This is a genomic window from Streptomyces sp. NPDC029296, assembly GCF_055569255.1.
In genome coordinates this window covers 115343-309829 of record NZ_JBVHXT010000002.1, presented here as the reverse complement: position 1 = coordinate 309829, position 194487 = coordinate 115343, and the positions used below count along the sequence as shown (strand labels likewise).

Below are 194487 nucleotides of genomic sequence, written 5' to 3'. Positions count from 1 at the left end.
TCCCACCGCCCCCCCCCCCCCCTTCTCCCCCCCCCCCCCCCCCCACCCCCCCCCCCCCCCCCCCCCCCCCCCCCCCCCCCCGGCCGTCTCGTCTCCGGGCCGACTCGGCGTCGGCAAACGCATGGTTCGGGCGGGCGTAGCGTAGAAGGCATGACGAAGTACGGATCCTTTCCCGGTACGCGTCCCCGGCGGCTGCGGACCTCGCCCGTCATGCGGCGGATGGTCGCCGAGACACGGCTGCACCCCGCCGACCTCATCCTCCCGGCGTTCGTCCGGGAGGGCGTGAGCGAGCCGGTGCCGATCGGCTCCATGCCCGGGGTCGTGCAGCACACCCGGGACAGCCTGAAGAAGGCCGCGCTGGAGGCGGTGGAGGCCGGGATCTCCGGGATCATGCTCTTCGGCGTGCCGGAGGACGCGAAGAAGGACGCCCGGGGCACGGTCGGCACCGACCCGGACGGGATCCTCCAGGTCGCGCTCCGGGACGTCCGCGCCGAGGTCGGCGACGACCTGCTCGTCATGTCCGACCTGTGCCTGGACGAGTTCACCGACCACGGCCACTGCGGGGTGCTGGACGCCGACGGCCGGGTCGACAACGACGCCACCCTGGAGCGGTACGCCGAGATGGCGCAGGTCCAGGCCGACGCCGGCGCCCATGTCGTGGGCCCCAGCGGGATGATGGACGGCCAGATCGGCGTCATCCGCGACGCGCTCGATCAGATCGACCGCGAGGACGTGGCGATCCTCGCTTACACCGCCAAGTACTCCTCGGCCTTCTACGGCCCCTTCCGCGAGGCCGTCGCGTCGTCCCTCCAGGGCGACCGCAAGACCTACCAGCAGGACCCGGCGAACTGGCGCGAGTCCCTGCGCGAGCTGGAACTCGACCTGGCCGAGGGCGCCGACATGGTGATGGTCAAGCCGGCCGGCCCCTACCTCGACATCCTCGCCCGGGTCGCGGACGCCGTGGACGTGCCCGTGGCGGCGTACCAGATCTCCGGTGAGTACGCGATGATCGAGGCCGCCGCCGAGAAGGGCTGGGTGGAGCGGGACCGGGCCATCTTCGAGACCCTCACCGGCATCAAGCGGGCCGGCGCCCGGAACATCCTCACCTACTGGGCCACCGAGGTGGCCCAGAAGCTCCGCTAGTCTCAGGCGTCGGTCAGGGTGATGTGGTCACCCGTCACGGCCCAGCGCTGACCCGACTCGCTGGCGCACAGCCGGGTGCGGATCTCGGGCGTCCCCCAGGTGTTGGACAGGCAGTAGTGCGGGTCGGCGGCCAGGACGACGTGGTCGCCGGTGACCCTCCAGCGCTGTCCGGGCTCGTCGGCACAGAGCCGGGTGCGGATCTCGGGCGTCCCCCAGGTGTTGGACAGGCAGTAGTGCGGGTCGGCGGCCAGGACGACGTGATCGCCGTACACCTTCCAGCGCTGTCCGGGCTCGTTGGCACACACCCTGGTGCGGACCTCGGGTGAGCCCCACGTGTTGGACAGGCAGTAGTTGCCGATCTCGGAGGCGCCGGGCGCGGCGGCCGTGGCGCCGGCCGACGGGAAGACGGCGGCCGTCAGCGCGAGGGCGAGGACGCCGAGGGACTTGCGGAACGCGAGAGCCATGAGGGAATGCCTTTCATCCGATGAGGTTGCGGTGCGCCGGGAGACTTTCCCGGGCACCGCTCCCGAATGCGGCAAACCGCCTGTACAGGTGATATGCGGATGAAGGCGTTGCCGTTCACCAGCTCGAGATGGCGTCCAGGTCCCGCTGCCAGTACGTCACCTTCAGCGTGCTGTCGTAGTAGACGCCCTTGGCGGGCAGGGACGGCGTGGCCGACGGGCCGCCGTCGCTGTTCGGGGTCATGCCCTGGAAGGCCACCGTCAGCTTGTGCGCGGTCATCCCACCGCTGCCGCTGCCGTCGGCGGCCGACAGCAGCACCCCCGCGTACCCCGACTCGCCCGGCGCCAGCGAGACCACGGACTGCGGCTGGGTGGACTCGTCGGCCTGCGGCACCCACTGCATCTGGTCGAAGCGCAGGACGGGGTAGTACGGCAGCTCGCACCTCTTGCTCCCGGTGTTCTTCACCGTCAGCAGCATGTGGTTCAGCGGCCGGGCGAGCGGCTGGGCGGTGACGGAGGTGTTCGTGCCGTTGCACAGCACCAGGGAGCCGCCGGTGCTCTTGCCCTCGCGGCCGGCGGTGGCCGAGGGCTTGGCGGCCGGGGCGTGGGTACGGGCCGCGGGCGAGGCGCTGGTGGCCCCGGTGGTGCCTTCCGCCCCGGTGGAGCCCTCCGCGCCGGTGGTGTCCTCCGTACGAGCGGTGGATTCCCCGGGCGTCTTCGACGCGCTCGTCTCCGCCGCCGTCGCCCGGGAGGCGCCCTCGTCCTGGGTGCCCGTCCCGTTGTCGCACGCCGTGAGGGCGAGGGCGGCCACGGCGGTTCCGGTCACGGCGATCAAACGAACATGGCGCATACGCATGGCAGGTCCTCTTTCGGGCTGGGCCGGTTGTCGTGCTTGGATGACCAACAGCCTGTGGGCGGACCCGTCCCGGCGGCCAGCGCTGACCGGCAATCCGGGACGCTGGAACGCCCACACCGGCTTTGACCTGCGGGAACAGCCCTTCCCTGGAACGCCGGGGTGGGACGAGGGGGACTGGAGGAACGGTGGCGGAGGACATCCCCGAGAGCGGTTTCAGCGAGCTGCTGCGGGAGTTGAAGAACCGCTCCGGGCACAGCTACGGCACGCTCGCCAAGCGGCTCCACATGAGTACGTCGACGCTCCACCGCTACTGCAACGGGGACGCCGTACCGACGGACTACGCCCCCGTGGAGCGGCTCGCCCGGCTGTGCAAGGCCACGCCCGGGGAACTGGTGGAACTGCACCGCCGGTGGGTCCTGGCGGACGCGGGGCGGGGACGCAAGGGCGCGGAGCCCGTCGTCGTGCCGGAGGCGGCCCCGAAGCCGGAGGCGGCGGCTCAGGCGGCCCCGGAGGCAGGGGCGGCGGCCGGGCCGGAACCGGTGGCGGCAGCCGTACCCGAACCGGAGCCGGTGGCGGCAGCCGTACCGGTGTCCGGACCCGAACCCGCACCGACGACGCGATGGCGGCGGAGCCGGTCCCTGATCGCGGGCCGCCGCACCGCCCTCCTGGCGGCCGTCACGGTCACCGCGCTGATCGTCGGCGGCACGGTGTTCGCCCTGAACCGGCCGTCGGACGAGGGCGGGCGCCGGGACGACGCGAAGGCCACGACAGCCACCGCGGACTCCGCCCTCGCCCAGGGCAGTGCCGCCCCCCGGTCGTCGACGTCCGGGAGCCCGAGCCCTTCGGCCACGCGTTCGGCCTCCCCCTCCGCCTCCGCATCAGCCTCCGCCGAGACTCCGGACCTGGCGCCCGACACCACCGACGGGAAGCCCACGGGCAAGCCGTCGGCGACCGCACGCCACGAAGCGTCGGAAGCAGTGCCGTTGACGGTCAACACCAACCCCTACAGCTGGCTGAGCCCCTGCTCGCAGCACTACCTGATCGACCGGCCGCCGACCGCTGTGGGCCCGCCGCCGTCGGAGCCGCAGGCCCCCGCGTGGGTGGCCGTCAACAAGGCGGTGTCGGCGGGGGAGCAGTTCATCACGTTCACCGTGCAGGGCACCGGGAACCAGACGGTCGTCCTGGAGCGGCTGTCGGTCCACATGGCGGGCAAGCGCTCGCCGCTCCCCTGGAACGACTACGCCATGGGTTACCCGGGCGTCGGCTGTGGCGGCGGCGTGCCGACGCATTCCTTCACGGTCGCCCTGGACGCGATGCGCCCGGCGCCCGTACCGGAGGCCGGGGGCGACAACTTCCCGTTCAAGGTGAGCCAGTCGGACCCGGAGGTCTTCTACGTCACGGCGGACGCGTCGGCGTACGACGTCAGTTGGTACCTGGAGCTGACGTGGTCGAGCGGCGGCCGCCACGGCACGCTGGCGATCGACGACGCCGGCCACCCGTTCCGCACCAGCGGCAACAACGGGCGGCCCGCGTACGCCTTCCCGCTCGGCGGGCAGAAGTGGAAGCCGGCGTCAGAGTTCGACTGACGCGCCCCGTCTCAGTCCCACCAGAAGGCCCAGCTGGTCGCGCCGGGCAGCGTCTCGGCGTACGCCCGCACACTTCCCGGACCGCTCTGTACGACGGCGTGCGGGCACAGGGCGTAGTGCTCGGCGGCGAGGACCTCGGCGTCGGCGAGCGTCGCGGGCGGGGCCGCGACGGACACCACGAGGGCGTCCAGCCCGAGCGCCACGACCCGGATGCCGAACCGGTCCTCCCAGGACCGCAGCACGGCGCAGACGCGGGCCACGTCGTGGTCGTAGTTCAGGGCACCGGTCCAGCCGATCACCGCCGGTATGTCGGCGGACCGGCGGGCCGGGACGAGGGCCAGGTGCGGTTCCTCGATCCACTCCGCCCAGCGCGCCGGGTCCCGGTGGAGGGCGTCGGCGACCGACGCGGCCCGGGTGTCGGGGTCGGCGCTCGGCACGCCGGGGGACGCCAGCCCCGGCCACTCGACGCCGAACGGCTCGGTCTCCTCGCCGTCCTGACCGTCGGTCTCCTCCTCCCAGTACTCCGAGAGGACGTCGTCGGCCGTGTGGTCCCCCGGGTACGAGGCGTCGCCCGGCAGCAGTCCCCAGTCCTCGATGCCGACCCGGGAGCCGGCCAGGTCCACGAGCACGGGCAGCAGCCCCGCACGGGCCGCCGGCGCGCCCAGGGCCTTCCAGGTGCCGGGGGAGGAGGGCTTCTCGGCGTGCCACAGCAGGGGCTGGTGCCAGCGCCCGTCGTCCGTCTCGTCCACCAGCCTGCCGGGCGGCAGCTGGAGCCCCAGGGAACGACCGCTGGGGTCGGTGGCCAGTCGGGGCAGCGGGTTGGGAAGAGTCGCCATGCCGCCGACTGTAGGGGCAGGCACTGACAACGGCGTTGAGCTGGGCCGGGGTTGCCGGGTTGCCGTGGGGCCGCCCGCTTCTCGGCGAGTGTCGTGCCTCCGCGAGGCGAGTCAAGGGCGCTGCGCGTCGCCTTCGGCGATGGCCCTTCGGGCCACCCTTGACACACCTCGCTCCGGCACGGGGGAGAAGCGAGCGGGCAGCCCGGGGAAAGTGGCCGGCTCAGGTTCCTTGGCCCCTGGGGTCGGCTGCGTTCGCATCGTGGGTCGGGGATGCGCACTCGCGCCTCGCCTGCACGCCGGGCCGGTCAAGCGGCTTGCGGCCCGGTGGGTGGTGGGCGGTGGGGGCCGCCGGATCGTGGGGAGGGTTGTTTTGGAACGGGTGGTGCAGAAGGAGGGGTGGCGGGGGGAGCCGGGACCACCCGCAGGCCGCCGAACCGGCCCGGCGTGCTGGCGAGGCGCCGGTGCGCCCCTCGTCGACGGGGCCTGGTCGGTTCGCCCGGGGGCCCGGTGCCGGGCTGGGCCACTGTCCTTCCGGGCCGCTCGCTCGCTTCTACCTCGTGCTGGAACGGGCCGGGTCAAGGGTGGGCCGCAGGCCCATCGGCGCAGCCGACGCGCAGCGCCCTTGACGCGGCCCGTGGAAGCACGACACTCGCCGAGAAGCGAGCGGCCCAACGTTCACTTGAGGGAAGAGGTGAAGGCGTCCCACGTGCCGGGGCTGATGTGGAGGGTGCGGTCCTGGGAGGGGGCTTCCTTCGAGTCCCGGACGTGCACGGAGCCGGGAGACACGGCCACTTCGAGGCAAGCGCCGCCCTCACTGCTGCTGTAGCTCGACTTGTGCCATGAGAGGGCGACTTCGAGGCACTGGCCACCCTCGCTGCCGCTGTAGGTCGACTTGAACCACTGAAGGGCTTCGGCGCTCATTGCTCTCCTCGCAGACGGTCGGTCACTTGAGAGAAGAGGTGAAGGCGCCCCACGTGACGGGGCTGACGCGCAGGATGCGGTTCTCGGAGGGGGTGTCCTTCGAGTCTCGGACGTGCACGGCGCCGGGAGAAACGGCCACTTCGAGGCATTCGCCGCCTTCACTGCCGCTGTAACTCGACTTGCGCCAGGTGAGGGCGACTTCGAGGCACTGGCCGCCCTCGTCGCCACTGTAGGTCGACTTGTACCACTGAAGCGCTTCCGTGCTCATTGCTCTCCTAGCAGGCCGTCGAGCAGGCCCATCGAGTGGTCAGTGTTCAGGGCCTGTGTCCGCAGCATCGCATACTTGCGCGCCATGATGGACACCTCATCCGCGTCGGAAACCCATTGGCTTTCGCGTTGGCCTTCGATGTATGCCAAGTGCTGGTGATCTGGGGTTTCCAGGAGGACGAAGGGCCCGTCGAGGCCTGCGTGCGAGACGCTGTCCAGAGTTAGGAACTGCACTGAGACGCAAGGGAGATCGGCGACCCGGCGGAGGTGCCGCAACTGCTCTGTCTTGATGCGCGGCCCGCCGACAGCCAGATGCAGGACGGGTTCCCAGATGACGAAGCTGACCGTGGGCGGGGTCTTGTGTTGCAGAATCTCCTGACGTCCGATGCGCCCGGCGAGCTTGGTCTCGATCTCCTCCTCGTCGTACGCGGGCACGCGTTCACGCAGAACCGCACGAGCGTACGCTTCGGTCTGAAGTAGTCCGGGCAGAGTCTGGTTGGCGTACAGGGACAACGCGTTGGCCTCCCTCTCCTGCTCGATGTACTCCTCCGCCCACAACGGGAACTGATCCACCTCCGGCAGGTTGGCCACCCCCGCCGCCAGCATCCCCTTCGTCTCCAGGAACTCGTCGAACAGCTCGGCCATGTCCAGCTTCAGCACCCGCCGCCCTTGCTCGATGCTGGCGACCGTCTCCTCGTGGATGTTCAGCGCCGCGGCCAGGCCGGGCTGGCTGAGCCCCTTCGCGCGTCGGGCCGCGGCCAGTTGACGGCCCAGCATCTTCATGGCCGACTGGTTCTTCCTCCGTGTAGGCGTCATGCCTGCTGAACTCCCCACGCCGGCCGGTGCACACCCCGCAGCAACCCGTACAAAAACCCTGTACGGGATCACTCACTGAACCACGATAGTTACCCTGCGCGACATTCGCCCCGTGAACGAGCACATTGAACTTTCCTGCCAACGCGACCGGTTCTACGTCCGCAGCCGCAGGTCCGTCCCCGCGGCCAGGCAGCTCACCGAGTGGTCGCTGAAGTGCTGGGGACTGGAGTCCTGGAACCGGTCCCACGACCTGTCGCTCTGCGTGAGCGAGTTGGCCACGAATGCCCTGCTGCACGGCGTGCCACGGGGGCGAGGCTTCCTGCTCCGTCTGCGGTACGACGGCGAGCTGGTCCGGGCAGAGGTGCACGACAGCGGCCCCGGCACCCCTCGCGTCCCGGACGAACCGGGCGGCCCGGAGAGCGAGGGAGGCAGGGGCCTGCTGCTGGTGGCGGCGCTCAGCGACAAGTGGGGCGTCGGGGAGCGCACGCCGGGGAAGATCGTGTGGTGCGAGTTCGCCGTGCGGTGAGCGGGCCCGGTGTCAGGCCATGGTCGTGATGCAGAACGGGTGCCCGGCGGGGTCCAGCAGAACCCGCCACCGGTCCGGCTGCGGCTGGGCGTCCGGCTTGACCGCGCCCTGGGTGATCAGATGGGCCTCGGCGGTGTCCAGGTCCTCGACGCCCACCTCGATGTGGGCCTGCTTCTCCCGCGCGGGGTCGGGCCAGGTGGGGCGGCGGTAGTCGGGGACGCGGGTGAAGCCGAGGCCGGCCGTTCCGTCGTCGCCGCCGAGGAAGACGAAGTCGTCGGTGGAGTAGGTGACGGCGAGGCCGAACATGTCGCCGTAGAAGCGGGCGAGTTCGGCCGGGTCGGCGCAGTCGAAGGTGACGGCGACGTAGCGGAAGGCGGGTGCGGACGTGGTTTCCGTGCTCATGGGGAAGACGGTAGGACGTGACCCGGACAGATCCGGTCCTGGTCGGTGCGGACGGTATGAAAAACTTCCGTCCGTGCTGAGCGCCTCCGCCCGTCTGCTGCGTCTGCTGTCGTTGCTCTCCGCCCGTCCTTCGTGGACCTGCGGTGAGCTGGCCGAGCGGATGGGGGTCACGGACCGCACGGTGCGGCGGGACGTCGCGAAGCTGCGGGAGCTGGGGTACAGCGTCGACTCCGAGGCGGGGCCGTGGGGCGGTTACCGGCTGCGGGCCGGCTCGCGGGTGCCGCCGCTGATCCTGGACGACGAAGAGGCGCTGGCCGTGGCGGTCGGGCTGCGGGAGGCGGCGCTCGGGGGAGTGCTCGGCGGGGACCAGGCCGCGCTGTCGGCGCTGCTGAAGCTGCGGCAGGTGCTGCCGGCGGCGGTGGCCGAGCGGCTGGGGGAGTGGGACGAGGCGTTCGTACGGCTGCCGTGGCCGGAGGAGGCACGCGTGCGGCCGGGGATGCTGCTGGAGCTGGCGGCGGCGTGCCGGCGAGGCGAGCGGGTGCGGCTGTCGTACTGCGACGGGAAGGGCCGGAGCACGGTCCGGGACGTGGACCCGTACCGGTTGGTGCACACGGGACGGCGCTGGTACTTCGTGGCGCGGGACGTGGTGCGGGGGTGGCGGACGTTCCGGGCGGACCGGGTGGAGCACGTGGACCCGACCGGACACCGGGCCGAGATCACCGATCCGCCGGACCCGGCGGAACTGGTGTCCCACAACACGGCGAACGGCCCCTACCCCCTGTCGGCGAGGATCCGCCTCCCCCTTCCCCTGAGGGAGGCCCAGCGCCTGATCCCGCCGACCATCGGCACCCACCGCCCCGACGGCCCACAGGCCACGGTGGTCGACATAGGGGGCCCGACCCCGGAGGGCCTGGCCCACTACCTCCTGGGCCTGGCCACTCCCCTGCGGGTCCTGTCCCCCGACACGGTCCGCGAGGCCCTGGTCCACCGGACCCGGGAACTCCTCGCGGCCCACGGGTCCTGAGGCGTCAGAGCTTCTCGGGGGTGCGGATGCCCAGCAGGGCCATGCCCTGGTGGAGGGTGCGGGCCGTGAGGTCGGAGAGGAAGAGGCGGTTCTCGGCGACGTCCTTCGGCGGTGCGGGCTTGATCACCGGGCACTTGTCGTAGAACGTCGTGAACAGCGAGGCCAGCTGGTACAGGTACGCCGCCAGCTTGTGCGGGGCGTACTCGGCGGCCGCCTCGCGGACCGTCTCCGCGAAGGAGTCCAGGTGGAGGCCGAGGGCGCGCTCGGCGTCCGCCAGGGGCAGCTCCGGGTGGGCCGCGGGGCGGACCTCGCCGGCCTTGCGCAGGATGGACTGGATGCGGGCGTAGGCGTACTGGAGGTAGACGGACGTGTCGCCGTTGAGCGAGACCATCTGGTCCAGGTCGAACTTGTAGTCCCGGTTCGCCGACGTCGACAGGTCCGCGTACTTCACCGCGCCGATGCCCACCTGGGTGCCCCGCTCGGCGATCTCCTCCTCGGACAGGTCCTGCGCCTTCTCCCGGACCACGGCCGAGGCCCGCTCGATCGCCTCGTCCAGGAGGTCGACCAGGCGGATCGTCTCGCCCGCACGGGTCTTGAACGGCTTGCCGTCCTTGCCGAGGACCGTGCCGAAGGCGAGCTGGGTCGCCGTGACGTCGTCGCCCAGCCAGCCGGCCCGGCGCGCGGTCTCGAAGACCATCCGGAAGTGCAGGGCCTGCCGGGCGTCCACCACGTACAGCAGGGTGTTCGCCTTGAGGTTGAAGACGCGGTCGCGGATCGCGGACAGGTCGGTCGCCGCGTAGCCGTAGCCGCCGTCCGACTTCTGCACGATCAGCGGGACCGGGTTGCCGTCCGGGCCCTTGATGTCGTCGAAGAACACGCACAGCGCGCCCTCGGAGCGGACCGCGACGCCCGACTCCTCCAGCAGGCGGCAGGTCTCCGCGAGCATGTCGTTGTAGCCGGACTCGCCGACGATGTCCGCGTCCCGGATCTCCATGTCCAGCTTCTCGAAGACGGAGAAGAAGTAGATCTTCGACTCGTCCACGAACTTCTGCCATGTGGCGAGCGTGTGCGGGTCGCCGGCCTGGAGGTCGACCACCCGGCGGCGGGCCCGCGTCTTGAATTCCTCGTCGGAGTCGAACAGCTTCCGCGCGGCCTTGTAGAGGCGGTCGAGGTTCGACATCGCCTCCTCGCCCGTCACCTGGCCGGCCTTGTGGTCCAGCTCGTGCGGGTGCTCGTCCAGGTACTGGATGAGCATGCCGAACTGGGTGCCCCAGTCGCCGATGTGGTGGCGCCGGACCACGTTCTCGCCGGTGAACTCCAGCAGCTGGACGACCGAGTCGCCGATCACCGCCGAGCGGAGGTGGCCGACGTGCATCTCCTTCGCCACGTTCGGCTGGGCGTAGTCGATCACCGTGGTGCCCGGGTGCGCGGCGGTCGGCACGCCGAGGCGGCCGGTGTCGTCCGCGTACCGCGCGGCCAGGTTCCCGGTGATCGCCTTGTCCGAGACGGTGATGTTCAGGAAGCCGGGGCCGGAGACCTCGACGTCCTGGATCACGTCACCCGTCACCACCCGGCCGACGACCTGGGTCGCCAGCTCCCGGGGGTTCGCCTTCGCCTTCTTGGCCAGGGCCAGGATGCCGTTGGCCTGGAAGTCGGCCCGGTCGCTTCGTCGCAGCAGCGGGTCCGCGCCGGCGGCCTCGGGCAGGGTGGCCGCGAGGGCGGAGGCGAGGTGCTGCTGGACGTTGTCGCTGAGGGACGTGACCGAGGCCATGGGTGTGGGTGCCGTTCTCCTCGTGGATGGATAGACCCGCCCAGTATCCCATGGGGGGTAAAGCCGTTTTCCCGGTCGACGGGCGGTCTGTGAGAATGGAGTCTCACCCCGTTCAGAAAGAAGGACGTGCCGATCGTGGCTCAGAGCACCGAGACCACCGACTGGGTCTCCCGTTTCGCGGATGAGGTCATCGAGGAGTCGGAGCGCCGGGCCCCGGGCAAACCGGTCGTCGTCGCGTCCGGACTTTCCCCCTCGGGTCCGATCCACCTCGGCAACCTCCGCGAGGTCATGACCCCGCACCTGGTCGCCGACGAGATCCGCCGCCGCGGCCGCGAGGTCCGGCACCTGATCTCCTGGGACGACTACGACCGCTACCGCAAGGTGCCGAAGGGCATCGCCGGGGTGGACGAGGAGGCGTGGGCCGAGCACATCGGCAAGCCCCTGACCTCGGTCCCGGCGCCGGAGGGCTCGCCCCACCCGAACTGGGCCGAGCACTTCAAGGCCGCCATGGTCGAGGCGCTGGGCCAGCTCGGCGTGGAGTTCGACGGGATCAGCCAGACGGCGCAGTACACCTCGGGCGTCTACCGCGAGCAGATCCTGCACGCGATGAGGCACCGCGGCGACATCGACGCGATCCTCGCCCAGTACCGGACGAAGAAGGCGCCGAAGAAGCAGCAGCAGAAGGCGGTGGACGAGGCCGAGCTGGAGGCCGAGGAGGGCTCCGGCGCCGCGGCCGAGGACGACGGCAGCTCCGGCTCCGCCGGGTACTTCCCGTACAAGCCGTACTGCGGCGGCTGCGAGAAGGACCTGACGACGGTCACCTCCTACGACGACGACACCACCGAGCTGGCGTACACCTGCGGCGCCTGCGGTTTCGCCGAGACCGTCCGGCTCAGCGAGTTCGACCGCGGCAAGCTGGTGTGGAAGGTCGACTGGCCGATGCGCTGGGCGTTCGAGGGCGTGATCTTCGAGCCTAGCGGTGTGGACCACTCCTCGCCCGGCTCCAGCTTCCAGGTCGGCGGGCAGATCGTGCCGATCTTCGGCGGCGAGCAGCCCATCGGGCCGATGTACGCCTTCGTGGGCATCTCCGGCATGGCGAAGATGTCGTCCTCGCGCGGTGGCGTGCCCACCCCGTCGGACGCGCTGAAGATCATGGAGCCGCAGCTGCTGCGCTGGCTGTACGCCCGCCGCAGGCCCAACCAGTCCTTCAAGATCGCCTTCGACCAGGAGATCCAGCGGCTCTACGACGAGTGGGACAAGCTGGCCGCGAAGGTCGCCGACGGCTCCGCGCTGCCGGCCGACGTCGCCGCCCACACCCGTGCCGTCGGCACCGCCGCCGGTGAGCTGCCGAAGACGTCCCGCCCGCTGCCGTACCGCACGCTGGCGTCCGTCGCCGACATCACCGCCGGTCACGGGGACCAGGCGCTGCGGATCCTGTCCGAGCTGGACCCGGAGCAGCCGCTGGCCTCGCTGGACGAGGCGCGTCCGCGCTACGACAAGGCCGAGGCGTGGATCAACACGTACGTGCCCGCCGACCAGCGGACCATCGTGCGCGAGCAGCCCGACGCCGAGCTGCTGAAGTCCCTGGACGAGGCGTCCCGGCAGTCCGTGCGGCTGCTGCTGGACGGGCTCGCCGAGCACTGGTCGCTCGACGGGCTGACCCACCTCGTGTACGGCGTGCCGAAGGTGCAGGCCGGCTTCTCCGCCGACGCCACGCCGAAGGAGCTGCCGCCGGAGATCAAGACGGCCCAGCGGACGTTCTTCGCCCTGCTGTACCACCTGCTCGTCGGCCGCGACACCGGCCCCCGCCTGCCCACCCTGCTGCTGGCCGTGGGCCAGGAGCGGGTGCGGACGCTGCTCGGCGAGTAACGAGTAACGAGTAGCGAGTAAACGGCAACGGAAAAGGGCCCCTGCTTTCCGGCAGGGGCCCTTTTCCGTTACGCGATGTGCTCCTCTTTCCGTTCCGCGTTGAGGCGGCCGGTGAAGCGCTTGACCATGCGCTCCGCGTCGCGCGGGGCGAGCGCGATGCCGTACGTCGCCTCGACCGCCTCGACGTACTGGGGCAGAGTGGCGGGGACGTCGCCGCTCAACTTGCGGAAGAGCTGGTAGTAGTCCTCGCCCGTCGGATTCGGCTCCGGGCTGCCCTCGCCCTCGCCCGGTTCGCGAGTGGGGGTGGGGACCGGTAGCGGGAAGCTGCCCGTCTCCTCGGGGGAAGGCTGCTGGAAGTCCTCCGGGATCTGCTCCTCGTACCAGTCCTCGTACTGCTCCTCGGGGGCGTACTGGGGTTCCTGGAGCATCGGGTCGTAGGTGGGGTCGTAGCCGCCGTGGTACTCGACCTCGCGCGGGGCCTGGAACCAGGGGCTCTCGTCGTCCGCCGGGGGCGCCTCGGCGGGCCGCTGTCCGGCGGCCGGGGCCGGCCGGCGCGGGGCGGGGACCGCTGCCACGGGGGTGCGGTCGTCCGCGGCGGGGACGGGGGCGGGGGCGAGGGCCGGCTGCTGCGGGGCCGCAGGGAGCAACACCGGGTCGATGCCCGCCGCGGCCAGGCCCGCCGGGGCCGTCTCCGCGAGCGGGACGCCGTAGCGGGCCAGGCGCAGCGGCATCAGGGACTCCACCGGGGCCTTGCGGCGCCAGGCGCGGCCGAAGCGGGAGCGCAGGCGGGCCTGGTAGACGAGACGGTCCTGCTCCAGCTTGATGACCTCGTCGTAGGAGCGCAGCTCCCACAGCTTCATGCGGCGCCACAGGAGGAACGTCGGGAGCGGGGAGAGCAGCCAGCGGGTGAGGCGGACGCCCTCCATGTGCTTGTCCGCCGTGATGTCGGCCATGCGGCCGACCGCGTGCCGGGCCGCCTCGACCGACACCACGAACAGCACCGGGATCACCGCGTGCATGCCCACGCCCAGCGGGTCCGGCCAGGCGGCGGCGCCGTTGAAGGCGATCGTCGCCGCCGTCAGCAGCCACGCCGTCTGGCGCAGCAGCGGGAAGGGGATGCGGATCCAGGTCAGCAGCAGGTCGAGGGCGAGGAGGACACAGATGCCCGCGTCGATGCCCACCGGGAACACGTAGGAGAAGTTCCCGAAGCCCTTCTTGAGGGCCAGCTCACGGACGGCCGCGTACGAACCGGCGAAGCCGATACCGGCGATGATCAAGGCGCCGGCTACGACCACGCCGATGAGAACGCGGTGCATCCGAGTCAGCTTCGGTGGCCCGGCCACTCGTACTCCCCTCCCGTTGCGTGTTGTTGCGCGCAACAGGGTGGCACACGTGTACGGCGAACGTGGGACCGGTCACCCGCTGCGGCCGTACGGTCAGCTCTTCACGGCGGCCGACTCCGACGGAGACGAACCGGGGGAGGCGGACTCGGAGGCGGAGCCCGACGCCGGGGAACTCGCCTCGCCGGACGCGCCGTTGGCCTCGGAGACCGACGCCACGACCTCCTTCAGCGCCTTCTGGGCGTCCTTCGTCAGGTCGTCGGCGTCCGGGGTCTTCTCGCCCGCGAGGCCGGCGCCGTTGTAGTCCAGGGTCACGACGACGTTCTCGACCCGGGCGACGACCGTCTGCTGCTTGAACAGACCTTCCTTCTTCTTCAGGTCGTAGCGCACCGCGGCCGCCTCCGCGCCGATCCCGGACAGCGGCACCATCTTGGTGCCCTTGGCGCCGTCCACCGCCTGGGCGTCCTGCACCTGCCGGCCGAAGTACGCGTGCGCCTGCTCGTCGGCGGCGCCGCGCGTCTCGTCCGAGTCGAAGCGCAGCAGGGAGATGTTCAGCCAGCGGAACTGCGAGCCCTTGACGCCGTTGTTGTCCAGGCTGTTCCAGGAGCAGGAGGCGCGCGACGACGGCTCGTCCGAGCCGCCCTTCTTGGCCGACTTCGCGCCCGCGGGGACCAGGTCGGTCAGGGTCTTCTTCGCCAGCACGCCGCACGCGTCGGGCAGCTTGCCGTACGCGGCGGGCCGCACGGTCGGCGACGCGCTCGCCGACGGCTTGGTGCTGCCGGGATCCGCCTGCCGGGTGCTCTTGGAGCCGGTCTCGGCCTTGGCGTCACCGGAGTCCGAGGAGCAGCCGGCGGTGATCAGGACCGCGGGAACGGCTGCCGCGCAGACAAGCGCGCGGCGCAGGCGCTTGGCTCGCTGGTGTCGCTGGGCACGGTCGTCTCGCTGGGCTGCTCGCTGCATGGTTCCTTCACTCATGACGCTCGGTGTTCGTGCGGGTTCCTGCGGGGCCACCGTACGCGGTGCGGAAGCCGTGCGGTTTCCGTCCGCGCGCCCGGCGGCGGGTCCGGCCGGGCGGTCAGCCGCCGAGCGCGTCGTCCAGCCGGGCGGCCAGATCACGGGCCCTGTCCTGCATTTCCTTGCTGTCCGGGACCGTTCCGGTGGCCGTCGGCTGCTCCTCGTACTGGATGGTGACGACGACGTTGGACGTGCGGAACACCACAGTCACGGTGCGCTGTTCGGCCGTCGAGCCGGAGGTGCCGGCCTGGTCGTCCAGGTACGCCTCGTCACCGAGGTCGGACAGCGTGCGGGGCTGGAGTTCGGCGGTGTCCTCCGGGGCGGCGGTGTCGTCCGGTGAGCCGGACGCCGGGGAGGAGGCGGAGCCCGAACCGGCGGCGGACGCCGGGGACTTGGCGGAGGGGTCGGTCGCGGACGGGGACGCGGTGCCGCTCGGGGAGCCCTTCCGGGACGCGGTGGGCGTGGGCTGGGACGGCGGTGCCGTGACGCCGCTCGGCGCGGGCAGGTCGGCGGCGGCCTGCTTCTCCTGGAACAGCCGCTGCGCCTGGTCGTCGTCGCTGACCGTGTTGTCGTACGACACCACGCGCTCGAAGTCGACCAGGAGGCGGTCGGTGACGTCGGCGGACTCGACCTTCCAGCGGCAGCCGACCTTGCGGTCGGTGTCGTAGGTGAGCGCGGCCTCGCCCTGGTAGGCGCGGTCGCGCTGGACGGGGTCGGTGATCCGCTGGATGCCGGGCAGCAGCGCGTCCAGGGTGTCGTGGCCGACCGCGCCGCAGGGCTCGGGGAGCGTGTGGTACTTGCCGGGCTCGGCGGCGACGGTGGCCGTGCCGGCGTCGCCCGGGTTGGCGTTGTCCGCCGTGCCGTCGTCCCCGGAACCGCTCGTGCAGCCGGCCAGCAGCGCCGCGAGGAGGGCGGCGGTGCCGGTTACGTACGCCTTCCGCTGCACGTCGGGCTCCTCTCGACGGTGTGCGCGCTCGGTGCTCCAGTGTCCCCGCTGGTTATTCGCTTGCCGCGGCGGGGCGCCCCCTGCAGACAATGTGTATCGCACGCACTGCCGCGGACGCCGGTCCCTTGTCCCTTTCGACAGCCTTGGCGCCTCTTTTGCGTTTTGCCGACTTCAAGCCTTTTGTTGCCATTTTCCGGGGGAAAGAGGAAGACATGTCGTACGTGGAGATACCGGGCGCGAAGGTGCCGATCCGGATGTGGACGGACCCGGCGACGGTCGAGGACGTGGCGCTGCGCCAGCTCCAGAACGTGGCGACCCTGCCGTGGATCGAGGGCCTGGCCGTGATGCCGGACGTGCACTACGGCAAGGGCGCGACGGTCGGCTCGGTCATCGCGATGCGGGACGCGGTGTGCCCGGCGGCGGTGGGCGTGGACATCGGCTGCGGGATGTCGGCGGTGAAGACCTCCCTGACCGGGAACGACCTGCCCGGCGATCTCTCGCGGCTGCGGTCGCGGATCGAGCAGGTGATTCCGGTGGGGCGGGGGATGCACACGGACCCGGTCGAGCCGCGGGGCTTCCACGGGCTGGCCACGGCGGGCTGGGAGGACTTCTGGGAGCGGTTCGACTCGGTCGCCGACGCCGTGCGGTTCCGGCGTGAACGGGCCGTCGCGCAGATGGGCACCCTGGGCGGCGGGAATCACTTCGTCGAGGTGTGCACGGACGATTCCGGTTCGGTGTGGCTCATGCTCCACTCCGGCTCCCGGAACATCGGCAAGGAACTCGCCGAGCACCACATCGGCGTGGCCCAGAAGCTCCCGCACAACCAGGGCCTGGTCGACCGCGACCTCGCCGTCTTCGTCGCGGACACCCCGCAGATGGCGGCCTACCGCAACGACCTGTTCTGGGCGCAGGAGTACGCCAAGTACAACCGCATGCTCATGATGGCGCTCCTGAAGGACGTGGTCCGCAAGGAGTTCAAGAAGGCCAAGCCGGTCTTCGAGCAGGAGATCTCCTGCCACCACAACTACGTGGCGGAGGAGCGGTACGAGGGCGTGGACCTGCTCGTCACCCGCAAGGGCGCGATCCGGGCCGGCTCCGGCGACTACGGCATCATCCCGGGCTCCATGGGCACGGGGTCGTACATCGTGCGGGGCCTCGGCAACGAGCGGTCCTTCAACTCCGCCTCGCACGGGGCGGGCCGGCGGATGAGCCGCAACGCGGCCAAACGGCGCTTCACGACCAAAGACCTGGAGGAGCAGACCCGGGGCGTGGAGTGCCGCAAGGACTCCGGTGTCGTGGACGAGATCCCGGGCGCCTACAAGTCGATCGACCAGGTCATCGACCAGCAGCGGGACCTGGTGGAGGTCGTGGCCAGGCTGAGGCAGGTCGTCTGCGTCAAGGGCTGACGCCGGGACCGTCCCCGAGGGAGTCCAGCCAGCCGAGCAGGCGGGTCCCCTCCCGGGTCATGACGGCCGGGTCGCGCAGGGCGTGGGCCAGCAGGGACATGCCCTGGTAGGCGGAGACCAGGGTGAGGGCGTGGTCGTCGGGGTCGGGGACGCCCCAGGCGCGGAACTGGGCGGCGGCCCAGTCCAGCAGGTGGCGGAGCACCGCGCCGGCCTCGGCGTCCAGCGTGCCGTCCGCGCGTTTGCCCAGCTCGGCGGCCAGGGTGCCGGTGGGGCAGCCGTGCCGGGCGGTGGTCTCGCGGCCGTCGGTCCACGACTCGATCAGGGCCGCCAGGCGGTCGCGCGGGGCCGGCAGCCGCTCCAGCCCGGCGGTGCACTCGTCCAGCCGGGCGCGGTGCTCCGCCAGCGCGGCCCGGACCAGCTCGTCCTTGGTCTTGAAGTAGTAGTAGACGTTCCCCACCGGGACACCGGCCTCGCGCGCGATGTCGGCGAGGGTCGTCCGCTCGACCCCTCGCTCGTGCAGGACCCGGGCCGCCGCCGCGGAGAGCCGCCGGCGCTTCTGCGCGGCCTGCGCCCGCCGGTCAACAGAGTTCGTCATCCGACCGACTATAGGCAGCGGCGTCCCGGACGCTACTTCGCGTGCCGTACCGCGTAGATCATGACGAACGCGATGAAGTGGATGCCGAAGAGGAAATAGGCCAGGAAGTACCAGACCTGGCGTTCGTCCTTCGTCTCCTGGGCCAGGCGGCGCCGCTCCGGGGAGTCGGGGGGAGCGGGCGGCGGGGCCGCGCCGTCGGCCGTCACAGTTCCCGGTGCACCTTGGTGTTGGACGCCTGGGCGCGCGGGCGCACGACCAGCAGGTCGATGTTGACGTGGCTGGGGCGGGTCACCGCCCAGGTGATCGTCTCGGCCACGTCGTCGGCGCTGAGGGGCTCGGCGACGCCCTCGTAGACCTTGGCCGCCTTGTCCGTGTCGCCGCCGAAGCGGGTCAGCGCGAACTCCTCCGTGCGGACCATGCCGGGCGCGATCTCCACGACCCGGACCGGCCGGCCGACGATCTCCAGCCGGAGGGTCTCGGCGAGCACATGGGCGCCGTGCTTGGCGGCGACGTACCCGGCGCCGCCCTCGTAGGTGCCGTGGCCGGCGGTGGAGGAGACGACCACGACCACGCCGTCGCCGCTCGCCTCCAGCTTCGGCAGCAGCGCCTGGGTGACGTTCAGCGTGCCGAGCACGTTCGTCTCGTACATCGAGCGCCAGTCCGCGGGGTCGCCGGTGGCCACCGGGTCCGCGCCGAGGGCGCCGCCCGCGTTGTTGACCAGGACGCCGATCGTCTTGAACGCGGAGGCGAACTCGTCCACGGCCGGGCGGTCGGTCACGTCGAGCTGGTAGGCCACCGCCGAGTGCCCGGCCCCGGTCAGTTCCTCGGCGAGGGCCTCGACGCGGTCCTTGCGGCGCGCGGTGAGGACGACGCGGTAACCGGCCGCGGCGAGCCGCCGTGCCGTGGCGGCGCCGATGCCACTGCTCGCGCCGGTGACGACGGCGATGCGGGAGGCGGCGGACGGGGCGGCGGTGGCCATGGCGGCTCCTGTTGCTGCGTCGGGGCGGTTCCGTCCAGCGTAAGTGAGGCCTCAGCCGCCGTTCCGGGGTGCCCACATGATGATCGCCATGCCGGCCAGGCAGACCAGCGCGCCGGCGATGTCCCAGCGGTCGGGCCGGTAGCCGTCCGCGACGGCGCCCCACAGGATCGAGCCGGCCACGAAGATCCCGCCGTAGGCGGCGAGGATGCGGCCGAAGTGGGCGTCGGGCTGGAAGGTGGCGACGAAGCCGTACGCGCCGAGGGCGAGGACGCCGCCGGTGATCCACAGCGGGCCCCGGTGCTCCCGCACGCCCTGCCAGACCAGCCAGGCGCCGCCGATCTCGAACAGCGCGGCGACGGCGAACAGGGCGGCGGAGCGGAGGATCGGCATGAGGGCAGCTTCGCACGCGGTGCCCGGCCGCCCCGCGTCACCTGTGGGAGGGCGCCTGCCGGGCGGCGGGCGTGGCATGCATCCGTACGGCAGTGGAGCCGCGAGCGAGAGGGGTGAGGGGCGTGCGGATGCGGGCGTGGGTGGTGCCGGGGGTGTGTGCCGGTGCCCTGCTGGTGCCGGGGGTCGCGGTGGCCGCTGAGGCCGAGGTGGCGTTCCACGGGACGGTGGTGCTGGACGGGACCTGACGGAGGTGCTGCCGACCCCGGGCAACGCCGGGCCCGCCGAGGTCGCGGACGCCACGGTCCGGCTGCGCTGGTCGGTCCCGCCGGCCGGACGGCAGGACCTGCCCGGCGGGTGCGTCCGCGAGGACGAGCGGGCGGTCCTGTGCGCCACCGGACCGCCGGCCGCGGGTGCGGCGGGGGAGGCGGTGCGGCGTGCGGTGCGCCTGCGGGAGCGGCCGTCCGAACTGACCCTGGAGATCGAGACCGCCTGGCGTTCCGACGTGCCCGACCAGGACCGTGCGAACGACCGCGCACAGGTGCTGGTGCCGGCCACGGGGGACGCGTACGCGTTGTGAGGGGAGTGGCCGCAGGGGGAATAGCCGGGCCGGGGTGACCGTTGGAGGGGGTGTAGTTGAACGGTCAACCAAATGGAGGCGGTCATGCAGTTCGGGATCTTCAGCGTCGGGGACGTGACCACCGACCCGACCACCGGACGGACGCCGACCGAGGGCGAGCGGATCAAGGCCATGGTCGCCATCGCGCTGAAGGCGGAGGAGGTCGGGCTGGACGTCTTCGCGACCGGTGAGCACCACAACCCGCCGTTCGTGCCGTCGTCGCCGACCACGATGCTCGGCTACATAGCCGCCCGCACCGAGAACCTGATCCTGTCCACCTCCACCACCCTGATCACCACCAACGACCCGGTGAAGATCGCGGAGGACTTCGCGATGCTCCAGCACCTGGCCGGCGGCCGGGTGGACGTGATGATGGGCCGGGGCAACACCGGGCCGGTGTACCCGTGGTTCGGCAAGGACATCCGCGAGGGCATCGACCTGACGATCGAGAACTACGCGCTGCTGCGCCGGCTGTGGCGCGAGGACGCCGTCGACTGGGAGGGCAGGTTCCGCACCCCGTTGCAGGGCTTCACGTCCACGCCGCGCCCGCTGGACGGCGTACCGCCGTTCGTCTGGCACGGCTCCATCCGCTCCCCGGAGATCGCCGAGCAGGCCGCGTTCTACGGCGACGGGTTCTTCCACAACAACATCTTCTGGCCCGCCGACCACACCAGGCGCATGGTCGAGCTGTACCGCAAGCGCTACGCCCACTACGGGCACGGCACCCCGGAGCAGGCCATCGTCGGCCTCGGCGGCCAGGTGTTCATGCGGAAGAACTCCCAGGACGCGGTGCGGGAGTTCCGGCCGTACTTCGACAACGCGCCCGTCTACGGGCACGGGCCCTCGCTGGAGGACTTCACCGAGCAGACCCCGCTCACCGTGGGCTCCCCGCAGCAGGTCATCGAGAAGACGCTCTCCTTCCGCGAGTACGCGGGCGACTACCAGCGCCAGCTGTTCCTGATGGACCACGCGGGACTGCCGCTGAAGACCGTGCTGGAGCAGCTCGACCTCCTCGGCGAGGAGGTCGTGCCCGTACTGCGGAAGGAGTTCGCCAAGAACCGTCCGGCGGACGTGCCGGACGCGCCGACCCACCAGTCCCTGACCGCCGCCGCGCGGAAGGAGGCCCTCGTATGAAGCTCGTCGTCGTCTCGGCGGGACTGAGCGTCCCGTCCTCCACCCGGCTGCTCGCCGACCGGCTGGCCACCGCCGTCCGCCGGCAGGCCCCGGTGGACGTCCCGGTGGACGTCCAGGTGGTCGAGGTGCGCGACCTCGCCGTGGAGATCGCGCACCAGCTCACCAACGGGTTCCCGGGCAAGGGTCTCGCCGCCGCGCAGGACGCGGTGGCGGGGGCCGACGGGCTGATCGTGGTCACCCCGGTGTTCAGCGCGTCCTACAGCGGGCTGTTCAAGTCGTTCTTCGACGTGCTGGACAAGGACGCGCTGGCCGGCAAGCCGGTGCTGATCGCGGCGACCGGGGGTTCGGCCCGGCACTCGCTGGTGCTGGAGCACGCCCTGCGGCCCCTGTTCGCCTACCTGCGGGCCGTCGTCGTGCCGACCGCGGTGTACGCCGCCTCCGAGGACTGGGGCGCGCCGGGCCTGGCCGAGCGGACCGAGCGGGCGGCGGCGGAGCTGACCGCGCTGCTGCCGGCGGGGGAGGCCCGGCGGATGGAGCGCGACGAGGACGGCCTCGGGGACGAGGTGGTCCCGTTCGCCGAGCGGCTGGCGGCGCTGGGGCACTGACGCGCCGCGCCGCAGCCCGCTGCCCGCCGCCCGCCGCCTGTTCCGGCCGGCCGGGTGGGTACCGGTCGGTCCGGGCGGGCGGTGGTCCGGGCGGGCCGACCAGGTCGGCTGACCGCGTGGGCGGCTGGGGCGGCGATCGGTCCGGGTCGGCCTCCCGGGCCTCCCGGTCGCGGCGAGTGACTGCGACCGTGACCCCGACCGCTGTCGCGGCGAGCCGCTGGCGGCCCGGTGGGAGGGTGGTCCTCCGACCGGTGCCGTCGGCCTCGGCGGGTGGATCGGTCGGGGTGGGCCGATCGGTCGGGGTGGGGGCGGTCGCCCGGTGAGCGGCTGGTGGCCTGGCGGGCATGGGTGGCCCGGTGGGCATGAGTGGCTCGGTGAAGGCTGGTGACCTGGTGGGCCTGCGGTGGCCCGTTGGGTGGGTGGTGGCCTGGTGAGCGGCTGGTGGCCTGGCGGGCATGGGTGGCCCGGTGGGCATGAGTGGCTCGGTGAGGGCTGGTGGCCTGGTGGGCCTGCGGTGGTCCGTTAGGTGGGTGGTGGCTCGGTGAGGGCTGGTGGCCTGGTGCCGCCTGCGGTGGCCCGTCAGGCATGGGGTGGCTTGTCGGGCGCGCGGTGGTCCGTCGGGCCTGCGGTGGCTCGTTGGGCGTGCGGTGGCTCGTCGGGTGGGCTGTGGTTCGGTGAGAGGGCGGTAAAAAGGGTGGTCGGAGGGTGCTCGGCCCCGGCCGGGCCGCCGGTGGCCTTGGCAGACTGGGGGGCGTGCCCCAGACTGTGCTGCTCGCCGAAGACGACCGTGCCATCCGCCATGCCCTGGAGCGTGCCCTGACGCTGGAGGGCTACGCGGTCACGGCGGTCGCCGACGGCGTGGAAGCGCTGGCGCAGGCCCACCGGAATCCGCCGGACGTGCTCGTCCTCGACGTGATGATGCCCGGCATCGACGGCCTCCAGGTGTGCCGGGTGCTGCGCGCCGAGGGCGACCGCACCCCGATCCTCATGCTCACCGCCCTCGTGGAGACCGCCGACCGCATCGCGGGCCTGGACGCGGGCGCCGACGACTACGTGGTCAAGCCGTTCGACGTCGAGGAGGTCTTCGCGCGGCTGCGCGCCCTGCTGCGCCGCACCAGCCCCCCACCCGCCGCCGGCGCCGCCCCGGAACCCCCCGTGCGGGAGGCGCCGCAGGTCTCCGGACGGCAGCTGGAGGCCGCCGGCCTGCGCGTGGACCTCCAGGCCCGCCGGGCCTGGCGCGGCCGGCGCGAGCTGGAACTGACCCGCACCGAGTTCGAGCTGCTGGAACTGCTGGTCCGCAACGCGGGCATCGTCCTGGACCACTCCACGATCTACGACCGGATCTGGGGCTACGACTTCGGCCCCGGCTCCAAGAACCTCGCCGTCTACGTCGGCTATCTGCGCCGCAAGCTGGACGAGCCCGGCGCCCCGCAGCTGATCCACACCGTGCGGGGCGTGGGTTACGTGCTGCGGGAGGACTAGATGGGCCGCCGCTGGCGGCTGCCGGACCGGCCCCGGCCCAAGCTGGTCTCCCTGCGCACCACCTTCGCGGTCTCCTTCGCCGCCGTCACCGCCGCCGTCACGATCCTCGTGGGCATCCTGTCGTACAACTCCGCCGCGCGGCTCGTCCGCGTCGACCAGCAGACGGTGTTCACCCAGGTCGTGCGGGACGTGCGGGACGTGGTGCGGCAACAGCCGATGGGCCCGGAGGACTTCTCCTCCTCCCGCCCCGGGCACGACGTGGTGCGACCCGCCCGCACCGACGTGCAGGTGCTCGGCGCGTGGGGGCAGATCGTGGACGACGGCAGTCCCGTGCTGCCCGTCACCCCCCGGGACCGGGCGATGGCCGGAGCCCGCCCGGCCGGGGAGGTCGTCGAGCACCGGGACGTACGGGTGGACGAGGACCTGTTCCGCATCGCCACCGTCTCGTTCGGCGACGGGCGGGGCGCGGTGCAGGTCGCGCAGGAGTTCAGCGACACCGAGGACCTGCTGCGGGCCCTCCAGCAGCGGACGCTGATCCTGATGGCGGCGGTCGTGGTGGCGGCCGGGCTGTTCGGCTGGTGGCTGGCCCGGCGCATCACCCGCCGGCTGGTGATCCTCACCTCCGCCGCCGAGGACGTGGCCCGCACCCGGCGGCTGGGCATCCAGGTGCCGGTGACCGGGCTGGACGAGGTCGGCCGGCTGGGCCGTGCCTTCGACCGGATGCTCGGGCGGCTCGCGCAGTCGGAGGAGGACCAGCGGCGGCTGGTGCAGGACGCCGGGCACGAGCTGCGGACGCCGCTCACCTCGCTGCGCACCAACATCTCGCTGCTGCGGCGCATCGACGAGCTGCCGCCCGACACCCGGGAGGAACTGGTCGCCGACCTCTCCCAGGAGGCCCGGGAGCTGACCGACCTGGTGAACGAGCTGGTCGACCTCGCCGCCGGGCAGTCCGACGCCGAACCGCCCCGGCGGGTGGACCTCGCCGACCTCGCCGAGGACGTGGTCGGGCTGGCCCGGCGCCGCACCGGCCGGGACGTCGTGCTGCGGGTGAGCGGGGACACGACGACCCACGGGCGGTCCGGGATGCTCCAGCGGGCGGTCTCCAACCTGGTCGAGAACGCGGCCAAGTTCGACCGGGACGGCACGGCGCCGATCGAGGTCGGCGTCACCGGGCCGGCCCGGCCGGGCGCGGTACGGGTGGAGGTGCTGGACCGGGGGCCCGGGATCGCCGACGGTGACCTCGTGCGCATCTTCGACCGCTTCTACCGCGCCGCCGACGCCCGCTCCCTGCCCGGCTCGGGCCTGGGTCTGTCCATCGTGCGCGAGGTCGCCCTGGCCCACGGCGGGGCGCCGTTCGCCTACCGGCGCGAGGGCGGCGGGTCGGTCATCGGGTTCACGGTGGGCGGCGGTCTGACGGGGGACGGCGGGGGCGGCGGCTGAGTACGGGTACCTACCCGGAGCGGGTAGCCAGGCCCATCCTCCGGCCGCCCGGGCCGCCGTAGCGTCGCCGCATGCCCGACAAGATCACCTCTGCCGGCGGCGACACCCCTGCCGGCACCCCGCGCGGCCTCGGCGCCCGCTGCCTGGGCTGCGGCGGGCTGGTCGTCGCCCTCGTGCTCGCCCTGTGCCCACGACCCCGCCTGGACGCACAGCGACACCGGGTCGTACGACCCGTACACCGCCGCCCGGGCCGTGCCGTCGCGCGCGCTGGGGCCGGGGCGCCGGTGAGCGTCACGCGTCGTCGCCCGGGGCCCCGCTCCGCCGCCGTGCCGCCGTGAGCAGCCAGCCCAGGTTGCCCACCGCCGCCCCGGCGGCCACCGCGGCGGCGATCACCCCGCCGGTCGCCAGGCCGTCGCTGAACAGGTGCGGGCGCCGGTCCAGGCTGTGCAGCCCGAAACCGCACAGCTCGTACACGCCGACGGCGGCGATGACCAGGCTGACGACCAGCACGGCCACCGTCGGCGCGAGACTGTGCGCACAGACCTCCGTGCCGGGTTCCGTCTCGGTCGTGTCCTGCATGGGTCCCCCGTGGAACAGGCTGTGAACAGCCCGGTGGCTGCTGGCGGTTGCGAACCAACCATACGTAGGGCCGCCACGGCCGACACGCAGGGTCGTCGCGGCCGACGCGTACGAACGTCCGGCCGGGCGGCCGGGTCCACGCGCGGGGCCGGGCCGGACGGCCGGCTCCCACGGCCGTTCAGGCGGTCGTGGCGCGGGCGGTGCGGCGGGCGTAGGCGCGGGCCGCGCGGGCGCGGTCGCCGCAGCGGGTGGAGCACCAGTGGCGGCGGCCGTGCCGGAGCAGGTAGCGGTTGCAGGGCGGGGAGCCGCAGGCGGTCAGGCGCTCCGCGTCCGGCCCGGTCAGCAGGTCGGCGGCGTCGGCGGCGAGGGCCGCGAGGGCGTGCTCGACGATCTGGGTGGTGGGGTGCGCGGCGGCCCGGTACAGACCCCGGTCCGGGGACCAGTGCAGCAGCGAGGCGGCCGGGGCGAGGGTCAGCGCGGCGTTGAGCGCGGCGAGCGCCTCCGCCGGGGCCGGGCGGCCGTCGGCCCGGGCGGCGAGCAGCGCGCGGATCTGCTCGCGCAGCGCGCGCAGCCGGCCGGCGCAGTGCTCGCGCAGGCCGGCGCCGGCCGGGGCCAGACCCCGGTCCACCAGCCAGTCCCGGGCGTCGGCGGGGGTGGCGAGGAGGTCCGCCGAGCGGCCGCCGGGCAGGGCGACGGCGGTGTTGGCCAGAGCGAGGGCGGGATACCGCTCGGCGCCGGGGGCGGGGGACAGCTTCACGGGTCTCATGGTAGGGCTTGCCTCCATCCATGAGAAAGGGCTAGCGTCCCTCACGGATGACATCCCATCTGTCCATGAGGTGAGTCGGCATGCAGATCCCCGTCCAGGTCCTCGGCGGTCCCACCGTCCTCATCGAGTACGGCGGCCTCCGCTTCCTCACCGACCCGACCTTCGACGAGCCCGGCGACTACCCCTCGCCCAGCGGCCGGGTCCTCACCAAGACCGCCGGGCCCCGGGTGCCGCTCGCCGGACTCGGCCCCGTCGACGTCGTCCTGCTCTCGCACGACCAGCACGCCGACAACCTCGACACCTCCGGCCGCGCCCTGCTCGCCGACGTACCGCGCGTCCTCACCACCCCCGCGGCGGCCGGCCGGCTCGGCGGCACCACCGAGGCGCTCACCCCCTGGCAGACCGTGGACCTGCCCCGCCCCGGCGGCGGCACCGTCACCGTGACCGCCGCGCCCGCCCTGCACGGCCCCGAGGGCAGCGAGCCCATCGTCGGCGAGGTCACCGGCTTCGTGCTGACCGCCGACGACCTGCCCACCGTCTACGTCAGCGGCGACAACGCCTCCCTGGACCTGGTCAAGGAGATCGCCGCCCGGTTCGCCCCCGTGGACACCGCCGTCCTCTTCGCCGGCGCGCCCCGCCTGCCCGTCCTGGACAACGCCCTGCTGGTCCTCGACGGCGAGGGCACGGCGACCGCCGCCCGCCTCCTGGAGGCCCGCCGGGTGGTCGCGGCCCACTGCGACAGCTGGACCCACTTCACCGAGGGCCGGGAGCACGTGGTGCGCGCGTTCGAGGAGGCGGGGCTGGCGGACCTCCTGCAACGGGACTGACCGGCCGGTCACCGGCGGCGGGCCGTCCGCAGGAACACCGCGCCGCCGAGGGTGCCGGCGAGGGCGAGGACCGCGTTCAGCGCGATCGCGGTCTTCAGCCCGCCGAGGACGGCCAGGGTGCCCGTACCGGTCATGGCGGCGGTGGCGACCGCGCTCATCACCGGCGTGCCCATGGTGATGCCGATCTGCTGGGTCATCGTCGCGAGCCCGGTGGCCAGGCCCTGCTCGTCGTCGGCGAGACCGGAGGTGGCGCTCACCATGAACCCGACGATGACGAGCATGTTGCCCACCCCGCCGGCGAAGGTCGCGGGCAGCAGCAGCCCCAGCGAGGACTGCCCGGTGCCGAGCCCCAGCAGGGCCGCCGTGGACAGCGCCTGCACCAGACCGCCGGCCAGCAGGGACCGGGCCGCGCCGAACCGGCCGATCAGCCGCGGGGCGAGCGCGCCGCCGACGACGGTCCCCGCGCCCAGCACGCCGAACGACAGTCCGGCCGCCAGCGGGGAGAAACCCAGCACCTCCTGGAGGTAGAGGGTCAGCAGGAACACCAGGGACGTCTCGGTGAGGAACGCGACCAGCCCGGCGAGGTTGCCCCACGCCACCGACCGCCGGCCCAGCACCCGGGGCGGCACCAGCGGCGCGGACACCCGGCGCTCCACGGCCGCGAACGCCCCCAGCAGCACCACACCGGCCGCGAGCGGCAGCAGCGTGGCCGGGGCGCCCCACCCGGACTCCCCGGCCCGGGTCAGGCCGAGGACGACCGCCAGCAGGCCGAGGGTGACCGTGACGGCACCCGGTACGTCCAGCTTCGGGCGCTCGGCGGGCCGGGACTCGGCGATGACGGCGGGCGCGACGAGGAGCACGGCGAGGGCCACCGGCACGTTGACGAAGAACGCCCAGCGCCAGGACAGCAGGTCGGTCAGCAGGCCGCCGAGGATCGCCCCGGTGGTGAAACCGGCCGACATCAGCGCCCCGTTGAGCCCGAGCGCCTTCTCCCGCAGCGGGCCCTCCGGGAAGGACGTCGTCAGCAGCGACAGTCCGGCCGGGGTGACCGCCGCGGTGGCCAGCCCCTGGAACACCCGGGCCACGAGCAGCACCTCCGGGCTCTGCGCGAGCCCGCCGGCCAGCGAGGCCGCGCCGAGGACGACGAGTCCGCCGAGGAACAGCCGGCGCCGGCCGAAGAGATCGGCGACCCGCCCGAACAGCAGGGTGAACCCGGCCGCGCACAGCGCGAACGCCGTGCCGATCCACTGGAGATCGTCGAAGGAGAAGCCGAGGCCCGCGCCGATCACCGGCAGGGCCACGTTCAGGATGGAGAAGTCCACGGCCAGCATGAACTGGGCCGCGAGCAGCAGCACCAGCACCAGGCGCAGCCGCGGGGTCAGCACGGCGGGCGCGGCACCGGCCGGCCGTGTCGCTACGACGGACATGACGAGGGGTCCCTTCTGTACGGCGGGGTCGCCGGGGCGGTGGCCAAGCCGCCGGGACTGCGGCGCAGGCCGGCCACCGGGTGTACGGCGGAGTCGCCGGCGGGTGACGAGGTCACCGGCATCACGGCGAAGTCACCACGGTCCCGGCGGGGTTGACGTACGGAAGCCTCGTCCGTCCCGGCCGGCCCAGCCAGCACCCCCGTACGACCGGCCGCCGCGAGGGTGGTCATCGCGTGACCACCCTCGGGCATCCCCATCGCGCCGTCCGGCGGGCAGGATGGACGACGACCGCCGCCCACCCCGAAGGCGTACGCCGCACACACCGGAGGCAGCCATGGACGCGTCCCTGGAACTGGGAGAGTTCCTGAAGTCCCGCCGTGCCGCGCTGCGGCCGGAGGACGTCGGGCTCGCGGCCGCGCCGGTCCGCCGCCGGGTCGCCGGACTGCGCCGCGAGGAACTGGCCCTGCTCGCGGGCGTCAGCATCACCCACTACACCCGCCTCGAACAGGGCCGCGCGGCCGGAGTCTCCGACGCCGTGCTGGACGCCATCGCCCGCACCCTGCGGCTCACCGAGGACGAGACCGCCCACCTCAAGGACCTGGCCCGCCCCGCCGCCCGGCGCCGCCCGGCCGCACCCCGCGCCGAGCACGCGAGCGCCTCGTCCCGCCGGCTGCTCGCCGCGATGACGGACGTACCCGCGCTCCTGCTGGACCGGCGCGGCGACGTCCTGGCCTGGAACCGGCTCGGCCACGCCCTGCTCGCCGCGCATCTGCCGTGGCAGGCCCCGGACAGCCCCGGCGGGCGGCCCAACCTCATCCGCATGCTGTTCCTGGACGAGGAGTACCGGGCGAGGTACCCCGACTGGAAGGAGGAGGCCCACCTCGCGGTCGCCTCGCTGCGCCTGGTCGCCGGCCGGCATCCCGACGACCGCGCGCTGGCCGAGCTGATCGGGCACCTGTCCATCCAGAGCGAGGAGTTCACCGCCCTGTGGGCCCGGCACCCGGTGCGTACCTGCGCCTCCGGCACCAAGTCCCTGCGCCATCCGGCGGTCGGCACCCTGGAGCTGGGCTTCGAGAACCTGTGCCTGCCGGGCACCGAGGGCCGGCGGATGATCACCTACACCGCCGAGCCCGGCACCCCGTCGGACGCGGCCCTGCGCCTGCTCGCCGGCGCGACGGCGTCCGCCGCGCGGGAGGAGCTGCCCGCGCTGGACGCGCGCTGAACCGTTCGCCGCCCTGACCCGAGCGGTGCGTCAGGTCCGCGGCCCGGCCCCGAGGACGTCCAGCATGGCGCGGGTCGCCGGGCCGGGCGGGAAGCGGCTCCAGGCCAGGTACTCCACGCGGTGCGGCCCGTCGGCCACCGGGACCAGCGCCAGGCCGGGGTCGGCGGCGGCCAGTGGCCGGACGAACGCCGACGGCAGCAGCGCGACGCCGAGCCCGCGCGCGATCAGCCCGGTGATCAGCTCCACCACGCCGGCCTCGTAGGCGACCTCACGGACCAGGCCCGCCGCGGCGAACGCCTGGTCCGACTGGGCCCGGGCGGGCGTCCCGGCCACGAAGTCCACGAACGTCTCCCCGGCGATGTCCCGCAGCGTCACCCGCTCCGCGCCGGCCAGCCGGTGCCCGGCCGCCACGACCAGCACGTGTTCGTCGTGGTCGAGCACCAGGCTCTCCACCCCCTCGGGCCGCTCGCCCTCCGGCAGCCCGAGGAAGGCGATGTCCAGGTCGCCGCGGCGGATCGCCGCCGCCATCTCGTCGCTGCGCCCGGACCGCAGCAGCACCCGCACCTCCGGGTGCCGGTCGCGGTAGCGCCGCAACAGCTCCGGTACGTCCACGGCGGCGGTGGTCACGATCACGCCGACGGCGAGCCGGCCGCGCACCACACCGGTCGCGGCGGCGGCGTCGGCCACCGCGCGGTCGGCCGCGGCCAGCGCCTCGCGCGCCCGCGCCACGAACGCCTCGCCCGCCTCGGTCGGTTCGACCCGGCGGCTGGAGCGGGCGAACAGCCGTACCCCCAACTCCCGTTCCAGGCCCGCGATCCGGTGGCTGAGCGAGGACTGCGTCACGAAACACCGCTCGGCGGCACGGGTGAAGTTGCGGGTGTCGGCGACGGCGACGGCGTACCGCATCTGCTGGAGATCCACCCATCCATCGTTTCCGTGCATGGCTGCGATGGCAACCATGTCTTGGACGCATGGCGGGGCACCGGCCGAGACTCCTCGCATGTCCTCGTCCGCCCACCGGCCGGCCGCCGTCCTGCCGACCGCCCTCGCCCCCGCCGTCTGGGGCACCACCTACGTCGTCACCACCGAACTCCTGCCGCCCGGCCACCCGTTGTTCGCGGGCCTGATGCGCGCCCTGCCCGCCGGACTGGCCGGTCTGGCGCTCACCCGGGTGCTGCCGCGCGGGGACTGGTGGGGGAAGGCCGCCGTCCTCGGCGTGCTCAACATCGGCGGGATGCCCCTGCTGTTCGTGGCGGCCGAACGGCTCCCCGGCGGGGTCGCCGCCACCCTCGGCGCGGCCCAGCCGCTGCTGGTCGCCGCGCAGGCCGCCCTGTTCCTGGGCGACCGGCCGACGCCCTGGCGGCTGGCCTGGGGCGTGCTCGGCATGGCCGGCGTCGGCCTCGTGGTCCTCGGCCCCGACGCCCGGCTGGACGCCGTGGGCCTGCTCGCCGGCCTCGGCCATACGGCGACCATGGCGGGCGGGGTCGTCCTGACCAAACGCTGGGGCCGCCCGGCGGGAGCCGGCCCGCTGGCCCTGGCCGGCTGGCAGCTCACGGCCGGCGGGCTGCTCCTGCTGCCCCTGACCCTGGCCGTCGAGGGCCTGCCGCAGCGGATCGACGCCGGAGCGGCCGGGGGCTATCTGTGGCTCGGCAGCATGGGCGGCCTGATCGCGTACACGCTGTGGTTCCGCGGCATCGCCACCCTCCCGGTAGGCGTCACGGCGCCCCTGGTCCTGCTGTCCCCCCTGGTCGCGACGGTGATCGGCGTGACGAGGGGCGAGTCCCTGAGCCCGCTGCGCACCGGCGGCTTCGCCCTGTCCCTGGCGGCGCTGCTCGCCGCCCAGCTGAACCCACCCCACCGCAGAAGGAGCACGCCCCCGATGACCTCAGCCATGACGATCGCGGTCCTCGGCGCCACCGGAATGGTCGGCAGCCGGATCACCGCCGAGGCCGCCGCACGCGGCCACCGGGTGCTGGCCCTCGCCCGCAAGCCGGCGGGCGAGCACCCGGCCGTGACCCCGCTCCCGCTGGACGCGGCCGACCCGGACGCCGTACGCCGCGCCCTGACGGACTCCGGCGCGCACGCGGTGGTCGTGACCCTCAGGACGTACCCGCCGGACGAGGACTTCCTGCTCACCGCGACCCGGACCGTCCTGGACACCGCCGCCGCCCTCGGCATCCGCGTCCTGGTCATCGGCGGCGCCGGCGCGCTGCGCACCCCCGGCACCCCCGGCCTCCTCCTGGCCGACAACCCGGCCTACGTCCCCGAGGAGCTACGCCCGGTCGCCGCGGCCGGAGTGGCCCAACTGCGCACCTGCCGCGCCCACGCCCACCCCGACTGGACCTACCTCAGCCCCCCACCCCTCCTCGAACCCGACCCCCGCACCGCCCGCTACCGCCGTGGCACGGACACCCTGCTCACCACCCCCGACGGCCACTCCCGGATCAGCGCGGAGGACCTGGCCGTGGCGGCGGTGGACGAACTGGAGAAGCCGTGCGGGGAGCGGCACTTCACGGTCGTACGGGCCTGACGGCCGGCTCACGGCCACACAAGGCAATAAGGCTGATGCCCCGCCTCGTGCAGGCGGTGGCTGAAGTCCTGCCACTCGTGCAGCAACCGGTACACGTTGAACGCGTCCCGGGGGCCGCCGCGGTCCGGGACGGTGGACCAGATGAAGGCTGCCGCGCCGACCGCCTCCTCGCCGATGCCGCGGAGGGGGTCGACGACCGTCGTGGGGAGTTTGACGACGGCGTAGTCGGGGTGCAGGACGACCAGTTCGAGGGGCGGCACCTTGTGCAGGGGGACGCCCTGGATGCCGGTCAGGACCATCGCGGCCATCGTCTCCGGCTTGATCTTCGTGAACATGCCGTTCATGCCCAGCTCGTCGCCGCCGAGCTCCTCGGGACGCATCGAGATCGGGACGCGGGCCGCGGTCGCTCCGTCGGGCGCGCCGAAGTACTTGTACGTCACCCCCACCCGGCCACCATTCCCGTTCCCTGCCCGCAGAGGCCGCCGGTCGTACCGCTCGGGCTCACCCGGTCCGCCCTGTGTCCGACGTGTCTCGGTCGTTTCCTCCGCGTCGCGCCGGTGCCTTCCCCGCCGGGCACGTCGAGGACCCAGGTCATCAGTCCCCTCGCCCAGTCCGCCACCGCGATGCATATCTCCACCCGACTGCTTTTCTAGGACGCGTGGCCCCCGCCGCGCAACCCGATCATCGTGTCAGTGACCTCCCCCGCGGTCGCCCGCCGAAACGTACGGTGGAACGGCGATCCGCGGCGAAGATTCCCGGCCCCCGATCATTACGTGCGTATGGGCCGTGTGTATCAGCTCTCAGTCTCGCAGACGAGCGATGGCGCCGCTTCGATCCGGAGGGCGAGGGCGGTCCGGCCGGGCCGCGGCCTACCCTGAGGAGGTCACCCCGCAACCGGAGTCGAGAAGCCGGAGAAGCCGCACGTCATGAGTGCCACGAGCGAAACGCCCTATCCCTACGACGCGCCCGTCTCGCAGGCGCTCTTCGACCGTGCCTCCGCGGTCACGCCGGGTGGAGTGAACTCCCCGGTGCGCGCCTTCCGCGCCGTCGGCGGCACGCCCCGCTTCATGGTGTCGGGCCAGGGCCCCTACCTCACCGACGCCGACGGACGCGAGTACGTCGACCTGGTCTGCTCCTGGGGGCCGATGATCCTCGGGCACTCGCACCCCGAGGTCATCGCCGCCGTGCAGGAGGCCGTCGCCCGGGGCACGTCCTTCGGCACGCCCGGCCGGGGCGAGGTGGAGCTGGCCGAGGAGATCGTCGCCCGGGTCGGGCCCGTGGAGCAGGTCCGGCTGGTCAGCAGCGGCACCGAGGCCACCATGTCGGCCATCCGGCTCGCCCGCGGGTTCACCCGGCGCTCCAAGGTGATCAAGTTCGCCGGGTGCTACCACGGGCACGTCGACTCGCTGCTCGCCGCCGCCGGCAGCGGCGTGGCCACGTTCGCGCTGCCGGACACGCCCGGGGTCACCGGGGCCCAGGCCGGTGACACGATCGTGCTGCCGTACAACGACCTGGAGGCCGTGCAGGAGGCCTTCCACCGGCACCCCGGGGAGATCGCCTGTGTGATCACCGAGGCCTCGCCGGGCAACATGGGCGTGGTCCCGCCGGACCCCGGCTTCAACCAGGGCCTGAAGGACGCCTGCGGCAAGAACGGCGCCCTGTTCATCTCCGACGAGGTCATGACCGGCTTCCGCACCAGCCGCGCCGGGTGGTACGGCGTGGAGGGCGTCAAGCCCGACCTGATGACGTTCGGCAAGGTCATGGGCGGTGGGTTCCCGGCCGCCGCGTTCGGCGGGCGCGCCGACGTCATGGCCCACCTCGCCCCCGCCGGGCCCGTCTACCAGGCCGGCACCCTCTCCGGCAATCCCGTCGCCACCGCCGCCGGCCTCGCCCAGCTGCGGCTGCTCGACGACGCCGCGTACGGCAAGGTCGACGCCGTCTCCGAGCAGATCCGGACGCTGGTGAGCGAGGCGCTGGCCAAGGAGGGCGTCGCGCACCGGGTGCAGACCGCCTCCAACATGTTCTCGGTGTTCTTCACGGACCGGCGGGTACGGGACTATGAGGACGCCAAGCGGCAGGAGTCCTTCCGCTTCACCGCGTTCTTCCACTCGATGCTGGCGAACGGCGTCTATCTGCCGCCGTCGTCCTTCGAGTCCTGGTTCGTGTCCACGGCCCACGACGAGCGGGCCGTGCAGAAGATCGCCGACGCCCTTCCGGCGGCGGCCCGGGCGGCTGCGGAGGCCACGGCCGAATGAGTTCCCCCGAGACCAACGGCGCGGGCACTGCCGGAAACGGCGCCAAGGACATCACCGTCGTCCACCTCATGCGGCACGGCGAGGTCGAGAACCCGGACGGGATCCTGTACGGGCGGCTGCCCGGCTACCACCTGTCCGAGCTGGGCCGGCAGATGGCCGAGCGGGTCGCCGAGCACCTGTCCTCCCGGGACGTGACCCACGTCTGCGCCTCGCCGCTGGAGCGGGCGCAGGAGACCGCCACCCCGATCGCCAAGGCGCACGGGCTGGACCTGGCCACCGACGGGCGGCTGATCGAGGCCGAGAACGTCTTCCAGGGCAAGACCTTCGGCGTCGGCGACGGCGCGCTCCAGCGGCCGGAGAACTGGAAGCACCTCGTCAACCCGTTCCGGCCGTCCTGGGGCGAGCCGTACATCGACCAGGTCGTACGGATGATGGGCGCGCTGAACGCGGCCCGGGACCAGGCGCGCGGGCACGAGGCGGTGCTGGTCAGCCACCAGCTGCCGATCTGGATCGTGCGGTCGTACGTCGAGCGGCGGCGGCTGTGGCACGACCCGCGCAAGCGGCAGTGCACCCTGGCCTCCCTGACGTCGTTCACCTACCAGGGCGACCGCATCGTGTCCGTGGGCTACAGCGAGCCCGCCATCGACCTGGTCCCGGCCCACCTGCGCGCCGGTGCCAAGCCCCAGAAGGGCAAGGGCACGGCCCAGGGGAAGGCCTTCGGCGCCTGAGGAGATCCCCGGCGGTGGTCACGGAGCGTCCGTTTGGCGTGGCTTAGCGCACTGTCGCGAACTTTTTTACGAAAAGCGTAAGAATTATCGGAACCTCCCCGATCTTGCTGCCCTCTGACTGGGTGACCAGCAGGCAGTGACGATCGGGGTTTTCCATGCGCACCTTCTCCCGGACCCTCTCCCGGCGGGGGGCACTCGGCCTCGGCGCGGGCGCGGCCGCCGCCGTGTCGCTCGCCGGGTGCGGCGGTTCCACGTCCTCGGACGGCGCCGGGCACCCGGCCGGTTCCCGGACGCAGGGGAGCAGGGGCGAGGCCCGTCCGGCACGGCCCATCGGCGACGGTTCCACCTCCTTCACCGGCAAGCAGCCGCACCAGCCGGCCAGGCCCGAGCCGCTGGAGCCGGGGCAGACCCCACCGCAGTTCGTGATCTTCTCCTGGGACGGCGCCGGCGAGGTCGGCAACGGCCTCTTCCCGCGCTTCCTGGACCTGGCCAAGGAGCACGGCGCGGCCATGACCTTCTTCCTCTCGGGGCTGTACCTGCTGCCCGAGTCGAAGAAGCGGATGTACGAGCCGCCGAACAACCCGCGCGGCGCCTCCGACATCGGCTACCTCACGGACGAGCACATCAAGGCCACGCTCACCAACGTGCGCCGGGCCTGGCTGGAGGGGCACGAGATCGGCACCCACTTCAACGGGCACTTCTGCGCGGGCGGCGGCACGGTCGCGAACTGGACCCCGCGGCAGTGGGGCAGCGAGATCCGGCAGGCCAAGGCGTTCGTGAAGGAGTGGCGGACCAACACCGGCTGGACCGATCTGCCCTCGCTGCCGTTCGACTACGACAAGGAGCTGGTCGGCGGCCGTACGCCCTGTCTGCTCGGCCAGGACAACCTGCTGCCCACCGCCAAGGAGCTGGGCTGGCGCTACGACGCCTCCTCGCCGGGCGGCCGTCAGGTGTGGCCCGTCAAGCGCCAGGGCATATGGGACCTGCCCCTACAGCAGATACCTTTCCCCGGACGCCGGTTCGAGGTCCTCTCCATGGACTACAACATGCTCGCCAACCAGTCGGTCAACTCGACCAAGGCCCCCGCGTACAACTACCCGGGCTGGCGCAAGCAGTCCGCGCAGGCGTACATCCAGGGATTCCGGCGGGCCTACGAGACGAACCGGGCGCCGTTCTTCATCGGCAACCACTTCGAGCAGTGGAACGGCGGCATCTACATGGACGCCGTCGAGGAGGCCTTCCGGCACATCGCGCGCGAGAAGGAGAAGGGCGCCGACGTGCGCCTGGTCTCCTTCCGGCAGTACGTGGACTGGATGGACGCGCAGAAGCCCGAGATCCTCGCCAAGCTGCGCACGCTCGGGGTCGGGCAGCGGCCCGCCGGGGGCTGGAAGGAGTTCCTGCGCAAGACCGGGGGCGCCGCCTCCAACGCCGCCTGATGTCCCGAATGTCCCGTGTAAATACGCCCTGAAATGCGGTTTTCCGCCCGGCAGGGGGGTGCGCGAAATCCTCGGAACAGGCATGCGAAACTTTTCACATGAGTACCCGTAGCCGCGCCGTCCTGCTCACCGCCGCGGCCGCCGCAGCGGCCCTGACCCTGTCCGCGTGTGGCAAGGGCGGTATCTCCGGTGGCGGTGGCGACACCCACTTCGTCACCGGCAGCAACGGCATCGACACCGTCGCGGCCGGCAAGCGCGCCACGGCTCCGGACCTGTCCGGCAAGACCATCGACGGCAAGACCCTCGATGTCGCCGACTACAAGGGCAAGGTCGTCGTCATCAACGTCTGGGGCTCGTGGTGCGGACCGTGCCGCAACGAGGCCAAGTACTTCGCCAAGGTCTCCAAGGACTACGCCGACCAGGGCGTGCAGTTCGTCGGCATCAACACCCGCGACACCAGCACCACCCCGGCCGTGAACTTCGAGAAGGAGCACGGCGTCGCGTACCCGAGCCTGTACGACCCCACGGGCAAGCTCATGCTGCGCTTCAAGAAGGGCACGCTCAATCCGCAGATCGTCCCCTCCACGCTCGTCATCGACCGGCACGGGAAGGTCGCCGCGCGGGCCTTGGAGGCGCTCGACGACACCGGCCTGGTGGAGATGATCAAGCCGGTCCTCGCGGAGAAGTGACGTGAGCGCACTGCTGACGCTGGCCGCGGAGACCGGCCGCAACCAGACGGTCCTGCACGGCGCCCTGCTGGTCGCCCTGCCGATCGCCCTGTTCGCCGGGCTCGTGTCGTTCTTCTCGCCCTGCGTGCTGCCGCTGGTCCCCGGCTACCTCTCCTATGTGACCGGCGTCGCGGGCACCGACCTGGCCGAGGCCAGACGGGGCCGGATGGTGGCCGGCGCCTCCCTGTTCGTGCTCGGCTTCAGCGCCGTCTTCGTCTCCAGCGGGGCGCTGTTCGGCTACTTCGGCGCCAATCTGATCGACTACCAGGGCACCCTGTCCAAGGTGCTCGGCGTGCTCATGATCATCATGGGCGTGTTCTTCATGGGCCTGACGCCCTGGTTCGCCATGCGCGAGTTCCGCTTCCACAAGCGGCCCACGGGCGGCCTGGCCGGGGCACCGGTCCTCGGCGCCCTCTTCGGCGTCGGCTGGACGCCCTGCATGGGACCGACGCTGTCCTCGGTGAACTTCCTCTCGCTGAACGAGTCGAGCGCGGCCCGGGGCTCCCTGCTGATGCTCGTCTACTGCCTCGGCCTCGGCGTCCCGTTCGTCATCACCGCGATCGCCTTCCGCAAGGCGCTCGGTGCCTTCGCCTGGGTCAAGCGCCACTATGTCTGGGTGACGCGCATCGGCGGCTCGATGATGATCGTGACCGGTGTGCTGCTGCTGACCGGTGCCTGGGGCGGTCTGGTGCAGCAGATGCAGACCTGGACCAACGGCTTCAATGTGGGGATCTGACCGATGAGCAAGACCGACACCGACACCGGCCCGGACCGGGAGGAGCTGGGCGCGGCCGGCTCCCAGCTGTCCACCGCCCCGCAGGAGGAGGCGGTGAGCCTGCCGGGCCTCGGTGTCATCGGCTGGGCCCGCTGGTTCTGGCGGCAGCTGACCTCCATGCGGGTGGCGCTGCTGCTGCTCCTGCTGCTCTCGCTGGGCGCGATCCCCGGCTCGCTGATCCCGCAGACCGGCGCGGACGCCACCAAGGTCGAGGACTTCCGCGCCGCGCACAAGACGCTGGCGCCGGTCTACGACAAGCTCGGCCTGTTCCACGTCTACAGCTCGGTGTGGTTCTCCGCGATCTACATCCTGCTGTTCGTCTCCCTCATCGGCTGCATCATCCCCCGCACCTGGCAGTTCGTCGGCCAGCTGCGCGGCCGGCCGCCGGGCGCCCCCAAGCGGCTGTCCCGGCTGCCCGCCTACACCACCTGGACCACCGCCGAGGACCCCGAGAAGGTCCGCGAGACCGCGCTCGCCCTGCTGAAGAAGCGCCGCTTCCGCGCCCATGTCGCCGGTGACGCCGTCGCCGCCGAGAAGGGCTATCTGCGCGAGCTGGGCAACCTGGTCTTCCACATCGCCCTGATCGTGCTGCTGATCGCCTTCGCCTCCGGCCAGCTGTTCAAGTCGGACGGCACCAAGCTGATGGTGGAGGGCGACGGCTTCTCGAACGCGCTGCCCATGTACGACGACTTCAAGTCCGGCAGCCTCTTCGAGCCCGACGACCTGGTCCCGTTCAGCTTCGACCTGAAGGACTTCAAGGGGACGTACGAGCTGACCGGCCCCAACAGGGGCACCCCGCGCACCTTCCAGGCGAGGATCCGCTACAGCGAGGGCGCGTACGGCAAGGAGACCACGACCACCGTCAAGGTCAACGAGCCGCTGAAGATCGGCGACTCCAAGGTCTACCTGGTCAGCCACGGCTACGCCCCCGTGATCACCGTCCGCGACGGCCGGGGCGAGGTGGTCTACCGCGACGCCGTGCCGCTGCTGCCGCTCGACGGCAACGTCACCTCCCAGGGCGTCGTCAAGGTCATGGACGGCTACCGCGACGCCAAGGGCGTAAAGGAGCAGCTCGGCATCAAGGCGTTCTTCCTGCCGACCTACGGCGGCACGGGCACGGAGATCGCCTCGTCCTTCCCGGCGCTGCTGAACCCGGTGCTGAACCTGGAGCCGTACCACGGCGACCTGGGCGTCGACTCGGGCCTGCCGCAGAGCGTGTACCAGCTCGACAAGACCCACATGAAGGACTACAAGGACGCCAAGGGCGCGCAGCTGAGGGACAACCTCAAGCCCGGCGAGACCATGAAGCTGCCGAACGGCGCCGGCACCGTCACCTTCGAGAAGGACGTCAAGGAGTGGGCCGGCTTCGAGATCGTGCAGGAGCCGGGCGGCGGCTGGGCGCTCGGCGGTGCCCTCGCCGCGATCCTCGGCCTGGCCGGGTCCCTGTTCATCCAGCGCCGCCGCGTGTGGGTGCGGGCGGTGCGCGGCGCCGACGGCGTCACGGTGGTCGAGATGGCCGGGCTCGGCCGCAGCGAGTCGGCGAAGGTGCCCGAGGAACTGGGCGAACTCGCCGGACACCTCTACGACCGGGCGCCGGCCGCGCCCGGACCCGACGACCACTCCGCACCCACACCCGACCGCCACGTCGTACCTGCCGAAGGGGCTGAGAAGTGACTCTCGCCGCCGCGACCAACGAACATCTCGCGAGCGTCAGCAACACGCTGATCTACTCGTCGATGGCCGTCTACACCCTGGCCTTCTTCGCCTACATCGCCGAGTGGCTGTTCGGCAGCCGCAGCAAGGTCGCCCGGACGGCCGCCGCGCTCACCGCCGAGGGCGCGCGGACGGCCGGCGGCCCGGCCGTCACCGTGCGCAAGGGCGGGGGCACCGCCGTGCTGGAGCGGCCGCAGGTCGTCGTCCGCTCGACGTCCGGCGCGCGGGACGTGCCGGACGGGCCCGGCGCCCACGGCGGCGACGAGCAGGGCGACCTGTACGGCCGGATCGCCATCTCCCTCACCGTGCTCGCCTTCCTGGTGGAGCTGGCCGGTGTCGTCGCCCGCGCGGCCTCCGTGGAGCGGGCGCCGTGGGGCAACATGTACGAGTTCAACATCACCTTCTCCACGGTCGCCGTCGGCGTGTACCTCGCGCTGCTGGCGCTGAAGAAGAACGTGCGCTGGCTCGGGCTGTTCCTCACCACCACGGTCCTGCTCGACCTGGGACTCGCGGTCACCGTCCTGTACACGGCCAGCGACCAGCTGGTGCCGGCCCTGCACTCGTACTGGCTGTACATCCACGTCTCCACCGCGATCTTCTGCGGCGCGGTGTTCTACGTCGGCGCGGTCGCCACGATCCTGTACCTGTTCAAGGACTCCTACGAGAACAAGCTCCAGGCCGGCGGCAAGCCGGGCCGGTTCGCCTCCTCGGTCCTGGAGCGCCTGCCCGCCTCCGCGTCCCTGGACAAGTTCGCCTACCGGATCAACGCGGCCGTCTTCCCGCTGTGGACGTTCACGATCATCGCGGGCGCGATCTGGGCGGGCGACGCCTGGGGCCGGTACTGGAACTGGGACCCGAAGGAGACCTGGTCCTTCATCACCTGGGTCGCCTACGCCTGCTACCTGCACGCGCGGGCCACGGCGGGCTGGAAGGGCCGCAAGGCCGCCTACCTGGCGCTGATCGCGTTCGGCTGCTGGCTGTTCAACTACTACGGCGTCAACATCTTCGTCTCCGGCAAGCACTCCTACGCGGGCGTGTAAGCCCCCGCCGTCCGGCACGAGGCCGGTTCCCGCGACACGCGTCGCGGGGGCCGGCCTTCGTCGTCCGGGCAGGCGTGCGCGTGTCCGGGGCCGGGGGCAGGCTGGAGACATGAGCGGTTCCATCGCACAGGGCACCAGCCAGACCCACGGGAACACGCACATCCTGCACTTCGTCGTGCGGCTCGCGCGGGGCATGGAGGAGGTCTGGCCCGCGGTGTCCACGCCCGAGGGGCTGGCCGCCTGGTGGACCGTCGCCGAGGTGCTCGAACCCCGGCTCGGCGGCGCGGTCACCCTGCGCGGGCTGGGCAGCGGGCGGGTCACCGCGTGGGACGTGGACCGGGTCGCGGAGTACACGGTGGAGGGCGGCGGCCGGATCCGGTTCCACCTGGAACGGGACGACGAGGACGGCACCGCGCTCCGCTTCACCCACGAGTTCCAGGGCGAGGCGGAGTCGGAACAGCGCTGGCGGGACCGGCTCGAACGGCTGATCGGGCAGCAGGGGCGGGAGCGCGCCTAGCCCCGCCGCGCCGGCCCGTTCAAGGTTTCCCGCAAGGTTCGTCCAAGGCCGGTCGGTCATCGTCGGTGGTGTGGTTCCGGCCCGGGCCGGCGCACCACCGACGGGGGCGGTACGGGGAGGGCTTCCTCCCCGTACCGGGGCCCGTCCGGGGTCTCAGTCCAGGGCGTCGAGCAGGGCGCGGGTCTGGGCGACGCGGGCGGGGTTGACCTGGATGTCGCGGAAGACGGCGAGGGCTTCCTCGTAGCGGCGGCGCGCGGCGGCCCGGTCGCCCAGGGCCTGGTGGGCCTCGCCCAGGTGGACCAGGGCCTCGGCCTCGCCGAAGCGGTGTCCCAGGGACCGGTGCAGTTCCAGGCAGCGTTCGTGGCAGCGCAGGGCCCGGGCGTGCTCGCCGAGCTGCTGGTAGGCGTAGCCGAGGGTGTCCAGGGTGTCGGACTGTCCGCGCAGGTCGCCGAGTTCCTCCTGGAGGGCCAGGGCCCGTTCGCACTGGGCCACGGCCTGCCGGTGGCCGCCCGTCTGCACGTGGTCCCACGCCACCGCGTTCAGGGCGCGGGCCAGCCCCGCCTGGTGACCCAGCCGGGCGAAGAGGCCGACGGCCAGTTCGTCGTGGCGCAGCGCCGCCGGACGGTCGCCGGTGTGCTCGTACAGCCAGCCCAGGGCCAGATGGGTGTGGGCCTCGGAGAGGGGGTGGCCGCCGCCTCGCACCAGGGACAGCGCCTGGGCCAGCCGGTGCCGTGCCGAGGCGTGGTCGCCGGCCTCGATGCGCTCCAGGGCCAGCACCCGGTGGGACTCGTTCCGCGCGGCCGTGTCGCCGAGCCGGGTCGCGGCCCGCAGCGCCGTCTCGTGCACGGCGGCGACGTCGCTCCACCGTCCGCGCCGGGTCAGGAAGGTGGTCAGGGCCCAGGCCAGCTGCCAGGCGTGGGTGTCGTGGCCGTGCCGCGCCGCCTGGTGCACGGCCGCGATCAGCACCGGCTGCTCCCGGGTGAACCACGCCATGGCCGCCTCGTGCCCGGTGATCACCTCCGGCCGTACTCCGTCGGCCGCCGGGGGCAGCCGTACGGGGTCCCGGTGCGGCAGCAGCAGCCGGTCCGCCGACCAGGCGGTGCGCAGGCAGTGGTCCAGGACCCGGACGCGGGCCGACCGGGCCTCCGGGCCGTCCGCGGGGCCGGCGACCTCCAGGGCGTGGGCGCGCAGCAGGTCGTGGCCGGCGAACCGGCCGGGGGCGTGCTCCTGGAGGAGGTGGCGGGTGCGCAGCCGGTGCAGCGCCCGCAGGGCCCCCGCCGGTCCCAGCCCGGTGAGGCTGCCGGCCGCGGGCGCCCCGATGTCCGGTCCGGGCGCCTGCGCGAGCTGCCGGAAGACCCGGGCGGTGTCCGCGTCGAGCGCCCGGTAGGAGGCGGCGAGGACGGCCCGTACGTCGGTGGCGCCCTCGCCGGTGCTCAGCGCGTCCAGGCGGCTGCTCGCGCGCAGTTCCTCGGTCAGGGCGGTCAGCGTGGTGACCGGGTTGGTGGTGATGCGCCCGGCCAGCACGCTCAGGGCGAGGGGCAGCCCGGCGCACTGGCCGGCCAGTTCGGCGGCGGCCTCGGGTTCCGCGGCGACGCGTTCGGCACCGAGCCGGCCGGCCAGCAGCTCGCGGGCCGTGGCGGCGTCGAAGGCGTCGACGGTGAGATGGGTGACCTGGTGCGCGGCGGTCAGCCCGGTGAGCTGGTCCCGGCTGGTGACCAGCACCGCGCAGCCGGAGGTGCCCGGCAGCAGCGGCAGCACCTGCGCCGAGTCCCGGGCGTTGTCCAGGACGACCAGCATCCGCCGGCCGGCCAGCAGGCTGCGGTACAGCGCGGCCTGGGCGTCGAAGGCCGCCGGGATCCGCCCGGGGTCGACACCGAGCGCGTCGAGGAACCCGCGGAGCACCCTGCGGGGGTCGGCGGGTTCCCCCGCCGGGGTGAAGCCGTGCAGGTCGACGAAGAGCTGTCCGTCGGGGAAGCGGTGCTGCCGGCGGTGCGCCCAGTGCAGGGCGAGGGAGGTCTTGCCGACCCCGCCGATGCCGCAGACCACCGTCACCGGCAGGGTGGCGCGCGGTCCGGCCTGGGCGGCGAGGGCCTTGTCCAGGACGGCGAGTTCGGCGTCCCGGCCCACGAAGTAGGCGGGCGGTGCCAGCAGTTGCCGGGGCACCGGGGGCCGGGCCCCGGCGGGCGGGGCGGCCTCGGGCGGGGCCGCTTCGGGCGGGGCCAGCGCCGGGTCGTTGGTGAGGATCCGTCGGTGCAGGCCGCGCAGGCGCGGGCCCGGGTCGGCGCCCAGCTCCCCGGCCAGCCGGCGCCGCAGGTCCTGGTAATGGGCGAGGGCGTCGGAAGGGCGGCCGGCCCGGTACAGGGCGAGCATCAGCTGACCGGCCAGCCGCTCGTCCAGCGGGTGCGCCCGGGCCTTCTCGGCCAGCTCGGCCAGCAGGCCGCCGTGGTGCCCGGCGCGCAGCCGGAGGTCGATGTGGTCCAGTTGGGCCGCCAGCCGCTCGCTCAGCAGCGCCTGGCGCCGGTCGTCGAACCACGGGACGTCCACGGTGGCGAACGGCTCCCCGCGCCACAGCCCCAGCGCCCGCCGCAGCAGGTCCGCCGCCTCGGTGCCGTCGGCGGTGCGGGCCCGGGCGACCAGGTCGCGGAACAGGTGCAGGTCCACCGAGAGCGGATCGGCTTCGAGGACGTACCCGCCGGGGCGCCGGACGACGGCCACCTCCGGGGCCGGCCGCAGCGCCTGGCGTAATCGGGACAGATAGCCGTACAGCGTCTCCCTGGTGCGCCGCGGCGGCCGGTCGCCCCACACCCGGTCCACCAGCGTGTCCACCGGGACCGCCCGGCCCACGTCCACGAGCAGCGCGGCCAGCACACACCGCTGCCGCATGTGCCCCACGTCCACCACGCGGCCCCCCAGCCGCACCTCGATCACGCCCAGCAGACCGAACTCCACCGTCATCCCGTCCCTCCCCGTCCCCACCGTAGGCACCCGCCCCCGCGCCCACCAGCCATCCGCGCCCGGGAGCCGTACGCGATCCCGCCGGAACCGGGGGGTGGGCACCGGGACAAAGCGGTACGTCGGCGATACTGGGGCACATGGCTTACGACGATCTTCGCTCCCTGCTCCGGGCGCTGGAGCGCGAGGGCGACCTCAAGCGCATCAAGGCCGAGGTCGACCCGCACCTGGAGGTCGGGGAGATCGTCGACCGGGTCCAGAAGTCCGGCGGCCCGGCGCTGCTCTTCGAGAACGTGCGCGGCTCCGACCTCCCCCTCGCGATGAACGTGTACGGCACCGACCGCCGCCTGCTGAAGGCGCTGGGCCTGAAGTCGTACGACGAGATCTCCGACAAGATCGGCGGCCTGCTGCGCCCCGAGCTGCCGCACGGCTTCGTCGGCGTGCGCGAGGCCTTCGGGAAGCTGGGCGCGATGACCCACGTCCCGCCGCGCAAGGTCAAGGAGGCGCCCGTACAGGAGGTCGTCCTGCACGGCGACGACGTCGACCTGGACCGCCTCCCGGCGCTGTTCACCTGGCCGAAGGACGGCGGCTCCTTCTTCAACCTGGGCCTGACCCACACCAAGGACCCCGAGAGCGGCGTCCGCAACCTCGGCCTGTACCGCCTCCAGCGCCACGACCGGCGCACGATCGGCATGCACTGGCAGATCCACAAGGACAGCCGGAACCACTACCAGGTGGCCGCGCGCCGGGGCGAACGCCTCCCGGTCGCCATCGCCTTCGGCTGCCCCCCGGCGGTGACGTACGCCTCCACGGCCCCCCTGCCCGGCGACATCGACGAGTACCTCTTCGCCGGCTTCATCGCGGGCAAGCGGATCGAGATGACCGACTGCAAGACGGTCCCGCTCCAGGTGCCCGCCCACGCCGAGGTGGTCCTGGAGGGCTGGCTGGAGCCCGGCGAGATGCTGCCCGAGGGCCCCTTCGGCGACCACACCGGCTTCTACACCCCGCAGGAACCGTTCCCGGCGCTGCGGATCGACTGCGTGACGATGCGCAGGCGCCCGCTGCTCCAGTCGATCGTCGTCGGCCGCCCCCCGACGGAGGACGGCCCCCTCGGCCGGGCCACGGAACGCTTCTTCCTGCCCCTGCTGAAGATCATCATCCCGGACATCGTGGACTACCACCTGCCCGAGGCCGGCGGCTTCCACAACTGCGCGATCGTCTCGATCGACAAGAAGTACCCCAAGCACGCGCAGAAGGTGATGCACGCCGTCTGGGGGGCGCACATGATGTCCCTCACCAAGCTGATCGTGGTCGTGGACGCCGACTGCGACGTGCACGACCTGCACGAGGTCGCCTGGCGGGCCCTCGGCAACACCGACTACGCCCGCGACCTCACGGTCGCGGAAGGCCCCGTCGACCACCTCGACCACGCCTCCTACCAGCAGTTCTGGGGCGGCAAGGCAGGCATCGACGCCACCCGCAAGTGGCCGGAGGAGGGCTACACCCGCGACGGCGGGTGGCCGGACATGGTCCTGTCGGACCCGGATACGGCGGCCTTGGTGGACCGCCGCTGGAAGGAGTACGGACTGTGACGTCAGCCTCCGCCGCCCTCGCCCGGCCGGGCCGGACCAAGGCGTTCCTCCGCCTGGTGATGATCGAGCACTCGGTCTTCGCGCTCCCCTTCGCCTACATCGCCTCCCTCACCGCGATGTACGAGCGGGACGGGAACATCCACTGGGGCCGCCTGCTCCTGGTCACCGTGTGCATGGTCGGCCTGCGCACGTTCGCGATGGCGGTCAACCGGATCATCGACCGGGAGATCGACGCCCGCAACCCGCGCACGGCGCACCGGGAACTGGTGACGGGCGCGATGTCGGTACGGCACGCGTGGACCGGCGCGCTGATCGCCCTCGCGGTCTTCCTGGGCGCGGCGGCCCTGCTCAACCCGCTGTGCCTGGCCCTCGCGCCGGTGGCCGTGGTGCCGATGGTGGTCTACCCCTACGGCAAGCGGTTCACCAACTTCCCGCAGGCCATCCTCGGCCTCGCCCAGGCCATGGGCCCGGTCGGCGGCTGGCTGGCGATCAGCGGCCAGTGGTCGTGGAACGCGGTGATCCTCGGCCTGGCCGTGGGCATCTGGATCGGCGGGTTCGACCTGATCTACGCCTGCCAGGACGTGGAGACGGACCGCGAGATCGGCGTGAAGTCGGTACCGGCGCGCTTCGGCATCCCGGCGGCGATATGGGGCGCCCGCGCGTGCCACACGATCACCACGGCCCTGTTCGTCTGGTACGCCCTCGCCACCGACGCGGGCGCGTTCTTCTGGCTGGGCCTGGTGATCGTCGCGGCGGCCTTCGGCTACGAGCACAGGATCGTCCGCCCCCACGACCTGACCCGCCTGAACAGGGCGTTCTTCAGCGTCAACGGATTCATCGGCATCGCCTTGTTCGTCTGCGCCCTGCTGGACCTGCTGGTCCGCGGGCTCACCGTCTGACCCGCTCCCGCCCTTCGCCGGGTGCGGGGCCGGGTGGCCGGACCGCGCCCACCCGGCCGCCTTCAGACCCCCACCGGTCCTGAGCCCCTTGGCGTCCGCCGGTACGCTCAAGGTGTGAACGCAGGAGAAACGCAGCGCGTGCCTTGGATCGTGGGGGTGTCCGGAGCTTCCGGGACGCCGTACGCGGCGGCCGTGCTGCGGGCGCTGCTGGCGGCCGGGGAAGCGGTGGACCTGGTGGTCAGCCGGGCCTCGCGGCTGACGCTGCTGGACGAGACGGGCCTGCCCTTCCGTGACGCCCACTGGCAGGACGACCTGCGGGAATGGCTGGCCCGTGGCGCCGACGGCAAGCCCGGCACCTTCGACGTGGACGTCAGCGGCGTCCGCTACTGGAGCGCGGGCGACCTCGCGGCCGGCCCCTCCTCCGGCTCGTACCCGGCCCGCGGCATGATCGTCGTGCCCGCCTCCACCGCCTGCGTGGCCGGTGTGGCGCTCGGCCTGTCCAAGGATCTCCTCCAGCGCGCGGCGAGCGTCACGCTGAAGGAGCGCCGCCCGCTGGTCGTGGCCGTACGGGAGACCCCCTTGAACGGCCAGACGCTGCGTCACCTGGTCACCCTGGACGACGCGGGTGCCGCGGTCGTCCCGGCCTCGCCCGCCTTCTACGCGGGCGCCACCCACATCCAGGACCTGGTGGACTTCGTGGCCGGCCGGGTGCTGGACGCGGCGGGTGTCGCCCACGGCCTGTACCGGCGCTGGCGGGGGGAGCTGGGCGGCGGTTCGGCGGACGGTTCGCGGGACGAGTAGCAGTACGTACCTCTCATCACTTCAGGAACTTTCACCGGAAGGCTTCGATCGCATGGACGCGGTGGACAGGCAGCTCATCCAGGCCCTGAGGGAGAACGGCCGGGCCTCGTACGCGGAGCTGGGGCGCCTGGTCGGCCTGTCGGGCCCCAGCGTCACCGACCGCATCAACCGGCTGGAGGCGGCCGGTGTCATCACCGGGTACCGCGCCACGGTGGACGCGGCCTCCCTCGGCCTCGGTGTCACCGCCCTGATCGGCATCTCCCTCTCCGACGCGGCCGACCACGAGGACGTGGCGCAGCGGCTGCGGGACCTGCCGGAGATCGAGGACTGCTGGTTCATCGCTGGCGACGACTCGTACATGCTCAAGGTCCGGGCGTCGGACGTGGACGGCCTGGAGCGGACCATCCGCCGGCTCAGCGGCACCAAGGGCGTCTCCCGGACCCGTACCACGATCGTGCTGTCCACGAAGTGGGAGAACCGGGTCGGGGAGCTGCCCGAAGAGGTGTAGGGATACCGTTGGTCGGGCTGTCGTAGAAAGGTGTTGCCATGGACGTCGGGCTCAAGCGCGAGCTGGAGGAGAAGGTCCGTTCCGGTGAGCGGCTGACCCGCGAGGACGGCATCGCGCTGTACGCGTCGGACGATCTGGCCTGGCTCGGCGGCCTCGCCCACGAGGTGCGGACCCGTAAGAACGGTGACGTGGTCCACTTCAACGTCAACCGTCATCTCAACATGACGAACGTGTGCACCGCGTCCTGCGCGTACTGCTCGTTCCAGCGCAAGCCGGGCGAGAAGGACGCGTACACGATGCGCATCGAGGAGGCCGTCAAGCTGGCCAAGGCGATGGAGTCGGAGAACCTCACCGAGCTGCACATCGTCAACGGTCTGCACCCGAACCTGCCGTGGCGCTACTACCCGCGGTCGCTGCGGGAGCTGAAGCAGGCGCTGCCGAACGTCTCGCTGAAGGCGTTCACCGCGACCGAGATCCACCACTTCGAGACGATCAGCGGGCTGTCCGCCTCGGAGATCCTGGACGAGCTGATCGACGCGGGCCTGGAGTCGCTGACCGGTGGCGGCGCGGAGATCTTCGACTGGGAGGTCCGGCAGCACATCGTGGACCACCGCACCCACTGGGAGGACTGGTCCCGCATCCACCGGCTGGCGCACGAGAAGGGGCTGAAGACCCCGTGCACCATGCTGTACGGCCACATCGAGGAGCCGAGGCACCGCGTCGACCACGTCCTGCGACTCCGTGAGCTGCAGGACGAGACGAACGGCTTCCAGGTCTTCATCCCGCTGCGCTACCAGCACGACTTCGTGGACATGAAGGACGGCAAGGTACGCAACACCCTCCAGGCGCGTACCTCGATGGCGACGGGCGCGGAGGCGCTGAAGACCTTCGCCGTGTCCCGGCTGCTCTTCGACAACGTCCCGCACGTGAAGGTCTTCTGGGTGATGCACGGCGTGCAGACCGCCCAGCTGGCCCTTCAGCACGGCGCGGACGACATGGACGGCTCGGTCGTCGAGTACAAGATCACCCACGACGCGGACAACTACGGCACGCCGAACAAGCTGACCCGCGAAGACCTCCTGGAACTGATCCGCGACGCCGGCTTCCGCCCCGTGGAGCGCAACACCCGCTACGAGATCATCCGCGAGTACGAGGGCCCCGACCCGTCCCGCCGCGACGAGCCCCAGCCGATGCGGGTCTGACGGTTCGGCCACTTCCGAAGCGAGGGCCCGGCGTCCCCGTCCGTGGGGCGCGGGGCCGGGCGACGGCCGGAACGGCCCCTCGCTTCCCCGCCGGAACGAGGGCCGCTCGCCCGGCATGCCGGCAGCCAGGGCGCCGGAGGGCGCCGACCTCCCCGCCCTCCGCCGAGCCGCCGCGGACTGTCGCGGCCGCCCCCTGCACCGCGCCGCCGCCCGGACGGTCCTCTGGCGCCGGAAGCGCCGGCGCCCGGCTGATGCTCGTAGGAGAGCAGCCCGGCGATCAGGAGGACCGGGAGGGGAGACCGTTCGCCGGCCCGGCGGGCAAGCTGTTCGACCGGGCGCTCGAAGAGGCCGGTATCGATCCCGCCGAGGTCTACGCGACGAACGCGGTGGAGCACTTCGGGTTCACCCGGGCCGAACCCCGCAAGCGTCATGGCCGGCAAGGCCCTGCCGGGCTCCTCGTTCCGCGTGGGCGAGGTCCGCGGGACGGTCCTGGAGCGCGAGGTCCACGGCCGCGCCGAACGCCTCGTACCAGGGCCTGGTGGCCGGTCCGGAGGTGGCGGCCCGGGCCCTCGGGTGACGGAACCCACCCCGGAGAGGCCGTAGGTAATAGGTACACTCCCCTCGTGCCTCTTACCTTCACTCTCGACCCCGCCGCCACCCCGGCCCTCCGCGACGGCATCCTCGACCTGTGGACGGACGTCTCGAACGCCGGCGGCTCCGTCGGCTTCGTCGCCCCGGTGACCCGCGACGAGATACGGCCCGAGCTGGTGCGCCACTTCGCGCAGATGGCCGAGGACCGCACCCGGCTGCTCGTCGGCCACGACGAGGCCGGCCGGATCGCCGCGACCGCGTTCCTCACCCGCAACACCCACCGGCTGATGACCCACTGGGTGGGGCTGTACACGGTGATGGTCCACCCCCGCCACCAGGGCCGCGGCTACGGCCGTGACCTGCTGGCCGCCGCCGAGGACGCGGCCCGCGGCCTCGGCGGCATCGAGGCGATCCGGCTGACCTGCCGGGGCGGGCACGGCCTGGAGCGGTTCTACGCCTCCTGCGGCTACAAGGAGGTCGGCCGGGTCCCGGACGCCATCCGCGTCGCGCCCGGCGACGACCGCGACGAGATCGTCATGCTGCTGCCGCTCGCCTGACCCCCTTGCGCGACCCCCCTGCGTGATCGGCATCGGGTCGTGCTTCACTGGACGATGACCCTCTTTGGAATCGGACGAGTGGATTGAGATGCTCCGCTACACGCTGATGCGCCTCGGTATCTTCGCGGGCTGCCTCGTGATCGTCTGGGGAGCCGTCTACTCGGGCATCTTCCCGCGCGGCTTCGGTGACTCCAACCTCCTGTGGGTGCTGCTGCTCTCCCTGATCCTGTCGGCACCGATCAGCTGGGTCGTGCTGCGCAAGGAGCGGGACCGGGCCTCGGTGCGGATCGTGCGCAAGGTCGACCGGATGAAGGCCAACCTGGACGCCAACCGCAGCCAGGAGGACTTCGCCGACGACACCGCGCGGGCGCAGGGCGGGGCCACCGCGTCCAGCTAGCACCTGCCCGGGCCGGCGGGGCGCTCCCTGCCGGTACGCGCTCGGCCGGGGACGGCTCCCGGCCGAACTAGTCTTGCCCCATGGGTGCCGTGAAGACCAAGCGGATGCCGAGGGCGGTGCGCGAGCGGCAGATGCTCGACGCCGCCGTACGGATCTTCGGGCAGCGCGGGTACACGGCCGCGTCGATGGACGAGATCGCCGAACTCGCGGGCGTGTCCAAGCCGTTGGTCTATCTGTACCTGAATTCCAAGGAAGACCTCTTCACCGCCTGCATCCGCCGGGAGGCCGCCGCGCTCACGGCGGCCGTGCGCGCGGGCGTACGGCCGGACACGCCCGTCGACCGGCAGCTCTGGGACGGACTGCGGGCGTTCTTCGCGCACACCGCCGAGCATCCGGACGGCTGGTCGGTGCTGCATCTGCAGGCCCGCAGGCACGGTGAGCCGTTCGTGTCCGAGGCCGCCGCGATGCGCGCGGAGATCGTCGCGTTCGTGACGCGGCTGGTGGCGATGGCGGCGCGGGAGGCGCACCGGGACCCCGACCTGCCGGAGCGCGAGGTGGCCGGACTCGCCGAGGCGCTGGTCGGCGCGGCGGAGTCGCTCGCCGCGTGGGCCAACGCCACCCCGGAGGTGACGGCCCGCCAGGCCGCGGCCACCCTGATGAACTTCGCCTGGTCCGGCCTGGGCAACCTCATGCGGGGCAGGGTCTGGAGCCCGCCGCCGGACGACGGCTGAACCTAGCCCGGGCCACCGCTCACCCTCCCCGGACCGCCCCCTCCACGCACAACCGCCCGCCGGTGCCCCGCAGTTCGAACCGCCCGCCGCCGTCCGCCCCGTACCGCACGGTCCCCGGCAGCGGTACCGGCGCGCGGAACCGGGCCCGTACGACGGCCGTGGCCGGGGTGCCGTGGGCGGCGAGGCAGCGGGCGAGGGTCCACATGCCGTGGGCGATGGGCCGGGGGAAGCCGAAGAGCCGGGCGGTGAGCGGGTGCAGGTGGATGGGGTTGCGGTCCCCGGACACGGCGCCGTACCGCCGCCCCACATCCCCGCCGAGCCGCCACTCGGCGACGACGGGGAGCCCCTCGCCGGCCTCCGCCGGGCCGCGCGCCCCCGCTTGCCCGGTCCGGGCCAGGTACCTGCTGCGGGACACCCACACCGGCCGGCCCCCGCCCCCGCCCGCCCGCACGGCGGTCACCACCACCGCCTCGGTCCCGCGCCTCCGCTCCGCCAGCCCCTCGACCCACACGGAGACCTCGTACATCCCTTCGGCCGGCAGCGCGGCCCGCCGCTCGATCTCGACGGACGTGTGGACCAGCCCCAGCAGCGGCAGCGGGAAGTCCCGGCCGCTCATCAGCCGCATGGCCAGCGGGAAGCCGAGAACGTGCGGGTAGGTGAGGGGGAGGGCGGTCGCGCCGGTGGCGAAGCCGCAGACCCGCTCGTAGGCGACCAGGTGCGCGAGGTCGACCCGCACGCCGGGCAGCACCAGCCGTGTGCCGGGGACGGCCGCGTCCGGGGCCGGGCGCTTGAAGGGGGAGCGCAGGGCGCCCCGGGCCAGCAGGGGGCCGAGCGCGGGCGGCGCGGCGAGGGTCACGGTGTGCATCGGGTCACGCCCCCAGCGGTCTCTCCGAATTGCCTACTGTGAAGTAACGTTACCGGAGGTAAGCCGAGTGGGCGGGTGCCCCCCGAGGCTGCACATCCCCGGCCCCGGACCCTCCCGGAACCCGCACAACCCCCTCACAGTGGAGTCGTACGATCACCAGGCCTGACCAGCGGTAACCCCATCCCGCACCCGGGGTCCGCCGCCGGTGCGCGCACGCCAGAGGAGCCGCCCGTGTCCACGCCGTACCCGAACGCCCCCGTCTCCTCCGGCGCCCCGGTCTCCGCCACCGACTACGACGGCCTCCCGGTCCTGGTCCAGCCCGACGTACGACGGCTGGACGGCGCGGTGCGGGAGGTGTCGGTGCCGCCGTTCGCGCCCCCGGTCACCCACGGCTCCCTCGCCGACCTGCCGTACGAGAACGCGGAGTCGGCCCCCGACGCGGTCGTCCTCGGCCGCAGGCTGCCCGGCGGCCGCTGGACGGACGTGACGGCCGCGCGGTTCGCCGCCGAGGTGCAGGCGGTGGCCAGGGGACTGATCGCCGAGGGCCTGATGCCGGGCGACCGGATCGCGATCATGGCCCGCACGACCTACGAGTGGACGCTGCTGGACTTCGCGGCGTGGGCGGCCGGACTGGTCACCGTGCCGGTGTACCCGACCTCCTCCGTCTTCCAGACCCGCTGGATCCTGCACGACTCCGGCGCGGTCGCCCTGGTGACGGAGACCGTCGCGCAGGCCGCCGCGCTCGGCCCCGAACTCCCGCGCCTGCCCGACGTACGGCACGTGTGGGTGATGGAGAAGGACCACGTGGCCCGGCTCGCCGACGCGGGCGCGCACGTACCGGACGCGGAGGTGGGCGTGCGCCGGGGCATGCTCGGCCCCGACACGCTCGCCACGCTCATCTACACCTCGGGGACCACCGGCCGCCCCAAGGGCTGCGCGCTGACGCACGGCAACTTCTTCGCCGAGGTGGACAACGCCATCGAACTCCTCCACCCGGTGTTCAAGGCGCGGGATTACGAGCCCTCGGTGCTGCTCTTCCTGCCCCTGTCCCACGTCTTCGGCCGGATGGTCGCCATCGCCTGCGTCCGCGCCCGGGTCCGCCTCGGCCACGCGCCCAGCCTGGCCCCGGACGACCTGCTGCCGGACCTCGCCGCGTTCCGGCCGACCGCGCTGCTGACGATCCCGTACATGCTGGAGAAGGTGTACAACTCCGCGCGCGCGGCGGCGGAGGCGGGCGGCCGGACGGCGGTGTTCGACCGGGCGGCGGCGGTGGCCCGGCGCTACGGCGAGGCGCTGGAGGCCCGCCAGACCGGCACCGGAGCCGGTCCGGGCCGCGCCCTGAAGACCCAGCGCGCCTTCTACGACCCCCTGGTCTACCGCCGTATCCGCGCCGCCATGGGGGGCCGGGTCAGATACGCGATCTGCGGCGGCTCCCCGCTCGGCCGGCGCCTCGCCGCGTTCTACGCGGGCGCGGGCATCGAGATCTTCGAGGGATACGGCCTGACGGAGACGACCGCCGCGTCCACGGTCACCCCGCCGCTCAAGCCCCGGCTGGGCACGGTGGGCTGGCCGCTGCCCGGGACCCGGGTGCGGATCGCGGCGGACGGCGAGATCCTCGTGGCCGGCGACCACGTGCTGCGCGGCTACTGGGACCCCCAGGCGGGCGGGGTGGTCCCCGCGACCCGCGACGGCTGGCTGCCCACCGGCGACCTCGGCGCGCTGGACGACGAGGGCTATCTGACCATCACCGGCCGCAAGAAGGAGCTGCTGATCACGGCGGGCGGCAAGTCGGTGGCCCCGGCCCCGCTGGAGAACTGGCTGCGCCAGCACCCGCTGATCTCCCAGGTGATCCTGGTGGGCGACGGCCGCCCCTACGTCACCGCGCTCATCACCCTCGACCCCGACGGCATCACCCACTGGCGTCAGATGCTCGGCAAGCACCCGGTCCCGCCGGAACTCCTGGTCGGCGACGAGGAGCTGACGGCCGTCCTCCGGCGCGCGGTGGACGAGGCGAACAAACTCGTCTCCCGCCCCGAGTCCATCCGCCGCTTCGCCGTCCTGCCGACGGACTTCACGGAGGCGGCGGGACACCTGACCCCCTCGATGAAGCTGCGCCGGGACCGGATCCTGCGGGACTTCGGGGCGCAGGTGGAAAGCCTGTACGAGCGCCGGGACTAGGCCGTAACCTGCCGGAACGCCAACATCACGGGGAAGTGCATGAACGATCCGAACACCACGGGCCACCCCTTGCCCGGGCCGCCGCCCCAGCCCCCGCTGCCGCCCCCGGTGACGGGGGCCACCCTCGTCCTCCGGGTCAGCCGCCGCATGCTGTGGGCGGGGTCGGCGGCCTTCCCGCTGCACAACATCACGATGGTCGACGCCTACATGTTCCGGCCCAGCCGGGTCGCGGCGCTCTTCCGCTGCCTGAAGTGGCTGATCGGCGCCTTCCTGGTCTATCTGGCCTACGTCGCGATCAACGCCATGGACAACCCGGGTGACGGGGGCGTCGACAACCCCGCGTTCCTGGTCGTCCTCTGCGTCGCGGCGCTGATCGTCCCCGTCAAGGACCTGCTCGCGCCGCCGAAGCCGGTGCTGTCCGTCCAGGTGGCCAGCGGCTCGGCCCTGGTGGTGACCCTGCCGAGCCTGGAGGAGCTGCGGCAGATCGCGGACCGGATCGCGTACGCGATCGACCACCCGGAGGCCGAGTTCACCGCGATCGTGCACCAGTACAACACCAACAACTACGGGCCGGTCGCCAACGTCAACGGCGGCCACGGGAACACGGGGTTCAAGCTGTGAGCGACACGACGAACTACTACGGGCCGGTCGCCAACGTCAACGGCGGCCAGGGCAACGTCGGGTTCAACTACGGCACGGTCGGCGGCCCCGCCCAGGACGCCGAACTCCGCGCCGCCGTCGACGATCTGGCCCGCGGCCTCGCGGACCTGCGCCGGCACCTCACCCCGGAGCAGGACCGGACCGTCGAGGAGGCCCTGCCCGCGCTGACCCCCGACCGTGCGGCTCTGCGCGAGCGCGGCCTGGTCCTGGCGTCCGTCGCCCAGATCGCCGCCGCCGTCGGCGCGGTCGGCGAGCCCGTCGTGAACGCGGTGGGGCGCCTGATCGCGCTGCTCGGCCAGGGCTGACCGCTCGGTCGGCACCCGCTCCCCGCACATCCCGCGTCGTCCGGACTCGGCGGGGCGGGGAGCGGGTTGCCGCCTGGGTCGGTCGCGGCCCGGACACGATCCTCGTACGACGCCAACACCCAGTCAATCCTGGGGTTTTCTTCCCTGACCCAAGCGATAACTTGGGTCTCATGACTCTGGACGACCTCCGTGTGTTCGTGGCCGTGTGCCGCGCGGGCAGCCTCAGTTCGGTCGCCCGGGACCTCGGCCGCACCCAGTCCGCCGTCAGCCAGCACGTGAAGCGGCTGGAGCGGGAGACCGGTGTCGCCCTGCTGGAACGCCGGCCGCGCGGGGTCGTGCCGACCCGGGCCGGCCGGATACTGGAGGCGGCGGCGGCCGAGGGCATCAACGGCCTCGATCTCGCCGTACGACAGCTGCGCGACCTCCTCGACGGACACAGCGGCCACGTCCGCGTCGCCACGGGCGCCACGACCGTCCGGCACTTCATGTCCGGCGCCGTCGTGGCCTTCCGCCGCCGCCACCCCGAGGTCAACCTGGAGTTCCGCACGGTCAGTTCGGGCCGGGGCAGCTTCGACGCCCTCGCCGACGGCACCCTGGACCTCGCCTGGATCACGATCGGCCCCCCGGTCCGCGGCATCGAACAGCGGACCGTCGTCGAACTGCCCTGGCTCCTCGCCGTACCGGCCGACGACCCCCTGTCCGGCCGTCCCCGCCTCGACCCCGCCGAACTGGCCGGCACCCGGCTCATCCGGCTCCCGCCCAACTCCGCCTCCGCCGCCCACCTCGAAGCGGCCTGCGCGGAGCGGGGCGTGCGGTTCGCCTACGAGCCGAGCGTCGCGGACTGGGACACCGCCCTCCTCCTCGCCGAACTCGGCGTCGGAAGGGCGGTCGTCCCCGCCGTGCCCGGTCTGCCCGTCCCGGGTGACGGCCCCCTCCGGCTGATCCCGCTGCCCGGCCTCCGCCCCCTCCCCGTCGGCTGGGCCGTCCGCCGCTGGGACGCGCTCAGCCCGCCGGCCCGGGCCTTCGCGGACACGGTCGCCTCCGTGCGCTGAGCGACGCCCCGGCCCACCCTCACGCCGGAGGCGTGGTCAGCCGTCCCTCCGGGCGAGGAGGAACGCCTGCGGGGCCGACTCCCCGTGCTCGGCCACCCGTGCCCGCACCGTGCTGGAACGCACGGCGAAACCGGCGCCCCCCAGCAGCTCCGCCATCCGCTCGGGACGGCGCCGGTGGAAGTCCAGGGAGACGGGGTGGCCCCACGGACGGTCGAGGTGGAGCGGTTCGTCGCCGGTCTGGAAGGCGAGGAGGAGCCGTCCGCCCGGGGCCAGGACCCGGCGGAACTCGGCGAACAGTGCCGGAAGTCCGTCCTCCGGCGTGTGGATGCCGGAGTACCAGGAGACCACCCCGGCCAGCGCGCCGTCGGCCAGGGGCAGCGACCTCATCGAGCCCTGCCCGAACCGCAGCGTGGGGTACCTGCGGCGGGCGACCCGGATCATCGACTCGGACAGGTCGAGGCCGAACACGGACAGACCGAGCCCGTCGAGGTGCGCGGTGATCTCGCCGGGGCCGCAGCCGAGGTCGGCGACCAGCCCGGCGGGCCCGACCTGCTCGGCGAACGCGGCGAGCAGTCCCCGCTCCAGGGGCCGGTGGGCGAGCTGGTCGCGGAAGTGGACGGCGTAGTCCTCGGCGATGGTGTCGTAGAAGGCGCGGGTGTCGGTCATGGGGAGGGACCCTAACGGGCCGTGCCCACCAGCCCCGTAGTCTGACTGCCGTTGGCCGTGACATGACGTGGGGGGTACGGGCCGATGGACGAGGCGACGGACGTCTTCCGGGCGCTCCGGGCCGACGATCCCGTGACGGTGGCCGGGTACCGGCCGGCCGCCCGGCTGGGCGCGGGCGGCATGGGCCGGGTCTACCTGTCCCACACCCAGGGCGGACGCCCCGTCGCGCTGAAGGTCGTACGGCCCGAGCTGGCGGACGACCCCGACTTCCGGCGGCGGTTCCGGCGGGAGGTCACGGCGGCCCGCCGGGTGCGCGGCGCGTACACCGCCGAGCTGATCGACGCGGACCCGGACGGCACCCCGCCCTGGCTGGCCACCCTCTACGTGCCGGGGCCGTCGCTGGCCGACGCGGTGGCCCGGCGCGGCCCGCTGCCGGTGGCGGCGGTGCTGTGGCTGATGGCGGGCGTGGCCGAGGCGTTGCAGGCCATCCACGCCGAGGGCGTCGTGCACCGGGACCTGAAGCCGTCGAACGTGCTGCTGGCCGCCGACGGGCCCCGGGTGATCGACTTCGGTATCGCGCTGGCGGCGGACGGCACGTCGTACACGGCGACGGGCAGCACGATCGGCACGCCCGCGTTCATGGCGCCCGAGCAGGCGACCGGCGGTGAGGTGACGGCGGCGACGGACGTGTTCGCGCTCGGGCAGACGGCCGCGTTCGCGGCGCTGGGCCGGCCGCTGTACGGCGAGGGGTCGGGCGTGAACGTGCTGTACCGCATCGTCCACTCCGAACCCGAGCTGGACCTGCTGCCCGAGCCGCTGCGCCCGCTGCTCGCCCGGTGCCTGGCCGCCGACCCGGCGGAGCGGGCCACCCCGGCCGAGATCGTGCGAGGGTGCCGGCAGCGGCTGGGCGCGGAGCCCGGCACGGGCGGGGGGCCGGCCGTGTGGCGGGAGATCACCGGGCCGGAGGTCACGGTCCCGGCGCCGGTGCCCGAGCCCACCGCGGTCGTCCCGCAGCCGCTGATCGGTTACCCGCCGCCCGGGTGGCCGCGGCCGACGGCCGAGGAGCGCAAGGCCCGCAGACGGCGTGCCGTCCTGCTGACGGTCGCCGCCATGGCGGTCTGCGCGCTGCTGGTCGCCGTCCTGGCCTGGGCGGGCCTGGACACCGCAAGCCGGTTCGGCGCACGGAAGGCGGCGGCCGGCGCCACGGCGTCCGGTGGGGGAGGGGGCACGCGGTCGCCGGCGACCGCGTCCGGCTCCGCTTCCGGCTCGGCGGACCGCTCCGGCGCGGGGGCCGTACCCGGCGAGGCGCGGACCCCCTCGCCGTCGCCGTCACGACCGCGCGTCGACTCCTTCGCCCCGGCGTACCTGAACGCGACGACCCCGCTGAGCATCGAGCACCCGGGCGGCAAGGGGACGAACGACAAGGGCGCCCTCCGCCTCGACTGCGGGACGGGCAGGTGTGAAGTGGACAGCGGCGAGAGCATCATCATCCAGATGTACGGCGCCCACGGCACCACCCTCGACGAGTGCCGCTGGATCCTGGAGGACGCCACGAAGCACAGCTGGACGCTGGCCGGGGCGGCGGCCGGCACCGAGTTCTGTGTCAAGCACCCCTCGGGGGACATCGCGCTGTTCGTCATCCAGATCAAGTCGACCGCGATGCCGGAATCCGCCTTCCTCGAAGGAGACCTGACCGTCTGGCGGGACGCGGCCTAATCCACCCCGGCCAGCCGCAGCAGCGCCGTCGTCGCGGCGGCGGCCACGACCACGACGGCGAACGGGGCCCGGCGCCAGGCCAGCGCCGCGCCGACCAGCACCCCGGCGGGGCGGGCCCAGCCCGCGAGGCCCCCGGATTCGGTCAGCGCGCCCGTGGCCAGCAGGGCGGCCAGCAGCACCACCGCGCCCGCCGACGCCAGCTCCTGCACCCGGGCCGGGACCGTGATCCGGCCGTGGAGGACCGGGCCCACCAGCCGGAAGGCGTACGTGCCGACGGCCAGGGCGAGGATGACGGTGACGGTGGCGTTCATACGGCGGCGCCCGGTCCGGCGGGGCGTCTGTGCAGGAACAGGCCGGCCAGCGCGAGCAGCACCGGGACCCCGGCCGGGACGGCGGGCGTGACCGCGAGGGCGAGCGCGGCACCGAGCAGCGCGCACCGCCGTACCGCCGCGTCCGCGCGCAGGGCGGGCAGGACCAGGGAGGCCAGGACGGCGGGGAAGGCGGCGTCCAGGCCGTAACGGCCGGTGTCGCCGAGCGTGCTGCCCGCGAGGGCGCCGGCCAGGACGCCGAGGTTCCACACCGCGAACAGGCCGAGTCCGACGATCCAGAACGCCCGGCGCCGCCGGGCCGGGTCCGGCTGGGCGAGGGCGAAGGCGACCGTCTCGTCCGTGACCAGGTGGGCGCCGAGGAACCGGCTCACGCGGCCGGAGCCGATGATCTCGGCCACGGCGAGGCTGAAGGCGGCCGTCCGCGTGTTGAGCAGCAGCCCGGCGGTCACGGCGGCGGCCGGGCCGCCACCGGCGAACAGCACACCCACCGCGCTGAACTGGGCCGATCCCGCGTACACCACCACGGACATCAGCACCGGCACCCACAGGGGCAGGCCGCCCGCGACGGCGACGGCGCCGAAGGACACGCCGACGATGCCGCCGGCCAGCCAGACGAGCGCGCTGTCCCTGACGAGGGCGCGGTCGTCGGCGCTGTTGGTGGGCCCGACGGGGCCCGTTCGCTGTGTCGAACGCACGTTTTTTATGATGAACGGTGAGTACATTGTCCGTCAAGACACACGATGGTGTGATGGAGCGAACGACATGTCCGAGGCCACCCCCGCCCGACTCCCCCTGGAATGGATCGCCGCCTCCCTGAAGCGGGAGCGCGGTCGCGCCGGGCTGTCCCTGTCCGAGCTGGCCAGGCGGGCCGGCGTCGCCAAGTCCACGCTGTCCCAACTGGAGGCGGCGAGCGGGAATCCGGGCATGGAGACCCTCTGGACGCTGGCCGTGGCGCTCGGCGTGCCGTTCAGCGCGCTGGTCGAGCCGCCCGCGCAGCCGGTCCGGGTGATCCGGGCCGGCCAAGGACCCGCGGTCCACTCCGAGCAGTCCAGCTATCTGGCGTCGCTGCTGTCGGCCTGCCCGCCGGGTGCCCGCCGGGATCTGTATTTCGTCTGGCTGGAGCCGGGCACCGTACGGGATTCGGAACCGCATATTCCGGGGACCGTGGAACACATCGTGGTGAGCGAGGGCGCGGTGAAAGCGGGGCCGCGCGGGGAGGCCGTGGAACTGGGCCCGGGGGACTACGTGTCGTACCGGGGAGACGTGCCCCACGCGTACGAGGCACTGGCGGCCGGCACGAAGTTCGTGCTCGTCATGCAGCACGTGTGAGAGTTCCGGTCCGGGTGGGGGCGGTGCGGTCCGGGAAGGGGCCGGTGTCCGCCGTGAACGGGAAAGGAACGGGAAAAGGCAGGAGCCCCGTCGCCGGATGGCGTGGGGCTCCTTGGGTACTGCTCTCAGGTTCTGCGATCAGGCAGGAATCAGGCGGGGGTGACGTTCTCCGCCTGCGGGCCCTTCGGGCCCTGCGTGACGTCGAAGGTCACGGCCTGGTTCTCCTCGAGGGAGCGGAAGCCGCTGGCGTTGATCGCGGAGTAGTGAACGAAGACGTCGGGGCCGCCGCCCTCCTGGGCGATGAAGCCAAAGCCCTTTTCGGCGTTGAACCACTTAACGGTTCCGGTAGCCATAAGCCCTCCTTGGGCCCAAAAGGGTTGCCCTGCTCCAGAACCTGCAAGTGTGAAACGGTGCCGCACCACTGCATACTTCTGAAAACGACGAGAGCCCGCGGTCACATGCTCCGCAGGCTCTGTACTGCAAGGGAAACCAAACTGCAACTTGCGGCGAGCCTAGCACGGGGGCGCCGGAAAGCAATAGAGGTCAAGATCACTTCACCCGAATGTTTGAACGTCCGCTGGGCTGTTCGGGGTCGGGGTGGTCCAGGTGCCGTACGGGACGGGAGCTAGTCTCGCGATGTGGACAATTCCCGCACCCGGCCGCGTGTCGGCCACATCCAGTTCCTGAACTGCCTGCCCCTGTACTGGGGGCTCGCGAGAACCGGCACGCTGCTCGACTTCGAGCTGACCAAGGACACCCCCGAGAAGCTCAGCGAGGATCTGGTGCGCGGCGGCCTCGACATCGGGCCCGTCACCCTCGTCGAGTTCCTCCGCAACGCCGACGACCTCGTCGCCTTCCCGGACATCGCGGTGGGCTGCGACGGGCCGGTGATGTCCTGCGTGATCGTCTCCCAGCTGCCGCTGGACCGGCTGGACGGCGCCCGGGTCGCCCTCGGTTCGACCTCCCGCACCTCGGTCCGGCTCGCCCAGCTCCTGCTCGCCGAGCGGTACGGCGTGCGGCCCGACTACTACACCTGTCCGCCCGACCTCAGCCTGATGATGCGGGAGGCCGAGGCCGCCGTCCTCATCGGCGACGCGGCCCTGCGCGCCAACCTGGTCGACGGGCCCCGCTACGGCCTCGAGGTGCACGACCTCGGCGCGCTCTGGAAGGAGTGGACCGGGCTGCCGTTCGTCTTCGCGGTCTGGGCGGCCCGCCGGGACTACGCCGAGCGCGAGCCGGTCATCACCCGCCGGGTCCACGAGGCGTTCCTCGAGTCCCGCGACCTCTCCCTGGCGGAGGTCGCCAAGGTCGCCGAACAGGCCGCCCGCTGGGAGGCGTTCGACGAGGCCACCCTGGAGCGGTACTTCACCACCCTCGACTTCAGCTTCGGCGCCCCCCAGTTGGAGGCGGTCGCCGAGTTCGCCCGCCGGGTGGGCCCGACGACCGGCTTCCCGGCCGACGCCCGGGTGGACCTGCTCCAGCGGTAGGCGCCGACGGCCAGGGAGGAGGCGGGGTGGCGGACATGGCCGGGCTGACCACGGGCTTACTGCCCCTCGCGGCCGGGGTGTGGGGCGCCCTCGCGGGCGCACTGCTGCCCCGCGCCGCGTACCGCTTCTCCGTCCCCCACGGCGAGCCGTGGCGCGACCACTGCCCGACCGGCACCCACCCCGTCCGGGGGTGGCTGGGGAGCGCGGGCTGCGCGGAGTGCGCGAGCGCCGGGGGACGCGCGGAGCCGCAAGGAGACGCGCACCACGGCAGGCCCCCCGGACCGTCCGACGCCGGGGCGCCCCCCGGCCCGGCCGACAGTGCGGCGTACCCGGCGCGCGACGGCGAGGCGCCTTCCGGGGCGGCCGGCGGCGAGGCACCCTCCGGGCCCGCCGACAGTGGAATGCCTTCCGCGTCGGCTGGCGGTGGGGCACACCAGGTGTCCGCCCATGGGGGAGCCCGCTCCGGATCCGCCCAGGGGGGAGCCCCTTCTCGGCCGGCCGACGGGAGAGCCCCCTCCGGGTCCGGGGGCCGTGGGCCGTGCCCTGGGTCCGCCGACAGTGGGGCGCCCTCCGGGTTCACCGGCGACGAGGCGCCTTCCATGCCGGCCGGTGGTGAGGGACACACGGCGTCGGCCGACAGCGGGACGCCTTCCGGGCCCGCCGGCCGTGGGGTGCGGTCCGGGTCCGCCGGAAGCGGAGTGCCCTCCGGGCCCACCGGGCGGGGGACGCCTTCCGCCTCGCTCCTCGCCCTCGTCACCGCCCTCGTCTGTGCCGCTCTCGCCGTCGCCACCGGGGCCCGGCCCGAAGTGGCGGTCTGGCTGGTGCTCGCGCCCGTCGGGGTGCTGCTCGCCGCCGTGGACCTGCGGGTGCGCCGGCTGCCCGACCCGCTGACCCTCCCGCTCGCGCCCGCCGCCCTCGCCCTGCTCGGTCTCGCCGCGCTGCTGCCCGAACACGCCGGGCACTGGCCCACCGCCCTCGGCGCCGCCCTCGCCCTCGCCGCCGGCTACCTCGTGCTGCACCTCCTCAACCCGGACGGCATGGGCTTCGGCGACGTCAAACTGGCCGTCGGCGCGGGCGCCGTGCTCGGCTGGTACGGCTGGCCCACCGTGCTGCTCGGCACCTTCGCCGCGTTCCTGCTCGGCGCCCTCTACGGCGGCGTCCTCGTGCTCGCCCGGCGCGCGGGCCGCAAGACGGGCGTGCCGTTCGGCCCGTTCCTGCTGGCCGGCACCCTCGTCGGGCTGCTGACCGGGGCGTTCGCGGCCTGACGTCGGCCGCCGCAGCCGCCTGGCGTAGGCTGACGTCGTCCGTCCACAACCCCTTACGAAACCTTGCGAAAGGGACGCCGGTGACCGAGAAGGCCGACCTCCAGTCCGTCCTCGACCGCGCCGCGGCGGGCGGACGCATCACCCCCGAGGAAGCGCTCGCCCTCTACCGCGACGCCCCGCTGCACGTCCTGGGCTCCGCCGCCGACGCCGTGCGCCGCCGCGAGTACGCCGGCACCGAGCACATCGCCACGTACATCATCGAGCGGAACATCAACTACACGAACGTGTGTGTCACGGCGTGCAAGTTCTGCGCCTTCTACGCGGCCCCCAAGGACACCGGGAAGGGCTGGACCCGCGACCTGGACGACATCCTGCGCCGCTGCGCGGAGACCGTCGAACTCGGCGGCACCCAGATCATGTTCCAGGGCGGCCACCACCCGGACTACGGCGTCGAGTACTACGAGAAGCACTTCCGGGCCATCAAGGAGGCCTTCCCGCAGCTCGTGATCCACTCCCTCGGCGCGTCCGAGGTCGAGCACATGGCCCGGATCAGCGGCGTCTCCGTCGAGGAGGCCATCACCCGGATCCACCGGGCGGGCCTGGACTCCTTCGCCGGTGCCGGCGCCGAACTGCTGCCGGAGCGGCCGCGCAAGGCCATCGCCCCGCTGAAGGAGAGCGGCGAGCGCTGGCTGGAGATCATGGAGACCGCGCACCGGCTGGGCGTGGAGTCCACCTCCACCATGCTCATGGGCACCGGCGAGACCAACGCCGAGCGCATCGAGCACCTGCGGATGATCCGGGACGTACAGGACCGCACGGGCGGCTTCCGCGCGTTCATCCCGTACACCTACCAGCCCGAGAACAACCACCTGAAGGGCCGCACCCAGGCGACCCTGTTCGAGTACCTGCGGATGATCGCCGTCGCCCGCCTCTTCCTGGACAACGTCCGGCACATCCAGGGCTCCTGGCTCACCACCGGCAAGGAGGTCGGCCAGCTGTCCCTGCACTACGGCGCGGACGACCTCGGCTCGATCATGCTGGAGGAGAACGTGGTCTCCTCCGCCGGCGCCAGGCACCGCTCCAACCGCCTGGAGATCATCGACCTGATCCGCAAGGCGGGCCGCGTCCCGGCGCAGCGTTCGACCACCTACGAGCACCTCGTCGTGCACGACGACCCGGCGAACGACCCCGTGGACGACCGCGTGGTCTCCCACATCTCCTCCACGGCCATCGAGGGCGGCACCGCCCACCCCGAGCTGAAGCTGCTCGCGTCGAACTAGCCGAGCAGCCGAGCCAGGAGGACCGGAGCCGCCGTGCTGACGCTCCACGCCGACTCCAGGGGCCACGCCCACCTCGTCCGGGGCGAACGGATCGAGGCCGTCGGGCCCCTGGAGGACCTGGCCGCCGCGCACCCGCACGCGCGCGTGCGCCGCTGGCCGGGCATCCTCACGCCCGGGTTCGTCAACCCCCACGGCAACGAGCTGCTGGAGCGGACGTACCACCCGGACCCACGGGAGGCCCACCTCCTCGGCACCGCACCGCTGACCGGCGCCGCGCTCGCCGCGCTCCCCATGGACGACGCCCGCCGGGGCGCGAGCGCCCGGCGCGGGATCCAGCGCATGCTGGCGTACGGCACGGTCGCCGTGGCCTGTGCGCCGCTGAGCGCCCGCGCGGTCCGGGACGCCCTGCGCCGCACCGGCATGGGCGTCGTGGACCGCCCGGCCCCCGTCGACGGCGTCCCCTCCCTGGACCCCTTCGCCCACGGGCCCCGGCCGGCCCCGCCCCGCCACGCGGGCTCCGCCGCCGACTTCGCCGTCTTCGACGTCGAGGACGAGACGGAACTGGCCGAACGGGGGGCCGGGACCTGCGTGGCGACGGTCCTCTCGGGCCGCCTGCTCTTCCGTCGCCGTTAGCCACCCGCACGCAGCAAGCCGCCGCCCCTGTCGTGCGGCCCGGCTGCAACAATGGGCGGGTGACCCGCGCTTCCCTGAACAAGCAGCCGCACGAAGTCGCCTCGATGTTCGACGACGTGGCGGAACGGTACGACCTGACGAACGACGTGCTGTCACTCGGCCAGGACCGCCGCTGGCGCAAGGAGGTGGCGGCGGCCGTCGACGCCCGCCCCGCGCAGAAGGTCCTCGACCTCGCCGCCGGCACGGCCACGTCCTCCCTCCCCTTCACGCGGACGGGTGCGTACGTCGTCCCCTGCGACTTCTCCCTCGGCATGCTCCAGGTCGGCAAGAAGAAGCACACCTGGCTGCCGTTCACCGCGGGCGACGCGACGAGACTGCCCTTCAAGGACGACACCTTCGACGCGGTGACGATCTCCTTCGGCCTGCGCAACGTCCAGGACACCGACGCGGCCCTGCGCGAGATGTACCGCGTCACCCGCCCCGGCGGACGCGTGGTGATCTGCGAGTTCTCCCACCCGGTCTGGGCGCCGTTCCGCACCGTCTACACCGAGTACCTGATGCGCGCGCTGCCGCCGGTCGCCCGCGCGGTCTCCTCGAACCCGGACGCGTACGTCTACCTCGCCGAGTCCATCCGTGCCTGGCCCGACCAGCCCGGCCTCGCCGAGCGTCTGCGCAAGGCGGGCTGGTCGAAGGTCGCCTGGCGCAACCTCACCGGCGGTGTGGTCGCGCTGCACCGGGGCTTCAAGGAGGACCCGGGCCTCACGGAGAGCTGACCCCGGCCGCCTCGCACGGATCGCGAGGCGGCTCCAGCTCCCGGCCGGGGCCCCCGCGCGGCGGCCCCGGGACGCGCGGCTCGCGCACGCCCCCGCCGCCCTCGCCCTCCCCGAAGCCGAACCACACGTACACCGTCGACTCCCGCGGCACCTCGGTCCCGGGCCGCGGGTGCTGGCGTACGACGTAGTCCACGACGGCGAGGTGGAAGTCCGGGTGGTCCGGCGCGTCCAGGGACAGCCCCCGCGCCCGGGCCGTCGCACGCGCGTCCACGGCCATCAGGCCGACCAGACGCGGAACGCGCACTTCGGGCATCTTGGGTGGTATATGCACAGATGTCACCCCCAGCGGTACTGGCAGGGTAACTCCGGCCCGTCCCGCCCGGAAGGCGCCGGTGTCTTTCCGTGACAGTCGGACACGGAAGGTGACCGTCGGGGGGCGGCCCTTCGGCCGGGCGGCCGAGCGCGCTGAATAGACTGCCCGTGTCCCGTGCCGGTCGGCACACAGCTTTTTCGACCTTGGGGAGATCCCGCCGTGACCGTCGTGACCGAGCCGCTCTCCGAGAACACCGCCGACGTGATCGTCGTGGGCGCGGGGCCGGCCGGCTCCACGACCGCGTACCACCTCGCCAAGGCCGGTCTCGACGTCCTGCTCCTGGAGAAGACCGAGTTCCCGCGCGAGAAGGTGTGCGGCGACGGGCTCACCCCGCGCGCCGTCAAGCAGCTCGTCGCCATGGGGATCGACATCTCCGAGGAGGCCGGCTGGCTGCGCAACAAGGGGCTGCGCATCATCGGCGGCGGCGTCCGCCTCCAGCTCGACTGGCCCGACCTCGCCTCCTTCCCGGACTACGGCCTGGTCCGCAAGCGCGACGACTTCGACGAGCAGCTCGCCCGCAACGCCCAGAAGGCGGGCGCCCGCCTCTACGAGCGCTGCAACGTGAGCGGCCCGATCGTGGACGACCGCACCGGCCGCATCACCGGTGTCACCGCCAAGCTCGGCGAGGACAAGCGCGAGGTCTCCTTCCGCGCGCCGCTCGTCGTCGCCGCCGACGGCAACTCCACCCGGCTCTCCCTCGCCATGGGCCTGCACCGGCGCGAGGACCGCCCGATGGGCGTCGCGGTCCGGACGTACTTCGAGAGCCCCCGCCACGAGGACGACTACCTGGAGTCCTGGCTCGAACTGTGGGACCGGCGCGGCGCCGAGGACCGGCTGCTGCCCGGCTACGGCTGGATCTTCGGCATGGGCGACGGCACCTCGAACGTGGGCCTCGGCGTGCTGAACACCTCCGCCTCCTTCAAGGAGCTGGACTGGCGCGAGATCCTCAAGGCGTGGTGCGCCTCCATGCCGGAGGACTGGGGCTACACCCCGGAGAACATGACCGGCCCGATCCGCGGCGCCGCCCTCCCCATGGCCTTCAACCGCCAGCCGCACTACACGCGCGGGCTGCTGCTCGTCGGCGACGCCGGCGGCCTGGTGAACCCCTTCAACGGCGAGGGCATCGCCTACGCCATGGAGTCCGGCCAGATCGCCGCCGACGTCATCGTGCAGGCCCACGCGCGCGCCACGCCCGCCCAGCGCGAGACCGCCCTCCAGCGCTACCCGCGCGTCCTCAAGGACACCTACGGCGGCTACTACACCCTCGGCCGCGCCTTCGTGAAGCTCATCGGCAACCCGAAGGTCATGCAGATCGCCGCCCAGCGCGGCCTGACCCACCCGCTGCTGATGAAGTTCACCCTCAAGCTCCTCGCCAACCTCACCGACCCCACGGGCGGCGACGCGATGGACCGCATCATCAACGGCCTGACCAAGGTGACTCCGAAGGCCTGACGGCCGGCCGGCGTCGGGGCCCGGTGAGGGCCGCCGGCGCCGGCGGCACGGGCTCAGGCGCCGAAGGCGGCCTCCCTGGCGGACCGGCGGGCGTACACCTCGTCCCGGCGCTCCGCGGCCTGGCGCAGCGCCTCCTTCCGCTCGCGCTTGGACAGCCGGTCCAGATAGAGGCGGCCGTCGGTGTGGTCGGTCTCGTGCGCCAGGCAGCGCGCGAAGTAGCCGGTGCCCTCGACGACGACCGGCCGGCCGTCCCGGTCCTGGCCGCGCACGACGGCCCGGTCCGGCCGCGCTACGTCCATCACGGCGCCGGGCACCGACAAGCAGCCCTCGCCCTCCTCCAGGAGCCGCCGCTCACCCGTGGGCGCGTCCAGCACCGGGTTGACGATGTGTCCGACATGCCGGACACCGTCGTCGTCGGGGCAGTCGTACACGAACAGCCGCAGGTCCACCCCGACCTGATTCGCCGCCAGCCCCGCGCCCTCGGCGACGTACATCGTGCGGAACATGTCGTCGATCAGCGCGGCGAGGTCGGGCCCGAACTCCGTGACGTCCCGGCACGGCTTGCGCAGCACCTCCTCGCCGGCCTCGGTGATGCGCCGCACCGCGCCGCGCCCGGCCTCGGGGGCGTAACGCGGGTAGTAGCCGACGGGACTTCCCTGTACGAACACGCGTGGCATCGCGTGGACTCCTTCACTCGTGGGCGGGCCGCCGGCCGGCGGCCCGCGCAGAGCATGTCAGGGAACGCGCGAGGGCCGCTGCCCGGGTGGCAGCGGCCCTGTGTGCGTACGAGGGGGTCACGAGGGGCGGGGAGCGGGCTCAGAGCACGCGTACGGCGCCGGTGGGCGGGTCGTAGGACAGCGGGCGCTCCACGACGCCGGTGGAGGAGTTCTGCGCGCCCACGAACATGCCGCCGCCGACGTACACGCCGACGTGGTACGCGCTGCCCGCGCTGCCCCAGTACAGGATGTCGCCGGGCTTGAGGTTGCTCAGCGAGACCTGCGTGCCGGCGGTCGACTGGTCCTGCGACACGCGCGGCAGGCTGATGTTGATCTGCTTGAAGGCCGTCTGCACCAGGCCGGAGCAGTCGTACGCGGACGGGCCGGTGGCGCCGGGCACGTACGCCTTGCCGACCTGGGCCCGGACGAAGCTGACGATCGTCGCGGCCGAACCGCTGACCGTGGACGTGCCGGTGTCGGTGCCGCCGCCGGCCTCCGTGCCGGTGTCGCTGCTGCCGCCACCGCCGCCGAGGGTGGTGGTGCCGGTGTCGGCCGAGGTGGTGGAGAGCGTGGTCCGCGCCGCGGTGCGCGAGGCGTGCGCGGCGGCTTCCTTGCGGGCGTCCTCCTCGGCCTTCTTCTTGGCCTCCGCCGCCTTCTTCTTGGCCTCGGCGAGGTCCGCCTTCGCCTGCTTCGCGGCCTTCGCGGCGGCCTGGTCGCGCTCTGCCTGCAGCTGGTAGTTCGCGGCGGCCTGCTCGGTCGCGTCCGCGGTCTGGGCCGTCTGCGCGGCCAGGTCGGCCGTCAGGGTGGGCAGTTCGAGGGTCTGCGTCACCGGCTCGGCAGCGTTCGCCGAACCGGATGCCCCGGCGACTGCCAGGGTGCCGAGGACGCCACCGGCAACTCCGGCCCGCACGGCGAGGGTCGACGCGCTGCGGCGGGGCTTCCGGTGGCTGCGTATGTGAGCGGTGTGGGACATGGGAACAACCGGTACCAGGGGCTCCTTCATATCTTCAAGAAACGTGTCGTGCGCCACAGTTGCTCAATCGATACCTGGAAACCCGGGCGTGTCGCCCTTTATTGACGCCGTAACGGACATTGCGGACCGTCGTGATCAAGCCCTTGATCACGGTCTTTGATCATTACGTCCGAATTGCCCCGCACCTACCACTGGTTGGGGTCGTTGGCCAAGCCCGGTTCTCATCGTCCTCTCATGGACGTGACGGAGGTCACGGAACGGTCGCCGGAACCATGGCGTCCCGCGCGGGCGGACTTCGTGAACGCGTGCACGCGCCCCGGCCTCCGTTCACACCCGTCCCGGATGCCCTCCGGAATGTGAACAGGCTCCTCTATCAAATAGATGCGTCCAACACCAATTTGCATGCAGGCGAACCTTCTTGATATGGAGACGACCGCTCCCGCCTGCGCTGACAAGTGGGAATGTCACTTCTGGTGATCAACTGAACGCTTCCGGTGTGAAGATCACCCATCATCCGACTTCATGATCCTTCGTCAGGTGGTGGAGATCACAAAGCTTGTGCAATACCCCGTGTCGCAGATCACAGAGCGGCAGGCATAAGATGCGAGGCAGTCGGGCTTGTGACCTGCTTCACATGTTCTCGATCTTCGCCCGGGACGAGCGGGGTTCGTGGGACCGGTGAGGCGGATGTGAGCCCAGTGATCCGCCAGCAGTCAGTGCCGACTGAGAGGAGCGAGGAGCGGTGAACGCGTATGCGCCCATCCTCGTACTGGGAGCCCTCGGGGCAGGCTTTGCGATCTTCTCCGTGGTCATGGCCACGCTGATCGGTCCGAAGCGGTACAACCGCGCCAAGCTCGAAGCCTACGAATGCGGCATCGAGCCGACCCCCACGCCGGCCGGCGGCGGGCGCTTCCCCATCAAGTACTACCTGACGGCGATGCTCTTCATCGTCTTCGACATCGAGATCGTCTTCCTCTACCCCTGGGCCGTCACCTTCGACGCCCTGGGGATCTTCGGGCTCGTGGAGATGCTGCTCTTCGTGCTCACCGTCTTCGTCGCGTACGCGTACGTATGGCGGCGCGGCGGCCTGGAATGGGACTGAGGGGCCTTTAACGACATGGGACTCGAAGAAAAGCTGCCGAGCGGCTTCCTGCTCACCACCGTCGAGCAGGCCGCGGGCTGGGTGCGCAAGGCGTCCGTCTTCCCGGCCACCTTCGGCCTCGCCTGCTGTGCCATCGAGATGATGACCACCGGCGCCGGCCGTTACGACCTGGCCCGCTTCGGCATGGAGGTCTTCCGCGGTTCGCCGCGCCAGGCGGACCTGATGATCGTCGCCGGCCGGGTCAGCCAGAAGATGGCGCCCGTCCTGCGGCAGGTCTACGACCAGATGCCCAACCCTAAATGGGTGATCTCCATGGGCGTCTGCGCCTCCTCGGGCGGCATGTTCAACAACTACGCGATCGTCCAGGGCGTCGACCACATCGTCCCGGTCGACATCTACCTCCCCGGCTGTCCGCCGCGGCCCGAGATGCTCATGGACGCGATCCTCAAGCTCCACCAGAAGATCCGGTCCACGAAGCTCGGCGTGAACGCCGAGGAAGCGGCCCGGGAAGCGGAGGAAGCGGCGCTGAAGGCCCTGCCCACGATCGAGATGAAGGGGCTGCTGCGGTGAGCGACGCGAACGGCACCCACGGCGTGAACGGGGCCGCGAACGGTTCCGCGAACGGGGTGAACCCCGAGAAGGACCTCGCCGCCGCCAACCTCCCCGGCCGGCGCGGCCAGGGGGGCGAGGAGATCCGCGTCCAGCGCGGCATGTTCGGCGCCGCCAACGGCGGCGACACCTCCGGCTACGGCGGCCTCGTCCGCTCGGTCCGGCTCCCGGGACCGGCGACCCGCCCCTACGGCGGCTGGTTCGACGAGGTCGCCGACGAACTCGAAGGCGCCCTGGAGGAACAGGGACTGCTGCCCCAGAACGCCATCGAGAAGACGGTCGTCGACCGCGACGAGCTGACCTTCCACATCGAACGCGAGCACCTGGTCCGCGTCGCCCGCGTCCTGCGCGACGACCCGGCCCTGCGCTTCGAACTGTGCACCGGCGTCAGCGGCGTCCACTACCCGAACGACAAGGGCCGCGAGCTGCACGCCGTCTACCACCTGCGCTCGATCACCCACAACCGGCTGATCCGCCTGGAAGCCGGCGCCCCCGACAGCGACCCGCGCATCCCGTCCCTGGTCTCCGTCTACCCGACCAACGACTGGCACGAGCGCGAGACCTACGACTTCTTCGGGATCGTCTTCGACGGCCACCCGGCCCTGACGCGGATCATGATGCCGGACGACTGGCAGGGCCACCCCCAGCGCAAGGACTACCCCCTCGGCGGCATCCCCGTCGAGTACAAGGGCGCCCAGATCCCGGCTCCGGACCAGCGGAGGTCGTACTCGTGAGCAGCACCCAGTCAGCAGCCGCCCGGGAAACCACCGAGGGCACCGTCTACACGGTCACCGGTGGCGACTGGGACGAGGTCGTCCAGTCCGCGGCCCGCGCCGACGACGAACGCATCGTCGTCAACATGGGACCCCAGCACCCGTCCACCCACGGAGTGCTCCGCCTCATCCTGGAGATCGAGGGCGAGACGGTCACCGAGGCCCGCTGCGGCATCGGCTACCTCCACACCGGCATCGAGAAGAACCTCGAATACCGCACGTGGACGCAGGGCACCACCTTCGTCACGCGCATGGACTACCTGACGTCCTTCTTCAACGAGACCGCCTACTGTCTCGCCGTTGAGAAACTCCTCGGCATCGAGGACCAGATCACCGAGCGCGCCGAGATCATCCGAGTGCTCCTGATGGAGCTGAACCGGATGTCCTCCCACCTGGTGTGCATCGCCACCGGCGGCATGGAACTGGGCGCCACCACGATCATGATCTACGGGTTCCGCGACCGTGAACTGATCCTCGACATCTACGAGCTGATCACCGGCCTGCGCATGAACCACGCGTACATCCGGCCCGGCGGACTCGCCCAGGACCTGCCGCCCGGCGCGGTGGACCAGATCCGCGAGTTCGTGAAGAAGATGAAGAAGAACCTCCCGGAGTACGACAAACTCGCCACCGGGAACCCCATCTTCAAGGCCCGCATGCAGGACATCGGCTACCTCGACCTGGCCGGCTGCATGGCCCTCGGCGCCACCGGCCCGATCCTGCGCTCCACCGGCCTCCCGCACGACCTGCGCAAGACCCAGCCGTACTGCGGCTACGAGAACTACGACTTCGACGTCCCGACCGCCGACTCCTGCGACGCCTACGGCCGCTTCCTCATCCGCCTGGAGGAGATGCGCCAGTCGCTCAGGATCATCGAGCAGTGCCTGGACCGGCTCCAGCCCGGCCCGGTCATGGTCGCCGACAAGAAGATCGCCTGGCCCGCCCAGCTCGCCCTGGGACCCGACGGCCTCGGCAACTCCCTCGACCACATCAAGAAGATCATGGGCACCTCCATGGAGGCCCTGATCCACCACTTCAAGCTGGTCACCGAGGGCTTCCGGGTCCCGCCGGGGCAGGCGTACGCGGCCGTCGAGTCGCCCAAGGGCGAACTCGGGGTGCACGCCGTCTCCGACGGCGGCACCCGCCCCTACCGGGTCCACTTCCGCGACCCGTCCTTCACCAACCTTCAGGCCATGGCGGCGATGTGCGAGGGCGGCCAGGTCGCCGACGTCATCGTCGCCGTCGCGTCCATCGACCCCGTGATGGGAGGCGTCGACCGGTGACCACCTCTTCTTCGGAGCGGGGCATCAGCCTGGGCATGCCCGAACTGCCCGCACCGGCCTACCCGGACGACGTCCGGGCCCGGCTGGAGGCGGACGCCCGCGACGTGATCGCGCGCTACCCCGACTCCCGCTCCGCCCTGCTGCCGCTGCTCCACCTCGTGCAGTCCGAGGAGGGCCACGTCACCCGCACCGGAATGCGGTTCTGCGCGGACGTGCTGGGCCTGACCACGGCCGAGGTCACCGCGGTCGCCACCTTCTACTCCATGTACCGGCGCAGGCCCTCCGGCGACTACCAGATCGGCGTGTGCACCAACACGCTGTGCGCGGTGATGGGCGGCGACGCGATCTTCGAGACCCTCCAGGAGTACCTGGGCGTCGGCAACGGCGAGACCACCGACGACGGCCTGGTCACCCTGGAGCACATCGAGTGCAACGCGGCCTGCGACTACGCGCCGGTCGTGATGGTCAACTGGGAGTTCTTCGACAACCAGACCCCGGCGAGCGCCAAGCGCCTCGTCGACGACCTGCGGTCCGGGCGTTCCGTGCAGCCCACGCGCGGGGCACGCCTGTGCACCTTCAAGGAGACCGCGCGGATCCTGGCCGGCTTCCCCGACGAACGCCCCGGGGCCGTCGAGGAGGGCGGCAGCGCGGGACCGGCGTCGCTGGTGGGCCTCCGCCTGGCCAAGGGGGAGGACGCACCCGCGCGCGTGGTCCACCCCCGCGTCCAGCAGTCCCCGGACGCCCCGCCGGCGGGCCAGGCAGAAGAGGAGGGGGAGTGATGACCGTGGTATCCGAGGTCAAGGACCCGAGCCCGGAGAAGCTGCTCGCACCCGTGCTGTCGGCCTTCTGGGACGAGGACCGCTCCTGGTCCCTGGACGTCTACCGCGGGCACGGAGGGTACGAGGGACTCCGCAAGGCCCTCGCCATGCCGCCGGACGACCTGATCGCCTACGTCAAGGAATCCGGGCTGCGCGGCCGCGGCGGCGCGGGCTTCCCGACCGGGATGAAGTGGCAGTTCATCCCGCAGGGCGATGGAAAACCGCACTACCTCGTGGTCAACGCCGACGAGTCGGAGCCCGGGACGTGCAAGGACATCCCGCTCCTCTTCGCGAACCCGCACAGCCTCATCGAGGGCATCGTGATCGCGTGCTACGCCATCAGGTCGTCGCATGCCTTCGTCTATCTGCGGGGTGAGGTCGTCCCCGTACTGCGGCGGCTGCACGAGGCCGTGCGCGAGGCCTACGCGGCGGGCTACCTCGGCGAGGACATCCTGGGCAGCGGGCTCGACGTGAAGCTCACCGTGCACGCCGGCGCCGGCGCGTACATCTGCGGTGAGGAGACCGCGCTGCTCGACTCGCTCGAAGGCCGCCGTGGTCAACCGCGACTGCGTCCCCCCTTCCCCGCCGTGGAAGGCCTCTACGCCTGTCCCACCGTGGTGAACAACGTCGAGTCGATCGCGTCGGTTCCCGCGATCCTGAAAAACGGCAAGGACTGGTTCAGGTCGATGGGCAGCGAGAAGTCCCCGGGCTTCACGCTCTACTCGCTCAGCGGCCACGTCGCGAGCCCCGGACAGTACGAGGCCCCGCTCGGCATCACCCTGCGCCAGCTCCTCGACATGAGCGGCGGCATGCGGCCCGGCCACCGGCTGAAGTTCTGGACGCCGGGCGGCTCCTCCACGCCGATGTTCACCGACGAACACCTCGACGTCCCCCTCGACTACGAGGGCGTCGGCGCCGCCGGCTCCATGCTCGGCACCAAGGCGCTGCAGTGCTTCGACGAGACGACCTGCGTGGTGCGGGCCGTGACCCGCTGGACCGAGTTCTACGCCCACGAGTCCTGCGGCAAGTGCACCCCCTGCCGCGAGGGGACGTACTGGCTGGTGCAGCTGCTGCGGGACATCGAGGCCGGCAAGGGCGTCATGTCCGACCTCGACAAGCTCGCCGACATCGCCGACAACATCAACGGCAAGTCCTTCTGCGCCCTCGGCGACGGCGCCGCGTCCCCGATCTTCTCCTCGCTGAAGTACTTCCGCGAGGAGTACGAACAGCACATCACGGGCCGGGGCTGCCCCTTCGACCCGGCCAAGTCCACGGCCTGGGCGGACCGCCCGGAGGTGAACGCATGACCGTGACCACGAGCGCCCCCGCCGGCGGGGGCGAGGCGGCGGTCCCGCCGGAAGACCTCGTCACGCTGACCATCGACGGCATCGAGATCAGCGTGCCCAAGGGCACCTTGGTGATCCGCGCCGCCGAACAGCTCGGCATCGAGATCCCCCGCTTCTGCGACCACCCCCTGCTGGACCCGGCCGGCGCCTGCCGCCAGTGCATCGTCGAGGTCGAGGGCCAGCGCAAGCCGATGGCGTCCTGCACGATCACCTGCACCGACGGCATGGTCGTCAAGACCCACCTCACCTCCCCGGTCGCCGAGAAGGCCCAGCACGGCGTGATGGAGCTGCTGCTCATCAACCACCCGCTGGACTGCCCGGTCTGCGACAAGGGCGGCGAGTGCCCGCTCCAGAACCAGGCCGTCTCGCACGGCCGGGCCGAGTCCCGCTTCGAGGGCCGCAAGCGGACCTACGAGAAGCCCGTCGCGATCTCCACACAGGTGCTGCTCGACCGCGAGCGGTGCGTGCTGTGCGCCCGCTGCACCCGCTTCTCCACCCAGATCGCGGGCGACCCCATGATCGAGCTGATCGAGCGGGGCGCGCTCCAGCAGGTCGGCACCGGCGAGGGCGACCCGTTCGAGTCGTACTTCTCCGGCAACACCATCCAGATCTGCCCGGTCGGCGCGCTCACCTCGGCCGCCTACCGCTTCCGCTCCCGCCCCTTCGACCTCGTCTCCTCCCCGTCGGTGTGCGAGCACTGCTCCGGCGGCTGCGCCACCCGCACCGACCACCGGCGCGGCAAGGTCATGCGGCGGCTCGCCGCGGGCGACCCCGAGGTCAACGAGGAGTGGATCTGCGACAAGGGACGCTTCGCGTTCCGCTACGCGCAGCAGCGCGACCGCCTCGAGACCCCGCTGGTGCGCAACGCCGACGGTGTGCTGGAGCCCGCCTCCTGGCCGGAGGCGCTCCGGGCGGCGGCCGAGGGCCTTCTTTCCGCGCGTTCCCGGGCCGGTGTCCTCCTCGGCGGCCGGCTGACCGTCGAGGACGCCTACGCCTACAGCAAGTTCGCCCGCGTGGCACTCGGCACCAACGACATCGACTTCCGCGCCCGCGTGCACAGCGGCGAGGAGGCCGACTTCCTCGCCGCCCGGGTCGCCGGCCGGGGCCGCGACCTGGACGGTACGGGCGTCACGTACACCTCCCTGGAGAAGGCGCCCGCCGTGCTGCTGGTCGGCTTCGAGTCGGAGGAGGAGGCACCCGGCGTCTTCCTGCGGCTGCGCAAGGCCTGGCGCAAGCACAAGCAGCGGGTGTTCGCGCTGGCCACGCACGCCACCCGCGGGCTGGAGAAGACCGGCGGCACGCTGCTGCCGGCCGCCCCCGGCACCGAGACCGAGTGGCTGGACGCCCTCGCGAGCGGCGTCGGCCTGGAGGAGCCGGGCACCCGTGCCGCCGAGGCCCTGCGCGCCGACGGCGCCGTCATCGTCGTGGGGGAGCGGCTGGCCGCGGTCCCGGGCGGCCTGACCGCCGCCGTGCGCGCCGCCGCCGCGACCGGCGCCGAGCTGGTGTGGATCCCCCGCCGGGCCGGTGAGCGCGGCGCCGTCGAGGCCGGCGCGCTGCCCTCCCTGCTGCCGGGCGGACGCCCCGCGACCGACCCGCGCGCACGGGAGGAGGTCGCCGCCGTCTGGGGGCTCGCCGAACTCCCCGCGGGCCACGGCCGCGACACCCACCAGATCGTCGAGGCCGCCGCGGCCGGCGAACTGTCCGCGCTGCTGGTCGCCGGGGTGGAGGTCGCCGACCTGCCCGACCCGGCCCGCGCGCGTGCGGCACTGGAGAGCGTCGGCTTCCTGGTGTCGCTGGAACTGCGGCCCAGCGAGGTCACCGCGCACGCCGACGTCGTCCTGCCGGTCGCCGCGGTCGCCGAGAAGGCCGGCTCCTTCCTCAACTGGGAAGGCCGGGTGCGCTTCTTCGAGGCCGCGCTCAAGCCCGACCAGATGACCCGCCGGCTCGCCCCGGCCGACGCCCGCGTGCTGCACATGCTCGCCGACGCCATGGACACCCACCTGGGCCTGCCGGACCTGCGCACCACCCGCGCGGAGATCGACCGGCTCGGCCCCTGGGACGGCCCGCGCGCCCTCGCCCCCATGGAGTCCGCGGGCGCCCTGCCCCGCCCGGCGGCCGGCGAGGCCGTCCTGGCCGGGCACCGGCTCCTGCTCGACCGGGGCGTCCTCCAGGAGGGCGACGAGGCGCTCGCCGGAACCCGGCACGCCGCGCACGCGCGCCTGTCCGCGGCCACGGCCGCCGAGGCGGGCGTCGAGGACGGCGGCACCCTGGCCGTCACCGGCCCCGCCGGCACGGTCGAACTGCCCCTCGAGATCACCGAGATGCCCGACCGGGTGGTCTGGCTCCCGCTGAACTCCACCGGCGGCGGCGTCGCCTCCGACACCGGGGCCCGGCTCGGCTCCCTCGTCCGCATCGGCCCGGCGGCCCCCGCCGAGGCGGCCCCCAAGGAGGTGGAGGCGTGAACGCCTACCTCGCCGCGGAAGACCTCTCGATGTTCGGCCGCGACCCCTGGTGGCTGGTCGTCGTCAAGGCCGTCTTCTGCTTCGCGTTCCTGATGGTGACCGTGCTGTTCTCCATCGTGTGGGAGCGCAAGGTCGTCGCCTGGATGCAGCTGCGCATCGGCCCGAACCGGCACGGCCCCTGGGGCATGCTCCAGTCGCTCGCCGACGGCATCAAGCTGATGCTCAAGGAGGACCTCGTCGTCAAACGCGCGGACAAGGTGATCTACGTCCTCGCACCGATCGTCGCCGCCGTCCCCGCCTTCATGGCGATCGCGGTGATCCCCTTCGGACCGGCCGGCAACGAGATCTCGATCTTCGGCCACCGCACCACGATGCAGCTCACCGACCTGCCGATCGCGATGCTCTACATCCTCGCGGTCGCCTCGGTCGGCATCTACGGCATCGTGCTCGCCGGCTGGAGCTCCGGCTCCACCTACCCGCTCCTCGGCGGCCTGCGCTCCTGCGCGCAGATGATCTCCTACGAGATCGCCATGGGCGCGGCGTTCGCCTCCGTGTTCCTCTACTCCGGGTCGATGTCGACGTCCAGGATCGTGGAGGCGCAGGGCGACCGCTGGTACATCCTGCTGCTGCCGGTCTCCTTCATCCTGTACATCGTCACGATGGTCGGCGAGACCAACCGCGCCCCCTTCGACATGCCGGAGTCCGAGGGCGACCTGGTCGGCGGCTTCAACACCGAGTACTCGTCGATCAAGTTCGCGATGTTTATGCTCGCCGAGTACGTCAACATGGTGACGGTCTCGGCCGTCTCCGCCACCCTCTTCCTCGGCGGCTGGCGTGCGCCCTGGCCGATCAGCACCTTCTGGGAGGGCGCCAACCACGGCTGGTGGCCGCTCCTTTGGTTCGTCGTCAAGGTGCAGCTGCTGCTGTTCTTCTTCATCTGGCTGCGCGGCACGCTCCCGCGCGTGCGCTACGACCAGCTGATGAAGCTCGGCTGGAAGGTCCTCATCCCGGTCTCCGTGACCTGGCTGATGCTCGTGGCGACCGTCCGCGCGCTGCGCAACGAGAACTACGACTTCGCCGACATCGCCCTCTACGTCGGCGGTGGCGTCCTCGCCCTGCTGCTCGTCTCCTTCGTCGCCGACATGTTCCGCGAGAAGAACAGGACCGCCGGGCAGCCCGCCGCCCCGGAGCCGGTCTTCGACCCCATGGCGGGCGGATTCCCCGTCCCGCCGCTGCCCGGACAGCAGGTGCCACCCGTGCCCAGGCGCCGCCCGCGCCGTGAGCGGGAGCTGATCGCCAGTGGCGGACCGGACACCGCCAGTGACGGAACTTCGGATGGAAAGGAGGCGTCCGATGGCTGAGGAGCCTCAGGAGCCCGGGCAGATCAGGCCCGGCTTCCAGAACCCCGTGGCCGGCTTCGGCGTGACCTTCAAGGCCATGTTCAAGAAGCGGCTGACCGAGCAGTACCCGGAGCAGAAGAAGACCACGGCTCCGCGGTTCCACGGACGGCACCAGCTCAACCGCCATCCGGACGGCCTGGAGAAGTGCGTCGGCTGCGAGCTGTGCGCCTGGGCCTGTCCCGCCGACGCCATCTACGTGGAGGGCGCCGACAACACCGACGAGGAGCGCTACTCGCCGGGCGAGCGCTACGGCCGCGTCTACCAGATCAACTACGCCCGCTGCATCCTGTGCGGGCTGTGCATCGAGGCGTGCCCCACGCGCGCGCTGACGATGACCAACGAGTTCGAACTGGCCGACTCCAGCCGCGCCAACCTCATCTACACCAAGGAGCAGCTGCTCGCCGGCCTCGACGAGGGCATGGTCGACACCCCGCACGCCATCTTCCCGGGGACCGACGAACAGGACTACTACCGCGGCCTGGTCACCCAGGCCGCGCCCGGCACCGTCCGGCAGACCGCCGTCTCCAAGGGGGAGGCCCCGCAGGAGGCCGCCGACACCTTCGGCGAGGACGAGCCCGCCTCGCAGGAGGTGATCGGCCGATGAGCGCGCAGCACCTCGCCGCCTACACCACCTCCACCGGTGAGGCCTTCCAGTTCTGGGTCCTCGGCACCGTCGCGGTGATCGGCGCCCTGTGCACCGTCTTCATGAGGAGGGCCGTGCACAGCGCGCTCTGCCTCGCCGGCACCATGATCGTCCTGGCGGTGTTCTACCTCGCCAACGGCGCCTACTTCCTCGGCATCGTGCAGATCGTCGTCTACACCGGCGCGATCATGATGCTGTTCCTGTTCGTGGTGATGCTCGTCGGCGTCACGGCCGCGGACTCCCTGAAGGAGACCATCAAGGGCCAGCGCTGGCTGGCCCTGCTGTGCGGGATCGGCTTCGGCGTCCTGCTGCTCGCCGGCATCGGCAACGCCTCCCTGAAGGAGTTCAGCGGCACCGGCCGGGCCAACGCCAACGGCAACGTCGAGGGCCTCGCGTCCCTCATCTTCACCAAGTACGTCTTCGCCTTCGAGATCACCGGCGCGCTGCTCATCACGGCCGCCGTCGGCGCCATGGTGCTCACCCACCGCGAGCGCGCGGAACGCGCCAGGACCCAGCGCGAGCTGTCCGAACAGCGCATCCGCGAGGGCACGTACATCCCGCCGCTGCCCGCCCCCGGCGTCTACGCCCGGCACAACGCGGTCGACATCGCGGGCCTGCTGCCCGACGGCACCCCCTCCGAGCTGACCGTCAGCAAGACGCTGCGCGCCCGCGGCCAGATCCGGGACGTGTCGGCCGAGGCGCTGGGCGACCTGCGGGCGCTGGAACAGCGCGCGGAGGAACGCCTGGAGCGCAGGGCGACCAAGCCGGAGACGTTCAAGCGGCCCGAGGAGGCGTCGAAGTGAACCCGGTCAACTACCTCTACCTCGCCGCCCTGCTGTTCACGATCGGCGCGACCGGCGTCCTCATCCGGCGCAACGCCATCGTGGTCTTCATGTGCGTCGAGCTGATGCTGAACGCCTGCAACCTCGCGTTCGTCGCCTTCTCCCGGATGCACGGCAACCTCGACGGCCAGATCATCGCCTTCTTCACGATGGTCGTCGCCGCCGCGGAGGTCGTGGTGGGTCTCGCGATCATCGTGTCGCTGTTCCGCACCCGCCACTCGGCCTCGGTCGACGACGCCAGCCTGATGAAGCTGTAAGGGGTCGGAAGAATCGTGGAGAACCTGATCGCGCCGCTCATCGCGGCACCCCTGCTCGGAGCGGCCGTCCTCCTGGTCGGCGGCCGGCGCCTGGACCGCGGCGGCCACTGGATCGGCGTCCTGCTGTCGTTCGTCTCCTTCGCCCTCGGGCTTGTCCTCTTCACCGGCCTGCTCGGCAAGGGCGCCGACCACCGCACCCTGACCCAGCACCTGTTCAGCTGGATTCCGGTGGCCGGCTTCCAGGCGGACGTCACCTTCCGCCTGGACCAGCTGTCGATGACGTTCGTCCTGCTCATCACGGGCGTCGGCTCGCTGATCCACCTGTACTCGGTCGGGTACATGGCGCACGACGAGCGCCGCCGCCGCTTCTTCGGCTACCTGAACCTGTTCCTCGCGGCGATGCTGCTGCTCGTCCTCGCCGACAACTACCTGCTGCTGTACGTCGGCTGGGAGGGCGTCGGCCTCGCCTCGTACCTGCTGATCGGCTTCTGGCAGCACAAACCCAGCGCCGCCACGGCCGCGAAGAAGGCGTTCCTGGTCAACCGCGTCGGCGACATGGGCCTGTCGATCGCGATCATGCTGATGTTCACGACCTTCGGCGGCTTCGCCTTCGGCCCGGTCCTCGGCACCCACGGGGAGCCCGGTCCGGTCGGCGACGCCTCCGAGGGCAAGCTCACCGCGATCGCCCTGATGCTGCTGCTCGCCGCCTGCGGCAAGTCCGCCCAGGTGCCGCTGCAGTCCTGGCTCGGGGACGCCATGGAGGGCCCGACCCCGGTCTCCGCCCTCATCCACGCGGCGACCATGGTGACCGCGGGCGTCTACCTGATCGTCCGCTCCGGCGCGATCTTCAACGCCGCGCCCGACGCCCAGCTGGCCGTCACCGTCGTCGGCGCGGTCACGCTGCTGTTCGGTGCGATCGTCGGTTGCGCCAAGGACGACATCAAGAAGGCGCTGGCCGGCTCGACCATGTCGCAGATCGGCTACATGGTCCTCGCCGCCGGACTCGGCCCCATCGGCTACGTCTTCGCGATCATGCACCTGGTGACGCACGGCTTCTTCAAGGCCGGGCTGTTCCTCGGCGCCGGTTCCGTGATGCACGGCATGAACGACGAGGTCGACATGCGCCGCTACGGCGGGCTGCGCAGGTACATGCCGGTCACGTTCGTCACCTTCGGCCTCGGCTACCTCGCCATCATCGGATTCCCGGGCCTGTCCGGCTTCTTCTCCAAGGACAAGATCATCGAGGCGGCGTTCGCCAAGGGCGGCACCGAGGGCTGGATCCTCGGCGGCACGGCCCTGCTGGGCGCGGCCATCACCGCCTTCTACATGACGCGCGTGATGCTGATGACCTTCTTCGGGGAGGAGCGGTGGCGGAAGACCCCGTCCCCCTCCCCGGCCGAGCCGAGCGTGGAGCTCGCCGCCGAGACCGGGGGCGAGCACGCCGTCCCGCACCCGCACGAGTCCCCGAAGACCATGACGGTCCCGATGATCGTCCTCGCCGTCGGCTCGGTCTTCGGCGGCGCCTTCTTCAGCGTCGGCGACCGCTTCCTGCACTGGCTGGAGCCGGTCACCGGGCACGACCACGGCGACGCGCCGCTCAGCGCCGGGGTGATCACCGGGGCGACCATGGTGTGCCTGGTCGTCGGCGTCGCCCTCGCCTGGGCGCAGTACGGGCGCAGGCCCGTCCCGGCCGTCGCCCCGCGCGGCTCGCTGCTCACCCGCGCGGCCCGCCGCGACCTGCTCCAGGACGACTTCAACCACGTGGTCCTGGTGCGCGGCGGCGAGCACCTGACGCGCTCCCTGGTGTACCTCGACCACAGCCTGGTCGACGGCGTCGTCAACGGCACGGCGGCCGGCTTCGGCGGCCTGTCCGGACGGCTGCGCCGGCTCCAGAACGGCTTCGCCCGCTCCTACGCGGTCTCGATGTTCGGCGGCGCGGCACTCCTGGTCGCCGCGACCCTGCTGATGAGGGCGGTCTGATACCGATGTCCTTTCCTCTGCTGACAGCGACGGCGGCGCTCCCGGCCCTCGGGGCCGTCGCCACGGCCGCCGTACCGGCCGCACAGCGCACCGCCGCCAAGTGGCTGGCGCTGCTCGTCTCGCTCGCCACGCTCGCCCTGGCGGTCACCGTCCTGGTCCGCTTCGACCCGGACGGCGCCCGCTACCAGCTCACCGAGAACCACTCCTGGATCAGGGACTTCGGGGTCAGGTACGAGCTGGGCGTCGACGGCATCGCGGTGGCGCTGATCGCGCTGACCGCCCTGCTGATCCCGTTCATCATCCTGGCCGGCTGGCACGACGCCGACCCGCTGGAGACCGGCAGCCGCCGCTGGCGGCCCACCCAGGGCTTCTTCGCGCTGATCCTGGCGGTGGAGGCGATGGTGCTCATCTCCTTCGAGGCCACCGACGTCTTCGTCTTCTACATCTTCTTCGAAGCCATGCTCATCCCGATGTACTTCCTCATCGGCGGCTTCGGGGACCGCGCCCACGCGCACGGGGAGGACGCGGCCGCCACCCAGCGGTCGTACGCGGCGGTGAAGTTCCTCCTCTACAACCTGGCCGGCGGCCTGATCATGCTGGCCGCGGTGATCGGCCTCTACGTGGTCGCCGGGAACTTCTCGCTCACCGAGATCGCCGAAGCCCGCGCGAACGGCTCGCTGCACATGGCGACCAGCACCGAACGCTGGCTGTTCCTCGGCTTCTTCTTCGCCTTCGCGGTGAAGGCGCCGCTGTGGCCGCTGCACACCTGGCTGCCCAACGCCATGCAGGAGGCCACCGCGCCCGTCGCCGTCCTCATCACCGCGGTCGTCGACAAGGTGGGCACGTTCGCGATGCTCCGCTTCTGCCTCCAGCTGTTCCCGGAGGCCAGCAAGTGGGCGACGCCCGTGATCCTCGTCCTGGCGCTCATCAGCATCATCTACGGCGCGCTGCTCGCCGTCGGACAGCGGGACATCAAACGCCTGGTGGCCTACGCGTCGATCTCGCACTTCGGCTTCATCATCATGGGCGTCTTCGCGATGACCAGCCAGGGCCAGTCCGGCGCCACGCTCTACATGGTCAACCACGGCATCTCCACCGCCGCGCTGATGCTCGTCGCCGGCTTCCTCATCTCCCGGCGCGGCTCGCGGCTCATCGCCGACTACGGAGGCGTGCAGAAGGTCGCCCCGGTGCTCGCCGGGACCTTCCTGATCGGCGGCCTCGCCACGCTGTCGCTGCCCGGTCTCGCCCCGTTCGTCAGCGAGTTCCTGGTCCTGGTCGGCACGTTCGCCCGCTATCCGGTGATCAGCGTCATCGCCACCTTCGGCATCGTCCTCGCCGCCCTGTACACCCTGGTGCTGTACCAGCGGACGATGACGGGCCCGGTGAAGCCCGAGGTCTCGGCGATGCCCGACCTGCGCGCCCGTGAGGTGCTGGTCGTGGCCCCGCTGATCGTGCTGCTGATCTTCCTGGGCGTCTATCCCAAGCCGGTCACGGACATCGTCGACCCGGCGGTCAAGCAGACCCTGTCCGACGTACACAAGAAGGACCCCCAGCCCGAGGTGGAGGCGGCCAAGTGAGCGCAGCAGCCGTCCACAGCCTGTGGACAACCGCGGCCGAACCGATCACGAAGATCGACGCGCCGAAGATCGAGTACGGACAATTGTCGCCGACGCTGATCGTCATCGGCGCGGCGCTGGTGGGGGTGCTGATCGAGGCGTTCGTGCCGCGCCGGTCCCGCTACTACGCGCAGGTGTTCGTGTCCGTCGTCGCCCTGTGCGCCGCGTTCGCGGCCGTCGTCGCCCTGGCGGCCGACGGGTTCGGCACCACGAAGGCGCACATCGCGGCCATGGGCGCGATCGCCGTCGACGGCCCGGCCCTCTTCCTCCAGGGCACCATCCTGCTGGCCGGGCTGGTCGGCCTGTTCACCTTCGCCGAACGGCGTCTGGACCCGGCGGCCCACGGCAACCGGGTCGACTCCTTCGCCGCGCAGGCCGCTTCCGTGCCCGGCAGCGACAGCGAGCAGGCCGCGGTGAAGGCCGGGTTCACCACCACGGAGGTCTTCCCGCTCCTCCTCTTCGCGATCGGCGGCATGCTGATCTTCCCGGCGGCCAACGACCTGCTGACCCTGTTCGTGGCTCTGGAGGTCCTCTCCCTGCCGCTGTACCTGCTGTGCGCGCTGGCCCGCCGCAAGCGGCTGATGTCGCAGGAGGCCGCGGTCAAGTACTTCCTGCTGGGCGCGTTCGCCTCGGCGTTCACCCTGTTCGGCATCGCGCTGCTGTACGGCTACGCGGGCTCGGTGTCGTACGCCCGGATCGCTCAGGTCGTCGACGGCACCGTTACCGACGTCGACCCCGCCCTCGCCGGCACGATGGGCAACGACGCGCTGCTGCTGATCGGCGGCGCCCTGCTGGTCATGGGCCTGCTGTTCAAGGTGGGCGCGGTGCCGTTCCACATGTGGACACCGGACGTCTACCAGGGCGCGCCCACCCCGGTGACCGGGTTCATGGCGGCGGCGACGAAGGTGGCCGCGTTCGGCGCGCTGCTGCGGCTGCTCTACGTCGTCCTGCCCGGCCTGCGCTGGGACTGGCGGCCGGTGATGTGGGCGGTGGCGATCGTCACCATGCTGGGCGGTGCGATCGTCGCCATCACCCAGACCGACATCAAGCGGCTGCTGGCGTACTCGTCCATCGCGCACGCCGGATTCATCCTCGCGGGTGTCATCGCCACGTCGAAGGACGGCGTGTCGTCGGTCCTCTTCTACCTGGCGGGCTACTCCTTCGTGACGATCGGCGCGTTCGCCGTGGTCACGCTGGTGCGGGACGCGGGCGGCGAGGCGACCCACCTGTCCAAGTGGGCGGGCCTCGGCCGGCGCTCGCCGCTGGTCGCGGCCGTGTTCGCGGTGTTCCTGCTGGCCTTCGCCGGCATCCCGCTGACCTCCGGGTTCTCGGGGAAGTTCGCCGTGTTCAAGGCGGCGGCGGACGGCGGCGCGGTTCCGCTGGTCGTGGTCGGTGTGATCTCCTCGGCGATCGCCGCGTTCTTCTACATCCGGGTGATCGTCCTGATGTTCTTCAGCGAGCCCAAGCCGGAGGGCCCGACCGTGGCCGTCCCGTCCCCCCTGACCATGCTGGCCATCGGCATGGGCGTCGCCACGACCCTGGTCCTCGGCATCGCCCCCCAGTACTTCCTGGACCTGGCCGGCCAGGCGGGAGTCTTCGTCCGCTGATCCCCCCTGCGACACGCCGCTGCCCGGTCCCTCGCCGAGGGGCCGGGCAGCGGCGTGTCATCGGGATCACCGAGCCCTGTCGCGACGCGTCTTGATCCCGGTGAGGTCCAGGTCCATCGGGAACGGCACGTCCAGCTTCATCCGCTCGCGGAAGATGCCGGTACTCGTGTAGGTGCCGGTCGTCGGCTCCAGCTCGAAGACGTGCACGGCGGCCCGGCCGTTCTCGTTCTCGACCCGCCAGTAGTGGGGGATCTTGGCGCGGGCGTATTTGAGGGGCTTGGTCTCGCGGTCGCGGGAGACGGAGTCCTCTGAGACGACTTCGATGGCCAGGACGACGGACTCCGCCGGGAAGCGGGTCTGGCGCGAGTCCTCCACCACGTCCGCGCTTACCACCACGACATCCGGCTCGGGCCTGTTCTGGCGGTCGATGTCGATGGTGAACTCGCGGATGACCTCGAATTCCTCCGGCGCCAGCGACTGGAGCTGCCAGTTGAAGAAGTCGACAGCCCGTACATGAAACATCGTCTGCGGACTCACGAAGACCAGGCTCCCGTCGATCAATTCCGTATGCGGAGGAAGATTCGGGAGGCGGTCCAGGTCGTCGGCGGTCCAGCCGCCCTTCGGCGGGGTCGGCCAGCTGGACACGGACGCCTTCGGTGCGACGCTCATCAGTGCTCCCATGGGACGGAGTCTCGCCGGTGCGTTCAGAGTATCGGCGGAAAACGGGCAGGTCTTCCGCGAACGTGTGAACGGCACTCGCGTGCTTGACGTGAGATTCATCGGCCGACCTGTGGATAACTCCGAGGCTGTCGGTGCGGGCCCCTATCGTTGAGGGAGCGGTCGAGGGACGGCACACGGGGGACCGGCGGGGGACAGGACGATGGGCGTGATGGGCGGAGTCAGCGAGATGCCACAGGTGACCGAGGGGCCGGGCGCGGCCGACAGCGAGGCGCTGGCCACGCTGCACCGGGTCTTCGGATACGACGCCTTCCGGGGCGAACAGCAGGCGATCATCGAGCACGTGGTGACGGGCGGCGACGCCGTCGTGCTCATGCCGACCGGCGGCGGAAAGTCACTGTGCTATCAGATCCCCGCCCTGGTCAGACCCGGTACGGGCGTGGTGATCTCCCCGCTGATCGCGCTGATGCAGGACCAGGTGGACGCCCTGCGCGCCCTCGGTGTCCGGGCCGGCTTCATGAACTCCACGCAGGACTTCGACGAGCGGCGCACGGTCGAGGCCGAGTTCCTGGCGGGCGAACTGGACCTGCTGTACCTCGCGCCGGAGCGGCTGCGCCTGGACGCCACGCTGGACCTCCTCTCCCGCGGCAAGATCTCCGTCTTCGCGATCGACGAGGCGCACTGCGTGGCCCAGTGGGGCCACGACTTCCGCCCCGACTACCTCGCCCTGTCCCTGCTCGGCGAGCGCTGGCCGGACGTCCCGCGGATCGCCCTCACCGCCACGGCCACCCATGCCACCCACGAGGAGATCACCCAGCGGCTGAACCTGCCGACGGCCCGGCACTTCGTCGCCAGCTTCGACCGGCCCAACATCCAGTACCGGATCGTGCCCAAGGCCGACCCGAAGAAGCAGCTCCTCGCCTTCCTGCGGGAGGAGCACCCCGGCGACGCCGGCATCGTCTACTGCCTCTCGCGCAACTCGGTGGAGCGCACGGCGGAGTTCCTGAGTGCCAACGGCGTCGAGGCGGTGCCGTACCACGCGGGTCTGGACGCGGCCACGCGCGCGGCGCACCAGTCCCGGTTCCTGCGCGAGGACGGCCTGGTCGTGGTCGCGACCATCGCCTTCGGCATGGGCATCGACAAGCCGGACGTACGCTTCGTCGCCCACCTGGACCTGCCCAAGTCGATCGAGGGGTACTACCAGGAGACCGGCCGCGCGGGCCGCGACGGACTGCCGTCCACGGCCTGGATGGCGTACGGCCTGAACGACGTCATACAGCAGCGCAAGCTGATCCAGTCCGGCGAGGGCGACGAGGCCTTCCGCCGCCGGGCCGCCGCGCACCTCGACGCCATGCTCGCGCTGTGCGAGACCGCCCGCTGCCGGCGCGGCCAGCTGCTCGCCTACTTCGGCCAGGACGCCGACGCCGAGGCCTGCGGCAACTGCGACACCTGCCTCACCCCGCCGGAGACCTGGGACGGCACGGTCGCCGCGCAGAAGGTGCTGTCCACGGTGGTGCGGTTGCAGCGGGAGCGCGGGCAGAAGTTCGGCGCGGTGCAGATCGTGGACATCCTGCTCGGCAAGCGCACCGGCAAGGTGATCCAGTTCGACCACGACCAGCTCTCCGTCTTCGGCATCGGCCAGGACCTCGGCGAGGGCGAGTGGCGGGGCGTCATCCGGCAGCTGCTGGCGCAGGGGCTCCTCGCGGTCGAGGGGGAGTACGGCACGCTGGTGCTCACCGAGGCGAGCGGCGAGGTGCTGCGCCGCGAGCGGGAGGTGCCGCTGCGCAAGGAGCCGAAGAAGCCGGCCGCCTCCCGGTCCCGGTCCTCCGGCGGCTCCGGTGGCGGCAAGGCCAAGGCCGTCGCGGCCGAGCTGCCCGACGCGCTGCTGCCCGCCTTCGAGGCACTGCGGGCCTGGCGCGCCGAGCAGGCCCGGGAACAGGGCGTCCCGGCGTACGTGATCTTCCACGACGCCACCCTCCGGGAGATCGTGCTGCGCCGGCCCGGCTCGGTGCGGGAGCTGGGCACCGTGAACGGCGTCGGCGAGAAGAAACTGGTGACCTACGGCGAAGGCGTCCTCGAGGTGCTGGCCTCCCTGGACGGAGCCGTGCCGCCCGCCGACGCCGACGTACCGGACGCGGACTGGCCCGAGCTGTCCGGCGAGCCGGAGCCGGAGCCGGACTGGGTCTAGCAGGCCCCGGCCCGCCGGGGCGGTGCCGTCAGGACAGCGCCGACAGCCCGGGGGCGAAGGTGATCAGCAGCGGCAGCAACGGCACCAGCGCGGCCACCGTCGTGGTCAGCGCCCGGTGCCGGCGCAGCAGCCGGGGCGGCGGCTCCAGCAGCCGGTCGACACGCTCGCCCAGCAGATGGCGGCTGGAGTCGCAGGAGAGCACGCCCCGGTGCTGGTTCAGCTCGATCAGGGCGAGGGCCGTGGTGAGGTGCCCGCAGCGCCGGGAGGCCGCGTCGTCGGCGGCCAGCTCGACCAGGCGGTGCGTCTGGTCGCAGAAGTGGGCGAACAGCGGCACCCGCGGGAAGCCCGTGGCGAGCGCCGTGGACAGGTGCAGCAGCCAGTCGTGGTGGGCGCGGGCGTGACCGCGCTCATGGGTGAGGACGGCGTCGAGCTGGAGGTCGGTGAGGCGGTGCAGCGCCCCCGTGGTGACGACGAGCTGCGGCGGGTGCCCCGGCATCCACCAGGCGTCCGGGTACTCGTCCTCCAGTACCAGCATCGGCCCGCGCGGCGCCCGCAGCCCCGGCGGCAGCTCGGGGGCGCGTTCGCGCAGTTGCGCGCGGGCCTGGCCCCGGCTGCGGCGGGCCTCGAAGAGTTCCCGGGCCAGCATCGCCGTCGTCCAGGCGGCCCCGCAGGCCAGCAGCAGGGTGAGCGCGGCGGCCCACACCGGGGCGGTGGACAGGTCGTAGGCGGCGGTGACGGCGGGCGGCGCGGGGGCGAACACCCGGTCGCGGACGGTGTGGAAGACGGCCGCCGCGCCCAGCACCAGCGCGGTCAGGCAGCACAGCAGGACGGTGGCGACCAGGCACTGCCACACCCACAGCGCGACCACGGGTTCCCGCTCGGGCCAGGACGCCCGGGTCAGCGCACGCGGCGCCGGCACGGCGGCGGTCAGGGCGACGACGCTCAGCAGGAGCAGGCAGACGGTCATGCCGGGGCTCCGGTTCCTGGTCGGAAAAGGGGTGCGGGTGCGGGGTGGTACGGGGCACGCGACGCACGGCCGCACAGGGTGCGTGCGCGTGTCCCCGTCAGTATGGCGAAGAAGGGCGTGCGAGTCAGGTGCCGGTGACGATCCGGCCGGACTCGGTCCGGACCGTCCGGGCACCGCCCGCCGCGCCGTGGCTCAGTCCGCGACGACCCGGCCCGTGACCTCGCCCAGCCCCACCCGGCGGCCGTCCGGGCCGGGTGCCCAGGCCGACAGGGTCACCACGTCCCCGTCCACCAGGAACGTCCGCTCGCCGTCCGGGAGTTCGAGCGGGTCGCGGCCGTTCCAGGTCAGCTCCAGCAGCGAGCCGCGCTGGTCCGCGGCCGGGCCGCTCACGGTGCCCGAGCCGTACAGGTCGCCGGTGCGCAGCGAGGCGCCGTTCACCGTCATGTGGGCGAGCTGCTGGGCGGCGGTCCAGTACATGGCGGCGAACGGCGGCTCGGAGACGACGTGGCCGTTGACCGCGACGGAGATCCGCAGGTCGTAGCCGCCGGGTTCCACGCCGGGCGCCGTGTCGTCCAGGTAGGGCAGTAGCGGGTGCGTGCGCTCGGGAGGTGCCACGCGGGCGTCCTCCAGCGCCTCCAGCGGGGTGATCCACGCCGACACCGAGGTCGCGAAGGACTTGCCGAGGAACGGACCGAGGGGGACGTACTCCCAGGCCTGGACGTCCCGCGCGGACCAGTCGTTGAGCAGGCACAGCCCGAAGACGTGCTCGCGGAAGTCGCCGAGCGCGACCGGACGGCCCTGCCGCGAGGGCACGCCCACGACGAAGCCGACCTCGGCCTCGATGTCCAGCCGGATCGACGGGCCGAAGACGGGCGCGGGGTCGGCGGGGCTCTTGCGCTGCCCCGAGGGCCGTACGACGTCCGTGCCCGAGACGACGACCGTGCCGGCGCGGCCGTGGTAACCGATCGGCAGGTGCTTCCAGTTGGGGGTGAGGCTGTCCTCGGCGTCCGGGCGGAAGATCCGGCCGACGTTGCGGGCGTGGTGCTCCGAGGCGTAGAAGTCGACGTAGTCCGCCACCTCGAAGGGCAGGTGCAGCGTCACCTCGGACAGGGGGTGGAAGAGGGGCTCGACCGTCGGGCGGTGGGCCGGGTCGGTGATCCAGGACGTGACGGCGCGCCGTACCCCGGACCAGGTGGCGCGGCCGGCGGCCAGCAGCGGGTTGAGGGTGGGGGCGGCGAGCAGCGCCTGGTGGGGCGAGCCGGCCGCCGCCGCCGCGGCGCCCGCGTCGAGGACGTGGTTCCCGAGCCGGACGCCGATCCTCCGCTCCGTGCTGCCGCGGGGCGAGAACACGCCGTAGGGGAGGTTGTGCGGGCCGAAGGGGTCGCCCTCGGGGACGTCGAAGGGGGGCATGGGTGCTGCCTCACTCTCATCCGTGCCATGCATGGCGAAGCGTTCCATGTGGTCGGGCCACACGTTACGGCCGACACGCGTGTCATGGGCAGTGCATCGGGGGGCGTACGGGGCGGCCGGGAGAACCGCTTCCGCCGTCGGGGCCGGCCGGGGGGCATGACGGCCGTGCGGCCGCTCGCCGGCCCCGGGTGGCACCGTGCGGCCGTCATCGGGCCGTCGCCGGGGGCGACTTGGGGCCGCGCGGTGTGCGATCGCGGGGAACGAGGGGGGAGTCCGCGGGCCCCGGTGTCCGTATTCTCTGGGCATGGCACCCTCCCCGGCATATGCCCTCATCGCCACTGACCTGGACGGGACGCTGCTGCGCGGCGACGACACCGTCTCCGACCGGTCGCTCGCCGCGCTCGCCCGGGTGGCGCGGGCCGGGGCCCGGCACCTGGTGGTCACCGGCCGCCCGGCGCCCCGGGTACGGCCCCTGCTCGCGCGCCTCGGCCGCACCGGACTGGCCGTGTGCGGTCAGGGCGCGCAGGTCTACGACGCCCGAACCGGCCGTCTGCTGTGGTCGGTCCGGCTGGACCGGGAGCTGGCGGAGACCGCGCTCGGCAAGATCGAGGCGGAGGTGGGGCAGGTGTACGCGGCGGTCGACCAGGACGGCGTGGACGGGCTCACGCTCATCGAGCCGGGCTACCGGATGCCGCACCCGACGCTGCCCGCGGTCCGGATCGGCCGGCGTGCCGAGTTGTGGGCCGAGCCCATCAGCAAGGTGCTGCTGCGCCACGCCGAGCTGTCCGACGACGAGCTGGCGGCCGTGGCGCGCTCCGCGGTGGGCTCGCTGGCGAGCGTCACCATGTCGGGGCCGGGCACCGTGGAGCTCCAGCCGAGCGGGGTGACGAAGGCGACCGGTCTGGCGCTGGCCGCCGAGCGGCTGGGGGTCGGCGCCGAACGGGCCCTAGCCTTCGGCGACATGCCCAACGACATCCCGATGTTCCGCTGGGCGGCGCGCGGTGTCGCCATGGCCGACGCGCATCCGGAGCTGAAGGCGGTGGCCGACGAAGTCACGCTGTCGAACGAGGACGACGGGGTCGCCGTCGTCCTCGAGAGACTGTTCCCGGCCGCCTGACCACGGGGAGGGGGCGGCGGCCGGGCCGGTCAGTAGGCGCCGAAGACGTTGTCGATGGAGCCGTAGCGGTCCGCCGCGTAGTTGCAGGCGGCGGTGATGTTCGCGACCGGGTCGTAGATGTCGAAGGACGTTCCGGCGACGTGGTACGCGTTGAAGGTCGGGTCGATGACCTGGAGCAGGCCCTTGGACGGGATGCCCTTGGCCGCGTTGGAGTCCCAGAGGTTGATGGCCGCCGGGTTGCCGGAGGACTCGCGGATGATGTTGCGGTGGATGCCGTTGTAGGTGCCCGGGATCTTCTTCTCGGCCATGATCGCGAGCGATTCGCGGATCCAGCCGTCGAGGGTGTTCGGGTATCCGGCCGGGGTGGTGGACACCGCCGGGGCCGCGGCGGGGGCGGCGAGGGCGCTGCCCGCGCCGATGAGCGGCAGGGTGAGGACGGCGGCGCCGGTGCAGGCGGCGGCGAGGGCACGGACGAGGCGGGCGTTCCGGGTACGGCGGTGCTGAGCGGCAGCGGGCATCGAAAGTTCCTCTCCGGCGCCTGCGAGGTGAGCTGTCGGGTTCGGGCGGGGAGGCGCCCGGCCGTGCCCGGGAGGAGGCACGGCTTCACCCCGAGCCGTGCCGGCGCGGCGCATGCCGTCCGGCGCGGCGGCTTACCTGGGTCCCCCGCTCCTGCCGTACGAATGAGTTCGTGAATGGGTTGCGCGGGCGGCGGCAGGATTAGGCGTCCGCCCGACGGCCCGGAACGTATGCGAGAGCACATGTCGGGAACAAGTACCGGATTCACCCAATGCGCCATTTGGCCTTGATCGACTCCGTATGAGGTACTTGATCCTTTGCGATCGCCAATCCCCAACTCGCCGACGGGGCAAGGGTCGGAGGGGGATGGGGTGTGAGGAGTGGGCCGGTCGGGCGCGTGACCCAATTCACGAAATGGCAAAAGGCTTCAAATCAGACATGGGGGATTAGTGGGATTCAGGTCTGAAGTCCGAGTCGTGATGGAACCCGGGGTGCGATGCCCGTCGTTGTCGTAGGGGCGGCGAGGGGAAGGCGAGGGTGAGGAAGGTGTGGAGAGGTCGCGACACGGCATCCGGATTACCGTTAAGTCGATATATGTCCCTTATTACCGTGTGATCAAAACCATGCCGGTCATGGTTCGATACCACCCGAGCTGGACCGGTGGGCGCTATCGGTGATCGAAACAGGACCGGATACGCTGACTTGAGTGATGGCAGCGACCTATCGACAAACCGTGTAATCGCCAGCAGACACCAGCAGACAGGAGACCCCTCGTGACCGTCGTCGGGCCGTTCGGGCTGAGCGTGCGGGACCAGGCTCTCGAAGCCGATGTCCAGGCCGGATTGGCGGCTGTCGAGGAAGGCTTGCTCGATGCCACCAAGAGCGAGGTCCCGTTCATCACCGAGGCCGCGCAGCACCTCGTACGGGCCGGCGGGAAACGATTCCGGCCACTGCTCGTGATGCTCGCCGCCCAGTTCGGCGACCCGTACGCGCCGGGGGTGGTGCCCTCGGCCGTGGTCGTGGAGCTGACCCACCTGGCCACGCTGTACCACGACGACGTCATGGACGAGGCGGCCGTGCGCCGCGGGGTGGACAGCGCCAACACCCGCTGGGGCAACTCCGTCGCGGTCCTCACCGGCGACTTCCTCTTCGCGCGTGCCTCCCAGATCCTCGCCGACCTCGGCCCGGAGGCGGTCCGGGTGCAGGCCCTGGCGTTCGAACGCCTGGTCACCGGGCAGATCCTGGAGACCGCGGGCCCCTCGGACGGCCGTGACCCGGTCGAGCACTACCTGGACGTGCTGGCCGGCAAGACCGGCTCCCTGGTCGCGGTGTCCTGCCGGTTCGGCGCGATGATGTCCGGCGCGGGCGAGCGGGTCGTGGACGTGCTCACCCAGTACGGCGAGCGGCTCGGCGTCGCCTTCCAGCTGGCGGACGACGTCCTGGACATCGCCTCCGACTCCCACGAGTCCGGCAAGACTCCGGGGACCGACCTGCGCGAGGGCATCCCGACCCTGCCGGTGCTCCGGCTGCGCGAGCGGGCCGCCCGGCTCGGACTGGCCGAGGACATCGCGCTGTGCGAGCTGCTGGACTCCGACCTCGGCGACGACGCCCGGCACGCCCGGGCGCTGGCCGCGCTGCGCGCCCACCCCGCGCTGGAGCAGGCCCGCCGGGACACCGTCCGGTACGCGGAGGAGGCGCGGGCCGCGCTCGCCCCGCTGCCGGAGTGCGACGCCAAGGCCGCCTTGGTGGAGCTGTGCGACGCGGTGGTCCACCGCGCCGGCTGACCGGCCCGGCCCCGCCGGCCGGACCCGGAGTGCTTCCGGGCGACCGCCGTATCACCCGCTCGGCTGACGTTCGTACGGTCACACCCTCGCCCGGCCGGCCGTCGTACCGCCGTACGACTGCGGGCGTACCGTCAGAGGCCGGTCCTCCCCCCGTCCCGGCGTCCCTCACAGGGCCGCGGCTCCCTGTGACCCTTACGGGTCGGGGAGGATCCGGCCGCCGGGTGTCATACCGCAGGCGTAGACGCGGTTGCCTCCGAGGGCTGACGCTTCCGCGCCGCCGATTTGGTCATATGGAAGCCACGGATATCACCACTCCTCACCGATTCGGGTGAGAATGGCGGCTCAGGGTTGACCAGCGTGAGAACGGCCGCCGCCGACGACGGAGGTAAGGCACACATGGCACCGTACGAATCCGACGACACAGTGGGCGCCGCACGCGACGAGGAGCCGCGCTCCGGCCGGCGCACAGCCGCCCGGTACGCCGTCCCGGTCGCGGTGGTGGGGGTGGCGGCGGCCACGATCGGGCTCGTCCCGGCGCTCGCCGACTCCGGCGACCCCGACCTGCCGAAGATCACCGCACAGCAGCTGATCGAGAAGATGGCCGCGTCGGACGTGCGGCAGCTGTCCGGCACCGTGAAGATCACCACAGATCTCGGCCTGCCCGACCTCGGCGGCCTGGAGGACGGCCTGCTCTCCGGCGGGGACCGGGACGGCTCCGGGGACGGCTCCTCCGCCGACCCGAAGTCCCGGTTCACCGAGCTGGCGTCCGGCATGCACACCCTGCGGATCGCGGCCGACGGCCCGGACCGGCAGAAGGTGTCACTGCTGGAGCGCGGCGCCGAGTACAGCCTCGTCCACGACGGCAAGGACGTCTGGGGCTACGACAGCAAGAGCAACGAGGTCTACCACTCCACCGCGGCCGGATCCGGCAAGGAGCGCCGCGCCGAGCCGCCGGCCACGCCCGAGGACTTCGCCGACGAGGCCCTGAAGTCGGTGGACGGCACCACGTCCGTCACCGTCGACGGCACCGCGCAGGTCGCCGGCCGCGACGCCTACAAGCTGCTGATCAAGCCCCGGCAGTCCGGCACCACGGTCGGCGCGATCAGCATCGCCGTGGACGCGAAGACGTGGACGCCGCTGAAGTTCACGCTCACCCCGAGGAGCGGCGGGGCCGCCGTGGTCGACGCCGGCTTCACCCAGGTCTCGTTCGCCCGGCCGGCCGCCTCCGTCTTCGACTTCACCCCGCCGAAGGGCGCGCGGGTCACCGAGGAGAAGGACACGGCGACCAAGGCGCCGGCCCCGGAGCACGGCGAGGACTTCGCCGGGGGCCTGAAGGGGCTGGACGTCCTCGGCGAGGGCTGGACGTCCGTCGCGAGCCTCGACACCGGCGCCAAGGGCGGCCTGCCGACCGGTTCCCAGGAGGGTGCCCTCGGCGGCTTCCTCGGCTCGCTCGGCGACCCGGTCTCGGGGAAGTTCGGCAAGGGCACGGTCTTCTCCACCCGCCTGGTCAACGCCCTGATCACCGACGACGGCAAGGTGTACGCCGGCCTGGTGACGAAGGAGACCCTGGTGAAGGCGGCCGACGCGGGGAAGTGACCCCACCGGGACCGACGAAACGAGGGGAAGCCGATGGACGAGCCGTCCACCGCGGACCGCGCTGCGGAGCGCACGCCTGCGCACGCTCCGGAAGACCCGCCCGCGCGCCCGCCGGAGGGCCCGTCCCCGGCGGGTGCGCCGGAACGGAACGCCCCCGGGGACGAGCGCGGGGGCGTGCCGGAGGGCGGCCCGGCGAGTGTCATCGACACGCGCGGGCTCACCAAGCGCTACCGCGGCGGGCAGCTCGCCGTGGACGGTCTCGACCTGGCCGTCCCGGCGGGCAGCGTCTTCGGCTTCCTCGGTCCGAACGGCTCCGGGAAGACCACCACCATCCGCATGCTGATGGGCCTCATCGAGCCGACCGCGGGCACGGTCCGGGTGCTGGGCCGCCCCATGCCCCGCTCGGCCCGTACGGTCCTGCCGCAGGTCGGCGCGCTCATCGAGGGCCCCGCCCTGTACGGCTTCCTCTCCGGCCGGGACAACCTGCTGCGCTACGACTCCGCCGACCCCACCGCCGACCCGCGCACCCGGCGCGCGCGCGTGGCCGCCGCGCTGGACCGGGTCGGCCTCGCGGCGGCCGCCGGCAAGAAGGCGAAGGCGTACTCGCTCGGCATGAAGCAGCGCCTGGGCCTGGCCGCCGCGCTGCTCCAGCCGCGCCGGCTGCTCGTCCTGGACGAGCCCACCAACGGCCTCGACCCCCAGGGCATGCGCGAGATCCGCACCCTGGTCAGGGAACTGGCCGCCGACGGCACGACCGTCTTCCTCTCCTCCCACCTGCTGGACGAGATCGAGCAGGTGTGCACCCACGCGGCGGTCATGGCGCGGGGCCGGCTCGTCACCCAGGGCGCGGTGGCCGACCTGGCGGCCGGGGCCCGCGGCCGGCTGGTGGTGACCACCCCGGACCCCGCCGAGGCGGCCCGGGTGCTGAAGGAGCTGGGCGTCGGGGACGTGGCCGCCGACGGCGACCGGGTCACCGGCGAACCGCCCGGCCGGGACCTCGCGGAGGTGACCGCGGCCCTGGTCACGGCCGGGGTCCGGGTCCGGGGCCTGACCGTCGAACGGGCCTCGCTGGAGGACGCGTTCGTGGCACTGACCGGGGAGGGTTTCGATGTCGCGGGCTGAGTCGTCCGAGGCCGTCGCCGTGCGCCGGCCGAACCCGCTGTGGGCCCTCGGGCTGCTGCGCGGCGAATTCGTCACCACCGTCCGGCGGTGGCGCACGCTCGCCCTGCTCGGGGTGCTGGCCGCGGTGCCGGTGCTGGTCGGGATCGCGGTGCGGATCGAGACCCGGGGCGGCGGACGGGTGAGCGGCGGGAGCGGCGAGGGACCGGCCTTCATCGCGCAGATCACCAACAACGGGCTGTTCCTGGTGTTCACCGCGCTGGCCGCGACCCTGCCGTTCTTCCTGCCGATGGCGGTCGGCGTCGTCGCCGGCGACGCGATCGCCGGGGAGGCGGGCGCGGGCACCCTGCGCTATCTGCTGGTGGCCCCGGCCGGCCGCACCCGGCTGCTGCTGACCAAGTACGCGACCGTGCTGGCCTTCTGCCTGCTGGCCACCCTGGTGGTCGCCGTCTCGGCGCTGGCCGTCGGCGCGCTGCTGTTCCCGCTCGGCGAGCTGACGACGATCTCCGGCACCCGGATCGGCCTCGGCGAGGGGCTGGCCCGCGCGCTGCTGATCGCCCTGGTCGTCGCGGCCTCCCTGGTGGGGGTCGCGGCCGTCGGCCTGTTCGTGTCGACCCTCACCAACAGCGGCATCGCGGCGATGGCGACCACGGTCGGCCTGCTCATCACCGTGCAGATCGTCGACCAGATACCCCAGCTGCACGCGGTTCAGCCGTACCTCTTCTCGCACTACTGGCTGTCGTTCGCCGACCTGATGCGCGACCCCGTCTACTGGGACGACCTGCTGCGCGACCTCGGCCTCCAGGCGCTGTACGCGGCCGTGTTCGGCTCGGCGGCGTGGGCCCGGTTCACGGCGAAGGACATCACCGCCTAGAGGCCGCCGCCCGGGGCCCGGACGGCGGCCTCTAGGCGGTCTCGTACGGGAAGCGCGCGAGGGGCGCGTCCTGCGCGAAGAACGTCTTGGCGCGCGCCAGCGCACCGGTGTCGTTCAGCACGTCCCCGGGCTTGCTGCCGCTGCCCAGCAGCACCCCGCCGAACCGCATCCCCATGTAGGCGGCCGAGTTGCGCAGGGTGCCGGCGTAGGGGTCGGCCACGGACAGCTCCTCGTCCGCGAGCGCGGCGACGCCCCAGAGGGTGCGCCCGGCCATCCGCGCCTTGAAGTCCAGGCCCGGGGTGCGCAGCCAGCCGGACCAGTAGTCGAGGTAGCGCTTGGTCTGGGCGGAGACCGAGTACCAGTACACCGGCGAGGCGATCACGATGTCCGTGGCCGCGAGCGTGGCGTCCAGCAGCACACCGGCCGGGGTGCCGGACGGCGGCCGTACGTGGTCGCTGTCGTGCCGCAGGTCCTCGAAGTCGGGCAGCGGCTGTTCCGTGAGGTCGATCCAGCGCTGTTCGACTCCGTCGGGGAGCTGCTCGGCGGCCCGGCGGGCCAGCGACTCGGTGTTGCCCTCGGTGCGGGCGCTGCCCAGGACGAAGAGAAAACGGCGGTCCATGTGGTCCCCCAGGTGCGTCAGGTCGTACCAACGAACAAGGCGTGTGCATCTTATGCATGCGCAACTAATCGGCGCCAGGGTTTATGCCGCCAAGGCGGCTGATGCGAGGCTGTGACGCCGCGGTGACGCGGTGGGCGTGGGCAGCCGACACACTGGTGGACAGGATGCGTACGACCGGATCGCGACGCCGGGGGACTGGAGGGACACCGATGGCTGGACTCAGCTTCGAGAAGAAGCGGGCGCCGCGGACCGCGGAGTACCCGGCGGCGGTGCCCGTCCGGGTGTACGGCGCGGGGAGCGCCTCGGTGGACGGGGTGCCGGTCGTCGCGGCGCCGGGCGAGGAGATCCAGCAGGCCGTCCTGAACCGCCTCCAGAGCCTGGCCATCAGCGTCGGCGCCCCCATACGGGCCACCATCCACGACGACCTCGCGGGCTGTGTGGTCCCGCTGGAGGTCTCGGCGGACGGCTCCAGCCGGATGACCGGCGAACCGGTACCGCTGGCCGCGCGCCGGACACCGGGCGCGGCGTCCGTGGAGGCGACGGGGCCGGGCACCGCCGAGCGGACGCCGGCCGGCCGGTTCGGGCCCCCGCCCGTGATGGACGCCCGGCCGGCACCCGCCGTCGCGCCGGTCACGCCGGGCTCGGGCACGGCACCGGGTGCGCCCCCGGCCTCGGGTACGGGTGCGGTGGCTTCGTACGCGGGCGCGGGCGTGGACCTGGCCGCGGTCTTCGGCTCGCCCGTCGACGAGCCGGCCCCCGCCCACACCCCGGCCCGCGGCTTCGACGCGGTCGCCGAGGAGGTGCTCGGGGACGGGCCGCTGACCGAGACCGCCGAGGGCGCGGAGCTGCTCGCCGAGCCGCTGGGCCGGATCAACGAGGCCGTGCGGGCGGGCCGTATCGACGCGGCGGCCCAGCTGGCCGAGCGGACGCTCGCCGAGGCGTCGGCCGTGTTCGGCCCGCACCACGCCGAAGTGCTGCACGTGCGCGAACTGTCCGCCTACATCGCCTATCTGGCGGACGACCCGGTGCGCGCCTGCCGGTTGTCGCTGGACCTCGCCCGGCTGCGCCGCGAGGCCCGGGACGGGGCGGCCGCCTACGGCAACGTGCGGAGCGCGGCGACCGCCTGGCGTGCCGTGCGCGACCCCGAGGAGGGCCTGCGGCTGGGCCGCGACCTGATCGGCCTGTGGGCGGAGCTCACCGCCGAGCCGGGCCCCGCGGCGGACGATCCGCGCCCGCTGGAGGCCGCCCGCGCCCGCATGGTCCGGCTGGCCGACCGCGCGGCCAAGGCGGCGCAGGCGTAGCGGCCGAGACCCCGGACCCCGCCCGGGGGCGCGGTCCGCGGGGTTACTGCACGCAGAATTCGTTGCCCTCCGGGTCCCGCATCAGGACCCACTCGCCTCCGGGCTCCCGTACCTCCCGGACCACCCGGGCCCCCAGCGCCTCCAGGCGTGCCACTTCCTCCGCGCGCCGCCCGGGGCCGGCGTGCAGGTCGAGGTGGAGGCGGTTCTTGCCTGTCTTCGCCTCCGGCACCCGCTGGAACAGCAGCCGCCGGCCGAGCCCGGTGCCGGTCTCGGGGTCGTACGGGTCGTCGGGGTGCCGTACGGCGATCAGGTCGCGGAAGGCGGGCCGCCCGTGGTACTCGACGGTGGCCTGTCCGGGCAGCGCGCCGGCGGACAGCAGCCGTTCGACGAGGGCGCTGTTGTCCTCGGCGGTGTAGTGCAGCGCGGCGGCCCAGAAGTCGGCCTGGCCGTGCGGGTCGGCCGCGTCGATGACGAGTTTCCAGTGCAGTGGGGCGGGCGCCTGTGTGGTCATGGCTCCCACTTATAGCCGCCGGCCTGGACGGAAGGGTCCGTTCCGTCCAGTCAGACGTCGGCCGGGGCCGACGCGGGGGTCTCGGCGGGGCGGGGCGCCGGCAGGGGGAGCCGGCGCGGGCGCCGGGTCAAGCGCAGCGCGTCGCCCGTGAGCAGCACCAGCGCCAGCCAGACCAGGGCGAACCCGGCCCACCGCTCGGGCGGCATGGCCTCGTGGAAGTAGAGGATGCCGAGCAGGAACTGGAAGACCGGCGCCAGGTACTGCAACAGGCCCAGGGTGGACAGGGGCACGCGGATCGCGGCTGCGCCGAAGCAGACCAGCGGCACCGCGGTGACGAGGCCGGTGGAGGCGAGCAGCGCGGCGTGTCCGGCGCCCTCCGCCGCGAACGTGGCGTTCCCCCGGGCGGCCAGCCAGATCAGGTAGCCGAGCGCCGGCAGGAACTGGATCGCGGTCTCGGCGGCCAGCGACTCCACCCCGCCGAGGTCGACCTTCTTCTTCACCAGCCCGTAGGTGGCGAAGGAGAAGGCGAGGCAGAGGGAGATCCACGGCGGGCGGCCGTAGCCGACGGTCAGGACGACGACGGCGGCGAGGCCGACCGCGACCGCCGCCCACTGCGCGGGCCGCAGCCGCTCCTTGAGGAGGAGCACGCCCATCGCGATGGTGACCAGCGGGTTGATGAAGTAGCCGAGCGAGGCCTCCACGACATGGCCCGCGTTGACCGCCCAGATGTACACGCCCCAGTTGACGGTGATCACGGCCGCCGCCACGGCGACCAGGCCGAGCCGCCGGGGCCGGCGCAGCAGTTCCCCGGCCCAGGCCCAGCGGCGCACGAAGAGCAGCGCGACGGCGACCACCACCAGGGACCACACCATCCGGTGGGCGAGGATCTCCGCGGCCCCGGCCGGTTTCAGCAGCGGCCAGAACAGGGGCACCAGGCCCCACATCCCGTAGGCGGCGAAGCCGTTCAGCAGGCCTGTACGGTGCTCACCCTCGGACTTCCCGGCCACCGGCCCCTCCTTCGTGCTCGCGTGAACCGTGCGGTCGCGCGAGCACGAAGGTAGCGCCGGGCGCCCTCCGATGTCATGTTCGTTTCGTCATACGGTCATGACAGGGGAGGGTGGTGCGGGTGTGGCGCGGCTTCCGGCCGGCCCGGGTCAGCCCTTCAGCGCGGCCGCGACCGCCTGCGCCAGCGGGGTGGTGGGACGACCGGTCAGCCGGGACAGGTCGCCGGAGGAGACGACCAGCTCGCCCTCGGCGATCGAGGCGTCCACGGCCGCGAGGAGCCCGGCCACCGGAGCGGGCAGCCCGGCGCCGGTCAGGATGCCGGTGAGGTCCTCCACCGAGACCGGCCGGTAGGTGATCTCCCGGCCGGTCTGCCGGCTCAGCTCGGCCGCGTACTCGGCGAAGCTCCACGCCTCGTCGCCGCCCAGCTCGTACGTCGCGTTCTCGTGGCCCTCGCCGGTCAGCACCGCGACCGCGGCGGCGGCGTAGTCGGCGCGGGCGGCCGAGGAGACCCGGCCGTCGCCGGCGGCCTGCACCACCGCGCCGTGCTCCAGCACCGGCGCCAGGTGCTCGGTGTAGTTCTCGTGGTACCAGCCGTTGCGCAGCAGGGTGTAGGGCACGCCGGAGGCGAGCAGCACCTTCTCGGTGGCCCGGTGGTCGTCCGCCAGCGCGGCCGTCAGGGTGCCGGGGGCGCTGGTGTAGGCGAGCAGCGCCACGCCGGCCGCCTTCGCCGCGTCGATGACGGCGGTGTGCTGGCGCACCCGGTCCTTGTGGACCTCGCTGCCCGAGATCAGCAGCACCTTGTCGCCGGCCGCGAACAGGCCGTCGAGGGTCTCGGGCGCGTTGTAGTCGGCGACGGCCAGCCGCACGCCCCGCGCGGCGAGGTCGGCGCCCTTGGCCGGGTCCCGTACGACGGCGGTGATCCGCTCCGCCGGGACCTTCTCCAGCAACTGCCCGACGACATGGCGGCCGAGGTGGCCGGTGGCTCCGGTGACGACGATGCTCATGGTTCCGCGACTCCTTGGTGGGATGCCTTGATGACACTCACCGTAAAGGCGGCGCTGTGGAATGGAAAGTACCCACTTTGAAGTAAGGTACTGGCATGTCGGTAAGCAAGGGTGGGGCGGTAAGCAGGAGTGGGGCGGACGCCGAGGCGCTGTGCCCGTACCGCCTCGTCCTGGAGCACGTCACCAGTCGCTGGGGCGTCCTCGTGCTGATCGAGCTGCTGGAGCGGCCCCACCGGTTCAGCGAGCTGCGCCGGGCGGTCGGCGTCTCGGCCGGCCGGACCGTCAGCGAGAAGATGCTCACCCAGACCCTCCAGACCCTGGAGCGCGACGGACTGGTGCACCGGGACGCCAGGCCGGTCATCCCGCCCCGCGTGGACTACTCGCTCACCGGCCTCGGCCGCGAGGCGGCACAGCAGGTGCGGGCCCTCGCCCGGTGGACGCGCGACCGCATGGACCGGGTCGAGGAGGCCCGCCGGGCGTACGACGAGGCCCGGGACGCGCGGTCCCGGGCCTCGTGAGTCGGCGGGTGGGTCAGCCGACGACCGTCCAGGTGTCCCCGCCCGCCAGCAGCGCGGCGAGGTCGCCCTTGCCGCGCTGTTCCACGGCGGTGTCGAGCTGCTCGGCCATCAGGGTGTCGTAGACCGGCCGCTCGACCGAGCGGAACACACCGATGGGGGTGTGGTGCAGGGTGTCCGGGTCGGCGAGCCGGGACAGGGCGAAGGCGGTGGTCGGGGACGCGGCGTGGGCGTCGTGGACCAGGATGTCCGCCTCGTTCTCCGGCGTCACGGTGACCACCTCCAGGTCGCCGGTGGCCCGGTCGCGCACGACGCCCCTCGCCCCGTCGGCGCCGAACCGGATCGGCTGCCCGTGCTCCAGCCGGATCAGCGCTTCGTCGGCCCGCTGCTTGTCCTTCAGCGCGTCGAAGGCGCCGTCGTTGAAGATGTTGCAGTTCTGGTAGATCTCGATCAGCGCGGTGCCCGGGTGGGCGGCCGCGGCGCGCAGTACCTCGGTGAGGTGCTTGCGGTCGGAGTCGATGGTGCGGGCCACGAAGGACGCCTCGGCACCGATCGCCAGCGACACCGGGTTGAAGGGCGCGTCCAGCGAGCCCATCGGCGTGGACTTGGTGATCTTGCCGACCTCGGAGGTGGGCGAGTACTGGCCCTTGGTCAGGCCGTAGATCCGGTTGTTGAACAGCAGGATCTTCAGGTTGACGTTGCGGCGCAGGGCGTGGATGAGGTGGTTGCCGCCGATGGACAGGGCGTCGCCGTCGCCGGTGACGACCCAGACGCTCAGGTCGCGGCGGGAGGCGGCCAGGCCCGTGGCGATGGCGGGGGCGCGGCCGTGGATGGAGTGCATCCCGTAGGTGTTCATGTAGTACGGGAAGCGGGAGGAGCAGCCGATGCCGGAGACGAAGACGATGTTCTCCCGGGCCAGGCCCAGTTCGGGCATGAAGCCCTGCACGGCCGCCAGGATCGCGTAGTCACCGCAGCCGGGGCACCAGCGCACCTCCTGGTCCGACTTGAAGTCCTTCATCGACTGCTTGGCCTCGGCCTTGGGGACCAGCTGGAGCAGCCCGTTGGTGGCGTCAGTCATCGATGGCCTCCTTCAGCGCCGCGGCGAGCTGTTCCGCCTTGAACGGCATGCCGTTGACCTGGTTGTAGGAGTGGGCGTCCACCAGGTACTCCGCCCGGATCAGGGTGGCGAGCTGCCCGAGGTTCATCTCGGGGATCACGACCTTGTCGTAGCCCTTCAGGACCGTGCCGAGGTTGCGCGGGAAGGGGTTGAGGTGGCGCAGGTGGGCCTGGGCGATCGATTCGCCGGCCGTCCGCAGCCGTCGTACGGCGGCGGTGATGGGGCCGTAGGTGGAGCCCCAGCCGAGGACGAGCGTCGTCGCGCCGTGCGGGTCGTCGACCTCCACGTCCGGCACGTCGATGCCGTCGATCTTGGCCTGCCGGGTGCGGACCATGAAGTCGTGGTTGGCCGGGTCGTAGGAGATGTTCCCCGTGCCGTCCTGCTTCTCGATGCCGCCGATGCGGTGTTCCAGGCCCGGGGTGCCCGGGATCGCCCACGGTCTGGCCAGGGTCTGCGGATCCCGCTTGTACGGCCAGAACACCTCGCTGCCGTCGGCCAGCGTGTGGTTCGGCGCCTGCGCGAACCGCACGCGCAGATCCGGCAGTTCCTCCGGCTCCGGGATGCGCCACGGCTCGGAGCCGTTGGCCAGATAGCCGTCCGACAGCAGCATCACCGGCGTGCGGTAGGTCAGCGCGATCCGGGCGGCCTCCAGGGCGGCGTCGAAGCAGTCCGCCGGGGTGCGCGGCGCCACGACGGGCACCGGGGCCTCGCCGTTGCGCCCGTACATCGCCTGGAGCAGGTCGGCCTGCTCGGTCTTGGTCGGCAGACCCGTGGAGGGGCCGCCGCGCTGGATGTCCACCACCAGCAGCGGCAGCTCCATCGAGACCGCCAGCCCGATCGTCTCCGACTTCAGGGCGACGCCGGGTCCCGAGGTGGTGGTCACGGCCAGGGAGCCGCCGAAGGCCGCGCCGAGCGCAGCGCCGATGCCCGCGATCTCGTCCTCGGCCTGGAAGGTGCGCACCCCGAAGTTCTTGTGCCGGGACAGTTCGTGCAGGATGTCCGAGGCCGGGGTGATCGGGTACGAGCCCAGGAACAGCGGCAGGTCCGCCTGGCGGGAGGCCGCGATCAGGCCGTAGGCCAGGGCGAGGTTGCCGGAGATGTTGCGGTAGGTGCCCACGGGGAACGCCTTGGCGGCCGGGGCGACCTCGTAGGAGACCGCGAAGTCCTCCGTGGTCTCGCCGAAGTTCCAGCCCGCCCGGAACGCGGCGATGTTCGCCGCCATGATCTCCGGCTTCCTGGCGAACTTGGACTTCAGGAACTTCTCCGTGCCCTCGGTGGGCCGGTGGTACATCCAGGACAGCAGACCGAGGGCGAACATGTTCTTGCTGCGCTCGGCCTCCTTGCGGGAGAGGTCGAACTCCTTGAGCGCCTCCACCGTCAGGGTGGTCAGCGGCACGGGGTGGAGGTGGTAGCCGTCGAGGGAGCCGTCGTGCAGCGGGTCGCTCGCGTAACCGACCTTCTGCAGGGCCCGCTTGGTGAACTCGTCGGTGTTGACGATGAGCTCGGCGCCGCGCGGGAGGTCGCCGACGTTGGCCTTCAGAGCGGCCGGGTTCATCGCCACCAGGACGTTCGGCGCGTCCCCGGGGGTGAGGATGTCGTGGTCGGCGAAGTGGAGCTGGAAGGACGAGACCCCGGGCAGCGTGCCGGCGGGGGCACGGATCTCCGCGGGGAAGTTCGGGAGCGTGGAGAGGTCGTTGCCGAAGGAAGCGGTCTCCGAGGTGAACCGGTCACCGGTGAGCTGCATGCCGTCACCCGAGTCCCCCGCGAACCGGATGATCACCCGGTCCAGGCGCCGCACGTCCTTCGCGTCGCCCGGTTTGCGCTGCTCTCCCACGACGGTTCCGTCGGTCTGCTCCGCTGGGCTGCTGACCTGGCTGGTCACTGAACTGGACCTCCTTCGAGGCGGCTGTCCGGGGCCTGGTCGTCATGGTCGTCCCACGGACCATCCCAGGATCAACCCTACGTCGGTCAGGGTCGCCCTCCCGAGGCCATCCGCGGATCGGACGACATTTTCGAGAGGGCCTGTCGCGCTGGCTTCACATCATGTCCCGCATCACGGAAGCGCCGCTCACGGCGCTTCCGCGCGTCTTCAGGTTTGCTCCCGCGGCCGCCCCGTACGGGCCCTGTTCCCGGGCCTGCCCGAGGGGCCCGCTCAGGAGTTCAGATAGGTGAGCACGGCCAGTACCCGTCGGTGGTCACCGTCGCTCGGGGCCAGGCCGAGCTTCAGGAAGATGTTGCTGACGTGCTTCTCCACGGCGCCGTCGCTGACCACCAGCTGCCGGGCGATCGCCGAGTTCGTCCGTCCCTCCGCCATCAGCCCGAGCACCTCGCGCTCCCGGGGGGTCAGTCCGGCCAGCACGTCCTGCTTGCGGCTGCGGCCGAGCAGCTGCGCGACCACCTCCGGGTCCAGCGCCGTGCCGCCCTCGGCCACCCGCACCACCGCGTCGACGAACTCCCGTACGTCCGCGACCCGGTCCTTGAGCAGATAGCCCACGCCCCGGCTGGAACCGGCCAGCAGCTCGGTGGCGTAACGCTCCTCCACGTACTGCGACAGCACGAGCACCCCGAGCCCCGGGTGCAGCCGGCGCAGCGTCACGGCCGCGCGGACGCCCTCGTCGGTGTGCGTCGGCGGCATCCGTACGTCCGCCACGACCACGTCGGGCAGCTCACCGCGGCCGTCCAGGTCGGCGATGGTCTTCACCAACGCGTCCGCGTCGCCGACGCCGGCCACGACGTCGTGCCCGCGGTCGGTCAGCAGCCGGGTCAGGCCCTCTCTGAGCAGCACCGAGTCCTCGGCGATGACCACTCGCACCCTGTCCTCCACGATCTTCCGGTCCCCCACAGCGCGATCCGTCACGGCGGCGTCCGCCCCCGGCCGCCCGCCGCCTTACGGACCACCAGCATTCCAGGCTTCGGCCGGAAGCGCCGCCGTACCAGGGGAAAGATCAGGGAGCGGACGCGTTGACCCCCGACCGCGCCAGGGGAAAGATCCGGGGCTGGGCGGGTTGTCCCCGGCCGCGACGGGGGAAGGACCCGCCGTTCCGGGGGAACGTCCAGGCGGCGACACGTCGATTTCCGGCCGGACCCGCCGATCCCTCGGTTGGACGGGCCGATCGCCGGCCGGGCTCGGTGATCCTCGGCTGGACCTGTCGACCCTCCGCCGGGCCTTTCGGCCTGCGGCCGTCGGGTCGGTTCCCTGCCGGACTCTTCGGTCCTCGGCCGTCGGGTCGACTCCCCGCCGGGCCCTTTGGTCTGCGGTTGTCGGGCCGATTCCCTGCCGGGCTCTGTGGTCTGCGGCCGTCGGGTCGATCCGCGGCCGGATCCGTCGGTTCTCGGCCGGTCGGGTCGATCGGCGGCCGGGCTCGGTGATCCTCGGCCGGATCCGTCGGTCCTCGGCCGGTCGGGTCGATCGGCGGCCGGGCTCGGTGATCCTCGGCTGGACCTGTCGACCCTCCGCCGGGCCCTTCGGTCCTCGGCCGGGCCCGCCGTTTCCCCCGCCGGACGGGTCCGTTCACTGCCGGACCCGGGAATGATCCGGGGCCAGGCGGGGCGGCCTCGGTCCGGCCGGGGGCGGGCCCGACTCGGCAGGGGTGGTTCCGGAGGTGGGGGCAGGGGGGTACGGAGGCGGGCACGTCGGTCGCGGGCCGGACCGGGGCCGGCGGTGCGCCCCCGCCGCGACAGGGCGGGAGCCGGGGCCGTACGTACGGCCTGGTGCTCAGGTGCGCCAGGGGAGTTCCGCGATGACCCGGGTGGGGCCGCCGGACGGGGAGTCGATCACGAGGACGCCGTCCACCGCGTCCAGCCGGGCCGCGAGTCCGGCCAGCCCCGAGCCACGGGCGAGGTCCGCGCCGCCCACGCCGTCGTCGCTCACCTGGAGCATCAGCCGGTCGTCCGCCCGCCACACGTCGACCGAGGCGGTGCGGGCCCCGCTGTGCTCGCCGACATTGCGCAGCAGCTCGGAGACGGTGAAGTAGGCGATGCCCTCGATGGCCGCCGCCGGCCGGGCCGGCAGGTCGACCTCCACCCGCACCGGCACCGCGCAGCGGGAGGCGACCGACGACAGCGCCGCGTCCAGGCCGCGGTCGGTGAGCACGGCCGGGTGGATGCCCCGCGCGAGGTCGCGCAGCTCCTGGAGGGCCGTCTTCACCTCGCCGTGCGCCTCCTCCACCATCCGCGCCGCCGCCCGCGGATCCTCCCGCAGCTTCTCCTTGGCCAGTCCCAGGTCCATGGCCAGACCGGCCAGCCGGGCCTGGGCGCCGTCGTGCAGGGCCCGCTCGATGCGGCGCAGATCGGCGGCGGCGGTGTCGATCACGGCACCCCGGTCCGACTCCAGCTCCACCACCCGCGCCGACAGCGGCGACGGCCCGAGCAGCCCCCGCACCAGCAGCCCGTCCACCGTCGTCAACGCTCGCACCAGCCACGGGTTGACCAGCGTGAACACCAGCCCGACCAGCGCGGCCAGCGCGATCTCGAACGGGTTGTCCACGTAGACGCTGTGGTGGCTGTCGCCGTACAGCTGGATACCGCTCTGGCCGGCGTAGACCGGGAGCACCCAGAACCACAGCGGGTACGTCAGCAGCGACCAGCCGAGGGACCAGAAGGTCACCACCACCGAGAACGAGAACACCGCCCACGGGAACTGCACCAGCGTGTACAGCGCCTGCCGCCAGGACGAGCCGCTCTTCAGGACCGCGCCCATCCAGGCCACCGGGCCCGGCTTGCCCGGACGCAGCGGCTCCGGGTCGGCCACCCGCACGTCCAGCAGACCGCGCGCCCGCGCCCGCTCCAGCACCCCGAAGCCCCGGCACCCGGCCAGCGCCGCCGCCAGCACCGGGATGCCGAGGAAGGTCACCAGCAGGCCCGCGCCGAGGGAGACCATCGTCACCGTCCAGCAGAACAGCACGACGGCGATCGGCAGGCTCAGCAGCACGTACCCGAACTCCCGCCAGCTGCGCGCCTCGAACGGCGCCCGCAGCCCGGCCGGCAGCCGGTGCGGCCGTTCGCTCCGGTAGGCGTACCCCTGTCCGTACTCCGTGGCCATCGGTGTCGTCCCGTTCTGCTCGTCCATGCGGTGGTCCCGCCGTACTTCCAGGGTGGTCCGTCGCGTGCTCCGGGGACATGGAGGCCGTCGGCGTCTCGTACGGGGGGTTTTCCCCACCCCGTACCGGCCGCTCGGTCTCCCCGCGCGGCTCGGTCGGGTCCCCGCGCGCGGCCGAGCCCGGTCCCGCGTACGGCCCGTCCGGGGGCCGTGCGAGACCACCCAACCGCCGCACCCGGCCCCTGCGCGGCGGTTACTCCTGCCGGTCCCGCCAGGGCAGTTCCGCCGTCACCACCGTGGGGCCGCCGGCCGGGGAGTCGACCACGAACAGGCCGTCCACCGCGCCCAGCCGCTCCGCGAGGCCTCGCATGCCGCTGCCCGCGTCGAGCCGGGCGCCGCCCCGGCCGTCGTCCCGGACCTGGAGGATCAGCCGGTCGTCCGCCCGCCAGGCGTCGACCGAGGCGGTGCGGGCCCCGCTGTGCTTGCTGACGTTCTGCAGCAGCTCGGAGACGGTGAAGTAGGCGATGCCCTCGATGGCCGCCGCCGGCCGGGCCGGCAGGTCCACGCTCACCTTCACCGGCACCGTGCAGCGGGAGGCGACGGACGACAGCGCCGCGTCCAGGCCGCGGTCGGTGAGCACGGCCGGGTGGATGCCCCGGGCCAGATCGCGCAGCTCCTGGAGGGCCAGCTTCACCTCGCCGTGCGCCTCCTCCACCATCGCCGCCGCCGTGTCGGGGTCCTCCGTCAGCTTCTCCTTGGCCAGACCCAGCCCCATCGCCAGGTTGACCAGCCGGGCCTGGGCCCCGTCGTGCAGATCCCGCTCGATCCGGCGCAGATCCGCCGCCGCCGTGTCCACCACGACCCCGCGGTCGGACTCCAGTTCGGCGATCCGGCGCTCCAGCTCGTCCGAGGGCGACAGCAGCCCGCGCACCATCGCCCGGTCCAGGTTCGCCATCAGCCGCGCCAGATACGGCAGCACCGGCCACAGCACGAACAGCGAGGTCAGCACGGTGACGAAGGTGAGGATGCCCCACGGCAGCCGGATCACGTCGTACAGCAGGGTGCGCCAGCCCACCGGATCCTTCAGCGCCATCCACACCCGCTGCACCGGCCCCCCGCTCCGGGCGAACGGCAGCGGCGACGGCTCCTCCACCCGCACCCCGAGCAGCGCCCGGGCCCGGGCCCGCTCCACCTTGCCCAGCTGCCGGGAGACGAGCAGGGAGAACGCGAGCAGCGGAAGCCCGATCACGGTGAGGGTGAGGGCGCCGCCGACGGCCAGCACGGTGACCGCGTACGTGAAGCCGAACACCGCCACCGGCAGGTTCAGCAGCAGGTGCGCGATCTCCTTCCAGGTGTGCGCGTCGTAGGCCGGCCGGGGCGGGGGCAGCCGGTGCGAGCCGTCGGGGCCGTCGTCTGCGTCGGTGCCGGCGCTCGGGGCGGCGGCGGGGCTGGGAGCGGTCATGCTGGTCAGCCTGCCGTGTCCGGCACCGTTCCCGCCATGCGGTACACCGCCCTGCCCCGCCGGGGGAAAACCCCACCCCCGGCCCGTCCGGGCCGTCCCGCGGCGTGACGGGCCGCTTACCCGCTCTTTATCAGGGCCTAGACTCGCGTGCGTACAGATCCTCGAATCACGAGGCATCACCCGGTGCACTGAGATCACCACGGTCACGAGGTCAGGGAGCGAGGGACGCCACGGTGCGGGAGACGTTGGGAGACTCGGCGGTCGCCGCGGGGCACGTCGTCGCGGCCGGCTACTTCCGGTCCTACTCGGTGGTAGGGCTGCTCGCCGTCGTCGGCGTGCTGTTCGTCGCGGTCGCCTTCGGCGCCGGCCGCCTGCTCCGCCCGGTCGTGCCGACCCCGGAGAAGCTGCTCACCTACGAGTGCGGTGTCGACCCCGTCGGCGAGGGCTGGGCCCACACCCAGGTCCGCTACTACGTCTACGCCTTCCTCTACGTGATCTTCGCGGTCGACTCGATCTTCCTGTTCCCCTGGGCGACGGTCTTCGCCGCCCCCGGCTACGGCGCGGCGACCCTGGTGGAGATGTTCGTCTTCCTCGGCTTCCTCGCCGTGGGCCTGCTCTACGCATACAAGAAGGGCGTCCTGGCATGGACGTGAACCCGGACCCCGTTTCCCTGCCCGAGCCCAAGCGGCTGGGGGCGCTGGCGCGGCTCGCCCCCGAACCGATGAAGGTGGTCCTGAACTGGGGCCGCCGCTACTCGCTGTGGGTGTTCAACTTCGGCCTCGCCTGCTGCGCGATCGAGTTCATCGCCGCGTCGATGGCCCGCCACGACTTCATCCGCCTCGGCGTCATCCCCTTCGCGCCGGGCCCCCGCCAGGCCGACCTGATGGTCGTGTCCGGCACGGTCACGGACAAGATGGCCCCGGCCGTCAAGCGGCTGTACGAGCAGATGCCCGAGCCGAAGTACGTCATCTCCTTCGGCGCCTGCTCCAACTGCGGCGGCCCCTACTGGGACTCCTACTCCGTCACCAAGGGCGTCGACCAGATCATCCCGGTGGACGTCTACGTCCCCGGCTGCCCGCCGCGCCCCGAGGCGCTGCTCCAGGGCATCCTCAAGCTCCAGGAGAAGATCGCCCGCGAGTCGCTGGGGGAGCGGTACGGCGACCGGACCGCCCGGCCGTCCGCCGCGGCCCTGCGGAGCGGGCTGGTACGGCCCCCGGCGCCGGCCGCCGAGGAGGGCCCGCGATGAGCACGTCCGCCGGCTGGCTGCCCGCCCCCGCCGAGGAACTGTTCGGCACGGACGCCACGGCGGAGGAGTCGTACGACCTCCTGACCGTGGACGTGCCGCCGTCCGCCTGGCTCACCGCCCTGGAGACGGCCCGTACGACCCTGTCCTGCACCTACTTCGACTGGCTGAGCGCGGTCGACGAACCGGGCACGGGCTTCCGGGTCGCCGCGCACGTCGTCGCCCTGCACCCGGTGCGCCGCCTCCTCGTCCGTACGACGGTCCCGCACGAGGCACCCGTCCTGCCCTCCGCCGTCGGCGTCTACGCGGGCGCCGGCTGGCACGAGCGCGAGACCCACGAGATGTTCGGCGTCGTCTTCGAGGGCCACCCGGGGCTGGAGCACCTCCTCCTCCCGGAGACCTTCGAGGGCCACCCCCTCCGCAAGGACTTCGTGCTCGCCGCGCGCGTCGCCAAGGCGTGGCCGGGCGCGAAGGAGCCGGGCGAGTCCGAGCACGGCGGCCCCAAGCGCCGCCAGATGCTGCCCCCCGGCGTCCCCGACCCCAACGAATGGGGCCCCCTGAAGGGCCAGCTCCCGCCGGCCCCGGCCCGCCCGGCCCGAACGGCCAGAACGGCGACGGCCCGCCCGGCGGCCGACCGCCCGGTCCGCCGCACCCGCTCGGCATCGGAGGGTTCGGCGAGCCAGGCGGCCCAGGCGGAGGCCGCGACCCCGGACGCGGGTGCGGGTGCTCCCGCGCGGCCGCGCCGGACGCGCAGTGCGAGCGAAGGCTCGGCGAGCCAGGCGGCCCGGCCTGGTGCCGCTGTTCCGGGTGCGGGCGGTCCCGCGCGGCCGCGTCGGACGCGGAGCGCGAGCGAGGGCTCGGCGAGCCAGGCGGCGGCCCGGGCCGAGGACGCGGCGACGCACCAGCAGGCCGCGGCCGAGGGCGATGCCACGGGTGCGGCGGCGCAGGGACCGGCGGAAGGCCCGGCCGCCGAGGCCTCGGTGGCCTACGAGCCCGGTGCCGTGCCCACCCCGCCGCGCCGCGCCCGCAGCGCCTCGGAGGGCTCGGCCTCCCAGCGCGCCGGGGCCCCGCGCAGCGCGGACGCCCCCTGGCACCACGCCCGCCCGGCCTTCGACGAGGCGGAACCCACCCCGGAACAGGAGCCGGCCCGCGCCGACGAGCCGCAGCCCGAGCGCGCCCCGGAACCGGCGACGAGGCGCGAGCCGAGACCGGAGCCGGAACCGGGGCCGCGGCAGGCACCGGCCCGGGAGACGGAAGCGAAGCCCGCACCCCGCCCGGACCCGGCCCCCCAGCCGACACCCCGCGAGACCCAGGCACCCGAGTCCGGTCCGGCGTCCGAGCCCGGTCCGGCGTCCGAGTCCGGTCAGGTATCCGAGCCGGGGCAGCCATCCGAGTCCGGTCCGGCGTCCGAGTCCGGTCCGGCGTCCGAGCCGGGACAGCCACCCGAGTCCGGCCAGGCGCCCGAGTCCGGCCAGGCGCCCGAGCCGGGGCAGCCATCCGAGTCCGGTCCGGCGTCCGAGTCCGGTCCGGCGTCCGAGCCCGGTCCGGCGTCCGAGTCCGGTCCGGCATCTGAGCCGGGGCAGCCATCCGAGTCCGGTCCGGCGTCCGAGTCCGGTCCGGCGTCCGAGCCGGGACAGCCACCCGAGTCCGGCCAGGCGCCCGAGTCGGGTCAGCCATCCGAGCCCGGTCCGGCGCCCGAGCCCGGTCCGGCGCCCGAGTCCGGTCCGGCGTCCGAGCCCGGACGGGTACCCCGACCCGACCCGGCCCCCGAGTCCCGGCCCGCCACCCCCCGGCCCCCGATCACCCCCGACGACCCCGACCCCGCAGGAGGCCCGCAGTGAACGACGTACTGGACGTCGCGCTGCGGCTCCTCGTCGTGTTCGTCGTCTTCCTCACCCTCCCGCTGATCGTCGGCCAGACCGAGCACAAGGTGATGGCGCACATGCAGGGCCGCCTGGGCCCGATGTACGCCGGCGGCTTCCACGGCTGGGCCCAGCTGGTCGCCGACGGGGTGAAGTTCGCGCAGAAGGAGGACGTGGTCCCGGCCGGCGCCGACCGCCGCGTCTTCCAGCTCGCCCCCGCCGTGGCCCTGCTGCCGTACCTCCTCGTGCTGCTCGCCATCCCGATCGGCCCGGGCGAGGGAGCCGTCGGCCAGGTCCTGGACGCCGGCGTGTTCTTCGTCCTCGCGGTGATGGGCGTCGGCGTGCTCGGCTCGCTGATGGCCGGCTGGGCCAGCGCCAACAAGTTCTCCCTGCTCGGCGGCCTGCGCACGGCCGCCCAGCTGCTCGCCTACGAACTGCCGATGCTGCTGGCCGCGGCCTCGGTCGCGATGGCGGCCGGCACCGTCTCCCTGCCCGGCATCCTGCACGCCTTCCACTGGTGGTGGCTGCCCTGGCAGATCGTCGGCGCGATCGTCTTCTTCGTCGCCGGACTCGCCGAACTGCAACGCCCGCCGTTCGACATGCCGGTCGCCGACTCCGAGATCATCTTCGGCGCCTACACCGAGTACACCGGCCTGCGCTTCGCCCTGTTCCTGCTCGCCGAGTACGCCGGCATCGTCGTCCTGTGCGGCCTGACCACCGTCCTCTTCCTCGGCGGCTGGCACGGCCCGTGGGGCGCCGACGGCCTCGGCTGGGTGTGGACCCTGCTGAAGACCGCGATCCTCGCCTTCCTGGTGATCTGGCTCCGCGTGACCTATCCGCGGCTGCGCGAGGACCAGCTCCAGAAACTGTCCTGGACCCTCCTCGTCCCCCTCTCCCTCGCCCAGATCGCCCTCACCGGCGTCGTCAAGGTGGTGATCCGGTAACCATGGCCCCCCTTCCCGGCAGTGGCCTCGCCAAGGGCCTGGCCGTCACCCTGCGCACGATGACGAGGAAGACCGTCACCGAGCAGTACCCGGACGCCCTGCCCGAGCTGCCGCCCCGCACCCGCGGGGTGATCGGGCTGTTCGAGGAGAACTGCACGGTCTGCATGCTGTGCGCCCGCGAGTGCCCGGACTGGTGCATCTACATCGACTCCCACAAGGAGACCGTCCCGCCCGCCGCCCCCGGCGGCCGGGAACGCAGCCGCAACGTCCTCGACCGGTTCGCGATCGACTTCTCCCTGTGCATGTACTGCGGCATCTGCATCGAGGTCTGCCCGTTCGACGCGCTGTTCTGGTCCCCGGAGTTCGAGTACGCCGAGACCGACATCCGCGACCTCACCCACGAGCGGGACAAGCTCCGCGAGTGGATGTGGACCGTGCCGGCCCCGCCCGCCCTGGACCCCGGTGCCGAGGAACCCAAGGAGATCGCCGCGGCCCGCAAGACCGCCGAGAAGCTGGCCGCCGCGCAGGCGGAGCCGGGGGAGGGCACGTCATGACGCTCGCCCAGACCCCCCAGGGCTTCCTGTCCCCGACCGGCGTCGAGATCGCGTTCCTGCTCGTCGGCCTGGTCACCCTCGGCGCCGCGCTGATCACCGTCACCACCCGGCAGCTGGTGCACGCCGCCCTGTGGCTGGTGGTCGCGCTCGGCGGCCTCGCCGTGGAGTACCTGCTGCTCACGGCCGAGTTCATCGCCTGGGTGCAGGTCCTGATCTACGTCGGCTCCGTCGTCGTCCTCCTGCTGTTCGGACTGATGCTCACCAAGGCCCCCATCGGCCGCTCCCCGGACGCCGACTCCGGCAACCGCCGGGCCGCGCTGACCGTCGCGGCCGTCGCCGCCGTCGCCCTGGTGTGGGTGGTCGCGGACGCCTTCCGCACCACCTGGATCGACCTCGACGGCCCGGCCGCCGGCACCACCGAGGTCACCGGCGCGAGCCTGTTCCGGCACTGGGTGCTGCCGTTCGAGGCCCTGTCCGTGCTGCTCCTCGCGGCCCTGGTCGGTGCGATCGTGCTGTCCCGCAAGGCCAAGGCCGACGCCGTACCCGCGGCCCCCGGGAAGGCAGGCGTCCGCTGATGCACCTCGCCTACCCCGCCGTCCTGTCCGCCCTCCTGTTCTGCACCGGCCTCTACGGCGTCCTCGCCCGCCGCAACGCGATCCTGGTCCTGATGTCGGTCGAGCTGATGCTCAACGCCGTCAACCTCAACCTGGTCGCCTTCGACGTGTGGCTCAGCCGGACCGCGAAGGAGACCCTGCACTCCGGGCAGGCCCTGACCCTGTTCACCATCGCCATCGCCGCCGCCGAGATCGGCATCGGCCTCGCGATCGTGCTCGCGGTGTACCGCAACCGCGGCACCTCCGACATCGACAAGCTCCGCGACACCGCCGAGGGCCCCGACGCGGAAGGACCCGACGGCGACGACCCCGCGGCCGAGAAGGCTGAGGCCACCGCGTGACCACGACCACCCTCGCCGTCCTCGTCCCCCTCCTGCCGTTCCTGGGCGCCGTGGCCGGCCTGCTGCTCGGCCGCACCGCCCCCGGCTTCGTCCGCCCGCTCGCCGTGCTGCCGCCGCTGGCCTCGCTGGTCCTGGCCGCGCTGGTCGCCGTGCGCCAGGGCGGCGACGCGGCCGTCGACGCCCGCACCGAGCTGACGCCCACCGGGTCCGTGCCCATCGAGCTGGCCCTGCACATCGACGGCTTCGCCGCGCTCGTCGCCGTCCTGGTCGCCTGCGTCGCGGCCTGCGTGCAGATCTACTCCACCGGCTACCTGCGCGACGACCCGCGCTACCCGTCGTACGCCGCGCTCGTCTCCCTGTTCACCTCCGCGATGCTCCTGGTCGTCTACTCCGGCGACCTGATCGTGCTGCTGGTCGGCTGGGAAGTGATGGGCATCTGCTCCTACTTCCTGGTGGGCCACTACTGGGAGACCTCCGAGGCCCGCGCCGCCTCCCTGAAGGCCTTCCTGGTCACCAAGCTCGGCGACGTCCCCTTCCTCATCGGCCTGTTCGCCCTGGCCGGTGACGCCGGGTCGTTCCGGATCACCCGTGTCCTCGGCGCCGTCACCAGCGGCGGCATCGACCACCCGACGCTGATCGCGCTGCTGCTGCTCGCGGGCGTCGCGGGCAAGTCGGCGCAGTTCCCGCTGCACACCTGGCTCCCGGACGCGATGGCGGGCCCGACGCCCGTCTCGGCGCTGATCCACGCCGCCACGATGGTCGCCGCCGGCGTCTACTTCACCGCCCGTCTCCTTCCGCTGTTCGAGGCCTCCCGGGCCGCGATGGTGGTCCTCGCCGTCATGGCCGCCGTCACGATGGCCGGTTCCGCCCTCGCCGCGCTCGCCCAGGACGACATCAAGCGCGTCCTCGCCTACTCGACCGTCGGCCAGCTCGGCTACATGACCGGTGCCCTCGCCGTCGGCGACCGCGGTGCCGCCGTCTTCCACCTCCTCACCCACGGCGCCTTCAAGGCGCTGCTGTTCCTCGCGGCCGGTGTGGTCATCCACGCCGCCGGCACCAACTCGCTGGCCGCCATGTCCCGCATGCGGGGCCTCGGCGACCGCGTCCCGGACGCCTACTGGACGATGACCGTGGCGCTGCTCGCGCTCGCCGCGATCCCCCCGTTCAGCGGCTTCTTCTCCAAGGAGTCCGTCCTCGGCGCCGCCGAGCACGTCGCCCAGGGCCACACCGGGCACGCCCCCGGCGCCGCCGGCTGGATCGTCCTCGTCGCCGGTCTCCTCGCCGCCCTGCTGACCGCCGCGTACGCCGCCCGGCTGTGGCTGCTCGCCTTCCGCGGCCGGGGCACCGAGGCCCCCGATCACGGACGCCGGCCGCCGACGACGACCGTGGTGCTGTGGGTCCTGGCGGTCCCCTCGCTCGCCCTCGGCGGGCTCGCCTACCGCGTCCTGCCCGACTGGTTCGACGGCCGCGACCTGACCCCGACCCCGCTCACCTCCGTCCTCGGCACGGGTCTCGCCCTGGTCGGCGGGCTGCTCACCTACGGCGCCTGGCAGCGCACCACCGCGCTCGCCGCCCGCTCCCCGCTGGGCGCGGTCGCCGCCCACCCGGAGGGCGACGCCGGCCTGGTCGAGGCCGAGGCCATCGCCACCCACGAGCCGGCCTACGGCGACATCGCCCACGCCCCCGACCCGGCGGACCCCGGACGGCTGCTGCTCGGCCCGCTGCACCGGCCCGCCGCGGCCGGCTTCCACCTGGACGCCGTGTACACGGCGCTGTTCGTCCGCCCGGTCCAGGCGGGGGCGAGCCTCGTCCGGTTCCTGGACCGCGAGGTCGTCGACACCTACGTGCGCGGTGCCGCCGCCCTGCCCCGGCTGCTCGGGGCCGCCGTACGGCGTGCGCAGACCGGCAATGTGCAGACCTATGTGAGCGCGCTGCTCGCCGGCACCGTCGTCCTGGCGGTCGCCGTCCTCCTCGTCGCCACGGGAGCGTGAGCAGGCGTGATCGATATCAACGAGTCCGTGATGCAGTTCCTTCTGGCATTCGTCGTCGCCGGCCCGCTCCTCGGCGCCGTCGCCGCCCTCCTCCCGGCCCCGCCCGGACTGAAGGGGAAGTCACCCGGGCAGGCCGTGCTGCGGCACGGCGTGACCGTCACCGGCGTCGTCCTGATCGCCGCGATCGTCCTCGCGCTCGGCTTCGACCACGACCACCCGTCGAGGATGCAGGCCACGACCGACATCAGCTGGATCCCCGCGCTCGACGTGCGGATCCACCTCGGCACCGACGGCATCTCCCTCCCCCTCCTGGTCCTGACCGCGCTGCTGACCTTCCTGTGCGCGCTCTACTCCTACTTCAAGCCGCCCGCGGGCCCGGCCCCGAAGGCGTTCGTCGCGCTCCTGCTCCTGCTGGAGTCCGGCACCCTCGCCACCTTCGCCGTCCTCGACCTGCTGCTGTTCTTCCTCGCGTTCGAGATGGTGCTCATCCCGATGTACTTCCTCATCGCCCGCTGGGGCGGCGCGGGCCGGACCCGGGCCGCGTGGAAGTTCATCCTGTTCACGCTGCTCGGCTCCGTCGTCATGCTGCTCGGCCTGCTCCTGATCGGGATCAAGGCGGGCACGTTCGACATGGTGGCACTCGCCACTGACAACGGCCGGTCACTGACCACATCCGTGCAGGTCATCGCCGTCCTGGCGATCGGGATCGGGCTCGCGGTGAAGACGCCGATGTGGCCGCTGCACAGCTGGCTGCCCGATGCCCACACCGCCGCGCCGACCGTCGGTTCGGTGCTGCTCGCCGGTGTCCTGCTGAAGATGGGCACGTACGGGTTCGTCCGGATCGTGCTGCCGGTGGCGCCGGACGGTTTCCGCACCTTCGCGCCGTACCTCGCCGCGCTCGCCGTCGTCGGGATCGTCTACGGATCCCTGGCCTGCCTCGCCCTCGCCCGGCAGGGCGCCCGGGGCGACCTCAAGCGGCTGATCGCCTACTCCTCCGTCGGCCACATGGGCTTCGTCCTGCTGGGCATCGCCAGCACGACCCCGACCGGCGTGAACGGCGCCCTGTTCGCCAACATCGCCCACGGCCTCATCACCGGCCTGCTGTTCTTCCTGGTCGGAGCCCTCAAGGACCGCACCGGCAGCACCGACCTGGACACCCTGGCCGAGGAGACCGGCGCCGCCCTCTACGACCGGGCCCCGCGCCTGGGCGGCCTCCTCGCCTTCGGCGCGGTCGCCTCCCTGGGCCTGCCCGGACTCGCCGGGTTCTGGGGCGAGATGCTGGCCCTGTTCGGCTCCTTCCGGCCCGCCGCCGGCCTCAGCCGGCCGGCCTTCCTCACCTTCATGGCGATCGGCGCGTTCGGCACGCTGCTGACGGCCGCCTACATGCTGATCGTGGTCCGCCGCGTCTGCATGGGCGGCACCGAGCGGGAGACGGCGAGGCTCGCCGACGTCCACGGGTACGAGTTCGCCGCCTGGACCCCGCTGGTCGCCCTCACCGTCCTCGCCGGACTGTGGCCGGGGGCCCTGCTGGGTCTGACCGACCCGGCCGTGCAGCAGCTCCTCGCAGGAGGCACCCGATGAGCGCCCAGCCGCTTGCCGAGTCGCTGGTCCAGTCCGTCGACTGGCTCGCGATCGCCCCGCCCACCCTCACGGCCCTCGTCGCGCTCGCCGTCCTCGTCGCCGACCTGTTCGTCCCCGAGCCCCGCAAGGCCGTGCTCGGCTGGGTCTCGGTCGCCGGACTCGCGGCGGCCACCGCGCTGCTGCTGCCCCTCCTGGACGGCGACCGCAGCACCTTCTGCACCGGCGGCCCCGCGCACGCGTGCAGCTACACCGCCGACCACTTCACCCTCGTCATCCAGTTCCTCGTGCTCGGCGGCGCCCTGCTCGCCGCCCTGCTGTCCGTCACCCACCTGGACGACGAACGGCGGCGCGTCCCGGCGGGCGAGTTCTGGTTCCTGCTGCTGTCCTCCGCGGCCGGCGCCGCCCTGCTGCCCGCCTCCCGCGACCTGGCCACGCTGATCGTCGCCCTGGAGGTCGCCTCCCTGCCCGCGTTCGCCCTCGTCGGCATCCGGCACGGCGACGAGCGGTCCTCCGAGGCCGCTCTGAAGTTCTTCCTGTCCTCGGTCACCGCGACCGCGGTCAGCCTGATGGGCATCAGCTTCGTCTACGCCTCCACCGGCACCCTCTACCTCACCCAGGTCGCCGAGCGCCTGCCGCACATCGACGGACAGCTGCACACCCTCACCCAGGCCGGCGTCGTCCTCACCCTCGTCGGCTTCGCCTTCAAGACGGCCGCCGTGCCCTTCCACTTCTGGGTGCCCGACACCTACGTGGGCGCGCCCCTGCCCGTCGCCGCCTATCTGTCGGTCGTCGGCAAGGCGGTCGGCTTCTCCGGCCTGATCCTCGTCACCGTCGTCGCGTTCCCGTCGTACGCCGACGTGTGGGGGCCCGCGCTCGCCGCCCTGGCCGCCCTCACCATGACCGTCGGCAACGTCGCCGCCCTGCGCCAGGGGGCCACGCGCGCGTACGGCGCCGTACGGCTGCTCGCCTGGTCCTCCGTCGGCCAGGCCGGCTATCTGCTGGTGCCGGTCGCCGCCGCCGGATACACCAAGGACGCCGAGCGGGCGATCGGCTCCACCGTCGCGTACGCCCTGATGTACGCCGCCGTGAACCTCGGTGCCTTCGCGGTGGCCGCCGTGGTGGGCCGCGGCCGGGCGCTGAACCGGATCGCCGACTACCGGGGCCTGTACGCCGCCAACCCCTTCAGCGCGCTGCTGCTGGCCTTCTTCCTGCTGTGCCTGGCCGGGCTGCCGCCGGGCGTCATCGGGCTGTTCGCCAAGGTCACCGTGTTCTCGGCGGCCGTCGACGCGGGCCTCGGCTGGCTCGCCGTCGTCATGGCCGTCAACGTCGTGATCGCCCTCTTCTACTACCTCCAGTGGACGGCCCTGCTGTTCCGCGCCCCCGAGGGCGAGCCCGCCCGGCACCGGGTCCCGGCGCCCGTCACGGCCGCCCTCGCCCTCACCGGGGTCCTCGGCGTCGCCCTGTCCGGAGCGCCCCAGCTGGTCCTGCGGTTCGCGGCCACCGGACTGTTCTGAGGAGTCGTCACGCGTGCGCGGGGCACCCGTGCCGCCCGCGCGCGTACGGCCGAACGAGCACGTCACCCGCCCGGCCGGGGCGGGCGGCCGGGGGCGCGCGGGAACTCGTGGGCCCCGCCCGCCGTTGTCAGAGGCGGGAGGGTCCACTGGATCAGAGTGTTCCCAGCAGCACGACTTGGAGGGCGCACCGTGCACCGCCGGCACAACGGGCTCAGGACGGCCGTACTCCTCGGGGGGCTGTCCGCACTCATCATCGTCATCGGCAGCTTCTTCGGCCGCCCGGGACTGGTCGTCGCGGTCCTCGTCGCGCTGGGCACGAACGCGTACGCGTACTGGAACAGCGACAAGCTCGCCCTGCGCGCGATGCGTGCCCGCCCGGTCAGCGAGTTCGAGGCCCCGGCGCTGTACCGAATGGTGCGCGAGCTGTCCACCGAGGCCCGCCAGCCCATGCCCCGGCTGTACATCTCGCCGACGGAGGCCCCGAACGCCTTCGCCACCGGCCGCAACCCGCGCAACGCGGCCGTGTGCTGCACCGAGGGCATCCTGCGCCTGCTGGACGAGCGCGAGCTGCGCGGCGTCATCGGCCACGAACTGAGCCATGTCTACAACCGGGACATCCTCATCTCCTCGGTCGCCGGCGCGCTCGCCTCCGTGATCATGTTCCTGGTGAACTTCGCCTGGCTGATCCCGGTCGGCCGCTCGGACGACGACGAGGGCCCCGGCCTGTTCGGCATGCTGCTGATCATGATCCTCGGCCCGCTCGCCGCCTCCTTGATCCAGCTGGCCATCAGCCGCTCCCGGGAGTACGAGGCGGACGCCTCCGGTGCCCAGCTCACCGGCGACCCGCTCGCCCTCGCCAGCGCGCTGCGCAAGCTGGAGACGGGCACCAAGCAGCTTCCGCTGCCGCCCGAGCCCCGGATCGAGACGGCGAGCCACATGATGATCGCCAACCCCTTCCGCCCGGGCCAGGGAATGTCCAAGATGTTCTCCACGCACCCGCCGATGGCGGAGCGCATCGCCCGGCTCGAAAAGATGGCCGGCGGCCACGGGTGAGGAACGTCCCGGCCGGCCGGGCGCGCTGGAATTCCTCGACGCGGCGGCCTTTCATTTCCGGTCGGGCAGCCGCGCGAAAACCGGTGTACACAGCTCCCCGGCCGCCGGACCGCCACGTTCGTGCGGGGTGATCAGAACGAAGAAGGCGACCGCGCGCGGAGGCGGCCTCGCGGCTGCGGCCACCTGCTGTCCGGCCGAAGTCCTGTGTTACCGGCAGTCCTGGAAGGCCGAGTTCAGGCGCGGTGACGTGGTGTACGTACCTCTTCTCATCCAGGTGCCCAAGCCTGCCGGCCAGGAAAACACCGGGTGCGGACACCGCGAGAACACTGGCGCGCCGTGCGCTCGTCCTCATGGACGCCCCCTTCGGGGGGTCGGAGTCAGCGTCCGCCGAATGCCCGGTCCGTGGGCACGACCTCCTGTCCCAGCGGCATGAGCGAGAGGGGGATGAGCTTCAGGTTCGCCCACCCGAAGGGAATGCCGACGACCGACAGGAAAAGAGGAATGCTCGTGACCAGGTGGGCCAGCGCGAGCCACCAGCCCGCGAAGACCACCCAGATGACATTGCCGACGCACGACGGCGCCCCGGCACCCGGCCTCTCCACAGTGGTTCGGCCGAACGGCCAGAGAACGAACCCGGCGATGCGCAGCGACGCGATGCCGAACGGAATGGTGACGATCAGGACGAAGCAGATCAGGGCGGCGACCAGATAACCGATCGCCATCCAGAGCCCGCAGAGAAGAAGCCACAGGATATTGAGCAGCAGGTTGAAAACCTTCATGTCCGGTATACCTCTCCAGGCGGGCCGGCCGGCATACCTGCCGCCGTCGCGCCTCACCTTTCGCGCCGGCCCGCCCGCCACCGCCGCACGCCGTAGGCCGTCCCGCCCGCCGCGAGCACACCCGCGCCGGCGGCCACCGAGGCCGGGGGCAGCGCGAAGGCCAGCGTGGCGCAGCCCAGCAGGCCCACCGCCGGCACCACGCGGGCGCGCGGGGCCGCGCTCAGCGTCCAGGCCGAGGCGTTGGCGACGGCGTAATAGGCGAGCACACCGAAGGACGAGAAGCCGATCGCGCCGCGCACGTCCACCGTGGCCGCCAGCACGGCGACCACCGCGCCCACCGCCGCCTCCGCCCGGTGCGGCACCCGGAACCGGGGGTGCACGGCCGCCAGCGTGCCCGGCAGATGCCCGTCGCGGGCCATGGCGAGCGTCGTACGGGACACCCCGAGGATCAGCGCCAGCAGCGAACCCAGCGCCGCCACCGCCGCCCCGGCCCGCACCACCGGCACCAGCCCCGGCGCCCCGGCCGCCCGCACCGCGTCGGCCAGCGGCGCCGCCGCGTGCCCGAGCCGGTCCGCGCCGAGCACTCCGAGCACCGCCACGGCCACACCGGCGTACACCACCAGGGTGATCCCCAGGGCCAGCGGGATCGCCCGGGGGATCGTGCGCGCCGGATCGCGCACCTCCTCCCCGAGGGTGGCGATCCGCGCGTACCCGGCGAACGCGAAGAACAGCAGCCCGGCCGCCCGGAGCACCCCGCCCGGGTCCGTCGGCGGTGCCGCCGTCAGCCGTCCGGCGTCCGCCTCCCCGGAGGCCAGGCACACCACGACCACGGCCGCGAGAACGGCCAGGACGACGGCCACGATGCCCCGCGTCAGCCACGCCGCCTTCTGGATCCCGCCGTAGTTCACGGCGGTCAGCGCCACCACGGCGGCGACCGCCACCGCGTGCGCCTGCCCCGGCCACACGTACGCGCCCACGGTGAGCGCCATGGCCGCGCAGGACGCCGTCTTGCCGACCACGAAGGCCCAGCCGGCGAGATACCCCCAGAAGGCGCCCAGCCGCTCCCTGCCGTACACGTACGTGCCGCCGGAGGCCGGATGACGGGCGGCCAGCCGGGCGGAGGACCACGCGTTGCAGTAGGCCACCACGGCGGCGACGGCGAGCCCGGCGAGCAGCCCGGACCCGGCCACGCGCGCGGCGGGCCCCGGCGCGGAGAAGACCCCGGCGCCGATCATCGAGCCCAGGCCCACGACCACGGCGTCCCGCACGCCCAGGCCGCGGCGCAGACCGGCATCCGTACGTGTCATGCGCCGCACCCTACTGAGCGCGGGCAACCGGGGGACGGGCCGCCGGCGTCTTCCTTCCCGACACGGCACGGACACGCGCGCGTGCCGCACACCGGGCCCAGGCGAAAGGCCGGGGCGCGGACGGCGCGGACGCAGCGCGGAAGGGCGGGTTCACGGCATGGGCATCATCGGTTGGATCATCCTGGGACTGCTGGCCGGAGCCATCGCCAAGGTCCTGCTGCCGGGCCGCGATCCCGGGGGCTTCATCGGCACGACCGTCATCGGCATCGCGGGCGCGTTCCTCGGCGGCTGGATCTCGGCGCGCTGGCTGGACCACCCGATCAGCAAACACTTCTACGACGGCGCGACCTGGGCGGCGGCCATCGGCGGCTCCCTGGTGCTGCTGATCGCCTACCGCCTCCTGTTCGGCAACTCCCGCGACTGACCCCGGCCGGAGGGCACAGCACGGAAGGGCGGGCACCCCACGGCGTCCGCCCTTCTCCCTCCGTGCGCCTAGCGGTAGTTCACGAACTGGAGCGGGAAGTCGAAGTCCTTGCCCTTCAGCAGGGCGATCACGGTCTGGAGGTCGTCACGGCTCTTGGAGCTGACGCGCAGCTCGTCACCCTGGACCTGCGCCTTCACGCCCTTCGGGCCCTCGTCGCGGATGATCTTCGCCACCTTCTTGGCGTTGTCCTGGGAGATGCCCTCCTGGATCGTCGCGAAGATCTTGTACTCCTTGCCGGAGAGCTGGGGCTCGCCCGCCTCCAGCGCCTTCAGCGAGATGCCGCGCTTGACGAGCTTGGACTCGAAGACGTCGAGGACGGCCTTCACCCGGTCCTCGGAGTTGGCCTCCATGAGGATCTTCTCGCCGGACCACGAGATCGAGGCCCCCACGCCCTTGAAGTCGTAGCGCTGCGAGATCTCCTTGGCGGCCTGGTTGAGGGCGTTGTCGACCTCCTGCCGCTCGACCTTCGAGACGATGTCGAAACTGGAGTCGGCCATGTCCTGTGGCTCCTTGTATCGGGGTGCGAATGGGGTGGGTGCCGGCGTGCGCGGCGGCGACCGCCGGGCCCGGTGATCCACCGGGCCGCATCCGCACCAGCCTAGCCACCCCGCGCCCCCGGATGCGGAGATCAACCGGGTGGCGAAGCACCCTCGTGCATCGGGTATTGTTTACGTCGTTGCCGGGGAACACCGCCGAAAGCGGGTTCGACGCGGCAGCGCCACCCGGCGGTGTGCCCGAGCGGCCAAAGGGAGCAGACTGTAAATCTGCCGGCTCAGCCTTCCCAGGTTCGAATCCTGGCGCCGCCACACGGGAACGAGAGCCCCGTGATCTGTGAGAACAGGTCACGGGGCTCTCGTCGTACGTGCTGCGGGCGGGCGGGGTCAGGCGGGTGGTGTGGGCCGCAGGGCCAGCAGGGCGATGTCGTCGGTGGTGTCGGCGCCGAACTTGATGACCAGTTCGTCGCAGAAGACGTCCAGGGGGGCCTGCGCCTGGGCGGCCGTGAAGTGGCGGAGCCGGCTCATGGCGTCGTCCAGCGACTCCCCGCGGCGTTCGATGAGGCCGTCGGTGAACAGCAGCAGCGTGGAGTGGGGCGGCAGCGCGTCGTAGGAGGAGCGGCGGGGCAGGCTCGGGTCCATGCCGATCAGCAGGCCCCGGCCCTCGTCCAGGTACCGCGTCTCGCCCTCCCGGGTGGTCAGCAGGGGCGGCAGGTGGCCGGCGGAGGAGTGGCGCAGCCATGTCGTGTCTGCGTCGTCCTTGACGACGGAGTAGACGCAGGTGGCGGTGGACTGCGGGTTCAGGGTCTGGCTGGCCAGGTCCAGGCGGCGCAGCACCTCCCCGGGCGGCTCCTGCCGGTCGACGGCGATACCGCGGAGCATGTTGCGCAGGGTGCTCATGGCGACCGCGGCCTGGAGATCGTGCCCCGACACATCGCCGATGACCAGCGCGATGTCGCCGTCGGGCAGCGTGAAGGCGTCGTACCAGTCGCCGCCGACCTCCGCGGTGGTGCTGGACGGCACGTAGCGGGCCGTCAGTTCCAGGTGCTCCACGCGGGGCAGATCGGGCAGCAGCGCACGCTGGAGGTGTTCGGCGTTGGAGCGGGCGTGCTGGTGCAGCCGGGCGTTGTCCACCCCGAGCGCGACGGCACGGACCAGCTCCGACACCAAGGGGATGTCCTCCTTGGTGAACGGGTTCTCGTCCTCGGTACGGACCATGGTCAGGGCGCCGAAGACCTCCCGCTGGGCCCGCAGCGGAGCGACGACGGCGGTGCTCGCCCCCAGGTGCTCCACCAGCTCCAGCTGCCGCGCCTCGAAGGGGTTCTGCGGCCGCCCGGGCGAGGAGGTGTCGGTGACCAGCAGCGGACCCGCGCCGCGCAGCACCCTGGGCAGCGAGCCCTCGGTGATCTCCGACGGCGGGGCGAGCCGGCCCAGGTGCGACCCGGGCACCGGTGCCCGGGGGTCGCGGTGGACGAGGCAGACCCGCTCCAGGTGCCCCTGCTCGTCGACGAGGTCCGCCATGCACCAGTCGGCCAGCTCCCGGGTGAGGGCCTGGCACACCCGCCGCAGCCGCTCGTGGGGGTCGAGGGTGCCGGTCAGCGCCATGCCGATGTCGGCGAACAGGGACAGCCACTCCGGCGTCGCCGCCTGCGTGCTCACCGGCTTCACCGTCTTGGTGGTCGTCGGCAGCCGCACCGGGCCCGGCGACGGCCGCGTCGAGTGCTCCGCCTTCCGGGGGGCGTCCGCCGGGGCCGGGGGAGCCGTCGTCGTGGTGAGCTGGGCGACGAACACGGTGCGCCCGTCGATCGCCTCCTGGGTCTCGATGGTGAGGCGGATGGGGACCACACGGCCGTCCCGGTGCAGCGCGGGAACCGGGACCGGCCGGCCCAGGATGCGGGACTCGCCGGTGAGCAGCAGCGAGGTGAAGGCCGTCACATGGCGTTGGCGCAGGTGCTCGGGCATGAGCACGGTCAGCCGCTGCCCGACCAGATCGTGCGCGGGCCAGCCCAGCAGGCTCGACGCGGCGTCGTTCACCGCGATGATCCGGTTGCCGTCGTCGGCCGCGACGGTCGGCACCTGCGCGGTCTCCACCTCGCTCGCGTCCCACGGCGACAGGTCCGTCGGATTGGTGCCCGGGGCCAGGGGGGCCTGCGTCCACGCGGTGGGCCGTGCGCCGGACAACTGGCCGGTGATCTGGCCGAGCAGCCAGTGCCGGAAGGCCCGGATGTGCGGAAGCGCCGGCAGGGCCAGCAGACTGCCCTGCTGCGCCGCCGCGTCGGCGGCGTCGAGGACCCGGCACAGCGCCGTGACGCGGGGCGCGGCGTCCGCCCCGAACGCCACCAGCAGGGAGAGCGTGGAGCTGTCGGGGGTCTCCTGCTCCACCGCCGCCGTCATGGACGCGCAGATCATGCTGCTCGTGTCCTGGGCGACGGCCAGGTCCTCCGGGCGCACCACGGTCCCGGCGGCGGCGGGGGTGGCGAGGAGCAGCTCGCGCAGCAGCCCCTCCCACTGCTGCTGGGCCGCCCAGTACAGGGCGTACGGCACGTCGTTCAGCGTCACGGTGACGGTCCGGCCGGGCGGCGCCACGGTCTCCCACGCGGACGGCGGCGGCGCGGGCGCCTCGGGCCACACGTCGAACCAGACCGTCTTGCGGCCCTCGCCGCTGTGCGCACCGTGACTGGTGGCCAGCTCCTCGACCAGGGCGAGGCCCCTGCCGGTGCAGGCGTAGAGATGGCGGGCGTGGGGCACCAGCCCGTAGTCCGGGCGGTGGTCGCTGACCCGCACATGGGCCTGGCCCTCGACGGTCCACGCCTCCACCTCGATCGTGGTGCGCGCGTGGAGGACGGCGTTGGTCACCAGCTCGCCGGTCAGCAGCTCGGCGGTGTCCACCACGTCCGGCGCCAGACCGTCCAGCGCCGACCGTACGAACCTCCGGGCGGCCACGACGCTCTCCGGCGCCGGAACCAGGCGCCGCGCCGGCGTTCCCGGGGGGATGGGGCTGCCCATATCGGCTGGGTGCCCAGAAGAACGCGGATGAAAAGGGCGAAGATCCCATGAATCGCCCGCCCGGGGCGCCTGCCGTGGAATCCGTCCGGGGCACCTGCCGTGGAACCCGCCCGAGCCGCCCGGGCGACCGGCCCGGGTGCGCACGCGGGCCGTCCGGACGATGCTGGAGCCATGGCCGGGAAACGCCCCATCATCGTGCAGCTGCCGTCCCCTACCGGCGGTCGCCGGGTGCGGGTGGACGGCGAGATCCTCGGCCTCGCGCACAACGTGCGGGACTTGGTGGAGTTCCTGCGCCGGGCGGGGCTGGAAATGGAACCGGAAGAGGTCGCCGACTCCCCGCTGATCGACTGGCGCGGCGTCGGCCCCGACCGCTGGGAGGCGGAGACCCGGACCTGACCGCGCCCCTCGGCACGTCACACGGCCGGCCGGCGGGCACACCGGCGTACGGCCGGTCGATTCCCGGTACGCCGGCGGGCACACTGGCGGCATGTCCTCCCGACGCAGAACCTGTCCCGTGTGCCACCGCGACATCGCCGTCGTCGCGGGCCGCTTCGCGCGGCACGACCCGCCCGGGGCGCGCGCGAGCGGCGGACTCGTCTCCTGCGCCGGGTCGCGACGGCACGCCCAGGTCGGCGCGGCGCAGCCGTCGTTGGACGGCTACGTCCTGCCGGACTTCCCCGGGCAGTTGCCCCTGTTCTGACGCCGCGTGCCCCCTGCGGGCGATCCTGTGGGCGATCCGCGCCCTCAGTTGCCCGCCACCGACTTGACCGCGACCGACACCGGTGTCGAACCGCTGATCAGTTCCAGGGTGAGTCCGGCCGTCGCCGGAGTGTCCACCAGCTCCGCGAGGACGGCCGCGACGTCGTCCCGGGGGACCGGGCCACGCCCCGTGTGCGCCTCCATCCGGACCAGGCCGGTGCCCGGCTCGTCCGTCAGCGCGCCCGGGCGCAGGATCGTCCAGTCCAGGGCCTCCTGACGGGTGACGTACGCGTCGGCCTCGCCCTTGGCGCGCAGGTACGCGTCGAAGACCTCGTCCCCCTGGTGCGCGGGGTCCGCGCCCATCGAGGACACCACCAGGAAGCGGCGCACACCGGCGCGTACGGCCGCGTCCGCGAACAGCACCGCCGCGCCCCTGTCCACCGTGTCCTTGCGGGCCGCGCCGCTGCCCGGGCCCGCGCCGGCCGCGAAGACCGCCGCGTCCGCGCCCTGGAGATGCGCCGCCACCTCCTCCAGCAGGGCCGACTCCAGGTCGAGCAGCACCGGTTCGGCACCGGCCGCCCGCAGGTCGTCGCCCTGTCCGGGCGTGCGGATGATGCCCGCGACCTCGTCACCGCGCGCGGAGAGCAGGCGCTCCAGGCGCAGCGCGATCTGACCATGTCCACCAGCGATGACAATGCGCATGATTCCGACCGTACGCCCGAAGAGCCGCATCCGCCGCACGAGTTGGCCGCCACGACCCGAGCCCCGCGGCAAGGGCCCGCGTAAGCGCGCGGCCACGCGCCCGCGCGCCCCCCTCGCCCCCACGGTCACGGGCCCGGCTCACGACAACTCCCCGCGCCCCTGCCGCGGCAGCCCGGGTTCCGCCGTCGTCGCCGAGTGGCAGTACTCGCGTACCGCGCTCGTGCGGGCCACCACCCGGCCCCGGTGCACCACGATCCGGCTGTAGGCCAGGGACAGCGCGCCGGCCAGACGGTCGCCGCGCACGGCCAGCAGCTCGGCCGGGAAGCCCGCCTCCACCCGCACCTCGGGCAGCCCCAGCGCCGCGCGGGCCGACGCGGACACCGCGTCGTAGGCGTCCTCCGGGCGCAGGCCGTGGAGGGACGCGAGGAGGTAGGCCGCCTCCAGGGGATCGCCGCGGCCGACGGGGTCGGACACGTCGCGCAGGGCCCCGCTCCCGGCCGTCACCCGCACCCCGGCCGCGCGCAGCAGCCGCACCGGCGCCGTGCCCCGCCGGTCGGTGCCGCCGCAGCCGCCCTGGGGCAGGCACGCCACCGTCACGCCGGCCGCCGCGAGCTGGTCCGCGGTGCGCGAGGCGAGCCGGGCGGGCAGGCGCGCGAGAGCGGCGCACGGCCCGATCGTCACGCCGGGGCGCAGACCCCCAGCCATGGCCGCGAGCCGGGACAGCCGGGCCGGGTCGGCGGCGTCCGTGTGCAGATCCACCGGGCAGCCGTGCTCGGAGGCCACCTCCAGGACCGCCTCCACATAGCCGGTGGGGTCCGGGTCCAGGTCCGGGCAGCCGCCCACCACGCAGGCGCCCATCTTCACCGCGTCCCGCAGCACGGCCAGCCCGTCGGCCCCGGCCACCCCGGTCAGCAGCCGCGGCATCGCCACCGTCGTCAGCTCCGCCAGCCCGCGCAGCGACCGCCGGGCCCGCAGCACCGCGCCGAGCGCGCCGAGCCCCCGCACGTCGCCCACGCGCACGTGCGCGCGCACCGCCGTCGCGCCGAGCCCGAGCTGCAGCAGGGCCGCCTCCGTCGCCCGGCGCTGGACGTCCTCGGGGGCGTACGACACCGGCCCCGGGTGTTCGGCGGACAGCGCGGTGTCCCCGTGGACGTGCGGTTCGGCCGGGGCCGGCAGCAGCAGGTACCCGCTCAGGTCCAGCCGGGCGACGCCCGCGCGGGCCTGACCCGCCGTGAGGCTGCCGGCGGTGCCCACCGCCTCGATGCGGTCCCCGCCCAGCCGCACGTCCACGGTCCGGCCGTCGGTGAGCCGCGCCCCGCACAGCAGGAGGCCGTCCGGGCCGGACGGCCCGGAGGACCCCGGCGGGTCCGGTGGCGGGTGCGGCTGGCTCTCGGGCATCGCGCTCCAGGGTCGGGGCAGGGCTCGGCGGGCCGGCGTGACGGGTGCGGGGCGCGTGGTCGCCCCAAGATCACGCAGGGCGGATCGAGCCTAGGGTCGCCGGCCGCGCGGATCCGGGAAGGGCGCAATAGTCGTACCGGCGTGGCCCGGGGCTCGGAGGACCGCCGGGCGGGCCGTGGGGAGCCTTCCGGCGGGCGACGGGATACGGATTTGGGTGAACGGCTGCGGACCGTGTAATGTCTTCATCGCTCGCCCCAATAGCTCAGTCGGCAGAGCGTCTCCATGGTAAGGAGAAGGTCAACGGTTCGATTCCGTTTTGGGGCTCTGGTGTGAGAGGTTCCCGCCGCAAGGCGGGAGCTGATCTCATCAAAGCGGTGTAGCTCAGTCGGTAGAGCAAGCGGCTCATAATCGCTGTGTCACCGGTTCAAGTCCGGTCACCGCTACTGACAGTAGCCGATTGTGGGGTCGGTCCTTCGATCGGCTACTCTTTCTTGCGTTGAACCAGTCCATCCGTTCGTCTTAGGAGCACTCACGTGGCTGCCACCGACGTCCGCCCGAAGATCACGCTGGCCTGCGTGGAGTGCAAGGAGCGGAACTACATCACCAAGAAGAACCGGCGTAACAACCCGGACCGTCTTGAGATGAAGAAGCACTGCCCGCGTTGCAACGCGCACACCGCGCACCGCGAAACGCGATAATTCAGGCTCGTTCGTGAGGCCGTCCCCTTCCGAGGGGGCGGCCTCACGGCGTTTTCCCGGCCCGGCCACACCGTGCGCCCCATCCGGCCCCGTGGGATTCCCCGACCGGTTTCCGGCTAATTTGGGGCCCTCACAGCAAAGATCAGGAGGTGCCGGGCCATGGCGCTCGACCAGTCCTTCGTGGGACGGACCTACCCGCCCACCGCGCCCTATGAGGTGGGCCGGGAGAAGATCCGCGAGTTCGCCGAGGCGGTGGGCGAGACCAACCCGGTGTACACGGACCCCGAGGCCGCCGAGGAATTCGGCCACCCCGATGTGATCGCCCCGCCGACCTTCGTGTTCTCCATCACTTTCCGGGCCGCCGGACAGGTCGTCCAGGACCCGCAGCTCGGCCTGGACTACAGCCGCGTGGTGCACGGCGACCAGAAGTTCGCCTACGCCCGCCCGGTGCGCGCCGGCGACCGGCTCACGGTCACCTCCACCATCGAGGCCGTCAAGTCCCTGGCCGGCAACGACATCCTGGACATCCGCGGTGAGGTCCACGACGAGTCGGGCGAACTCGTCGTGACCGCCTGGACCAAGCTCGTGGCCCGCGCGGCCGAGGAGGCGTGAGGATCCGATGACGGCGAAGATCGCGTACGACGACGTCGAGGTCGGCACCGAGCTGCCGGCGCGGAGCTTCCCCGTGACGCGCGCCACGCTGGTGCGCTACGCGGGTGCCTCCGGCGACTTCAACCCGATCCACTGGAACGAGAGGTTCGCCAAGGAGGTGGGCCTGCCGGACGTCATCGCGCACGGCATGTTCACCATGGCCGAGGCGATCCGCGTGGTCACCGACTGGACCGGTGACCCGGGCGCGGTCGTGGAGTACGGCGTCCGCTTCACCCGCCCCGTCGTCGTCCCGAACGACGACCAGGGCGCGCTGATCGAGGTCAGCGGCAAGGTCGCGGCCAAGCTGGACGACCACACCGTGCGGGTGGACCTGACGGCCATGAGCGCCGGTCAGAAGGTGCTCGGCATGTCCCGGGCGGTCGTACGACTGGCCTGAGGGTCCCGCTGCCGGAGCAAGGGGCGCCCTTCCGCGAGGAGGCGCCCCTTGCGCGTGGGGCGGCGGACGGTCGGTCCCCGCGTGCCCGGCCCCCTCGCCCCCGTCTCGTACGCTTGGCCCGTGCAGGTACTCCACGACGCCCCCCTTGCCCCGCTGACCACCTTCCGGCTGGGCGGTCCCGCGACCCGGCTGGTGACGGCCGGCACCGACGCCGAGGTCATCGCCGCGGTGCGCGAGGCCGACGACAGCGGCACGCCGCTGCTGATCATCGGCGGCGGGTCGAACCTGGTCATCGGCGACAAGGGCTTCGACGGCACCGCGCTGCGCATCGCCACGCGCGGGGTCGAACTGCGCGGCGGCACGCTGGAGCTGGCGGCCGGCGAGGTGTGGACCGACGCCGTCGCCCGCACCGTGGAGGCCGGGCTCGCCGGGATCGAGTGCCTGGCCGGCATCCCCGGCTCCGCGGGCGCCACGCCCATCCAGAACGTGGGCGCCTACGGCCAGGAGGTCTCCTCGACGATCACCGAGGTCGTCGCGTACGACCGCCGGGCCGGCGAGACCGTCGTCCTCACGAACGAGGAGTGCGCCTTCTCGTACCGCCACAGCCGCTTCAAGGCCGACCCCGACCGCTATGTCGTGCTCCGGGTCCGTTTCGCACTGGAGGACGCGGGCGGGCTGTCCGCGCCGCTGAAGTACGCCGAGACCGCCCGCGTGCTCGGCGTGGCGACCGGCGACCGGGTGCCGCTCGCCGACGCCCGCGAGACCGTGCTGAGGCTGCGCGCCGGCAAGGGCATGGTGCTGGACCCCGAGGACCACGACACCTGGTCCGCCGGGTCCTTCTTCACCAACCCGATCCTCACCGACGATCAGTTCGCCGCCTTCCACGCGCGCGTGCGCGAACGGCTGGGCGACGGCGTCGAACCGCCCGCCTACCCGGCGGGACCGGGCCGTACGAAGACGTCCGCGGCCTGGCTCATCGACAAGGCGGGCTTCACCAAGGGCTACGGCACCGGCCCCGCCCGCATCTCCACCAAGCACACCCTCGCCCTGACCAACCGGGGCGAGGCCACCACGGAGGATCTGCTCGCCCTGGCCCGCGAGGTGGTCGCCGGGGTCCGCGCGGCCTTCGGCGTCACCCTCGTCAACGAGCCGGTGACCGTGGGCGTGAGCCTGTAGCGCCCGCCCCGGCGGCGGCGCACCGGATCAGTACGCCACCCCCACGCCCTGCCGCACGGTCTCCTTGGCGTCGATCATCGACAGCATCGCGTGCGCGACGTCCGCGCGCGCGAGGAAGCGTCCCCGGGCGGGGGTGCCGCCGACGACCGTGCGGTAGCGGCCGGTGAGCGGCTTGTCCTGGAGCCGCGGCGGCCGTACGCACGTCCAGTCGGTGTCGCTGCGGGCCAGGCCGGCCTCCATCGCGCGCAGGTCGGCGTAGACGTCCTTCAGGATCACCGAGATGACGCTCCGTACCGCCCGGTCCACGGCACCGTCGCCCTTGGCGGCCGGGCCGACCGGGCTGGCGCTGACCACCAGCAGCCGGCGCACCCCCTCCGCCTCCATGGCGCCCACGATCGTCCGGGTCAGCCGGGCGGTCACCCCGTCGGCCCTGCGACCGCGCGGCCCCAGGCCGGACAGGACGGCGTACCGGCCGCGGACGGCGGCGCGCAGCTCCTCCGGGTCGTCCAGACGGCTGCGGACGACCTCCAGCCGGTCCCCGGACACCCGGAGCCGGGCGGGGTCGCGGACGACCGCCGTGACCTCGTGACCGGCGTCCAGGGCCTGGCGGACCAGCTCCCGGCCCGTCCCCCCGGTGGCGCCGAAAACAGTGAGCTTCATGGTGACCTTCCTGACTTCCCGGCTGTCCGACACGCGGTGGGTGAGTGCTCACTCACCCATGCGGCTCCTAGAGTGGGTAAGCACTCACCCACCCGTCAAGGCCGATAAGGAGTCCCATGGAGCCCGCGGAGACGAAACCGGCGCGTGTGCGCATCCTCGACGCCGCCCACGAGCTGATGCTCACCGTCGGACTCGCCCGCGCCACCACCAAGGAGATCGCCCGCGCGGCCGGCTGCTCCGAAGCGGCCCTCTACAAGTACTTCGACAGCAAGGAAGAGCTGTTCGTACGGGTCCTCACCGAGCGTCTGCCCCGGCTCGCCCCGCTGCTCGACAGCCTCGCCGCCGCACCCGGACGGGCCACCCTGGAGGAGAACCTCACCGCGATCGCCCGCCAGGCCGCGCTCTTCTACGAGCAGAGCTTCCCGATCGCCGCCTCCCTGTACGCCGAGACACAGCTCAAACGGCGCCACGACGACACCCTGCGCACCCTCGGCTCCGGGCCGCACACGCCCATCCAGGGCCTGGACGCCTACCTGCGCGCCGAGCAGGCCGCCGGCCGGGTCCGCGCCGACGCCGACACCTACGCCGCCGCCTCACTGCTCCTGGGCGCCTGCGCCCAGCGCGCCTTCGCCTACGACGCCACCGAGACCGGGCGGCGGCCGCCGGTCGACGAGTTCGCCGCCCGGCTCGCCCGGACCCTGCTGGGCGGCATCCGGGTGGCGTAGGACCGCCGGGCGACTCTCAGGCCGCCGGGCGGGCCAGCCACTCGTCCACCCGGGCCAGCAGCCGCGCCTTGACCTCCGCGGGCGCGGCCGAGCCCCGCACCGACTGCCGGGCCAGCTCCGCCAGTTCGGCGTCCGTGAAGCCGTGGGCGTGCCGGGCGATCTCGTACTGGGCGGCCAGCCGGGAGCCGAACAGCAGCGGGTCGTCCGCGCCGAGCGCCATCGGCACGCCCGCCTCGAAGAGGGTGCGCAGCGGGACGTCCCGCTGCTTCTCGTACACGCCGAGCGCCACGTTCGAGGCCGGGCACACCTCGCAGGTCACGCCCCGGTCGGCCAGCCGCTTCAGCAGCCGCGGGTCCTCGGCGGCCCGCACCCCGTGCCCGAGCCGCGTGGCGTGCAGGTCGTCCAGGCAGTCCCGGACCGACGCCGGACCGGCCAGCTCCCCGCCGTGCGGGGCCGACAGCAGACCGCCCTCGCGCGCGATGTGGAAGGCCCGGTCGAAGTCCCGGGCCATGCCCCGCCGCTCGTCGTTGGAGAGCCCGAAGCCGACCACGCCCCGGTCCGCGTAGCGCACCGCCAGCCGGGCCAGCGTGCGCGCGTCCAGCGGATGCTTCATCCGGTTCGCGGCGACCAGGACGCGCATGCCGAGGCCGGTCTCCCGGGAGGTCGTGTCGACCGCGTCCAGGATGACCTCCAGCGCCGGGATCAGACCGCCCAGCCGGGGCGCGTACGACGTCGGGTCCACCTGGATCTCCAGCCAGCCCGAGCCGTCCCTCAGGTCCTCCTCCGCGGCCTCCCGCACCAGGCGCTGGATGTCCTCCGGCGTGCGCAGGCAGGAGCGGGCGGCGTCGTACAGCCGCTGGAAGCGGAACCAGCCCCGCTCGTCCGTGGCGCGCAGCCGCGGCGGCTCCCCGCTGACGAGGGCGTCCCTCAGCGTGTCGGGCAGCCGTACGCCGTACTTGTCGGCCAGCTTCAGCACGGTCCCTGGTCGCATCGATCCGGTGAAGTGCAGGTGCAGATGGGCTTTCGGCAGCTCGGACAGATCACGTACACGCTCCATTCCCAGATCCTGCCGCACGCCACCGCTTTCCCGGTAGCCGTTTCCCCGTAGGTGCGCCCGCTCGTACACGAGAACGGGCCGCCTCCCCGCAGGGAGACGGCCCGCATGCGCGCGTGGCGGCCGGGACCTAGTCCCGCGCCTCCGCCAGCAGCTTCTGGACGCGGCTCACGCCCTCGGCGAGGTCCTCGTCGCCGAGCGCGTACGACAGCCGCAGGTAGCCCGGCGTGCCGAACGCCTCGCCCGGGACGACCGCGACCTCGGCCTCCTCCAGGATCAGCGCGGCCAGCTCGACGGTGTCCTGCGGGCGCTTGCCGCGGATCTCCTTGCCGAGCAGCGCCTTGACCGACGGGTAGGCGTAGAACGCGCCCTCGGGCTCCGGGCAGACGACGCCGTCGATCTCGTTGAGCATCCGCACGATGGTCCTGCGGCGCCGGTCGAAGGCCTCCCGCATCTCCGCCACCGCCTCCAGGCCGCCGGAGACGGCGGCCAGGGCGGCCGCCTGGGCCACGTTGGAGACGTTGGAGGTGGCGTGCGACTGGAGGTTCGTCGCGGCCTTGACGACGTCCTTCGGGCCGATGACCCAGCCCACCCGCCAGCCGGTCATGGCGTACGTCTTCGCCACGCCGTTGACCACGACGCACTTGTCGCGCAGCTCGGGCAGGAGCGCCGGCAGGGACACCGCGGCGGCGTCGCCGTAGACCAGGTGCTCGTAGATCTCGTCGGTGAGCACCCAGAGGCCGTGCTCCAGGGCCCAGCGGCCGATCGCCTCGGTCTCGGCCTCCGAGTACACCGCGCCGGTCGGGTTGGACGGGGAGACGAAGAGGACGACCTTCGTCCGCTCCGTGCGCGCCGCCTCCAGCTGCTCCACCGAGACCCGGTAGCCGGTGGTCTCGTCGGCGACGACCTCCACCGGGACACCGCCGGCCAGGCGGATCGACTCCGGGTACGTCGTCCAGTACGGCGCCGGGACGATGACCTCGTCGCCCGGGTCGAGGATCGCGGCGAAGGCCTCGTAGATGGCCTGCTTGCCGCCGTTGGTGACCAGGATCTGCGAGACGTCGGGCTCCCAGCCGGAGTCGCGCAGCGTCTTCGCGGCGATCGCGGCCTTCAGCTCGGGCAGGCCGCCGGCCGGGGTGTAGCGGTGGAACTTGGGGTTCTTGCAGGCCTCGACGGCCGCCTCGACGATGTAGTCCGGGGTCGGGAAGTCGGGCTCACCGGCGCCGAAGCCGATCACCGGACGCCCGGCGGCCTTCAGGGCCTTGGCCTTGGCGTCCACGGCGAGGGTGGCGGACTCGGAGATCGCGCCGACTCGGGCGGAGACCCGGCGCTCGGTGGGAGGGGTTGCAGCGCTCATGCGGCCCATCGTTCCAGACCGGAAATACCCCCGGCACACGGGTTTCACAGACTGGGCAGCCAACGGCCAAGGGGTGAACACGGGTCCGAATCGGGCCCCCGGCCTGGACGATCTTCGTCTCCACGGCTTCGACGGGCACTTTCTGTTCGACGCCGGGCGCCGGACCACGTACACTCTCACCTCGTTGGCCTCTCGACGGCCGTCGCCGAGCCGGTGCACATCGGGCACCCGGCCGGATGCGGTACGTTGGGGGACACACAAAGGGTCGTAGCTCAATTGGTAGAGCACCGGTCTCCAAAACCGGCGGTTGGGGGTTCAAGTCCCTCCGGCCCTGCTACACACACCGCCAGGATGTGTGCGCATGTACGTACAGCAATGCACCGCCGTGCGGCTCAGAAACCGGGCGCGGCACGGCCACGACCCGGGATCAGGTGAGGATCATGACGGACGCCGTGGGCTCCATCGACACGCCTGATGCCCAGGATGAGGTGCCCGAGTCGAAGAAGGGCCGCAAGGGCGGAAAGCGTGCCAAGAAGGGCCCGCTCAAGCGCCTCGCCACCTTCTACCGCCAGATCGTCGCGGAACTCCGCAAGGTCGTCTGGCCGACGCGCAACCAGCTGACGTCGTACACCACCGTGGTGATCTTCTTCGTCGTCATCATGATCGCCCTGGTGACCGTGATTGACTATGGGCTCGACCACGCGGCCAAGTACGTCTTCGGCTGAGCCAAAAGCGAAGGGCGCCGTGGTACCGGCGCCCCTTTTCGCATGTTCCACCCCTATGTATCCAGGAAGAAGCAGCCATCGTGTCTGACCCGAACCTGAACGACGACGCCACTGAGCCCCGCGGGCTGGCTGCCGAGACGGTGGACGACGAGCTCGACATCGTCGAGGGCGCGGACGACCAGGACGAGTTCGAGGCTGCCGAGGCCGAGGCGGGGGAGCCGGCCGAGGAGGCCGCCGTCCACGCCGACGACGCCGAGGACGAGGACGAGGACGAAGAGACCTCCGAGGAGGCCGAGGAAGCCGTCGCAGAGGCCGCCGAGGCCGAGCCGGCCGCTCCGGTCGACCCCGTCCAGGCCCTGCGCGAAGAACTGCGCACCCTGCCCGGCGAGTGGTACGTCATCCACACCTACGCCGGTTACGAGAACCGCGTGAAGACCAACCTGGAGCAGCGCGCCGTCTCGCTGAACGTCGAGGACTACATCTTCCAGGCCGAGGTGCCGCAGGAAGAGGTCGTCCAGATCAAGAACGGCGACCGCAAGACGATCAAGCAGAACAAGCTGCCGGGTTACGTCCTGGTCCGCATGGACCTGACCAACGAGTCCTGGGGCGTCGTCCGCAACACCCCGGGCGTCACCGGCTTCGTCGGCAACGCCTACGACCCCTACCCGCTGACCCTGGACGAGATCGTCAAGATGCTCGCCCCGGAGGCCGAGGAGAAGGCCGCCCGCGAGGCCGCCGAGGCCGAGGGCAAGCCCGCCCCGCAGCGCAAGGTCGAGGTCCAGGTGCTGGACTTCGAGGTCGGCGACTCGGTCACCGTCACCGATGGCCCGTTCGCCACGCTCCAGGCGACCATCAACGAGATCAACCCCGACTCCAAGAAGGTCAAGGGCCTGGTGGAGATCTTCGGCCGCGAGACCCCGGTCGAGCTGTCCTTCGACCAGATCCAGAAGAACTGAGCACACGCCCCGGAAGCGCCCCGCCGGTGACCACCGGCCCGGGGCGCTTCCGCCGTGTCCGGCCCGCGGTCTCCGCCGCGGCCGTACTGGCGCTGCTCGTCCTGACGTACGCCGTCTGCTTCCCGGCGGCCTGGCAGCGCGCCGGGCTGCGCCGCGCCGAGCCGGTCGCGGCCACCTTCCACGACGGGCCCTGCCTCCTCGGCGGCTGCTCGGTGACCTACCCCCTCGCGGGGGAGCGGGTGAGGGCCGGCCTGCCGGTCGGCACGCGCGCGGGGGGCCGCACCGAGGGCGACACCGTGTCGGTGCGCACCACGCCCGGCGAGCCGGGGCGGGCGGCGCTCGCCGGTGACACCGGGCGCGGCGCCGTGGCCGCCCTGCTCGCGGTGCCCGTGGGCGCGACCCTGCTCGCGCTGCTCGCCGGGGCCGTGCACGTGCTGCGCGACCGACGTCCCGAAGACCCTGCACAGGCCGCCTGACCTGGAGGATTTCTTGTCCCGTGGGGACAGCGGCTATCGTTGTGCGGTATGCCATCTGCGGGATCGTGCAAGGCATGAATCCGGATGACGCAGATGGCCATCAACCTCTCAGCAAGGACCCGGAGAGAGCATGCCTCCCAAGAAGAAGAAGGTCACGGGGCTCATCAAGCTCCAGATCCAGGCCGGCGCCGCCAACCCGGCTCCGCCGGTCGGCCCCGCGCTGGGCCAGCACGGCGTCAACATCATGGAGTTCTGCAAGGCCTACAACGCCGCGACCGAGTCGCAGCGTGGTTGGGTCATCCCGGTGGAGATCACGGTCTACGAGGACCGTTCCTTCACCTTCATCACCAAGACGCCGCCGGCCGCGAAGATGATCCTCAAGGCCGCGGGCGTCGAGAAGGGCTCCGGCGAGCCGCACAAGACCAAGGTCGCCAAGATCACCCAGGCGCAGGTCCGCGAGATCGCCGAGACCAAGATGGCCGACCTGAACGCGAACGACCTGGACGCCGCGGCGAAGATCATCGCCGGTACCGCGCGCTCCATGGGCGTCACGGTCGAGGGCTGAACCCCACCTTCGTAGCAGTCATGCGGCTGCCTGCACTTCGCGGCCGCACGTGGCAGGGCCTGCTCGGCCCAGGGACCACGACTCCTTTCAGAACACACAGGAGCAAGTTGTGAGCAAGCGCAGCAAGGCTCTCCGCGCTGCGGACGCCAAGATCGACCGGGAGAAGCTGTACGCCCCGCTCGAAGCCGTCCGTCTCGCCAAGGAGACCTCCACGACCAAGTTCGACGGCACCGTCGAGGTCGCCTTCCGTCTGGGTGTCGACCCGCGCAAGGCCGACCAGATGGTCCGTGGCACCGTGAACCTTCCGCACGGCACCGGTAAGACCGCCCGGGTCCTGGTCTTCGCGACCGGCGACCGTGCCGAGGCCGCGCGTGCCGCGGGCGCCGACATCGTCGGTGCCGACGAGCTGATCGACGAGGTCGCGAAGGGCCGTCTGGACTTCGACGCCGTCGTCGCCACCCCGGACCTCATGGGCAAGGTCGGCCGCCTCGGCCGCGTCCTCGGCCCGCGTGGTCTGATGCCGAACCCGAAGACCGGCACGGTCACCCCCGACGTGACCAAGGCCGTCACCGACATCAAGGGCGGCAAGATCGAGTTCCGCGTCGACAAGCACTCGAACCTGCACTTCATCATCGGCAAGGCGTCCTTCGAGGACGAAAAGCTGGTGGAGAACTACGGCGCCGCGCTGGAGGAGATCCTCCGTCTGAAGCCGTCCGCCGCCAAGGGTCGCTACATCAAGAAGGCCGCCATCACCACCACGATGGGCCCCGGCATCCCGGTCGACCCGAACCGCACCCGCAACCTCCTCGTCGAGGAGGACCCGGCCTCCGTCTGAGCCCCGGCTCAGCGCGGTAGCCGCGTCAGGGACGCGTAGAACAAAAGGGCGGGCCCTGGAACCTCTCCGGTTCCGGGCCCGTCCTTTCTTCGTACGGCCTTTCGTACGACTGTCAGGGGCCTGGGTTACGGTGCAGGCACAGGACACACAACAGGGGTGGGAGCAGATGAACAGCACGACCGTGCGCCGGGCGACCCTTTCCATCGCGGTGGTGGCCGCGCTGACCGGAGTGGCCGCCTGCGGCTCCTCCGACTCCGGCAAGAAGGACGACAAGGCGGCCGGCAAGGAGTCGGTACACCTCAGCCCCATCGCCGCGCTGCGTTCCGTCGAGAAGTCCACCGACCAGGCCGACTCGGCGAAGGTGCGTTCCACGACGTCCGTCGGCGACCTCATGTCGATGAGCGCGAACGGCTCGCTCACCTGGCAGGACGGCCTCAAGGGCACCATGACCATCACCTACACCGGTGGTCAGATGGCCGAGCTGATGAAGAAGGCCGGCACCCAGTCGATGGAGGCCCGCTATCTGGCGGACGCCTACTACGCGCACATGAGCGACGCCTACGCCCAGCAGGCGGGCGGCGGCAAGCACTGGATCAAGTACTCGTACGACGACCTCGCCAAGCTCGGCGGCGCGTCCGGCTCGTACATGAAGGACCAGATCCAGAACGCCACCCCGAACCAGTCCGTGAAGCTGCTGCTGGCCTCCGGTGACGTGAAGAAGGTCGGCGAGGAGAAGGTCTCCGGCGTCCAGACCACGCACTACTCGGGCAAGGTCGACGTCGCCGACCTCGCCGACAAGACCAGCAACCTCGACGCCGACCAGATGGCGGCCCTGAAGAAGCAGCTCAGCCAGGCCGGCGTCACCACGGAGACCATCGACATCTGGGTCGACGGCAAGGACCTGCTGATCAAGAAGACCGAGAAGGCGAACACCGCCAACGGCGCGATGACCAGCACCGCCTACTACTCCGACTACGGCGTGAAGGTCGACGCCGAGGCCCCGCCGGCCGGCGACACCAAGGACTTCGCCGACATGATGAAGTCCGGCGGCACGGTCACCGGCGGCACGGGCACGGGCACGGCCTCCTGACCCGGCGGACACCCCCGGGCCCACCCCGGGCCGCGCGGCCCCTCGTGCGGGCCCACACCGGGCGGCACCCCGGGGAGCCCGGCCCCGGGCCTCTCCCCGCCCTGCCCGGCCCTGGCCGGACACACGACTGAGCAGCCCGGTGGTCCCTCGACCGGCCCCCCGGTCCGGGTCCGCTCGGGTCCGATTTGCTCTGGGGCCCGGCGGTCCCGTAGTCTCTCGGTGAAGCCAAAGACCGCTGGTCGTTGCCGTGCGCTCGAATGAGGGTGCGGTGGCCGAAGGATCCGCTGAAAAGTGGGCGACCCGCGCAGGTGAATGTGGAAGAACTCCCGGAGTGCGCGCCGAGCGCGTGTGCGGCCGGTCGAGTCCGCCCCGTGCGCCTGCGCCGGGGCGTTTCGTTTCCCCAGTCCTCCTTCGGGTCCGCGCGGTCCGAATCACCCGGAAGGAGGCCGAGGCTCTATGGCGAGGCCCGACAAGGCTGCCGCGGTTGCGGAGCTGACGGACAAGTTCCGCAGCTCCAACGCCGCCGTGCTGACCGAGTACCGCGGTCTCACCGTGGCGCAGCTCAAGACGCTGCGCCGGTCGCTCGGTGAGAACGCCCAGTACGCCGTGGTGAAGAACACGCTGACCAAGATTGCGGCCAAGGAGGCCGGGATCACGCTGGAGGACCAGCTCTTCGCTGGCCCGACGGCCGTCGCCTTCGTCACCGGTGACCCGGTGGAGTCGGCGAAGGGTCTGCGTGACTTCGCCAAGGAGAACCCCGATCTCGTCATCAAGGGCGGTGTCCTTGACGGCAAGGCGCTGTCCGCCGACGAGATCAAGAAGCTTGCGGACCTCGAGTCCCGCGAGGTTCTGCTCGCCAAGCTGGCGGGCGCCATGAAGGGCAAGCAGTCGCAGGCTGCCTCGCTCTTCCAGGCGCTCCCGTCGAAGCTCGTCCGCACCGTGGACGCGCTGCGCGCCAAGCAGGCCGAGCAGGGCGGTGCCGAGTAATTCGGCTCGCTTCTTGATCCGCGCCACCGGCGCGGGTCGCAGCGGGCCGACGTACGCCCGCCTTACCCAGTACATCCGGCACCTGCCGATTTAGTGGAAGGAAAGCCATCATGGCTCTCACCCAGGACGAACTGCTCGCCGAGTTCGAGGGCATGACCCTGATCCAGCTCTCCGAGTTCGTGAAGGCGTTCGAGGAGAAGTTCGACGTCACCGCCGCCGCCGCCGCGCCGGTCGTCGTCGCCGGTGGTGCCGCTGGTGGCGCCGCCGCCGAGGCCGAGGAGGAGAAGGACGAGTTCGACGTCATCCTCACCGGCGCCGGCGACAAGAAGATCCAGGTCATCAAGGTCGTGCGTGAGCTGACCTCCCTGGGCCTGAAGGAGGCCAAGGACCTCGTCGACGGCACCCCGAAGCCGGTCCTCGAGAAGGTCAACAAGGAGGCCGCCGACAAGGCCGCCGAGGCCCTCAAGGGCGCCGGTGCCTCCGTCGAGGTCAAGTAAGACCTTCGCGACCGCCGCAGCGGCCTGACAGGGCTCCTGTAACGCGAACGCACCGAAGGGCGATCATCCATCCGGGTGGTCGCCCTTCGGCGTTCCCCGGGCCCGGCGAGGGCCGCCTTGCACCTGTGTTCGTGCGGGGTAAGGTGATCTTCGTCGTGTCTCCCGATGTCCCGGTTCCGGCCAGGAGCCCTTGACGAACGGCACGCAGCGCGCAATTCTCAGGACGCGTCGTCACAACGATCCGAATCCGAGGCATGGATCGACGGCGAAGAGGGCAGTATCAACGTGCGTTGAGAGCAGGCATGCCGAGGACGTTGAAGAGGGCGGTTGAGCACAACGAGGGTCTTCGAGAACCCGAGCTGGACATCAGTGTGCCAAGTGGCTACACTGACCCTTTGCGCTGCCTGTTAGCTGTCCCCTGCCCGTCACCAGGGGTCTGCCCTCACTTGAGCACAGTCGACCGATCCCCCCCGACCTGGGGTTTCCGTCCCTGTGTGCAGGAGAGGGACCGGTACGCGCGTAGTGAGTCCGAGCCCTCGGAAGGACCCCCTCTTGGCCGCCTCGCGCACTGCCTCGACCGCGAATACGAACAACGGCGCCAGCACCGCCCCGCTGCGCATCTCCTTTGCAAAGATCAAGGAGCCCCTCGAGGTTCCGAACCTGCTCGCGCTGCAGACCGAGAGCTTTGACTGGCTGCTCGGCAACACCGCTTGGCAGACTCGGGTCGAGGAGGCTCTGGAGAACGGTCAGGACGTCCCCACCAAGTCCGGTCTGGAGGAGATCTTCGAGGAGATCTCCCCGATCGAGGACTTCTCCGGGTCGATGTCGCTGACGTTCCGGGACCACCGCTTCGAGCCGCCGAAGAACTCGATCGACGAGTGCAAGGAGCGCGACTTCACGTACGCCGCCCCGCTCTTCGTCACCGCCGAGTTCACCAACAACGAGACTGGCGAGATCAAGTCCCAGACCGTCTTCATGGGCGACTTCCCGCTCATGACGAACAAGGGCACTTTCGTCATCAACGGCACCGAGCGTGTCGTGGTGTCGCAGCTGGTCCGTTCCCCCGGTGTCTACTTCGACTCCAGCATCGACAAGACATCCGACAAGGACATCTTCTCCGCCAAGATCATCCCGTCCCGGGGTGCCTGGCTGGAGATGGAGATCGACAAGCGTGACATGGTCGGTGTCCGCATCGACCGCAAGCGCAAGCAGTCGGTCACCGTACTGCTGAAGGCGCTCGGCTGGACCACCGAGCAGATCCTCGAGGAGTTCGGCGACTACGAGTCGATGCGCGCCACCCTGGAGAAGGACCACACCCAGGGCCAGGACGACGCGCTGCTCGACATCTACCGCAAGCTGCGCCCGGGCGAGCCCCCCACGCGCGAGGCCGCGCAGACGCTGCTGGAGAACCTCTACTTCAACCCGAAGCGCTACGACCTCGCCAAGGTCGGCCGCTACAAGGTCAACAAGAAGCTGGGTACGGACACCCCGCTGGACGCGGGCATCCTGACCGTCGAGGACATCATCTCGACGATCAAGTACCTGGTGAAGCTGCACGCCGGCGAGTCCGAGACCACCGGTGACAACGGCGAGACGGTCGTCGTCGAGACCGACGACATCGACCACTTCGGCAACCGGCGCCTGCGCAGCGTCGGCGAGCTGATCCAGAACCAGGTCCGCACGGGTCTGGCCCGTATGGAGCGCGTCGTGCGCGAGCGCATGACGACCCAGGACGTCGAGGCGATCACGCCGCAGACCCTGATCAACATCCGGCCGGTCGTCGCCTCCATCAAGGAGTTCTTCGGCACCAGCCAGCTGTCGCAGTTCATGGACCAGAACAACCCGCTGTCCGGGCTGACGCACAAGCGCCGTCTGTCGGCGCTCGGCCCCGGCGGTCTGTCCCGTGAGCGGGCCGGCTTCGAGGTCCGTGACGTGCACCCCTCGCACTACGGCCGCATGTGCCCGATCGAGACGCCCGAAGGCCCGAACATCGGTCTGATCGGCTCGCTCGCCTCCTACGGCCGGGTCAACGCGTTCGGTTTCGTCGAGACCCCGTACCGCAAGGTCATCGACGGCCAGGTCACCGACGAGGTGGACTACCTGACCGCCGACGAGGAGGACCGCTTCGTCATCGCGCAGGCCAACGCGCCGCTGACCAGCGACCTCCGGTTCGAGGAGAGCCGCGTGCTCGTCCGCCGCCGCGGCGGCGAGGTCGACTACGTCGGCCCCGAGGACGTGGACTACATGGACGTCTCGCCGCGCCAGATGGTGTCGGTCGCGACCGCCATGATCCCCTTCCTCGAGCACGACGACGCCAACCGCGCCCTCATGGGCGCGAACATGATGCGCCAGGCCGTGCCGCTGATTAAGTCGGAGGCCCCGCTCGTCGGCACCGGCATGGAGTACCGCTCCGCCGTCGACGCCGGCGACGTCGTCAAGGCCGAGAAGGCGGGTGTGGTCCAGGAGGTCTCCGCGGACTACATCACCACCGCCAACGACGACGGCACGTACATCACGTACCGCCTGGCCAAGTTCGCCCGGTCCAATCAGGGCACCTCGGTCAACCAGAAGGTCATCGTCAACGAGGGCGACCGCGTCATCGAGGGCCAGGTCCTCGCCGACGGTCCGGCCACCGAGAACGGTGAGATGGCCCTCGGCAAGAACCTGCTCGTGGCGTTCATGCCGTGGGAGGGTCACAACTACGAGGACGCGATCATCCTGTCGCAGCGCCTCGTACAGGACGACGTCCTCTCCTCGATCCACATCGAGGAGCACGAGGTCGACGCCCGTGACACCAAGCTCGGCCCCGAGGAGATCACCCGGGACATCCCGAACGTCTCCGAGGAGGTCCTCGCCGACCTCGACGAGCGCGGCATCATCCGCATCGGCGCCGAGGTCATCGCCGGCGACATCCTCGTCGGCAAGGTCACCCCGAAGGGCGAGACCGAGCTGACCCCCGAGGAGCGCCTGCTGCGCGCGATCTTCGGTGAGAAGGCCCGTGAGGTCCGTGACACCTCGCTGAAGGTGCCGCACGGCGAGACCGGCAAGGTCATCGGCGTGCGCGTCTTCGACCGCGAGGAGGGCGACGAGCTGCCGCCGGGCGTGAACCAGCTGGTCCGCGTCTACGTCGCGCAGAAGCGCAAGATCACCGACGGCGACAAGCTCGCCGGCCGGCACGGCAACAAGGGTGTCATCTCCAAGATCCTGCCGATCGAGGACATGCCGTTCCTGGAGGACGGCACCCCGGTCGACATCATCCTGAACCCGCTGGGTGTGCCGTCCCGAATGAACCCGGGACAGGTCCTGGAGATCCACCTCGGCTGGCTCGCCAGCCGCGGCTGGGACGTGTCCGGCCTCGCCGACGAGTGGGCCGAGCGTCTGCAGGCCATCGGTGCCGACAAGGTCGCCCCGCGCACCAACGTCGCCACCCCGGTCTTCGACGGTGCCCGCGAGGACGAGCTGGCGGGTCTGCTGCAGCACACCATCCCGAACCGCGACGGCGAGCGCATGGTGCTCCCGACCGGCAAGGCGCGGCTGTTCGACGGCCGTAGCGGTGAGCCGTTCCCGGACCCGATCTCGGTCGGCTACATGTACATCCTGAAGCTGCACCACCTGGTCGACGACAAGCTGCACGCCCGATCGACCGGTCCGTACTCGATGATCACCCAGCAGCCGCTGGGTGGTAAGGCGCAGTTCGGTGGCCAGCGGTTCGGCGAGATGGAGGTGTGGGCACTCGAGGCGTACGGCGCCGCCTACGCGCTCCAGGAGCTGCTGACCATCAAGTCCGACGACGTCACCGGCCGCGTGAAGGTCTACGAGGCCATCGTCAAGGGCGAGAACATCCCCGAGCCCGGCATCCCCGAGTCCTTCAAGGTGCTCATCAAGGAGATGCAGTCGCTCTGCCTGAACGTGGAGGTGCTGTCGAGCGACGGTATGTCCATCGAGATGCGCGACACCGACGAGGACGTCTTCCGCGCCGCGGAGGAGCTCGGTATCGACCTGTCCCGGCGCGAGCCGAGCAGCGTCGAAGAGGTCTGACGGGAGTCCGGCGGGGCCCCTGACCGACCAGGGGCCCCGCCGACCCCCAGGCCCCCGTACAGACCACAGACTTTCGACCCTGAGAGGGATTGACGCATAGTGCTCGACGTCAACTTCTTCGACGAGCTCCGGATCGGCCTGGCCACCGCTGACGACATCCGTCAGTGGAGCCACGGCGAGGTCAAGAAGCCCGAGACGATCAACTACCGCACCCTGAAGCCCGAAAAGGACGGACTCTTCTGCGAGAAGATCTTCGGTCCGACCCGGGACTGGGAGTGCTACTGCGGCAAGTACAAGCGTGTCCGCTTCAAGGGCATCATCTGCGAGCGCTGTGGCGTCGAGGTCACGCGCGCCAAGGTGCGCCGTGAGCGGATGGGCCACATCGAGCTGGCCGCCCCCGTCACCCACATCTGGTACTTCAAGGGTGTCCCCTCGCGCCTCGGCTACCTGCTGGACCTGGCGCCGAAGGACCTCGAGAAGGTCATCTACTTCGCGGCGTACATGATCACGTACGTCGACGAGGAGCGCCGCACCCGCGACCTGCCCTCCCTGGAGGCGCACGTCTCCGTCGAGCGCCAGCAGATCGAGAACCGCCGCGACGCCGACCTCGAGGCCCGCGCCAAGAAGCTCGAGACCGACCTGGCCGAGCTGGAGGCCGAGGGCGCCAAGGCCGACGTGCGCCGCAAGGTGCGCGAGGGTGCCGAGCGCGAGATGAAGCAGCTGCGCGACCGTGCGCAGCGCGAGATCGACCGCCTCGACGAGGTGTGGAACCGGTTCAAGAACCTCAAGGTCCAGGACCTGGAGGGCGACGAGCTGCTCTACCGCGAGCTGCGCGACCGCTTCGGCACCTACTTCGACGGCTCGATGGGCGCCGCCGCGCTGCAGAAGCGCCTGGAGTCCTTCGACCTCGAGGAGGAGGCCGAGAAGCTCCGCGAGATCATCCGCACCGGCAAGGGCCAGAAGAAGACCCGTGCCCTGAAGCGGCTGAAGGTCGTCTCCGCCTTCCTGCAGACCTCCAACAGCCCCAAGGGCATGGTCCTGGACTGCGTCCCGGTCATCCCGCCGGACCTGCGTCCGATGGTGCAGCTGGACGGTGGCCGCTTCGCGACCTCCGACCTGAACGACCTGTACCGCCGTGTCATCAACCGCAACAACCGCCTGAAGCGGCTTCTCGACCTCGGCGCGCCCGAGATCATCGTGAACAACGAGAAGCGCATGCTCCAGGAGGCCGTGGACGCGCTCTTCGACAACGGCCGTCGTGGCCGCCCGGTCACGGGCCCCGGCAACCGTCCGCTGAAGTCCCTCAGCGACATGCTGAAGGGCAAGCAGGGCCGATTCCGTCAGAACCTGCTCGGCAAGCGTGTCGACTACTCGGCGCGGTCCGTCATCGTCGTCGGCCCGCAGCTGAAGCTGCACCAGTGCGGTCTGCCCAAGGCGATGGCGCTGGAGCTGTTCAAGCCGTTCGTGATGAAGCGCCTGGTCGACCTGAACCACGCGCAGAACATCAAGAGCGCCAAGCGCATGGTGGAGCGCGGCCGCACGGTCGTGTACGACGTCCTCGAAGAGGTCATCGCCGAGCACCCGGTGCTGCTGAACCGTGCTCCCACCCTGCACCGCCTCGGCATCCAGGCCTTCGAGCCGCAGCTGGTCGAGGGCAAGGCCATCCAGATCCACCCGCTCGTGTGCACCGCGTTCAACGCGGACTTCGACGGTGACCAGATGGCCGTGCACCTGCCGCTGTCCGCGGAGGCGCAGGCCGAGGCCCGCATCCTGATGCTGTCCTCGAACAACATCCTCAAGCCGGCCGACGGCCGTCCGGTGACGATGCCGACCCAGGACATGGTCCTCGGTCTGTTCTTCCTCACCACCGACGGCGAGCTGCGTGACACCAAGGGCGAGGGCCGCGCGTTCGGCTCCACGGCCGAGGCGATCATGGCGTTCGACGCCGGCGAGCTGGCGCTGCAGTCGCAGATCGACATCCGCTTCCCGGTGGGCACCATCCCGCCGCGGGGCTGGACGCCGCCGGCCCGCGAGGAGGGCGAGCCCGAGTGGCAGCAGGGTGACTCGTTCCGCCTGCGCACCACCCTGGGCCGCGCGCTCTTCAACGAGCTGCTGCCCGAGGACTACCCGTTCGTCGACTACTCGGTGGGCAAGAAGCAGCTCTCCGAGATCGTCAACGACCTGGCCGAGCGCTACCCCAAGGTCATCGTGGCGGCGACGCTCGACAACCTGAAGGCGGCCGGCTTCTACTGGGCGACCCGTTCCGGTGTCACCGTGGCCATCTCCGACGTCGTCGTTCCCGAGGCGAAGAAGGAGATCGTCCGCGGCTACGAGGCGCAGGACGAGAAGGTCCAGAAGCAGTACGAGCGCGGTCTGATCACCAAGGAAGAGCGCACTCAGGAGCTCATCGCGATCTGGACCAAGGCGACCAACGAGGTCGCCGAGGCGATGAACGAGAACTTCCCCAAGACGAACCCCATCTTCATGATGGTTGACTCGGGTGCCCGAGGAAACATGATGCAGATGCGGCAGATCGCCGGTATGCGTGGTCTGGTGTCGAACGCCAAGAACGAGACGATCCCGCGTCCCATCAAGGCGTCGTTCCGTGAGGGCCTGTCCGTGCTGGAGTACTTCATCTCCACGCACGGTGCCCGTAAGGGTCTGGCGGACACCGCCCTGCGTACCGCCGACTCGGGTTACCTCACCCGTCGTCTGGTGGACGTCTCGCAGGACGTCATCATCCGCGAGGAGGACTGCGGCACCGAGCGCGGTCTCAAGCTCAAGATCGCGGAGCGTGGCGCGGACGGCGTGCTGCGCAAGGCGGACGACGTCGAGACGTCCGTGTACGCGCGCTGCCTCGCCGAGGACATCGTGGTCGAGGGCCAGGTGCTGGCCCCGGCCGGCACCGACCTGGGCGACGTCCTCATCGAGGAACTGGTCTCCCGCGGTGTCGAGGAGGTCAAGACCCGCTCGGTCCTGACCTGCGAGTCCGCCGTCGGTACCTGCGCGATGTGCTACGGCCGTTCGCTCGCCACCGGCAAGCTGGTCGACATCGGTGAGGCGGTCGGCATCATCGCCGCCCAGTCCATCGGTGAGCCCGGTACCCAGCTGACGATGCGTACCTTCCACACCGGTGGTGTGGCCGGTGACGACATCACCCAGGGTCTGCCGCGTGTCGTCGAGCTCTTCGAGGCCCGTACCCCGAAGGGTGTCGCCCCGATCTCCGAGGCGAGCGGCCGCGTCCGCATCGAGGAGACCGAGAAGACCAAGAAGATCGTCGTCACCCCGGACGACGGCAGCGACGAGACGGCGTACCCGATCTCGAAGCGTGCCAAGGTCCTGGTCCGCGAGGGCGACCACGTCGAGGTGGGCCAGCAGCTCACCGTGGGTGCCACCAACCCGCACGACGTGCTGCGCATCCTGGGCCAGCGTGCCGTCCAGGTCCACCTGGTCGGCGAGGTCCAGAAGGTCTACAACTCGCAGGGTGTGTCGATCCACGACAAGCACATCGAGATCATCATCCGGCAGATGCTGCGCCGCGTGACGATCATCGAGTCCGGCGACGCCGAGCTGCTGCCCGGCGAGCTGGTCGAGCGCTCCCGCTTCGAGCAGGAGAACCGTCGTGTGGTCCAGGAGGGCGGTCACCCGGCCTCCGGCCGTCCGCAGCTGATGGGTATCACCAAGGCCTCGCTGGCGACGGAATCCTGGCTGTCGGCCGCCTCCTTCCAGGAGACGACCCGAGTCCTGACGGACGCGGCGATCAACGCCAAGTCCGACAGCCTCATCGGCCTCAAGGAGAACGTCATCATCGGTAAGCTCATCCCGGCCGGTACGGGTCTGTCCCGCTACCGCAACATCCGGGTCGAGCCGACCGAGGAGGCCAAGGCCGCGATGTACTCGGCCGTCGGCTACGACGACATCGACTACTCGCCGTTCGGCACCGGCTCCGGCCAGGCCGTCCCGCTGGAGGACTACGACTACGGTCCGTACAACCAGTAAGCGAGCAGCCTGAAGGGCGGCCACTCCGTTGGGGGTGGCCGCCCTTCGGCGTGCCCGGTGCCCTTGAGGCGTGCTCAGTGCCCTTGCGGGACGAGGTAGGCCCGCAGGTGGTGCAGCCGGGTGTGGTAGTCCGGGTGCGAGGTGAGCAGCTTGGCGAGCGGGCTCTGCGCGACCGGTACCCCGCCGTTGCGGGCGGTGAGCGCGGCCTGGACCCGCTGCTCCTCGTGGTGCATCTTCTCCAGGACCGCCGCCAGCATGGGCGCGAAGCCGAGGCCCGCCGCGTGCTGGTCGGCCCGCAGCTCGGCCCGCCGGCCGACGGCGGCGAGCGCGTAGGGCATGCCGAGGACCAGCAGCGGCAACCCGTACAGGGAGGTCACCGTGACGAACGCGACGGCGCTGACGAATCCGCCGAAGACGAGGATGCCGAGGCAGGAGAAGGCGCGCGAGACCTTGAACAGCACGCTGGTCACGCCCCGCAGCAGCCGCCAGGCGAGCCGGCCCGGCAGGGCGTACCAGTAGCCGAGCAGCCCGGCCCAGGCGTGGCCGCCGACGTGGTGGCCGAGTTCGTGCGCCATGACCGCGGCGAGTTCGCCGTTGGGCAGCCGGTCCATGGCGAACCGGGTGACGCCCACGATGTGCCCGGCCGCCGCGACCGCGTTCAGACGGTCGCTGTCCTCGACCCACAGCTCGTAGGTACGGCCGTCCACCCCGGCCCGGGCCGTGACCTCCCGCCAGACCGGTTCGAGTTTGGCTCGTTCTTGTGGAGTGGGGTAGCGCAGCCGGAGCACATGGCGCGCGAGGGCGCTTTCGGTGGGCCGGTGGAAGATGAGTGCGCCGCTGGCGAGCCAGGCCAGGATCACCAGGAACCCGAGGCCGCCGAAGAAGAGCGAGACCAGGCCGACGACGAAGAGGCTGCCCAGGAAGTTCGGCAGGTGCAGCAGCAGGCTGCCGACGGCCGTGGCGTCGGTACGGCGCTGCTGGGCGGCGAGGTGGACACGGCCGTGGTCGGTGCTGATGTGATGCGGGTGCCGCGGATCGTGCGGGTCCCCGTCGGCCGTCCCGGCCCCCGGCGGCAGCGGCGGCATGGGCGGCACGGGCGGGAGAGGCGGCACGGGCGGCGGAGGGACGGAAGGCACCGGCGCGGGCGCGGCGGCGGGCGCGGCCTGCGGTGGCCCGGCGTACGACGGGTGGGCCGCGGGCGGTGGAGACGACGGGTACGCCGGTGTCGGCCGGCCGGGCAGCGGACCGGCCGGCTGCTGCGGGTAGCGGGGTGGCTCGGGATACTCCGGTGCGGCGGGCGGGTGGCTCATGCTGGATTCCTTCGATGGGTGGGGACGGCGGCCGGCCGGTCAGCCGATCAGCAGGGACGCGGGCACCAGGACCGTGCCGGCGCAGAACGCGATCAGGCCGGAGCGGATCCACTGGTGCTTACGGGCGGCGATCACGCTGTTCGCGGTCAGCGAGGCGAGCAGACCGGCGGTGGGATCGCGGACGGTGTCGTCGAGCGCCGCCTCCAGCCGGCCGGTGCGGGCGGCCTGCCGGATGTCGCCGAAGTACGACAGCGGCTGCCCCGGCGCCCAGGCTCCCGGGCGGTAGCGCGGCAGCACGGCGAGCAGCAGGGCCAGCAGCGAGAGGACCAGGCAGACGATCCCGGCCCACCACAGGACGGTCCCGGCGGCGGAGAGCCGGTCCGGCGACCAGCTCCGGCCGGCCAGCAGGCCGCTGAGCAGCCCGGCGGTCATGGCGAGCGCGGCGACCAGCACGGATGCCTTGCTGTCGGCCCGGGCTATCTCGGTGCGCAGGTCGGCGAGCAGCCGCTCGCACAGCCGCACCCGGGCGAGGGCCGGGTCGGTGGAGCCGTCCGGAGGACCGGTCACGGTCATCCGGCGGCCCCGCCTTCGCCACCGGGGTCCCCGGCCCCCGGGCCGGCGTCCGCCGGGGATGCCTGCGGGGGCTGGTCCGGCGTGCCGGCGGGGTGCCCGGGCGGCGGCGGTACGACCGGGGGCACGCTCGGCGGCAGCGGCGGTGCGGTCGGCACCGTGCCGTACCCGGGCGGCGGCTGCCAGCCGGACGGCGGAGGCACGGCCGGCATGGGCGGCGGACAGGGACCGCCGGCCCGGACCGGATACGGCGACCCGGGTACCGCGGCCGCCGTCGGTGCACCGGCGAACGGGGGCGCCGCCGCGTACGGCCCCTGCGGCGGGGCGTACGACGGCGGGCCGTACGGGGCCTGCGCAGGGGTGTACGGCGCCTGGAGCGGCGTGTACGGGGCGTGGGGCGCGGCCTGGGGCGGGACGGACGGGGTCTGTTCGGGGGCTGCCGGCGGGTCGTGCGGGGGCTGCGCGGAGGCTTCCCGCGCGGCCGGCGCGGGCTGCTGTCCCGCGGCCGGGGGGAGGGCCTCCGTGGCCGCTTCCCCGCCCTCGCCCCCGGTGTCCGCCGGAAGTCCTTCCGTACCGCCCGCCGGCATCGGGCCCGGCGCCGGTCCGCTTCCCGGCTCCGGGGCCGACGGGATCAGCGGCGGGTCCTGGGCCACGCCGGGCAGCCGCTGGTTGAGGATGTCGGTGAACGTGCGCAGGGCGAGCTGCTTGGGGCCCTCCAGTTCGAACTTCTCCGCGTTGTCCCCGGCCAGCAGCTCCTTCACCAAGCCCAGCTGCGCCTGGATCATGCGCAGCTGGTCCTCCCGCATGGCGGTCATGACCAGGCCGGTGTCCTCGGGGTGCTCGGCGAGGTGCAGCGCCCAGGCGGAAACCCCGCCCTGCTGGAGGTGCCACTGGTAGAAGGCCACCTTCTGGGCCTCGTACTGCTGCATGGCCAGGGCGTGCTGGGCCTGCTGCACGGCGAGCTGGTGCTGCTGCGCGCCGTACAGCACGGCCTGTTCCTGCTGCCAGTGCTGCTGCTGGAGGGCGAGTTCCTGGTGCCGGCGGCCGTAGACCAGGGCCCGTTCGATCTGCAGCCGGTCCTGCTCGCGGGCCCGGTGGTCCAGCTCGGCGTCGACCTCCACCCCCCGCTGCGCCACGCGGACCTGCTCCGCGGCGGAGTGGTCGATCGCCTGGAGCCGCTGCTGGTGCTCGATGTCGGCCTGGTCCCGCCGCAGCCGCAGGGTCCAGGTGACCTGGAGACCCACGTCCGCGCCCAGCGTGCCGAGCGCCTCCAGGGCCGTCAGCAGCTCCCGCTCGGCCGCCGCGCTGTCGGCGATCGCGAAGCGGCGGGACACCGGCCGGGCCGCCTGCTGGAGCAGGCCGGCGAGCAGCCCGGGCACGTCCCGGTGGCCGCTCCGCACGAACAGGGCCGGGTCCAGCACCTGCCAGGAGAAGTCGACCTCGGCCGTGAACTCGAACGCGTCGTTGTCGCTCGGCAGGGTGAACGTGCCCGTGAAGGGGTGCACGCCCATGTCCACCTCGTACACGGCCGTGTAGCGGTGGGCGACGATCTCGCTCCGGGTCGGGCGGCGCGGCGGGAGGTACGCGTCGTAGCCGCCCTTGGGGGTGGCGAACACCAGCGCGTGGTCGATCCGGACGACGTGCTTGAGCGAGAACTCGAAGCGGGACAGCTGCCGCACGGTGAGCACCGGGTCGGACAGCCGGGTGTGCCGGTCGGCCGGCTGCTGCCACTCGGGCGGGCGGGTGAAGCTGGACATGGGCGGGTCTCCTCGGGGACGTGCTCGGGACGTGCGCGCGCACGGACCGTCAGCGGGGCGGAAGCGTGGTCAGCAGCCGGGCCGCCACCAGCGGTGGCGGTGCGCCGTCCCGGCCGGGCATCGTGCGCAGCAGATGGCTCAGGCGCTGGTACTCGGTGGGCGTGGTGACGAGCCGGGGCAACAGGGCGGCCAGCGCCCACTCGGTGCCGGGCGACCCGTCGGCGGTCAGCACCCAGTCACCGAGGCGTTCGAGCGCGGAGCGGGTGGTGTGCCGGTCCGCGAGCGCCCGGCGCCACAGGAAGGCGAGTCCGTCGGCGGCCTGCCCGCCCGCGGCGGCCGCGTCGGCGTACCAGGCGAGGACGGTCGGCCGGCCGGCCGGGTCGCCGTCCTCCTCCCGGTGACGACAGGCGTTCACGAAGGCCGTCAGCGTGAGCGCGTTCACCGCGGGATCGTCGTCGAGGTGCGTCAGCAGCTCCTTGAGGACCTGGTCGTGCGCGGGGGAGAGCAGCAGCAGCGCCACCGCGTCGGACAGCTCGCCCGCCATCTCCGGGTCGAACTCGTCGGGTTCGGCGGAATCGGCGTACAGGCTGCGGGCCGCCTTGCGCAGCGCGGCGAGCGCCTGGCCGGGCAGCTCCGGGCCGATCAGGGCGTATGCCCGCGCGGCCACCCAGCGCAGGGCACGGTCGTCGTCGCCGGACCAGTCGTCCAGGATGCGGGGGATGTTGGGGGTGCCGACCAGGTGGGCGAGGGTGAGCGAGTTGACCGCGACCAGCCGGTGCCGGAACAGGCGTGAGGTGGCCCACGGCTTGATGACCAGGGCCATCGCGGAGGGCAGATCGGTGCGGGCGAGGACGGCGACGGTGGCGGCGGCGCGGGTGCGCACCAGCGGGCGGCCGTCGTCGGCGAGCCGGCGCAGCCACTCGATCAGCGCGGGCCGGGCCGATGGATGGCCCGTCCACACCAGGCGCAGCAGCACCAGGGGGACCCGCTCGTCGAGGAACTTCGCCTTGAACTGGGTCACCGGCCCCCACTCGGTGTGCTCGTCGTCCTCGTAGCCCTCCGCGCGGGCCAGTTGGAGCCGCTTGTCGATGTGGGTGCCGAAGACGGGGACCTCGGCGGGCAGGCCCGGGTGCTGGGTCTTGAGCAGGAAGCGGTACAACAGGTCGCTGAGTTCGGCGGTCAGGGCGTACGGGCCGCCGTCGAACGCCGCGAGGGCCACGAGGAAGGCCTTGTCCCGCAGATGGAGCGTGCTCTCGTCCTCCTCGAACCACTCCTGGACCTGGTTCTCCAGCGAGACCCGAGAGAACGCCGTGACCTGCTCCTCGGTCGCCTCTCCGGAGGCGTACCGGGCCAGCAGCCGGGCGAAGCCGGCCGTCTCGCGCAGCCGGTGGCGGCGGGCCAGGAAGTCGCCGGCCGCCGGGAGCCGGAGCAGAGCGGCGGCGGTGCCGTCGTCGACGTGGGTGCGCAGATGCGCGGCCAGCACCTCCGCCCCGGCCGGCGGCTCCCAGCGGACGGCCGTCACGTCCTCCAGTACGGCGGTGTGACCCACGGTGATCACCAGGTACGCGTCCTGCTCCGCGAGCCGGTCGCGGGCGGCCAGCAGATGGGGTTCGCGCAGCGGTTCCCCGCGCCGGGTGGCCAGGTCGCCCAGCACATAGCCGCGGGCCTGCCGCTCGCCGGTGCCGGTGAGCCGGTCGGCGAGCGAGCCGGGGGCGGTGTCCCGGTCGAGGACGTGCACGGGGACGGCGCCGAGCCGGTGCAGCAGGACCAGCGCCGCCGTCCGGCGGCCGGAGAAGCGGGCGCCGGACAGCACCAGGACACGGTCGCGGCGCAGCCGGTCCAGCAGCTCCTCCACGGTCTCCTCGGCGGCGGTGAACGACGCGTCCAGCCGTTCCAGCCGCTGCGGGGGCACCTCGCCGGAGACGGCGGCCGGGCCCAGCAGGCCGGCGAAGCCCCAGTGGTGCACCTCGGTCTTGCCGCCCAGGAACACGTCGCCGGTGATCTGGTTGCCGGCCAGGTTGTTCTGGTCGCCGTGGACCGTGCCGCCGCCGAACCGGGTCCGGTCGCCGATGTTCATGGTCCGGGGGCTGTGGTCGACCAGGTCGCGCCGGGCCGTCCAGACGTCCTGCGGCTGGTCGCGCTCCTCGGTCTCCTCGCCGGTACCGGCGGTCTGGGGCTGCTCCGCCTGCGCCTCGCCCGCCGGCGCGTCGGGGGCGGGGCCGGGCGGGGAGCCGGGGCGTTCCGCCTGGGCTTCGCTCACGCGTCCTCACCCCGTTCGCGGCGCCGGCCGCCGCCCAGGCGGACGTCGCCGGTGATCTGGTTGCCGGTCAGGTTGTTCTGGTCGCCGTGGACCGTGCCGCCGCCGATCGTCACCGCACCGCCGAAGTAGGGGCCCTGCGCCGGGGCGCCCCGGCGTCCCTGCGGTGCCGCGGGGACCGTGGCGGCGGGGTCCGGCGCGGGAAACGGCGCCGGGCGGTCCCCCGATCCGCCCGGCGCCTGCCCCTTCCCCCTGTCACCGTGGTCCATGGCGGTGCCCGGGGCGGCGCCGGACGTCCCGTCCGCCGCCGTGCCGGGTACCGGTCCGTACAGCCAGGCCGTGAGCGGGCCGTTCTTGCTCGCCACCGACACCGGGTGGAAGCCGTCGGCCGGCACGCCCGGGTGGTCGTGCCGCACGACTCCCGCGTACAGGGCGTCCGAGACGCACAGCGCGAAGTCGTCGGCCCGCTCGCGCAGGGCGTCCCGCAGCACCTCGGCGTCCAGCAGCCGGCAGGCGTGGTTCAGGTCGGAGCCGACCCAGCCGCCGTGCTCGTCGATGCCGACGAAGCCGCCGGCGACCACCCCGCGCAGCCGGATCTGCGCCGAACTGGACGCCATGCGGTTGACCGACCGCAGCTGGGCCGGGACCTCGGTGAGCAGGGCCCGCAGCAGCGCGGTGACGGAGGCGTTGGCGTCGATCAGCTCCATCACCGAGTCCCCCCGGTCGGCCCGCAGCCGCAGCGTCTCGTCGATGTCGGCGCTGCGCAGCGCGCGGTCCGTGATGTCGTAGAGCATGCGGCGCAGGTAGGCCTGCTCGACGTCGTCCCGGTGGCTGAACCTCTCGATGTCCAGCAGCAGGATCGTGCGGTTCACGGGGTCGGTCATGGCGGCCTCTCGGACGGGGGTGGTGTGCAGGGCAGCAGCGTGCTGCCCGGGAGGCCGCGGTGGTGAGGGCGGATGACGCACACCGACTGTGACCGTGTGCACAGAACGGCGACGGGGACGCGTGGGACGGCGGGGCCGGACAGCCGGGAGTGCCGGAAACGAGGGCGGGGGCGGCAGTCGGGAAGGGTGTGGGCTGGGCGGCGGGGGAGGTTGGGGGTGGGAGGGTGTGGGTCGGGCGGCCGGGGGGCTGGGAGCGGGAGGGCGCGGGCCGGGCGGCGGGGGAGGCCGGAGGTGGGAGGGCGTGGGCCGTGCGGCCGGATAGCCGGGAGCGGGACGGCGAGGGTTGTACGGCTGGGGAAGCCGGGAGCGGGAGGGCGTGGGCCGGGCGGCTGGGGAGGTCGGGAGTGGGGCGGTGTGGGTCGGGCGGCCGGGAGAGCCGAGAACGGGACGGTGTGGGCTGTACGGCCGGGGAAGCCGGGAGCGGGAGGGTGTGGGCCGTGCGGCCGGGGAAGCCGGGAGCGGGAGGGCGCGGGCCGGGCGGCCGGGGAGGTCGGGAGTGGGGCGGTGTGGGTCGGGCGGCCGGGAGAGCCGAGAACGGGACGGTGTGGGCTGTACGGCCGGGATAGCCGGGAGCGGGACGGCGTGGGCCGTACGGCCGGGGAAACCGGGAGCAGGGGGGCGTGGGCCGGACAGCCAGGGGGAGCCGGCGCGCGACGGCGGCTCAGACAGCGGGATCACCGGGGAAACGTGATGGCGAGGGGCGCAGCAGGGGCAGCGGGGGCGTCCGGGGCGCGGGCAGCGGGGACGTAAGGGACGCGAGCCCGGCAGGGGCCGGGCAGCCGGGTTGTCCGGGAACCGCGACGCGGGGGCCGGACAGCCGGCATCTGCCGGGGAGTGGTGCCGTAGGGAGCCGGGGCGGGCGGGGACGTCAGGGCGGCGCCGGAAGGCCGGGGGCGCGGCGGGGGAGCCCGCGCCCCGGAGGCTCAGTCCTCGCGCGGGCCCGGTGGGGACGGGATCGCCGGGGAGGGGAGGGCCGCCGTGATGCGGCGCAGGATGTCCGGACGGCGGATGAGGAGGGCGCGGCGGCCGGTGACCACCGCCTCCTTGTCGCGCAGCTCCTTCAGCAGCCGCTGCACCATCTCCCGGGAGGCGCCGACGGAGCCGGCGAGTTCCTGCTTGCTGAGCGGCACGGCCAACTCGATGCCGCCCGGGACGCGCCGGCCGTGGCTGCGGGCGAGGTCGAGCAGCAGGACGGCGAGCCGTTCCCGTACGTTCATCGACGCGAACTCCAGCCGTCGCCGGTCGGCCGCCCGGGTGCGGTCCGAGGTGAGGCCGAGCAGAGCGAAGGAGGCGGCGGGGGAGCCGTTCAGGAAGGCCCGGAACCGCTCCCGCTCGACGGCCACCGCGCGGACCCGCTCCAGCGCGGTGACCGTGGCCGAGCGCGGCCGTCCGGTCAGCGCGGCGGACTCCCCGATGATGTCGCCGGGCCCGCGCAGGGCGAGCAGCGCCTCGTAGCCGTTGGCGGCGGAGGCGGTGACCTTGGTCCAGCCGTCGACCAGGAACAGCACGTGGGAGGAGGGTTCGTGCTGGTGGAGCAGGATCGTGCGGGCTCCGAAGGAGAGCGCCATGCCGAGGTCGAGCAGCGCCGAACGGTCCTCGCTCTCCAGCCGGGCCAGGAACGGAACCCGGTCCTCCAGACCGCCGTCGTCCGGCGAGTACGCCGTCGTCCTTGCTGTCATGCTCATCCCCCGGGAGTCCGCGGACGCATCAACGTACTGAACACGCAAGACCACCGAGTCGCGAAGAGCGCGTTTCGGCCACTCTCGGCCCGCCGGACAAGCCGGGCGAATGTCAAGGAGGGAGGTGGAGAGTCCGGCGTGTCGCAGCGCACTCCATTTGTTTTGACCGAAGTCCGTGAGGTAGGTACGCTCAGACCTTGTGCCTGGGGTGTGCCCTGGCTCCTGTGCGTGCCTGTGAACCGTACGGCGAGTCATGAGCGGCCACCGTAATCTGCGCTTCTTCCCGTCTTGCGGCGGGAGTCCCGCGGGTTCGACACACCCGACCGCGTGGGTCGGCGACGTTCCAGGTTAGCTGTACCCATCGGCACACAGAAACCGGAGAAGTAGTGCCTACGATCCAGCAGCTGGTCCGCAAGGGCCGGCAGGACAAGGTCGAAAAGAACAAGACGCCCGCACTCGAGGGTTCCCCCCAGCGTCGCGGCGTCTGCACGCGTGTGTTCACGACCACCCCGAAGAAGCCGAACTCGGCCCTCCGCAAGGTCGCGCGTGTGCGTCTGACCAGCGGCATCGAGGTCACCGCTTACATTCCGGGTGAGGGACACAACCTGCAGGAGCACTCCATCGTGCTCGTGCGCGGCGGCCGTGTGAAGGACCTGCCGGGTGTTCGATACAAGATCATCCGCGGTTCGCTCGACACCCAGGGTGTCAAGAACCGCAAGCAGGCTCGCAGCCGTTACGGCGCCAAGAAGGAGAAGTAAGAATGCCTCGTAAGGGCCCCGCCCCGAAGCGCCCGGTCATCATCGACCCGGTCTACGGCTCTCCTCTGGTGACCAGCCTGATCAACAAGGTGCTGCTGAACGGCAAGCGCTCCACCGCCGAGCGCATCGTCTACGGCGCCATGGAGGGCCTGCGCGAGAAGACCGGCAACGACCCGGTCATCACGCTGAAGCGCGCTCTTGAGAACATCAAGCCGACCCTCGAGGTCAAGTCCCGCCGTGTCGGTGGCGCCACCTACCAGGTGCCGGTCGAGGTCAAGCCCGGCCGCGCCAACACCCTGGCGCTGCGCTGGCTGGTCGGTTACTCCCGCGCCCGTCGCGAGAAGACCATGACCGAGCGTCTCCTCAACGAGCTTCTCGATGCCTCCAACGGCCTCGGTGCGGCCGTGAAGAAGCGCGAGGACACCCACAAGATGGCCGAGTCCAACAAGGCCTTCGCGCACTACCGCTGGTAGTCGCTACCCACATCGAGACCGAGAGAAGACTGAAGCCTTATGGCTACCACTTCACTTGACCTGGCCAGGGTCCGGAACATCGGGATCATGGCCCACATCGACGCGGGCAAGACGACCACCACCGAGCGGATCCTGTTCTACACCGGTGTGTCTTACAAGATCGGTGAGGTCCACGACGGCGCTGCCACCATGGACTGGATGGAGCAGGAGCAGGAGCGTGGCATCACGATCACCTCTGCTGCCACCACCTGCCACTGGCCGCTGGAGAACGTCGACCACACCATCAACATCATCGACACCCCGGGGCACGTCGACTTCACCGTCGAGGTGGAGCGCTCCCTGCGTGTGCTCGACGGTGCCGTGACGGTGTTCGACGGCGTCGCCGGCGTTGAGCCGCAGTCCGAGACCGTGTGGCGTCAGGCGGACCGCTACGGCGTTCCGCGTATCTGCTTCGTCAACAAGCTCGACCGCACCGGTGCCGAGTTCCACCGCTGTGTCGACATGATCACCGACCGTCTGGGCGCGCAGCCGCTGGTCATGCAGCTGCCGATCGGCGCCGAGGCGGACTTCAAGGGTGTCGTCGACCTGGTGACGATGAAGGCGTTCGTCTGGTCCGCCGAGGCCACCAAGGGCGAGATGTACGACATCGTCGACATCCCGGACACCCACACCGAGGCTGCCGAGGAGTGGCGCGGCAAGCTGCTCGAGGCCGTGGCCGAGAACGACGAAGAGATCATGGAGCTGTACCTGGAGGGCGAGGAGCCTTCCGTGGAGCAGCTGTACGCCGCGATCCGTCGTATCACCATCGCCTCCGGCAAGGGCACCGGCACCACGGTGACCCCGGTGTTCTGCGGTACCGCGTTCAAGAACAAGGGCGTCCAGCCCCTGCTCGACGCGGTCGTGCGCTACCTGCCGTCCCCGGTCGACATCGAGGCCATTGAGGGCCACGCGGTCAACAACGCGGACGAGGTCGTCAAGCGCAAGCCGTCCGACGAGGAGCCGCTGTCGGCGCTGGCGTTCAAGATCATGAGCGACCCGCACCTCGGCAAGCTCACCTTCGTCCGCGTGTACTCCGGCCGCCTGGAGTCCGGCACCGCCGTGCTGAACTCCGTCAAGGGCCGCAAGGAGCGCATCGGCAAGATCTACCGCATGCACGCGAACAAGCGTGAGGAGATCGAGTCGGTGGGCGCCGGCGACATCGTCGCCGTCATGGGCCTGAAGCAGACCACCACCGGTGAGACGCTCTGCGACGAGAAGAACCCGGTGATCCTGGAGTCCATGGACTTCCCGGCGCCGGTCATCGAGGTCGCGATCGAGCCCAAGTCCAAGGGTGACCAGGAGAAGCTGGGTGTCGCCATCCAGCGTCTCGCGGAGGAGGACCCCTCCTTCCAGGTGCACACCAACGAGGAGACCGGCCAGACCGTCATCGGCGGTATGGGCGAGCTTCACCTCGAGGTCCTCGTGGACCGCATGAAGCGCGAGTTCAAGGTCGAGGCCAACGTCGGCAAGCCGCAGGTGGCCTACCGTGAGACGATCCGCAAGGCCGTCGAGCGCGTCGACTACACCCACAAGAAGCAGACCGGTGGTACCGGTCAGTTCGCGAAGGTGCAGATCGGCATCGAGCCCCTCGAGGGCGGCGACGTCTCGTACGAGTTCGTGAACAAGGTGACCGGTGGCCGCATCCCGAAGGAGTACATCCCTTCGGTGGACGCCGGTGCGCAGGAGGCCATGCAGTTCGGCATCCTCGCCGGCTACGAGATGACCGGTGTCCGTGTCATCCTCCACGACGGTGCCTACCACGAGGTCGACTCCTCCGAGCTCGCCTTCAAGATCGCCGGTTCGCAGGCCTTCAAGGAGGCCGCGCGCAAGGCCAGCCCCGTGCTGCTCGAGCCGATGATGGCCGTCGAGGTCACCACGCCCGAGGACTACATGGGCGAGGTCATCGGCGATATCAACTCCCGCCGTGGCCAGATCCAGGCCATGGAGGAGCGGGCCGGTGCCCGCGTCGTGAAGGGCCTCGTGCCCCTGTCGGAGATGTTCGGCTACGTCGGCGACCTCCGCAGCAAGACGTCGGGTCGCGCAAGCTACTCGATGCAGTTCGACTCCTACGCCGAGGTTCCGCGGAACGTCGCCGAGGAGATCATCGCGAAGGCCAAGGGCGAGTAACGCACCGCGTTAACACGCCGTAGGCTTGACTCCGGAGCCTCCAGGGGCAAACGTCCGCAATCGTGAGCGTTTGCCCCGGGTTCCGGGCCTTTACAGCAAAGATCACCTGGCGCCGATGAAGTAAGGCGTACAGAACCACTCCACAGGAGGACCCCAGTGGCGAAGGCGAAGTTCGAGCGGACTAAGCCGCACGTCAACATCGGCACCATCGGTCACATCGACCACGGTAAGACGACCCTCACGGCCGCCATTACCAAGGTGCTGCACGACGCGTACCCGGACCTGAACGAGGCCACCCCGTTCGACAACATCGACAAGGCGCCCGAGGAGCGTCAGCGCGGTATCACCATCTCCATCGCGCACGTCGAGTACCAGACCGAGGCGCGTCACTACGCCCACGTCGACTGCCCGGGTCACGCGGACTACATCAAGAACATGATCACCGGTGCCGCGCAGATGGACGGCGCGATCCTGGTGGTCGCCGCCACCGACGGCCCGATGCCGCAGACCAAGGAGCACGTGCTCCTGGCCCGCCAGGTCGGCGTTCCGTACATCGTCGTCGCCCTGAACAAGGCCGACATGGTGGACGACGAGGAGATCCTGGAGCTCGTCGAGCTCGAGGTCCGTGAGCTCCTCTCCGAGTACGAGTTCCCCGGCGACGACGTTCCGGTCGTCAAGGTCTCCGCGCTCAAGGCCCTCGAGGGCGAGCAGGAGTGGGTGGACTCCGTCCTCAACCTGATGAACGCCGTCGACACCGCCATCCCGCAGCCGGAGCGCGACGTCGACAAGCCGTTCCTCATGCCGATCGAGGACGTCTTCACCATCACCGGTCGCGGTACGGTCGTCACCGGCCGTATCGAGCGTGGTGTCCTCAAGGTCAACGAGACCGTCGACATCATCGGCATCAAGACCGAGAAGACCACCACCACGGTCACCGGCATCGAGATGTTCCGCAAGCTGCTCGACGAGGGCCAGGCCGGTGAGAACGTCGGTCTGCTCCTCCGTGGCATCAAGCGCGAGGACGTCGAGCGCGGCCAGGTCATCATCAAGCCGGGCTCGGTCACCCCGCACACCGAGTTCGAGGCGCAGGCCTACATCCTGTCCAAGGACGAGGGTGGCCGCCACACGCCGTTCTTCAACAACTACCGTCCGCAGTTCTACTTCCGCACGACGGACGTGACCGGCGTGGTGACCCTCCCCGAGGGCACCGAGATGGTCATGCCGGGTGACAACACCGAGATGAAGGTGGAGCTCATCCAGCCCGTCGCCATGGAAGAGGGCCTGAAGTTCGCCATCCGTGAGGGTGGCCGCACCGTGGGCGCTGGCCAGGTCACCAAGATCGTCAAGTAAGTTCCGCTTGCTTGAGGGTCAGCATCTGACCTGAGGGGAGGCCCGTACGACTCCGGTCGTACGGGCCTCTTCCGCTTTTCCGCCCGCTCGGTCCACCGCTCGCTCGAAACTATTCGGTGCGTCCGACCCGTTCCCCGGTGCCGTCGTCTCGCCCACTATTTGTCATGCCGCTGAGCAAATAGGGACGCGTGGGGAAGTGGAGGAGTGCCGTATGTCGTCTGCGCACGTCAGCCGTAGGACGGTTCTGGGCGGGACGGTTCTGGGCGCCGGGCTGGCCGCCGTGTCGGGACCGGTGGCGGGGGCCGCGTCCGGATCGGAGCCCGGGTCCGGGGCGGGTCCCGGGGGAGGGCTGCGGGTGACGGACCCGGGGTCGTACATCTCGTTCACGGGCGGGGTGTTCTCCCTGGTGGGCGCGCCGGTGGTGGTCAGCCAGGACGATCACCCCGGAGTCGTACGGGTGGCGGGGGATCTGCGGGACGACCTCGCGCGGGTGACCGGCGTGCGTCCGGGTACGACGATCGGCCGCTTCCCGGTGCTGGTCGGCACGATCGGCCGCAGCCCGCTGATCGACGGCCTGATCCGGTCCGGCAAGCTCGACGTGAGCGGCGTGCGCGGCCGGTGGGAGACCTCGCTCCAGACGGTCGTGGACCACCCGATGCCCGGGGTGGAGCGGGCGTTCGTCATCGCGGGCAGCGACCCGCGGGGCACGATCTTCGGGGCGTACGACGTCTCGTACGGCATCGGCGTCTCGCCCTGGCACTGGTGGGACGATGTGCCGCCGACGCGGCGCGAGGCGGTCTGGGTGAAGCCCGGCCGCTTCACCCAGGGGACCCCGGCGGTGAAGTACCGGGGCGTCTTCATCAACGACGAGAACCCGGCGCTCGGCACCTGGGCCCCGGCCTACTTCGGCTCCGGAAAGGCACCGGGGTTCCCCAACGGCTTCAACGCCGACTTCTACGCGAAGGTCTTCGAGGTCCTGCTGCGCCTGAAGGGCAACTACCTCTGGCCGGCGGTCTGGGGCCGGGCCTTCGCCGAGGACGACCCGGAGAACCACCGCAGGGCCGCCCAGTACGGGATCGTCATGGGCACCTCCCACGAGGCGCCGATGATGCGCGGCATCGAGGAGTGGAACCGGCACGCGGGCTCGGGGTCCGACCCCTACGGGGGCACGGGCGAGTGGTCCTACCGCCGCAACCCGGAGGCGATCCGCGCGTACTGGCGGGCCGGCATCCAGCGGATGGTCGACGAGGGCTTCGAGGGCGTCGTGACCCTCGGCATGCGCGGCAACGGCGACACCAGCCTGCCCGACGGCGACGGCATCGAGCTGATGCAGGAGATCATCGCCGACCAGCGCCGCATCATCGAGGAGGTGACCGGGAGACCGGCGGCCGAGACTCCCCAGGTGTGGACCCTCTACAAGGAGGTGCAGCGCTACTGGGACCGGGGTCTGCGCGCCCCCGACGACGTCACCGTGGTCCTCACGGACGACAACTGGGGCAACATCCGCAAACACCCGGACGGCCCCCGCGCCGGCGGCTACGGGCTGTACTACCACTTCGACTACGTCGGTGCGGGCCGCAACTACAAGTGGGTCGACACCGCGAACCTCCGCAACGTCTGGGAGCAGCTCCACCAGGCGCACGCCTACGGCAACCACGGCCTGTGGGTGGTCAACGTCGGCGACCTGAAGGGCAACGAGCTGCCGACGGAGTTCTTCCTGAACTACGCCTGGGACCCGGACCGCCTGCCCCTGGAGCGCCTCGGCGAGTGGGAGGAGCGCTACGCGGCGCAGAACTTCGGCGAGGCGCAGGCGGCGGAGATCGCGTCGCTGCTGGCGGAGTACGGCCGGCTCCAGGCCCGCCGCAAACCGGAGCTGCTGAACCGCCGGATCACCCTGTCCGGGGACCGGATCGTCTACGACGACCAGCAGACCCCGTACTACTTCGCGCACCGGGAGCTGGAGCGGGTCACCGAGGAGTGGCGGGAGCTGGGCCGTCGCGCCGAACGCGTCGAGCGCAGGCTGCCGGAGCGGCTGCGGGACGCGTGGTTCGAACTGGCGGGCTACGAGGTGACGGCGACCGCGAACCTGTACGAGCTGCGGCAGGCGGAGTTCACCAACCTGCTGTACGCGGCGCAGGGCCGGGCCGCGGCGAACGAGCGCGCGGCCCGGGCGGAGGCGGGCCTCGCCCGCGACTTCGCCCTCGCCGACCGCTTCAACTCGCGCGTCGCGAACGGCAAGTGGCAGGGCTTCCAGACCCAGCCGCACATCGACTACGGCGACGTCGACCGCTACGGCCCGAACGCGCCGTGGCAGCAGCCGGAGAAGGACAACGTGGCCATACCCGACGTGCTCTTCCCGGCCGTGCGGCGCATCGAGGTGCCCGAGGCGGCGGAACTGGGCGTGTCGGTGGACGGGGCGGAGGACAAGGGCGAGTGGTGGCCCGGCGGCGCGTCGGGGGAGGCCGTCCTGCCGCCGTTCAGCCCGTACCAGACCCGGCCCCGCCAGTACGTGGAGATCTTCAACCGGGGCCGTACGCCGTTCCCCTACGAGGTGTCGGTCTCGGCCCCGTGGCTGCGGGTGGACCGCCCGCGGGGCCGGGTGGAGAAGCAGGTCCGCCTGGAGGTGGAGGTGGACTGGTCCCGGGCACCCAAGGGGCGCGCGGAGGCGACCCTGACGGTGCGCGGCGCGGGCGCGTCGGTCGCGGTCCGCTGCGTGGCGGAGCGCCCGTCGGGCGTGCGGGCGCGGGGCTTCGTGGAGGCGGGTAGTTACGTCGCGATCGACGCCGAGCACTACGACCGTGCGGTCGGCCGGTGGCGCCGTATCGACGGCATCGGCCGCACGGGCGCGGGCGTGACCCCGTGGCCGGTGACGGCTCCCCGCCAGACCCCCGGGGGCTCCAGCCCCCACCTGGAGTACGAGGTGACGCTGCTGTCCGCCCCCGCCGAGGTGACGGTCTGGGCCCACCTGTCCCCCCGCAACCCGGCCCTCCCCGGCATCCAGGGCCTGCGCTACGGCATCTCCCTGGACGACGGCCCGATCCGGACGGTGGACATCACCGAGGGCGCGGACGACGGCGCGCTGAACACGGTGTGGGCCCGCCACACGTCGGACAACATCAACGCGACGGCGACGCGCCACACCGTGTCGAAGCCGGGCGTCCACCGCCTGAGGTTCTGGATGGTCGACCCGACGGTGGTGGTCCAGCGACTGCTGATCGACACGGGCGGGCTGCCGGAGCTGTACCTGGGTCCGCTGGAGAGCCGGCGGGTGTAACGGGCGGAGCGGGGAGGGGTCGTTGGCGCGGGACGGGTCTGGCGGGGAGTGCTCAGGCTTCGAGCGAGGCATTCATGGCTTCGTCGAGGGTGGCACTCGACTCTCTCAGGGCGTCCTGCGCCACGACAGGGTCTTCGAAGCCGTTCGTACTATCAGCGATGCCTGGCCGGTTGAACGACGGTGCTCATCCCTTTTGGCATAGCCTCGCATCGAGTTCACGCTAGTCGGTACGGTTGCTTGCAGCAGCTGTCCGGATACCGAGCGGCGGGGGCGGGCCGTGGCTGGGGGCGAGGTCACCTTTGGCGAGTTCATCGCCAAGTTACGTACGCGCAAGGGCTGGTACCAGCGCGATCTCGCTGCCGAGGCCGGCCGGAGCGAGGAGTGGGTGTCCGGGGTCGAGCGGGGCCTGATCCCGGTCCGCAACATCGAGATGCTCACCCTGCTCGCACGCGTACTCGGCACGACCCTGGAAGAACTGCTGGCCCACCCTCGGCCCGCGCGGGTCGTGTCCAGTCCGCCTCGACGAAAGGCCAGCTCCGCTAGGCTGACGCCCAGTCCGGCTGCCGAGGAGGATGACGACGAGGTGCGACGCCGTGAACTGCTGGCTGCCGCCGCTGCCGCCGTCTTCACGCCGGTCGTCGGCGCCCAGCCGGCCGCCGCGCGCCCGACCCCGCTGGCTCCGCTGGAAGACCTGCTGCTCTACGGCACCGCCGGCATCCCAGGCCGGCGCGAGCCCGCTGCCGCCTCGGTCCAGTCCTCGATCATGACCGCACGTCAGAACTTCCGCGCGGCCCGCTACGACGCCCTCGCCCAGGCCCTTCCGGGGTGGATCGCCGCAGCTCAGAGCACCGGGTCTGCCGAGGAGTCGGCCCGGAACGTGGCCGCGCTCTACAACATCGCGGTCCGGCTGTGCATCAAGATCGGTGACAACGGGCTGGTCGCCATCACCTCGGACCGGGCCCTGACCGCCGCGCGGGCGGGCGGCGACGGCCTGATCATCGCCGAAGCCCAGCGCATGGTCTCAAGCGCCTGGCGGCGCCAGGGCCACCTGAGCCGGGCCGCCGATATCGTGGTCCGCGCCGCCCACGACCTGCAGCGCGACGCACGCGTCCCCGAGTCGGCCCGCCTGGCCGCCCGAGGTGACCTGTTCGCCACTGCCGCGTACACCGCCGCGAAGCTCGGCGACCGCTCCTACGCGCACTCGCTGATCGCCGAGGCCGCCGACAACGCCCGCGCGGCCGGCCGGGCCTCCGGCCAGGTGGACGCCATCCAGGGGGTTGCCCTGCACCACCTGTCGGTGCACTACGAACTCGGCGACTCCGGGCAGGCGATCGAGCTGGCCCGCACCATCAACCCGGCCGCACTGCCGACCGCCGAGCGCCAGGCCCGGTTCTTCACCGACGTGGCCCGAGTCTTCGACCAGTGGGGCAAACCCGAGCAGGCATTCCGCGCCCTGCTGGCCGCCGAGCAGGCTGCCCCGCAGGAAATCCGCCGCAGCGCGGTTCGCGAGGTCGCCACGGACTTGCTCCGCCACGACCGCTCGCTGCCCGGCATCCGCGACTTCGCCGCCCGATCCGGAGTGCAACTCGGCTGATGCGTAATCGGCTTACGGACCCGTAATCCGATTACGGATCTGGTCTTCGCCCAGGCCTTTCACTGGGGACACCCGCTCCCGTCCCCGCTGACGAAGGCCCTCGTATGCCGACGAACAGCCCTTCCGCCCCGGCCGTCTGCTGCCCGCCCTTCCGCGACCGGCTCGGCGACTTTCTGATCGCTTCCTGGGCGGTGCCGCACGTCCCCGTGCTCGTGCTGCTCGGGCTGGTCGCCCACCAGGCCGAGCCGGCCACGCCCTCGGCGGCCCTGGCCACCATCCCGGACCTGCCCCCGGTCCAGGTCCGGCACCTCTTCACTCGCTCGTCCGAGAGGGGAACAGCCATGCACAATGTCACCGGAGTCCCCACGATCAGCGCCGAGTTCCCGCGCGCGGACTACCGCACCACCCCCGGGTACTACTTCGAGACCGAGAGCGTCACCGACCCGGTCGTGCTGCACCTGCTCGATCTGTGCCCGACCGTGTTCGGCCTCAAGAAGGCGGTGGCCGACCTGCTCGCCGGCCGGAACGGGATCGCCCTGCCCGCCTCGGAGGGTGTCATCGAGCCCGGCGCGACCGTCCGAGGCGAGGTGATCGTGGCGGCTGGAGCCGTCATCGCCGAGGGCGCGTTCGTCACCGGCCCCGTGCTGGTCTGCCCCGGTGCGGTGATCGAGGCCGGTGCCCGGGTGCGGGACCACTCCGTCATCGGCCCCGGCTGCCGGATCGGCTTCGGCGCCGAGGTCACCCGTTCCCTGCTGGTCGGTGGCGTCTTCATGAAGCACACCAGCTTCGTCGGCGATTCCGTCCTCGGGCTGGGCGTCAACATCGGAGCCTTCGTCTCCACCACGGGCCTGCGGGTCACCTCCGGCCCGGTCACCGAGCCGGCCACCGAGGAGGTGTGCGCCTACCTGGACGGGCACCGCATCGCCACCGGCCAGACCAAGTTCGGCGCCGTCGTCGGCGACGGCGTCATCATCCCGGCCGGCACCGTCCTGCAGCCCGCCACCCTGATCGGCTCCCACACCGTGCTTTACCCCAAGAGCCAGGTCGGGGGCTTCTTTCCTGCTGGAAGCCAAGGAAGGTGACCATGAGCGAGCAGCCCAACCTGCCGTCCACCACCGACTCCCGTGCAGTTCACATCACCGGCGGCCACCGCGTGGAGGGCACGGTGACGGTCCAGGGCAGCAAGAACATCGCCCTGCACCTGTATGCCGCCGCCCTGCTCGTGGACGAGCCGCTGACCCTGACCGGTGCCCCGGAGATCCTGGACACCCTGGTCTGTGCGGAGATCCTGAACCACACCGGCACCCCGACCAAGGTCGTCGGAGACCGCTTCGAGACCACCCCGGCTGCCGCCTGGTACCCGGTCATCCCCGACCGGCTCGGCCGCCGCGTCCGCACCACCGCCGTGATGGCCGCCGCCCTGCTCGCCCGCGCCGGACAGGTCAGCTTCCCACCGCCGGGCGGTGACGCCTTCTGCCGCCGCCTGATCGACCGCCACCTCGTGGCGATGGAGGCCGCCGGCGCCACCGTGGCCGTGACCGGCACCGAGGTGAAGGCCCGCATCGCCGGCTGGGGCCAAACGCCCTTCACCACCGACGTGAACACCCGCTTCTGGGGCCCGAGCCTGGGCGCCACCGTCACCGCGATGCTGCTGGCCGCCCGGACCCGGGGCACATCGACCATCCTCAACCCCAGCGTCGAACCGGAGGTGCTGGTCACCGCCTCGGTGCTGACGGCCGGCGGGGTCGGCATCACCTGGGAGGGCGCCGCCGCTCTGCACGTCACCGGCTCCGACCGGATCACCGGAGGCGCCTTCCAGGTTCCGCCGGACCGGCTGGAGGCCGCCACCCTCGCCCTGGCCGCCGCCATCACCGGCGGTACGGTCCAACTCGACAACTTCCCGACCACCGAGTTCCCCACCGGTCTGGTGGCCGTCCTCGCCGACGCCGGGATCGAGCTGGCCCCGGTCAACGGCGGAACCCTCGCCCGCTGCCCAGCCGGCCCGAGGGCCGTGCACATGGCCACCGGCCCCCACCCCGCCTTCCCCACCGACATGCAGCCCCAGCTGACCGCCTTCCTCACCCAGGCCCCCGGCACCTCAAGGATCGAGGAACGCGTCTACACCGACCGCACCACCCACATCGGCCCGCTGCGGGCCCTCGGCGCCGCCGTCAACACCGACGGCGCCACGATCACTGTCGGCGGCCCCGCCCCGCTGGCCGCCGCCGACGTGGCCGGGGAGGACATCCGGGCGGCCACCGCCGCTGTGATCGCCGCCCTCGCGGCCGAGGGCACCTCTACGATCCGAGGCATGTACCACCTGCGACGCGGCTACGGCACCCTGCTGCCCAAACTCGTCTCGCTCGGTGCCAAGCTGACGCTCGATCAGGAGTTGCCGTGACCGCCTCGTGGAAACCCGCCCAGCTCGCCGACCTGCGCGAGTGTCTGGAGCTGATGACCGCCGACGGGACCGTGCCCGGCGGCGTCATCGCCCACGGCACCCTCGACGGGGATCCCGGCTTCCTGACGGCGGGGGTCGTCGCACCCGAGTGCGGCGACGCCCGCCCCGGTCCGGACACCGTCTACGACGTGGCCTCCCTGACCAAGGTGGTCGCCACCTGGCCGCTCATCGGCACCACCGGCATCGACCTCGAAACCCCGGTCCGGACCTTCCTGCCCACCGTCACGGCCGAGGCGCCGGGTGGTCAGGTGACGGTCGGCCAGACCCTCGCCCACACCACCGGGCTGCGGCCCGACACCCGCCTTGACCAGTACCGCAACCGGACCGAGGACCTCGCCGCCCTGATCTGCGGCGAGGACCTGATCGCCTGCCCCGGCGCCGGGCACCGCTACATCAACCGCGGGTTCATCCTCGCCGGCCTCCTCCTTGCCCAGGTCACCGGCCGCCGCCTGGACGAGCTGGCCGCCGACCTGTGGAACCGGCTCGGCATGACCAGCACCGTATACGGGCCGATCGGCCGATCCAGCCGGGTCGCGCCGACCGAACAGCGGCTCGCCGGGGCCCCTCGGCTGTGGGGTATCCCGCATGACGACAACGCGGCTCTGCTGGGCGGCGTCGCTGGACACGCGGGCGTCTTCACCACCGCCGCCGACCTGGGCACCTACGCGACCGCCCTGCTGGCCGGGCACCGCGACGGCACCGAGTTGGGCCGCTGGCTGGCCCGCAGCATCGTCCCGCAGACCGCGATCGAGCCGGGCCTGGACCGGGGCCTGGCCTGGATCCTCACCGGCGACGGCCGGGTGGCCTACCACCACGGCTTCACCGGCACCAGCCTCTACCTGTCCCCGGCCACCGGCCGCTACCTGGTGATCTGCACCAACGCGGTCTACCACCACCAGGACAACCGCACCCGCCTCGCGCCCTTGCGGAACCTCGCCCTCAAGGCGATCACCACTGAACCCTAGGCCGGCACCCCTGACCTCCCTGCGGCTACGACCAGGCGGACCGGCCGGGACTGGTACTCCACTTCCAGCTCACGTCCGGACTGCCTTCATGGCTTCGTCGAGGACGTCGCTCAGTTCTCTCAAGGCATCCTGCGCGACGACGGGGACTCGTGTTCCAGGTTGCTCTGGGCGTGGGCGTAGCGGGAGGAGAGGTCAGGACGGCGGGCGATCTCGATGTCCCTGGCCCACATGAGGACCCAGCTCTGCACCGGGCTCAGGGACTGCCACTCGACCGCTTTGGCGAAGGCGTCGTCCTTCGTGGCCTGCATCTCCTCGAGGCGGTCGGGAGCCACGACGGTGAGGGCCGCGCGGAGGGCATCGGGAGTCGGCGCGGGGCGGGGGAGCAGTTCGTGCCCGTGGTCGGCTCGCGTGTTCACGTCGGCCGGTCGTAGAGCGGCAGGCCCTGGGTCGGGATCGTCCAGTCGGCGATCGTCACGTCCTCGCCGTAGACGAAGTCCTTCCGGGTGGCGTAGCGCGGGCCGGCCGGGGTGGGGTGGATGTCGGTGAAGACGGCGCCGGTGCCGGTGCGCGGATCGAAGACCGCGTAGACGGGGATGCCCATCAGGGCGTAGTCGCGGACCTTGCCCACCCAGTCGTTGTCCGGGTTGGAGCGGGAGACGACCTCGATGGCGGCGAGGACGGTACGGGGGTCGATGGAGCCTTCGGTGTCGAGGTCTTTCCAGGCGATCACCGTCATGTCGGGGTGCCGCAGGATCGCCTCGGGCTCGGCCTCCACGTCCGGGGTGCCGTTGTGCGCCAGCAGCTCGTCCGGCATGACCTTCTCCAGGCGTCTCCGGAGAAGCGCTCGCGTCAGCTCGTGGTGGCCGTTGGGGGAGATCAGGTCGTGGACGATTCCTTCCCCGGTGATCTCGAACTTGCCGGGGAGGGTGTCGTCCATCGAGTGGAGGGCATCGCGCATGGCCCGGTAGCGGTTGGGCGTCACCTTACGCGGCCTCCAGCACGTTGGTTCGGCAGTCGTGGCAGTGGCCGGGCTCCGGGGAGCGGAAGGCTCGGTCGCAGGTCTCGCATGTCTGGAGGGGGTGGCGGGCCGGCGGGGGTGGTTCGGGGGTGCGGTACGGCGGGAGGGGCGGGAGGCCCGTCGTCAGGCGGTGGGCCAGGAGGGCGGCCGGGCGGGTCAGGGGTTCCGGTGGGAGGCCGGTGGTCAGGGCCTCCCGTACGGCCGTGGGGGTGAGGTCGCGTTCCAGCCAGGCCGCGACCCCCGGCGCCAGGTGTTCGGCCTCGGTCGCGGAGAGGAGCAGGCGGGGGTCCCTGCGGCGCAGGCCGGCGAGGACGTCCGTGGCTGTGCGGAGCAGGGCGGGGGAGGGGTACGCGGGCTTCGGTACCGCCGGGAGGGCCGTACGGCGGGGCTGCTGCTGGCGCCGACGGGGTGCGGGTGGTTCCTCGGCGCGGCTGCCCGGCTGGTTGCAGGAGATCGTGCGGGTGACGATCCGGCCGCCGGGGACGCGGGTGCGTTCGCGGCGCAGGTAGCCGTGGGCCTCCAGCTCCCGCAGGGCCGCCGCGATGCGGATCGCGCCCTCGGGGAACCGCGCGGCGAGGGTCTTGATGTCGACGCGGGCGCCGGGCGGCAGCGACTGGATGTGGCACGCCAGGCCGATCGCCAGGAGCGACAACTCCGCGTGCTGGACCAGATGGTTGCCGATCACCGTGAAGCGGGTGGTGTGGCGGGTGTGATCGTGGACGAGTCCGCCGGTGTGACGGCCCCGGTTCGGGTGGTTGTTGGCGGTAACTCGGGACTGGGTGCGCGCAGGCGCGCTAGGGTCTTCGATATCCATCGGGAAGTTTGTGCCTTCCTCGGTGGTCAGGCCCTCGCATGGGAACGCTACTCCCGGCGAGGGCCGACTCATGTCGGCGGTGCTGTCGCGCTGAGCGTAGGACAGGCAACCCGCCCCAAATCCAGCCAAGTTGGCGATGTTCACCCAGGCGAGTGAGTTTGCGCCGTGGGCGGGAGGGGTGGGGCTTGGCGGGGTTCTTTCACCCCGGTGTTCCTTGGGTAATGACCGCCCGCCTCACCGGAGCACGGTCCGCCGGGTCCCGGTGCGCGAGGGTCACCTCGGCCCAGACCGTCTTGCGCGGGCGACGGCCCACGGCCACGCCCCACTTGTCGGCCAGGGCCTCTACGAGGAGCAGTCCGCGCCCCGATTCCCCGTCCTCGCTCGGGGGCGTCAGCCGGGGGAAACGGTCGTCGCGGGTATCGGTGACCTCGATACGGAGCGTGTGGCCCACGACGTAGAGCAGCAGTTGGAAGTCCCGGCCGGGCACGCGACCGTGCGTGACGGCGTTGGCCGCCAGCTCGGCGATGATCTGTGTCACCTGCTCCACCGGCAGCCCCCACGACCGCAGATGCTGTTCGGCGAGCAGCCGGGCGAGTCGGGCACCGCGGGGTGTGGGGGACAGCCGGATGTCGAAGGTGGGGATGTGGCCGGTGGGGTGGTTTTCAGGGGCACCCATTTCTTGGTTCACATCACTGAGCGTGGCGAAGCCTGCTTCCGTAAGGGAGTGACATCGCCTGTACGTACAGTAACTGTCTCCCGTTTTGTCTCGGCTGTCTTGCCTGTCCCAGGCGTTGTACGGGTAATGCTGCGCGCCGAAGGAGGAAGCCATGAGTGAGGGTGTCGACGACGCGGGATGGGACGTCGAGCCGGGCGACGAGATCGAGCCGGTCGTCCAGGCGGTGGGCCGGTTGCTCAAGGTCTGCCGGGAGTCGGCCGGGGTGAGCGTACCCGAGCTGGCGGAGGCCCTGGGTTACGGCGAGGACATGATCCGCAAGATCGAACGCGGGGCCCGTATCCCCCGGCCAGAGTTCCTGGACGGCGCGGACACGTTCCTGAAGGCGCAGGGGCATCTGCGGGCGTTCCGGGAGGACATGAGGAGGGCGCGGTATCCGAAGAAGGTGCGTGAGCTGGCTGAGCTGGAGGGGCGGGCGGTGGAAATGCTGTTCTACAGCAACTACACCATCCACGGCCTGCTGCAGACGGAGGAGTACGCGCGAGCGCTGTTCGAGATGAGGCAGCCCGCCTACACTCAGGACGTGGTGGAGCGGGAAACTGCCGCGCGGATGGCTCGAAAGGTTGTCTTTGACCGCGAGCCCGCTCCCACGCTCAGTTTCGTCTTGGAGCAGGTGACGCTCGAACGTCCTTATGGCGGCAAAATGGTGCTGCGCCGACAGCTCGAACACCTCTTGGAGGTGGCGATGTTGAGGAACGTCACGCTTCAGGTCATGCGGACCGATCGCGAGGAGAGCGCCGGAATTTCGGGTCTGATCGAGGTGCTGAAGTTTGCGGACGGTACGGCGATCGGGCGTTCGGACGGCGCGTTCAACGGACGCCCGGTCTCGAACCCCAAAGACCTCCGGATCCTTGAACTGCGCTGTGGCATGATCCGGTCGCAGGCTCTCCCGCCCGAGGAGTCGCGGGACTTCATCGAGAAAGCGTTGGGAAGACTATGAGCACCCAGGAACTGCACTGGTTCAAGAGCAGCTACAGCAGCAACGGCGAAGCCGGTGACTGCCTCGAAGTCGCCCCCACCCCCTCCACCATCCACATCCGCGACTCCAAGAACACCGGCGGCCCCTGCCTCACCGTCGCCCCGGCCGCCTGGGCCGACTTCGTCGGCTGGGACGTCGTACGGTCAGAACACCGGTAGTGCCGTGAGCGTGCCGCCGTCGACCAGGAACACGCGGTTGGCGTCGGCCGTCAGCCAGTAGTCGTCGGGGTTCTTGATGACGCGGAAACTCCAGGTCGTCTTGTTCAGCATGGAGTCGGGGTCCTCGTAGAGGCTGCCGCCGTTCGGTCCGTCGGAGACGTTGAGGACGTTGACCGCGCCCTCCTTCGCGTTGACGGCGACCGACCAGAAGCCGTGGCCCTGGACCACCAGCGGGCTGTACGGGTCGCACAGCTGCTGGAGGTCGTAGGGCCAGCCGCTTTGCTTGCCGTCCCTGATGTCGAAACGGAGCGGCGCCCCGAGCGCCGCCGCGAAGACGTAGGGGCCGTGGAGCGCCGCGGGGCCCCAGAACACCTTCGTGCCGTCCGACCGTCGCAGGTCCGGGCGCCACAGCTGCTTGCCGTCGGTGATGCGGCGGGCCGTGAAGTACGGACTGCCGCTCACGAAGAGGGTCCCGCCGGACGCCGTGATCGCCGGTCTGTCGTCGGCCTGGTCGCGCAGCAGCCACCGTTGCCGTCCGGTGCGCGTGTCGACGGCGAGCACGTGCCCCGCCTTGGTGGCGACGGCCAGGACGCCGTGGGACGCGACGCCGCGCGCCGTGCCCGCCGTACCCAGGTCCACACCGGGCTTGGCGGTCCAGCGGATCCCCGCGTCGGAGCGGCCCACGGCGCGCAGCCGGCCGTCGCGGGTGACGACGTACACCGCCTCCGCGTCGGCCGCGAGAACACTGGCGGCCTCGGCGGGTGCCGTCCACTTGGGGGCGCCGGTGGACGCGACGAAGGTCCGGAGCGTGCCCTCGTCGTCGACGGCGGCGATCAGGCGGTCGGAGAGCGAGACGAAACGGCCCTTCGCCCGCACCTCGGGGGCGGACCAGCGGGGCTTGCCGTCCACCACGCCGTGCGCCGTGATGCCGCCCTTGGGATCTCCGACGATCAGGACGTCCCGTACGGGCAGCGGGGCGGGCATGCCGGATCCGATGGCGGAGGTGCGGCTCCACAGCGGGGCGGGTGCCTGGCCGAGGACGTAGTCCCCCTTCCCGGCGGACAGCAGGCGTGCCTTCGGGGCGGCGACGGCGGGCGGGACGTCGAAGGCGTCCTCGCCGCTGCCGCGCAGGAACCACCAGGTGGCCGCGCCTCCGCCGGCGAGGGCCAGCGGGCCGCCGACCGCGAGGGCCGTCAGCACGCGGCGCCGGGAGGCCCCGCCCGGGGTGACGCCCGTTCCGGGCAGGGTGGTCAGCTCGTGCAGGGCGCGCTCCCGGCGCCGTACCTCCTCGGCCAGCGCGCCGGAGCGCCACACCCGGTCGGCGCCGGGCGGCGGGGCGAAGGCCCGCGCGATCGCCTCCGGGGCGGGCCGGTGCGCCGGATCCTTGGCCAGGCAGGGGCCGATGAGCTGCTGGAGGGCGGGCGGGACCCCGTCCATGCGCGGTGCGCCGTGCACGACCTCGTACTGCACGGCGGCGACGTGCGAGCCGGTGAACGCGCGCTGCCCGCTCGCCGCGTACACCAGCAGGGCGCCCAGGGAGAAGACGTCGGCGGCCGGTCCCACCCGCTGCCCCAGAGCCTGTTCCGGCGCCCCGTACCCGGGGGTGACCGGCACCTGGCCGGTGGTGGTGAGGGTCAGGCCGTGCTCGGGACGGGCGATGCCGAAGTCGATGACGCGCGGGCCCGCCGAGGTGAGCACCACGTTGGCGGGCTTCAGGTCGCGGTGCACCAGACCGGCGGCGTGGATGTCCCGCAGCGTGAGCGCGAGTGCCGCCGCGAGAGCGCGCACCCCGTGCTCGTCGAGCGGGCCGTACGCGCGGACCACCTCTTCGAGGTCCGGGCCGGTGAGGAACTCGGTCGCGATCCACGGGCGCCCGCCCTCGGTCCGCGCGTCCAGGACCCTGGCCACCCCCGGGCTGCCGACCGCCCGCGCCATCCGGGCCTCGCGCACGAAGCGCTGCCCGAGCTGCGGATCGTCCGCCAGGTGGCGGTGCAGCACCTTCACCGCCGCCGACCGCCCCTCGCGGTCCTGGCCGACGTACACCTTGCCCATGCCGCCCTCGCCGAGGACGCCGAGGACGCGGTACGGGCCGAGGCGGAGCGGGTCTCCGGTGCCCAGTGGCTTCATCTTTCCCGACCTTGGATCTCAGAGGAGCGGATAACCGGCGGCATAGCTCCCGCCCAGGGCGATCAGGCTCCCGGAAGCGGGGTGGGCGAAATAGCGGGCGGTGGCGGGGGCGTCGACCGGACGGGACGTGGCACCGTCGGCCAGAGCGACGGCCGCCAGGCGCGAGGACGCCCTGCGGTACACGTGGGCGACGCCGACGACGGGCGGTTCGGCGAGGTCGGCGGTGGTCGCCCCGCCGCCCTTCTCCGTCCAGCGGGGCGCGCCGCTGCCCGCGTCGAGTGCGACGAGGCCGCGATCCGGCCGCACCGCGTACACCACCCCGTCCCGGACCGCGGGCGGGCTGAAGGGGGTGCCCCTGCCGTGGCTCCAGACGACCTTCCCGTCGTCCAGGCCGAGCGCGAGCAGCCCGTCCGCCGCCGGGTACACGTGCCGGTCGTCCACGGCCGGCCGGGTCCGGCCGGCGGCCGGCGGCGCGCCGTCGAGGGGGCGGTCCCACAGCAGGCGCCCGGTGCCGGTGTCCCGTACGACGAGCCGGGCGGAGCCGTCGGCCGACTGCTGGACGAGGACCAGGCGGCTCCCCGACACCTGGGCCGACAGGACGTGCAGCCGCGTGCTGCCGTCGGGACGTGCCGGGAGCGGGACCTCCCACAGCTTGCGGCGGGCGCGGACGTCGAGGGCGAGCAGGTGCCAGATTTGACCCGCGCGGAAGGCGGCGTTGCGCGACGAGTCGGCGGGCTGCGGGCCCCGGCCGCCGACCGCGTACACGGCGGTGCCCGAGGCGCACAGCAACTGGGTGCCGTGGAGGCCGCCGTTGAAGTCCTTCAGCTCCAGGTACGGGTCCCCGAGACGGCCGTCGGCCGGGCCGACCGGGCACAGGGACAGCGGACCCGCCTCGTCCGCGGTGTACTCCAGGGTGTGGATCCGCGCGCCGTCGGCGACCGTGAGGTGCCCGAAGTACACCTCGGGGTCGGTCCACAGCGTCTTCCCCGTGCGCGGGTCCACCCCCTTGAGGTTGGTCTCGCCCACGGCCACCAGCCGGTCGAGCAGCAGCGGGTACGGCGGCACGGGCGGGTCGGTGAACTCGGCCGCCGTCTGCCAGCGCAGGCCCCACCCGGGTTTCGCCGGGCCGGTCGGCGCGGGCCGCGCCGGAGCGGTCCCGTCGCGCCGCCCGAGCCAGGCCCAGGCGCCCGCGCCCGCCGCGGCGACGCCGAGGGCCGCACCCGTGCCGACGGAGAGCAGCCCGCGGCGGGAGATCCCGGCCCGGGTGCCGGCGGGCGCGGGGTCGCCATGGCCGTCCCCGGCCGGGGGCGGCAGCCGGCGTGGCCCGGCCCGCCAGACGTCGGCGGCCCGGCGGGCGATGTCCGCGAGCACGGGCTCCGGGAGACAGTCCGCGAAGTCCTGTTCCTCACCGTCCAGCAGGGCGCGCAGCCGGTCGGTCGCGGGCCGTTGCCGGGGGTCCTTGGCGAAGCACGGGAGCAGTACGGGGACGAGGCCGGCCGGGACCCCGGTCAGGTCCGGTTCCGCGTACCGCACCCGGTACAGCAGGTCGGCCGCCTGTCCGGTGCCGAACGGCCCCCGGCCCGTGGCGGCGTGCACCAGGACCCCGGCCAGGGCGAACACGTCGCCGGCCGGGGTGTGCTCCTCGCCCGCCGCCTGCTCGGGAGACATGAAGGCGGGGGTGCCCGCCGCGGAACCGGCCCGGGTGAGGCGGTCGTCGCCGAGGGCCCGAGCGATCCCGAAGTCGATGACCTTGGGCCCGTCGGCCGTCACCATGATGTTGGACGGCTTCAGGTCCCGGTGGACGACCTCCGAGTCGTGCAGCCGGGCCAGCGCGGCACACAGGCGGGCGCCGACGGCCCGGACCGCCCGCTCCGGCAGGGGGCCGTTCAGCCGGACGGCGTCGTCGAGGGGCGGCCCGATCAGGTACTCCGTGGCCAGCCAGGGCGTCTCGTGGCCGAGGTCGGCGTCGAACACCCGCGCCCCGGACTCGCCGCCGATGACCCGGGCCGCGTCCGTCTCCAGCCGGAACCGGGTCCGCAGCACGGGATCCGCGGCGGTGCGGGCGTGCATCGCCTTCACGGCGACGACCCGCCCGAGGTCCGAGCGGCCGAGGTAGACGGTGCCCATGCCGCCGCTGCCGAGGCGGGCCGTCAGGTGGTAGGCGCCGAGCCGGACGGGGTCGTCGTGGGAGAGGGGGGAGAACATCAGCGCTGCCCCGCCTCCCCGGCGCGTGCGGGCGGCAGGGTCACGAGGACGTCCGCCGACTGACGGGCGAGGGCGGCGACGATCCTGGCCGGCAGAGGGAACCGGTGGGTGTCGACCACCGTGGGTGTGGGTGTGGACACGGGTGTGGTCTGCGGCCGGGGGCCGGGCGCCGTCGGCAGGGCCGCGAGATCGGCTGCCGACGGCCGGCGGGCCGCGTCACGGGACAGGCAGGCCGTGACCGGCCCCCGCAGCGACACCGGAAGCTCCTCCCGCTCCGGCACGGTGTGCCCGGTGCTCGCGTAGGCGAGCACACCACCGAGGCCGTACACGTCACCGAGCGGCCGGGGCCGGCCGCCCTGCGCCTGCTCCGGTGCCAGGCACCCGGGATCCAGCACGGGGCTGCCCAGCCGCCGCTCGCCGTCCGGCGCCACGGCCCGTACGGCGCCGAAGCAGGTCAGCAGCGGACCGTCCACGCCCAGCAGGACGGCCGCCGGGGACACACCGGCATGGGTCACCCCCTGCGCGTGGGCCGACGCCAGCGCGCCGGCGAGGGCCGCCCCGAGCGCCCGTACGACGGATTCGGGCAGCGGTCCGCCATGGGCGGCCAGCACCGCGGGCAGGGGCAGTACAGGGGTGTACGGGGTGGCATACCAGGGCGCGACAACCGTCCCGGCCACCTCGGTCACGGGCGCGAAGCCCGGCACGGACGACCGCCGGGCGGCCTCGGCCTCCACGGCCCAGCGGGCGGGGTCGATCCCGGGATGCGGCAGGTGGACCAGGACCGTGCGCCGTCCGTCCGCACTACGGGCGATGTACCGGCGCTCGGGCGTCCGCCGCCGTTCGTGCTCCTCGTCCAGCGCGCCCAGTACCGCGTACGGTCCGATGAGCGGCGGGTCGTCCTGACGCAGCCGCTCCATGCGCGCGTTCCCCCCGGTTGTCGGCACAGGCCAGCGATCTTACCGGCCGTGTCCGAAGAGCCCCGGGCGGCGGCCTTCGCCACACGCGAGGCCGAGCAGGATGATCACATGACCCTTCGCGACCTGTTCACCGGCACCAGGCACCCCGACCCCGGCGTACCGCCCCGGCCCGCTCACGAAGTCCGCGCCGCCCTGCTCGCCGTCGGCGGGCCGGACGTGCCGTACGTGGTGCGCGAGGGGGTGAGCGGCGGGGCCGACCTGGTGGCCGAGTGGCGCGTCCGGGAACCCGACTGGCACGGCTTCTTCGCGCGGGCCCGGGTGGACCGGTCCCTGGAGACGCGGATGCGGCTGGTCCCGGAGAAGCACGAGGTGCGTGCGCTCGACCGGGAGTGGGAGGTCGCCTGGGCCGGGGAGAGGCCCCGGCTGACCTTGGCGGCGAAGGGGTCCCGGGGGCAGGTCAGGTCCGTGTCCCGGAGCTGGACGGTCGGGCGGGGGCCCGACGGGAGGATCCGGGCCACGGAGGACCACCGTTTCGACACCGCCGAGATGAAGGGGCCCCTGCAGGAGGCGGTCCTCGGTGCCGGGTGGATCTGGCGCGGGGCGCTGTTCAGGCTCTGAACCGGTCGCGGTCCCGGGTCCGCAGGACCGCCAGGGCGTAGGCGACGCGGACGTCCAGACGGCGGGGGGAGTGGCGGTAGGACCTGGTCAGGCCCCGGTAGTCCAGGACCGTGCCGGTGCCGGGGGAGTGCCAGCGGGTGCGGGCCGGGCTGCCGAAGGCGAAGTCGCCGGGGCTGCCGTCGAAGAAGGAGTACACCGTCGCGCACAGCACCCACAGGAGCCAGGCGGGCGCGGTGGCGACGTACAGCAGCCAGGCGTACCAGGTGCCCGCCCTGCCCGTGACCTCGGCCTGCCGGGACGGGCCGGCGAGCCGCGCGGTCCAGCGGACCCGGCGGGGCCAGGGGAGCAGGCGGCCGGGGCGGCGGGTGACGCGGGCCAGGGGAGTGCCGTCGGCCGCGCGGACGTCGTGGGTGTCCGGGCCGGCGGGGGCGACGGAACAGAGCGGGCGGTCGTCCGCGGCGGTGTGGATCCAGCACGGGCGCCCGGCCGTACGGGAGGCGTAGACCCGCGCCAGCGGTGCGTCCCCGGGGCGGCGGGCGACCGTCGCGACCAGGTCCGCGTCGGGGGGCAGGTGCGCCGGGACGGGGCCGGACAGCGGTACCGGGTTGTTCGCCGAGATCAGGAAGGAGTACGGGGTGTCGTCCACGGTGACATCCTCCGCGCCGGTGATCCCGGCGCACGAACCGGCGACGCGCGGCATCCGCACCCCGGTTTGACCTACGTCACTCCCGGGGTAATCTCTTCGGCTCGATTGGCACAGCGGCCGTCCCGTATGGCAGACTGTCCGAGTTGCTCGGTCGAGTGTTGATGCTGCGCGCCTCCCGCCGGGAGGACCGGAAGCGAGTCCCACAGTACTCGTCGTCCTAACTGCCCTCGGGCAGCACTGGGGCGGACGTACGGGAATCTTCCGGGAAGCGTGGGCGCGACACCGGCCAGGCACCCGGTGGGCCCGAGGTCCCCGGTCCGCGGTTCCGGAAGGGCCGTGTCAATCCCGCAGGGATGTTCGGACAAGGGACATCTGTGTCAGCGGGAGCGCGACACGCCCGACCGCGTGGGTCGGTCGAGCAAGGGTCACACAGAAGGAACACCGGGTTCCAGAGCGTTAGAGAGACAGGACTACTGAGTAGCCATGGCGGGACAGAAGATCCGCATCCGGCTCAAGGCCTACGACCACGAGGTCATCGACTCCTCGGCGAAGAAGATCGTCGAGACGGTGACCCGCACTGGTGCGTCGGTCGCGGGCCCGGTGCCGCTGCCCACTGAGAAGAACGTGTACTGCGTCATCAAGTCGCCGCACAAGTACAAGGACTCGCGCGAGCACTTCGAGATGCGCACGCACAAGCGCCTGATCGACATCCTCGACCCGACCCCCAAGACCGTTGACTCTCTGATGCGACTCGACCTGCCGGCCGGTGTCGACATCGAGATCAAGCTCTGAGGCTGGTGGGCTGAGAATGGCTAAGCAGATCAAGGGCATCCTGGGCGAGAAGCTCGGCATGACGCAGGTGTGGGACGAGAACAACCGTGTTGTTCCGGTCACCGTCGTCAAGGCCGGCCCCAACGTCGTGACCCAGGTTCGTACCAACGACGTCGACGGCTACGAGTCGGTCCAGATCGCCTTCGGCGAGATCGACCCGCGCAAGGTGAACAAGCCCCTCAAGGGCCACTTCGCGAAGGCCGACGTCACCCCCCGTCGCCACCTCGTCGAGATCCGCACCGCGGACGCCTCCGAGTACACGCTGGGCCAGGAGATCACCGCCGAGGTGTTCGAGGCCGGCGTGAAGGTCGACGTCACCGGCAAGAGCAAGGGCAAGGGCTTCGCCGGTGTCATGAAGCGTCACAACTTCGGTGGCCTCGGCGCCGGTCACGGCACCCAGCGCAAGCACCGCTCGCCCGGTTCCATCGGTGGCTGCGCCACCCCGGGCCGTGTGTTCAAGGGCCTCCGCATGGCGGGTCGCATGGGCAACGAGCGGGTCACCACCCAGAACCTGACCGTCCACGCCGTTGACGCGGAGAAGGGTCTGCTGCTCATCAAGGGCGCGGTTCCCGGTCCGAACGGCGGCCTCGTCCTGGTCCGCACCGCGGCCAAGGGGGCCTGAGGTAACCGATGAGCACTGTTGACATCCTTTCGCCGGCGGGCGAGAAGGCCGGTTCCGTCGAGCTCCCCGCGGAGATCTTCGACGCCAAGGTCAGCGTCCCGCTGATCCACCAGGTCGTCGTCGCGCAGCTGGCCGCTGCCCGCCAGGGCACGCACAAGACCAAGACCCGCGGTGAAGTCCGTGGTGGTGGCAAGAAGCCGTACCGCCAGAAGGGCACCGGTCGCGCCCGCCAGGGTTCGACCCGCGCGCCGCAGTTCGCCGGTGGTGGCGTCGTGCACGGTCCCGTGCCGCGTGACTACTCGCAGCGGACCCCGAAGAAGATGAAGGCCGCCGCCCTGCGCGGTGCCCTCACCGACCGGGCGCGTCACAACCGCATCCACGTCGTCTCCGGCGTGGTCGAGGGTCAGATCTCCACGAAGGCCGCCAAGAGCCTGTTCGGCAAGATCAGCGAGCGCAAGAACCTGCTCCTGGTCGTCGACCGCTCCGACGAGGCCGCGTGGCTGTCCGCCCGCAACCTGCCCCAGGTCCACATCCTGGAGCCGGGCCAGCTGAACACGTACGACGTTCTCGTCTCGGACGACGTGGTCTTCACCCAGGCCGCTTTCGAGTCCTTCGTGTCTGGCCCCAAGGCCGCTGACACCGAAGGGAGCGAGGTCTGATGGCTATCCGTCACCCCGCCATTGCCTCGAAGGCCGCCAAGGCCGCCAAGGCCGCGCGCGTCGCCAAGGCGCGTCGCCACGCCACCGAGGGCAAGAACACCGTCGAGACCCCGCTGAGCAAGTCGTACACGGACCCCCGTGACGTCCTGCTGAAGCCGGTCGTCTCCGAGAAGAGCTACGCGCTCCTCGACGAGAACAAGTACACGTTCATCGTCGACCCGAACGCCAACAAGACCCAGATCAAGCAGGCCGTCCAGGCGGTCTTCGACGTCAAGGTCACCGGGGTCAACACGATCAACCGCCAGGGCAAGCGCAAGCGCACGAAGACCGGCTTCGGTCAGCGTGCCGGCAGCAAGCGCGCGATCGTGACCCTCGCCGAGGGCGACCGTATCGACATCTTCGGCGGTCCGACCGCCTAAGGGCGGTCCGGATCGTCCGATATCGGACGAGGACTGAGAAATGGGAATCCGCAAGTACAAGCCGACTACGCCGGGCCGTCGTGGCGCCAGCGTTGCCGACTTCGTCGAGGTCACGCGGTCCACGCCGGAGAAGTCGCTGGTCCGTCCCCTGCACAGCAAGGGCGGCCGTAACAACGCCGGTCGTGTGACCGTTCGCCACCAGGGTGGCGGACACAAGCGCGCCTACCGAGTGATCGACTTCCGTCGTCACGACAAGGACGGCGTGCCGGCGAAGGTCGCGCACATCGAGTACGACCCCAACCGCACCGCGCGCATCGCGCTGCTGCACTACGCGGACGGCGAGAAGCGCTACATCCTCGCCCCGCGCAACCTGCAGCAGGGCGACACCGTGGAGAACGGTCCCGGGGCCGACATCAAGCCGGGCAACAACCTGGCCCTCCGCAACATCCCGGTCGGTACCACGATCCACGCGATCGAGCTCCGTCCCGGTGGCGGTGCCAAGTTCGCCCGCTCCGCCGGTGCCTCCGTGCAGCTGCTCGCGAAGGAGGGCGCCTACGCCCACCTGCGCATGCCGTCCGGTGAGATCCGCCTGGTCGACGTCCGCTGCCGCGCCACCATCGGCGAGGTCGGCAACGCCGAGCAGTCGAACATCAACTGGGGCAAGGCCGGCCGCAAGCGGTGGCTGGGCGTCCGCCCGACCGTCCGTGGTGTGGTCATGAACCCGGTCGACCACCCGCACGGTGGTGGTGAGGGTCGTACCTCCGGTGGCCGCCACCCCGTGTCCCCGTGGGGCAAGAAGGAAGGCCGTACTCGTTCGCCCAAGAAGGCGTCGAACAAGTACATCGTCCGCCGCCGCAAGACGAACAAGAAGCGCTAAGGACGGGTTGAGATGCCTCGTAGCTTGAAGAAGGGGCCCTTCGTCGACGACCACCTGATCAAGAAGGTGGACGCCCAGAACGAAGCCGGCACCAAGAACGTCATCAAGACCTGGTCCCGTCGCTCGATGATCGTCCCGGCCATGCTCGGCCACACGATCGCGGTGCACAACGGCAAGACCCACATCCCGGTGTTCGTCACCGAGTCGATGGTCGGCCACAAGCTCGGCGAGTTCTCGCCGACCCGCACCTTCCGGGGCCACGTCAAGGAAGACCGGAAGTCGAAGCGCCGCTAGTAGCGGATCGCATTCAGACACGTAAGTAACTGAAGGGACAACCATGGAAGCCAGGGCCCAGGCGCGGTACATCCGCGTCACGCCCATGAAGGCCCGCCGCGTGGTGGACCTCATCCGTGGCATGGACGCCACGGAGGCCCAGGCCGTCCTGCGATTCGCTCCGCAGGCCGCCTCGGTGCCGGTGGGCAAGGTGCTCGACAGCGCCATCGCCAACGCCGCGCACAACTACGACCACACCGATGTCGACAGCCTCTTCATTTCCGAGGCCTACGTCGACGAGGGCCCGACCCTGAAGCGGTTCCGGCCGCGCGCCCAGGGCCGTGCCTACCGGATCCGCAAGCGGACCAGCCACATCACCGTGGTCGTCAGCAGCAAGGAAGGAACCCGGTAATGGGCCAGAAGGTAAACCCGCACGGGTTCCGGCTCGGTGTCACGACCGACTTCAAGTCGCGTTGGTACGCCGACAAGCTGTACAAGGACTACGTCAAGGAAGACGTCGCCATCCGTCGGATGATGACGTCCGGCATGGAGCGCGCCGGCATCTCCAAGGTCGAGATCGAGCGCACCCGTGACCGCGTCCGCGTGGACATCCACACCGCTCGCCCGGGCATCGTCATCGGCCGCCGCGGCGCCGAGGCCGACCGCATCCGCGGTGACCTGGAGAAGCTGACCGGCAAGCAGGTCCAGCTCAACATCCTCGAGGTCAAGAACCCGGAGACGGACGCTCAGCTGGTGGCCCAGGCCGTCGCCGAGCAGCTGTCCTCCCGCGTCTCCTTCCGTCGGGCCATGCGCAAGAGCATGCAGTCCGCCATGAAGGCCGGCGCCAAGGGCATCAAGATCCAGTGCGGTGGCCGCCTCGGCGGCGCCGAGATGTCCCGCTCGGAGTTCTACCGCGAGGGCCGTGTGCCCCTGCACACGCTCCGCGCGAACGTGGACTACGGCTTCTTCGAGGCCAAGACGACCTTCGGCCGCATCGGTGTGAAGGTCTGGATCTACAAGGGCGACGTCAAGAACATCGCCGAGGTCCGCGCCGAGAACGCTGCCGCCCGTGCGGGTAACCGCCCGGCCCGCGGTGGCGCCGACCGCCCGGCCCGTGGTGGCCGCGGTGGCGAGCGGCGCGGTCGCAAGCCGCAGCAGGCTGCCGGTGCCGAGGCCCCCAAGGCCGAGGCCCCCGCGGCTGCCGCTCCGGCTGAGAGCACCGGAACGGAGGCCTGACCGAAATGCTGATCCCCCGTAGGGTCAAGCACCGCAAGCAGCACCACCCGAAGCGCAACGGTATGTCCAAGGGTGGGACGCAGGTTGCGTTCGGCGAGTACGGCATCCAGGCGCTGACCCCGGCCTACGTCACGAACCGCCAGATCGAGGCGGCCCGTATCGCGATGACCCGCCACATCAAGCGTGGCGGCAAGGTCTGGATCAACATCTACCCGGACCGTCCCCTCACCAAGAAGCCGGCCGAGACCCGCATGGGTTCCGGTAAGGGTTCCCCGGAGTGGTGGATCGCGAACGTCAAGCCCGGACGTGTGATGTTCGAGCTGTCGTACCCCAACGAGAAGATCGCCCGTGAGGCGCTGACCCGTGCGGCCCACAAGCTGCCGATGAAGTGCCGGATCGTCAAGCGCGAGGCAGGTGAAGCGTGATGTCGGCCGGTACCAAGGCGTCCGAGCTGCGCGAGCTGGGCAACGAGGAGCTTCTGGCGAAGCTCCGCGAGGCCAAGGAAGAGCTGTTCAACCTCCGCTTCCAGGCGGCGACGGGTCAGCTCGAAAACCACGGTCGGCTGAAGGCCGTCCGTAAGGACATCGCGCGGATCTACACCCTGATGCGCGAGCGCGAGCTGGGCATCGAAACGGTGGAGAACGCATGAGCGAGAACAACGTGACTGAGCACAACACCGAGGCGCGCGGCTTCCGCAAGACGCGCGAGGGCCTCGTCGTCAGCGACAAGATGGACAAGACCGTCGTCGTCGCCGTCGAGGACCGCGTCAAGCACGCGCTGTACGGCAAGGTCATCCGCCGTACGAACAAGCTCAAGGCGCACGACGAGCAGAACGCCGCGGGTGTCGGCGACCGCGTCCTCCTCATGGAGACCCGGCCGCTGTCCGCGACGAAGCGCTGGCGCGTCGTCGAGATCCTCGAGAAGGCCAAGTAGGTAATTCGCGCAAGCGAATTCCAATAGATACGCCTGTGGGGCTAACCCCGCAGGTCAGTTCCGCCAGGCTCGGCAGGGGCCCCTCCCGAAAGGGGAGGCCCCTGCCGGGAACCGGCAGACGATCAGGAGATAGACGTGATCCAGCAGGAGTCGCGACTGCGTGTCGCCGACAACACTGGTGCGAAGGAGATCCTTTGCATCCGTGTGCTCGGTGGCTCCGGTCGCCGCTACGCGGGCATCGGTGACGTCATCGTCGCCACCGTCAAGGACGCGATCCCCGGTGGCAACGTGAAGAAGGGTGACGTCGTCAAGGCGGTCATCGTTCGCACCGTCAAGGAGCGCCGCCGTCCGGACGGCTCGTACATCCGCTTCGACGAGAACGCCGCCGTCATTCTGAAGAACGACGGCGACCCTCGCGGCACCCGCATCTTCGGCCCGGTCGGCCGTGAGCTGCGCGAGAAGAAGTTCATGAAGATCATCTCGCTCGCGCCGGAGGTGCTGTAAGCATGAAGATCAAGAAGGGCGACCTGGTCCAGGTCATCACCGGCAAGGACAAGGGCAAGCAGGGCAAGGTCATTGCCGCTTACCCGCGCGAGGAGCGCGTCCTGGTCGAGGGTGTCAACCGGGTCAAGAAGCACACCAAGGCCGGTCCGACCGCCAGCGGTTCCCAGGCCGGCGGCATCGTGACCACCGAGGCGCCGATCCACGTCTCCAACGTCCAGCTGGTCGTGGAGCAGGACGGCAAGAAGGTCGTCACGCGTGTCGGCTACCGCTTCGACGAAGAGGGCAACAAGATCCGCGTTGCCAAGCGGACGGGTGAGGACATCTGATGGCTACCACCACCACTCCGCGTCTGAAGCAGAAGTACCGCGAGGAGATCGCGGGCAAGCTGCGTGACGAGTTCAAGTACGAGAACGTCATGCAGATCCCCGGCCTCGTCAAGATCGTGGTCAACATGGGTGTCGGCGACGCCGCCCGTGACTCGAAGCTGATCGAGGGCGCGATCCGCGACCTGACCACCATCACCGGTCAGAAGCCGGCCGTCACCAAGGCCCGCAAGTCCATCGCGCAGTTCAAGCTGCGCGAGGGTCAGCCGATCGGTGCCCACGTCACGCTCCGTGGCGACCGCATGTGGGAGTTCCTGGACCGCACCCTGTCGCTCGCGCTGCCGCGCATCCGCGACTTCCGCGGCCTGTCCCCCAAGCAGTTCGACGGCCGTGGCAACTACACCTTCGGTCTCACGGAGCAGGTCATGTTCCACGAGATCGACCAGGACAAGATCGACCGCGTCCGGGGTATGGACATCACCGTGGTGACCACGGCGACCAACGACGAAGAGGGCCGTGCCCTTCTCCGTCACCTCGGCTTCCCGTTCAAGGAGGCGTGAGCGAGATGGCGAAGAAGGCTCTCATCGCGAAGGCTGCTCGCAAGCCCAAGTTCGGTGTGCGTGGCTACACCCGCTGCCAGCGCTGCGGTCGTCCGCACTCCGTCTACCGCAAGTTCGGCCTGTGCCGCGTGTGCCTCCGTGAGATGGCTCACCGTGGCGAGCTGCCGGGCGTGACCAAGAGCTCCTGGTAATCCCTCATTTAGGGATTCTGGGACCTCTCGGTAAGCAACCGGGACGGCAGGGCCCGATACCCACATGCCGTAGGCTGGTGGGGTTGGGCTCTGCCGCCCTGAACGACTTACTACGCCGTAGGTCCCCGCACCGCACCCGTCCCGTCTGCAGAAGTACGGGGAGAGGGATGGCGCATATAGGAAACCCCGGCGAGAAAGGCCACAGGCCAATTCATGACCATGACTGATCCGATCGCAGACATGCTGACGCGTCTGCGGAACGCGAACTCGGCGTACCACGACTCGGTGTCGATGCCGCACTCCAAGATCAAGTCTCACATCGCGGAGATCCTCCAGCAGGAGGGCTTCATCACGGGCTGGAAGGTCGAGGACGCCGAGGTCGGCAAGAACCTCGTCCTGGAGCTGAAGTTCGGCCCCAACCGTGAGCGCTCCATCGCGGGCATCAAGCGGATCTCCAAGCCCGGTCTCCGGGTTTACGCGAAGTCCACCAACCTGCCGAAGGTGCTCGGCGGCCTGGGCGTGGCGATCATCTCCACGTCGCACGGGCTCCTCACCGACAAGCAGGCCGGCAAGAAGGGCGTGGGTGGGGAAGTCCTCGCCTACGTCTGGTAGCAGAAGGGAACGGAGGAAACAGCTATGTCGCGCATCGGCAAGCTCCCCATCGCGGTTCCCGCCGGCGTGGACGTCACCATCGACGGCCGTACGGTTTCGGTCAAGGGCCCCAAGGGCTCGCTGACCCACACCGTTGCCGCGCCGATCGACATCGCTAAGGGCGAGGACGGCACCCTGCAGGTGCTCCGCCCGAACGACGAGCGTCAGAGCAAGGCCCTGCACGGCCTCTCCCGCACGCTGGTGGCGAACATGATCACCGGCGTGACCCAGGGTTACGTGAAGAAGCTCGAGATCAGCGGTGTCGGTTACCGAGTGACCGCCAAGGGTTCCAACCTGGAGTTCGCTCTCGGTTACAGCCACCCGATCGTGGTCGAGGCCCCCGAGGGCATCACCTTCAAGGTGGAGTCCCCGACCCGTTTCTCGGTCGAGGGCATCGACAAGCAGAAGGTCGGCGAGGTTGCGGCCAACATCCGCAAGCTGCGCAAGCCCGACCCGTACAAGGCCAAGGGTGTCAAGTACGAGGGCGAAGTCATCCGCCGCAAGGTCGGAAAGGCGGGTAAGTAAGCCATGGCATACGGGCAGAAGATCCTCAAGGGCGACGCCTACAAGCGCGCCGCGATCAAGCGCCGTCACATCCGGATCCGCAAGAAGGTGTCCGGTACGGCGGAGCGTCCCCGTCTGGTCGTGACCCGCTCCAACCGCCACATCGTGGCGCAGGTGATCGACGACCTGAAGGGCCACACCCTGGCGTCGGCGTCCACGCTGGACGCGTCGATCCGCGGTGCCGAGGGCGACAAGTCGGCGCAGGCCAAGCAGGTCGGCGCCCTGGTCGCCGAGCGTGCCAAGGCCGCCGGTGTCGAGGCCGTCGTGTTCGACCGTGGTGGCAACCAGTACGCCGGCCGCATCGCGGCCCTGGCGGACGCCGCCCGCGAAGCCGGGCTCAAGTTCTGAGCCGCTTGTAGCTAGCGGAAAGAGAGAGGTAATCCAATGGCTGGACCCCAGCGCCGCGGTAGCGGTGCCGGTGGCGGCGAGCGGCGGGACCGGAAGGGCCGTGACGGCGGCGCTGCTGCCGCCGAGAAGACCGCGTACGTTGAGCGCGTCGTCGCGATCAACCGCGTCGCCAAGGTTGTGAAGGGTGGTCGTCGCTTCAGCTTCACCGCGCTGGTCGTGGTGGGCGACGGTGACGGCACCGTGGGTGTCGGTTACGGCAAGGCCAAGGAGGTGCCGGCCGCCATCGCCAAGGGTGTGGAGGAGGCCAAGAAGCACTTCTTCAAGGTCCCCCGTATCCAGGGCACCATCCCCCACCCGATCCAGGGTGAGAAGGCCGCCGGCGTCGTGCTGCTCAAGCCCGCGTCGCCCGGTACCGGTGTGATCGCCGGTGGTCCGGTGCGCGCCGTGCTCGAGTGCGCCGGTATCCACGACGTGCTGTCGAAGTCGCTCGGCTCCGACAACGCCATCAACATCGTGCACGCGACCGTGGAGGCCCTGAAGGGCCTGCAGCGTCCCGAGGAGATCGCGGCCCGCCGTGGTCTGCCGCTCGAGGACGTCGCCCCCGCGGCTCTTCTCCGTGCGCGTGCCGGGGCGGGTGCGTAATCATGGCGCAGCTCAAGATCACGCAGGTCAAGTCCTACATCGGCAGCAAGCAGAACCACCGTGACACCCTGCGGTCGCTTGGTCTCAAGGGGATCAACACCGTGGTCGTCAAGGAGGACCGCCCCGAGTTCCGCGGCATGGTGCACACCGTCCGCCACCTCGTGACGGTCGAGGAGGTCGACTGATCATGGCGGAGAACAACCCGCTGAAGATCCACAACCTCCGTCCCGCCCCGGGCGCCAAGACCGCCAAGACCCGTGTGGGTCGTGGTGAGGCGTCGAAGGGTAAGACGGCCGGTCGTGGTACCAAGGGCACCAAGGCCCGCTACCAGGTTCCGGAGCGCTTCGAGGGCGGCCAGATGCCGCTGCACATGCGCCTCCCGAAGCTGAAGGGCTTCAAGAACCCGTTCAAGACCGAGTACCAGGTCGTGAACCTCGACAAGCTGGCCGCGCTCTACCCGGAGGGTGGCGAGGTCACCGTCGAGTCGCTGGTGGCCAAGGGCGCCGTTCGCAAGAACAGCCTCGTCAAGGTCCTCGGCCAGGGCGAGATCTCCGTGGCGCTGCAGGTGACGGTCGACGCCGTCTCCGGCTCCGCCAAGGAGAAGATCACCGCCGCCGGCGGCACGGTCACCGAGCTCGTCTGAGTCCCTCAGGCGGCGCGTCGATGACGTAGACGATCCCGACCGGGGATACCTCACAATGAGGTATCCCCGGTTGGTCGTTCCTAGGGGGGCAGTGTCGCCGGTATGGTGGCCTGCACTGTTCTTTTTCGTATTCGTCGAACCTCAGACCGTCACCCTTGACGCAGTTGCGCGGGGGTC

The 194487-nt window shown here is 71.9% G+C and carries 190 protein-coding genes, 4 tRNA genes, 2 pseudogenes and 1 riboswitch; of the genes and pseudogenes, 131 read left to right on the top strand and 65 right to left on the bottom strand.

Features of this window, described 5'->3' with window-relative positions; genetic code table 11:
- The first annotated feature begins 150 nt into the window (after window positions 1–150).
- Window positions 151–1143: a porphobilinogen synthase gene (gene hemB / locus ACZ4W9_RS02960; RefSeq protein ID WP_467932738.1), complete on the top strand. Its 993-nt coding sequence runs from the start codon at window positions 151–153 to the stop codon at window positions 1141–1143.
- Window positions 1144–1145: 2 nt separating this feature from the next.
- Here the strand turns inward: hemB and ACZ4W9_RS02955 are convergent, their stop codons facing one another.
- Together ACZ4W9_RS02955 and ACZ4W9_RS02950 are read right to left on the bottom strand one after the other, a co-directional pair.
- Window positions 1146–1607, bottom strand: a complete 462-nt coding sequence (locus tag ACZ4W9_RS02955; RefSeq protein WP_467932736.1) for an RICIN domain-containing protein — start codon at window positions 1605–1607, stop codon at window positions 1146–1148.
- A 115-nt stretch (window positions 1608–1722) separates the two neighbouring features.
- Entirely contained in the window at window positions 1723–2454 is a 732-nt protein-coding gene (locus ACZ4W9_RS02950) for a DUF4232 domain-containing protein (RefSeq protein ID WP_467932735.1), read from the bottom strand.
- Between the two features lie 191 nt (window positions 2455–2645).
- Here ACZ4W9_RS02950 and ACZ4W9_RS02945 point away from each other — a divergent pair, with 191 nt between their 5' ends.
- Window positions 2646–4046 carry a helix-turn-helix domain-containing protein gene (locus ACZ4W9_RS02945; protein WP_467932734.1) on the top strand — a complete coding sequence of 467 codons (1401 nt, stop codon included), beginning with the start codon at window positions 2646–2648 and terminating at the stop codon, window positions 4044–4046.
- A gap of 11 nt (window positions 4047–4057) precedes the next feature.
- Here ACZ4W9_RS02945 and ACZ4W9_RS02940 read toward each other — a convergent pair whose 3' ends face one another.
- The 4 genes from ACZ4W9_RS02940 to ACZ4W9_RS02925 form a co-directional block, all read right to left on the bottom strand.
- On the bottom strand, window positions 4058–4882 hold the full coding sequence (locus ACZ4W9_RS02940; protein ID WP_467932732.1) for a DUF4253 domain-containing protein: 825 nt from the start codon (window positions 4880–4882) through the stop codon (window positions 4058–4060).
- A gap of 675 nt (window positions 4883–5557) precedes the next feature.
- Window positions 5558–5803 carry a DUF397 domain-containing protein gene (locus tag ACZ4W9_RS02935; protein WP_467932731.1) on the bottom strand — a complete coding sequence of 82 codons (246 nt, stop codon included), beginning with the start codon at window positions 5801–5803 and terminating at the stop codon, window positions 5558–5560.
- 22 nt (window positions 5804–5825) lie between these two features.
- Complete coding sequence (locus ACZ4W9_RS02930) at window positions 5826–6071, bottom strand: DUF397 domain-containing protein (RefSeq protein ID WP_467932730.1); 246 nt, start codon at window positions 6069–6071, stop codon at window positions 5826–5828.
- Window positions 6068–6853, bottom strand: a complete 786-nt coding sequence (locus tag ACZ4W9_RS02925) for a helix-turn-helix domain-containing protein (protein WP_467932728.1) — start codon at window positions 6851–6853, stop codon at window positions 6068–6070. The genes ACZ4W9_RS02930 and ACZ4W9_RS02925 overlap by 4 nt, the downstream gene beginning before the upstream one ends.
- A 145-nt stretch (window positions 6854–6998) precedes the next feature.
- On the opposite strand from ACZ4W9_RS02925, the gene ACZ4W9_RS02920 reads away from it, so the two are divergent.
- Complete coding sequence (locus tag ACZ4W9_RS02920; RefSeq protein ID WP_467932727.1) at window positions 6999–7412, top strand: ATP-binding protein; 414 nt, start codon at window positions 6999–7001, stop codon at window positions 7410–7412.
- A 12-nt stretch (window positions 7413–7424) separates the two neighbouring features.
- Here ACZ4W9_RS02920 and ACZ4W9_RS02915 read toward each other — a convergent pair whose 3' ends face one another.
- Window positions 7425–7814 carry a VOC family protein gene (locus ACZ4W9_RS02915; protein ID WP_467932726.1) on the bottom strand — a complete coding sequence of 130 codons (390 nt, stop codon included), beginning with the start codon at window positions 7812–7814 and terminating at the stop codon, window positions 7425–7427.
- A gap of 73 nt (window positions 7815–7887) precedes the next feature.
- Between ACZ4W9_RS02915 and ACZ4W9_RS02910 the strand changes: the two genes are divergently transcribed.
- On the top strand, window positions 7888–8838 hold the full coding sequence (locus ACZ4W9_RS02910) for a helix-turn-helix transcriptional regulator (protein WP_467932724.1): 951 nt from the start codon (window positions 7888–7890) through the stop codon (window positions 8836–8838).
- Between the two features lie 4 nt (window positions 8839–8842).
- Here ACZ4W9_RS02910 and argS read toward each other — a convergent pair whose 3' ends face one another.
- Window positions 8843–10609: an arginine--tRNA ligase gene (argS, locus tag ACZ4W9_RS02905; protein WP_467932723.1), complete on the bottom strand. Its 1767-nt coding sequence runs from the start codon at window positions 10607–10609 to the stop codon at window positions 8843–8845.
- 126 nt (window positions 10610–10735) lie between these two features.
- On the opposite strand from argS, the gene lysS reads away from it, so the two are divergent.
- The gene (gene lysS, locus ACZ4W9_RS02900) at window positions 10736–12478 is read left to right on the top strand and encodes a lysine--tRNA ligase (RefSeq protein ID WP_467932722.1); all 1743 of its coding nucleotides are present in this window, start codon (window positions 10736–10738) and stop codon (window positions 12476–12478) included.
- Window positions 12479–12546: 68 nt separating this feature from the next.
- Here lysS and ACZ4W9_RS02895 read toward each other — a convergent pair whose 3' ends face one another.
- From ACZ4W9_RS02895 to ACZ4W9_RS02885, 3 genes are all read right to left on the bottom strand, one after another.
- Window positions 12547–13794, bottom strand: coding sequence for a DUF2637 domain-containing protein (locus ACZ4W9_RS02895; protein ID WP_467932720.1), 1248 nt, complete (start codon window positions 13792–13794; stop codon window positions 12547–12549).
- Window positions 13795–13914: 120 nt separating this feature from the next.
- A complete protein-coding gene (locus tag ACZ4W9_RS02890; RefSeq protein ID WP_467932719.1) occupies window positions 13915–14778 on the bottom strand; it encodes a DUF3558 family protein in 864 nt (287 codons plus the stop codon).
- Between the two features lie 115 nt (window positions 14779–14893).
- Window positions 14894–15778 carry a DUF3558 domain-containing protein gene (locus ACZ4W9_RS02885; RefSeq protein WP_467932718.1) on the bottom strand — a complete coding sequence of 295 codons (885 nt, stop codon included), beginning with the start codon at window positions 15776–15778 and terminating at the stop codon, window positions 14894–14896.
- A gap of 212 nt (window positions 15779–15990) precedes the next feature.
- On the opposite strand from ACZ4W9_RS02885, the gene ACZ4W9_RS02880 reads away from it, so the two are divergent.
- On the top strand, window positions 15991–17184 hold the full coding sequence (locus tag ACZ4W9_RS02880) for an RtcB family protein (protein WP_467932717.1): 1194 nt from the start codon (window positions 15991–15993) through the stop codon (window positions 17182–17184).
- On the opposite strand, the gene ACZ4W9_RS02875 is transcribed toward ACZ4W9_RS02880, so the two are convergent.
- Genes ACZ4W9_RS02875 through ACZ4W9_RS02860 form a run of 4 tightly spaced genes read right to left on the bottom strand, consistent with a single transcriptional unit; the run spans window position 17174 to window position 19148 of the window.
- Complete coding sequence (locus ACZ4W9_RS02875; RefSeq protein WP_467932715.1) at window positions 17174–17779, bottom strand: TetR/AcrR family transcriptional regulator; 606 nt, start codon at window positions 17777–17779, stop codon at window positions 17174–17176. The two genes, ACZ4W9_RS02880 and ACZ4W9_RS02875, sit on opposite strands and share 11 nt — an antisense overlap.
- 32 nt (window positions 17780–17811) lie before the next feature.
- The gene (locus ACZ4W9_RS02870; protein ID WP_467932714.1) at window positions 17812–17985 is read right to left on the bottom strand and encodes a hypothetical protein; all 174 of its coding nucleotides are present in this window, start codon (window positions 17983–17985) and stop codon (window positions 17812–17814) included.
- Window positions 17982–18758, bottom strand: coding sequence for an SDR family NAD(P)-dependent oxidoreductase (locus tag ACZ4W9_RS02865; RefSeq protein ID WP_467932713.1), 777 nt, complete (start codon window positions 18756–18758; stop codon window positions 17982–17984). The genes ACZ4W9_RS02870 and ACZ4W9_RS02865 overlap by 4 nt, the downstream gene beginning before the upstream one ends.
- 51 nt (window positions 18759–18809) lie before the next feature.
- Window positions 18810–19148 carry a YnfA family protein gene (locus ACZ4W9_RS02860; protein WP_467932711.1) on the bottom strand — a complete coding sequence of 113 codons (339 nt, stop codon included), beginning with the start codon at window positions 19146–19148 and terminating at the stop codon, window positions 18810–18812.
- Between the two features lie 250 nt (window positions 19149–19398).
- Here ACZ4W9_RS02860 and ACZ4W9_RS02855 point away from each other — a divergent pair, with 250 nt between their 5' ends.
- The 5 genes from ACZ4W9_RS02855 (at window position 19399) to ACZ4W9_RS02835 (ending at window position 24425) form a co-directional block, all read left to right on the top strand.
- Window positions 19399–19725, top strand: coding sequence for a hypothetical protein (locus ACZ4W9_RS02855; protein ID WP_467932710.1), 327 nt, complete (start codon window positions 19399–19401; stop codon window positions 19723–19725).
- 84 nt (window positions 19726–19809) lie between these two features.
- A complete protein-coding gene (locus ACZ4W9_RS02850; RefSeq protein ID WP_467932709.1) occupies window positions 19810–20898 on the top strand; it encodes an LLM class flavin-dependent oxidoreductase in 1089 nt (362 codons plus the stop codon).
- Window positions 20895–21503, top strand: a complete 609-nt coding sequence (locus ACZ4W9_RS02845; protein ID WP_467932707.1) for a CE1759 family FMN reductase — start codon at window positions 20895–20897, stop codon at window positions 21501–21503. Before ACZ4W9_RS02850 ends, ACZ4W9_RS02845 begins: the two co-directional genes overlap by 4 nt.
- A gap of 765 nt (window positions 21504–22268) precedes the next feature.
- Window positions 22269–22985 (top strand): response regulator transcription factor, encoded by a 717-nt coding sequence (locus ACZ4W9_RS02840; protein ID WP_467932769.1) that lies wholly within the window; start codon window positions 22269–22271, stop codon window positions 22983–22985.
- Window positions 22986–24425, top strand: a complete 1440-nt coding sequence (locus ACZ4W9_RS02835) for a sensor histidine kinase (protein WP_467932706.1) — start codon at window positions 22986–22988, stop codon at window positions 24423–24425. It abuts the gene before it with no gap.
- A 291-nt stretch (window positions 24426–24716) separates the two neighbouring features.
- Here the strand turns inward: ACZ4W9_RS02835 and ACZ4W9_RS02830 are convergent, their stop codons facing one another.
- Both ACZ4W9_RS02830 and ACZ4W9_RS02825 read right to left on the bottom strand, forming a co-directional pair.
- Window positions 24717–25004, bottom strand: coding sequence for a hypothetical protein (locus tag ACZ4W9_RS02830; RefSeq protein ID WP_467932705.1), 288 nt, complete (start codon window positions 25002–25004; stop codon window positions 24717–24719).
- 178 nt (window positions 25005–25182) lie between these two features.
- On the bottom strand, window positions 25183–25761 hold the full coding sequence (locus ACZ4W9_RS02825; RefSeq protein WP_467932703.1) for an ABATE domain-containing protein: 579 nt from the start codon (window positions 25759–25761) through the stop codon (window positions 25183–25185).
- Window positions 25762–25850: 89 nt separating this feature from the next.
- Here ACZ4W9_RS02825 and ACZ4W9_RS02820 point away from each other — a divergent pair, with 89 nt between their 5' ends.
- The gene (locus ACZ4W9_RS02820; protein ID WP_467932701.1) at window positions 25851–26597 is read left to right on the top strand and encodes an MBL fold metallo-hydrolase; all 747 of its coding nucleotides are present in this window, start codon (window positions 25851–25853) and stop codon (window positions 26595–26597) included.
- 8 nt (window positions 26598–26605) lie between these two features.
- Here the strand turns inward: ACZ4W9_RS02820 and ACZ4W9_RS02815 are convergent, their stop codons facing one another.
- A complete protein-coding gene (locus ACZ4W9_RS02815) occupies window positions 26606–28024 on the bottom strand; it encodes an MFS transporter (protein WP_467932699.1) in 1419 nt (472 codons plus the stop codon).
- Between the two features lie 334 nt (window positions 28025–28358).
- Between ACZ4W9_RS02815 and ACZ4W9_RS02810 the strand changes: the two genes are divergently transcribed.
- The gene (locus ACZ4W9_RS02810; RefSeq protein ID WP_467932698.1) at window positions 28359–29246 is read left to right on the top strand and encodes a helix-turn-helix transcriptional regulator; all 888 of its coding nucleotides are present in this window, start codon (window positions 28359–28361) and stop codon (window positions 29244–29246) included.
- Window positions 29247–29276: 30 nt separating this feature from the next.
- On the opposite strand, the gene ACZ4W9_RS02805 is transcribed toward ACZ4W9_RS02810, so the two are convergent.
- Window positions 29277–30167: a LysR family transcriptional regulator gene (locus tag ACZ4W9_RS02805; protein ID WP_467932768.1), complete on the bottom strand. Its 891-nt coding sequence runs from the start codon at window positions 30165–30167 to the stop codon at window positions 29277–29279.
- Window positions 30168–30246: 79 nt separating this feature from the next.
- On the opposite strand from ACZ4W9_RS02805, the gene ACZ4W9_RS02800 reads away from it, so the two are divergent.
- On the top strand, window positions 30247–31776 hold the full coding sequence (locus ACZ4W9_RS02800) for an EamA family transporter (RefSeq protein WP_467932697.1): 1530 nt from the start codon (window positions 30247–30249) through the stop codon (window positions 31774–31776).
- Between the two features lie 8 nt (window positions 31777–31784).
- Here ACZ4W9_RS02800 and ACZ4W9_RS02795 read toward each other — a convergent pair whose 3' ends face one another.
- Window positions 31785–32405, bottom strand: coding sequence for a hypothetical protein (locus ACZ4W9_RS02795; RefSeq protein WP_467932696.1), 621 nt, complete (start codon window positions 32403–32405; stop codon window positions 31785–31787).
- 297 nt (window positions 32406–32702) lie between these two features.
- On the opposite strand from ACZ4W9_RS02795, the gene hemL reads away from it, so the two are divergent.
- The 8 genes from hemL (at window position 32703) to ACZ4W9_RS02755 (ending at window position 40968) form a co-directional block, all read left to right on the top strand.
- Window positions 32703–34031 (top strand): glutamate-1-semialdehyde 2,1-aminomutase, encoded by a 1329-nt coding sequence (gene hemL / locus ACZ4W9_RS02790; RefSeq protein WP_467932694.1) that lies wholly within the window; start codon window positions 32703–32705, stop codon window positions 34029–34031.
- The gene (locus ACZ4W9_RS02785; protein WP_467932693.1) at window positions 34028–34759 is read left to right on the top strand and encodes a histidine phosphatase family protein; all 732 of its coding nucleotides are present in this window, start codon (window positions 34028–34030) and stop codon (window positions 34757–34759) included. Before hemL ends, ACZ4W9_RS02785 begins: the two co-directional genes overlap by 4 nt.
- A gap of 155 nt (window positions 34760–34914) precedes the next feature.
- Entirely contained in the window at window positions 34915–36195 is a 1281-nt protein-coding gene (locus tag ACZ4W9_RS02780; protein ID WP_467932692.1) for a polysaccharide deacetylase family protein, read from the top strand.
- Between the two features lie 98 nt (window positions 36196–36293).
- Window positions 36294–36884: a TlpA family protein disulfide reductase gene (locus ACZ4W9_RS02775; protein WP_467932691.1), complete on the top strand. Its 591-nt coding sequence runs from the start codon at window positions 36294–36296 to the stop codon at window positions 36882–36884.
- Window position 36885: 1 nt separating this feature from the next.
- On the top strand, window positions 36886–37659 hold the full coding sequence (locus ACZ4W9_RS02770) for a cytochrome c biogenesis CcdA family protein (RefSeq protein ID WP_467932689.1): 774 nt from the start codon (window positions 36886–36888) through the stop codon (window positions 37657–37659).
- Between the two features lie 3 nt (window positions 37660–37662).
- Window positions 37663–39372, top strand: coding sequence for a cytochrome c biogenesis protein ResB (resB, locus tag ACZ4W9_RS02765; RefSeq protein ID WP_467932688.1), 1710 nt, complete (start codon window positions 37663–37665; stop codon window positions 39370–39372).
- Window positions 39369–40451, top strand: a complete 1083-nt coding sequence (gene ccsB, locus ACZ4W9_RS02760) for a c-type cytochrome biogenesis protein CcsB (protein ID WP_467932687.1) — start codon at window positions 39369–39371, stop codon at window positions 40449–40451. The genes resB and ccsB overlap by 4 nt, the downstream gene beginning before the upstream one ends.
- A 109-nt stretch (window positions 40452–40560) precedes the next feature.
- A complete protein-coding gene (locus ACZ4W9_RS02755; protein WP_467932686.1) occupies window positions 40561–40968 on the top strand; it encodes an SRPBCC domain-containing protein in 408 nt (135 codons plus the stop codon).
- A gap of 153 nt (window positions 40969–41121) precedes the next feature.
- On the opposite strand, the gene ACZ4W9_RS02750 is transcribed toward ACZ4W9_RS02755, so the two are convergent.
- Entirely contained in the window at window positions 41122–43923 is a 2802-nt protein-coding gene (locus ACZ4W9_RS02750; protein ID WP_467932685.1) for an AfsR/SARP family transcriptional regulator, read from the bottom strand.
- Between the two features lie 137 nt (window positions 43924–44060).
- Here ACZ4W9_RS02750 and ACZ4W9_RS02745 point away from each other — a divergent pair, with 137 nt between their 5' ends.
- From ACZ4W9_RS02745 to ACZ4W9_RS02705, 9 genes and pseudogenes are all read left to right on the top strand, one after another.
- Entirely contained in the window at window positions 44061–45512 is a 1452-nt protein-coding gene (locus ACZ4W9_RS02745) for a menaquinone biosynthesis decarboxylase (RefSeq protein WP_467932684.1), read from the top strand.
- The gene (mqnP, locus tag ACZ4W9_RS02740; protein WP_467932683.1) at window positions 45509–46411 is read left to right on the top strand and encodes a menaquinone biosynthesis prenyltransferase MqnP; all 903 of its coding nucleotides are present in this window, start codon (window positions 45509–45511) and stop codon (window positions 46409–46411) included. The genes ACZ4W9_RS02745 and mqnP overlap by 4 nt, the downstream gene beginning before the upstream one ends.
- A 138-nt stretch (window positions 46412–46549) precedes the next feature.
- A complete protein-coding gene (locus ACZ4W9_RS02735) occupies window positions 46550–47212 on the top strand; it encodes a UbiX family flavin prenyltransferase (protein WP_467932681.1) in 663 nt (220 codons plus the stop codon).
- 52 nt (window positions 47213–47264) lie between these two features.
- The gene (locus ACZ4W9_RS02730; protein WP_362197700.1) at window positions 47265–47720 is read left to right on the top strand and encodes an Lrp/AsnC family transcriptional regulator; all 456 of its coding nucleotides are present in this window, start codon (window positions 47265–47267) and stop codon (window positions 47718–47720) included.
- A 38-nt stretch (window positions 47721–47758) separates the two neighbouring features.
- Complete coding sequence (mqnE, locus tag ACZ4W9_RS02725) at window positions 47759–48922, top strand: aminofutalosine synthase MqnE (RefSeq protein ID WP_467932680.1); 1164 nt, start codon at window positions 47759–47761, stop codon at window positions 48920–48922.
- A 115-nt stretch (window positions 48923–49037) separates the two neighbouring features.
- Window positions 49038–49453: pseudogene (locus ACZ4W9_RS02720) on the top strand (uracil-DNA glycosylase family protein); the annotation flags it as partial.
- Window positions 49454–49545: 92 nt separating this feature from the next.
- A complete protein-coding gene (locus ACZ4W9_RS02715) occupies window positions 49546–50070 on the top strand; it encodes a GNAT family N-acetyltransferase (protein ID WP_467932679.1) in 525 nt (174 codons plus the stop codon).
- Between the two features lie 88 nt (window positions 50071–50158).
- Window positions 50159–50467 (top strand): DUF4229 domain-containing protein, encoded by a 309-nt coding sequence (locus tag ACZ4W9_RS02710; RefSeq protein ID WP_467932677.1) that lies wholly within the window; start codon window positions 50159–50161, stop codon window positions 50465–50467.
- Between the two features lie 80 nt (window positions 50468–50547).
- Complete coding sequence (locus ACZ4W9_RS02705) at window positions 50548–51198, top strand: TetR/AcrR family transcriptional regulator (RefSeq protein ID WP_467932676.1); 651 nt, start codon at window positions 50548–50550, stop codon at window positions 51196–51198.
- A gap of 19 nt (window positions 51199–51217) precedes the next feature.
- Here the strand turns inward: ACZ4W9_RS02705 and ACZ4W9_RS02700 are convergent, their stop codons facing one another.
- Window positions 51218–52063, bottom strand: a complete 846-nt coding sequence (locus ACZ4W9_RS02700; RefSeq protein ID WP_467932675.1) for a MaoC family dehydratase — start codon at window positions 52061–52063, stop codon at window positions 51218–51220.
- 231 nt (window positions 52064–52294) lie between these two features.
- On the opposite strand from ACZ4W9_RS02700, the gene ACZ4W9_RS02695 reads away from it, so the two are divergent.
- From ACZ4W9_RS02695 to ACZ4W9_RS02680, 4 genes are all read left to right on the top strand, one after another.
- Complete coding sequence (locus ACZ4W9_RS02695) at window positions 52295–54241, top strand: AMP-dependent synthetase/ligase (RefSeq protein ID WP_467932674.1); 1947 nt, start codon at window positions 52295–52297, stop codon at window positions 54239–54241.
- A gap of 39 nt (window positions 54242–54280) precedes the next feature.
- On the top strand, window positions 54281–54862 hold the full coding sequence (locus tag ACZ4W9_RS02690; RefSeq protein WP_467932672.1) for a DUF6232 family protein: 582 nt from the start codon (window positions 54281–54283) through the stop codon (window positions 54860–54862).
- Window positions 54859–55206, top strand: coding sequence for a hypothetical protein (locus ACZ4W9_RS02685; RefSeq protein ID WP_467932671.1), 348 nt, complete (start codon window positions 54859–54861; stop codon window positions 55204–55206). The genes ACZ4W9_RS02690 and ACZ4W9_RS02685 overlap by 4 nt, the downstream gene beginning before the upstream one ends.
- A gap of 170 nt (window positions 55207–55376) precedes the next feature.
- Window positions 55377–56258, top strand: a complete 882-nt coding sequence (locus ACZ4W9_RS02680) for a LysR family transcriptional regulator (protein WP_467932670.1) — start codon at window positions 55377–55379, stop codon at window positions 56256–56258.
- A gap of 36 nt (window positions 56259–56294) precedes the next feature.
- Here the strand turns inward: ACZ4W9_RS02680 and ACZ4W9_RS02675 are convergent, their stop codons facing one another.
- Complete coding sequence (locus tag ACZ4W9_RS02675) at window positions 56295–56924, bottom strand: class I SAM-dependent DNA methyltransferase (protein ID WP_467932669.1); 630 nt, start codon at window positions 56922–56924, stop codon at window positions 56295–56297.
- 84 nt (window positions 56925–57008) lie between these two features.
- Here ACZ4W9_RS02675 and ACZ4W9_RS02670 point away from each other — a divergent pair, with 84 nt between their 5' ends.
- Entirely contained in the window at window positions 57009–58640 is a 1632-nt protein-coding gene (locus ACZ4W9_RS02670; RefSeq protein ID WP_467932667.1) for a serine/threonine-protein kinase, read from the top strand.
- On the opposite strand, the gene ACZ4W9_RS02665 is transcribed toward ACZ4W9_RS02670, so the two are convergent.
- Complete coding sequence (locus ACZ4W9_RS02665) at window positions 58637–58951, bottom strand: AzlD domain-containing protein (protein WP_467932666.1); 315 nt, start codon at window positions 58949–58951, stop codon at window positions 58637–58639. The two genes, ACZ4W9_RS02670 and ACZ4W9_RS02665, sit on opposite strands and share 4 nt — an antisense overlap.
- Window positions 58948–59664, bottom strand: coding sequence for an AzlC family ABC transporter permease (locus ACZ4W9_RS02660; RefSeq protein WP_467932665.1), 717 nt, complete (start codon window positions 59662–59664; stop codon window positions 58948–58950). Before ACZ4W9_RS02660 ends, ACZ4W9_RS02665 begins: the two co-directional genes overlap by 4 nt.
- Window positions 59665–59731: 67 nt before the next feature.
- Here ACZ4W9_RS02660 and ACZ4W9_RS02655 point away from each other — a divergent pair, with 67 nt between their 5' ends.
- On the top strand, window positions 59732–60298 hold the full coding sequence (locus ACZ4W9_RS02655) for a helix-turn-helix domain-containing protein (RefSeq protein ID WP_467932663.1): 567 nt from the start codon (window positions 59732–59734) through the stop codon (window positions 60296–60298).
- Window positions 60299–60447: 149 nt separating this feature from the next.
- On the opposite strand, the gene ACZ4W9_RS02650 is transcribed toward ACZ4W9_RS02655, so the two are convergent.
- A complete protein-coding gene (locus ACZ4W9_RS02650) occupies window positions 60448–60651 on the bottom strand; it encodes a cold-shock protein (RefSeq protein ID WP_016645643.1) in 204 nt (67 codons plus the stop codon).
- A gap of 285 nt (window positions 60652–60936) precedes the next feature.
- Here ACZ4W9_RS02650 and ACZ4W9_RS02645 point away from each other — a divergent pair, with 285 nt between their 5' ends.
- The 5 genes from ACZ4W9_RS02645 to ACZ4W9_RS02625 all read left to right on the top strand — a co-directional run bounded on the left by ACZ4W9_RS02645 (window position 60937) and on the right by ACZ4W9_RS02625 (window position 65736).
- Window positions 60937–61785 carry a menaquinone biosynthetic enzyme MqnA/MqnD family protein gene (locus tag ACZ4W9_RS02645; RefSeq protein ID WP_467932662.1) on the top strand — a complete coding sequence of 283 codons (849 nt, stop codon included), beginning with the start codon at window positions 60937–60939 and terminating at the stop codon, window positions 61783–61785.
- A gap of 599 nt (window positions 61786–62384) precedes the next feature.
- Window positions 62385–63050, top strand: coding sequence for a prepilin peptidase (locus tag ACZ4W9_RS02640; RefSeq protein ID WP_467932661.1), 666 nt, complete (start codon window positions 62385–62387; stop codon window positions 63048–63050).
- 80 nt (window positions 63051–63130) lie between these two features.
- Window positions 63131–64330: a cyclic dehypoxanthinyl futalosine synthase gene (mqnC, locus tag ACZ4W9_RS02635; protein ID WP_467932659.1), complete on the top strand. Its 1200-nt coding sequence runs from the start codon at window positions 63131–63133 to the stop codon at window positions 64328–64330.
- A 33-nt stretch (window positions 64331–64363) separates the two neighbouring features.
- Entirely contained in the window at window positions 64364–64963 is a 600-nt protein-coding gene (locus ACZ4W9_RS02630; RefSeq protein WP_467932658.1) for an amidohydrolase family protein, read from the top strand.
- A gap of 59 nt (window positions 64964–65022) precedes the next feature.
- The gene (locus ACZ4W9_RS02625; protein WP_467932656.1) at window positions 65023–65736 is read left to right on the top strand and encodes a demethylmenaquinone methyltransferase; all 714 of its coding nucleotides are present in this window, start codon (window positions 65023–65025) and stop codon (window positions 65734–65736) included.
- Here ACZ4W9_RS02625 and ACZ4W9_RS02620 read toward each other — a convergent pair.
- The gene (locus ACZ4W9_RS02620; RefSeq protein ID WP_467932655.1) at window positions 65723–66049 is read right to left on the bottom strand and encodes a PASTA domain-containing protein; all 327 of its coding nucleotides are present in this window, start codon (window positions 66047–66049) and stop codon (window positions 65723–65725) included. The genes ACZ4W9_RS02625 and ACZ4W9_RS02620 overlap by 14 nt on opposite strands.
- 219 nt (window positions 66050–66268) lie before the next feature.
- On the opposite strand from ACZ4W9_RS02620, the gene ACZ4W9_RS02615 reads away from it, so the two are divergent.
- Window positions 66269–67561 (top strand): geranylgeranyl reductase family protein, encoded by a 1293-nt coding sequence (locus ACZ4W9_RS02615; RefSeq protein WP_467932654.1) that lies wholly within the window; start codon window positions 66269–66271, stop codon window positions 67559–67561.
- A 53-nt stretch (window positions 67562–67614) separates the two neighbouring features.
- Here ACZ4W9_RS02615 and def read toward each other — a convergent pair whose 3' ends face one another.
- Both def and ACZ4W9_RS02605 read right to left on the bottom strand, forming a co-directional pair.
- Complete coding sequence (gene def, locus ACZ4W9_RS02610; protein ID WP_467932652.1) at window positions 67615–68238, bottom strand: peptide deformylase; 624 nt, start codon at window positions 68236–68238, stop codon at window positions 67615–67617.
- Between the two features lie 139 nt (window positions 68239–68377).
- Window positions 68378–69250, bottom strand: coding sequence for a C40 family peptidase (locus ACZ4W9_RS02605; RefSeq protein ID WP_467932651.1), 873 nt, complete (start codon window positions 69248–69250; stop codon window positions 68378–68380).
- A 742-nt stretch (window positions 69251–69992) separates the two neighbouring features.
- Here ACZ4W9_RS02605 and ACZ4W9_RS02600 point away from each other — a divergent pair.
- Genes ACZ4W9_RS02600 through nuoN form a run of 14 tightly spaced genes read left to right on the top strand, consistent with a single transcriptional unit; the run spans window position 69993 to window position 85988 of the window.
- Entirely contained in the window at window positions 69993–70352 is a 360-nt protein-coding gene (locus ACZ4W9_RS02600) for an NADH-quinone oxidoreductase subunit A (protein ID WP_003992243.1), read from the top strand.
- Between the two features lie 15 nt (window positions 70353–70367).
- Window positions 70368–70922 (top strand): NuoB/complex I 20 kDa subunit family protein, encoded by a 555-nt coding sequence (locus ACZ4W9_RS02595; protein WP_467270171.1) that lies wholly within the window; start codon window positions 70368–70370, stop codon window positions 70920–70922.
- Complete coding sequence (locus ACZ4W9_RS02590; protein WP_467932649.1) at window positions 70919–71695, top strand: NADH-quinone oxidoreductase subunit C; 777 nt, start codon at window positions 70919–70921, stop codon at window positions 71693–71695. The genes ACZ4W9_RS02595 and ACZ4W9_RS02590 overlap by 4 nt, the downstream gene beginning before the upstream one ends.
- A complete protein-coding gene (locus tag ACZ4W9_RS02585) occupies window positions 71692–73017 on the top strand; it encodes an NADH-quinone oxidoreductase subunit D (protein ID WP_467932648.1) in 1326 nt (441 codons plus the stop codon). Before ACZ4W9_RS02590 ends, ACZ4W9_RS02585 begins: the two co-directional genes overlap by 4 nt.
- Window positions 73014–73796 (top strand): NADH-quinone oxidoreductase subunit NuoE, encoded by a 783-nt coding sequence (gene nuoE, locus ACZ4W9_RS02580; protein ID WP_467932647.1) that lies wholly within the window; start codon window positions 73014–73016, stop codon window positions 73794–73796. The genes ACZ4W9_RS02585 and nuoE overlap by 4 nt, the downstream gene beginning before the upstream one ends.
- Window positions 73796–75142, top strand: a complete 1347-nt coding sequence (gene nuoF, locus ACZ4W9_RS02575; RefSeq protein ID WP_467932645.1) for an NADH-quinone oxidoreductase subunit NuoF — start codon at window positions 73796–73798, stop codon at window positions 75140–75142. The genes nuoE and nuoF overlap by 1 nt, the downstream gene beginning before the upstream one ends.
- The gene (locus ACZ4W9_RS02570; RefSeq protein WP_467932644.1) at window positions 75139–77643 is read left to right on the top strand and encodes an NADH-quinone oxidoreductase subunit G; all 2505 of its coding nucleotides are present in this window, start codon (window positions 75139–75141) and stop codon (window positions 77641–77643) included. Before nuoF ends, ACZ4W9_RS02570 begins: the two co-directional genes overlap by 4 nt.
- Window positions 77640–79004: an NADH-quinone oxidoreductase subunit NuoH gene (gene nuoH / locus ACZ4W9_RS02565; protein WP_467932643.1), complete on the top strand. Its 1365-nt coding sequence runs from the start codon at window positions 77640–77642 to the stop codon at window positions 79002–79004. The genes ACZ4W9_RS02570 and nuoH overlap by 4 nt, the downstream gene beginning before the upstream one ends.
- Window positions 78997–79647: an NADH-quinone oxidoreductase subunit NuoI gene (nuoI, locus tag ACZ4W9_RS02560; RefSeq protein WP_467932641.1), complete on the top strand. Its 651-nt coding sequence runs from the start codon at window positions 78997–78999 to the stop codon at window positions 79645–79647. Before nuoH ends, nuoI begins: the two co-directional genes overlap by 8 nt.
- On the top strand, window positions 79644–80489 hold the full coding sequence (locus ACZ4W9_RS02555) for an NADH-quinone oxidoreductase subunit J (protein WP_467932640.1): 846 nt from the start codon (window positions 79644–79646) through the stop codon (window positions 80487–80489). Before nuoI ends, ACZ4W9_RS02555 begins: the two co-directional genes overlap by 4 nt.
- Window positions 80486–80785: an NADH-quinone oxidoreductase subunit NuoK gene (nuoK, locus tag ACZ4W9_RS02550; RefSeq protein WP_030778338.1), complete on the top strand. Its 300-nt coding sequence runs from the start codon at window positions 80486–80488 to the stop codon at window positions 80783–80785. The genes ACZ4W9_RS02555 and nuoK (ACZ4W9_RS02550) overlap by 4 nt, the downstream gene beginning before the upstream one ends.
- Window positions 80786–80800: 15 nt before the next feature.
- On the top strand, window positions 80801–82765 hold the full coding sequence (nuoL, locus tag ACZ4W9_RS02545) for an NADH-quinone oxidoreductase subunit L (protein WP_467932639.1): 1965 nt from the start codon (window positions 80801–80803) through the stop codon (window positions 82763–82765).
- A 5-nt stretch (window positions 82766–82770) separates the two neighbouring features.
- On the top strand, window positions 82771–84342 hold the full coding sequence (locus ACZ4W9_RS02540) for an NADH-quinone oxidoreductase subunit M (RefSeq protein WP_467932637.1): 1572 nt from the start codon (window positions 82771–82773) through the stop codon (window positions 84340–84342).
- The gene (nuoN, locus tag ACZ4W9_RS02535; protein ID WP_467932636.1) at window positions 84339–85988 is read left to right on the top strand and encodes an NADH-quinone oxidoreductase subunit NuoN; all 1650 of its coding nucleotides are present in this window, start codon (window positions 84339–84341) and stop codon (window positions 85986–85988) included. Before ACZ4W9_RS02540 ends, nuoN begins: the two co-directional genes overlap by 4 nt.
- A 66-nt stretch (window positions 85989–86054) precedes the next feature.
- Here nuoN and ACZ4W9_RS02530 read toward each other — a convergent pair whose 3' ends face one another.
- A complete protein-coding gene (locus ACZ4W9_RS02530) occupies window positions 86055–86657 on the bottom strand; it encodes a Uma2 family endonuclease (RefSeq protein ID WP_467932635.1) in 603 nt (200 codons plus the stop codon).
- 211 nt (window positions 86658–86868) lie between these two features.
- Between ACZ4W9_RS02530 and recQ the strand changes: the two genes are divergently transcribed.
- Window positions 86869–88854, top strand: coding sequence for a DNA helicase RecQ (gene recQ / locus ACZ4W9_RS02525; protein ID WP_467932633.1), 1986 nt, complete (start codon window positions 86869–86871; stop codon window positions 88852–88854).
- 28 nt (window positions 88855–88882) lie between these two features.
- On the opposite strand, the gene ACZ4W9_RS02520 is transcribed toward recQ, so the two are convergent.
- A complete protein-coding gene (locus ACZ4W9_RS02520) occupies window positions 88883–89821 on the bottom strand; it encodes a M56 family metallopeptidase (RefSeq protein ID WP_467932632.1) in 939 nt (312 codons plus the stop codon).
- 192 nt (window positions 89822–90013) lie between these two features.
- Window positions 90014–91231, bottom strand: a complete 1218-nt coding sequence (gene fahA / locus ACZ4W9_RS02515) for a fumarylacetoacetase (RefSeq protein ID WP_467932631.1) — start codon at window positions 91229–91231, stop codon at window positions 90014–90016.
- A 304-nt stretch (window positions 91232–91535) separates the two neighbouring features.
- Here fahA and ACZ4W9_RS02510 point away from each other — a divergent pair, with 304 nt between their 5' ends.
- Complete coding sequence (locus tag ACZ4W9_RS02510; RefSeq protein ID WP_467932629.1) at window positions 91536–92348, top strand: HAD family hydrolase; 813 nt, start codon at window positions 91536–91538, stop codon at window positions 92346–92348.
- Between the two features lie 29 nt (window positions 92349–92377).
- Here the strand turns inward: ACZ4W9_RS02510 and ACZ4W9_RS02505 are convergent, their stop codons facing one another.
- Window positions 92378–92866 (bottom strand): transglycosylase SLT domain-containing protein, encoded by a 489-nt coding sequence (locus tag ACZ4W9_RS02505; RefSeq protein WP_467932628.1) that lies wholly within the window; start codon window positions 92864–92866, stop codon window positions 92378–92380.
- 2 nt (window positions 92867–92868) lie between these two features.
- A riboswitch (cyclic di-AMP (ydaO/yuaA leader) is annotated at window positions 92869–93045 on the bottom strand.
- Window positions 93046–93637: 592 nt separating this feature from the next.
- Between ACZ4W9_RS02505 and ACZ4W9_RS02500 the strand changes: the two genes are divergently transcribed.
- From ACZ4W9_RS02500 to ACZ4W9_RS02485, 4 genes are all read left to right on the top strand, one after another.
- Window positions 93638–94648, top strand: coding sequence for a polyprenyl synthetase family protein (locus ACZ4W9_RS02500; RefSeq protein ID WP_467932627.1), 1011 nt, complete (start codon window positions 93638–93640; stop codon window positions 94646–94648).
- Between the two features lie 396 nt (window positions 94649–95044).
- Window positions 95045–96244 carry a LolA family protein gene (locus ACZ4W9_RS02495; protein WP_467932626.1) on the top strand — a complete coding sequence of 400 codons (1200 nt, stop codon included), beginning with the start codon at window positions 95045–95047 and terminating at the stop codon, window positions 96242–96244.
- Window positions 96245–96277: 33 nt separating this feature from the next.
- Window positions 96278–97366, top strand: a complete 1089-nt coding sequence (locus ACZ4W9_RS02490) for an ABC transporter ATP-binding protein (RefSeq protein ID WP_467932624.1) — start codon at window positions 96278–96280, stop codon at window positions 97364–97366.
- Entirely contained in the window at window positions 97353–98237 is an 885-nt protein-coding gene (locus ACZ4W9_RS02485; RefSeq protein WP_467932623.1) for an ABC transporter permease, read from the top strand. The genes ACZ4W9_RS02490 and ACZ4W9_RS02485 overlap by 14 nt, the downstream gene beginning before the upstream one ends.
- A 31-nt stretch (window positions 98238–98268) precedes the next feature.
- On the opposite strand, the gene ACZ4W9_RS02480 is transcribed toward ACZ4W9_RS02485, so the two are convergent.
- Entirely contained in the window at window positions 98269–98856 is a 588-nt protein-coding gene (locus ACZ4W9_RS02480) for a flavodoxin family protein (protein WP_467932622.1), read from the bottom strand.
- A gap of 209 nt (window positions 98857–99065) precedes the next feature.
- On the opposite strand from ACZ4W9_RS02480, the gene ACZ4W9_RS02475 reads away from it, so the two are divergent.
- On the top strand, window positions 99066–100157 hold the full coding sequence (locus ACZ4W9_RS02475) for a hypothetical protein (RefSeq protein ID WP_467932620.1): 1092 nt from the start codon (window positions 99066–99068) through the stop codon (window positions 100155–100157).
- A gap of 43 nt (window positions 100158–100200) precedes the next feature.
- On the opposite strand, the gene ACZ4W9_RS02470 is transcribed toward ACZ4W9_RS02475, so the two are convergent.
- From ACZ4W9_RS02470 to ACZ4W9_RS02460, 3 genes are all read right to left on the bottom strand, one after another.
- Window positions 100201–100668, bottom strand: a complete 468-nt coding sequence (locus ACZ4W9_RS02470) for a VOC family protein (RefSeq protein ID WP_467932619.1) — start codon at window positions 100666–100668, stop codon at window positions 100201–100203.
- A 50-nt stretch (window positions 100669–100718) separates the two neighbouring features.
- Entirely contained in the window at window positions 100719–101675 is a 957-nt protein-coding gene (gene rarD / locus ACZ4W9_RS02465) for an EamA family transporter RarD (protein ID WP_467932618.1), read from the bottom strand.
- A 147-nt stretch (window positions 101676–101822) separates the two neighbouring features.
- Complete coding sequence (locus ACZ4W9_RS02460) at window positions 101823–102677, bottom strand: SDR family oxidoreductase (RefSeq protein WP_467932616.1); 855 nt, start codon at window positions 102675–102677, stop codon at window positions 101823–101825.
- A gap of 95 nt (window positions 102678–102772) precedes the next feature.
- Here ACZ4W9_RS02460 and ACZ4W9_RS02455 point away from each other — a divergent pair, with 95 nt between their 5' ends.
- A complete protein-coding gene (locus tag ACZ4W9_RS02455; protein WP_467932615.1) occupies window positions 102773–103195 on the top strand; it encodes a winged helix-turn-helix transcriptional regulator in 423 nt (140 codons plus the stop codon).
- Window positions 103196–103208: 13 nt separating this feature from the next.
- Here the strand turns inward: ACZ4W9_RS02455 and ACZ4W9_RS02450 are convergent, their stop codons facing one another.
- From ACZ4W9_RS02450 to ACZ4W9_RS02430, 5 genes are all read right to left on the bottom strand, one after another.
- On the bottom strand, window positions 103209–104270 hold the full coding sequence (locus tag ACZ4W9_RS02450; protein ID WP_467932614.1) for a 2-oxoacid:ferredoxin oxidoreductase subunit beta: 1062 nt from the start codon (window positions 104268–104270) through the stop codon (window positions 103209–103211).
- The gene (locus tag ACZ4W9_RS02445; protein ID WP_467932613.1) at window positions 104263–106191 is read right to left on the bottom strand and encodes a 2-oxoacid:acceptor oxidoreductase subunit alpha; all 1929 of its coding nucleotides are present in this window, start codon (window positions 106189–106191) and stop codon (window positions 104263–104265) included. The genes ACZ4W9_RS02450 and ACZ4W9_RS02445 overlap by 8 nt, the downstream gene beginning before the upstream one ends.
- 270 nt (window positions 106192–106461) lie before the next feature.
- On the bottom strand, window positions 106462–107121 hold the full coding sequence (locus ACZ4W9_RS02440) for a LuxR C-terminal-related transcriptional regulator (protein ID WP_467932766.1): 660 nt from the start codon (window positions 107119–107121) through the stop codon (window positions 106462–106464).
- A 903-nt stretch (window positions 107122–108024) separates the two neighbouring features.
- On the bottom strand, window positions 108025–109350 hold the full coding sequence (locus ACZ4W9_RS02435; protein ID WP_467932765.1) for a sensor histidine kinase: 1326 nt from the start codon (window positions 109348–109350) through the stop codon (window positions 108025–108027).
- A 250-nt stretch (window positions 109351–109600) separates the two neighbouring features.
- On the bottom strand, window positions 109601–110809 hold the full coding sequence (locus tag ACZ4W9_RS02430; RefSeq protein WP_467932611.1) for a sensor histidine kinase: 1209 nt from the start codon (window positions 110807–110809) through the stop codon (window positions 109601–109603).
- A 233-nt stretch (window positions 110810–111042) separates the two neighbouring features.
- On the opposite strand from ACZ4W9_RS02430, the gene ACZ4W9_RS02425 reads away from it, so the two are divergent.
- The 11 genes from ACZ4W9_RS02425 (at window position 111043) to htpX (ending at window position 122506) form a co-directional block, all read left to right on the top strand.
- Window positions 111043–111462 (top strand): NADH-quinone oxidoreductase subunit A, encoded by a 420-nt coding sequence (locus ACZ4W9_RS02425; protein WP_030778387.1) that lies wholly within the window; start codon window positions 111043–111045, stop codon window positions 111460–111462.
- Complete coding sequence (locus tag ACZ4W9_RS02420) at window positions 111453–112055, top strand: NADH-quinone oxidoreductase subunit B (RefSeq protein WP_467932610.1); 603 nt, start codon at window positions 111453–111455, stop codon at window positions 112053–112055. The genes ACZ4W9_RS02425 and ACZ4W9_RS02420 overlap by 10 nt, the downstream gene beginning before the upstream one ends.
- Window positions 112052–113893 carry an NADH-quinone oxidoreductase subunit C gene (locus ACZ4W9_RS02415; RefSeq protein WP_467932608.1) on the top strand — a complete coding sequence of 614 codons (1842 nt, stop codon included), beginning with the start codon at window positions 112052–112054 and terminating at the stop codon, window positions 113891–113893. Before ACZ4W9_RS02420 ends, ACZ4W9_RS02415 begins: the two co-directional genes overlap by 4 nt.
- On the top strand, window positions 113890–114858 hold the full coding sequence (locus ACZ4W9_RS02410) for a complex I subunit 1/NuoH family protein (RefSeq protein ID WP_467932607.1): 969 nt from the start codon (window positions 113890–113892) through the stop codon (window positions 114856–114858). The genes ACZ4W9_RS02415 and ACZ4W9_RS02410 overlap by 4 nt, the downstream gene beginning before the upstream one ends.
- A 2-nt stretch (window positions 114859–114860) precedes the next feature.
- Window positions 114861–115412, top strand: a complete 552-nt coding sequence (locus ACZ4W9_RS02405) for a NuoI/complex I 23 kDa subunit family protein (RefSeq protein WP_467932606.1) — start codon at window positions 114861–114863, stop codon at window positions 115410–115412.
- Window positions 115409–115987: an NADH-quinone oxidoreductase subunit J family protein gene (locus ACZ4W9_RS02400; protein WP_467932605.1), complete on the top strand. Its 579-nt coding sequence runs from the start codon at window positions 115409–115411 to the stop codon at window positions 115985–115987. The genes ACZ4W9_RS02405 and ACZ4W9_RS02400 overlap by 4 nt, the downstream gene beginning before the upstream one ends.
- A complete protein-coding gene (gene nuoK, locus ACZ4W9_RS02395; protein WP_467932603.1) occupies window positions 115987–116367 on the top strand; it encodes an NADH-quinone oxidoreductase subunit NuoK in 381 nt (126 codons plus the stop codon). The genes ACZ4W9_RS02400 and nuoK (ACZ4W9_RS02395) overlap by 1 nt, the downstream gene beginning before the upstream one ends.
- Complete coding sequence (locus tag ACZ4W9_RS02390; RefSeq protein WP_467932602.1) at window positions 116364–118358, top strand: NADH-quinone oxidoreductase subunit 5 family protein; 1995 nt, start codon at window positions 116364–116366, stop codon at window positions 118356–118358. Before nuoK (ACZ4W9_RS02395) ends, ACZ4W9_RS02390 begins: the two co-directional genes overlap by 4 nt.
- A gap of 6 nt (window positions 118359–118364) precedes the next feature.
- A complete protein-coding gene (locus ACZ4W9_RS02385) occupies window positions 118365–119939 on the top strand; it encodes an NADH-quinone oxidoreductase subunit M (protein WP_467932601.1) in 1575 nt (524 codons plus the stop codon).
- Window positions 119936–121453, top strand: coding sequence for an NADH-quinone oxidoreductase subunit N (locus ACZ4W9_RS02380; RefSeq protein WP_467932599.1), 1518 nt, complete (start codon window positions 119936–119938; stop codon window positions 121451–121453). Before ACZ4W9_RS02385 ends, ACZ4W9_RS02380 begins: the two co-directional genes overlap by 4 nt.
- Window positions 121454–121642: 189 nt before the next feature.
- Window positions 121643–122506, top strand: a complete 864-nt coding sequence (htpX, locus tag ACZ4W9_RS02375) for a zinc metalloprotease HtpX (RefSeq protein WP_467932598.1) — start codon at window positions 121643–121645, stop codon at window positions 122504–122506.
- A gap of 377 nt (window positions 122507–122883) precedes the next feature.
- On the opposite strand, the gene ACZ4W9_RS02370 is transcribed toward htpX, so the two are convergent.
- Both ACZ4W9_RS02370 and ACZ4W9_RS02365 read right to left on the bottom strand, forming a co-directional pair.
- Complete coding sequence (locus tag ACZ4W9_RS02370; RefSeq protein WP_467932596.1) at window positions 122884–123285, bottom strand: YccF domain-containing protein; 402 nt, start codon at window positions 123283–123285, stop codon at window positions 122884–122886.
- A 53-nt stretch (window positions 123286–123338) separates the two neighbouring features.
- Entirely contained in the window at window positions 123339–124592 is a 1254-nt protein-coding gene (locus tag ACZ4W9_RS02365) for an APC family permease (protein ID WP_467932595.1), read from the bottom strand.
- A 157-nt stretch (window positions 124593–124749) separates the two neighbouring features.
- Between ACZ4W9_RS02365 and ACZ4W9_RS02360 the strand changes: the two genes are divergently transcribed.
- Window positions 124750–125016, top strand: coding sequence for a GlsB/YeaQ/YmgE family stress response membrane protein (locus ACZ4W9_RS02360; protein WP_467932593.1), 267 nt, complete (start codon window positions 124750–124752; stop codon window positions 125014–125016).
- Between the two features lie 68 nt (window positions 125017–125084).
- Here ACZ4W9_RS02360 and ACZ4W9_RS02355 read toward each other — a convergent pair whose 3' ends face one another.
- A complete protein-coding gene (locus ACZ4W9_RS02355) occupies window positions 125085–125573 on the bottom strand; it encodes a YajQ family cyclic di-GMP-binding protein (RefSeq protein ID WP_467932592.1) in 489 nt (162 codons plus the stop codon).
- A 227-nt stretch (window positions 125574–125800) separates the two neighbouring features.
- Here ACZ4W9_RS02355 and ACZ4W9_RS02350 point away from each other — a divergent pair.
- Window positions 125801–125882 (top strand) — tRNA-Tyr (locus ACZ4W9_RS02350).
- Between the two features lie 75 nt (window positions 125883–125957).
- Here ACZ4W9_RS02350 and ACZ4W9_RS02345 read toward each other — a convergent pair.
- Window positions 125958–128576, bottom strand: a complete 2619-nt coding sequence (locus tag ACZ4W9_RS02345; RefSeq protein ID WP_467932591.1) for a SpoIIE family protein phosphatase — start codon at window positions 128574–128576, stop codon at window positions 125958–125960.
- A 171-nt stretch (window positions 128577–128747) separates the two neighbouring features.
- Here ACZ4W9_RS02345 and ACZ4W9_RS02340 point away from each other — a divergent pair, with 171 nt between their 5' ends.
- Both ACZ4W9_RS02340 and ACZ4W9_RS02335 read left to right on the top strand, forming a co-directional pair.
- Window positions 128748–128972, top strand: coding sequence for a hypothetical protein (locus ACZ4W9_RS02340; protein WP_467932590.1), 225 nt, complete (start codon window positions 128748–128750; stop codon window positions 128970–128972).
- A 91-nt stretch (window positions 128973–129063) separates the two neighbouring features.
- Window positions 129064–129276 carry a hypothetical protein gene (locus tag ACZ4W9_RS02335; RefSeq protein ID WP_467932588.1) on the top strand — a complete coding sequence of 71 codons (213 nt, stop codon included), beginning with the start codon at window positions 129064–129066 and terminating at the stop codon, window positions 129274–129276.
- A 44-nt stretch (window positions 129277–129320) separates the two neighbouring features.
- Here the strand turns inward: ACZ4W9_RS02335 and ACZ4W9_RS02330 are convergent, their stop codons facing one another.
- Both ACZ4W9_RS02330 and ACZ4W9_RS02325 read right to left on the bottom strand, forming a co-directional pair.
- The gene (locus ACZ4W9_RS02330; RefSeq protein ID WP_467932587.1) at window positions 129321–129977 is read right to left on the bottom strand and encodes an SDR family oxidoreductase; all 657 of its coding nucleotides are present in this window, start codon (window positions 129975–129977) and stop codon (window positions 129321–129323) included.
- A 138-nt stretch (window positions 129978–130115) separates the two neighbouring features.
- Complete coding sequence (locus tag ACZ4W9_RS02325) at window positions 130116–131375, bottom strand: amidohydrolase family protein (protein ID WP_467932586.1); 1260 nt, start codon at window positions 131373–131375, stop codon at window positions 130116–130118.
- A gap of 251 nt (window positions 131376–131626) precedes the next feature.
- Here ACZ4W9_RS02325 and ACZ4W9_RS02320 point away from each other — a divergent pair.
- The 6 genes from ACZ4W9_RS02320 to ACZ4W9_RS02295 all read left to right on the top strand — a co-directional run bounded on the left by ACZ4W9_RS02320 (window position 131627) and on the right by ACZ4W9_RS02295 (window position 134297).
- Window positions 131627–131699: transfer RNA gene (locus ACZ4W9_RS02320), tRNA-Thr, on the top strand.
- A gap of 46 nt (window positions 131700–131745) precedes the next feature.
- Window positions 131746–131818, top strand: a tRNA-Met gene (locus ACZ4W9_RS02315).
- Between the two features lie 90 nt (window positions 131819–131908).
- Window positions 131909–132073, top strand: a complete 165-nt coding sequence (rpmG, locus tag ACZ4W9_RS02310; RefSeq protein WP_003948671.1) for a 50S ribosomal protein L33 — start codon at window positions 131909–131911, stop codon at window positions 132071–132073.
- Window positions 132074–132232: 159 nt separating this feature from the next.
- Complete coding sequence (locus tag ACZ4W9_RS02305; RefSeq protein ID WP_467932585.1) at window positions 132233–132685, top strand: FAS1-like dehydratase domain-containing protein; 453 nt, start codon at window positions 132233–132235, stop codon at window positions 132683–132685.
- 7 nt (window positions 132686–132692) lie between these two features.
- Window positions 132693–133121: a MaoC family dehydratase gene (locus ACZ4W9_RS02300; RefSeq protein WP_467932583.1), complete on the top strand. Its 429-nt coding sequence runs from the start codon at window positions 132693–132695 to the stop codon at window positions 133119–133121.
- Between the two features lie 120 nt (window positions 133122–133241).
- On the top strand, window positions 133242–134297 hold the full coding sequence (locus ACZ4W9_RS02295) for a UDP-N-acetylmuramate dehydrogenase (protein WP_467932582.1): 1056 nt from the start codon (window positions 133242–133244) through the stop codon (window positions 134295–134297).
- Between the two features lie 27 nt (window positions 134298–134324).
- Here ACZ4W9_RS02295 and ACZ4W9_RS02290 read toward each other — a convergent pair whose 3' ends face one another.
- Window positions 134325–134957 carry an NAD(P)-dependent oxidoreductase gene (locus tag ACZ4W9_RS02290; RefSeq protein WP_467932581.1) on the bottom strand — a complete coding sequence of 211 codons (633 nt, stop codon included), beginning with the start codon at window positions 134955–134957 and terminating at the stop codon, window positions 134325–134327.
- Between the two features lie 116 nt (window positions 134958–135073).
- Between ACZ4W9_RS02290 and ACZ4W9_RS02285 the strand changes: the two genes are divergently transcribed.
- Window positions 135074–135682, top strand: coding sequence for a TetR/AcrR family transcriptional regulator (locus ACZ4W9_RS02285; protein WP_467932580.1), 609 nt, complete (start codon window positions 135074–135076; stop codon window positions 135680–135682).
- 16 nt (window positions 135683–135698) lie between these two features.
- Here the strand turns inward: ACZ4W9_RS02285 and ACZ4W9_RS02280 are convergent, their stop codons facing one another.
- Both ACZ4W9_RS02280 and ACZ4W9_RS02275 read right to left on the bottom strand, forming a co-directional pair.
- Window positions 135699–136739 (bottom strand): adenosine deaminase, encoded by a 1041-nt coding sequence (locus tag ACZ4W9_RS02280; RefSeq protein WP_467932578.1) that lies wholly within the window; start codon window positions 136737–136739, stop codon window positions 135699–135701.
- A 127-nt stretch (window positions 136740–136866) separates the two neighbouring features.
- The gene (locus ACZ4W9_RS02275; protein ID WP_467932577.1) at window positions 136867–138093 is read right to left on the bottom strand and encodes a pyridoxal phosphate-dependent aminotransferase; all 1227 of its coding nucleotides are present in this window, start codon (window positions 138091–138093) and stop codon (window positions 136867–136869) included.
- Window positions 138094–138354: 261 nt separating this feature from the next.
- On the opposite strand from ACZ4W9_RS02275, the gene ACZ4W9_RS02270 reads away from it, so the two are divergent.
- The 11 genes from ACZ4W9_RS02270 (at window position 138355) to ACZ4W9_RS02220 (ending at window position 152261) form a co-directional block, all read left to right on the top strand.
- Window positions 138355–138427, top strand: a tRNA-Trp gene (locus ACZ4W9_RS02270).
- A 106-nt stretch (window positions 138428–138533) separates the two neighbouring features.
- On the top strand, window positions 138534–138818 hold the full coding sequence (gene secE / locus ACZ4W9_RS02265; RefSeq protein WP_467932576.1) for a preprotein translocase subunit SecE: 285 nt from the start codon (window positions 138534–138536) through the stop codon (window positions 138816–138818).
- Between the two features lie 80 nt (window positions 138819–138898).
- Window positions 138899–139774, top strand: a complete 876-nt coding sequence (gene nusG, locus ACZ4W9_RS02260; RefSeq protein WP_467932574.1) for a transcription termination/antitermination protein NusG — start codon at window positions 138899–138901, stop codon at window positions 139772–139774.
- A gap of 26 nt (window positions 139775–139800) precedes the next feature.
- On the top strand, window positions 139801–140250 hold the full coding sequence (locus ACZ4W9_RS02255; protein WP_467932573.1) for a hypothetical protein: 450 nt from the start codon (window positions 139801–139803) through the stop codon (window positions 140248–140250).
- A gap of 130 nt (window positions 140251–140380) precedes the next feature.
- Entirely contained in the window at window positions 140381–140815 is a 435-nt protein-coding gene (gene rplK / locus ACZ4W9_RS02250) for a 50S ribosomal protein L11 (protein ID WP_467932572.1), read from the top strand.
- A 109-nt stretch (window positions 140816–140924) separates the two neighbouring features.
- Complete coding sequence (rplA, locus tag ACZ4W9_RS02245) at window positions 140925–141650, top strand: 50S ribosomal protein L1 (protein ID WP_467932570.1); 726 nt, start codon at window positions 140925–140927, stop codon at window positions 141648–141650.
- A gap of 166 nt (window positions 141651–141816) precedes the next feature.
- Window positions 141817–142740: an SCO4651 family lipoprotein gene (locus ACZ4W9_RS02240; protein WP_467932569.1), complete on the top strand. Its 924-nt coding sequence runs from the start codon at window positions 141817–141819 to the stop codon at window positions 142738–142740.
- 456 nt (window positions 142741–143196) lie between these two features.
- Window positions 143197–143727, top strand: a complete 531-nt coding sequence (rplJ, locus tag ACZ4W9_RS02235) for a 50S ribosomal protein L10 (protein WP_467932568.1) — start codon at window positions 143197–143199, stop codon at window positions 143725–143727.
- A 110-nt stretch (window positions 143728–143837) separates the two neighbouring features.
- Window positions 143838–144224, top strand: coding sequence for a 50S ribosomal protein L7/L12 (gene rplL, locus ACZ4W9_RS02230; RefSeq protein WP_030601294.1), 387 nt, complete (start codon window positions 143838–143840; stop codon window positions 144222–144224).
- A gap of 552 nt (window positions 144225–144776) precedes the next feature.
- On the top strand, window positions 144777–148262 hold the full coding sequence (rpoB, locus tag ACZ4W9_RS02225) for a DNA-directed RNA polymerase subunit beta (RefSeq protein WP_467932567.1): 3486 nt from the start codon (window positions 144777–144779) through the stop codon (window positions 148260–148262).
- Window positions 148263–148361: 99 nt separating this feature from the next.
- Entirely contained in the window at window positions 148362–152261 is a 3900-nt protein-coding gene (locus ACZ4W9_RS02220) for a DNA-directed RNA polymerase subunit beta' (RefSeq protein WP_467932566.1), read from the top strand.
- Between the two features lie 74 nt (window positions 152262–152335).
- Here the strand turns inward: ACZ4W9_RS02220 and ACZ4W9_RS02215 are convergent, their stop codons facing one another.
- The 6 genes from ACZ4W9_RS02215 to ACZ4W9_RS02190 all read right to left on the bottom strand — a co-directional run bounded on the left by ACZ4W9_RS02215 (window position 152336) and on the right by ACZ4W9_RS02190 (window position 160778).
- Window positions 152336–153571, bottom strand: a complete 1236-nt coding sequence (locus ACZ4W9_RS02215) for a M48 family metalloprotease (protein WP_467932565.1) — start codon at window positions 153569–153571, stop codon at window positions 152336–152338.
- Window positions 153572–153610: 39 nt separating this feature from the next.
- Window positions 153611–154144, bottom strand: a complete 534-nt coding sequence (locus tag ACZ4W9_RS02210) for a Pycsar system effector family protein (protein ID WP_467932564.1) — start codon at window positions 154142–154144, stop codon at window positions 153611–153613.
- Window positions 154141–155898, bottom strand: a complete 1758-nt coding sequence (locus tag ACZ4W9_RS02205; RefSeq protein WP_467932563.1) for a hypothetical protein — start codon at window positions 155896–155898, stop codon at window positions 154141–154143. Before ACZ4W9_RS02205 ends, ACZ4W9_RS02210 begins: the two co-directional genes overlap by 4 nt.
- 49 nt (window positions 155899–155947) lie before the next feature.
- Window positions 155948–158158 (bottom strand): thioesterase domain-containing protein, encoded by a 2211-nt coding sequence (locus tag ACZ4W9_RS02200; protein WP_467932562.1) that lies wholly within the window; start codon window positions 158156–158158, stop codon window positions 155948–155950.
- Window positions 158155–159039, bottom strand: coding sequence for a hypothetical protein (locus ACZ4W9_RS02195; protein WP_467932561.1), 885 nt, complete (start codon window positions 159037–159039; stop codon window positions 158155–158157). Before ACZ4W9_RS02195 ends, ACZ4W9_RS02200 begins: the two co-directional genes overlap by 4 nt.
- Window positions 159040–160022: 983 nt before the next feature.
- Window positions 160023–160778, bottom strand: a complete 756-nt coding sequence (locus ACZ4W9_RS02190; RefSeq protein ID WP_467932560.1) for a Crp/Fnr family transcriptional regulator — start codon at window positions 160776–160778, stop codon at window positions 160023–160025.
- Window positions 160779–161164: 386 nt separating this feature from the next.
- On the opposite strand from ACZ4W9_RS02190, the gene rpsL reads away from it, so the two are divergent.
- From rpsL to ACZ4W9_RS02145, 9 genes are all read left to right on the top strand, one after another.
- Complete coding sequence (gene rpsL, locus ACZ4W9_RS02185; RefSeq protein ID WP_003948652.1) at window positions 161165–161536, top strand: 30S ribosomal protein S12; 372 nt, start codon at window positions 161165–161167, stop codon at window positions 161534–161536.
- 2 nt (window positions 161537–161538) lie between these two features.
- Window positions 161539–162009 carry a 30S ribosomal protein S7 gene (gene rpsG, locus ACZ4W9_RS02180; RefSeq protein ID WP_003998848.1) on the top strand — a complete coding sequence of 157 codons (471 nt, stop codon included), beginning with the start codon at window positions 161539–161541 and terminating at the stop codon, window positions 162007–162009.
- A 39-nt stretch (window positions 162010–162048) separates the two neighbouring features.
- Window positions 162049–164175 carry an elongation factor G gene (gene fusA / locus ACZ4W9_RS02175; RefSeq protein ID WP_467932559.1) on the top strand — a complete coding sequence of 709 codons (2127 nt, stop codon included), beginning with the start codon at window positions 162049–162051 and terminating at the stop codon, window positions 164173–164175.
- A 156-nt stretch (window positions 164176–164331) separates the two neighbouring features.
- Window positions 164332–165525 carry an elongation factor Tu gene (tuf, locus tag ACZ4W9_RS02170; RefSeq protein WP_467932558.1) on the top strand — a complete coding sequence of 398 codons (1194 nt, stop codon included), beginning with the start codon at window positions 164332–164334 and terminating at the stop codon, window positions 165523–165525.
- A 211-nt stretch (window positions 165526–165736) separates the two neighbouring features.
- A complete protein-coding gene (locus ACZ4W9_RS02165) occupies window positions 165737–168799 on the top strand; it encodes a glycosyl hydrolase 115 family protein (protein ID WP_467932557.1) in 3063 nt (1020 codons plus the stop codon).
- 277 nt (window positions 168800–169076) lie between these two features.
- Window positions 169077–170393, top strand: coding sequence for a helix-turn-helix domain-containing protein (locus ACZ4W9_RS02160; RefSeq protein ID WP_467932556.1), 1317 nt, complete (start codon window positions 169077–169079; stop codon window positions 170391–170393).
- 104 nt (window positions 170394–170497) lie between these two features.
- Window positions 170498–171475, top strand: coding sequence for an LbetaH domain-containing protein (locus ACZ4W9_RS02155; protein ID WP_467932555.1), 978 nt, complete (start codon window positions 170498–170500; stop codon window positions 171473–171475).
- 2 nt (window positions 171476–171477) lie between these two features.
- Entirely contained in the window at window positions 171478–172794 is a 1317-nt protein-coding gene (locus ACZ4W9_RS02150) for a UDP-N-acetylglucosamine 1-carboxyvinyltransferase (protein ID WP_467932554.1), read from the top strand.
- A complete protein-coding gene (locus tag ACZ4W9_RS02145) occupies window positions 172791–173819 on the top strand; it encodes a serine hydrolase domain-containing protein (protein ID WP_467932553.1) in 1029 nt (342 codons plus the stop codon). Before ACZ4W9_RS02150 ends, ACZ4W9_RS02145 begins: the two co-directional genes overlap by 4 nt.
- A gap of 69 nt (window positions 173820–173888) precedes the next feature.
- On the opposite strand, the pseudogene ACZ4W9_RS02140 reads toward ACZ4W9_RS02145, so the two are convergent.
- The 4 genes and pseudogenes from ACZ4W9_RS02140 to ACZ4W9_RS02125 form a co-directional block, all read right to left on the bottom strand.
- Window positions 173889–174235 (bottom strand): annotated as a pseudogene (locus ACZ4W9_RS02140) (hypothetical protein).
- Complete coding sequence (locus tag ACZ4W9_RS02135) at window positions 174232–174777, bottom strand: Uma2 family endonuclease (RefSeq protein WP_467932764.1); 546 nt, start codon at window positions 174775–174777, stop codon at window positions 174232–174234. Before ACZ4W9_RS02135 ends, ACZ4W9_RS02140 begins: the two are co-directional and overlap by 4 nt.
- A 25-nt stretch (window positions 174778–174802) precedes the next feature.
- The gene (locus ACZ4W9_RS02130) at window positions 174803–175651 is read right to left on the bottom strand and encodes a helix-turn-helix domain-containing protein (protein WP_467932551.1); all 849 of its coding nucleotides are present in this window, start codon (window positions 175649–175651) and stop codon (window positions 174803–174805) included.
- Window positions 175652–175850: 199 nt separating this feature from the next.
- Window positions 175851–176327 (bottom strand): ATP-binding protein, encoded by a 477-nt coding sequence (locus ACZ4W9_RS02125; RefSeq protein ID WP_467932549.1) that lies wholly within the window; start codon window positions 176325–176327, stop codon window positions 175851–175853.
- Window positions 176328–176478: 151 nt separating this feature from the next.
- On the opposite strand from ACZ4W9_RS02125, the gene ACZ4W9_RS02120 reads away from it, so the two are divergent.
- Both ACZ4W9_RS02120 and ACZ4W9_RS02115 read left to right on the top strand, forming a co-directional pair.
- Entirely contained in the window at window positions 176479–177324 is an 846-nt protein-coding gene (locus ACZ4W9_RS02120) for a helix-turn-helix domain-containing protein (RefSeq protein ID WP_467932548.1), read from the top strand.
- On the top strand, window positions 177321–177521 hold the full coding sequence (locus ACZ4W9_RS02115; protein WP_467932547.1) for a DUF397 domain-containing protein: 201 nt from the start codon (window positions 177321–177323) through the stop codon (window positions 177519–177521). Before ACZ4W9_RS02120 ends, ACZ4W9_RS02115 begins: the two co-directional genes overlap by 4 nt.
- Here ACZ4W9_RS02115 and ACZ4W9_RS02110 read toward each other — a convergent pair.
- The 3 genes from ACZ4W9_RS02110 to ACZ4W9_RS02100 are packed head-to-tail and all read right to left on the bottom strand — an operon-like array spanning window position 177507 to window position 182770.
- Window positions 177507–179648, bottom strand: a complete 2142-nt coding sequence (locus ACZ4W9_RS02110) for a protein kinase domain-containing protein (RefSeq protein WP_467932546.1) — start codon at window positions 179646–179648, stop codon at window positions 177507–177509. The genes ACZ4W9_RS02115 and ACZ4W9_RS02110 overlap by 15 nt on opposite strands.
- Window positions 179649–179666: 18 nt before the next feature.
- On the bottom strand, window positions 179667–181853 hold the full coding sequence (locus ACZ4W9_RS02105; RefSeq protein ID WP_467932544.1) for a protein kinase domain-containing protein: 2187 nt from the start codon (window positions 181851–181853) through the stop codon (window positions 179667–179669).
- Entirely contained in the window at window positions 181853–182770 is a 918-nt protein-coding gene (locus ACZ4W9_RS02100) for a serine/threonine protein kinase (RefSeq protein WP_467932543.1), read from the bottom strand. Before ACZ4W9_RS02100 ends, ACZ4W9_RS02105 begins: the two co-directional genes overlap by 1 nt.
- 108 nt (window positions 182771–182878) lie before the next feature.
- Here ACZ4W9_RS02100 and ACZ4W9_RS02095 point away from each other — a divergent pair, with 108 nt between their 5' ends.
- Window positions 182879–183388, top strand: coding sequence for a hypothetical protein (locus tag ACZ4W9_RS02095; protein WP_467932542.1), 510 nt, complete (start codon window positions 182879–182881; stop codon window positions 183386–183388).
- Here the strand turns inward: ACZ4W9_RS02095 and ACZ4W9_RS02090 are convergent.
- Window positions 183378–184034 (bottom strand): hypothetical protein, encoded by a 657-nt coding sequence (locus ACZ4W9_RS02090; protein WP_467932541.1) that lies wholly within the window; start codon window positions 184032–184034, stop codon window positions 183378–183380. The two genes, ACZ4W9_RS02095 and ACZ4W9_RS02090, sit on opposite strands and share 11 nt — an antisense overlap.
- A 483-nt stretch (window positions 184035–184517) precedes the next feature.
- Between ACZ4W9_RS02090 and rpsJ the strand changes: the two genes are divergently transcribed.
- The 21 genes from rpsJ to rplO all read left to right on the top strand — a co-directional run bounded on the left by rpsJ (window position 184518) and on the right by rplO (window position 194310).
- Window positions 184518–184826 carry a 30S ribosomal protein S10 gene (rpsJ, locus tag ACZ4W9_RS02085; RefSeq protein ID WP_003948644.1) on the top strand — a complete coding sequence of 103 codons (309 nt, stop codon included), beginning with the start codon at window positions 184518–184520 and terminating at the stop codon, window positions 184824–184826.
- A gap of 16 nt (window positions 184827–184842) precedes the next feature.
- Window positions 184843–185487 carry a 50S ribosomal protein L3 gene (rplC, locus tag ACZ4W9_RS02080; RefSeq protein WP_103781446.1) on the top strand — a complete coding sequence of 215 codons (645 nt, stop codon included), beginning with the start codon at window positions 184843–184845 and terminating at the stop codon, window positions 185485–185487.
- A gap of 8 nt (window positions 185488–185495) precedes the next feature.
- Window positions 185496–186146 (top strand): 50S ribosomal protein L4, encoded by a 651-nt coding sequence (rplD, locus tag ACZ4W9_RS02075; RefSeq protein WP_467932539.1) that lies wholly within the window; start codon window positions 185496–185498, stop codon window positions 186144–186146.
- Window positions 186146–186565: a 50S ribosomal protein L23 gene (gene rplW / locus ACZ4W9_RS02070; protein WP_030601206.1), complete on the top strand. Its 420-nt coding sequence runs from the start codon at window positions 186146–186148 to the stop codon at window positions 186563–186565. The genes rplD and rplW overlap by 1 nt, the downstream gene beginning before the upstream one ends.
- 40 nt (window positions 186566–186605) lie before the next feature.
- Window positions 186606–187442, top strand: coding sequence for a 50S ribosomal protein L2 (gene rplB / locus ACZ4W9_RS02065; protein WP_318201884.1), 837 nt, complete (start codon window positions 186606–186608; stop codon window positions 187440–187442).
- A 12-nt stretch (window positions 187443–187454) separates the two neighbouring features.
- Window positions 187455–187736: a 30S ribosomal protein S19 gene (gene rpsS / locus ACZ4W9_RS02060; protein ID WP_004984529.1), complete on the top strand. Its 282-nt coding sequence runs from the start codon at window positions 187455–187457 to the stop codon at window positions 187734–187736.
- Window positions 187737–187779: 43 nt separating this feature from the next.
- Window positions 187780–188127 carry a 50S ribosomal protein L22 gene (gene rplV, locus ACZ4W9_RS02055; RefSeq protein ID WP_006130776.1) on the top strand — a complete coding sequence of 116 codons (348 nt, stop codon included), beginning with the start codon at window positions 187780–187782 and terminating at the stop codon, window positions 188125–188127.
- Window positions 188127–188951, top strand: coding sequence for a 30S ribosomal protein S3 (gene rpsC, locus ACZ4W9_RS02050; protein ID WP_010036723.1), 825 nt, complete (start codon window positions 188127–188129; stop codon window positions 188949–188951). The genes rplV and rpsC overlap by 1 nt, the downstream gene beginning before the upstream one ends.
- A gap of 5 nt (window positions 188952–188956) precedes the next feature.
- Window positions 188957–189376, top strand: coding sequence for a 50S ribosomal protein L16 (gene rplP / locus ACZ4W9_RS02045; RefSeq protein ID WP_009190136.1), 420 nt, complete (start codon window positions 188957–188959; stop codon window positions 189374–189376).
- A complete protein-coding gene (gene rpmC, locus ACZ4W9_RS02040; RefSeq protein ID WP_007494763.1) occupies window positions 189376–189600 on the top strand; it encodes a 50S ribosomal protein L29 in 225 nt (74 codons plus the stop codon). Before rplP ends, rpmC begins: the two co-directional genes overlap by 1 nt.
- A complete protein-coding gene (gene rpsQ, locus ACZ4W9_RS02035) occupies window positions 189597–189884 on the top strand; it encodes a 30S ribosomal protein S17 (RefSeq protein ID WP_436955525.1) in 288 nt (95 codons plus the stop codon). The genes rpmC and rpsQ overlap by 4 nt, the downstream gene beginning before the upstream one ends.
- A gap of 135 nt (window positions 189885–190019) precedes the next feature.
- On the top strand, window positions 190020–190388 hold the full coding sequence (gene rplN / locus ACZ4W9_RS02030; protein WP_003998823.1) for a 50S ribosomal protein L14: 369 nt from the start codon (window positions 190020–190022) through the stop codon (window positions 190386–190388).
- A gap of 2 nt (window positions 190389–190390) precedes the next feature.
- Window positions 190391–190714 carry a 50S ribosomal protein L24 gene (gene rplX, locus ACZ4W9_RS02025; RefSeq protein ID WP_467932536.1) on the top strand — a complete coding sequence of 108 codons (324 nt, stop codon included), beginning with the start codon at window positions 190391–190393 and terminating at the stop codon, window positions 190712–190714.
- The gene (rplE, locus tag ACZ4W9_RS02020; protein WP_309095770.1) at window positions 190714–191271 is read left to right on the top strand and encodes a 50S ribosomal protein L5; all 558 of its coding nucleotides are present in this window, start codon (window positions 190714–190716) and stop codon (window positions 191269–191271) included. Before rplX ends, rplE begins: the two co-directional genes overlap by 1 nt.
- Before the next feature lie 5 nt (window positions 191272–191276).
- Window positions 191277–191462, top strand: coding sequence for a type Z 30S ribosomal protein S14 (locus ACZ4W9_RS02015; RefSeq protein WP_003948630.1), 186 nt, complete (start codon window positions 191277–191279; stop codon window positions 191460–191462).
- Between the two features lie 213 nt (window positions 191463–191675).
- Window positions 191676–192074, top strand: coding sequence for a 30S ribosomal protein S8 (rpsH, locus tag ACZ4W9_RS02010; RefSeq protein WP_014674378.1), 399 nt, complete (start codon window positions 191676–191678; stop codon window positions 192072–192074).
- Window positions 192075–192098: 24 nt separating this feature from the next.
- The gene (gene rplF, locus ACZ4W9_RS02005; RefSeq protein WP_030641195.1) at window positions 192099–192638 is read left to right on the top strand and encodes a 50S ribosomal protein L6; all 540 of its coding nucleotides are present in this window, start codon (window positions 192099–192101) and stop codon (window positions 192636–192638) included.
- A 3-nt stretch (window positions 192639–192641) separates the two neighbouring features.
- Window positions 192642–193025, top strand: a complete 384-nt coding sequence (gene rplR / locus ACZ4W9_RS02000; RefSeq protein WP_344349894.1) for a 50S ribosomal protein L18 — start codon at window positions 192642–192644, stop codon at window positions 193023–193025.
- Between the two features lie 36 nt (window positions 193026–193061).
- Window positions 193062–193667, top strand: a complete 606-nt coding sequence (gene rpsE, locus ACZ4W9_RS01995) for a 30S ribosomal protein S5 (protein ID WP_019753099.1) — start codon at window positions 193062–193064, stop codon at window positions 193665–193667.
- A gap of 2 nt (window positions 193668–193669) precedes the next feature.
- On the top strand, window positions 193670–193852 hold the full coding sequence (gene rpmD, locus ACZ4W9_RS01990) for a 50S ribosomal protein L30 (RefSeq protein WP_003998814.1): 183 nt from the start codon (window positions 193670–193672) through the stop codon (window positions 193850–193852).
- A 2-nt stretch (window positions 193853–193854) separates the two neighbouring features.
- Window positions 193855–194310, top strand: coding sequence for a 50S ribosomal protein L15 (gene rplO, locus ACZ4W9_RS01985; protein WP_030601181.1), 456 nt, complete (start codon window positions 193855–193857; stop codon window positions 194308–194310).
- Window positions 194311–194487: the final 177 nt, after the last annotated feature.

Coding starts and splice junctions, on each gene's coding strand:
- hemB (WP_467932738.1), top strand. CDS start 151: ATGACGAAGTACGGATCCTTTCCCGGTACGCGTCCCCGGCGGCTGCGG.
- ACZ4W9_RS02955 (WP_467932736.1), bottom strand. CDS start 1,607: ATGGCTCTCGCGTTCCGCAAGTCCCTCGGCGTCCTCGCCCTCGCGCTG.
- ACZ4W9_RS02950 (WP_467932735.1), bottom strand. CDS start 2,454: ATGCGCCATGTTCGTTTGATCGCCGTGACCGGAACCGCCGTGGCCGCC.
- ACZ4W9_RS02940 (WP_467932732.1), bottom strand. CDS start 4,882: ATGGCGACTCTTCCCAACCCGCTGCCCCGACTGGCCACCGACCCCAGC.
- ACZ4W9_RS02935 (WP_467932731.1), bottom strand. CDS start 5,803: ATGAGCGCCGAAGCCCTTCAGTGGTTCAAGTCGACCTACAGCGGCAGC.
- ACZ4W9_RS02930 (WP_467932730.1), bottom strand. CDS start 6,071: ATGAGCACGGAAGCGCTTCAGTGGTACAAGTCGACCTACAGTGGCGAC.
- ACZ4W9_RS02925 (WP_467932728.1), bottom strand. CDS start 6,853: ATGAAGATGCTGGGCCGTCAACTGGCCGCGGCCCGACGCGCGAAGGGG.
- ACZ4W9_RS02915 (WP_467932726.1), bottom strand. CDS start 7,814: ATGAGCACGGAAACCACGTCCGCACCCGCCTTCCGCTACGTCGCCGTC.
- argS (WP_467932723.1), bottom strand. CDS start 10,609: ATGGCCTCGGTCACGTCCCTCAGCGACAACGTCCAGCAGCACCTCGCC.
- ACZ4W9_RS02895 (WP_467932720.1), bottom strand. CDS start 13,794: ATGCACCGCGTTCTCATCGGCGTGGTCGTAGCCGGCGCCTTGATCATC.
- ACZ4W9_RS02890 (WP_467932719.1), bottom strand. CDS start 14,778: ATGCAGCGAGCAGCCCAGCGAGACGACCGTGCCCAGCGACACCAGCGA.
- ACZ4W9_RS02880 (WP_467932717.1), top strand. CDS start 15,991: ATGTCGTACGTGGAGATACCGGGCGCGAAGGTGCCGATCCGGATGTGG.
- ACZ4W9_RS02875 (WP_467932715.1), bottom strand. CDS start 17,779: ATGACGAACTCTGTTGACCGGCGGGCGCAGGCCGCGCAGAAGCGCCGG.
- ACZ4W9_RS02865 (WP_467932713.1), bottom strand. CDS start 18,758: ATGGCCACCGCCGCCCCGTCCGCCGCCTCCCGCATCGCCGTCGTCACC.
- ACZ4W9_RS02860 (WP_467932711.1), bottom strand. CDS start 19,148: ATGCCGATCCTCCGCTCCGCCGCCCTGTTCGCCGTCGCCGCGCTGTTC.
- ACZ4W9_RS02850 (WP_467932709.1), top strand. CDS start 19,810: ATGCAGTTCGGGATCTTCAGCGTCGGGGACGTGACCACCGACCCGACC.
- ACZ4W9_RS02845 (WP_467932707.1), top strand. CDS start 20,895: ATGAAGCTCGTCGTCGTCTCGGCGGGACTGAGCGTCCCGTCCTCCACC.
- ACZ4W9_RS02835 (WP_467932706.1), top strand. CDS start 22,986: ATGGGCCGCCGCTGGCGGCTGCCGGACCGGCCCCGGCCCAAGCTGGTC.
- ACZ4W9_RS02830 (WP_467932705.1), bottom strand. CDS start 25,004: ATGCAGGACACGACCGAGACGGAACCCGGCACGGAGGTCTGTGCGCAC.
- ACZ4W9_RS02820 (WP_467932701.1), top strand. CDS start 25,851: ATGCAGATCCCCGTCCAGGTCCTCGGCGGTCCCACCGTCCTCATCGAG.
- ACZ4W9_RS02815 (WP_467932699.1), bottom strand. CDS start 28,024: ATGTCCGTCGTAGCGACACGGCCGGCCGGTGCCGCGCCCGCCGTGCTG.
- ACZ4W9_RS02810 (WP_467932698.1), top strand. CDS start 28,359: ATGGACGCGTCCCTGGAACTGGGAGAGTTCCTGAAGTCCCGCCGTGCC.
- ACZ4W9_RS02800 (WP_467932697.1), top strand. CDS start 30,247: ATGTCCTCGTCCGCCCACCGGCCGGCCGCCGTCCTGCCGACCGCCCTC.
- ACZ4W9_RS02795 (WP_467932696.1), bottom strand. CDS start 32,405: ATGCATCGCGGTGGCGGACTGGGCGAGGGGACTGATGACCTGGGTCCT.
- hemL (WP_467932694.1), top strand. CDS start 32,703: ATGAGTGCCACGAGCGAAACGCCCTATCCCTACGACGCGCCCGTCTCG.
- ACZ4W9_RS02785 (WP_467932693.1), top strand. CDS start 34,028: ATGAGTTCCCCCGAGACCAACGGCGCGGGCACTGCCGGAAACGGCGCC.
- ACZ4W9_RS02780 (WP_467932692.1), top strand. CDS start 34,915: ATGCGCACCTTCTCCCGGACCCTCTCCCGGCGGGGGGCACTCGGCCTC.
- ACZ4W9_RS02775 (WP_467932691.1), top strand. CDS start 36,294: ATGAGTACCCGTAGCCGCGCCGTCCTGCTCACCGCCGCGGCCGCCGCA.
- resB (WP_467932688.1), top strand. CDS start 37,663: ATGAGCAAGACCGACACCGACACCGGCCCGGACCGGGAGGAGCTGGGC.
- ACZ4W9_RS02755 (WP_467932686.1), top strand. CDS start 40,561: ATGAGCGGTTCCATCGCACAGGGCACCAGCCAGACCCACGGGAACACG.
- ACZ4W9_RS02750 (WP_467932685.1), bottom strand. CDS start 43,923: ATGACGGTGGAGTTCGGTCTGCTGGGCGTGATCGAGGTGCGGCTGGGG.
- ACZ4W9_RS02745 (WP_467932684.1), top strand. CDS start 44,061: ATGGCTTACGACGATCTTCGCTCCCTGCTCCGGGCGCTGGAGCGCGAG.
- ACZ4W9_RS02730 (WP_362197700.1), top strand. CDS start 47,265: ATGGACGCGGTGGACAGGCAGCTCATCCAGGCCCTGAGGGAGAACGGC.
- mqnE (WP_467932680.1), top strand. CDS start 47,759: ATGGACGTCGGGCTCAAGCGCGAGCTGGAGGAGAAGGTCCGTTCCGGT.
- ACZ4W9_RS02710 (WP_467932677.1), top strand. CDS start 50,159: ATGCTCCGCTACACGCTGATGCGCCTCGGTATCTTCGCGGGCTGCCTC.
- ACZ4W9_RS02705 (WP_467932676.1), top strand. CDS start 50,548: ATGGGTGCCGTGAAGACCAAGCGGATGCCGAGGGCGGTGCGCGAGCGG.
- ACZ4W9_RS02700 (WP_467932675.1), bottom strand. CDS start 52,063: ATGCACACCGTGACCCTCGCCGCGCCGCCCGCGCTCGGCCCCCTGCTG.
- ACZ4W9_RS02690 (WP_467932672.1), top strand. CDS start 54,281: ATGAACGATCCGAACACCACGGGCCACCCCTTGCCCGGGCCGCCGCCC.
- ACZ4W9_RS02680 (WP_467932670.1), top strand. CDS start 55,377: ATGACTCTGGACGACCTCCGTGTGTTCGTGGCCGTGTGCCGCGCGGGC.
- ACZ4W9_RS02675 (WP_467932669.1), bottom strand. CDS start 56,924: ATGACCGACACCCGCGCCTTCTACGACACCATCGCCGAGGACTACGCC.
- ACZ4W9_RS02670 (WP_467932667.1), top strand. CDS start 57,009: ATGGACGAGGCGACGGACGTCTTCCGGGCGCTCCGGGCCGACGATCCC.
- ACZ4W9_RS02665 (WP_467932666.1), bottom strand. CDS start 58,951: ATGAACGCCACCGTCACCGTCATCCTCGCCCTGGCCGTCGGCACGTAC.
- ACZ4W9_RS02655 (WP_467932663.1), top strand. CDS start 59,732: ATGTCCGAGGCCACCCCCGCCCGACTCCCCCTGGAATGGATCGCCGCC.
- ACZ4W9_RS02650 (WP_016645643.1), bottom strand. CDS start 60,651: ATGGCTACCGGAACCGTTAAGTGGTTCAACGCCGAAAAGGGCTTTGGC.
- ACZ4W9_RS02640 (WP_467932661.1), top strand. CDS start 62,385: ATGCCGGCCGGTGGTGAGGGACACACGGCGTCGGCCGACAGCGGGACG.
- ACZ4W9_RS02620 (WP_467932655.1), bottom strand. CDS start 66,049: ATGCCCGAAGTGCGCGTTCCGCGTCTGGTCGGCCTGATGGCCGTGGAC.
- def (WP_467932652.1), bottom strand. CDS start 68,238: ATGCCACGCGTGTTCGTACAGGGAAGTCCCGTCGGCTACTACCCGCGT.
- ACZ4W9_RS02605 (WP_467932651.1), bottom strand. CDS start 69,250: ATGTCCCACACCGCTCACATACGCAGCCACCGGAAGCCCCGCCGCAGC.
- ACZ4W9_RS02595 (WP_467270171.1), top strand. CDS start 70,368: ATGGGACTCGAAGAAAAGCTGCCGAGCGGCTTCCTGCTCACCACCGTC.
- nuoF (WP_467932645.1), top strand. CDS start 73,796: ATGACCGTGGTATCCGAGGTCAAGGACCCGAGCCCGGAGAAGCTGCTC.
- ACZ4W9_RS02570 (WP_467932644.1), top strand. CDS start 75,139: ATGACCGTGACCACGAGCGCCCCCGCCGGCGGGGGCGAGGCGGCGGTC.
- nuoI (WP_467932641.1), top strand. CDS start 78,997: ATGGCTGAGGAGCCTCAGGAGCCCGGGCAGATCAGGCCCGGCTTCCAG.
- ACZ4W9_RS02555 (WP_467932640.1), top strand. CDS start 79,644: ATGAGCGCGCAGCACCTCGCCGCCTACACCACCTCCACCGGTGAGGCC.
- ACZ4W9_RS02540 (WP_467932637.1), top strand. CDS start 82,771: ATGTCCTTTCCTCTGCTGACAGCGACGGCGGCGCTCCCGGCCCTCGGG.
- ACZ4W9_RS02530 (WP_467932635.1), bottom strand. CDS start 86,657: ATGAGCGTCGCACCGAAGGCGTCCGTGTCCAGCTGGCCGACCCCGCCG.
- recQ (WP_467932633.1), top strand. CDS start 86,869: ATGGGCGTGATGGGCGGAGTCAGCGAGATGCCACAGGTGACCGAGGGG.
- ACZ4W9_RS02520 (WP_467932632.1), bottom strand. CDS start 89,821: ATGACCGTCTGCCTGCTCCTGCTGAGCGTCGTCGCCCTGACCGCCGCC.
- fahA (WP_467932631.1), bottom strand. CDS start 91,231: ATGCCCCCCTTCGACGTCCCCGAGGGCGACCCCTTCGGCCCGCACAAC.
- ACZ4W9_RS02510 (WP_467932629.1), top strand. CDS start 91,536: ATGGCACCCTCCCCGGCATATGCCCTCATCGCCACTGACCTGGACGGG.
- ACZ4W9_RS02505 (WP_467932628.1), bottom strand. CDS start 92,866: ATGCCCGCTGCCGCTCAGCACCGCCGTACCCGGAACGCCCGCCTCGTC.
- ACZ4W9_RS02495 (WP_467932626.1), top strand. CDS start 95,045: ATGGCACCGTACGAATCCGACGACACAGTGGGCGCCGCACGCGACGAG.
- ACZ4W9_RS02490 (WP_467932624.1), top strand. CDS start 96,278: ATGGACGAGCCGTCCACCGCGGACCGCGCTGCGGAGCGCACGCCTGCG.
- ACZ4W9_RS02485 (WP_467932623.1), top strand. CDS start 97,353: ATGTCGCGGGCTGAGTCGTCCGAGGCCGTCGCCGTGCGCCGGCCGAAC.
- ACZ4W9_RS02480 (WP_467932622.1), bottom strand. CDS start 98,856: ATGGACCGCCGTTTTCTCTTCGTCCTGGGCAGCGCCCGCACCGAGGGC.
- ACZ4W9_RS02475 (WP_467932620.1), top strand. CDS start 99,066: ATGGCTGGACTCAGCTTCGAGAAGAAGCGGGCGCCGCGGACCGCGGAG.
- ACZ4W9_RS02470 (WP_467932619.1), bottom strand. CDS start 100,668: ATGACCACACAGGCGCCCGCCCCACTGCACTGGAAACTCGTCATCGAC.
- ACZ4W9_RS02460 (WP_467932616.1), bottom strand. CDS start 102,677: ATGAGCATCGTCGTCACCGGAGCCACCGGCCACCTCGGCCGCCATGTC.
- ACZ4W9_RS02455 (WP_467932615.1), top strand. CDS start 102,773: ATGTCGGTAAGCAAGGGTGGGGCGGTAAGCAGGAGTGGGGCGGACGCC.
- ACZ4W9_RS02450 (WP_467932614.1), bottom strand. CDS start 104,270: ATGACTGACGCCACCAACGGGCTGCTCCAGCTGGTCCCCAAGGCCGAG.
- ACZ4W9_RS02435 (WP_467932765.1), bottom strand. CDS start 109,350: ATGGCCACGGAGTACGGACAGGGGTACGCCTACCGGAGCGAACGGCCG.
- ACZ4W9_RS02430 (WP_467932611.1), bottom strand. CDS start 110,809: ATGACCGCTCCCAGCCCCGCCGCCGCCCCGAGCGCCGGCACCGACGCA.
- ACZ4W9_RS02420 (WP_467932610.1), top strand. CDS start 111,453: ATGGACGTGAACCCGGACCCCGTTTCCCTGCCCGAGCCCAAGCGGCTG.
- ACZ4W9_RS02415 (WP_467932608.1), top strand. CDS start 112,052: ATGAGCACGTCCGCCGGCTGGCTGCCCGCCCCCGCCGAGGAACTGTTC.
- ACZ4W9_RS02405 (WP_467932606.1), top strand. CDS start 114,861: ATGGCCCCCCTTCCCGGCAGTGGCCTCGCCAAGGGCCTGGCCGTCACC.
- ACZ4W9_RS02400 (WP_467932605.1), top strand. CDS start 115,409: ATGACGCTCGCCCAGACCCCCCAGGGCTTCCTGTCCCCGACCGGCGTC.
- nuoK (WP_467932603.1), top strand. CDS start 115,987: ATGCACCTCGCCTACCCCGCCGTCCTGTCCGCCCTCCTGTTCTGCACC.
- ACZ4W9_RS02380 (WP_467932599.1), top strand. CDS start 119,936: ATGAGCGCCCAGCCGCTTGCCGAGTCGCTGGTCCAGTCCGTCGACTGG.
- ACZ4W9_RS02370 (WP_467932596.1), bottom strand. CDS start 123,285: ATGAAGGTTTTCAACCTGCTGCTCAATATCCTGTGGCTTCTTCTCTGC.
- ACZ4W9_RS02365 (WP_467932595.1), bottom strand. CDS start 124,592: ATGACACGTACGGATGCCGGTCTGCGCCGCGGCCTGGGCGTGCGGGAC.
- ACZ4W9_RS02360 (WP_467932593.1), top strand. CDS start 124,750: ATGGGCATCATCGGTTGGATCATCCTGGGACTGCTGGCCGGAGCCATC.
- ACZ4W9_RS02355 (WP_467932592.1), bottom strand. CDS start 125,573: ATGGCCGACTCCAGTTTCGACATCGTCTCGAAGGTCGAGCGGCAGGAG.
- ACZ4W9_RS02345 (WP_467932591.1), bottom strand. CDS start 128,576: ATGGGCAGCCCCATCCCCCCGGGAACGCCGGCGCGGCGCCTGGTTCCG.
- ACZ4W9_RS02340 (WP_467932590.1), top strand. CDS start 128,748: ATGGCCGGGAAACGCCCCATCATCGTGCAGCTGCCGTCCCCTACCGGC.
- ACZ4W9_RS02335 (WP_467932588.1), top strand. CDS start 129,064: ATGTCCTCCCGACGCAGAACCTGTCCCGTGTGCCACCGCGACATCGCC.
- ACZ4W9_RS02330 (WP_467932587.1), bottom strand. CDS start 129,977: ATGCGCATTGTCATCGCTGGTGGACATGGTCAGATCGCGCTGCGCCTG.
- ACZ4W9_RS02325 (WP_467932586.1), bottom strand. CDS start 131,375: ATGCCCGAGAGCCAGCCGCACCCGCCACCGGACCCGCCGGGGTCCTCC.
- ACZ4W9_RS02305 (WP_467932585.1), top strand. CDS start 132,233: ATGGCGCTCGACCAGTCCTTCGTGGGACGGACCTACCCGCCCACCGCG.
- ACZ4W9_RS02300 (WP_467932583.1), top strand. CDS start 132,693: ATGACGGCGAAGATCGCGTACGACGACGTCGAGGTCGGCACCGAGCTG.
- ACZ4W9_RS02290 (WP_467932581.1), bottom strand. CDS start 134,957: ATGAAGCTCACTGTTTTCGGCGCCACCGGGGGGACGGGCCGGGAGCTG.
- ACZ4W9_RS02285 (WP_467932580.1), top strand. CDS start 135,074: ATGGAGCCCGCGGAGACGAAACCGGCGCGTGTGCGCATCCTCGACGCC.
- ACZ4W9_RS02280 (WP_467932578.1), bottom strand. CDS start 136,739: ATGGAGCGTGTACGTGATCTGTCCGAGCTGCCGAAAGCCCATCTGCAC.
- ACZ4W9_RS02275 (WP_467932577.1), bottom strand. CDS start 138,093: ATGAGCGCTGCAACCCCTCCCACCGAGCGCCGGGTCTCCGCCCGAGTC.
- secE (WP_467932576.1), top strand. CDS start 138,534: ATGACGGACGCCGTGGGCTCCATCGACACGCCTGATGCCCAGGATGAG.
- rplK (WP_467932572.1), top strand. CDS start 140,381: ATGCCTCCCAAGAAGAAGAAGGTCACGGGGCTCATCAAGCTCCAGATC.
- ACZ4W9_RS02240 (WP_467932569.1), top strand. CDS start 141,817: ATGAACAGCACGACCGTGCGCCGGGCGACCCTTTCCATCGCGGTGGTG.
- rplJ (WP_467932568.1), top strand. CDS start 143,197: ATGGCGAGGCCCGACAAGGCTGCCGCGGTTGCGGAGCTGACGGACAAG.
- rplL (WP_030601294.1), top strand. CDS start 143,838: ATGGCTCTCACCCAGGACGAACTGCTCGCCGAGTTCGAGGGCATGACC.
- ACZ4W9_RS02215 (WP_467932565.1), bottom strand. CDS start 153,571: ATGAGCCACCCGCCCGCCGCACCGGAGTATCCCGAGCCACCCCGCTAC.
- ACZ4W9_RS02210 (WP_467932564.1), bottom strand. CDS start 154,144: ATGACCGTGACCGGTCCTCCGGACGGCTCCACCGACCCGGCCCTCGCC.
- ACZ4W9_RS02205 (WP_467932563.1), bottom strand. CDS start 155,898: ATGTCCAGCTTCACCCGCCCGCCCGAGTGGCAGCAGCCGGCCGACCGG.
- ACZ4W9_RS02195 (WP_467932561.1), bottom strand. CDS start 159,039: ATGACCGACCCCGTGAACCGCACGATCCTGCTGCTGGACATCGAGAGG.
- ACZ4W9_RS02190 (WP_467932560.1), bottom strand. CDS start 160,778: ATGACAGCAAGGACGACGGCGTACTCGCCGGACGACGGCGGTCTGGAG.
- rpsG (WP_003998848.1), top strand. CDS start 161,539: ATGCCTCGTAAGGGCCCCGCCCCGAAGCGCCCGGTCATCATCGACCCG.
- fusA (WP_467932559.1), top strand. CDS start 162,049: ATGGCTACCACTTCACTTGACCTGGCCAGGGTCCGGAACATCGGGATC.
- ACZ4W9_RS02165 (WP_467932557.1), top strand. CDS start 165,737: ATGTCGTCTGCGCACGTCAGCCGTAGGACGGTTCTGGGCGGGACGGTT.
- ACZ4W9_RS02155 (WP_467932555.1), top strand. CDS start 170,498: ATGCCGACGAACAGCCCTTCCGCCCCGGCCGTCTGCTGCCCGCCCTTC.
- ACZ4W9_RS02150 (WP_467932554.1), top strand. CDS start 171,478: ATGAGCGAGCAGCCCAACCTGCCGTCCACCACCGACTCCCGTGCAGTT.
- ACZ4W9_RS02135 (WP_467932764.1), bottom strand. CDS start 174,777: ATGCGCGATGCCCTCCACTCGATGGACGACACCCTCCCCGGCAAGTTC.
- ACZ4W9_RS02130 (WP_467932551.1), bottom strand. CDS start 175,651: ATGGATATCGAAGACCCTAGCGCGCCTGCGCGCACCCAGTCCCGAGTT.
- ACZ4W9_RS02125 (WP_467932549.1), bottom strand. CDS start 176,327: ATGGGTGCCCCTGAAAACCACCCCACCGGCCACATCCCCACCTTCGAC.
- ACZ4W9_RS02120 (WP_467932548.1), top strand. CDS start 176,479: ATGAGTGAGGGTGTCGACGACGCGGGATGGGACGTCGAGCCGGGCGAC.
- ACZ4W9_RS02115 (WP_467932547.1), top strand. CDS start 177,321: ATGAGCACCCAGGAACTGCACTGGTTCAAGAGCAGCTACAGCAGCAAC.
- ACZ4W9_RS02110 (WP_467932546.1), bottom strand. CDS start 179,648: ATGAAGCCACTGGGCACCGGAGACCCGCTCCGCCTCGGCCCGTACCGC.
- ACZ4W9_RS02105 (WP_467932544.1), bottom strand. CDS start 181,853: ATGTTCTCCCCCCTCTCCCACGACGACCCCGTCCGGCTCGGCGCCTAC.
- ACZ4W9_RS02100 (WP_467932543.1), bottom strand. CDS start 182,770: ATGGAGCGGCTGCGTCAGGACGACCCGCCGCTCATCGGACCGTACGCG.
- ACZ4W9_RS02095 (WP_467932542.1), top strand. CDS start 182,879: ATGACCCTTCGCGACCTGTTCACCGGCACCAGGCACCCCGACCCCGGC.
- rpsJ (WP_003948644.1), top strand. CDS start 184,518: ATGGCGGGACAGAAGATCCGCATCCGGCTCAAGGCCTACGACCACGAG.
- rplC (WP_103781446.1), top strand. CDS start 184,843: ATGGCTAAGCAGATCAAGGGCATCCTGGGCGAGAAGCTCGGCATGACG.
- rplD (WP_467932539.1), top strand. CDS start 185,496: ATGAGCACTGTTGACATCCTTTCGCCGGCGGGCGAGAAGGCCGGTTCC.
- rplW (WP_030601206.1), top strand. CDS start 186,146: ATGGCTATCCGTCACCCCGCCATTGCCTCGAAGGCCGCCAAGGCCGCC.
- rplB (WP_318201884.1), top strand. CDS start 186,606: ATGGGAATCCGCAAGTACAAGCCGACTACGCCGGGCCGTCGTGGCGCC.
- rpsS (WP_004984529.1), top strand. CDS start 187,455: ATGCCTCGTAGCTTGAAGAAGGGGCCCTTCGTCGACGACCACCTGATC.
- rplV (WP_006130776.1), top strand. CDS start 187,780: ATGGAAGCCAGGGCCCAGGCGCGGTACATCCGCGTCACGCCCATGAAG.
- rpsC (WP_010036723.1), top strand. CDS start 188,127: ATGGGCCAGAAGGTAAACCCGCACGGGTTCCGGCTCGGTGTCACGACC.
- rplP (WP_009190136.1), top strand. CDS start 188,957: ATGCTGATCCCCCGTAGGGTCAAGCACCGCAAGCAGCACCACCCGAAG.
- rpmC (WP_007494763.1), top strand. CDS start 189,376: ATGTCGGCCGGTACCAAGGCGTCCGAGCTGCGCGAGCTGGGCAACGAG.
- rpsQ (WP_436955525.1), top strand. CDS start 189,597: ATGAGCGAGAACAACGTGACTGAGCACAACACCGAGGCGCGCGGCTTC.
- rplX (WP_467932536.1), top strand. CDS start 190,391: ATGAAGATCAAGAAGGGCGACCTGGTCCAGGTCATCACCGGCAAGGAC.
- rplE (WP_309095770.1), top strand. CDS start 190,714: ATGGCTACCACCACCACTCCGCGTCTGAAGCAGAAGTACCGCGAGGAG.
- ACZ4W9_RS02015 (WP_003948630.1), top strand. CDS start 191,277: ATGGCGAAGAAGGCTCTCATCGCGAAGGCTGCTCGCAAGCCCAAGTTC.
- rpsH (WP_014674378.1), top strand. CDS start 191,676: ATGACCATGACTGATCCGATCGCAGACATGCTGACGCGTCTGCGGAAC.
- rplF (WP_030641195.1), top strand. CDS start 192,099: ATGTCGCGCATCGGCAAGCTCCCCATCGCGGTTCCCGCCGGCGTGGAC.
- rplR (WP_344349894.1), top strand. CDS start 192,642: ATGGCATACGGGCAGAAGATCCTCAAGGGCGACGCCTACAAGCGCGCC.
- rpsE (WP_019753099.1), top strand. CDS start 193,062: ATGGCTGGACCCCAGCGCCGCGGTAGCGGTGCCGGTGGCGGCGAGCGG.
- rpmD (WP_003998814.1), top strand. CDS start 193,670: ATGGCGCAGCTCAAGATCACGCAGGTCAAGTCCTACATCGGCAGCAAG.
- rplO (WP_030601181.1), top strand. CDS start 193,855: ATGGCGGAGAACAACCCGCTGAAGATCCACAACCTCCGTCCCGCCCCG.